Raw genomic sequence first — 196,941 nt, 5'->3', positions numbered from 1 at the left:
AGCTCCGGATTGACCTGCTTCAACCGGATCGCCGCCGCAAGACCCGCCGGTCCCGCACCCACGATCACAACGTCGAACTCCATGCTCTCGCGTTCAACCACCTGCATGCAACCCGCCTATCAATTGCCGGCCGTATAGAGCAGTCGCGCCACGCGGAACGCGACGCCTACCCTTAACTGGGACCGGTCGGAGCTCGCACGGTGACGCGCCGCAGACGGGCGTCACCGTGCTGGATGTTTTGTTCAATGGATCTGGTTCGGGGCGAACTCAGTCCTTCGGTGGCCAGGTCGGGATGGTGCCCCGGCCCGACGGAAACCGGACGTTCTTTGAGCGCGTGAATTCGCGCAGCGTTTCCGCTGCATTTTCCCGGCCGAAACCGCTTCCCTTCTGGCCGCCGAAGGGGGAGCCGAGGAAGGCGCGGCGCATGTAGTTGTTGATGAAGATCATGCCCGCTTCGAGCTTGGCTGCGATCTTGCCGGCGTGCGCCTCGTCGGTCGTGCAGATCGCCGCTGTCAGGCCGTATTCGCTGTCATTGGCGATGCGGATCGCTTCTTCCTCGGTTGAAAACCGCATGATGCTGGCAATCGGGCCGAACATCTCCTCGCGCGCCGGGGTCATGTCGGGCGTGACGTCGGCCAGAACCGTCGGCGCGACCCAGTAGCCGTCCTTCAAGCGCTCGTCGGTCGGCAGCTTGCCCTGGGTGACCAGGCGGGCTCCCTCCTTCAGCGCGATATCGAGGTAGCCGAGAACCTTGTCGCGGTGTTTCGCATCGACCATGGCGCCGATATCGGTCGCCGGATCAAGCCCGTCGCCGACGACCAACTTCTCGGTCGCCCGTGCGAACCGCTCCAGGAACTGGTCATGGATTCTATCATGCACCAGGATGCGCGACGTCGATGTGCAGGCTTCGCCCTGATTGTAGAACATGCCTTCGAGCGCGACGTTGATCGCGACGTCGAGATCGGCATCGGGCAGCACGATCAGCGCGTTCTTTCCACCCAATTCCATCGTGGCATAGGTGAGGTTCTGCGCAGCCGACTGCAGCACGCGCCGGCCCGTCATCGTCGACCCGGTGAAGGTGATGCGCTCGACCAGCGGATGGGCGGCGAGTGCCGGGCCGGAGGCCATGCCGGCGACCGCGTTGAGAACGCCCGGCGGCAGGATCTCATTGGCGAGTTCGACGAGGCGCAACACCGTCAACGGCGCCTGCTCGCCCGGCTTGATGACGACGGTGTTGCCGGCAGCAAGTGCCGGCGCGCACTTCTTGGAGAAGTGGATCGGCGGCCAGTTGAAAGGCAGGATCGCGGCCACCACGCCGTAGGGCTCGTAGTTGATGCGCGCCTCGATCGGCCCTTGGTCGAGGATCTCTCCGTGGATCGTATCGGCGAGACCGCCGAAATAGTCGAAGCAGGCATGGCAGAACGACACGTCGAAGCGGAGCGCATCGCGACGTGGCTTGCCCACTTCGCGCGCCTCGATCTCGGCCAGTTCGTCCACGTGCTTGCGGATATGGGCGGCGACCTCCCGCAGGATCTGGCCGCGCTCGCGCGGGGAGCGGTCGCGCCAGGCCTGGAAGGCGCCGCGCGCGCTTCTGACGGCCTGGTCGACGTCGGTCACCGAAGCATTGGTCACATGCGCGATCGTCGCGCCGGTCGCCGGCTCCTCGACGCTGAACGTGGTGGCGCTGCCGTCGTCCAGAAATTCCCCGCCCACGAACAGGCCGGACATCCGCAGCGGCGCCCGCGCCTGATCCTCGACATTCTTAAGCATTGCTTCTCCTCCCGTGTTGCAATCAACCGCACATGCCGGACCACGTCCCGGTCAGGCTTTCCTCTGTCCGTCGGACAATCCCGTTGTCCGGCTGGTTCCGTGTGATCCGCCTAGCTCCTGCTCCTTGGCATCAGGCCCGGAGCCTGTGCGCCGAGGCCGCGCCGCGTCGTCGCGGGTACGGCGAGGTCGCTCAGCCGTTTCGCCCGATAGGCCGTCGGCGTCATTCCGACCGACTTTCGGAACGCCCGCAGGAAATACTTCTCGTCGTTGTAGCCGACGGCATAGGCGACCTGGCCGATCGGCTCGTCGGTCAGCACCAGGCGTTCGCGCGCGTCATCGATGCGCATCTCACGGATAAGCGCGTTGAAGCTGGTGCCCGTGTGCTGTCGCAACAGCGCGCAGAGGCGGCTGCGGGAAAGCCTGGCGTAGGCGGCCGCCTGATCGAGCGTCGGCGAGCGCAGATAGTTCTCGGCGATGAAATCGGAGATCCGGCGCATGTACCCGCTGTCCCGGCCGATCGCCGGCAGCACCGGCGACAACTCGTCGAAACGATCCTCATAGGCCCGGCAGATCCTGCCGAGCATCAGCGTCAGTTCGGCGCGAATGATCTCCCCGGTGCAGATCCGGTCCTCGGCATGCTCCAGGATCATCTCCCGGCAAGCCTCCTCGACGCGTGCCGCCTGGGCTTCGTCGAGGTTGAAGTCGATATGCCCCTGCCAGGCAAACGGCGTGAGTTCAGGCGCGATGCGCACCAGTTCCTGTATCGGATAGGAGCGCGTGATGCCCGGCCGCAGGAAGTCGAGATCGAAGTAGATGACGACGGACCGCGACGCACTGCTGAACCGCATCTGGTGCGGCGTCATCGGCGCGATGAAATAGACCGAGCCCGGCTGCGGCTTGTAGGATTTGAGACCGACCCGCGCCGTCGGCGCCTCGCTCATGAAATAGACGATCTGGAAATAGTCGTGCTTATGGGCCGGATAGAGCCTCTGGGTCTTTTCGACGAGGCGAATGTGGAAACGGGGCGCGTCGGCCCGTTCGAGCGCGTAGGAACGAAAGGGCGCCGACAGGGTGTCGTCACCATCCTGATCCGGATCATTGCCCGGCTGCCCGCCTATCCTTGCCATCCCGTCCTCCCCGTTTGCCTCAGTGCCGACGCCGCTTGCTTCAAGTCGCGCTTGCGAGCGTACCCTTCAATTCGGGAACGGCCTCGAAGAGATCGGCGACGAGACCGTAATCGGCCACCTGGAAGATCGGCGCTTCCGCGTCCTTGTTGATCGCGACGATCACCTTCGAATCCTTCATCCCCGCCAGATGCTGGATCGCGCCGGAAATGCCGCAGGCGATATAGAGCTCGGGCGCGACGATCTTGCCGGTCTGGCCAACCTGAAGGTCGTTCGACACATAGCCGGCGTCAACCGCCGCGCGGCTCGCACCCAATGCCGCCCCCAGCGTGTCGGCGAGCGGCGCAAGCACCGTCTCGAAATTGTCGGCCGAGCCCATGCCGCGCCCGCCGGACACGACGATGCGCGCCGAGGTCAGCTCCGGCCGCTCCGAAACTGCGACAGCATTGGCGACAAACGTCGACCGGGAGGCGCCTGGGGTAACGTCAACGGTCTCGATCGGCCTCGCCTCTCCCTGACCCACGGCTCGGAATGCCGACGCCCGGATCGTGAGGACGCGTTTCGGGTCTTTCGAGCGCACGGTCTGCACGATGTTGCCGGCATAGATCGGACGGCGAAACAGGTCGGGGCCGTCGATCGCGATCACGTCCGAGATCTGCATGACGTCGAGCAGCGCCGCGACGCGCGGCATCACGTTCTTGCCGGTCGAGGTGGATGCCGCGACGATGGCATCGTAGTTTCCCGACAGCGCGACAATCAGCTCGGCAAGCGGTTCGGCGAGCTGGTTGGCAAGGCTTTCCCCCTCCGCGACCAGCACCCTGGAGATGCCGTCGAGACAGGCGGCAGCCAGGCCCACGTCGTGACACCCCTTACCCGCGACAAGCACGTCGATGTCGTTGCCGAGGCAAAGGGCGGCGCTGACCGCCCTTGCCGTTGCCTCATCCAGTTGCGCATTGCCGTGTTCGGCCAAAACAAGCACGCTCATGCCAACACTCCCGCTTCCGTTTTCAGTCGTTCGACAAGCTCCGCCACCGATTTCACCTTGATGCCGGCGGCCCGTGTCGGCGGTTCTTCGAGACGGACGACCTCCAGGCGCTCCTCGATGACCAGGCCGTAGTCCGCGGGCTGCTTTTCCTCCACAGGCTTCTTCTTGGCCTTCATGATGTTCGGCAGCGACGCGTAGCGCGGCTCGTTCAGGCGCAAATCCGTCGTGACGATCGCCGGCAGGGTGAGCGCGATCGTCTGCGATCCGCCATCGATCTCGCGAATGACGGTGGCGCGGTCGCCATCGACGGTGAGCTGCGAAGCAAAGGTCGCCTGCGGCCAACCGAGTTTTGCCGCCAGCATCTGTCCGGTCTGGTTGCAATCGTCGTCGACGGCCTGTTTGCCAAGAAGGATCAAGGCCGGCTGTTCTTCGCCGGCGACGGCGCTGAGCACTTTGGCAACCGTCAGCGGCTCGGTCGTCGCCTCCGTCCTGACGAGGAGGCCGCGATCGGCCCCCATCGCCAGTGCCGTGCGCAACGTTTCCGCCGCCTTTTCGGGGCCGACCGAAACGGCGACCACCTCGGAAGCGATGCCCGCCTCCTTGAGGCGGACCGCCTCTTCGACCGCGATCTCGTCGAACGGGTTCATCGTCATCTTGACGGCGGCAAGGTCGAGACCGCTGCCGTCTGCGCGCAACCTGACCTTCACGTTCGGATCGGCAACGCGCTTTATCGCGACCAGTATCTTCATCTTCGTCCTCCCGAGCCCGCCATTCCCTCCGGCAGGCCCTAGTTCTCAGGGCCCGCGTATTTGCCGGCGGTCGCCGGGAACATGGTCTTGATGATCTTCATCCGGCTGACATCGACGGTCGCGTCCATGTGCAGGAAGATCGCCGCGTCGCGGAACAGCTTCTCGATGCCGAACTCCAGCATCGCGCCGTTGCCGCCATGCAGTTCCAGCGCGTGGGTCGCGACCTTCATGATCTCTTCCGAGGCGTAGACCTTGGCCATGTTGCAGAGAACATCCATGTCCGGATGGCCCTCGTCGACGGCCCTCGACGCCCGCTCGATCAGGGCGCGCACCGCCTCGATCCGCGTCGCCATGTCGGCAAGCCGCAGGGCCACGGCCTGGTGCTTGATGAGAATACGCCCACCCTGCACGTAGTTCTGGACATAGTCGGCCGTGCGCTCGAAGCAGGCGACGCCGACGCCGAGGTTCTTGGCCGCCTGGATGATCTTGCCGGCCCGGAAATACTGCCCGGCGCTGCCAAGGGCGGTGTTCTGGACGAGAAGGTGATCGGCCGGCACCCGGCAGTCCTCGAACACCAGTTCGCCGTTGTTCATGAAACGGCAGCCCATGGTCTCGTTGCACTTCGTCACCGTCAGGCCGGGCGTGTCGCGGGGCACGAGGAAACTCGAAGTTCCCTGCAGCATGCCAACGGAGGAGTCCGTATTGGCATAGACGACATAGAGGCTCGCATCGAAGCCGTTCGAGATGAACTGCTTGCGGCCGTTGATCACCCAGTGCCCGTCCTTGAGCACGGCCTTCGTGTGCATCGCCGCCTCGGGCACATTGTAGGGCAGCCAGCGATCGGAAGCGCCGCGCGGCTCGGTCAGGCAATGGGCCAGCAGGAACTGCGGGTCCGCCAGAAGACGCGGGAACCACTTGTCCTGCAGGTGCTTCGGCGCGAATTCGCGCAGGAGGATCGAGACCTTCCAGTTCTGCACCAGCTTGTCGGCAAGGCCGGAGTCGCCGCGAGCGATTTCTTCGGAGATCAGCGCGAAGGTCCTGACCTCCGTCTCGCGCTCCAGGTCGACGCCGCCATAGGCTTCCGGCACGCCGAGCGTGCGGACGCCGATCGTTTCGGCACCCTCAAGGATCGAGCGCGGCAGCCGCTCGCCCGGGCTCATGTCCCATTCGCGCTGCCAGTTCGATCGAATGAAAGGCGTCACCGCGTCGTCGACGAAGGCGCGGCAGCTGTCGCGCATCATTCGCTGTTCCTGGGACAGTGAGCCGTCATCGGCGTGGATCATTTCTCGCTCCCTTGGTTCTGATCTGGCGGGTTCCTCATCCTGCCGACAGATTGGTAGCTTGCCGTTCCCGTGGAGATGAGGTTCGAGTGTGCTCTTTTGGTGGACTATCGTCCAATTCGACGTGGACTTTCTGCGCGCCATGGGAAGCAATTGAGCGTCGGCCTTTGCCTCAACGGCTCCCCATCCCATCGCAGTCTCAATCGGCACGCGCCGAAATCCTTGTCCTATTTTTAAGACACTGTGGCTCGAATTCGGTACCTACCGCCGGTTTGTAGCGTCCGTATCTATTTCGAGCCCGCTCTCTCAGGCGTGGCGAAGACGGCTCGGCCACCACCCGACGCCGCAGCTGCCGGAGAAAGCAACGCGAACCATCCGCGACCTCCGCCAGTTTGTTTCACCGATCCTGTTAAGGAGAGTGCCTTGATCCGCCGGTTTTCGACCTTCTGCCTCGCCGCGGCGCAGCTTGCCGTTTTCACGCAACCGTCCCTGGCAAGCGATCGTCCCGACCTCGTGCTCCGAAACGGCACGATCGTCACCATGGACGAGGCCCGGCCGGCGGCGGAAGCGCTTGCCATTGCCAATGGCCGCATCGTGGCGGTCGGCAGCGACGAGGACATCGTAAAGCTGGTGCAGCCTGACACGGAGGTGCTCGACCTTGGCGGCCGCACGGTCATTCCCGGCCTCGTCGACACGCATATCCACGCGATCCGCGGCGGCCAGACCTATCCTTTCGAGACCTACTGGCATGACGAAACGAGCCTTGCGAGTGCGCTCGAAGCCTTGAAGACTGCGGCGCGCGCTCGCGCCAGGGACCAGTGGGTTGCGGTCGTCGGCTCCTGGCATCCAGACCAGTTCGCCGAGCGCCGTCCGCCCGAGATTGCCGACCTCGACAAGGCCCTGCCGGACACCCCGGCCTATGTGCAATACCTCTATGACTACGCGCTCGTGAACACCAAGGGGATCGAGTTGCTCGCGCTCGACAGCGCCGAACCGAAACTGCCGCCCGGCGTCAGGATCGAGCGCAACGGAGAAAACCGTGCGACGGGCAAGCTCTTCGGCAACATCGGCTCGTTCAACGTGCTCTTCGGACAGCTCAGCGCGATTGGGAAGGAAGAGCGCAGGGCGAACCTCAAGGTGTTCTTCTCGCATCTCAACGCGGTCGGGGTTACCGGCTTCATCGACCCCTCCGCAGGGCCGGCGGCCGGCTACGAACCGTTCTTTGCGCTTCGCGACGAAGGCGACCTGACGCTGAGGGCCGGCTACCGAATTCCGGCGGCCCACCCCGGCAAGGAAGCCGAATGGTTCCGCGAAATCATGTCGTTCCGTCCCGCCGTCCACGACGACGGCACGCTGAGCTTCCTCGGGCTTGGCGAATCCCTGGTTTTTGCGATGAACGACGGCGTGCAGATGGGGCCGGGCTTTGCGCCGCCCAAGGAAGCCCGCGACGAACTCCTGAAAGTCGCGCTCTTCGCTTCGGAACGGCGCATCCCCGTCGAGATCCACGCCTATACCGACGATGCCGCGAGCGCGATCCTCGACGTCTTCGAGGAGGTGCACAAGACGCATCCCCTCAACGACCTCCGGTGGTCGATTGCCCATCTCAACACCGGATCGGAGCGGACCCTCGACCGGATGCGGAAGATGGGCCTCGCCTACACCGTCCAGATGGGACCCTATTTCGAGGGTGCGGCGATCGCCGACGCCAACGGCGCCGACGTCGCGGCCCTTTCGCCGCCGACACGCCTTGCCATCGACAAGGGGCTGCTGGTGGCAGGCGGCACCGACTCCACGCGCATCGGCGTCGCCGGCGTCTGGCAGGCGATAGAATACCACCTGACGGGGCGTTCGCTGGGGGGCACTGTGCAGAAGGCGAGCGACCAGTTGCTGACGCGCGAAGAGGCGCTCAGCCTTTACACCCGCAATGCCGCATGGATCGGCTTTGCCGAAAAGGATCGCGGCACGCTTTCCGAAGGCAAGCTCGCCGATCTCGCCGTGCTCGACAAGCCTTACATGACGATGCCGGTCGACGAGATCGATACCATCCGATCGGTGTTGACCCTGCTCGGCGGCAAGGTCGTATACGATGCCGGCGCCCTCCGGTCCGCCGAGCAATAGCGGGGGACAAAGGGGCACCATCATGGCCTGCTGTCAAAGCAACCCGGCCGCAACATAGCGATCATCGCCGGGAGTAACGCGTCCCGGCGAAAGGCGATGCAGCCACTCCGTTCGACGCGAGGTATTGGGCCAGGCAGAGGCGGCCAGACTCGACTGTCGCCGGGTGAGACCCAGAGCCTAAGCGACCACCAGCCCCGCCGGGCCGGCCACCGTTTCCCCGATCACCCCTGCGCCGAAGCCGTGCTTGCCGAAGAGGCCGAGCACGTCCTGTGCGGACGACCGGTCACAGGCGACGAGCAAGCCGCCGCTCGTCTGCGGATCGCAAAGCAGCGCCTTGTCGATCGCGCCCATCTCGCGCGCAAAGGCCACGTCCTGCCCGTAGCTTGCCCAATTCCGCCCGGAGGCGCCGGTGACGAAACCGGCGGCAGCGAGATCGAAAGCACCCTCCAGAAGGGGAACGGCGGACCAGTCGATCCGGACCTGGCAGTTCGATCCACGCGCCATTTCGAGCGCGTGGCCGGCAAGGCCGAAGCCTGTCACGTCGGTCATGGCATGGACGCCGGAAAGCCGCGCGAGATCGGGCCCGGCCGCGTTGAGGCGGGTGGTGCTATCAAGCATGCGGGCGTAGCCGGCCTCATCGAGCGCGCCCTTTTTCAGCGCCGCAGAAAAGATGCCGACGCCGAGCGGTTTGCCGAGGATGAGCACGTCGCCGGCAAGGGCGCCGCTGTTGCGTTTCAGATGCGCGGGATCGACGAGGCCGATCGCGACGAGACCGTAGATCGGCTCAACGGAATCGATCGTGTGGCCGCCGGCGATCGGAATGCCGGCCGCCCGGCAGGCCGCCGCGCCGCCGTCGAGGATGGCGCCGATGGTTTCGGTCGACAGCACGTTGACCGGCATGCCGACGAGCGCCAACGCAAAGATCGGCGTGCCACCCATGGCGTAGACATCGCTGATCGCATTGGTCGCGGCGATCCTGCCGAAATCGTGGGGATCGTCGACAACAGGCATGAAGAAGTCGGTGGTGGCGACCACCGCCTGGTGGTCGTTGAGGCGATAGACTGCCGCATCGTCGGAGGTTTCGATGCCGACCAGCAGTTGCGGCGGAACCGGCAACTGGACACGCCCCCGCAAGATTTCCTGCAGCACGCCCGGCGCGATCTTGCAGCCGCAGCCGCCGCCATGGGCAAGCGAGGTCAGGCGAGGCTCGGTGGCGGGCAGGCTGCTCACGATCAGAACTCCCTCGATGCAATGGTATCGATGGCGGCCTTGCCGACCACGGACGCGATCATGACCGATCATTTCCGGCAAGGCCATGACTTTTCGTGACAAAAGCCGATCAAATCGGCCTTGACACGCCGGCTCTGAGGCTCGACCATTCGTTTCAAGACCGATACCATGGAAGAGGACCTCCAATGAACATCGATCTTTCTCGCCGCAGTTTCCTGAAGCTTGCTGGCGCAGGAGCCGCGGCCACCACGATCGGGGCCATGGGCTTCGGAGCGGCCGAGGCCGCAACAGCCGCCCATGTGCGTGCCTTCAAGCTCGCAAGCACCACCGAGACCCGCAACGTCTGCACCTACTGTTCGGTCGCCTGCGGCATCCTGATGTATTCGAAGGGTGACCTTTCCGCCGGCGAGAAGGCGGAACTCATCCATATCGAGGGGGATGCCGATCATCCGACCAACCGCGGAACGCTCTGTCCCAAGGGCGCGGCGCTCAAGGACTTCGTGAAGTCCGAGACCCGCGCCACGAAGCCGCGTCACCGCGCTCCAGGCGCCGACACCTGGCAGGACATCTCCTGGGAAGATGCCTTCGACAAGATCGCCCGGGCGATCAAGGACGACCGCGACAAGAACTTCATCGAGAAGAATGCGGCCGGCGTCACCGTCAACCGCTGGACGACGATGGGCTTCCTTGCCGCGTCGGGCGGTACCAACGAGACGGGATGGCTGACCTACAAGACCGTCCGTTCCATGGGAGTCGTCGGCTTCGACAACCAGGCACGCGTCTGACACGGCCCCACGGTAGCCAGTTTGGCTCCAACATTTGGCCGCGGCGCAATGACGAACGCCTGGACCGACATCAAGAACACCGACCTCGTCATCGTCATGGGTGGCAACGCGGCGGAAGCCCATCCCTGCGGCTTCAAATGGGTGACGGAAGCCAAGCATCATCGCGGCGCCCGGCTGATCGTCGTCGACCCGCGCTTCAACCGCACCGCCTCGGTCGCTGACGTCTACGCCCCGATCCGACCCGGCTCCGACATCGCCTTCCTGATGGGCGCGATCCGCTACTGCATCGAGAACGACAAGGTGCAGTGGGACTATGTGAAGAACTACACCAACGCCACCTACCTGGTGAACCCCGAGTTCGGCTGGGTCGATGGCCTCTTCAACGGCTACGACGAGGAAAAACGCGACTACGACCGCACCGCTTGGGAATACCAGCTGAACGAGGACGGCACGGTGAAAACCGATCCGACCCTGTCAGACCCGCGCTGCGTCTGGAACCTCCTGAAGCAGCATGTCGCAGCCTACACGCCGGAGTTTGTCGAAAACATCTGCGGCACGCCCAAGGATCGCTACCTGAAGATCCTGGAGATGATCGGCGCGACGTCCGCCCGCGACAAGGTGATGACCTCGCTCTACGCGCTCGGCTGGACGCAGCATTCGAAAGGCGCTCAGAACATCCGCGGCATGGCGATGCTGCAGCTGATCCTCGGCAATGTCGGCCTGCCGGGCGGCGGGGTGAATGCGCTTCGCGGCCACTCCAATATTCAGGGCCTGACCGACATAGGCCTGCTTTCCAATTCCCTGCCGGGCTACATGAACCTGGCGACCGAAAAGGAGACGGACTACACGACCTACATGTCGACGCGCGGCAACAAGCCGCTCGTTCCCGGCCAGACGAGCTACTGGCAGAACACGCCCAAATTCATGGTCAGCTTCCTGAAGGCCATGTGGGGCAGCGCTGCCACGAAGGAGAACGACTGGGGCTTCGACTGGCTGCCGAAGCTCGATGTGCCCTACTACGACATCCTCCGGATGTTCGACATGATGAGCCGCGGCGAAGTGAACCTCTACTTCTGCCAGGGCTTCAATCCGCTTCTGTCCTTCCCCAACAGGGCAAAGCTGACCGAGGGTCTGTCGAAGCTGAAGCTGCTCGTCACCATCGACCCGCTGCAGACCGAGACGGCGCATTTCTGGGAAAACCACGGCATCTACAACCAGGTGGATTCCGCCAAGATCATGACGGAGGTCTTGCAACTTCCGGCGACCTGCTTTGCCGAGGACGAAGGCGCCACCGTCAATTCGGGCCGCTGGCTGCAATGGCACTGGCCGGGCGCGACACCACCGGGCGACGCCAAGCACGACACCTGGATCATGGCCAACATCTTCCTGCGGGTGCGTGAACTCTACCGCAAGGAAGGCGGGGTCTGTCCCGAGCCGATCCTGAACCTCGCCTGGGACTACAAGGACCCGTACGAGCCGGAACCGGCCGAACTTGCCCAGGAGATGAACGGACGGGCGCTGCAAACGCTCTACGATCCGACCGATCCGACGAAGGTGCTGGTCGAGGCCGGCAAGCTTTTGCCCAACTTCGGCGTGATGCGTGACGACGGCTCCACCATGTCGGGCTGCTGGATATATACCGGCTCCTGGACGGAGGAAGGCAACATGATGGCCCGGCGCGACAACAGCGATCCGGGCGATGTCGGCACTTTCCTCAAATGGACCTTCGCCTGGCCGGCCAATCGACGCATCCTCTACAATCGTGCCTCCTGCGACCTAGAGGGCAAGCCCTGGGATCCGGCGCGCAAACTGATCGAATGGAACGGCGAGCGTTGGGCCGGCTTCGACGTGCCCGACATCGCGGTGACGGCAAAGCCGGAGACCGTGATGCCGTTCATCATGACGGCCGAGGGAACCGCCCGTCTCTTTGCGCGCAAACTGATGCGGGACGGCCCCTTCCCCACGCATATGGAGCCGTTCGAAAGCCCGGTCGAAAATCCGTTCAACGCCAAGCTTCGCGGCAATCCCGTCGCGCGCATCTTCCCAGGCGACCTGCAACAGCTGGGCACGAGCACCGACTTCCCCTTCGTTGCCACGTCCTACCGCCTCACCGAGCACTTCCACTTCTGGACCAAGCACAGCCGCGTCAACGCCGTGCTGCAACCGGAGTTCTTCGTGGAAATCAGCGAGGAACTGGCGGCCGAGCGCGGCATCACCAAGGGCGGGCGGGTGCGCGTGTGGAGCGCGCGCGGCGAGGTCTGGGCGAAGGCGGTGGTAACGAAGCGTATTCGCCCGCTGATCTGCAACGGCAAGCCGGTCCATGTGGTCGGCATTCCCTTGCATTGGGGCTTCATGGGTGCGGCCCGCAAGGGCTTCGGCCCGAACAGCCTTACCCCCTTCGTCGGCGACGCCAATATCGACACGCCGGAGTTCAAGGCCTTCCTGGTCAATATCGAACCCGCGGCGGAAGAAGGAGCCTCGGCATGAGCGAACGCGCACCGGAGCCGGTAACGGCCGCCGCCAACCCGCCGCTGCAGCCGCTGGCGTCGAACCTGTTGCCGAGCGATGTCATCAAGGTTTCGGCAACGAGCAACGTGCCGATACCCGAACGACAGCTGACCCCGGTCGCCAAGTTGATCGACGTGTCGAAATGCATCGGCTGCAAGGCCTGCCAGTCCGCCTGCATCGAATGGAACGACACCCATCCGGACCTGGAGGAAAATGTCGGCGTCTACGAGAACCCGCATGACCTGACGGCGGATATGTTCACGCTGATGCGGTTCACCGAATACGAAAACCCCGTTACCAACGAGTTCGAATGGCTGATCCGCAAGGACGGCTGCATGCACTGCGCCGATCCGGGCTGTCTCAAGGCCTGCCCGGCGCCGGGCGCCATCGTGCAATATTCCAACGGCATCGTCGATTTCATCTCCGACAACTGCATCGGCTGCGGCTATTGCATCGCCGGCTGTCCCTTCAACATTCCGCGCATCTCCAAAACCGCGCATGTATCGAAGAAATGCACCCTCTGCTCGGACCGCGTCGCGGTCGGCCAGGGGCCGGCCTGCGCCAAGGCCTGTCCGACCAAGGCGATCACCTTCGGGACGAAGGACGACATGGTCACGCTTGCCAACGAGCGCGTCGAGGACCTGAAGTCACGCGGCTACGACCATGCCGGCCTCTACGACCCGCAGGGCGTCGGCGGCACGCATGTGATGTATGTGCTGCACCATGCCGATCAGCCGTCGCTCTATTCCGGGCTGCCGGAAGATCCGCAGATTTCGCCGGTGGTGCGCGGCTGGAAGGGGCCGGCGAAGACCGTCGGCCTCGCCGTGGCAGGGCTTGCCGCCGCCGGCGCCGTGCTGCACGGCATCTTCGCCCGGCCGAACGAGGTGACCGCCCATGAGGAAGGCGAGGCCGAGGAACTCGTCGAGGATCGCGACCGCCCGCAAGGCGGTAGGGAGGCGTGATGGCTGACAAACGCATCTATTCGGCCCCCGGCGACAGGATCGAGACGAAACACCCGGTCACCGTCAATCGCTATCGCGGCTATACCCGCCTCAACCACTGGGTCACCGCCGCCTGCATGATCGTGCTTCTGATCTCCGGCCTTTCCTTCTTTCATCCGTCGCTGTTTTTCCTGACCGGCCTTTTCGGTGGCGGCCAGATGACGCGGTGGCTGCATCCGATCGTCGGACTTGTCCTCGTCGCAAGCTTCCTCCTGCTATTTGCGCAGATGTGGAAGCTCAATCTGCCGCGGCGCGAGGACGTGGAGTGGAGCCGCAAGTTCGGCGACCTTCTCCAGGGCAACGAAGAAAGCCTGCCTGAACTCGGCAAGTACAATGCCGGCCAGAAGATGGTTTTCTGGGGCATGTCCGGCCTGATCGTCGTGCTTGTGACGACCGGGATCATGATCTGGGAGCAGTATTTCCCCGACCTCGTTTCCATCCCCGTTCGCCGCATCGCCGTTGCCGTGCATGCGCTGGCGGCGCTTTTCACGATCCTGATCTTCATCGTCCATGTCTATGCGGCGATCTGGACGCGCGGCACGATCCGGGCGATGACCCGCGGCACCGTCACCGGAGGCTGGGCCTTTCGCCATCATCGCAAATGGCTGCGCGAACTGGCTGGACGTCAGGGCTCCGACCCGTCAAAGTGAACATCTCCTACAGCGCCGCGCGTCCTGTCGGGCGCGCAACGGTCGCTGTAGCACCGTGAATGCTGCATGATCCGGCGTCTCCGTCGGATCACCGGAGATGCGATGGCTGAAGACATACAACCAGATCCCTCCCTCATCGGCGGCGTGCCGACACCGCCGCTGGCCTTCCTGCCCGAGCCGGTCAAACTGTTCCAGACGCGAGCACGCCGCTTCGCGTTTCTCGCCGAAAGCAACGCGCTTGCGCCCTACCTCACCTTTCTTGCGGCGCTCTCCAAACTCCAGGCTCGCTTGGCAGTAACCCTTCCGCCCGTAACCGCGCCGACATCGGCGCGCGTCGCCGAGGCTGCGCGCACTGAAATGCCGCCGATCGACCGACTGGCGCTTGTCGATGACCCCGGCCTTTCGGCGACACTCGATGCGCTTCTCGAAGGTGCTGCCGAGATTTCCATGCCCGACGCCGCGCGCCTGGCGCTCGATGCGGTGCGCGCTGCCGAGGACGGTGACCGGCGCTGGTTGCTTACCAACATTCTGTCGGATCAGGTTCCGGACGACAGTGCCGCCCCCCACCTCTTCGTCGCAGCCGCGGTACAGGTGCACATGGCGCGGCTCGCCGCGACGCTCGATCCGGAAACGCTCGTCCCTGTCGGCCTCGGCGTCTGTCCCGCCTGCGGCGGCCGGCCGGCGACATCGTCGGTCGTGGGCGCACAGGGCGTCGAGAACGTGCGTTACGCCGCCTGCGCTTGCTGCGCCACGCAGTGGAACGAGGTGCGGGTGAAGTGCCTCTGTTGCGGCTCGACCAAGGGCATCAGCTATCGCTCGGTCGAGACCGCGGAGGCGACGGTGAAGGCCGAGACCTGCCGGGAATGCCATTCCTGGGTGAAGATCTTCTACCAGGTGAAAAACCCGAGCCTGGAGCCGATCGCCGACGATGTCGGCAGCCTCGGTCTCGACATCCTGATGAAGGAGACCGCCTTTCGCCGCCGCGGCTTCAACCCCTATCTCGCGGGGTATTGATGCCGGATTTCCGCGTGCTTCCCTCGGTCGACCAGATGCTGACCTCGCCAGAGGGACTGGCGCTGGCGGAAGAACATGGCCGCCTTGCCGTCGTCACCGCCGTCCGCGCCCGACTCGAGATCGCGCGGGAGAAAATCCGTGCGGGCGAGGATGGGGCAGCGCTTGCGGCCGACCTGCCGCGCCGCGTCGCCGAGGAGCTGGCGATCGCCGCCCGCTCCGCCCTTCGCCCACTCATCAACCTCACGGGCACGGTGCTGCACACCAATCTCGGCCGCGCCATCCTGGCCGAGGAAGCCGTACGCGCCGCGACCGCCGCGATGGCCAACCCGCTGGCGCTGGAGTTCGATCTCGACGGCGGCGGGCGCGGCCAGCGCGACGACCATCTGCGCGGCCTGCTCCGCGAACTGACCGGCGCCGAAGACGCCACCATCGTCAACAACAATGCCGCAGCCGTGCTGATCGCGCTCAATACGCTTGCCGACGGCCGCGAGGCGATCGTCTCGCGCGGCGAACTGATCGAAATCGGCGGCGCCTTCCGCATGCCCGACATCATGGCCCGCGCCGGCGCGAAACTGGTGGAGGTCGGCACCACCAACCGCACCCATCCGCGCGACTATGAAGGGGCCATCCGCCCCGAGACCGGCGTCATCCTCAAGGTCCACACGTCCAACTACCGGATCGAGGGTTTTACCGCCGAGGTGCCGGCGCCAAAACTGGCCGAGATTGCCCGCAAGGCCGGCGTGCCGCTTCTGAACGATCTCGGCTCCGGCTCGCTCGTCGATCTCTCCACCTTCGGATTGCGGCGCGAGCCGACGGTGGCGGAAGCGGTCGCCGAAGGTGCCGACCTAGTCACGTTTTCGGGCGACAAGCTGCTCGGAGGGCCGCAGGCAGGCCTCATTGTCGGCCGGCGCGATCTGATTGCCGCGATCAATCGCAATCCGCTGAAACGGGCCGTTCGCCTCGACAAGATCCGCATCGCCGCGCTCGAAGCGACGCTGAAGCTCTATCGTGATCCCGACCGGCTGAAGGCGCGGCTGCCGACGCTGCGCTTCCTCTCCCGACCGGAAGCCGACATCGCCGCACAGGCGGCCCGTCTCGCTCCGGCAATCGATGCGCTGCTCAAGCCGCATGGCTATTCGGCAGCGACCTGCGCCTGCCAGAGCCAGGTCGGCTCCGGCGCCTTGCCGGTCGATACGATCCCGAGCGCCGGGCTGCGGCTGACGGGCAGCGGCGGCGACGCGCCGGAACGGCTGTCCGCACGGCTTCGCGCCCTGCCCCTGCCCGTAATCGGCCATATCCGCGACGGCGCGCTGGTCCTCGACCTGCGCTGCCTCGAGGTGGACGCGGCGCTCATCGAGGCCCTGGCGGCGCTATGATCGTCGGAACGGCAGGGCATATCGACCACGGCAAGACGGCGCTGGTGAAGGCGCTGACCGGCACGGACGCCGATCGCCTTGCCGAGGAAAAGGCCCGCGGCATCACCATCGACCTCGGTTTTGCCTATGCCGACCTCGGCGGCGGCACGGTTACCGGCTTCGTCGATGTGCCGGGTCACGAGCGGCTGATCCACACCATGCTTGCCGGCGCCGGCGGCATCGACTTCGCGCTGCTGGTGGTCGCAGCCGACGACGGCGTCATGCCGCAGACCCGCGAACATCTCGCCATCCTCGACCTGCTCGGTATCACCAGAGGCATCGTCGCGCTCACCAAGGCCGATCTCGCCGGGCCGGAGCGGCGCGCGGAAGTGACCGCGGAGATCCAGGCCGCACTTGCCGGCACAGGTCTCGCGAAGGCGCCGATCCTTGCCGTCTCCGCCCTCACCGGCGAAGGCATCGAGGCCCTGCGCGCAGGGCTCGCCGCCGCCGAAGCGGAGACCGCCGCGCGCAGCGATGCCGGCCTGCTGCGCTTTGCCGTCGACCGCAGCTTCACGCTCTCAGGCGCCGGCACCGTGGTGACCGGCATGGTGCTCGGCGGTCGTGCGACGCTCGACGACACCGTCATCGTCAGCCCGTCCGGCCTGACCGCCCGCATCCGCGGCATCCACGCACAGAACCGGAAAGCATCGGAGGGGCGTGCCGGCCAACGCTGCGCGCTGAACCTTGCCGGCGAACGGGTGACGAAGGACGCGATCCGGCGTGGCGACGTCGTCCTCGCCCCGGCACTGCATGCACCGACGGACCGGATCGACGCGGAGGTCCGCGTGCTTGCCTCGGAGGCCAAGCCGATCGGCACCTGGTTTCCCGTACGCTTGCACAGCCACGCAACGGAAGTCGGCGCGCGGATCGTGCCGCTTGCCGGTCCTCTCGATCCCGGGATGGAGGGCCTGGTGCAACTGGTCCTCGACCGACCCGTCGCCGCGACGATCGGTGACCGCTTCATCCTGCGCGACACCTCGGCCAGCCGGACCATCGGCGGCGGCCGCTTTCTCGATCTGCACCCGCCGGCGCGAAAGCGCGGCACGCCGGAGCGCCTGGCCTCCCTTGCCGCCTCCGGCAACGCGGACCCGGCGGCGGCTCTTTCGGCCCTGTCCGATCTCGCACCGATCGCGCTTGCGGCATTCCTACGCGACCGTGGCCTGGGCGACGACGCGCTTCCCAGGCTTCTGCTTGCCGCCGGAGCAAAAACCATAGGCGACCATGCGCTATCGTCCGCAGCGATTGACGGCCTGCGGGCGAGCCTGACGGACACACTCGCAGCCTTCCACGCTGAAAACCCCGAGCTTGCCGGCATCGGCCGCGAGCGGCTGCGGCTCCTGCTCAAACCACGCCTGCCGACGGCAAGCTTCCTCGCGTTCCTCAGGGACGAAGCGGCTGCCGGTCGCATCGTGCTCGACGGCGCCTTCCTGCGGCTGCCGGGCCACGCGGTCCGGTTGTCGCCGGCCGACGAAGACCTGTGGCAGCGGATCCATCCGCATCTCGTCGACGACAACCGCTTCCGGCCGCCGCGCGTGCGCGACTTCACAGCCCTTCTCAGTGCGGACGAGCGCGACATAAGGCGCGTACTGAAACTCGCCCAAGGGCTCGGGCAGACCCACGAGATCGCGCATGACCATTTCTTCGCCCGCGCCGTCGTGGAGGAGATGGCAGCCATCGTACTCGAGGTGGCGGCGCAGGCGGACGACGGCTGGTTCACCGCCCCCGCCTTCCGCGACCGGGTGCACAACGGCCGCAAGGTCGCCATCGAGATCCTCGATTTCTACGACCGGCTGGGCCTGACCTTGCGCAGGGGAGACTTGCGTCGCATAAATCCCCATCGCCGCGACCTGTTTGCGCACTGAGGAAGGGAATCGTCTCCGGTGGGACGGCCGGACTTCAAATTCTGTAGACAGTCGCCCCATCGTCTTGCGTTATCTTCAAGGTGAATGTGGTGCGTTTCCGTCGACTGAATATTAGGTTGTAATGCCTCATTTTGTGCGGCACTACCGAAGTGGGCAACAAAGTGGTAGCAGAGTTGTTCGTGTCATGCACAGAGCGAGCCCCTCCGATTCCGTCGGACGGGCGAAGGGGTGGAGGCCATTTATCTGTCCATCTTTGCTCCTGTAGCTTTCCGCTGACGGATAGTTGGAGTTTTATCCTAAGTGGAGCAGCGGAAACGTATTATCACTCGCGAAGAACTGCACGAGCTTGTTTGGTCCGCGCCAATGCAAAAGCTGACGGGCGACATGGCCTCTCGGACCACGGACTGGCGAGCACCTGCGAACAGCACCTTCCCATGCGTGAATATTGAGCGAAGCGTGAAGCCGGCCATCTCAATCGATCTGCGCGGAGCAAGGCGGGACGAAGAAGTCGGCCGCCGGCCCCTTGGTTCATGTGCGGACCGTGAGGGGCAATCTGGCAATGCTTAAAACGTGGCAAGGCGTTTCGGGAAGCCGCAATCATGGCGCCGGCGCTGCGGATACGTTGCAGAAAATGCGGCAGCATGAGCGGTAACGTAATCAAGATCGGAAAGCTGAGGCGGTGAGGCAGAGAAAGTGGATTGCGACGATTGTCCGGTGGGATGCAGTGTTTTGCCGACCCGGATGAGAATCCAATTGTCGGGCGCCCTGAGATTCAGGACGATGACTGAACTACATATCGATGTGGACGGGAAGGAGCCGCGGCGCTCGACCGTCTCCTTGCGGCCTCACATCCTACTCGTTGCGAGTTTGTTGAGCGGATAGGTGGATAGAAATATCGAAGCGGTAGTGCTTGACGCAAAATTCACTTGCAAATGCGAGGTTGTGCGTGTCCATAGGCACACGCAAATCCAAATCTGCTCTTTTGAGCCAGCACCGACGAGAAAACCATGCCAGCAGTGATCCCAAATGCCTTCTCCTTCGACCCGTATGTGGGCGGTATTACGGGTGATTGGAAATGGGCGATCCAGAATTTCACGTTCAGCTTTCCGACAAGCGCTGCGTTTTATGGGTTGAATTATGGAAGTGGCGAGCCGGTGAATGGTTTCGCCACCCTTAATTGGTGGCAACAAAGCGCGGCGCGCGCTGCTTTCGAGCAAATATCAGCGATTGCAAACCTAACGTTCACCGAGATTACTGAGAGCGCAACCCAAACCGCCGATCTTCGGCTTGCACAATCCAGCCTTCCCGACACGGCTTGGGCATATTATCCAAACGCCCTGCCCGAAGGCGGCGATGCGTGGTTCGGCACCTGGTCCGGCGACTACACATTTCCCAAAAAGGGCAATTATGCGTACGTGACATTCCTGCACGAGATTGGCCATTCCCTCGGCCTTGATCACGCGCACGAGGGCGCGGTTATGCCGATAGACCGCGCTTCCATGGAATACACGGTGATGAGCTACAGTTCGTATTCTGGCGCGTCGCCAATTGATGGATACACAAACGAGGACGCTGGGTATGCCCAGTCTTTGATGATGTACGACATCGCTGCGCTGCAGCGGATGTATGGTGCGAACTACGGCACGCAGAGCGGCAACACGGTCTATTCCTGGAGCCCGACAACCGGCGAGATGTTCATCAACGGTGTTGGCCAAGGCACTCCCGAGGCCAACCGCATTTTTCTGACCATTTGGGATGGCGGCGGTACCGATACCTATGACTTCTCGAATTACACCAATGGGGTGAAAGTCGATTTGCGACCTGGCGAGTGGAACAAGACATCCGAATCGCAACTGGCAAAGCTTCATTTTGACGGGTTGAAAACAGCGGTCGGCAACATTGCGAATGCCCTGCTCTTCGAAGGCGATACTCGGTCGCTCATCGAAAACGCTGTCGGCGGATCCGGCAACGACTACATTTTCGGCAACGTCAAGGACAACGTTCTTGTTGGCGGGTTCGGCGATGACTTTCTGGCCGGAGAAGACGGTTCGGACACATTGAATGGCCAGGCAGGATGGGACACGGCCTATTTCAACTTCAGTTTCACGGGGGTGAGAGTCGGTTATCACGATGGCGCCATGGTGATTGAACATGGCGGTTCATCGGACCGCCTGATCTCAATCGAGCAAATACAGTTCTGGGGTCGCCCGATCGCCCAGTCCGACGACAATATGCTCGTCGACGACGTATTCTACTTCGCTGAAAACAACGATGTCTACTACGCGGGGATGGAGGCCGAGCAACATTTCGCCATGTACGGGTGGAAGGAAGGCCGCGATCCCAACGGCTTCTTCGACACGTCGGCCTACCTAGATACATACAGGGACGTTGCCGCGGCCGGCATGAATCCGCTCGAGCACTATGCACTGTATGGCTGGAAGGAAGGGCGAGACCCGTCGAGCCTCTTCGACACCACGGACTACCTGCGGTTCAACCCGGACGTTGCGGCTGCCGGGGTGAACCCGCTCGCGCACTATCTCACGTATGGGGTTTACGAAAGTCGGAAGATTGATGCCGGTACTGCGCTCGTCGATGACATGTTCTATTTCAAGAACTACAAGGATGTAGCAAACAGCAACTACGATCCAGAGGATCATTTCGCGCAGTTCGGATGGCGTGAGGGACGTGATCCAAATGCCTTCTTTGATACGTCAGACTACCTGGCGACCTATCGCGATGTTGCTGCAGCTGGCATGAACCCTCTCGAACACTATAAGAACTACGGCTGGCATGAAGGGCGTGATCCGTCGAAGATTTTCGACACCACTGGATATCTCGAACTTAACCCAGACGTAGCTGCCGCCGGCGTGAACCCCCTCGAACATTTCTTGAACTATGGTATCCACGAGGGGCGCAGCTATCTCAACGACGGAGTGTTTGGGTAACCCCCAAGGTCACCCGCTCTTCCCAATAGTCACCAACACAATCGGCCTGATGCCTTCGACGAAACTCACGTCGTACGTCATCAGCGCCGTGGGGCACGACAAACATGTGATCGGCGGCAATGACGAGCAGGATGCAGCGATTGAGGATCTTGGGCGGATCGAGAAAAGTGCGATAATCGAGATCCTCTGAAGCCGCAGATCTCCGGTCGATCGGCTGATTGCGAAACTGCCCGCCCTCGACCCGCTGAAGGATCTTCTTGACCACCGTCAGATCCCCGTGACGCCTCCGATGCGCATGCCGAACAGGGTCACGAGAAGATCGCACGATTTGAACAGCCGTGGCGCTAGCCGCCATGCTCGCCTCCGTCGCAGCCGAAGTGGTCATGCGAAGCATCTAAAAGGGAGAAATCAAATGGATGCCTTGGGTGTTGTCGTGCTGATTGCAGGGCTATTCTGTCTAACCAGAAAGCCTCTGACTGAGGACTTCCTGCACAAACTTGATCAGAAGCGTGAACTTCCTGCCGAGCAAAGCTCCCGTTGGCAGAATCCTTGAATGGCTCGCAGCGCAGCCGGCTTGGCCCATAGCAGCGCTGACGGTCATCGGCGGCTTTGTGACTTGAATATGCCCTCGTTCACTTTGCACTTCGAGGCATCGCGAACCTGCTGAGCGGTGATCGCGCTCGGCGATTTCAAAGGCAGACCAATCTGCTCGATTCGACACGGGCGCTCAATTTCGCACATACATTTCCTAAAGCCTTAGGTAGAAACTGACTGCCAGGGATGCCTGGCCGTTATCGTGCGCACTGCCCCCCGGTAGTAACCGCCGTTACAGCGTGCGTATGGATGCCATCCGGCTTGGTCGGAATCTGATTGGCCGGCTCGGCCCGCCCGTCGCTATACTCGGCAGAAAGCGATGACCCGGAAGGCAGCTCCGAAGAATCGCGTCGTCACGACCTGAGATTGATCCGATAATCCGCACCCGAGCGCTCAACCTCGCTGGGTGGGAATGACGTCAAGGTTCAGGACAGATTGAGCGTATGGAACTGTTCTACAAATCCCAATTCGCGAGGACTTTTTTATCGGCGGCTTCACGTCGGCGATGGCCTACCTGGCCGGTTTTTGGTTCGCTGTCAGTTGGGCAGCCCAGACACGCCGCCTGATTGCCGCTATCGCCGTTGGAGTAGGTTTCATCTTTGCTCATCAGCAGCTGTGCGTGCGAGTACCGGCGCGAGACCGCCAGGCCCGACCAGGCCTACCCGATCCGAGGCCACCGACGTATTTCGGTCTCGGCATCTGCGCGGCAGCCTGAAGTGCGACGAGGAAACATCTCCCGCCCGGAGCTGCTGGCTAAGTCAGAAGATTTGCCACCTCGCGCCATGCCGCATCCTCTCTCGCGAACTAGTCAGCCTTGGTCGTGCCCGATAGGGAATGGAGGAACGACTGCATCGCCTCAATCGGCTTCCCGAACCATTGGGGACCGCTTCATCCTGCGCGACACCTCGGCCAGCCGGACCATCGGCGGCGGCTTTCTTGAACCACCCGTCTAATATCTCGGTGCGCTCGGACTTGAGCCGGTTGTTCACCATCTCAGTGCAGCGGCGCGAGCATCGGCGAACCCAAGGCTTGCTGGGGCGGAAGATCGTGCCGCAGCAATCGCACTCCCTTTCCGGGTACGCCTCGCGGTATTTCCTGACGCGGTAGGCGACCGCGCACTCGTTCGAGAATGCAGGCAAATGCCGCCGCGCAGATTGACGAGCTGATCCGCCGAGCGGTAGATGATACTAGCGAAAGCGAAGGGTAGCAATTCGGTAGAAAACCTCTGATCCGAACATTGTCACTTCTTCAGAAATGATAATGAAATCAATGCCTGGAAGGGAATCGTCTCCGGTGGGACGGCCGGACTTCAAATCCGGTTGGGGCAGCGAGCCTGTCCCGGGTGGGTTCGACCCCCACTCCCCTCCGCCAGCACGCGCGGGTTCGAGCCTAGGCTCCGGGATGCGCAGACGTTCAGGGATCGCTTCGCCTTCGATACGCGATTGCGCGGTTCGTTCCGGCCGCGCAGCTGCAAAAGCCGCTCGTCGATGCCGGCTACGCAACCGCGCGCAACGACCGCCTACCGACGCGAAAAGCGCAAGCGGGGCTGGGCTAGTTGCCCAACCCCTGCATGGCGAGATCGACCTGCTCAGCTGTTGGGAGCGCCACGTCGACGACGACGCCATCTTCGTCCGCACCGAGCAGCTCGAGGGTTGCTAGCTGGGTGTCGAGCAGAGAAGCCGGGAAGAAATGTCCCGCCCGATGGGAGAGCCGATCGGCCAGCACAGCGCGGTCGCCGTGCACATGCACGAAGCGGACGCGCGGCGCGCCCGTGCGCAGGATGTCGCGATAGGACCGCTTCAGGGCCGAGCACCCGACCACCGAGGGGCGGCCGGCCGCCTCGTCCTTGGCGATCTCTGCCGCCAGCGCCCGCAGCCAGGGTTCGCGATCATTGTCATCGAGCGGAATGCCCGCGGACATCTTGGCGACGTTCTCCGGCGGATGAAAGCTGTCGCCCTCGACGAAGCGCCACCCGAGCCTTGCGGCCAGAGCCTCGCCGACAGTGGTCTTGCCGCTGCCGGACACGCCCATCACCACGATATGCTGCAGATCTTCGCTCATAGCAGCCACCATCCCACAAGCGCGAAGCCGAAGCCGATCACCCCGAGCAAGGTTTCCATCACCGTCCAGGTCTTGAGCGTCGTCCGTTCATCCATTTGAAGGAAGCGGCCGACGAGCCAGAAGCCGGAATCGTTCACGTGGCTCAACACCGTCGCGCCGCAGGCAATGGCGATCACGAGGAAGCACAGGTCGAAGGGGCTGAGCCCCGTCGTCGCGGCGACCGTCGGAGCGAGCAGCCCGGCCGTCGTCGTCAAAGCGACGGTCGCCGACCCCTGCGCCACGCGCAGGGCCGTGGAAATGAGGAAGGCGGCGACGATCAGCGGCATGCCGATCGCCTCGAGGCTGCCGGCGAGCGCCTGCCCGATGCCGCTTGCGCGCAGAACGCCACCGAACATGCCGCCGGCTCCGGTGACGAGAATGATGCCGCAGATCGGGCCCAGCGCCCCGTCCATCAGCTTTTCCATGTCCTTGAGCGTGCGCTCGCCGCTGAGGACCCACATGCCGACAAGCACGGTGATCAGCAGGGCGACGGGCGTCTGCCCGGCCATGCGCAGGATGCTGACCCACAATGCGCCACCGTCGATCATCTTCGCGGCGGCCAGTGTCGAAAGGCCGGTATTGAGGAAGATCAGCACGAGCGGCAGCAGCAGCACCAGCATGACGGTGCCGAAAGACGGAGGCACCTTGTCGCGCGCCGCCTCGCTCGGCGATCCGAGAAGGGTTGGTACCGGCAGTTCGAAGCGCTTGCCCGCCCAGAGGCCGAAGAGGTAGCTGCCGAGATACCACGTGGGCAAAGCGACGACGAGACCGACGAGCACCAGCAGGCCGATATCCGCCCCCAGCAATTCGCTGGCGGCAACCGGGCCCGGATGGGGCGGGAGAAATGCGTGCATCACCGCGAAAGCGCCCGCCGAAGGCAGCGCATAGAGCAGCACCGAACCGCCGAAGCGGCTCGCGACGCTGAAAATGATCGGCAGCATGACCACGAGGCCGGCGTCGAAGAAGATCGGAAAGCCGAAGAGCAGCGAGGCGATGCCGAGCGCCAAAGGCGCGCGCTCAGGCCCGAACTGGCCGATCAGCCGGTCCGCGAGCACCTGCGCTCCGCCGGAGACTTCAAGCATCCGCCCTATCATGGCGCCGAAACCGACGAGCAGCGCGACCGAAGCCAGCGTCGAGCCGAAACCCTGCAACAGCGTCGGCACCACGTCCTTGAACGAGATGCCGGTCACCAGCGCCGTCAACAGGCTGACCAAAACCAGGGCGACGAAGGCGTGCAAACGCAACCGGAGGATAAGAAAAAGAAGCAGGCCGACGGCTGCCGCCGCAATCAGCAGGAGCGTCGCGGTTCCATAGACGGGTTCGATCGAAGTCATGTGTCCTCCTTGTTCCGGAAGTGAGGTCAAGGGCCATATAGTCTATGGCCCTTCTCAGCAACCTACCTGAAAGAGGTGGGCACAGGAGATACGACCGCATCAATAAGGGCCCGTAGCCGGGCGGTCGCGATCGCCTTCGACAGGCGATCGCAACACGTTTGAGGCGCGTCGCATTGCCATAGGCACCGTTCGCCACACGCACTCGATCAGACCCCATAGGGCGTGTTAGGTATGCCAACATGGCAGACCTGTCGTGATCAGTTCAACTGAAAGGTAGAATAAATGCGCGCAACAATCCTGTTGGCAATGGTTCTAGCCCTCGCCGGATGCTCCCAGACCGGCGGTGGCGGTGGCGGCTACACCGCTGACTATGAGGCTGGCGACGGCGACTATTATCACGGGATCGTCGCGCCGAGATAAGGCCCGACCTTCCCACACGAAAGGTCAGCTTTCGTGTTCCAGCGGGATGGACGCTCGCTCAAGTCCATCCCGGCAACGCCTCCCAAGCAGAGCGGCAGCTGCCATGGCCACGATCAATCGTTGGTCTGCCAGCTCATCCACCCGAAATCGCAAGTGCCGCGACCATTCCGAACCGGTTTCATCGCCGCGGACCACTCATTCCGTGGAATAGAGATCCTCCTCCCGCGCATTCAGCATTCCCGCGAGCGTGCGCAAGCCGCTGTCGAGCTGGTCCATCGTCGGGGTCGCCAGCGCCAGTCTGACCGCATTGGGCGCATGGCCGGGCATCACCGCGAAGGTGGTGGAGGGCGTCAAGGCGATATCGCGCCTGGCCGCGGCAACGACGAAACTCTGCGAGCGCCAGTGGGGTGGCAGCGTCAGCCAGAGGTGGAAGCCGTTCTCGTTCGACTGGATATCGAAGCCGGATAGTCGGTCGGCCGCAAGCCTCTGCCGGGCGCGCGCGTCGATGCGCTTCCGCCTGACCAGTTCGGCAACGGTGCCATCCGCCATGATCCGCTGGGCCGCGGCAAAGGTAAGACCGGAGGCCGACCAGCCGCCAGAACGCACCGAGGCCATCATGCTTTCCCGCAAGCGCGAGGGCGAGACGATGAAACCGAGCGACAGGCCCGGCGCGACCCGCTTGGACAGGCTGTCGATGACGATGCAGGTTTCGGGCGCGAGTGTCGCAAGCGGCAGGTCGTCCTCGAGAAAGCTGTAGACGCGATCCTCGATGACCGGGAGGTCGAGCGCCTCGACGACCCGGATCAGATCGCTCCGCCGCGCCGCAGACATCGTCGTGCCAAGCGGGTTCTGGACCGCCGGCTGAATGTAGATCGCCGACAGCCGGGCCTCCTGATGCGCCCTTAACACCGCATCCGGCCGCACACCGTCGCCGTCCATCGCAAGCGGCACCAGCGTGATGCCCAACCGGACGGCGATGCCCTTGATGAAGGGATAGGTCAGCGCCTCGACGCCGCATCGGCCGCCGGTCGGAACGAGCGCGGCAAGTGCCGCGCCAATGGCCTGTCGACCGTTGCCGGTAAAAACGAGCTGCTCCGGCGTTGCGCACCATCCGTCCCGCGACAGAAAATCAGCGGCCACGCTGCGGGCAACGGCCGTTCCGGTGCTGGTGACCTGCCTCAAGGCGACATCCAGAGCGGCGGGCCTTTCGGGGCCCGCGAGGCTCCTGGCGATCAACGCGGTCTGTTCGGGCAGGATCGGATAGTTGAATTCCAGATCGGTCCGGATGCCACGCGGTTCGCCAAGCGCTTCCGCGCCACGCCTGGTCTCGCCCGAAACGAAGGTGCCGCGACCGACTTCGCCAACGACAAGTCCACGCCGCAGCAGTTCCGAAAAGACACGGCTCGCCGTCGAGGCGGCAATCTTGTGCTCATGGGCAAACCGGCGCTGTGGCGGCAGCCGGTCGCCCGGTTTCAGCGTGCCGTTCGCGATCTCCGCGGCGATGGCGTCGGCCAGCCTGATATATTCGGAGTTAGACATTTATTGCTCCGAGTACAATGTTTAGATTGCACCGAGCAGTATCTGCGATCATTCTCCTTTCATCAACCCACTTTCATTGAGAACGCAGGCGCTTCGGCGTCGCGGCGCGTCAACGCGGAGCCACGCCATGGAACTGACCCTTGCGACCGTCCTCGTCGCTTTTGCCGGCGTGTTTCTGATCAGCTTCATGCGTGGCGCATTCGGCGGCGGCTTCGCCATCATCGGCATTCCGCTGCTGTCGACCGTGATGGATCCGGTTACGGCCGGCGGTCTGCTTGCACCGCTGTTCATCGCGATGGACCTCTATGCGCTGCGCTACTGGAAGCCTTCGACCTGGTCGAAGCCGGACCTCATGCTGCTCGTGCCCGGGCTGGTGATCGGGATCGGCATTGGTTACTTCGTGTTCCGTGCGCTCGACCATCGGGCCATCGCAATTCTGATGGCGGGCATCACGCTCGCCTTTGTCGGGCTCTGGTTCATCCGGGGCGCCGAGGTGACCCCGCATCCGCGTTCGAGACCAAAGGCCGTTGCCGCCGGCTTCACCTCGGGCATCACCACCATGGTTGCCCATTCGGGCGGCCCGCCGCTCGCGATGTACCTGCTGCCGCTCGGTCTCAGCAAGGAAATCTATGCGGGAACCACGAGCCTGTTCTTCACCGTCGGCAACGCCACCAAGCTTGTGCCCTGGCTGCTGCTGTCGCAGCCTTCGGGCGGAACCTGGACCCTGATGGCGCTTTGCCTTCTCACCATTCCGGTCGGCGTGTGGTCGGGCTGGCGGCTCCATGGGGTGTTGGACCAGCGCCAGGTCTATCGCGCCTGCTACGGGCTGCTGGTGATAACCGCGTTGAAACTGCTGTGGGATGGTGTTTCCGGCTACATCGCATGATCGTCGTTACGGGCGTGCGCCGACCGGGGCAATTAGAGCCAGCGCCTGACACGCGCCTTGTAGGCCCGATAGACGTCGCCGAACTTGCGCTCGAGATAGGCCTCCTCGGGCGCCACGACGCCGTAGCGGATGACGAGGTAAAAGGGGACCAGCAGGATCAGCAGCCACAGAGTGTCGAAGAGAATGGAAAAGCCGATCAGGCCGAGGAACATGCCGGTATAGATCGGGTTGCGGGTGAAGCGGTAGGGACCGGCTTCGACGATCGTCGATGTCGGGCGATGGATCTGGATTTCGGTTCCCGCGCGCCTGAAACTCACCGCCGCCCAGATCAAAAGCGCAAGACCGGCGAGAAAAATGATGCCGCCGGCGAGGGCGTCCGGCACGATCGCGGGCACGAACGGCAACGGGTGGAGCCGGTCGAGCACCAGGCCACCGCCCACCGACATCACCCAGGCGATCGGCGGATGGATCACCGCGCCGGAACGGTCAGGCGCATTTCCCGTCGTCTCGTTCATCAAAACACCTGTTGCCTGGTTTGCGCGTGGTCCGCTCCCGCACCAATGGTGCGGGTTGCCATTTTAGCGGACGCGGGCCATTTGCGAAAACCCTCCAAGACGCTATGTGAACGGAGGATCATCGGCTCTGTTTGGGACCATGATCACGCCATGGCTACAACAGGACGAGACACATGAAAGCACGCGTCAAATGGGTGGAAGACCGGACCTTCGTCGGAGAGTCTGGTAGCGGCCACAAAGTCGTTTTGGGAACCGCCTTCGGAGAGGAAGGTCGCACCCCGGGACCGAGCCCGATGGAATTGGTGCTGATCGGCACCGGCGGCTGCTCGGCCTATGACGTGGTGCACATCCTGGAGAAGGGTCGCGAACCGGTCGAAGACTGCGTCGTCGAACTCGACGCCGACCGCGCCGATACGGAGCCGCGCGTCTTTACCCGCATCCACATGCACTTCATCGTCAAGGGCCGCGGGCTCGCAGTCAACAAGGTCGAGCGCGCCGTTTCGCTGTCGATCGAGAAATACTGCTCGGCTTCGGCCATGCTCGCCAAGACCGCGACGATCACCCACGATTTCGAAGTGGTCGACACCAGCGCCGGCTGAGCTCCCATCCGGAGCTCGCATCAACGACCAGCGGGCGCGCGGTCGCTATCGTCGCGCCGGTTGAAACAGTTCGACGACATTTCCGGAGGGGTCGATCAAAAGGATCTGCGCTCCTCCGGGACCGGTGACGATGTCGTTGCGGAACATGACGCCGGCGCGGCGCAGCCGCTCGACTTCGGCGTCGAGGTTATCGACGAGGAGATGGATGCGGTTCCAGCCGCCCGGCCCCGGCTTCTCGCCGTCCGGCATCGGCCGGCCGGCCGAACTCGTCGGTCCGCTCAGCAGCAGCCGCAGCGCGCCGCGCTGCACATCCGCGAAAGCCGGTGCATAGCTCGACAGAAGCGAAAAGCCGAGGTGGGTCGTGTACCAGGCGATCGCCGCCTCGACGTCGTTTACCATGTAGCGGACGTTGACCGTTCCGACATTGCCTTCCTCCGAAGCGAACGTCTGCCCGTAAACAGATGCCGGCGCCCGCGCCTGGGCAACGCCCCGTCTTCAAAAGAGTGGTCGCCGATCTTCAATCCCGATAGAAGTTGCGCCGCCAGCGGTGGGCGGTCAGTTTCGCCCGCTGCGTATCCGGCAGGCCGGCACCGTCGCCGATGGCGCAGTTGCGCTCGACGTTGCGCACCGAGCGCATGCCGGGAATGACCGTCGATACCGCCGGGTGGCTGAGAACGAAGCGCAGCGCCGTCTCGGCCAGCGCGCCTGGCTTGATTTCCAGGTCTTCGACGATCTTCTGCGTCCGCTCCTCGACCTCGCGCTTGCGCTCGCCGCGAAAGTAGGTCTCGCGGAAGTCGCCCTCGGGAAAGACGGTATCGGCGCGGATCTGGCCGGTGAGACCGCCTTCGTCCAGCGCCACGCGGACGATGACGCCGACATTGTGCTTCAGGCACGCCGGCAGCAGCTTCTCCTCCGGCGCCTGTTCGAAGATGTTGTAGATCACCTGCACGCTGTCGACGACGCCGGTCTCGATCAGCCGGAGCGCATTGTCCGGCTCGTAGTCGTTGATCGAAACGCCGAAGAAGCGGATCTTGCCGTCGCGCTTCAGCCGCTCGACCGCCTCCAGCCAGTCGCCGCGGCCGACCCACTCGTCCGACCAGACATGAAACTGCTGCACGTCGATCGTCTGGACGCCGAGATTGCGCAGGCTCGTCTCGGTGCAGGCGATCACGTGATCGGCCGGGAAGGTCTGCTCGGCAGGCGTGCCGGCATGCGCTGGCCATTGCATGTTCTTCGGCGGGATCTTGGTGGCCACGTGGATCGTCTCCGACCGCTCGCGCAGCAAGGCGCCGATCAGCTTCTCGCTGTGACCCTGACCGTAGCCGAGTGCGGTGTCGATGAAGTTGAGGCCGAGGTCGACCGCGCGGTTGAGGGCGCGCGCGGACTCGTCATCGCTTGCGCCCTGCCACTGGCTCTTGCCGATGCCCCAGGCACCGTAACCGATTTCGGAAATGCGCAGGCCCGTGCGGCCGAGGGTTCTGTAGTGCATGGTGCTCTCGCTGGCATTGGAGGGAGGACGGGATGTCGCCGGTTATCTAGGCCTCGGCGATCGACGGTCAACCTGGAAAATGCCCGGGCCAGCTGCCCTATGTCTTCTAGGCAAGGAACCAGAAGAAAACAGCCGAAAGGAAGATGAAGGCGAGCACGAGCCCGATGAACTGCCGCATGCCTTCGCTCGTATTGTCGCCGAGCAAGGCGACCCAGATCGGCCCGCCGCTGCAGTCTTCGTCGCGCAGGTCGCGAATGGAGGCCAGCGCCTCGCGACCCACCGTCCGGCGGCTATAGTCATGCGTCGGCGGCTGCCGGTTGTGATGAGAGGCAAGCGATCCCGAAAGATCCGGCGCGACGAGGCCACCGTCGCCGGCATCGACCACCGGGGCCGGCCGGCCCTCCGTCGTGGGCTGATTGCGGGTCGCGTCTCCTGCCCGCAGGCGCCCCGCGCCATGGTGAAACGCCCAGCGCTGGGGTTTCGACTGCAGATCGGATTTCACGTGCCGGATGGACATCACGCACCTCCACAGGCGTAACCGCTAACCGGGCGCTTTGGTTCCGTGGGCGGGAGCGCATTGTTGATCGTTGGGGGGGCGGAGCGTCGCCGATACGTCGCTTGAGGGACGCAATTGCCGGCAGCGTCAGCCGAAAAATAAAAGAGCCCGCCGCGGGAGGAGCGGCAGGCTCTCAAAAATCGATCAGCAGCCTGGGAGGAGGAGTGGCGCTGATCTCGTGAACGATCCATGGGAGGAGGAGATCGTTCACCCGTCGAAGCTCTGCGGGAGGAGATGCATTGCTTCGATGAGGTGAATATACAGGGTTTCTGCCCAAATCGTAGGCGGATTTTGTGCAGGCCAGCTATGCGCTATGCGCGCAGCGCAACACCGGCACATCGGTCCAGGGCCATAGAAAATGCGATCGAACGGCCGGCGGCGTAGATCATACGCGAGCACGTCAGGCGACGCGCAGGCGGGCGGAAACGGGTTTCACGCCGCCCCCACCGCGACGCCGCAGGTGCTGCCGCCGGGCGAAACGCTCAGTTTTCCATGAAGGCGCGTGCCATGCTGTCGCGGATCGGCTTGGTGAGATAGTCGAAGAAGGTCCGCTCCGCCGTCTGGATCAGGATTTCCGCCGGCATGCCGGGGGTCACGACGAAGTTGTGAACCCTCGCAAGCTCGCTTGCCGGCAGGTTGACGCGCGCCAGATAGACCTCGCGCGTGCCCTCCTGCGTCTGTACCGGCAATGCGTCCGCCGAGACGTAGAAAACCTGCCCGTTGAGAACCGGCGTCGTGCGCTGGTTGAGCGCGGTCAGGCGCACCGTCGCCTTTTCGCCCACCCGGATATTGTCGACGTCGGTGCGCAGCACCTGTGCCTCGATGATGAGCGGAACGTCGGCCGGCAGGATTTCCATGATCGGCTTGCCGCTCTCGATGACACCGCCGGAGGTGTGGAAATGCATCCGGATGACCGTGCCGGTCACCGGCGCATTGATCGTCGCGCGGCGCAGAACATTGGTGGCACCACGCAGTTGCTCGCGCACCGTGTCCAACTCAGCTTCAGCCTTCTGCAACTCGTCGAGTGCTGCCTCGCGGTAGCTCTCCTCGGTCTGGTTGACCTGCTGCTGCTGTTTCAGGATCTGGGCGCCGGTTTCGGAGACTTCGGACATCAGCCGGCCGATCTGCCCCTCGGCATCGGCGATCGCCCGCTGGATGCTCTTGATCTCCGTCTTACGGATCAGGTCCTTGGCGAGCAGCGTCTTCTTGCCGATATATTCCTCCTCGAGCAGTGTCCGCTGCTCACGGACCGACTTCAACTGCTCCTCGAAGCCTTCGGACCGGAACTCGAGGCTCTCGATGTTTCGCTTCAATAGACCGATGTCGCTGTCGAGCTTGCTTCTCCAGGTTTTAAAGTTGAGTTGCTGGCTCTGGACGATCGGCACGACCTCCGGATCGTCCTTCAGGTTCTCGGTGAGGACCGTCGGCAGCGCCACTTCCTTCAGGCCGTTGGCCTGCGCATTGAGCCGGGCGACGATTGCCTCGAGCCTTGCCCGTCTCAAAAAGAACTGCCGTTCGTTGGCGAGCGCCGCCGTCTCGTCCAGCCGGATCAGCGGCTGGTCGGCGGTGACATGGTCGCCCTCGTTGACCAGGATTTCCTTGATGATCCCGCCCTCGAAATGCTGGATCACCTTGTTCTGCCCGGTCGCAACGAAGCTTCCCTGGGCGATGACGGCCGCCGCCAGCGGCGCGGTGAAGGCCCACAGCCCGAAACCGCCGAAGGTAACGACGATCAGTACCATGCCGATCATCGTATGCCGCCAGATCGAACGCGGGACCTCCGCGTACCAGGTCAGATCCTGTACTTTGGCCATATCGCTCATGATCGCCTACGGAAGCTGGTTTTGTTCGAGCGGGTTGCCTTCGGTATTCACGCCGCGCGACGCGAGTGCCTTGAGCACGTCCTGGCGCATGCCGAAGAGCGCCACGGTGCCGTTGACGAGCAACAGGACCTTGTCGACGCTGTTGAGCAGTGCGGGCCGCTGGGTGATGGTGACGACGGTGATCTTCTCGCGCTTGGCATGGCTCAGCGCCCGCGTCAGCGCCGCCTCGCCGGCGGTATCGAGATTGGAATTGGGCTCGTCGAGCACGACCATGCGCGGATTGCCGAAGAAGGCGCGGGCGAGCGCCACGCGCTGCTTCTGACCGCCCGAAAGCGGCGAGCCGTCGGCCGCCACCACCGTCTCATACCCGTGCGGCAACGTGGCGATCATGTCGTGCACGTCGGCAAGCTTGGCGGCGGCGTAAATGTCGGCGTCCGTGGCATCCTCGCGCATGCGGGCGATGTTGGCCTTGATCGTGCCGGGGAACAGCTGCACGTCCTGCGGCAGGTAGCCGATGCTTTCGCCGAACTGCCGCTGGTCCCAGTTTCTGAGATCCATGAGATCGAGCCGCACGTTCCCCGACGTCGGCAGGATGGAGCCGACGAGCATCTTGCCGAGCGTCGTCTTGCCGGCGCCGGAACTGCCGATGACCGCGAGCGAGTCGCCCGGCTCCAGCGCAAAGGTGATGCCGTTGAGCACGACGCGCTTTGTGCCTTGCGGGACGAAGAGCAGGCGCTCGACATCGAGGCGTCCTTCGGGTCGCGGCAGCTTCAGCCGCTCGAAGTTCAGCGGCGACGTCTGCAACAGCGAGGTGATGCGCCCATAGGCGGCGCGCGCCTGGATCACCTGGTGCCAGCCTTCGATCGCCGCCTCGATCGGGCCGAGCGCGCGGCCGGCGATGATCGATGCCGAAATCACCATGCCGCCCGTCAGATGGCCGTGAAGCGCAAGATTGGCGCCCCACCCGAGCATCGTTACCTGCGTCAGCAACCGCACCGCCTTGGAAAGCGAGGCAAAAGCAATGTTGCGATCCTGCGCAAGAACCTGAGCCTTGAGCGAGCCGGCCATGTCCTTGCCCCAGATGTGCACGGCCTCAGGGATCATCGCCAGCGCATTGATGATCTGCGAATTGCGCGACATCGAATCGAGATGCAGGTTTGCCTTGGTCTGGTAGTTGGTGGCCTCGCCGAAGCCGGCGGCCGTCGCGCGCTGGTTGAGCAGCGTAACGATCAAAAGCAGGACGGCCGAGGTGACGACGATGGCGCCAAGATGCGGATGGATGAGGAAGACCGCCACCAGGAAGAACGGCGCGATCGGTGCATCGAGGAAGGAAAGCAAGGTTCCCGACACCAGGAACGAGCGCAATTGCTGCAGGTCGCCGAGCGTCTGGTATTCGCGCCCGTTGCTGTGGAGTGCGGCTCTTGCCGCCGCACTCAGGATCGGCGCGCCGAGCTGGGCGGCGACCTCTACCGCCGTGCGCATGAGGATCATGCGGCGAATGCCGTCAAACACCGTCTGCAGCACCACGGCGCCGACGATCAGCGCCGTCAGCATCATCAAGGTGTCGATCGAACGGCTGGTCAGCACCCGGTCGGATATCTGGAACAGATAGACCGGTATTGCGAGCACGAGCACGTTGGTTGCGATCGTGAACACCATGACGATCATCAGGTTCTGCCGGATCGCCTTGATGCCGGCCCTGAGGCTGGCGGAGAAATCGACCGGTCCGAGGCGTTTGTGAAAGGCGCCCCCTCCTCCGCCACCGCCGCCGCCCTTGCCGTCGGACGATCCGCCACCCTTGTCGGGCGAACGGGCCTCGACCTTGATCGGTCCGCGATCGGCTTCGATCACCACCATGCCCGACGGAGAATATCTCTCCTTCATCTCCGCCGTCGGCCAGACGACCGGTTTCTCCGCCGGCTTTTCGATGCGCGGTTCCGGCCTCCGTTCTTCCTGCATCGGTCGGCGCTCAACCGGCGCTTCGTCGCGCGGAGTGGGCTGGATCTCGACGCGCGCCACCGGCTCGGTCTTCGGCGGCCAGGGCCGCTGCATGACGTTGCCTGTCTCTGCGGCGCCTGCCGGTGGCGTTGCCGTCTGTGGCGCCTGCGGCGTCACCGCCTCGGCGATCCCTATCGGCGGCGCTGCGGCACGCACCGGCGCGACGCCGGATGCGGTGACCGCCGCCTGTATCGGCCTTGCAGCGACACCCGAGCCCGCGGGTGAAATGCTCCAATTGCCGTTGTCGCCGGCGTCGGTTGCCGCCACTCTTCTTATCTGGTCCGCCACTCCGTCGATCTCCCTAACGGCACGATTGAGAACGTGTTCTTGATGATTGAGTTTGCGAAGAAGCTGCCGCCGCGCGGCATCGGCGCGAGACGTTTCCGACCGTGTTTCCTTTTCCTCCACGCGCGAAGCGGCATCGCCGCCGGTTTCGGCGGGCGCCGGCCGAGACGGATTGGTGCGGTCGGTCATGATTATCCTCCCGCACTCCCATCAGGCGACCATGCTGTGCATGGGGTCGGCGCTGGCCGTGTCGATGCTGTGCTGGTTCGGCGAGATCTGGTCCTGCGGCTGGTGGCCGGAATCCGGCGTGAGCATGTCGTCGCCGAGAAAGATCACCGCCTCACTGACGAGCGCATCCGGATTCTGGCCTCCGAGATAGGGATCGTTCTTGACCAGCTCCGCCTGGATGAGCACCTCGTCCGAATAGGCGCCGCCACCGGCATAGATGGTCTTGCCGGTATCGACATCGACGATCCCGGCATAGTTCAACAGGGCGTTCGAGCCGGTGGAAATGGTCCAGTCCGCATCCGGGCGCGCCTCGAGCGCGTTCATCGCCAGCGTCACCTGATCGCTGTCGCCGAGGATGTTGGTCTGCTGGATATAGTTGAGGCTAATGAGATCGCCGGAAATGTAGAGCACCCGCAGGCCATGAAGCCCGGCAAAGGCGGGATCGTGCAGAAAGTCGTCGCCCGACGGCTTCTTGCCTTCCGACAGGTCCTGCAGCGCCGACAGGTAACCGTCCGACATCGGATTGACCGGGCCTGCACGACCGGCCTCGACGATGCCGGCATAGTTCCAAAGCAGGTTTCCACCGGTCGAGACCGAACCGGCACCGCTGGTGTGGAATCCGCCGACGGCACCAATCAGATCATTGTCGAGCAGGATATTCGTCTGCTGGATGATGTTGGCGTCGAAGACGCTTCCGCCGACAAAGATCAGGTCGAAGCGGTATCCCAGTTCAAGCAGCGACACCTCGTTGGCGGCGGTATTGTCGCCGGCGACGATCGAGAGCTTCGAGCCCGAAGCCGAAAGGATCGCCGTGTCCTGGTCCGACATGAAGGTAAACTGCTGCAACCAGTTCACCATCATCAGGTCGCCCTTGACCTCGGTGATGGCCCAGGCCTTGGGGAAGTCCCCGGTTTCCGCATGGGCTGGTTCCTGCGCCGGCTCGACATGCTTGAACATCGCGATGTTGAACGCCTGGGTGGCGGCCTGCTCGGGACTGCCGCCGCTGAGCGCAGAGCTGACGAGGTCGCTGTCGTAATAGGCGTTGACCTGCACGATCGCGTTGAGCGCGACGTGGTCGCCGGCCACAGCCAGCACGTCCGCCTGCAGCCAGTTGCTGGTGATCACGACGGAGTTGACCAGCGTGTTGCTGCCGGTCTCCAGTTCGACCGAACTGTTGATCGAAACGGTGCCTTCCCCGTACGCGACGCCGCCGCTGACCTCGACCGGCCCGTTCGTAAGTGCAGGCTCGTCCGGTGTCTCGGTGGCCTCGTCCGCGCCCGGCAGATGATCCTTGAGAACCGGCGCTTCCTCGACGATCACGCCATTCACATAAATGCCTTCGAGCGCGCTTGCCTTGGCGACGAAATGGCTGACGGTCATCCCCTCGGCCTCTGCCTCGCCGCTGGCCGCATAGGCATCGAGCCTTTCAGCCGCGTTCGTTACCAAGCTGGAGATCGCATCGCTGGAGCCAGCGACATCGGTGTCGCCGAACAGCGAAATCTGCTGGGCCGCATCGATGAGTTCGGCCATTGTGGCGCTGTTGTCGATCTGCAGGCTGGACGTCAATCCATGCCCGCCGACGCTAACAAAATCGTTGTCCGAGAGTTCGGCGATCTGGTTGCTGTAGACCACGACCGAACCCGGCGGGTTGATGTGCGGCTCGACCACCTGCGCCGCCGATCTCGGCGATCCGCCCTGCAGGAAGGCTTCCGTGCTGGCGCGGCCAAAGGAACCGCCAAAAATGGGATATTCCGGCAAGGACACTCCGGCATAGCCGTCCGGTATCGGCATGAAGATGTCTGGTCCGACCGGCTTGTACGGGACGTCGGGGTTAAAATCGTCGAGATCGTAGGGGGCGTGCACCTTGACCGGCGCGGACAACAGTTCCTTCGGGTCCTTGTGGACCTCGCGATCCGGATCGAATTTCTCGTGGATTTCACGCAGACGGGCCTCTTCGGCCGAGAGCTCGAAGAGACCGATGAAATGGGCAATGGCCTCGGTGATCTTTGCGGAATACAAGGTCAGGGCCTCCTTCTTGTAACCGGCAGTCCCCTCTGGCATGGCGGGTCATGCCGGACTGCGCGAGAGGCTCCCCGCGCAGTCCAATTCAATGCCGATGTCCGCGGCATGCGGTTCGGCATCACCTCATGATCAGGTGTTGTCGTCGTCGCCGACCGCAGTGGTCGTGAAGTCCCCACCAACAACCGTCATGTCGATCGTGTTGCCCTGCAGGTTCGCACCAAGCACGATCTGTTGGTTGAAGGCGTTCGTGTCGATGACGGCATCGGCCGACGCCGAGGAGAGCCCTTCGACGAAGCTGTCGTCACCATTGTACGAGCCCCACATGCCGGCGCTGCCACCAGCACCGCCATCGCCGTTCGTTGCGAAGCCGCCAGCACCGCCGTCGCCCGCGGCACCGCCGAATGAATGGCCACCATAGGCGTCGCCACCGTCGCCGCCGCCTGCCCACGAACCCGTGAGAGCAAGGCCGCCAAGGCCCGCACCACCGGTTGCAGCACCGCCGGTGCCGTCGCCACCATAGCCGTCACCGCTGGTCCCACCGCCGGCATAGGCATCGCCACCGCCGCCGCCGGCGCCACCGACGCCCGCACCGGCGCCAAAGCCGGCACCTGCACCGAGACCGGCACCAAAGCCGTCGCCACCATCACCTGCGTCACCGGCGTCGCCGCCATTGGCACCGCTGGTATCGCCAACCGCCACGCTGTTGCCACCGAGGCTGTCGCCACCGTCGCCACCAAGGTTCAGGATCGGCAGGACGAAGCCGCCGGCGTCACCGCCGTCACCGCCGTCCGAGGCGCCTGCCGGGCCGCTCGTGACCGCGCCCGTTTCACCGCCATTGCCGGCACCGTTGCTGCCGCCGTCGCCACCGACACCCGCGCCGACACCAAGGCCGACACCGAGGCCGAGGCCAACACCGAGCCCGGCACCGCCGGCGCCACCGGCACCTGCCGTGGCCGAACCGCCATTTGCGTCACCGCTGCTGCCGTCGGCACCAACGCCAACGCTGGCAGCGATACCGCCAAGCCCGGCACCGCCGGTGGCATCGGCATTGTTGGTGGAATCACCGCCGTCACCGTCGCCAGCACCCGCGAAGCCGCCGATCGAGTGGCCGCCATCGCCGCCGTCACCGCCGTTGGCATAGGCCTTGCTGCCGCCCTCGCCGCCATCGGCGCCGGCCTTGATGCCATCGCCCGAGCGGGCGTCGCCGGCATTGGCGTTGCCGTTCTGGTTGAGCGTACCGCTGTTGTTGATGTCCGAGGCGCTGTCGTCATCCGACATGATGGCGTTCTGGCTGAACACGTTGGCAACGTTGCTGTTGCCGTTCATCGAGCCGTTCAGGATGTCCTTGAAGCTCGTGTTCGCCATGCCGTGGATCGAGGAGTTGTCGATATCGGCAAAGTCGTCGTCCGACGGCTTGTAGCCGCTCAAGTCAAGATCGACGTCCACGTCGACCGTCGTCTTGCTGTCGACGTCGACATGGGTGCTGTTTTCGTTGAGGTTGGCATTGAGATTGGCGTTGCCATTACCGTTGAGGTTGGCGTTGCCGTTGCCGTTCAGGTTGGCATTGCCGTTACCGTTCAGGTTGCCGTTACCGTTGGCATTGGCGTTGCCGTTGCCATTCAGGTTTCCGTTGCCGTTCAGGTTGCCATTGTAGGACTCGCTGTATTGCGATTGTCCCTGGTCCTGGCCCTGCCCTTGATCCTGGCCCTGTCCCTGGTCTTGCCCCTGGCCCTGGCCTTGTCCCTGCCCCTGAAGCTGGCCCTGCAGCTCCGCCTGCAATTGTCCTTGACCCTGGCCTTGCCCTTGATCCTGGTCTTGATCTTGAGACTGGCTGTCATCCCATGGCCACAGGATATTTTTGTCCTTGCTCATAACGATCACCTCAAGTTGAGGCCGCGACAGCCGAGCCGCATTCTTCTCATACGCGGATTTGGGCCATGCGCGGGCTACATGTTGAACTTAATGAAAATGGTTCCTCCTGGACGCCGCAGCGTCCGCATGCCGATATTTCGATTGCTTTCTTCTGGCTGCCTCTCCCCTATTGGGTCGAGAGGACCGGATCAGGTTCCCTAAAGGGCATTTTGCCATTCGATGCAGTGCTAGCCCCATAAGGCCCGATGCGTCCTGCTCGCCGGTTGCGCTGGAGAGTCTGTCGAAAACCGATACACATTGTAAGTTGTCAGTTCGGGCTAACCACCGCGGGCTAGCGGCGACGGCGAAATGTCTTCACCCGTGGGTTAGGTAAAATGTGGCCCTCAACCGTCCGCTGGCGGCAAGCCGACGACAGAGCTGGGCGTTGCGTTTCAGGGTCTGCAGGACGCCTGCCGGAACAAATTTACTCGCCGCCAGAATGGGATATTCTAGCGTTCGTCCATTGACGGACAAAAGCGCTGGCAGGGGCCCATGGCAAGATTTCATGAGATCCTACTTCTGATCGGACAACTCAACTATACGTGGACCAATACGGAGAGTTTGCTCATCTACCTCATCGCCGGCCTCGCCCGGGTCGACAAGGAAACCGCGATTGTCATCTTCCTGACGCTGAACACGACACGGGCCCGTATCGAACTCGTCGAGCGGCTGACCAAGATGGGAAAGACGCCTGCCGCCCAGCGGCAGGAAATTCTCGCGATTACCCAACAGCTTGGCCGGCAGGCGAAGCTCCGCAACAAGTATAGCCACTGCATCTATTCCTTCGACGAAACCGGCGATCAGGCAAGCACGCAGCTGATGGCGATCTTCGACAGCAAGGACACGATCAAGTACGGCAAGATCGAGCAGATCAACGAGGCGGAGATCGCTCGGATCAACGAGGTGATCGAGCAGCTGCAGGAGGTCAACCGGGAAATCTGGGCGATCGTCGACCGTTACGCCTTCCCGCGGTGATCAACCGCCACGAACGCTGATTGCGGCCTGTCGCCAACCTGCCGCCTGCGGGCGGTGACGGACGCGGCGGCCCCACACGGCCCGGTTTCCACCCATCCACAATTCAACCGCATTGTCAGGCCATCGCACGAGCGACGGCAACGGGAGGCTATGCGGATGGTTGGAAAGCCCGAGGAGAGGCGGTTTACGAGCCTTGAGGCGCGCATCGACGCTGCGGCCCATGGCGTGCTCGACCGGCTTCCGGCGAGCGGCCTCCTTGGCGGCCTGACCGAATTTCTGGTGTTCGGCATCAAGCAGGCCTTCGCCTGCCTCTTCGGCGGCGCCATGCTGGCCCTGATGCTGGCAACGAAATTCTACTGGCCCGAAGGCAGTGGTCTCGCCCGCTACGACTTCCTGTTCCTGAGCGCCATCGCCATCCAGGTCTCGCTGCTCGTCTTCAAGCTCGAGACGATGGCCGAGGCCAAGGTCATCCTGATCTTCCACGTCGTCGGCACGCTGATGGAAATCTTCAAGACCTCCGTCGGCTCCTGGATCTATCCGGAGCCGAGCTTCTTTCGCATCGGCGGCGTGCCTTTGTTTTCGGGCTTCATGTATGCCGCGGTCGGCTCCTACCTGGCGCGCGTGACCCGCATTCTCGACATGCGCTACAGCAACTACCCGCCGCTCCTTGCCACCCTGCTCTTGGCTTTTGCCATCTACGTCAACTTCTTCAGCCACCACTACATCATCGACCTGCGCTACGCGCTCTTCGGGTTGACCGCTATCCTCTTCCTTCGCACCACGGTGCACTATCGCGTCTTTCGCTTTCGCCACCGCATGCCGCTGCTTCTCGGCTTCCTGCTGGTCGCCCTCTTCATCTGGTTCGCCGAAAACATCGGCACATGGTCGCGGGCCTGGATCTATCCCTCGCAGCATGCCGGCTGGACGCTGGTCTCCGTGCAAAAGCTCGGCGCCTGGTATCTGCTGATGATCCTGTCCTTCGTGCTCGTCACGCTCGTGCACCGTCCGCGTGCGGTTGTCGCTTCGGCCGCCGTGGCCGAGAGGAAGGCCGCCGAAATGAGCGGTTCACCCGCCGCCGAAAAGGGTGTCGTCGCGCGATAGCGCAACCCTAGAGAGAGGCCGGATCGCCCCGGGAGTTGCAAAACGGCGCGCGCTGGAAAACGATACCGAATCAATCGCTTTCGCAACGAGGGGAAACATGCGGCGTTTCTTTCTTTGCCTGCTGGCGTTCGGCGTCCTCGCTGTCGTTTCAGTCATGATCCTGCCCAGCTTCGTTTCGAGCGACTGGATGCGCGCCGAACTGGGGCGGCAACTCTCAAACGCGACCGGCAGCGCGATCGCGCTCAACGGCCCGGTCAGGCTTTCCGTCGTCCCTCACCTGGCGGTGGTGGCCGAAAACGTCTCGCTCGATGCGGACGGCATGACCGCAGAGATTGGCGAAGTCGCGGGCTCGGTGACGCTTTCCTCGCTCTGGTCCGAGCGCCTGCACGTTAGGGAAGTAAGGCTCGTGCGCCCTGTCGTCGCGCTGCGGCCGAAGGCGGAGGCCACCGCGGCTGCCCAGGACGGGGGGGCCGAGGCGGGACAGGCGAGCACGGGCGAAACACGCGATCCGCTCGCCGCCCTCGTCGCCTTCCTCGAAAAAAGCGCCATCGACAAGATCTCGATCAGCGAGGGAACGCTGCGGCAGGAGGACGCCGGCGGTTCGGTCGACGTCGTCAAGGATCTCGACCTTACGCTCGCCGTTCCGGATATCGATGGCGAATTGTCGCTCTCGGCCGGCGCCGGTGTCGAGGGCCGGCGCTACGAGGTGACGCTTGCCGTATCGCCATTGCGTCCGTTGCTCGAGCACAAGCCCGCCGAACTCAGCCTCTCTCTGCAAGCCGAGCCTCAGCTCGCGGCCGGGCTCACCGAACTGACCGCCAGCGGCCAGGTGGCGCTGAATGCCAATGGCGGTTACCAGATCCGCGGCGGCAAGCTTACGATCGGCGACGAAGCGCTCGGACTCGACGCGCTGTTCGTGCCGGGCAGCCGCCCGCGGTTCCTCGCCGACCTCAATGCCGAACGGCTGGACCTGAGCGCGTTCCTCGAGGGCGGCGAGACCGCCGCATCCTCCTCGCAGCACCAGGAACCGGCAGGCCGGACGGACAAGGCCAAGGCGGCAGCGGGCCTGCAGGCGCTGGCCGGCTTTGACGCCGATATCAGCGTCAATGTCGGCGCCCTTGCCGTCGGCGACATTTCCGCATCCGACGTCACGCTGACGGCGACGGTCAAGGACGGACAATTGTACGGGCGGCTCGAGCATCTCGGCATCGACGCCGGCAGTGTTGCCGCCGATCTCGCCGCCGACGTCAGCGCCGCCGAGCCGATTTTCCAGGGCCGCGTCGTCAGCAACGGGCTCGACGTTTCCAAACTCGCGGCTCTGGCCGGCCAAGCGGTGCCGCTGACGGGGACCGTGACGATGGACACGGCCTTCGCGTTCCGCGGACTGAGCGCAAGCTCCGTGCGCAAGACGATCAACGTGACCGGCGGCGCAAGCCTGCGCGACGCGACCATCGTCATTCCCGGCATCGCCGATCCGACGATGGCCGAGGTGAAGGCAAAGAAGCTCGCCCTCAAGATCGAGGGCCTGGCCAAGCCGATGCGCCTTGCGGGCAGCCTCGTCTGGCGCGGCAAACCGGCCGAGATCGACCTCACGCTGCCGGTCCGCGACCTGCTGATGGATGCCAACGCCCGCGCGGGTGACATCCCTCTGAAGCTCGATGTGCGCACGAAAGAAGCGACGCTTGCGCTGGACGGCAAGGCGGCGCTTGCAGGCAACTACGCCGGCAAGGTGAACTTCGCGGCCGCAGACCTGCAAGCACTTCTTGCCTGGATCGGCCAGGCCGACGCGGGCGGCATTAGGCAATTCGCCTTCAACGGCGACGTGCAGGCAAGCGCTGCCGGCGTCGCGTTCCAGAAGGCCACGCTCTCGGTCAACGGGGTCGAGGGAAGCGGCAACGGCGCGGTCGAACTTGGTACCCCGCTCAAAATTTCAAGCGCGCTCCATTTCAAGGAACTGGACCTCGCGCGACTCGCCGGCGCACCGTCGGCAGCGCCGCAGGCAAAGGCCAAGGGCAAAGCGGGCGGAGGCCCTGCCCCGGATGCGCCGCTGGATCTGTCCGCGCTTCGCACGATCGATGCCTCCATCAAGGTCGATGCCGAGAAGCTCGGTTACGGCCGCGTCGTCGCCGGGCCGGTCGCAACCTCCCTGAGGATCTCCGAGGGCATTGCAAACCTCGACATTCCCGAAAGCCCCTTCTATGGCGGCCAGGTGGCCGCAAGCCTCACCGCAGATGGCTCCGGCACGGAGCCGTCGATCGCGGTCAAGGCCTCGATTTCCGGCGCTTCGGCCGCACCGCTGCTGACCGACCTTGCGAACTTCAAGCACCTTGAAGGCGCGCTGCAGACGACGTTCGACATTGCAGGCGCCGGCGGCACGACGGGCGCGCTCAAGCGAGCGCTCAAGGGCACGGCGCAGGTGCGTTTCTCCGACGGCGCCATTCGCGGTATCGACGTCGCCGACGTCTACAACAATCTTGTCGGCCTGATGTCGTCCGGCTTCAAGCAGAACGACAACAAGGCGACCGGCTTTACCGAGCTCGGGGCGTCCTTTGCGATCGAGAACGGCGTTGCCCGCACCGACGACATCAAGCTCGTCGGCCCGCTCGTGCGGATGAGCGGCAAGGGCGAGGCAAACCTGCCGGAGGACCAGTTGAACTTCCGGCTCGATCCACGCGTGGTCGCATCCTTGCAGGGCCAGGGCGCCGATATCGCGACAGAAGGCATCGGCGTGCCCGTCATCATCGAAGGCTCGTTTGCCGCTCCGCGTATCTATCCCGACCTATCGGGCCTTCTGAAAAACCCCGATGCCGCGCTTTCGACCTTGAAGAAGCTCGGATTGCCGACCGGCAAGCTGGGGCTCGACGAGCTCCTGTCCGGGGAAGGCAAGGGAGGAAAGCTCCGCGATATCCTCGGTGGCGCGATCGGCAAACAGCCGAAGGATGAAGGCCGAGAACTCTCCATCGAGCAGATCATCGGCGGTGGCAGCGCCGAGCCCGAGGCGGCACCGCCTGTCGAAGGGCAAAATCCGCCCGACACGGCTGCGGAACAGCCATCGCCGGAAACGCCGCAGCCTGAGCAGCAACCCGCCGCAGAAGCCGAGCAACCGGCACAGGACAAGAGCACCTTGGGAAAGCTGTTCAAGCTCCTTCAGTGAGCGGGCGCCTCCGGTGATGGAGCCCGAAGCCTGAAACATGCCCACAAGACCGCACGTGCCGGCTTCCAACTACGGCCGGCGGTGCTAAAGCTGTCTGCGATTGCTGCAAGGACAGAAAGATCATGAGACACGACCCGTTGTTCGAGCGTCTTTGGGACGGCACGGCTCCGATGGAAGAATGGACCGCCGCGGTCTCGCATGGCGCCATCACGCACGTCGCCGACGATATCATCACCGTCCATACGACCTATTTCTGCGGCAGCGTGACGGCCATCCGCACGCGCGAAGGCCTGGTCCTGATCGATACCGCGAAGCCGGAAACGGCAAAGCAGACCCTCGACGTCATACGATCGTGGGACGACAGCCCCATACACACCGTCATATTCACCCATGGCCATATCGACCATACCAGCGGGATCACGGATATCGACCGGGAAGCGGATGCCCGCGGGCTGGCGCGGCCGCGGATCGTCGCCCACCGCAACGTGAAGCGGCGGATGGAGCGCTACGAAGCCTCGCATGGCTACAACAGCATCGCGCAGAGCCAGCAGTTCAACAATCCGGGCTACGTCTATCCGATCGGCCAGCGGCGACCGGACGTGGTCTTTGACGACACCCTGTCGCTCTCCGTAGGCGGCGAGCGGATCGAACTCTTTCACGGCAGGGGCGAGACGGACGACGCAACATTCGTCTGGCTGCCGGAACGGCGCGTCCTTGCGAGCGGCGATTTCGTCATCTGGGTGTTTCCGAACGCCGGCAATCCGCGCAAGGTGCAGCGTTATGCTGCCGATTGGGCGACGGCACTCCGGCGGATGGAGGCGCTCGCCCCGGCGGTCCTCATTCCCGGTCACGGTCCGGTCGTCTTTGGCAAAGAGCGCGCGGCCGAGATGCTGCGCGACGGGGCAGAGGCGCTCGAGCATCTCGTGCGCGAAACGCTCGCGCTCCTCAACAGGGGCGCGACACTCGACGAAGTCCTGCATGCGGTAAAGGTGCCGGATGCATATCTGGCCAAGCCTTATCTGGCAGCCAAATACGACGACCCGGAATTCCTCGTCCGCGGCATTTATCACTTCTATGCCGGCTGGTTCGATGGCGACGCGGCCCACCTCAAGCCGCCGCGGACCGCCGATCTCGCATCGGAACTGGCCGCTCTTGCCGGCGGCGCCGAAAAGCTTGCAGAACGGGCCGCGCGCCTATCGGAGGAAGGGCGTTTCCGCCTCGCGGTGCAGCTCATAGAATTCGCCAGTGCAGCCGCACCCGGCGACCGGGCCATTCAGGCAACCCGCGCAGCCGTCCTGCGAAAGAGTATCGAGAACGAGAAGTCACTGATGGGCAAGGCCTTCCTCGCGGTCTACGAACGCGAGGCCGCGCAGCGGTCCAAAGGCTAAAGCATGCCGCGCAACGATTTGCGACAACGCCATAAAAACAAGAGCTTAAAGCCTGTCGCGTGAAGCTTCTTCACGCGGCACCCGCTTGAAAGAGTTTACCTAGAAGCCAAAGGACTGCTGTGCGGGTTTTGGCTGTTGCGCTTCCAGGTGGACGCCTTCCAGTTCGAGCATGCGCGTCTTGGTGGTCGACCCGCCGGGCGCTGAAAACCCGCCGATCTTGCCACCGGCCGCCAGAACGCGGTGACAGGGAATGATCAGTGACACCGGGTTCTTGGCCATGGCCTGGCCGACGTCGCGCGCGGCTTCCGGCCCGACGCCCAATTCCTTGGCGAGGGCGCCATAGGTGGTGGTCTGGCCCCAGCGCAGCGCACGCGCGGCCGCGTAGATACGCAGGAAGAACTCGTCCTGACCTTGCAGGTCCACCGCAAAGCCGGAGAAATCGACCTCCCTGCCTTCGAAGTAACGCTGCACGGCTTCCACCGCCGCCTCTATTTCAGGCGTCGGCTCCGATGCCTCGCCGGAAGGCAGCCGCCGTAGCAACAGCCGTTCGGTCGCATCTCGCGTGCTGGTCGGCAATTGAAAGCGCGTGATGCCGACATCGTTCCAGGCGATGCCGCAGAACCCGGCTGCGGTCTCAAAGATGAAATAACGATGCATCGCCTGGCCCATCGGCCTTGCCTCCACTTGTACGCCTCTCCCTAGAAATCGTGCAGGACGCCGCCGAATTCAACCCGTTTCCTGCCTATGCGACCGCCGTTTTGGCACAGATTGCCCGAAGCCGCGGCACGTCGCCCCGCGCCGTCATTTGCGAAAGCTTTACGCTTGTCGGGCATGGTTTCGCGCGAACATCAGGAGACGATGGTGGACATCCTGCATACCCCGACGATCATGCTCAGTTCGTTCGCGACACTGGTGATCTTCGCCGCTTTCTTCGGACTTGCCTGGCGACAGGAGCGCAAAAGCCTCGAACTGCTTCTGTGGTCCTCGGCCTTCGCCATCGGCGCGCTTGGCTTCGTCCTGTTGACGCTGCGCGGCGACGGCTACAACTTCATCACCATCTCGCTCGGCAATGCGCTCGCAGTGCTAGGGCTGGCGATGATCTGGCTTGGCCTGCGCGCCTTTGACAATCAGCCGCTCAAGATCGCCTCCGCGCTCATCGGGCCGATCCTGTGGATCGTCGTCACCTACTCTTCAGACTATGTTCGCCAGAGCGTCACCAGCCGGATCGTGCTCTATTCCTTGCTGATCTTCGCCTATTCGGCACTGATCGCGCACGAGATCTTCCGGTCGGAAAATTTCCGCAAGCTCCCCAGCTCCTACATCGTCGCCTTCGTCTTCGCCACCCACGGCCTGCTCTACCTCTCCCGCATTCCGCTGATCCTGATCTGGCCGCTCGCCGGCAATACGGCGGCGGGAACGGCGCAGCCGCTCTGGTACCAGTTGCTGACCTTCGAGCTGTTTCTTCACAGCCTCGCCGGAGGCTTTGCGTTCTTCGCGCTGGTCAAGGAACGAACGCAGCAACGCTACAAGCTCGCCTCGGAAACAGACGCACTGACGGGCGTGCCGAACCGCCGCTCGTTCCTTGCGCAGCTGGAGAGCCATCTCGCCACGCAACCGGTCAGGGGAGCGCTGCTCTATCTCGACATCGATCACTTCAAAGCGATCAACGATCGCTTCGGCCATACGGTGGGCGACCAGGTGCTCGTGGAATTTGCCGGGATCCTCTCGAAGGCCGTGCCGCGCAGCGCCGTGATCGCGCGCATCGGCGGGGAAGAATTCGCCGCCTGCCTGCCGCAGGCGGATCGCGCCGACGCGATCGCCATTGCCGACAGCATTCGCACCTCGCTCGAGGCACGCCGGATGAGCACGGCCAAGGGCGTGCTGTCGGCAACGGTCAGCATCGGCATTGCCTTTGCCGACCGGCACGAGGATGTGCACGCGATCATTTCCGCCGCCGACGCCGCGCTTTATGCCGCCAAGGCCGCCGGCAGAAACAGCGTCTGGTCGGAAGATTCGTCGGGCATGCCGCAGTTTGCTGCGGGCCCGATTGCGCCCATAGAAACGGCGACGACGCTTCTAACGCTAAGCCCATCCAGAAGCAGTGCGGCGACGCGGCGGCCCACCGGCTCCTGATATTTCCGCGTCAGTGAAGCGAACCATCGGCCGGTCGCGCCGGTATCGCGCCCCGCCGCCTATCCGTTGACGCGCTTTACCAGCGCAAGCGAGGCGGCTGAGACGAGCAAGGCGCCGCCACAGCCTCTTTCCATCCAGCGCCGCATCGACGAGGCGGCAAATTGCGTCGTCTTGAAGCCGACAAGGGCGTAGCCGAACATGACGGCAAACTCGACGACGGTGAACACAGCCGTAAGCGCCAGGAACTGCGGCAGTTGCGGCGCGGCCGGGTTGATGAACTGCGGCAGCAGCGCGGAGAAGAACAGGTAGGCCTTCGGGTTGGTGATGGCCACGATCATGCTGTGGCGGCAGATCGCAAGCGCGGATTCCGAGCGAACGAGATCGGCGCTTTCCGTGCTCTGTCCTTCGGCTTTTTCGGTTCGGCCGGGCCGAAGCATCTTGTAGCCGAGCCAGGCGAGATAGCCGGCGCCCACATATTTGACGACCGAGAACCAGAATTCCGAGGCGGCGAGGATGGCGCCGAGGCCGGCTGCGACGGCCGCGATCAGGAAGAAGTCGGAAAGGAGCACGCCGACCATGCCGGCAACCGCCTTTTTCATGCCGAAGCGAGACCCGTTGGCCATCGCCAGGATCACGTCCGGACCGGGTGTCACGACGGCGATGAAGGTGACGGCCGCAAAGGCAGCCATGGTGTTGATGTCCATGAACGAGCTCCTCCCCTAAGCGGCCTATCTTTGGCCATTCAGATCGAGCGTGTAAAGCACAGCCCGCTCAACCGCGTATCGGTTTTCACCTGGAAAATTGCGCGTTGCGTGAAGGAACACGCCCGTCGAAGGACAGCTGAACCGCCTTTCCGGATCCTGCGTCGACGGCATGAATATGCAGATGCGGCTCCGTGCTGTTGCCGGAGTTGCCGACGGCGCCGATGGGATCGCCGGCGAGAACCCGCGCCCCGACCGTGGCGGTCACGCTCCCCTCGCGCAGATGCGCCAGTTCCACCCGTATGCCGTCGCAGGCGACGATCACGTGGTTTCCGGCCGGGTTGTCCCGGTCCGCCTCGGGCGGCGGCAGGTCGGGAAGACCGTCGACGGCCGCAACGACCTCCCCCTCGCAGGGGCTGACGACGGTCTTGCCGAAGATGGCGTAGTCGGCGGGATCCCTGGGCAGCAATCCGAACGCCCGGAAGCCGGCGTCGCCGATCGCCGTGATGTCGAGGGCGTGGCGTTGCGCCGGGTGATCGCTGTGATGATTGAGCACGCCGATGCCACCGCCCTGCGCGACGACGAAGCGACCGCCGGTCAGCGGAAAGGTCAGCGCGCGCGGATCGTGCCGTGCACCGATGCCCCAGGAGACATAGGCGAGTGCTGCACCGAAGACGACGAGAGAGGTTACGGTCGGCACCAGGCTGCGCGCTAAGGCGCCACGATCCGGCGACAGCCAGGGCCGGCGCCAATGCCGGGGCAACGAGACCAGAGCCGCCGCGACCGCCAGCGCGGCAAGCGCCGCCCGGGTCCAGAAGCCGGCAATGTCCCAACGGTTGAGGAGCCCGATCAGGGTGAGCAGCACGACGGTCTCTGCAAGCGCCAGCAGCCAGCCAAGCCGTGTCGGTTCATTCAGCCGCCACAGTCGCCAGATAAAGGCAAGCGGCAACAGGATGCTGAGAACAAGCAGAAAACCGACCACAACGACCATGACCCCTCCTGTTGCACACGACGGCGCTGTTTACACAGGGAAAAAATAGGGATATTTTTTGTCCTTAATAGATGCGGACGGCATCTGCCGGACGAAAAATGATCGTTAGAGCGTATGATCCTTAAGAGCCAAGTCGAATGGGCGTTGCACTGTTGCGCCATTCTCGCCGGCCTGCCCGAGGGCCGCTACCTATCGACCAAGGCGCTGGCCGAATTCCACGGACTTCCGAAGGAGTATCTGTCGAAGGCGCTGCAAAGCCTGTCACAGGCCGGCCTCGTCCACACGACCCTCGGCCCTTCTGGAGGCTACCGGCTGGCAAAAGCGCCAGCGGAACTGACCTTCCTCGAAATCGTCGAGGCGGTCGAAGGCAGGACGCGCACCTTTGTCTGCACCAACATCCGGGCCAACAATCCCTGCCGCGCGCCTGGTTACTGCGAAGAGACGCCCTGCGCCGTGGCGCGTATCATGTGGGAAGCGGATGAGGCCTGGCGCGACAAACTGCGAAGCGTGCGCCTGTCCGATCTGATCGAGACGCTTTCGAAGGAACTCCCCGCCGATCTCTGGAAGCGAAGCTTCGCCTGGGTGCTAGAGCGCGCCGGATGAGCGGCGCCCTGCCGTGGTTTCAGCCGGCGAGACGTAGAGATACGCCGGCAGCGCGAGCAACAGGCCATCTTGCCGGCATTGCTCATGGACGCGTGCGATCACCTCGTTTCGCGCGGGCGTCCTTTCCGCCGGGCTTCCGACGCGAAACTGCAGTTCGATCTCGATCGCCACGGCGTCGATTGCCTTGAGGGCCACGGCCGGCGGCGGATCGTGCACGATACGGGTGCATGCCTGCAAGGCGGTCCGCAGAACCTCTTCGGTCCGGCCGGGCGGGTGATCCGCCGAAATGCGGATCGGCAGCGAGATCTGATGGGTTTCGTCAGGGCGGCTGAAGTTGGTGAGCCCGACCTTGGCGAGTGCGCTGTTCGGCAGGACGACGACATTGTGGGCGCTGGTGAGCAGGAAGGTGGAGCGCCAGTTGTTTTCGATGACCCGCCCCTCGGTTCCGTCGCCGAGCGCCACCCAATCGCCGATGGCGAACGGCCGCCCCAGGGTCAGGGCAATCCCGGAAAAGACGTCGCCGAGCGTGTTCTGAAGCGCAAGCCCGAAGATGATGGCGACGACGCCTGACGTGGCGACGAGCGTGCCGATCGGCGCTTTGAAGACGAACCCCAGGATCGACAGCGCCACGCCGAGATAGACGGCAGCGACGATGAGATCCTGCAGCAGGCGGGCTTCCTGCGGCCGCCGGTCAAGAACGATGTAGAGGCGAACGAAGCCGACGAGCGACCAGGCGAGGTGTGTCCACCAAAGCACGCGCGCCGAGGTCGCGAGGAACGCCGCTGCGCCTTGCAGATGCTGGTCGTCGCCGCGATGCGGCATGATCCCGGCAAGGAGGAGAACCGCGGTCATGATGGAGAAGAACAGGATCTGAACGATCAGCCGCGCCATCGGACGACGGCGACCCTGCAGAAGCCAGACGACGATGCCGGCAGCCCCGAGAAGGTTGATCAGGATGAGCGGCAAGGGCAAGTGCTCGGCGAACATGGCAGGCTCCAACAATTGGGCCGAAAGAAGGACCGGGCGCACGATTGGCACCCGGCCCTTGGCATCACGTTACTTCGTCACCGGAAACGTCAGTTCTTTTTCGGCGGTGTCGACGACGAAGACGGCCAGCAGCTTGGCCGGCGCGGTCTTGCTGCCGTTGGCGCTGACGCCGTGACGGTCACCCGGCATTTCGGAGAAGCTCTCACCGGCCTTGTATTCCTTCACCGGGCCGTCATTGACCTGGCTGAGGATCGAGCCTTCGAGCACGGTCGCATAGATGAACGCCGTGCTCGCATGGGTATGCGCCTCGGACGAGCCGCCAGGCCCGTATTCCACCAGGACACCCTTGATGCTCTTGCCCGGAACGTTCGGCAATTCATGCTCATAGACGAGCGTCACCTTGGCAGCATCACCGGCGACGGCGGTGCCGAACAGGGTTGCGGTAACGGCAAGAGCGGCGAGGAGAGACTTGATCATGTCGAAAATCTTTTCAGATGAGGGAGACGCGCGACGCGCACCTCCGGTTCGGTTACTTGCGGGGCGCCGTTGCGAACCACTCTTCGAAGGTGATGCGGCCGAGGCGGGGATGGTTGTCGGAAACAAGCGAGCCGTCCTCGAGCAGAGCACCGAAATAACGCGCCTCCCGGTCGGGCTCGACCTTGCGATTGTCGCCCGTCGCCTTGAGGTAGCGGGCGACGAGATCGCTGAGGCGCGAGCGTTCGGGACCGGCAATCTCGATCGTGCCGTTGACAGGAGCGGCGAGCGCCACGTCGGTCATGGCATCGGCCACATCATCCGAGGCGATCGGCTGCACATAGGCCGGCGACAGGCGCACGACGTCGCCGACTGTTCCCGATTGCGCGATCCCGCTCAGGAACTCCATGAACTGGGTCGAGTGCACGATCGTAAAGGGCACGCCACCGGCCTTGATCAGCTTTTCCTGGGCAAGCTTGCCGCGGAAGTAGCCGCTCTCCTGCAGCCGCTCGGTACCGACCACGGAAAGCGCGATATGGTGTTTGACACCGGCAGCCTTTTCGGCGGCAAGCAGGTTGCGGCCGGACATCTCGAAGAATTCGAGCACCGCCCTGTCCTCGAACGAAGGGGAGTTGGCGAGGTCGACGACGACATCGCAGCCGCTGAGCGCTTCGGCGAGCCCCTCGCCCGTGATCGTGTTGACGCCGGTGTTCGGCGAGGCGGCGATCACCTCGTGTCCACGCTTGCGCAGGCGTTCGACCGTCTTCGAACCGATGAGGCCGGTTCCGCCAATGATGACGATTTTCATGGGATCCTCCATCGGCGGCGCCCATCGCGCCGCCTTGCATGACGGTTGCTGAAGCGCGCTCAGTTGAGCCCGGCTTTGTCGAGCCCATAGAGCTTGTCGGCCGAGCCGGGCACGGACTTGAAGGCGACGCTGACGCGGTTCCAGGCGTTGATGGCCATGATGGAGAAGGTCAGATCGGAGATTTCCTTCTCCGAGAGCTGGCCGCGCACGCGCTCGTAGAGTTCGTCCGGTACACCGCCCTCGGGCAATTTCGTCAGCGCCTCGGTCCAGGCGAGTGCCGCGCGCTCGCGCGGCGCAAACAGGTTCGATTCCCGCCAGATCGCCACGTGGTAGAGGCGCAATTCGCTCTCGCCGTGGATCTTCGCCTCTTTCACATGCATGTCGACGCAGAACGCGCAGCCATTGATCTGCGAAGCGCGCAGATTGACGAGATCGCGGATGGCCTGCTCGATGACGCTGTCCTTCAGGCTGAGGCTGAAGTCGGAGATTTTCTTGAAAAACTCGGGTGAGTGCTGGGCGTAGTTGAGGCGCTGGGTCATAGATTTGCTCCTAATTAAGGACACTTGTTATCCTTATGGATACAAGATATCCTTAATTGATGGACAGTAAAGCGCGTCCGGCGTAAACTCGGTGCATAAGGCTTATGTCGAAACGTTTGGGGGAAGCCGGATGGACATCGTTTCTGCGCTCAGAGCCTTCCTGCGGGTGGCAGAGACCGGCTCGTTCTCCGCCGCCGCCAACGACCTCGGCCTGACCCAGCCGGCCGTGTCACGCCAGGTCTCGGCGCTCGAGGAGCATCTGCGCACGCGGCTTCTGCACCGGACGACGAATGCGCTGGCGCTGACCGCCGAGGGCGAGCACATGATCCCGATGGCGCTCAAAGTGGTCGAGGCGGTCGATGCTCTCACCGAAGCCTCCTGCGGCGAGACCGGCCTCGTGGCGGGCCGCGTGCGCCTCACCGTGCCCGCGCCGCTCGGCCTCTATCTCAGCGATCGCCTGGCCGCCCTGCTCGCCCGCCATCCGGGCCTGTCGGTCGAGCTGCTGTTTCGCGAGGAGCCCTCGGACCTGGTCGGAGAGGGTATCGACCTGGAAGTGCGCTTGGGCCCGGTGTCGGAGAGCGGCCTGATCTGCCGGCGGATCGGCTGGACGACCGCGTTTCTGGTGGCGGCACCCGACTATCTGGACCGACGCCCCGCGCCCAAGATGCCCGACGACGTCGCGACGCATGAATGCATCTGCTACAGCCGCGCCGGCGACGGCCGCCAGTGGGCGTTTTCCGACGGCTCCGACGACGTTTTCGTGCGCATCGCGCCCCGCCTCGTCGCCAACAATGCCGTGGCCGTGCATCGCGCGGTGCTCGCCGGCAACGGCCTTGCGATCCTCTCCCATATCCTCGCCCGCCCGGACATCGAGGCCGGCCGCCTGGTCAACGTCATGCCGGCATTCCCGCCGGCGCGCCTGCCGATCAGCGTCGTCTACCCCTCGCGCAGAAACGTGCCGCTGCGCGTGCGCACCGTTCTCGATTTCCTGGTGGAGGTGGTCCGGGAAGACCCGCTGATGGCGTCCGCCTCCTGACCGCGGCTTGGGTCAGCGTTGGCCGGCCGAGGCACGAAGGGGCAGCCCGCCATAGGCCTTGATCTCCTTCAGCACGAAGGTCGTCTGCATCTCCTTGATGCACGGCAGGCGCCGCACGACCTTCATGGCAAAATCCGAATAGGAATCGAGGTCGGCAGAGACGACCTGGAGCAGAAAGTCCGCATCGCCGGCGATGCTGTAGCAGGCAACGACGCTGTCGAGCTTCATCACCTCCTCGGCGAAGGCGTCCGCTTCCGCCTCCGTATGGCTGTCGATCTTCACACGGATGAAGGCAAGTACCCCAAGGCCGATTTCCCGCCGATTGAGAACGGCCATGTAACCCTGGATGACGCCGTCGTCCTCCAGTTGCCGCACGCGCCGCCAGCAGGGCGAGGTCGACATGCCCACCTCCTCCGAAAGCGCCTGGTTGCTCAGGCGCCCGTCACTTTGCAGCGCGCTCAGGATCTTTACATCGGCGGGCGTCAGGGTCGCGGGCATTTTCTATCTCAGTTCGAGGTATATGCGGTAGAACCTACCTCATTCTTTCTGCTCTTCGCAACATCCGAAAGAAACTGCCTCGCCACACGGTCTATTCTCCCGTCCGGCAGCCGCCTTGAGATAGAGAGAGGAAACAGACCACGTGCTTCACGACACCCGCCTCGCCATCATCGTCAATCCCGAACTGGCACCCGGCCATCTCGCCAACACGATCGCGGCGATCTCCATCGGCATCGGCTCGGCAATGCCCGGTCTCGGTAACCGGAAGCTGACGGACAGCAGGCAGAACACCATCGATATCAGCTCCAACCGGCCGGTGCCGATCCTCCAGGCGGATGGCGCGACGATCCGCGCGCTGCTCCTGAAGGCGCTGCCGAAAGACGACGACCGTGTCGTCGTGCCGTTTCCCGCCTTCGCGCGCTCGCTGCACAGCTATGCGGACTACGAGACCCAATTTCCGGAACGCGACCTTTCGCAGGAGACGATCGACGGCATCGGCCTTGCCGGCGACGGAAAGTGGGTCAAATCGCTGACGGGATCGCTGAAATTGCTGCGATAGGGCAAAAGCCCCGCAACGGTGCGGCGGGTCGGGGCCTGCCCTGCCCGGCATGTACATTTTTTTCACCCGAACCAGACCAATGCGCAGATTGGTGGCGACACATTCGCAACACCCATAGCCATTCGCTCGGAAAGGCTGCGCTTTCCGACTTGCCGGCCTCTTCCCGCCTTGACGGGACCCGCCCTGCGCGACAAGCTCTGAAAACAATTTTCAGAATATCAGAATTCCTTCACATACCGCATCGGCTCGACGGCTCCCGCCGTTGCCGAGGGTGCATCGCGCGACACGCTATCCGGGGAACAAAACGCATGACCAATCAACGGCTCATCATGCTGATCTTCTTCCTGCAACCGATCGCCTTCGGCGCCTGGCTGCCACGTATTCCCGACGTGCAGCAAAGGCTCGGACTCGGCCCGGCGGAACTGGCGATCGCGCTGCTCGGCATGCCCGTCGGCATTCTGCTGACGCTGCCGTTTGCCGGTCGTTTCGTCGCCTGGATCGGCGGCCGTGCAACCATCCTCTACGGCTTCATCGTCTTTCTGGCGCTCGTCTGGCTGCCGACATGGGCTCCGAACATCGAGGTGCTCTTCGTGGCGCTCGCCATCGTCGGCGCGGCGCTGACGACGCTCGAACTCGGCCTCAACGTCGAGGCCGACGCGATCGAAAAGCACTCCGGGAAGCTGATCATGAGCACCTGCCACGGCTTCTGGAGCCTCGGCATCATGACCGGCAGCCTGGTTGGCGTCGGCTTCGCGGCGCTGCATGTGGCGCCGGAATGGGCGGTGCCGCTGACGGCTGCCGGCATGTTGCCGATCAGCGTCTATTTCGCACGGAAGCTGCCGCTCCTGAAGACCGGCGAGGCCGCGGCTGCCGAGGCGGCACCATCCAGGCGCAAGCTGCCGGGCTGGGCATTGCTCGGGGTTTGCTTCTTCGTCTTCGGCATCACCATGACCGAGGGCGCCGTCGCCGACTGGTCGGCGGTCTTCCTGCGCGACATCTTCGGGCTTTCCAGCGCCAGCGCCGGTTTCGGCTACTCGATCTTCGCCTTCATGGTGGCGGCCGGGCGCTTTGCCGGCGACCGGCTGAAGGCGAGCTACGGCCCGGTTGCGGTGGCGCGCGCCTGCGGTATCGCCAGCATTACCGGGCTCATTCTGGTGGTGGCAAGCCCCGCCGCCTGGGCAGCGCTTCTCGGCTTTGCCGCCATGGGCTTCGGCGTATCGGTCGGCTTTCCCTTCGCCGTCACCGCCGCCGCCGACCAGAAGGACCGGCCGGCGGCCGCAAGCGTCGCCATTCTGTCCTTCATCGCACTGCTTGGCTTCCTGCTTGGGCCGCCCCTGATCGGCCTGATCGCCGAATACAGCGACATGCGCTTCGGCCTTGGCGTGCTCGTGCCCTTCCTCGCCGTCAGCCTGCTTCTGACCGGCCGGCTCAAGCCCGCCGCCCGTGTGGGCGTACAGGACGCCCAGCAAGCTGCCAGCCGCGCGTAACGGCTACGGCAAGACGAGAACGCAAAAAGCCCCGGCCATGCCAGGCCGGGGCTTTCGTCGTTCATCGTCTGGCGTGTCTTACTTGCGTGCCGCCATGGTGTTGTAGCTGGTGATGAGGTTGCGGTAGTCCGGGATGTGGTTCGAAAACAGCGTGCCGAGACCTTCGATGTCGTTGCGCCAGTCGCGGTGCAGTTCACAGGCAACGCCGAACCAGGTCATCAGCTGAACGCCAGCGGCGGTCATGCGCGACCAGGCGGAATCGCGGGTCACCTCGTTGAAGGTGCCGGACGCATCCGTGACCACGAAGACCTCGAAGCCTTCCTCGATCGCCGAAAGCGCCGGGAACGCCACGCAGACCTCGGTCACCACGCCGGCGATCAGCAACTGCTTCTTGCCGGTGGCCTTTACGGCCTTGACGAAGTCCTCGTTGTCCCAGGCGTTGATCTGGCCCGGGCGGGCAATGAAGGGCGCGTCGGGAAACTGTTCCTTCAACTCCGGCACCAGCGGGCCGTTCGGACCGTCCTCGAAGCTGGTGGTCAGAACCGTCGGCAGCTTGAAGTACTTGGCGAGATCACCGAGCGCCAGGACGTTGTTCTTGAACTTGTCCGGGTCGAAGTCGCGCACCAGCGACAACAGGCCGGTCTGATGGTCGACGAGCAGGACGGCAACATCATCCTTGTTGAGGCGTACGTAGGGCTTGGTCATCGGAAGTCCTTTCCTTCGTTTGGTTTTCATCACCGCCAGCGACCGTCGTTGCCGCTTGATCCGCTGTGATTGAACGTAAGCTACTGCAGGACCCTCACCGCAAAAAGATTGTGAATTTCGACGCAGCGTCCTATCAATAGAACGATGCAAGACCTGAACGACCTCTATTATTTTGTCCAAGTCGTGGAGCACGGCGGCTTTGCGGCGGCGGCGCGGGCGACCGGTACGCAGAAATCGCGGCTGAGCCGGCGCATTGCTGTCCTGGAAGACCGGATCGGCGTCCGGCTGATCCAGCGTTCGCCGCGCCGGTTCTTCGTTACCGATATCGGCCGCGAATATTACCAGCGCTGCGTTGCGGTGTTAATCGAGGCGGAAGCGGCCGATGCCTTTATCGCGCAGCATCAGGGAGAGCCGCAGGGCATCATCCGGGTGAGCTGCCCGACCGCGTTGATCTCGTTCCAGTTCGGCCGGCTCTTTGCCCGGTTCATGACCGCTCATCCCCGGATCGGCCTGCATCTGGAAAGCACCAACCGGCGCGTGGACGTGATCGCCGAAGGCTTCGACGTTTCGATCCGTGTCCGGTTCCCGCCGCTGGAAAAGAGCGAACTGGTGATGCGCAAGCTTGACGACAGTTCGCAATATCTCGTCGCCAGACCCGGATTTCTGGAGGCGCCGATTGGCGAGCCCGCGCAGCTGACGGGATTGCCGAGCCTTGCCTGGACCTCGGCCACGCACACCTATGAATGGCGGCTGGAAAGCGCCGATGGAGAGCGCGCCGTCGTCCGCCACGAGCCGCGCTTCCTGACCGACGACATGGCGGCGCTACGCGAAGCGGCACTCGACGGCGCGGGCATCGTGCAACTGCCGACGATGATGATCTGGAAGGACCTGGCAGCTGGCACGCTGGTGCCGGTTCTGCCGCAGTGGCGCCCCGCGTCCGGCGTCGTGCACGCCGTCTTTCCTTCGAGACGCGGGCTGCTGCCCTCCGTCCGCACCTTCATCGACTTTCTTGCCCAGGAATGCGCCGCCGATCGCTTGACCATCGACGAGAGCCTGGCATGACCGGCAACGCCACCCCATATCACCGCCTAGCGCATCCGGCGGTCAAGCGGGCTCACGTCAAAGTGTCGTCCTGGGCGCGCCTTCCACGGACCCATGCGTCGGCCGCATGGGTGCCATTCCTTGCATATCCGGCCGCAACGCACGATCTTAATGGTGAAGCCGCGTTCGACGCCGGCTCCCCTCCTGGACCCACCCCAGTCGTAGACTTTTCCCCCGGCCTCGGCCGGCGCGGCCATTTCGGCTTGAACAATAGGGAAGGTAATCATGCAGACAACTGCCAAGACTCCCGACGCCAAGACACTGGATGCCATGACGCTGGATGAACGCTCGAACATGATGGCGCTGGTAGCAGAAGCGCTCGAGGCAACGGCCGAAAAGGCCTACGAGATCGGCGACGACCGGTTCGCGGAGAACTCGATCAGCCTCGCCAACATCATCATCGGCTGTGCGGACGACCTGGTCGTCGGCGACTTGCCAGCCGCCGAACTGCTCTTGCAACAGGGCATCGCACTTCTCAGCCTGTTTCCGGGCGAGCCCCGGGAATTCACCCTGCACTAGCCCGTGCGATCACGGCCGACGGCCAGTCGGCCGTGGTCAGGCGTCCCCGAGCGCGAGATCGACCGCGGCAAGCGCGTGGATCTCGGTCGTGTCGAACACCGGGACCGGGCTATCGGCCTGCGAAATCAACAGCATGATCTCGGTGCAGCCCATGATGATCGCTTCGGCGCCGGCATCCACCAGCCGTGCGATGATGGCGCGATAGGCGTCACGTGAGCTGTCCTTGACGATACCGGCCACGAGTTCGCGGTAGATGATCTCGTGCACCTTCGCCCGGTCTTCCGCCTCCGGCACCAGCACATCGAGACCGAATTTTTCCGCCAGGCGACCCTTGTAGAAGTCCTGCTCCATGGTGAAGGCCGTTCCGAGCAGGCCGACCTTGCGAAGGCCTGCCGCCTTGATCTTCTCCGCCGTCGGGTCGGCAATATGCAAGAGCGGAATGGAGACGGCGGCCGAAACGTCCGCTGCCATCTTGTGCATGGTGTTGGTGCAGATCATCAGGAAATCGGCGCCGCCGGCCTCAAGACGCCGCGCCGCGGCGATCATCTCGCCCGTTAAAGCCGGCCAGTCGCCGTGATGCTGCAGGCGCTCGATCTCGCCGAAGTCCATCGACCACATCAGCGATTTCGCCGAGTGCACGCCACCGAGGCGCTCGCGAACCGTCTCGTTGATGATCCGGTAGTACTCCGCCGAACTCTCCCAGCTCATGCCGCCGATCAGGCCGATGACCTTCATTTTCCTCTCCCTTTTCAATCCGGACTCCGGGCTAACAAATCCCGCGCCTTCGCGATAGCTCCCGCCCGTTTATGCACCTCCAAGATAAGGGTTGCCGCTCGCCGCTGCCGAAGGTTGTGACACGACGACGACAGCCGGTTGACATTTGCAGCTTTGTGCCGTTTTATATTCCAAAATAAAGAACGACATAGCATAACTATGGAATATGAGGAGGAGCAAATATGAAATCGACTAAACTCGCATTGCTTATTGGAACGGCATTGGTGGCATCGGCAACCCTCGCCTTTGCACAGGAAAAGGGCGGCGTGATCACCGTCGCAACCGTCGGCGAACCGCCGACCCTTGACCCGATGGCATCGACGGCCGACCTCGTCGGCATCGTCTCGCAACACATTTTCGAAACGCTCTACACCTTCGACAAGGACTGGAAGCCGACGCCGCTGCTCGCCGCCAGCCTGCCGGAGATCAGCGCCGACGGCAAAACCTACACGATCAAGCTGCGTTCGGGCGTCAAGTTCCACGACGGCACCGATCTCGACTCGAAGGACGTCGTCGCCTCGCTCGAGCGTTGGACCAAGGTCGCCTCGCGCGGCAAGCAGACGGCAACGACGATTTCCGGCATCGAAGCGGTCGACCCGCTGACGGTAAAGATCTCGCTCGCCACCCCTTACGCACCGCTCGTCTCGCTGCTCGCCTTCAACAACTCCGCGGCAATCGTGCTTCCGTCCGAAAAGCAGGCCGAGCCGATGACCGATTTCGTCGGCACCGGCCCCTACCAGCTGAAGGAGCGCAAGGCGGACCAGTATATCCAGCTGACCCGCTACGACGCCTACAAAACGCCGGAAGGCGAGGCCAACGGCTATGGCGGCGCCCGCCACCAATATGCCGACGAAATCCGCTTCGTGCCGGTTCCGGATCCGAACACCCGCGTCGAAGCCGCCGTTTCCGGCCAGTACGACTACGTCGATAGCCTGCCGGTCGAATCCTTCGAACGCGTCAAGGGTTCGAGCGCGTCCGAACCCGTCATGCTGCAGCCGTTCGGCTGGCCGGTCTTTGTCTTGAACTCCGGCAACGGCATGACCAAGAACCTCGACCTGCGCAAGGCGATCCGCGCTTCGCTCAGCATGGAAGACATGATGGCCGCCGCCTTCGGCACCACCGACTTCTATGCGCTCGACGCTGCTCTCTACCCTTCGCAGTTTACCTGGCGGACCGATGCCGGCACCGAGGGCGCCTATAATATCGCCGATGCGGAAAAGGCCGGCGAACTCCTGAAGGCTGCCGGCTACAAGGGCGAGCCGCTGCGCATCCTGACCAGCCGCCAGTACGAGTTCCACTACAAGATGGCGCAGGTCGCCGCCGAGTATCTGAAGCTCGCCGGCTTTACCGTCGATCTGCAGGTGGTCGACTGGGCGACGCTGACCCAGCGCCGCGCCGACCCGACGCTCTGGGACATCTACATCACCCACAGCCCCTTCCTGCCAGAACCGGCCCTCATCGGCATGATGTCGACCAAGGCGCCCGGCAACTGGGATACGCCGGCGCGCGCCAAGGCGGTCGATGCCTTCAACGCCGAATCCGACCCGGCCAAGCGCGTGGCGCTGTGGGCCGACGTGCAGAAGGTGATCTTCGAGGAAGTGCCGTTCATCAAGATCGGCGACTTCAACGCACTCTCGGCCAAGGCAAAGACGCTTGAGGGCGTCTCGCCGGCCCCGTGGCCGTACTTCTGGAACGCTTCGATCAAGAAGTAAGCTCCCCCCTCCCAAGGGACTTCGGCGGATGTTCGGGCAAAAGCCCGGCGTCCGCCTGAAGGGGCGCGTCGCTCCGCCTCCAGCTTTCGGCGGGGCGCACAGGAAAGGTTCGAGGCCACCATGTTACGCTACATCTTCCAACGGCTGATGGGCATGATCGTCGTCATGGCGATCGTCGTCACGATCGTCTTCGTCATCGTCCGCGTGACGCCCGGGGACCCGGCCGCCGTCATGCTCGGTCCGGAAGCGACCCAGGAGGACATTTCGGCGCTGCGCACCCGGCTTGGCCTCGACCAGTCGCTCGGCCTGCAATATGTCTACTACATCGGACAGCTGCTGCAGGGCGATCTCGGCCAGTCGATCTTCCTCAACCAGCCAGTCACGTCGGCACTTGCCGAACGGGCCGAACCGACCTTCTTCCTCACCTTGTTCTCAATCCTGATCGCCTGCGCCATCGCGCTGCCGATCGGCATCTACGCCGCCTATAGGCGCGGCTCCTTCGTCGACCAGGCGGCAACGACGCTCGCCATGTTGGCGGCGAGCATACCGAGCTTCTGGCTCGGCCTGATCCTGATCCAGGTGCTGGCGGTGCGCTTCGGCTGGTTCCCCGTCTCCGGCTATGGCGGCCCCGGTTCCTCCTTCGCGGACCGCATGTACCACCTGACACTGCCGGCGATCGCGCTCGGCGTAGTCTCCTCGGCACTGATCCTGCGCTTCACCCGCGCCTCGATGCTCGACGTGCTCGGCGACGATTTCATCCGTACCGCCCGGGCCAAGGGCCTCGGCGAACGCAAAGTGGTGATGAAACACGCGCTGAAAAACGCGCTGATCCCGATCCTGACGATCATCGGCCTCACCGCCGCCGTGCTGATCTCCGGTGCCGTCGTCACCGAAACCGTCTTCGGCCTGCCAGGCGTCGGCAATCTCGTCGTCTCGGCCGTGCTTCGCCGCGACTATCCGGTCATCCAGGGCGCGCTGCTCGTGATTGCAGCCCTTTACGTGCTGATCAATTTCGCGATCGACATGCTCTATCTCCTCGTTGATCCAAGGGTGCGCTACTGATGGCTATCACCGTATCCGCCCCCTCCGAGAGCGAGGGCCGCAAGTTCATCCGCCGGCTGCTAAAGCGCAAGACCGTTGCCTTCGGCCTGATCGTTCTCACCGTCTTCGTGCTGCTCGCCGCCTTCGCGCCGCTGATTGCGCCTTACGCACCCGGCAAGCTCTCCATCGTCAACCGCCTGCAGCCGCCGAGCCTGCAATGGTTCTTCGGCACGGACGAGTTCGGTCGCGACGTCTTTTCCCGCACCATCTACGCGGGACGCCTTTCGCTCTTCGTCGGTGCCGCCGTCGTCACGCTCGCAACCGTGATCGGCGTGGTGCTCGGCCTTCTTGCCGGCTTCTTCCAGAAGCTCGACACGCCGATCGCCCGCGTCATCGACGCGATGATGGCTTTTCCGGACATTCTGCTGGCAATCGCGCTGGTCGCCGCCCTCGGCCCGTCGCTGACGACCGTCATCATCGCGCTCAGCATCGTCTATGCGCCGCGGCTTGCCCGCGTGGTGCGCGCCTCGACGCTGGTCATCCGCGAGCTTCCCTATGTGGAGGCTGCCCGTGCGCTCGGCATCTCGACGCCCCACATCATGACCCGGCACGTGTTGCGCAACCTGCTGTCGCCGGTTCTGGTGCAGGGCACCTTCCTCTTTGCCCATGCGATGCTCGCCGAAGCCGGGCTCTCCTTCCTCGGCGTCGGCGTCAGCCCGGAAATCCCCACCTGGGGCACGATGATCGCCTCGGGCCGGCAATATATCGGCCAGGCCGACTGGGTGACGCTCTTTCCCGGCATCGCCATCGTGCTTTCGGTGCTGTCGCTCCAGATGGTCGGGGACGGCCTGCGCGACATGCTCGACCCCCGCCTCAGAAAGGATCTGTAAGTCATGGCTAACGAAACCAGCAGCAAGGGCCCGGTCCTGCTCCGGCAGGTGAAGCCCGTCGCCTTCGGCATGGCCGCACCGGCAGAGACCATCGACATCCTCGTCGACGGCGAAGGTCGCATCGCCGCACTCGGCCAGAACCTTCAGGCCCCGAACGGCGCACGCCGCGTCGACGGAAATGGCGCCTGGATCTCGCCCGGCTGGATCGACCTGCACGCCCATGTCTGGCATGGCGGCACCGACATCTCCGTTCGCCCGCAGCTTTGCGGCATGGAGCGCGGCGTCACCACGATCGTCGATGCGGGCTCGGCGGGTGAAGCCAATTTCCACGGTTTCCGCGAATACATCATCGAGCCGTCGCGCGAACGCATCAAGGCGTTCCTCAATCTCGGCTCGATCGGCCTTGTCGCCTGCAACCGCGTCAGCGAACTCTCCGACATCCGCTCGATCGACATCGACCGTATCATCGCCTGCTACCAGGAAAACCGCGAACACATCGTTGGCCTGAAGGTGCGTGCCAGCCATGTGATCACCGGTTCCTGGGGTGTCACGCCGGTGAAGCTCGGCAAGAAGATTGCCAAGATCCTGAAGATCCCGATGATGGTGCATGTCGGCGAACCGCCGGCGCTCTACGACGAAGTACTCGAAATCCTCGGCCCCGGCGACATCGTCACCCATTGCTTCAACGGCAAGGCCGGTTCCAGCATCATCGAGGACGAGGACCTGTTCGAGCTTGCCGAGCGCTGCGCCGGCGAAGGCATCCGCCTCGACATCGGCCATGGCGGCGCCTCGTTCTCCTTCCGCGTCGCGGAAGTGGCGATCGCCCGCGGTCTGCTGCCCTTCTCGATCTCCACCGACGTGCATCTGCGCAGCATGAACCAGTCGGTCTGGGACCTCGGCACCACCATGTCGAAGCTGCTCAGCGTCGGCATGCCCTTCGAAAAGGTGGTCGAGGCCGTGACTCAGGCGCCCGCCTCGGTCATCCGCCTGCCGATGGACAATCTGCTTACCGTCGGCGCCCGCGCCGAATTCACCCTCTTCGACCTCGTCGATAGCGAGCTACGGGTCTTCGATTCCCTCGGCACCGAAGCCCATCTCAACCGCCTCTTCGAGCCCCGTTACGCGGTGATGGGCACCGAGGTGGTTGCCGCCAACCGTTACCAGCCGCAGCATGTCGAATGCCCCGACCACAGCCACGGCTTCAGCTACCGCTGAGGCAAGGCAACAGAATTCAGAAATGACAGGATAACGCGTGAACAGTCTGGATCAGAAGAAGACCACCTCTGCTGCCGTCTCACCCTATGAGCGGCTGCAAGCCCTCGGCATCGATCTACCACCGGCGCCACCGCCGATCGCCAACTTCGTCACCCATGTGCAGGAAGGCAATATTCTCTACCTCTCCGGACAGGGCCCGCGCGAAGTCGACGGCCACCTGCATGCCGGTAAGGTCGGCGCCGAGGTTGACGTCGACAGCGCCTACCAGCACGCGCGACTGACGGGCATAAACCTGCTGGCCGTCATGCATGACGCGCTGGGTGATCTCGGGCGGGTCAAGCGGATCGTCAAGCTGCTCGGCATGGTCAACGCCGTGCCCGATTTCGAAGAGCATCCGCGCGTCATCAACGGCTGCTCGGATCTGCTGATGGATGTTTTTGGAGAGGCCGGCAGCCATGCCCGCTCGGCGGTGGGTTTCGGGTCGCTACCCGGAAACATCACCGTCGAGATCGAGGCGATCGTCGCTCTGCACGACTAACGACAGGAGTTTGGATCAGTGGCTGCGCCAGCCCATCATCTTTTCGATCCGCTCGGCGGAAACCCTGACGTGATCGGCGTAGAACGCCCGGTCGTCGAGGATTTTCTGCTCGGGCAGCACGATCGAGATCGTGGCGGCGCAATTGCCCTTGTCGTCGAGGATCGGGGCGGCGACGCAGGCGACCGCATAGTCGGATTCACCCGCCTGGATCGACAGCCGTGCCGCAAGCGCGCTCTCGGCCTGGTCGGAAAGGGCGGCCGGATCGATGTCGGCGCGGCCGGTCGGCGACGTGCGGGCGCAGCGGCGGAACAGTTCCAGCCGTTCATCGGCCGGAAGATGACCGACGAGCAGGCGGCCGGACGCCGTCCAGTTGAGCGGCACGCGGGTGCCGACGCGCGAGGTCACCTGGAAATGGCCAGGACCGTCGGCCATGGCGAGCACCTGCATGTAGTCGCCGTCGCGACCGCAAAGCTGGATCGTCTCGGCGACTTCACGGCCGAGGTCGTGCATTTCGCGGGTGGCAACGCCGAGAAAATCGAGCGAGCGGGCATAGGCAAGGCCATAGTGATAGAGCCGGTCGCCGAGCCAGACGAGCCCGTCGGCGTCACGGCTGAGCAGGTTCTTCTCGACCATGTCGTCGACGATGACGTAAGCGGTCGACAGCGGCGCGCCGACGGCCTTGGCAATGGCGTAGACGCCGCTCGGGGAACCCGTCTCATAAAGGAAATCGAGTACCTGCAAGGCGCGATCCATGCCGCTCACGCGCGAACGGCGCGGCTTGCCGGTCGTTTCGATATCGTCGGTCGGCTCGACGCCGGTCATCGTCTTGTCCACTGCTTCACTCCTGCACCGCTCGAACGGCGTGCTGCCGGTAAAATCTCGGCTTCCGCTGCCGCGCCGCCGCCGATGGCGGCCGCGTCAGATGGCGGAAAACCTCACTCATACTTCATTACTATGGTAGATATTCCGCGAAGACGGAATAGTCTACCCGTTTCGACCGCCAGAAAATCGCCTGCCAGAAAATCATATGGAGACCACTATGCCTGACCGTGACATTCGCGAAGCTCTCGGACTTCGCCCCGTTATCAACGTCTCCGGCACGATGACGGGCCTCGGCGCATCGATCGTGGTCCCGGAAGCGATCGCGGCCATGACAGGCATACTGCCGCAGTTCGTCGAGATCAACGACCTGCAGCGCAAGGTGAGCCCGGTGATTTCGCGGCTGACGGGTGCCGAGGCCGGCTTCATCACGGCGTCGTGCTCCGCTGGCATCAGCCTCGCCGTTGCCGGCACCATGACCGGGAGCGATCTTGCCGCCGTCGAGCGCCTGCCCGACACGACCGGTCTCAAGAACGAAGTCATCCTGCAGATGGGCCATGTGGTCAGCTACGGCGCGCCCGTCGACCAGGCGATCCGGCTCGCCGGCGCCAAGCCGGTGATCGTCGGCCAGGCCACGTCCGCCTATCGCTACCATATCGAAGGCGCCATCAACGAACGCACCGCCTGCGCCGTCTATGTCGTCTCGCACCACGTCGTGCAGTACGGCCTCGTCGGTCTCAGGGAATTTGCCGAGGTCTGCCATTCCAAGGGCGTACCGGTCATCGTCGACGCCGCCTCGGAATACGACCTGCGCATCTTCCTCGACGAGGGCGCCGACATCGTGCTCTATTCCGGCCACAAGTTCCTGGGCGGCCCGACCTCGGGCATCGTCGCCGGCAAAAAGGAAATGGTGCGAAACACCTTCCTGCAGAACCTCGGCATCGGCCGCGGCATGAAGGTCGGCAAGGAAAGCATGCTCGGCGTGATGGCAGCGCTTCAGGCCTGGGAAACCCGCGACCATGCCGGCATCCGCGAGCGCGAAACCGGCTACCTGAACCTCTGGCGCGAGACGCTCGACGGCCGTCCCGGCATCAAGCCGGTGATCGAGGCCGACCCGACCAACAACCCGCTCGACCGGCTGCGCGTCAACATCGACCCGCAGGAAGCGCATATCACGGCCTGGGATCTCGCCGATGCGCTGGCCCGCGGCGCGCCGCCGATCATCGTTCGCGACCACGAGGCCGAGCACAACTACTTCTACCTCGACCCCTGCAACCTGCATCCGGGCCAGGAGAAGATCGTCGCCAGCCGGCTTGCCGAGGAACTCGACAAGGCGAGAGCCTCGAACGAGATCATCGCCACGTCGCTTGCCGAACGCAACGCACGCCGCTTCGCCGGCCTGCTGCGCTGGCCCGACTGACCCGACGACCAACGACGATACGCAGCATCTGACGGAGGAAACGAGATGACCGAGACCAAAGCCCAGCCGGACCGTTCGACGGCACCCGTTCTCTCCGTCGAAAACCTGACGACATCCTTCCTGATCGATGGCGCCTGGAAGCCTGTCGTCCGGGATATCTCGTTTTCCGTTGCGCCGGGCGAAACCGTCGCGATCGTCGGCGAGTCCGGCTCAGGCAAGAGCGTCACGTCGCTCTCGATCATGCGGCTCCTGCAGAAGGAGACGAGCCGCGTCGAAGGACGGGTAATGATGGGCGGACGCAACATCCTCGACCTCCCGGAATCTGAGATGCGCCGCGTGCGCGGCAACGATGTGGCGATGATCTTCCAGGAGCCGATGACCAGCCTCAATCCGCTGTTCACCATCGGCGACCAGATCTCCGAGGCCCTTCTCTGCCACAGCCCGATGTCGAAGGCAGAGGCGAAAGCCGAAACCATCCGGCTGCTCGAAAAGGTCCGCATTCCCTCGGCGGCCTCGCGCTTCGACGAATACCCGCACCGCTTCTCCGGCGGCATGCGCCAGCGCGTGATGATCGCGATGGCGCTCGCGAGCCGTCCGAAGCTGCTCATCGCCGACGAGCCGACGACGGCGCTCGACGTCACCATCCAGGGCCAGATCCTCGACCTGATCAAGGTGTTGCAGGAGGAGGAAGGCACCTCGGTGCTCTTCATCACCCACGACATGGGCGTGGTCGCCGAGATCGCCGACCGCACGGTCGTGATGTTCCGCGGCGATGCCGTCGAGACCGGCAACACCGAGGACATCTTCCTTCGGGCGAAACATCCCTATACCCGCGCGTTGCTTTCGGCCGTACCGATGCTCGGCTCGATGAAGGGCGAAAACCAGCCAATGCGTTTTCCCGTGATCGACGCCGCGACCGGGCTGCCTTCGGCAACGGCGGAAGCCACCGATACGGTGCAGTCCGGCCGCAAGCCGATCCTCGAGGTCAAGAACCTCGTCAAGCGCTTCGACATCCACGCCGGCCTGCTCGGCAAGCTCAAGGGCCGGGTGCATGCAATCGAAAACGTCTCCTTCAGCCTGCAGCCGGGCGAGACGCTGTCGCTCGTCGGCGAATCCGGCTGCGGCAAGTCGACGACCGGCCGCGCAATCATGCGGCTGATCGAGCCGGAAAGCGGCGCGGTGACGCTCGACGGCCAGGACGTGCTCAAGATGGATCGCAAGCAGTTGCGCGAAATGCGCCGCACCATGCAGATGATCTTCCAGGATCCCTTCGCCAGCCTCAATCCGCGCATGACGGTAGGGGCGGCGATTGCCGAACCCTATATCGAGCACAAGCTCGGCACCGCACGACAGGCCCGCGAGAAGGTCGCCGACCTCCTGGAACGCGTCGGCCTGCAGGCCGACATGGCGGCGCGCTATCCGCACGAGTTCTCCGGCGGCCAGCGCCAGCGCGTCTGCATCGCTCGTGCGCTTGCGCTCGACCCGAAGGTGATCGTCGCCGACGAATCCGTCTCCGCGCTCGACGTGTCGATCAAGGCACAGGTCATCAACCTCTTGCTCGACCTGCAGGCAAGCCTCGGCCTTGCCTATCTGTTCATCTCGCACGACATGGCCGTCGTCGAGCGCGTCAGCCACCGCGTCGCCGTCATGCATCTCGGCGAGATCGTCGAGATCGGCTCGCGCGCGCAGGTCTTTGAGAACCCGCAGCATCCCTATACGAAGAAACTGATGGCGGCCGTGCCGATCGCCGACCCGACCCGTCGCCATACGCGCCGGAATGTCGCGAGCGACGAGCTGAAGAGCCCCTTGCGCGCGCCCGACTATGTGCCGGCCGAACGGCGCTACCAGCAGGTCGCCGACGATCACTTCGTCCAGGTCTGACGGCGCGCTTTACCGACCGAACAGCCGTGGCATCAACCGCGGGCCGACGCGCGTCCATATCGTGGACGCGCGATCGCCGTTGCTATCGGCGCTTCGAGATTGATGCACTTCGACGGAAGCGGCCAACTTCCCTGCGCCAAGGCCGTGGCTTGCCACGCCGTAAACATCTCCGCTCGACGAAGTTTTAGGAAACTGTCACCCACGCGATGTGGCCCGGGCCGAGTTCGACATTCGGTCAAACCATAGGTCGAATACAGACAGTATCTTCATCCTATCGTTGCGAATCCGTTGCAAAAGACCTATAGGGGCAGCGGGCGGGTTTCAGACTGAGTCGAGGATGAAACAATGTTTCGAGACACCAAGCCCGATCTCCTGCGGCCGATTTCCGAAGTGCTGCGCGCCTATTGGCGCGCCGATCGCTGGATGCTCCTGGCCGTGGCGACGATCGTGCTCGTTTCGAGCGTCTGCAGCGTTGCCGCTCCCTATGTCTTTTCCAGGCTGATCGACACGCTGTCGCAGCAAACCCTCGTTCCCGGTCTGCTATGGGGCTTCGTGATCTATGCGACGCTTCTCGGCCTGTCGGCGGCCCTTCAGCACATGGTGCAGTATCTGTCGTTCATGACCGCGGAGAACCTCGGCTTCATCGCCAGCACCCGCTTCTTCGAACGCATCCTCAAGAAGACGACCGCCTTCTTCGTCGAGCACAATCCGGCGCAGATCCAGAACGCCAATGCGCGCGGGCGCAGCGCGCTGATCACACTGGTCGAGCTGGGGCTCGTCGCCTTCATTCCCGGCGCCGTCCAGATCCTGCTGACGCTTGCAACCCTCGGCGCCCTCATCAACGCCGAAGTGGTCGCGATCACGGTGATCTATGGCACGGCAGCGATAACGGTCACGCTGCTTTCCGCCCGCCGCGCCCGCGTCTATCTCGATCGGGCCGTGGAGGCCGGGCAGGAAAACGCCCGCTTCGTCGGCAACGCCATGAATGCCATGGAAACGTTGCGCCATTTCGGCAGCCACGCCTGGATGAGCCACTGCTTCTCGGCCAAGGCGCGCGAGGTGCGTGACAACTGGCGCGCCTACGTGCTGCAGCGCATCGGTTCGATCGCCCTCATCGGTCTTGGGTTGGCGATCCAGTTTGCGGTGACGTTCTGGCTGCTGCTGCCGCGCTACGAGGCCGGCGCTCTGTCGATCGGACAGATCGTGTTGTTCAACACGCTCCTGCTCCAGCTCAACATGCCGTTCGAAATGATCGCCCACGCCATCGACGACGTCGCGCGCTCGCGCGCCGACCTGGGGCCAATGGCGAGAATGTGGAGCGCGCCGGAAGAACGGCAAGTGTCGCACGCATCGGCCTTCACGCCACGCGAAGGGCGCCTCGTTTTCGACGATGTCGGCTACGCCTATGACAATGGCCGCGGGCTGAGCGCGGTCAGCTTTGCCGCCAGCCGCGGCGGCATCACCTTTCTTACCGGCGAGACCGGCTCCGGCAAGTCGACGATCTTCAAGCTGGCGCTGAAATCGATGGAGCCGGACAGCGGACGCATCCTTGTCGATGGCATCGATCTTGCGACCATCGACCGGGCCGACTGGTACGGCGCGATTGCCGTCGTGCCGCAGGACGTCGTGCTGCTGAATGAGAGCCTGGAAGACAATATCCTGCTCGGCCGCCCGCGCGACGAGGCCAGATTGCGCGCGGCCGCCGAGAAGGCGGCGATCCTCGCCTTCATCGCGGCGCTGCCCGCCGGCTTCGACACCACCGTCGGCGAACGGGGTCTAAAGCTTTCCGGCGGCGAACGCCAAAGGATCGCCATCGCCCGTGCGCTCTACGGCAACCCCGCCATCCTGTTTCTCGACGAAGCGAGTTCGGCGCTCGACGAGGCGACCGAGCGCGACATCATGGAACATATCCGGCTGCTTGCCCGCGATGTGACGGTGCTGGCGATCACCCACAGGCGATCGGTGATCACCGGGGCCGACACGGTTATCGCACTCGGCGACACCAAGGCCGCCCCGAAAGAAGCCCTCGCACCGTCCGCTGAGCGCGCGTTCTGACCGGCAGGCCAACGCCAATAGGTTGCAAGGCGGAGCGATGTTCGCCTTTCATTAACGAACACCCTCTAACGTTGCTCATAATTAACGACACAACCTTAAGGTCGCCCGATGTTCGGGGCGGTGGAGGTTTAAAGGAACAGCAGATGATATCCATCTCCTCCACGAGTTCCGCCGCACTCATCGTCTTGCAGCAGGTGCAGGCGCCTGCGGATCGGGGCAACGACACCAAGCCGAATGCGGTCGACAAGATCGCCGCCATCGTCAACGGCGGTACGGGCGGCGAAAGCCCGGAGAAGACCAGAGCGGCGGCCCGGATCAACAGCGGACTGCTGGATGCCCAGCAAGCCAAGGGCGATGCCTCTGCCGCGTTGACCTATCTGGAATCCGGAAAGTTCAAATCGAGCGATCCCAGCGTCAAGCAGACGCTCAAGATGTTGATAAGCGAAGACAGCGAGCGCTTCGCCGCATTGGTCGAGGAAGAAAAGGCAACAAAACCCGGCATCACGAACGACAACGCGATCGCCAATGCGATCTACAGCCTCATCGAGAGCAATCGCGAACAATTCCCGGCCGGCGAATTTGTCTTTGGCTTCCGCTTCGCAAACGGCGGATCGAACATCATCAACATGCCGGATGCAAACGGCAACAGCACCAGCGGAGCCCTGTCTGCCCGCCACTCCGCCAATATAGCTGCGCTGATCACCGCGAGCGAGACGGGCACCCCCGAAGGATCCGCCTCCGACGGCGGCAAGATGCAGGATGCCGTCCGGTCGCTGCAGGACAGCATGTCCGATCAAGCCGCGTGGAGCAAACGTTGGCGGGACGCATTCGGTTTCTGACGCCGACCCTTCGCTTTTTCGAACCGGGATCAGCGCGGCCGTGTTCCCCAGGGAACATCGCTGAAACGATCCGCCGGTAGGTTGCAGCGCCAACCCGAAACCTGCAGGATCGAACACATGCGCGTCGTAGCCTCCGCCCTTCTTGCCCTGAGCCTCGCATCACCAGCCGGCGCCGCTGACCTCATCGGCTTCTGGGACAAGCCCCAGCATGGCGGCAACAGCTTCAATCGGCTGCCGCCGGACGACGCCTATTTCAAGGCCCTCGCGGACTACGGCGCCACCTGGGTGCGTCTCTCCTATGACAAATGGAAACCGGCCAAGCGCGACTATCTGATCGGCGATGCCGACAAGTACGCGGGCATTCCGGCCGCCGACCTCAAGTCGCTCAAGGAGACGCTCGATCGTGCCGACAAGGCTGGCCTCAAGGTCGTCATCGCGCCGCTGTCGCTGCCTGGCATGCGCTGGGCGCAGAACAACGGCAACCGGTTTGACGGTCGTCTTTGGCAGGACAAGGCCTGGTGGGACCAGGCAGCAGCCTTCTGGCAGGATCTGGCCCGCGAACTGAAGGACCATCCGGCCGTCGCCGCCTACAATATCGTCAACGAGCCGGCGCCTGAAAAGAAGAACGGCCTTGCCGAACATGCCGACAGAAAGACGATGCAGACATGGTACGGCGACAGGGCGGGCAGCGCCTCGGACCTCAAGGCCTTCTACGAGACGGTGATCGCCGCCATCCGGACGGTCGATCCGGCAACGCCCGTCATGGCGGATGCCGGCTGGTATGCGGCCGCTGACGCCTTTACCTATTGGCCAGCCGCGCTCACCGACCAGAAGGTGCTCTACAGCTTCCACATGTACGAACCCTATGCCGCGACAAGCGCGCCGAACATGAAGCGCGACACACCCTATGCCTATCCCGGCAAGGTGCCCTTCGGCGATGGCGAAGAGACGTGGGACAAAGCGCGCGTCGAAGCCTATCTGGCAGAGCCGGTGCAGTGGGCAAGAGACAAGGGCGTGCCGCTCAATCGTCTGGTCGCGGGCGAGTTCGGCTGCATGCGCCTCTGGTCCGGTTGCAAGGCCTATCTTGAAGATGTGCTGACCGTTTTCGACAAGGACGACCTGCACTGGGCCTTCTACAGCTTCCGCGAGGACGCCTGGGACGGCATGGACTACGAACTGGGATCGAAGAAGGTCGGATGGAAATACTGGCAGCAGATGGAGGCCAACGAGCGCGACACGACGCCACGCAAGGCGACGCCCGAGTTCGCGCCGATCAGCAAACGGCTGCAAAGGGCAGATTGACGCAGGACCGGAAATGTCGGCACGCGCTTGGAAAAAAGCCCAAAACAGCTAGAAGACGGTGCACTCCCTGCAGAGCGACGCCAATTGCGAGCCCCTGCTGCAACATGAGGCATGCGCGTGCAGATCACCAAGCCGGCTGACGCCGAAAAACGGACCCGAACCATTCGCCTGTCGCGCACGCTGGCGATCGTGATGGCAGCACTGGTCGCCTTGACCGCGGCCGTCATCCTGTCGGTCGTGTGGTTCATGTCGGCCGGAACGACGCGCGATCTGCTGGTGCAGTCAGCGCATCTCGGCCTTGAGGCGGTGCAGATACAGATCGGCAGCCGCTTTTCGCCGGTGGAGGATCAGCTCGCGTTTCTGGCGCGCGAGGTCGGCGCAGGTCGTCTCGATCCAGCGAATAGGCTCGAACTCGAACGCGTCATGACCGGGGCGCTCGCCGGGACCCCACAGGTTCGCGTGCTTTCGTTCGTGCGCCCGAACGGCGAGATCCTCGGCGTGACGCAGGGCCCGAAGGGCGTCTTTTCCTTCGAAGACAAGGTCATGAGCGCCAACGAACGCGCGGAGATCGAGCAAGCGCGGCAGAGCGGCACCGCCCATTGGGGCCCCGTCTACTTCGTGCCCGATCCGGCGATCCGCACGTCGGTTGCCAACCTGCAGCAGCCGGCAAACCATGGGGGTGAATTTGCCGGCATTTTCCGGGCGACGATCACGGTCGACACCATGTCCGACTTCCTGCGCCAGATTGCGGTTTCAAACCCTGGCACGACGCCCTTCGTGCTTTATGGCCGCGACCAGGTGCTTGCCCATCCGCTGATGGCCTCTGGCCATCCGCTCTTGTCGGCGGAACACCGGCTGCCGAAGCTCGACGAGCTGGGCGATCCCTTTCTCGCGGCCATGTGGAAGGGGCCGCCGGAGACCTTCGACGACAGCGACATGGAGGTGCGCGCAGTCAAACTTGGAGACGAGGGACGCGTCATCCTGACGCGCGAAATCCACGGCTACGCTCCGGCCTCGCTTATCATCGGCGTCGAGGTTCCGATCGAGTCGGTGGAAAAACCGATCTGGGATCTGCTGAAGGCCGGAATCGCCGGTCTCGCCGTGCTGTTCGTCGCGATCATCATCGCCTGGATCGTCGGCCGTCTGATCGTTCGCCCCGTCACCAGCATGGCGCGTGAGGTACGGGCGGTAGGCATGCTCGATTTTGCCGCACTCCGCCCGCTTCCGGGCAGCCTGTTCACCGAACTCGACGAACAGGCGAAGGCTTACAACACGATGCTGACGGGCCTGCGCTGGCTGGAAACCTACGTGCCGAAGAAACTCGTTCGCCACCTCATCGGCAACGAGGACCTCGCCTCGACTCAGCGTGTCGTCACCATCATGTTCACGGATGTGGTCGATTTCACCGCGACGGCCGAGAAGACCAGCGCCGGCGACGTCGCGGCGCTGCTCAACAGTCACTTCGACCTGCTCGGCAGTTGTATTGAAGGCGAAGGCGGAACCATCGACAAGTTCATCGGCGACTGCGTCATGGCCTTCTGGGGCGCGCCCGACGCCCAGAAGGACCATGCCGACCGGGCGATCCGCGCCGCACGCGGCATTGCCCGGGCGATCGCCAAGGACAATGCGGAGCGACAACGACAGGGCCTGCCACCACTCCGCCTGCGCATCGGCATCCATTCCGGACTGGTCGTTGCCGGCAATATCGGAATGACCGGACGCTCGGCCTACACGATCGTTGGCGACACCGTGAATGCCTGTAACCGGCTGGAGCAACTGGGCAAGGCGATCGCGCCCGGCGAGGAGGTGGTGATGCTGCTGAGTGGAGAGACCTTCGACCTGGTGGCCGAGGATCGCTCCGATCTCATCCCGCTCGGCAAGCATTGCCTTGCCGGACGGACGGAGCATACGGAAATCTACCGGCTGCCGACGGCGTAGCGGCCGGCCAAGGGCCAGGCCGCCGGGCGATGCCGATCACTGCGTCAGACGCCTGCCGTTCTGCGGGCAGGCGCGCGCGCCGCGACCATGTGGTTGATCTGCTGGCGGTCGCCGCGCAAGGTCTCGAAGCAATCGTTCCCGAACCATTCCAGCGACGCATCGGCCTGCGGGTCGCTTGCGATTTCTGAGAGGAAGCGGTCGTAGTCGACGGCGCCCTCAAACAGCGGCGTCATGCCCCGCCGGCTGCCGGCGGCGGCATAGACATTGGCCGGCTCGAACACGGTCAGGTCGGCGCGGTCGACAATGTTCTTCAGGTGATAGTGCCGGATATGCGGCTTCATCGACCGGTGCACCGCGACCGGATCGTCGCCGCCCTCCCACACATGCAGCGTATCGAAGTTGATCGCAAAGGCGGGATGATCGACTTCCTCGATCAGCCGCACGGTCGAGGCCGCCGTGTCGGCCAGCGTTTTCGGATGGGTTTCGGCAAGCAACTGGATGCCGTAGCCGGCGGTGATCGCGCAGATGTCTTTCAACCGCGAAACGATCCCCTGCCGCTCGTTGGCGCTGACCTGGGCGCTGCCGCGATTGCCGGCAAAAGTCCGGATCTTGCGCGTCCGCCACCGGCGCGCCAGCCGGCAAAGCTCGACTGTCTTGGTGCGCAGCGTTTCGGCGTCGCCGTCGAGCGGCAGGTAGTCGCTGATCATCGGCACCGAGAGGCCATAACCATCCAGCCATTCCGCATTGCGGTCCGGGCGCGACGCGAGATTTCGCGCATGCGCACCCCAGAGCTCGATGCCCTGGAAATCATTGGCTTCAGCCCAGGCGGCGATCTCGTCCAGCGATATCAGGTGATGCCGGAAGGTGATGGTGCAAAGCGAAACTCTCATCGCGCAACTCTCTTCAAGGGGGTGTGGCTTTCCGCGGGGATGGCAAGGTCGCACCAGAGTTCGAAGACTTCGGCGAGCTTGGTTTTCAGTCTCGTTTCGAGCCGGTCCGCCTCGTCGAGGCGTTCGAAGACCGGCGCGGCCAGAGCGCGGTCGCCGGTCTGGGCGAGCTTCATGCAGGCGTAGTGCAGGGTCTTCAGCGACTGGACCAGCGCCTCGATTTCCTCGCACCACCTTTCGAACTCGCCCGACGGCAACTTCAGCGCCCGCCAGTAGAAGGCGAAGCCGTGCTCATAGGCATATTTCCGGATGGTGATGACCGGCAGCTCGCGCACCGCCGCGCCGAGATCTGCAAGCATCACCCCGTTCGTGCCATCGAGATGCGCGGCAACGATCGCTCTGACGGCATCGACGAGCGGATTGCGGTCCCGGACGAAGCAGGCCTCGAAATAAGCCTTCAGATCTTCGGCAAACGGCGCGCGTGCCTCGGCATTGTCGAAGACGTAACCGCCACCGACGGTCGGCTGCATGATGGCGTGAATGACCTTCTCGCGGGCGATCTCGCCCTCCCAGCGATAGTCGGGATCATACACGAACCATGTGTCGGGATTAGTCGTCTCCTGCAGCATCAGATAGTGCGGGAAGGGGTTCTGGTTGAACTTGTTCTCGCGTTCCGGCAGATGGAACATGTCGAGCATGACCATGACCGAGCCGGTCTCGCCGCGCTGCTTCAACAGCCCGAGGAGCACCGCGAGGTTGTCGAGCTTGGTGCGCTGCGGATCGTACCACTCGACGACGGAGACGCCGTAAAGTCGCTCGAACCAGCCGCGGAAGAATTCCTGGGTGATATCGGGCGCATGATAGAGAAGCTCGAAACGCTCGCTGACCGCGAACTTCGCGTCCCAGACGCCGAAATAGAACGGCCGCTGGTCCAGCCCGTTTCGCTTCAGGCCATCCGAAACGCAGCTGACGAAGCAATGGACCTTGATGTCGTAATAGGCCTCGCCGTGCACGCCTTCGTCGGTCGTCCCGCCGGTGAGCGGAAAGGCCGGCACGATGGCAGCGGTCGGCCTCGGCACATACAGCGCAACGAGATCGGCGACCGTTTCGATCTCCTGTTTCGCGATCGCCTCTTCCGGCACCGACAACCCGTATTCGAGCTCGAGATTAAGGAAGATTTCGAGAATCAGCACGGAGTCGAGATAGAGATCTTCATTGAGGCGGGCATCGAGGCCGAAGCCGTCCATATGTCCATGCGCCATTTTGTCGGTCAGGACGGCCTCGACCGCCGCCAGAACTTCGCTTTCGGTCATGATGCGGCTCCCGCAATCGGTTTGTTGAATTCGCCTGCCAGATGACGGGCCGCGACGTCGCGGCGGCTGATCTTGCCGTTCGCCTGGCGCGGAACCGCGTCGATCTGCAGGATTTCCATCGGCAACTGGTGAGATGCGAGGTGGCGGCTGCACCATTCGCGCACGGCCTGCGGCGCCACCGGCGCCTCGGCGCTAAAGAGCAGCGCCACGCGCTCGCCGGCAAAACGATCGGCCTTGCGGAAGGCCACGGCGTCGGTGACCGCCGGCATCGCCATGACCACATCTTCCACGTCCTTCGGATAGACGTTGAGGCCGGAGACGTTGATCATGTCGTCCAGGCGGGAAACGAAGACCAGCATGCCGTCGGCACGCCGGTAGCCGAGGTCGCGCGTGTGGATCGGCGCGCCGTCGCCGTTTTTGACGACGATCTCGCCCGGATCCTCAGCACTGTTGCCGGTGGCGGCGATCAGATGCGGCAGGACGAAGCCCATGTCGCCGGCAGACGTCACATCCGGATTGATGGCAATGCAGCCGGATTCCGAGCAGCCATATTGCTGGAACATGAAACGGCTCTTGGCGCGAATATCGGCAAACCACGGATCGGGAAGCAGCGTACCCGAGGTCATCGTCGCGTGGATCTGCTCGCCCGCGGGCATCAGCCGCGCCAGCGTGTGCAGGATCGCCGGCGAGGAATAGAGCAGCGGCCGTTCGGTCTCGCGCAGCACCTTCAGGAGATACTTCGGGTTCGCGGTGTTGACGATGACGGGTGTCTGCCCGCGCTTCAGCGCCACCAGGATACCGCAGATCAGCCCGTAGGAATGGGTGGCCGGGCAGGCGATGACCGGCGTCATGTCCTCCGGTTCGCGGAAGGTGCCGACATAGCTTTCGATCTCGGCATCGATTTCGGCCCAGCTGCGCGCCACGCATTTCGGCGCGCCGGTCGTGCCGGAGCTCATCTGCAACAGCGTGCCCTCAGGCGAAAGCTTGTCGGATGGTTCGAGAACTTCGGCCGTCAGGCTGTTGTAGAACAGCCTGTCGCAGCCGGCACCGATCGCGAGCTTGCGCGCGGCCGGATAGGGTGTGCCCGGATGGATCGGCAGCACGCTCGCGCCTGCCTTGCGAATGGCAAAGAACAGCGCCAGCCAATCGACCGTTTCCGAGAAGCAGACGGCGTAGCGGCCGGTGTCTTGCGCATTCAGGCCGATCTCGGCTGCGAGTTCTGCCGATCTGGTGCTGAAATAGGCCTCGTCATAGAGCCTGTCGTCGATACGGATCATGGCTTTCTCCTTCGTTGGAGCGTTCTTGCGGCCAAGGCGTTCGCCACCTCGTGGTGGTATTCCGGCTTGAGCGCGAGCAGCTTCCTCGTCATCAGGGATTCGGTCAGGATGCGGGGGCGGTCGCAGGCAAGCTGCGCCAGCCGCCCCGTCGCGGCGTGCTCGGCCTCGTAGGCGGCAAGCACGGTCTGGACGCGCTGCCAGAAGAGCGTTTCCGGCAGGTCGTAGCAGTGGTCGAGAAGGTGGGAGATCTCTGTCAAATTGTAGACGAACAGCGTGTCCATCACCAATTCGCGCAGTGAGTCCAGGTTGTCTGTCCAGTAGAACTGGTCGGGCTCCGCCTCCCGGTAAGCTGGATGGAGCGACAGGAAATCCGGCGCCTTTTCCGGCGCGCGCAGAAAGCCCGGCGAAAACTCGATGCTCTCGTGAAAATCGCGAAGGATCAGCCGCACCGGCCAGCCATCGCGATGGACCAGCAGCATGTTCTGCCCATGCGCTTCGACCGCCAGCCCATGATGCAGCAGGAGGTGCCAGACGGGCAGGACGGCGACTTCGATCAGGCGGTTGATCCAGGGCATCAGGCCGAAGCGCTGGATCCAGTCGTCGGCAAAGGCGCGCCCGTCCGCTTCGACCATCATCAGCGCGTTGAAGGGAATGACGGCCTCGCCGGAGCCAAGCGTCGCTTCCGCACTCTCGCGCCAGATTGCTGCGACCTGTCCGGCCAAAGGGCCCTCGCTGTCGGCGATGATGCCGGCATATTCCTGCAGGATGGTGAGCGGATAGCGGTCGCGAAAAGCCGGGTCGCCGGCGACCATCCCGGCGATCCAGCGCGAGATCACCGGCGCCGTGCACACCGAATGCGCCTCAAGGATGCGGCGCGATGAGGTGTTGACCATGTTGAGCGGCAGCTTGATGCTCGCGGCCAGCGGCCGGTCCTGGTTCAACAGGGAACGAACCGACTGCGTCGCCGTGTATCGGTCCCCCGCCGGGCCAAGGCAAAAGGCTTCACCCGCGGCGATCCAGCCTGAAAGCTCAGTCTCGCGGAGTTCGCGCCATTGCCACGGGTGCAACGGCAGAAGGCCGAAAAGGTCAGGCGAAGCACCGCATTCCTGCCACTTCACCCGGAGTTCGGACCAGGTTTCCTCGCCCAGTTCCGTTTCCCAGAAGACATCCTCATCACCAGGGATCGCGCAGCGAAGATGCTTGCGCGCCACCAGCAACCAGACGAGCTGGAACGCGCCCCCCATTTCGGGTCCATAGGCTGCATGGTCGGCGACGGAAAAGCCGGTACGCGCCTTGTAGCAGGGGTGGTAGGGATGCCCCTCGTCGAGCGCTCCCTCCAACTCGGCAAAGGACAAAGTGCGGCGCTGACGCGCCGGTACCTGACGCTCGTTCCAGGCGCTGAAGGCAATCGTCTGTGTCAGTTCGTTGAGCAGCTTTCCGCGTGTCGGTCCGCTGCCCGGCAGGACGGATACCAACTGCGCCAGCGGCGGCACGACCCAGCCGTCGACGTCATCGCGCATCTCCACCGATCCGGCAGCCAGCCGCAGCCGGCCAAAAGGACCGATGGCGCCGCAGCAGCGGAACTGCCAGCCGCCGAGCGACCAGTGGAAAGTGGTGATATCCCCGTCCGGGTGCTCGCTGGCCTCGACGATGCCTTCGAACAGCAGCGCGGCAACGAGCTGGCGGAGCACCCGCTCGTCCGGGCGACCCTTGAGATCAAGAGGCAATGGCATGGTCGGTCCTCGGCGCAGTCAGAACAGCCGGCGCCCGGAGCGGGTTCGGCACAGGGCGATAAAGGGACGGCGCGTTGCTGGATTGCAGTTCGTCGACGTCGTAGAGGCGCGTCGTCAGGTTGGCCTTGGAGACGATCGTCGGCAGGTCGAGCACGTGACGGGCGAAGTCGCGCCCGGCGCCACTCATTCGGGTGGCATAGCGCTCGATATGCGCGCGCAGTTCGCGCAGGAGCAGGCTCTCGTCGCAGAGCCCGTCATGGCCCATGCGGCTGATCACCGAGAAGACCTGATTGACGATCAGGTAATAGGCGAAGCGATCGCGGATTTCGCTCTCTGCAAAATAGAGGGACGCGATCCGTTCAGTCTCGGGCACATGCCCGGCAATCAGGCTGCGATACCGCTCCGAGAGATAGAAGCCCTGATTGTCGCGGTAGTAGCTGACGGACGGATAGCCGGAGCCGACGTCGAGCAGGCTGTTTTGCTGGTGGGCTTCGAGCGCTATACCGTAATCGTCATAGAGACGGACCAGCGGTTCGACGGCGCAATCAAGATAGCGGCGAAACCAGGCAAGCGCCGCGTCCGCCAGGTTTTCGCCGGCGCGCAGAGCAGCCGTCTCAACCAGCGTTGCCAGCCGGGATGGCGCACCGGGCAGCGGATCGGCGGTCAGTGCGGCGACGGTGACGACGCCCCGCCCGCCGCTGCCGGCAAACGGGTTCTCCCGCAGGATGACTTCAAAGCCGCTCTCGCTGCGTCCCGGCAGATCGAGCGTTATGTAAGCGGGGTCCTGAATGATACGGAAGTTTCGCGAGCGTTCGGCAAAACCGATCCGGTCGATCAGCTTTGCCATTGCGACGCCCGCTTCGAGCTCCTGGCGACGGTTCAGCCGCACGGAGTTGGTGATGCGCACGGGCAGGGAGAACTTGAGCATCCAGTCCGCATCGGCGCCGTAGACCGTGCGCACCGACGAGGTCGCGGTGAAGGCCGGACCGGCGGGACCGAGATGCCGCAGCCGCCCCTCCCCCAGCAAGCCGCGGATATCGGGATCAAGCAGCAGCGCTTCGGCCTGGAGCGGATGCATCGGCAGCAGATATTCGTCGTCGCCGATCGCGAAGCCGTCGGTATCCGGGCCGACCAGCGACCGCACGATCTCGGGCGCAGCAACCGCGCGTGCGCAATCGTGCCTGATATCGCCGCGTTTTGCCGCGAAATAGTGCAGCGTGAACTGGCCGCGCAGTTCCGGCGCGTAGCTCTCCTGCTGCCAATAGGTCATGCCCTGGCGGCTCTTCGGCGTCGGGTGCTGCCAATGGCCAAAAACGAGCGACTGCTCCGCTTCGATGAAGTGGCCGCCGTCCGCCGGTTCCGGCGCGGCCCTGTCGATATAGAGTGCGGTCTGCTGGTAGCTTTCGAGCACGCGCATCAGCAGTTCGAGTTCGAAGCCGCGCAGGGCGTCCGCCTGGGCCTCGTCGACCTGGCGGTAGCACTCGTGCACCAGGATATGGAGCGCCGAAATCAGTTCGATCTGGCGCCAGGTGGCGTCGGACACGCCTCTGCCCCATACACGGCCGAAATGGTGGGGGCCGCAGAGCGACGGCGATGTCACCTCGGCGCGCAGGATCATCTGCTGCCTGGGAAGAGACCATTCCACGCAATCAACGGCGCCGCCTGCGGCGCGATGCATGGCCCGGATGCCCGGATTGACTTCGCGCAGGTAGCAGTTTGCGAAGCTTTGAAAGGTGGCGATTTCTGCGATTTGCCTAGACGATTGCATCCTGATCCTCGGCACGCGACACGCATAGCCGCGCAATTGCGTTGGGCGCTTTCGACCAACACATTGAATTTTCTGATCCGAACTGTTTTGAAGCGGCCGCTTAGCCGCCGGCTTGCCAGGCAAGCGGACCGGGCTCTTCCCGGAACGCAAAGCGCAGAAGATGGCTTTCGATCACCGATTTCGTGTCGGCGAGTTCGGCATCGTCGGGCGAGCGGGCGCGAATGCTCAGGCCGTCGGCGGTCGCCTGGAGATAGCCGGTGCCGCAGGAGAACCGGAGCTCGGCGCGATCGCCCGCCTGTTCGACGTCGATCTTGTGGGCGAAATGCTTGCAGAGTTGCGTCAGGTACTTCTGGCCGTCTTCCGTCGCAAAATGGGTGGTCGCTTCTTGCATCTGGAACTTCCTGTCTTTCGGCTTTCGCTGCTCTGGCGGCCGGGACTGACCGCCTGAGCGTCTTGGGCGGCTGCCGCCGGGAGGATCCGGCAGCCGCAGTCGGGACCGCCGACCTAGAAGGTCGCTCTAGCGGTCAGGATAAAGGAACGGCCGGGCTCATAGAGCGGCGTGACTTGGCCGAATTCCTGACCGTAGGTCGCCCGGTCCGAATAGGTTTCATCGAAAATGTTCTTGAGTTCGGCGCGCAGCGTCAGGTTTGGCCGTTGCGGCGGCACATACTCGACGAAAGCGTTGAAGACCTCGTAACCTTGAAGGGGTTTGGAGCCGGCGGCCACGTCGTCGTAGTCGAGCGCGATTTCGGCATCGGCGCCAAAGGTGACGCCCCAATCCGTCAATGTGTGCACCGCCTGCAGGGTGATGATCTGCCCGGCGGGGGTGGCAAGATAGGTACCGAGGTCGGAATCGGCCGGCTTGCCATCGATCTCGACGTCGATATTGGCGTATTTCACCTTGAAGTAGCCATCGCCCCAGTTGTAGCCGCCGCCGATTTCGAAACCGCGCGAGCGGACGTCATGGGCCTCGATCCCGCGCGCAACGGCAAACCGTGGCGTACGAGCGTCATCGAGATCCGTCTGGAAAACGCTGCCTTCGACGGTGAAGCCGTTGTAGTTTGCCTCCAGCCCGAGGATGTAGTTGTCCGCCGTCACCGGCTTCGGACCGTTGCCATAATCCCAGTTGGGATTGATGATGAAATTCTCGGCGAGCGGAATTCCCGCCCAGACATGCGAATAACCGGCCTTGGCCGTCAACAGGTCCTCGACGAGGTCGTATTCGCCCGAGACGTTTCCGCTGAAACCGGAGTTGTTCCACGTCTGGCCGGTCGTGCCGGTAAAGTGCTGGTTGTCGCCGCGCGCACCGAAGGAGAGGCGTGTGCGCTCGAAGGGCTCCAGCCGCGCTTGGGCGTAGAGACCGACATTGCGCGCCTTCTCCGAGCCCGGATCGAAGAGATCCCTGAGCTTTGCCTCGTCATCGTAGAAATCGATGCCTGCGATGACATTGCCGATATCGAAGGAGAACTTGTTCTCGAATTTGCCGTTGAAGCTGTCCGACGCGCCGACACCCTGGTAGCTCACGGGAATGCCCGGCGTCGGCTTCGGATAAACAGGCACCTCGACTTCGGTCTTGCTGTAGGCGAGCAGCAATGTCGGATCCCACCAGCCCTCGGGCGTGCTGTCGGTATAGGTGAAAACCGTGTTGCCCCGCTCAAGGGTGTAGTCGCGGATGCGCGGCTCCCAGGGCTTGCTTCCTGTCGTCGACCCCATGTTGGCGCGGAACGGTCGCGGTGCATCGTCGCGGATGCTGTCGTGGCTGATCTCGAAGCGATCGCCGCTGTCGAACTCGTAGGCGAGTTTTCCAAGCCCGCTCAAGAGATCGGTGGAGGTCCCCTGCACCTCCTGGCCGTTGCCGGCGGTGAAATCGTTGCCGGTTCCGAAGTTGAAGTATCCCAGGAACTCCAGCCCGTCTCGCATGCCGTAGGCCGAGAGCCCGGTTGTCACCGTGTTGCTGTTGAAATTGTAGCTGGACGTGACGAAGCCGCCAAAGCCGTCGCCGTCCAGCAGATCGCGTGCATCGATCGTTTCATAGGAAATCGCACCGGCGAGCGCCCCCGGACCGGCATCGGCCGGCGCGACGCCGGCATCGACGTTGACGGCCTTGAGCAGGCCCGGATCGATGAGGTTCGTGCCGTTGTGATGGAAGACCTTGTTGTTCTGCCGGCCGCCGTCCATCGTCACCGCGAGGCTTGTTTCCTCGATGCCGTGGACATAGACCTTCTGCGACATCGGCAGCGAACTGCCGACCGAAATGCCGGGCTCGCCGGAAAACACGTCGGCAATGTTGGCGGGGTTCTTGCGCCTCAGGTCTTCCGACGAGATGACGATCTCGCCTGCGCCGAGCGGCCCCGCGCCGAAGGCCGAAATCGGATCGAGCACCGTTGCGCCGTCCGCAGCGACCGCGCCGCCGCCACCCGCCAAAACGGCCGAACCGACCAGCGCGGTCCCGCCCGATATCCTGTGGGAAATGCCGGTGCCGGACAAAAGCCGGGCAAGCGCCTGGTCCGCCGTCATCGTTCCGCTGACCTTGGCCGAGCGAAGCCCCTGCGAGGTTGAAGCCGCCAGGGTCACCTGCAGGCCGGACTGTCGCCCGAAGGCGTTGAGCGCGGTGGAAAGCGGCTGCGACGGGATGTCGAAGCTGCGGGCATTTCCGACGCGCGACGTGGTCTGCTGGGCGGAGACCGTGGAAACGGGCATCAGCGCGAAGGACGAAAACGCGACGATCGCCGTCGTCGCCAGCAGGCGCCGTCTTTCACGGCGACGTCCCGTATCGAATTTCAGATGTCCCTTGCGGCATTTCGGCGAACGCATCTTACCCCCGTCTCGGCAATCCACGCGGCCTTGCGGACGCGCGTTTCCAACCAAAGACGACCGGCCCCGGATTTTTTTTCACCGGCGCGCGATTTTTTCCTGATTTTTTGACTCCAATTAAAACCGCGTCAGGATGCGGCCGTAGGAGGTCACCTCGCGCACCTTGCCGCCGAAGGGCTGCACCAGCGCCTGGAGCGCACGATCCGGATCCTTCAGGTCGTAGACGCCGGTCACGCGCCGTCCCGCCAGATCGGGCTGCGGAATGGAGATCCAGGCGGAATGGTAGCGCTGCAGCCGCTCGGCGGCCGCGGCGACCGTCACATCATTGACGAACATCCTGCCGCTTCGCCAGGCGCCGATCTCGTCCGTCGCGATCGCACTCCGCAAGACTGCACCGGTCGCATGGCTCACCGTCGCCATTTCTCCCGGCGCCAGTTCGAAATTCTGCTTGTGCGCGTTGGCGCTGTAGGAGACGGCGACCGTGCCGTGCGCCAGCTCGACGGTTGTCTCCGTGCTCGCCAGCTGCACATCGAACGCGGTCCCGAGCACGGACACCTCGACGCCTCCCGCCTCGACGACGAAAGGACGCGAGGGATCGCGGGCAACGTTGAAAAAGGCTTCGCCCTTCAGGAGCCTGACATGGCGGGTGCCTACGCTGATGTCGGTGGCGATGGCGCTGCCGCCGCCCATTTCGATGATCGTCCCGTCGCCAAGCGTAATCGTTCTGTTTTGCGCCGTCTCGGTCACATGATCGGCCTGCCACCACACGAGAAGCGACGGCAGGGAGACGAAAAGCACGAGGCAGGCAGCTAGCGCCAGCGCCACGCCGGCGGCCAAGCCGCCCGTCCCCAGCCGGCGGCGTTGGAGGATCGGTGTTTCGACGGAAACGGATGGTCTTGCCCCCCGCCAAAGATGCTCGTGCACCGGCGGCACCTCGCCGAGCAGCTGCCAGGTCCGCAACGCGGTCTCCCAGGCCTGGGCATGCAGATCCGACTGGCCCAGCCACGCACGGAACCCGGCCTCCGTCTCGCGACAGTTCGGGCGCGCCTTCAACTTGAGGAACCAGTCCATGGCCTCCTCGAGCAGAGCCTCCGATATGTGGTTGTCCTTGGTCAAAGCCTTGCCTGCCGCTTGGATGATCGACGCCCTAGCACCTTGTTTCTGTAGCCCCCTAACCCGTCAAGCGGCGTCACCGGAAGGCGGGACGCTTCCGTGGTTCCTTCGCTCTGTCTTAAAGACGATCAGCACCGGATTTTTTTTCACACGGGGACCCCTGAAATTCTAGGAGGCGCCGCCGGCAAGCGTTGCCGCAACCCGCATCATGGCGGAGCGCACGTGGCGGTGTGCCGTCGCGACGGAGATGTCGAGGTGGGCTGCGATCTCTTCCAGGGTATAGCCGCCGAAACGGTGCATCTCGAGTGCAACCCGCACGTCCTCGGGCAAGTCTTCGAGAATACCGGAGATGCGTCTGATTTCATCGCTGACGAGGATGATGTCTTCGGGCGTCGGCACCTCGATCGGCATCGACCAGAACGGCGGTTCGCTCTGCTCCTCCCGCGCTTCGATCTTGCGGCGTTTCAGGAGGTCGAGGGATAGGTTGCGGACGATCTTGTAGAGATACGCGAGCGACAGGCCGGACGGCCCCGCCGAGGGCGGATTGCCGGTATTTGCCGGCGCGAATCGGATGAAGGCCTCCTGCACGATATCTTCGGCCGTTTCCCGCGATCCGACGATCCGCGTGGCATAGGCGACCAGGGCAGTGCGGTTGGCGAAATAGACCTGATGGCGCGTATCCGTATCGACCACTGTGTCTGATCCGATCAAATAATTTCGATTCGGCGCGCCGAGCACGCCCCTGCCAGGAGGCGATCGATGGCCAGGGACCGACCGAGCGCGGTGTCTCTTAGCACGCAGAAATAAACTTGTCTGTAATACTCATGTTAAAATTTCAAGGCACGGACGAAGGCGACGCGAGGTCATCCGTCGCAGAGATGCGGGCGCTGCCCGAACGCAGCTCCCGAGCTTTCGGCGGCGTCGAAAGGGCGCGCGCGGGCCCTTCAGCCTCAGTTCTCTACGGCGAGAAGATTGGCGTCCCGCGCCAGCCGCCACCGGCCGTCGGCCTCCTTGCGCAAGAGCGTCAAGGTGTAGCCCGACCGTCGGATGCTTGCCCCCTCGGCCGGCGTCGCCGTCACTTCGATGCGGTTGCGGATGAAGGCCCATTCGCCCAGAATTTGGAGCTCGACGATCTCGCTGGTCCCTTCCATGCGCGTGCCGGCCATCGCCTGCGAAGCCGCGGCGAAGGCCTCCTTGCCGAAGGGATCCCGTCCGGGAACCATGAAGACCACGTCATCGGTCATCAGCGAGAGGACCGTGTCGATGTCACCGTTCTGGCTTGCGACCATCCAGCTTTCGACGAGCGTGCGGATGGCTTGTTCGTCCTCTGTCATGTGCGCCTCCTCCTTCGAAATGCCGTTCGGCATGCCTCCTTGAGGGCGAAGTAAGGCTGCCCCCTCGCCCGGCAAGGGCAAAAACGATCGCGGCGGCCTCCTTTCGAAGGCCGCCGCGTCTCTTGTCACGGTCGGATGAGCCCGGGCGTTATGCCGGCAGTTGCTCTTCCTTGGTCTTTATCAGGCTCCAGACAACGCCCGAAGCGATGATCGCGAAGGTGACGCCGAGCGACAGAGCCGCCGGGAACTTCTCGAGCCCCAGGAGATCGGCCACGAAGATCTTCGAACCGATGAAGATCAGGACGACAGCCAGCGCCGGCTTCAGGTAGCGGAAGCGATGGATCATCGCAGCGAGCGCGAAGTAGAGAGCGCGAAGGCCGAGGATAGCGAAGATGTTCGACGTGTAGACGATGAACGGGTCCGTGGTGATCGCGAAGATCGCGGGAACCGAGTCGACGGCGAAGATCACGTCAGCCACCTCGACCATGACCAGGGCCATGAAGAGGGGCGTGATGAACCAGGTCATCTTGCCGGTCTTCGGGTTCACGAGCTTCACGAAGAAGCGTTCGCCGTGATGCTCTTCGGTGACGTTGAAACGGCTGCGCATGAAGCGCACGAGCGCGTTGTCCGAAACGTTGGGCTCGGCCTCCTTCATCACCAGCATCTTGATGCCGGTAAAGACGAGGAAGGCAGCGAAGATGTAGAGAACCCAGGAGAACTCAGCCACGAGCGTCGCGCCGACGCCGATCATGATCGCGCGCAGCACGATGACGCCGAGGATACCCCAGAACAGCACGCGGTGCTGGTAGATGCGCGGGACGGCGAAGAAGGAGAAGATGAGGGCGATGACGAAGACGTTGTCGAGCGCCAGGGTCTTTTCGACGACGAAGCCGGTCATATAGGCAAGGCCGGACTCGGCACCGAGATACCACCAGACGAAGCCGCCGAAGCTCAGGCCGAGGGCGATATAGAAGGCGGAAAGCTTGACGCTTTCGGCAACGTTGATCTCCTTGTTCTCCTTATGGAGAATACCAAGGTCGAACGACAGGATAGCGATCACGAGGGCGAAAAAGCTCGCCCACAGCCACAGTGGCGTTCCCAGCCACACTACAGACATGAAGGAAAAGTCCACAGACGGGTCCCCAATCGGCACATGTTGTCGGAATAAGGTCCGACATCGCAAGAGTGCCGAAGCTCTCGCCAGAGGGGCCCGGACCAGCGGGTTAGGCGGCAGATAAGCGTTCGGCTTTCCGGGATCAAGAGAGGCTCGCGATTTTTTTGTGAGGACTCGGCCGCGCTTGCTGGCGGCCGGACCGTTGTGGTCAAAAGGACCGAAGAGATCGTTTCCTGCAGCGTGTGAGGTTGGACCGTGACGGCAGAAAACCGGACTGAAGCACCCGCGTTCGCCTGGCGCGGGCCGTTCGAAAACACCGAAGTGAATACCCTACACGCCGAATGCTTCGATCACGCCGTGACCAAAGACGACTGGTGGGGCCAGGTCAACCGCTTCAGCCTCGGCTGGGTCACCATGCGGATTTCAGGCGCGCTCGCTGGCTTCGTCAATGTCGCCTGGGACGGTGGCGTGCACGCGTTCCTGCTCGATACGATGGTGACGTCATCGCTGAGGCGCAAGGGTTACGCCACGCTGCTCGTCGAAGAGGCCGTAACGCACGCCAAGACCTCGGGCTGCGAATGGCTGCACGTCGACTTCGATCCTGAGCTTCGCGATTTTTATCTCGATCGGTGCGGCTTTGTGCCGACGGATGCCGGCCTCATCCAGCTTCGATAAAAAAATTCTCCGGCACCCGGCCTTTGAGCATGGTCATCCTCGCCGCCAAGTCGATGTAGTGGCTTGATGAACTTCCTATATAAGCCAATAGGACGTTCGACGTTTCCGCCAAGACAAGGACAGATTTGATGACCGAAAAATCCCCCGCTGACAATTTCCCCGCCGGCTACGACGTTCCCAAGGTCTGGACCTGGGACAAGGGCAATGGCGGCGCGTTTGCCAGCATCAACCGCCCGACCGCCGGAGCGACGAGCGACAAGGACCTGCCGGTCGGGAAGCATCCGCTGCAGCTTTACTCGCTGGCGACGCCGAACGGCGTCAAGGTCACGATCATGCTCGAAGAGCTGCTGGCGGCCGGCCATAAGGACGCCGAATACGACGCCTGGCCGATCCGCATCGGAGACGGCGATCAGTTCGGTTCCGGCTTCGTCGACGTCAACCCGAACTCCAAGATCCCGGCGCTGATGGATCACGCGCCCAAGGGCGGCGGCACGCCGGTGCGCGTGTTCGAATCGGCTTCGATCCTCACCTATCTCGCCGAAAAATTCGGCGCCTTCCTGCCGAGCGAGCTTCGCGCCCGCACCGAAACCTTGAACTGGCTGTTCTGGCAGATGGGCTCGGCACCGTTTCTGGGCGGCGGCTTCGGCCATTTCTATGCCTATGCGCCGATGAAGATTAAATACGCCATCGACCGCTACGCCATGGAGGTGAAGCGCCAACTCGACGTGCTCGATCGCCATCTCGCCGAAAACCGGTTCCTCGCCGGCAACGAATACACCATTGCCGACATGGCCACCTGGCCCTGGTATGGCAATCTGGCGCTCGGGCAGGTATATGGCGATGCGGGTACCTTCCTCGAGGTCCAGAGCTACGAGCACGTCCAGCGCTGGACGGCAGAGATCGCCGCCCGTCCGGCGGTCAAGCGCGGCCGCATGGTCAACCGCTTGAGCGGCAACCCGTCCGAACAATTGCATGAGCGCCACGACGCCTCCGACTTCGATACGAAGACTGAGGACAAGATTGGCGAGAAGCAGACCGCCTAAGGAGAATAGAATGGCCAAGCTGGCTGATATGACGAAACACCGGGGTTTCCCCTACGCCATGCCGGGCACGGGCATCCAGTTCGTCATCCGTCGGGCCAACCCCAAGGGAGCAACGCCGATCAAGGCGTTGCCCCGTCATGCCCGGCCGGGATCCGGAGCGCACCGCATCGATGCGGCCTTCCTCCACGCCCTCTGGCATCATTTCGGCACGGAACCATTCGAGCGTGGCAATCTCGATGCCGCTCGGCTGAACCTCCTGTTCGGACGCGAGGTGCTGCCGGTCGACAAGGATTTCGATCCCGTGTCCTATGAGGCGATGCTCGTCATCAACGAGAAGGTTGCCCGGCAAAGCTTCCCGGAATCGTTCGTCGACGTATTCGAGGTGTGATGTCGGCGGCGGCTGGCCGCTCCAACAGTTGAGGTGGTGCACCGCCTGCCGGTGCACCACCTCACTTTTTTAGATCACGCGCGGAGTGCGCCCGTCATCCGCAACACATCTTCGAGCGGGACGAGGCCCTTCATCGCACCGCTGCCGGTGGCAGGTTCGCCGTCCTCGATCGCCACGGCGAAACGGAAGGCGGGATCGGCCTCGATGCGCTGGCGCAGCGCGTGGATGCGCGGGTAGTTGCGCGCATAATCCTTCGGATCGATCGCCTCGTGGAAATCGACCCAGCGGGCCACACCGGCAAAGACCGCATCGGCAAGCGTCGGCCGGTCGCCGAGCAGGTAATCGCTGTCGCCCATCATCGCTTCCAGCTGCTTGTGACGCTTGGCGACGAATTCGCGGCCGAAGGCGCGCAGGGTTTCGCGGTATTCTTCCGTGGCACCTTCGGTTTCCAGCGCCACCCACATCGAGAAGAAGGCACCGGTGAAGCCGGTGTTGAGGAAGGCGATGAACTGGTGCATGCGGGCCGCCTCGAAAGTGCCCGGGGCGAACGAGATGCGACGCTCGTGATCGCGCGCCTCCAGCCACAGTGCGATCGCCATGGTCTCGGTCAGCACGTCGCCCTTGTCGGTCACCAGCGCGGGCGTTTCGACCCGGCCGTTGAAGCGCTCATAGGCGTCGGTGCGCATTTCCCCGAGCATGTCGACGCGGGTGAGGCGATAGGGTTGACCGAGCCATTCGAAGGCGGTGACCAGGCCGGCGGAGCTGCCGAGCGGAAAGCCTGCGGTGAAGATCGGTTCAGAGACAGAAGGCATGGTGTCGTTTCTCCATTGTTGGTGTCATGGATATATCGACGTGGACGGAGGCTCTGTAGTTGGCCAAAACTGGACTTATCGTCTGCACATCTGGACGATGAGAGGGGTTGCGCGAACGGGACCTGATTTTCGCCGAACGCCCTTGCGGGCGTTCGGCAATGTGCGGGATCGGCCGCTGATCTGGGCCCGCCGCTAGGCGGAGCGAAGCGGAGACGGATAGAGGCCGCCTTCGTCGGCATCGACGGTGATCGACAGCGTCACGTGCCGCGGCCGCGTCAAGGCGAACAGCACCGCTTCGGCAATGTCCCGGTTGGTTGCCGCCTCGCCCTTCTTGCGACTGCCGGCCGCCTCCCATGCGCCATCAAGCGGAGAGACATCCTCGAGGTAAGGTGGGTGGACAACGATCGATCGGGTGGGCGTACCGGCAAGCTTCTGGCGCAGACCATCGGCCAGGGCGGCCTGCGCCCGCTTGGCGGCATAGAAGGGCACGGACACGGTCTGGAGCGCGGCGTTGGGCAGGCCGCTGATCGAGCCGATCGTGACGATATCCGGCCGGGCCGAGTGAGCGAGCAAAGGCAGCAGACCCTGGGTAAACAGGAAGGTTCCGGTAACGGCCGCGTTGATGACACTGATGACCGCATCATCAGGATGATCCTCGTCGCTGTCCTCGAGCCACATGGCGCCATTGTTCACGAGGATATCGACGCGGGTGTTCTCCGCCTTGATGCCCTCGACCGCCGCAGCGACGCTTTTCGCATCGGCAAGATCGAGCGCGACGGTTTGTACCCGTCGCCCGAGATTGCGGGCAATCGGTTCGGCCACGTCCTTGAGGGCACTCTGGCTACGCCCGCACAAAACGAGATCGCACCCCGCTTCGGCCAGGGCATAGGCCAGTGCCGCCCCGAGACCGCGACCAGCGCCGGTAACCACTGCAACAGTTCCATTCAGTTGTATCATCCGCATCCCCTAAGACGCGCGAGGAGAAGCCCCATGCGCGTATCGAAGCCGCACAATTAGGTATCAGCGGTTGAATTTCCAACGGGAAACCGGCGGATGCGACGACCCGGCGCATGTGGATCGGACCGACATTGCGCCCGGCAAACGCCTCCGCCCTGGAATATCAGGGTGGAGAAACGGGGCCACCGACCTATCTCGCAAGGCAGGTGGCGAAGGAAACGGCCCATCCGGCTTCAAAACGAAAGGACGCGTCATGGCCAAGAACACGATCTGCCTCTGGTACGACAAGGAGGCCGAAACGGCCGCTCGCTTCTACGCCGAGATCTTTCCCGATAGCCGGGTCAGCGCCGTGCACCGCGCGCCCGGCGACTTTCCGTCCGGTAAGGCGGGAGACGTGCTGACGGTGGAATTCACCGTCGCCGGCATTCCCTGCCTCGGTCTCAACGGCGGCCCGATGTTCAAGCACAACGAGGCCTTCTCGTTCCAGATCGCCACCGACGACCAGGAGGAGACTGACCGCTACTGGAACGCCATTGTCGGCAATGGCGGCCAGGAGAGCGCCTGTGGCTGGTGCAAGGACAAATGGGGCATTTCCTGGCAGATCACGCCACGGGTCCTGACCGATGCGCTGGCGGCCGGCGGCGCCGAGGCAAAACGCGCCTTCGAGGCGATGATGACCATGGGCAAGATCGACGTCGCCGCGATCGAGGCGGCGCGGCGCGGCTGACGCCCGCCTCACTGAGGGAACTTTCCGGCCGGCGACGGCTTACCCAAGGGTGTGCGGGCCGTGTCAACCGGACGCGACAGGGATGGCGAACATGGCGGTTTTTCCGGTTTCCCGCCATGGCCAACGCAATGGCAGTCGAGCGCCCCACCTGTCCGGCGCGCCTCACGCTGTCGGCGACGCATCGCCGGCAGCACGATCGGGAGAGACTTTGCCGGACTTTCCAAATGCCCGGCGACGCCGGGATCAGGCGCTCAGGAGATCGCGAAGCGCCTCGCCGACCCCGGTCGCCGACTGCGGGTTCTGGCCGGTGATCAACCGGCCATCGACAACCACCTTCGATGTCCAGTCCGCGGCCGGATGGTGGGTCGCGCCGCGCTCGACAAGCGTGCTTGCGAGCAGGAACGGCACCGTCTTGTCGAGGCCGACGGCGCGTTCTTCGGAATCGGTAAAGGCGCTGACATTGCGGCCGGCGACGAGGTAGCGGCCGTCGGAAAGCCTGACGTTTACGAGGGCTGCCGGACCGTGGCAGACCGCCGCAACGGCACCGCCGGCCTCGAACACCGAACGCGTCACCCGGTCGACGGCGCTGCTTTGCGGCAGGTCCCACATCGCACCGTGACCGCCGGCGAAGAAAATGGCGGCGTAGCGCGCGGGATCGACATCGTCGAGCCTGGCCGTTGTGCGGATCGCGGCGCGAAACGTCTCGTCGTTCCAGTAACGTCGATTGGTGTCATCCTCCAGGTCGAGGCCGTCAACCGGCGGCTCGCCACCCTTGATCGACGCGAATTCGACCGCGATGCCGGCGGCTTCGAGCACGGAAAGCGGATGGGTGACTTCGCCGAGATAGAAACCGGTCGGCTGCCCGCTATCCCCCTTGGTACCATGGCTGGTGAGGACAAAGAGTACGGGCTTCTTCGGATTTGCGCTGGGGTTCGGCATCATCTTTTCCTGTTTGGAGCGGGTCTGAGCTTGCGACCGTTGACTGATGCTGCTTATTTATTACTTCTATTTGCGGCGATAAATGCGCCGCAATGGAAATGATTTGGTCTTGAGAGGCAATAATGCGGCGCTTCGATCATCTCGCCGACGTCGAGGCTTTTATCACCGTCATGGACAAGGGATCGCTGACCGCCGGGGCAGTGGCGCTCGCCACCACGCCCTCCGTGCTCAGCCGTGCGATCACCCGCCTCGAAACCAAGCTCGGCACGCAGCTGGTGCGGCGCACCACGCGGCGGATCAGCCTCACGGAAGCGGGTCGCGCCTATCTGGATCAGGTCCGCGTGGCCTTTGACGCGATCGACCAGGCGGAGCGGGCCATCCAGGGCGAAGGCGCGCTTGCCGGCCGGGTCCGTCTCAGCGCCTCCACGACCTTCGGGCATTTCCAGCTACCGGAGAAACTGGCGCGTTTTGCGCTGCGCCATCCAGGCGTTACGGTCGAGCTGTCGATCGCCAACCGCAATGTCGATCTCGTCGCCGAGGGCTACGACCTCGCGATCCGCCTCGGCCAGCTTCCAGACAGCGGCCTGGTCGGACGCAAGCTCGCAGACGCTCCCTTGAGGCTTGTGGCCTCTCCCGGCTACATCGCCCGGTGCGGCGCGCCGCAATCGGTCGAAGATCTCGCGGCCCACACCTGCCTGCCCTTCCTCATGCCGAGCACCGGCCGCCCGGCTCCCTGGCTGTTGCGGGTCGACGGTTCGGATGTCGACTGGGTGCCCCATGGTCCCGTGCAAGTCGAGGACGATGTGCTGGGCACGGTGTCGCTGGCGGAGGCGGGTCTCGGCATATGCCAGACCTATGACTTCGTCGTGCGCGATCGGCTCTTGCGCGGCAGTCTGGTCGAGCTTCTGCCGGAATTCGGTGGCCGGTCGCGTCCCTTCTCCCTCATTTATCCGCCGCACAGAAACCTTGCGGCTGCGACCCGAGCATTGATCGACTGCCTCATGGAGTAAGCCTGAAGGATGAGCCTGTTGGCTCAGCCACGGAAATCGACATCTGACGTGCAAAGCCGGTCGCCCGGGCCAAGGCCCGAGCGACCGGCCTCGTGCTAACCGTGCCAGTGCGAGCAGCGGATCACGCTGCAGAAGTTGCCGCGATGGAAGTGCGGTTCCTTGTCGGCGATGACGTCGGCCTTGACGTTGCCGAAGGTGGTGTCCGGCTTGTGCCTGATGCCGTCGTAGAAGGCCTGGATGATGTCCTCCTTGAAGGTCGGCGTCCGCGGGAAGGCACTGACCACCGCCTCGCGCTCGGCGTCGGAATATTGCTTGTAGGTCAGCCCGAGCACGTCCATCTCGACGCCGGCCGTCACCAGCGCCACGACGGGATGCATGTGTTCGGGCACGCCCGGCGTGGTATGGAGCGCGATCGCCGTCCAGACCGTGTAGGCATCCGCCTCCGAAATGCCGTGGCTGCGCAGGAAATCGCGGGCGGCATGGGCGCCATCGACTTCGAAGCGCTCGGTCTTGCTGGTATGGCTCGGCATCAGGCCGATGTCGTGAAACATCGCGCCAGCATAAAGCAGTTCGCGGTCGAACGTCAGGCCGCGATGAACGCCCGCAAGCGCGCCGAAATGGTAGACGCGGCTCGAATGGTTGAAAAGCAGCTCCGTTTCCGTATCGCGGATGTATTCGGTAATCGCCCTGGCAAGCTTGCTGTCGGGAACGGTCGCATCTTCGGCAATGAACGGCATTGTCTTCTCCTGAGTTTCTAAGCACCCAAAGGATAGAACCGCCTGGATTGTCCGCAATCGACGTGATACGTCAAATAAGGACAAATCCGGTTTGGAGCGGCCGCGGATGCAGGAGAAGACCAGAACCGTCGTGATGGTGGCGCTGCCCGGCGTGCAGCTCCTCGACGTCTCGGGCCCGCTCGACGTCTTTGCCGAAGCCAACGCGCAGGTCCGCCGGGAGGCCTACAGCCTTCTCGTCGCTGCGGCCGGGCCGGAGCCGCTGCGCAGCTCATCCGGCGTGCGGCTGATAGCCGACCGGGTGATCGGCCGCGACTTCGACGATCCGATCGATACCCTGCTCGTCGCCGGCTGCCCCAATGCCACGGACGTGCCCGCCGACGGCATCGTCCTTGATTGGCTGCGGCAACGTGCACCGACGGTCCGTCGCTACGGTTCCGTCTGCAGCGGCGCCTTTTTCCTGGCGGCCGCCGGCCTGCTTGACGGGCGGCGCGTGACGACGCACTGGGCCGTCGCCGCGCGGCTGGCGCAGCGCTATCCCGAGGTCACGGTGGACGAGGATGCCATTCACGTCAGCGACGGCCCGGTTCGCACGGCGGCCGGCGTGACGGCCGGTCTCGATCTGGCGCTTGCTCTGGTGGAGGAGGATCTCGGGCACGAGATCGCCATGCGGGTGGCAAGTCAGCTGGTGATGTTCTTCAAGCGGCCGGGCGGGCAGATGCAGTTCAGCCGCAAGGGCGAGGCCATGCCGGCGGGCCGCTCGGCGCTCCAGGAACTGCAGCGCTGGGTCGTCGCCAATCCGGGACAGGATCACAGCGTCGCGACGCTTGCAAAACGCATGGATCTCAGCCCGCGCCATTTTTCCCGGCTTTTCCGCAGCGAGGTCGGCATCACGCCGGCGAACTGGGTGGAGGAAGCCCGTGTCGCGGCGGCCCGGCGCCTGCTCGAGCAGGGGCAGGACGCCCCCAAGCAGGTCGCCGCCCGCTGCGGTTTTGCCGATGCCGACACGCTCCGGCGCGCCTTCATGCGGCATGTCGGCGTCACGCCGGCCGAATATCGCAAGCGCTTCGCCAGCCCGGCTCTTTCCGCGGAATGAGCCGGGCTGGCGCTATTTCCTACTCGGCCGCCTGCATCCTGCTCTGCGGCTTGCCCAGATAGGGCAGCACGAAAAGGTAAATGCCGGTCGGCAGAAGCACCGCCAGCGGCGGCAGCGGCAAATAGTAGACCCATTCGGGCAGCGTCATCACTGGCATGCCGGCAAAGATGGCGGCAACAGCCAGCGAGAAGAGCAGCGACGTCCAGCGATGGATTTTCCGGATCAGGGCAGTCATTCTGGCACCTTGGCTTTGAGCAACGGGAGGCGGCGGCGATCAGTCGAGTTTCGCGACGACCTCTTCCAGCTGGGTGAAGAAGCGCTGCCAGCCGACGGTTGCGCCCTGGAAATAGGACTTCTGGTCCGCCCTGAAGCCACGCTGTTCCATGCGCAGGCTCGTGCCGCCATTGGCGGGAGCGAGCGTCCAGGTGACGACGCTGGTGAGGTCCTTGGTGTCCCAGCGATAGGCGAGCGAGCGGTTCGCTTCGATCGTCTCGACCTTGCAGTCGACCTGGCCCCAGTCGGCCGAAAGCGTAAAACGGCGGCCGACTTCGGGCACGAAATCGTTGCGCATCAGCCATTCGGCAATCAGGTGTGGCTGCGTCAGCGCGCGCCAGATCTTCTCCGGCGGATGGGAAAAATCGCGTTCGACGACGACGGAGCGGGTGGTTTCGGTTGTTTCGGTCATTGGTCCATTCTCTTGAGAAGGTCATCGAGATCGTCGAAGCGGTCCTGCCAAAAGCCGGCCATCTCCGTCGTCCAGTCAACCAGCGTCGCGAGCGCTTCGCGCCGGGCGCTGTAATAGGTGTAGCGACCCTCGTGCCGGTCGTGCACGAGCCCCGCAGCCTTCAGGATCTTGAGATGCTTGGACACGACCGGCTGCGAAACCCCGGCATCGGCCAGCAATCCGACGACCGTGGTGTCCCCCTGCCGGCAAAGGTGTTCGAAGAGCCCACGGCGTGTAGGATCGGCGAGCGCCCGAAAAACCGCGTCCTGTAACTCAGTCATGTCTCATACCCGATTGGCTATGTAATGACGTATAGCCAATCGGGTATGTGTTTGTCAAACGCTTATGTTGCTCCCGCCGGGATCCTTTTCAGCGCCTTGCGCCCATGGCCGTGCCGCCCCTCCGGCACCGCGAAAGCTTGTGCTTGTTGGCGAAATGCAGCGCCCCTATAGAAGACGCATGATCGGTCAATGTCCGCCAACGGCGGCTGAGGTAGTCAGATGGTTTCGCATATTCGTGCCGTTCCTCTCGAAAAGGCGTACCGGCTGCTGAACCATGGGCCGACCGTCCTGGTTTCCGCCCGCCATGGCGGCATCGAAGATGTGATGGCCGCAGCCTGGGCCTGCGCGCTCGACTATGATCCGCCCAAGCTGACGGTGGTGCTCGACAGCGCCACCCGTACCCGCAGCCTTGCAGAGGAAGCGGGCGTGTTCGTCATCCAGGTGCCGATCGCCATCCAGGCGGTTCTGACCCATGCGGTGGGCACCACGAGCCTTCACGACGATCCCGACAAGCTGCGCAATGCCGGCGTCGAACTGTTCCAGATGCCTGACCATGACCTTCCGCTCGTCGCCGGCTGCTCCGCCTGGCTTGCCTGCCGGCTGATCAGCGAGCCGTCGATCGAGAGCCGCTACGACCTGTTCATCGGCGAAGTCTTCGCGGCCTGGGCCGACGATCGGGTGTTTCGCGACGGGCATTGGATGTTCGAAACGGCCGATCCCGCCTTGCGCAGCCTGCACTATGTCGCGGGCGGGCATTTCTACGCCATCGGCGAGGCGATCGACGTAACCTCCCGATAGGCCGAACGCGCCCGCCAACGGTGGCGCGCCGGGATGGTTATGCTCGGCTCTACACATGGAGAAGACCCGGCCGCGCCCTTTTGCACGACCGGGCCCGCCCCGGGAGGCTGCGCCTTTAAAACGCCCGCCAGATGGCTGGCGGCGAAGCGAAGGCCGTGACGTTGCCTCAGCTCTTTCCGGACAGGGCAATCACCCGGTCGAGCGCTGCGGCAAAGCCCTTGAGCGAGACAGCGAACGCTACGTCCTTTTCGCTGTCGCTCGCAAACGCGCCGATCTTCAACGCCGTTCCGCTGCGCAGCAGCGCAACCGTCGATTCGGTGAAGGTCAAAGGCACGATGCAGCCGAGCGGCAGGCAGGTGCGGAAGCCGGTCGGCTTGCCGCCTGTCGCCTCGTCGACACCGAGCGTCACGCCCTTATCCAGGTAGAGACCGAAGGGGAGCGCGAGGCTCCCCTCAAGCCCGGCGTCCGCCGCCGTGCGGAGTTCGATCGTCAGCACATGCTGACCGCCCTTGTGGAACTGGCGCTGCGAGAGGAGGCAATGCTTCTTCCCCTCGATCTCGGCGCAGGCGACGCTCCAGTCCTCGTAGGTCTCCGAAAGCTGGGAGGGCGCTGCCGGCTTTCCGGCAGCGTCTTGCCCATAAAGCGGTGTGATGGCGACGAAGGTCGCCATCAGCATTGTCGAGAGCCAGACGAGCCTGCCCATCAGAAGCGCACGTCGAGCTTGGCGTCCACGGCATTCTGCGTCGTGCCGGAGCCGAACTGGCCGGTATAGGTGATGCCAAGGCTCGCATTGCCCGTCAGCGCGAAGTCGATGCCGGCCTCGATGATCGCCGCATCCTCTGCGATCGGCGTACCGGCGACCGAGAAGGCGCTGCCCGTGCCGAACGCCATCGACGAGAACGGTGTCGTATCGCCGAAGGCATGCTGCCAGCCGAGCATACCGCGCAGCTTTGCTTCGGTCGTGCCGAGGCTGAGCGGCGCCGAAGCGCGAAGACCGAGCGTCGTGAACGTCGTGTCGGTCGTGTTGCTCCTGCTCGACAGCGCCGCTGCGGCACCGCGCTCGGTGAAGCCATCGGTGTGCAGGCTGACATAGGCGAGGTTGGCGAAGGGCTCGAGCGCGACGCTCGGCAGATCGATGCGGTAGCCGACTTCACCGAAGGCCTGGAAGGTGCCGGCGTCATAATCGGCCTTCAACTGATCGCTGAAGCCCGGGAAGGCGACATTGCGCGACGTGTTGATCGAGTGCCATGTGTAGGCGAGGCCCGAGCGCAATGCGACGTCGCCCCAACGGCTGCCGCTATAGACGCCGAGGTGGTAGTTGTCGCTGTTGCCGCTCGCCGAGCGGCTGTCCACGTCGAAGCTGGTGCGGCTGTAACCGGCCATGATGCCGACGATCGCATTGTCCGCGATAGCCGCATCGAAACCGGTGACGAAGCCGCCGGTCGACTGATCGAGCGCACCGGCGTTACCGTTGCCGTCGGTGTTGGTCCAGGAGCCGAATACCTGGCCCCAACCGACCATGGCCGGCGGCGCCACCGGGACAGAGTTGACCGCCGCGACGGCGCCTGTCGTGATCTTGTCCTCCGGACCGTAGGCCAGAACCGGGACGTTTGCAGCGCCGACGTCGCCGAAAGCATCGCGGATGCGGTCGTTCGCCGCGTTGCGCAACAGGCTGCTGTCGTTGATCAACGCGGTCTGGGCCGACGCATGGACTTCGCCGGAGAGCTGATCGAAGGCACGGCGTGCCCCGGCGCCGTCGAGCAGTGTCAACGCATTGTAGAGGCCGACCGACGGGCCGCTCTGGGCAAGCGTGTTCAGCGCCAGTGCCGTCTGCCGTTGGTTGCCGGTGGCAGCCTCGCCTTCGAAGACACCAGGCTTGGGCTCTCCGCCCGGCTCGCCCGGTTTCGGCTCTCCACCCGGCTCACCCGGCTTACCCGGCTCTTCGCCGCCCGGCTTGCCGCCGTTCTTGACCTTGATCGTCAGATCGACCTGCTTTTCCTTCTGGTCGAGCGAGATTTCGAGGAACGCCGATTTCGAAATCGCCTCGGCGAACTTGCCTTCGATCGCACGATCGGCGGTCAGGATCGTGTAGGTCTGACCGGTCTTGTAGCTGGTGTTGGCGTCGAGTGCCGTCACCTGGACATTGGTACCGGTTCCGATCTTGGCGATCCCGGTGTTGTCGTTGGTGCCTATGCTCTTGACAACGATCCGGTCGGAGCGGCCGTCGCCGGCGATATCGGCCTCATAGATCGAGCCAGAGGCCATATCCAGCCGGCCCATGATCGTCAGCGTGCCGGTCGAATTGTTGCCGGGCGAGATGATCGCATTCTTGTCGATAAACGTGTCGCCGACCGTGCCGGAGCCGCCGAGCCTGCCGAAAGCGGTCGAGTTCGGATTCCGAATGCGGTTCAACTCACCGAGCACATTCACTTCATTGGTATAGAAACGATCACCCTCTACCCGCCCCGTTTCGCCATCGACGATCAGGGTGCCGCCGGACACTTCGAACCGAGTCTCGCTGAAGTCCACGGGACCGTTGTCCGGGTCGTTGTCGATCGTGTCGATATTGCCCTTCAGGACCAGCTTGCCGCCGGAGACATTCACCTTGCCGTAGAACTTCGACAGGTCGCCGCCAACGATGGTCTCGCCGGAGAAGTTGGTGATCGTGCCCTTGCCGACCATCGTGTTGGCGAACTCGTAGCCCGTGTTCGTATGGTTGAAGTTGACGTAGCCCTTGCGCGGTCCGAAATCGATCTTCGCCGAGGAATTGACCGTGCCTGCCGCCTGCGCCTGTTCGGCGATCGGTTCAGCGATGTTGTTGAGATTGACCTTGCCGCCAATCGTCAGGTTGCCCATGCCCTCGTTGTTGATGCCGCCGACGGCGGAGAGCACGATGTCACCGCCAACCGAGAGCTTGCCGCCGTTGGCGATCGAAAGGTTCGCCCGACCAGCCTCGCCGATCAGCAACCTGTCGGCGACCTTGAGCTCACTGCCGGCGCCGTCGATGGCAGCCTGGATGGTGTCGGTGCTTTCGTCCTCGCGCAGGATCGCAGTGTTAGTCGAGACGACAGCGCCTTTTTCGACGGTAAAGCTGTCGCCGATCGTGAATTCACCGGTGTTGACCCAGCGCGTATTGTCGCCGGTGACGAGAACCGTGCCGTTTTCGAAGTAGGTCTTGTTGGTGTTGACGAGGGCGCCGTCCTCGATCCGAACCGTAGCGGTGTTGAGCGTCAGTGCGCCGTAGGCTACGCCCAGGAACTCGGTGTTTAGCATGGAACCCGCGCCGCGCACCACGAGCGTTCCGTCGCCCTCCTGCAGGGCGCCGACATAGGTCTCCTTGGCCGAAACCTTGCCGCCGTTCTCGACGATCAGCGTGCCCTTGCCGCCATAGATACCGCCTTCGAAGCCGCCGACAAAGAGCATGCGGTCGCCGTTGGGGTTGGCATCGACAATGTCCCAGGTCGAGCCCGGCCCGGAGACGACGACCGTCCCGACGCTGCCGCGGCTGTCTGCGATGTAGCCATCGGTACTTTCAACCTTGGCGCCACTGTTGATCGTAAGCGTCGCGCCGCCCGGCCCGCCACGGATCACGAGATTGCCGTTGATCGTATGGTCGCTGGACCACGTCGTGTCGTTTGGAACCAGCAATCCGGCCGCCTTTGCCGGCGACGCTGCGAACGGCGCCGCCGCCAGCAGCATCGAGACAAGGCCGGCCCGGCCGAGCGCGGTCGAGCTCAAAAGGTTGATCCTCAAAACGTCCGCCTTCGCACAGGTATTCAATGTCTGCCCCTTTTCCTTTGCATTCGTGGGCGCACAATTCCCAGGCGATCGGAATCGCCGGGAAAGCACGGGTCATGGGGGCGGCTATAGCAAGCCCGCAAAAAGCGAGAATTCGGCTTTCTGCAAACGGCAGATTGTGGCGTTGAAGGGCTGTGGCTTTCTGCAAACGGCTTGTTTTCGGCGACGAACGGCAATCGACAACCGTATGGACTTGAAGGATAAAACCTCGCATGGCGCGAGGACATGAGACGGTTTTGCCTGACGAGGCTGGATATGCCGCAAGCGTTCGGCGAACGACGCTCGTACTCGGGCTCCTCTACCAGTTCATGCAGTTCGTCATCAGCACGACGCTCTGGGCTTTCCTCGGATACGACCCGATCGCGATCGCGCCAATCACCTTGATTCTGATGCTGAACGGGACACTCATGTCCTATGCGATGGCAGCGGCGCTCTTTCGCTTCCGAGGCCGGTCCATCCTCTTCAAGCTTCTGCTCGGCTCTGCCGTGGCGCTCGTCGCCGCGGCGATCAATGCCAGCGTCGATTTCCTCAGTCACGGCCTGATCGAGCATGGCGATCCGGGCCCGATCAACTGGACCAATGTCGGCTACACGCTCATCTATTGCATGGCACTGTTTCACGGATGGGCGTTTCTCTACATCGCCCTTCTTGCCAACTACGAACTGCGCGAGCGGGAACGCCGGCTTGCCGTGACACGGGAGGAAGCGCTGACGGCGCAGATGCGGGCGCTGCGCTACCAGGTCAATCCGCACTTCCTGTTCAACACCTTGAACTCGATTGCCGGGCTGATCGAAGAGGGCGCGTCGACCACCGCCCGCCGCATGGTGCTTTCGCTCTCTTCCTTCCTGCGCACGACACTCGAGCTCGATCCGATGCAGGACGTCTGCCTTGCCGACGAGTTGGCCTTGCAGCTCGGCTATCTCACCATCGAGGGCGAGCGCTTCTCTGACCGCATGCGGGTCAAGCTCGACATTGCACCGGGCCTGGAGCAGGCGCTGGTGCCAAGCCTGATCCTTCAGCCGCTGATCGAAAATGCGATAAAGCACGGCGTCGGCGGCTCAATCGGCGTCGTCGAGATCGTGATTCGGGCGGCAAGGCAGGGCGAGACGCTGGAGCTTTCCGTCGAAAACGACATGGCGGGCGAGCCGCCGCGCCCGGCGAATAAACCGACCGGGACCGGCACCGGATTGAGGAATGTCGCCGACCGCATCAAAGCCCGGTTTCCCGAGGTCGGCGCCTTCATTTCCGGCCTCGTTGCTCCCCACCGCTTTCGGGCAGCGATCACCATGCCGCTGCGGCTGGCCTGATCGCCGCTCTCCGGCCAACGACGGCCGGCAATGGTCAAAAGTCCGGGCCTTTCTGCCAACGGCTCGATTTGACCGACGAACGGCAATCGACATCGGCGGCAGGTTGAACGATAAAAATGGCCATGAACCTTGAGGATGACGCAAGATCGGTGGACGAGAGCGCCTATATCGCCAGCCTGCGGCGCGCGACGCTCTGGCTCGGTTTTCTCTACTGGTTCGTGGAATTCCTGGTCAGCAGCATTCTGTGGGCGATCCTCGGGATCGATCCGATCATGTCGGCCCCGGGCAAGCTGCTGCTGATGTCCTGCGGCATGGCCTTCTCCTATGGCATCGCGGCTTCGATGTTCGGCGTCCGCCACCAGCACATCGCGCTGAAGATCGTCGTCGGCTTCGCGACCGCTCTGATGGCCGCCATCGCCAATACCGGCGTCGACTTTCTTCTCTATCTTTTCATCGTGCGTCCCGACCCGATCGCCCCGGACTGGACCAGCATCGGCTACACGCTGGTCTACAGCATGGCGACCTTCGTCGGCTGGTCCTTCTTCTTCGTCGCCTTGCTCTACAGCTTCGAACTGCGCGAGCGCGAGCGGCGCCTGGCCATCTCGCGCGAGGAAGCCCTGGCCGCGCAGATGCGGGCGCTGCGCTACCAGGTCAATCCGCATTTCCTGTTCAACACGCTCAACTCCATCACCGGCCTGATCGAGGAGGGGCAGCCCCTTGCCGCCACGCGCATGGTGATGTCGCTGTCCAACTTTCTGCGCACGACGCTGGAGCTCGATCCGTTGCACGACGTGCGGCTCGCCGACGAACTCGCACTCCAGGCCGGTTACCTGCACATCGAGGGCGAGCGCTATTGCGACCGCATGCGGCTCCGGATGGACATCGCCAACGGCCTTGAGGAGGCACTGGTGCCAAGCCTCATCCTGCAGCCGCTGATCGAGAATGCCGTCAAGCACGGCGTCAGCCGTTCGCCGGATCAGGTGGAAATCGTCATCAGCGCCGCCAAGGTGGGCCAGGCGCTGGAAATCGCCGTCGAAAACGACATTGCAGCGGCGCCGGATACCGCCCGGTGGCCGGGCACGGGGATCGGCCTCAAGAATGTTGCCGAGCGCGTCCAGGCCCGTTTTCCGGGTGTCGGCGCCTGCGTTTCGGGCCTCGTGACCCCCCGTCGTTTCAGAGCTGCAATCACAATGCCCCTGAGGCTTGCATGAATGAAATCCAGACTGTTCCGCTTTCAATCCTCGTCATCGACGACGAGCCCCTGGCGCGACGGCGCCTCCTTCGCCTGCTCGGGGCAATTCCAGCAGTCGAGGTGGTGGGAACGGCCGGCAACGTGCAGCAGGCCTGCTCGATGGTGGCCGAACTTTCGCCGGACGCTATCCTGCTCGATATCCAGATGCCCGGCGGCACCGGCTTCGACATCCTCGAGCAGCTGGGCGACAACGCGCCCGCGGTCGTTTTCGTTACCGCCTTCGACCACTATGCGCTCCGCGCCTTCGAAGCGGCTGCGGTTGACTATGTCACCAAGCCGATCGAATCCAGCCGCCTGCGCACGGCGGTCGAGCGGGCCCGTGTTGCGATCGCCGCACGCACGAGCGCCGAGCGGGTACTCGAACTCAACGAGACCGTGACGGCGCTCCGCCAGGCACTGCGCAAGCACGAGACCCAGACGGACGACCTCTGGATCAAGGCCCGGGGAGAATTCGTGCGGATCGCGCTCGACCGGGTGGTGCGCTTTCAGGCGGAACGCGACTATGTTCGCATACACGTCGATGGCCGGTCCTATCTGCACCACGAAAGTCTTGCCTCGCTCGAGCGTCGCCTCGATCCCGCGGAATTCCTGAGGCTGCACCGCAGCTCGATCGTGCGTCGGGACTGTATCGTGGGGCTGAAGCAAGCCCCCTTCGCCGCGCTCATCGCCCTTCTCTCCGACGGCAGCGAGATCCGCGTCGGCCGGACCTACGCCCGCCACATCCGGCCGATGACCGGCGACCGCAACCAGACGGACTAGGAAGCCTCCCCGCTATCGCAGGACCGCGCGCAGCCGCGGGGCTGCAAAATCGACGAAGGCCCTCAGCTTCATCGGCACCAGCCCCTGCGGAAGATAGACGAGCTGGACCGGCAGCGCCGGGTGCTCGAAGTCTTCCAGCAGTGGCACGAGCAGGCCGTCCGCCACCTGGCGCGCCACCTGATAGGAGAGCACCCGCGTCAAGCCGAGACCGGATATCGCCGCGTCGACGGCGGATTCCGCCGTATTGACGATCAGCCGCGACCGGATCGGCGCAGCCAGCTCGCGCCCCTCGTCGAGAAAACGCCAGACATGGGCGGCCGTGACGTTTTCGAAGGTGATGCAATCATGATCGGCAAGTTCGCTCGGATGCCGGAGCACGCTGTGCCGCGCGACATAATCGGGGCTCGCATAGACCACCCGACGCACCGTGCCGATCTTCGTCGCCACGAGAGCGCTGTCGGGCAGGTTGCCGATCCTCAGCGCCACGTCGATGTGATCGTCGACGAGATTGGCGAACCGGTCGCCCAAGGCGAGCCGCATATCGACCTCGGGATGGGCCTTGAGGAAATCGACCAGGACGGGAAGCACGTGCAGGCGCCCGAAGACGATGGGTGCGGAAACCGTCAGATCACCCTTGATCGTTCTGTATTCGCCAGCCGCCACCCGTTCCGCCTCTTCGACCCGCGCAAGAATTTCCTTGGCAGCTTCGACATAGGCCCGGCCGGCCTCGGTCAGCTGGATCCGGCGGTTGGTCCTGGTGACGAGCTGCGCGCCCAGATGCGCTTCAAGCTCGGAAAGCTTCCGGCTGATCGTGGCGAGCGGCACCTTGAGGTGCCGGGAGGCGGCCGAAAGGCTGCCGTGTTCGACGACGGCGAGCAGAACGCCCATGGCATCGAGGCGATCCATTTTTATCCTTCCGATATTTGGAAATCAGACTATCGAAATCGCATTCTACTGCCGAAATTTGGAAAGTCATAGATTGATCCTCGAAGGCGGTTCATTCCGGGTCGCCGGAGAGCCGTGACGGTTCTCAAGCTCTTCGAGGACATTTTCCATGAAACTCTATCGCCACCCGCTCTCCGGCCACTCGCACCGGGCGCAGCTTTTCCTGTCGCTGCTCGGCGTGCCGCACGAGCTGATCGACGTCGATCTCAAGGCGCGGGCACACAAGGCGCCGGATTTCCTGGCGCTCAATCCCTTCGGCCAGGTGCCGGTGCTGGACGACGAGGGCATTGTCATCGCCGACTCAAACGCCATCCTCGTCTACCTCGCCAAGAAGCTCGGCCGCATCGACTGGCTGCCGGAAGATCCGGCCGCAGCGGCCAAGGTGCAGAAATGGCTCTCGGTTGCCGCCGGCGACATCGCCTTCGGTCCGGCAGCCGCGCGTCTCGTCACCGTCTTCGGCGCCAATCTGGATGCAGAAGGGGCGATCTCCAGGGCCTACCGGGTGCTTGCACAGATCGATGCCGAGCTTGCCGGCCACGACTTCCTCGTGGGCGCAAGGCCGACCATCGCCGACGTCGCCCTCTACAGCTACGTATCCGCTGCTCCAGAAGGCAACGTCGATCTTACCGACTATGCCCATGTCCGCGCCTGGCTTTCGCGTATTGAGCGCCTGCCCGGTTTCGTCAGCTTCCAGAAGACCGCGGTCGGCCTCGCGGCCTGATCCAACCTCCCGGGGCGGCAGCGCTGCCCCGGTCCCCTTGCAACCGGGACACCCCACCATGCCGGACAACGCACAGCAGAAAAAACCGGATTCGCCCTGGCACGAAGGCGAACTCGCCATCCAGCGCAGCCTCGGCGTCGCCGAGCGCATGGATGCGACCGGGCGCAATTTCGTGCGCAGTTTCATGCCGGAGCAGCACCAGCAATTCTTCCCGATGCTGCCCTTCGCCATGTTCGGGGCAGTCGATGCGAGCGGCGATGTCTGGGCGACGATGCGCGCCGCAGCCCCCGGTTTCATGCAGGCGCCGGATGCCTGGAACCTCGACATCCAGTTGCCGCGCGACCCGGACGATCCGGCCGATGCCGGCATGGACGACGCGCACTCCATCGGCATGCTCGGCATTCAGCTCGAGACCCGGCGCCGGAACCGGCTGAACGGCGCGATCCAACGCGATGGCGACGACGGCTTCACGCTCCGCGTCCGGCAGAGCTTCGGCAACTGCCCGCAATATATCCAGCTTCGCCAGTTCACCTTCGTTCGAGACCCACGCCAGTCGGCATCGGTGCGCCCGGTACATGGTGACGCGCTCGACGCCCGCGCCCGTGCGGTCATCGCCAAGGCCGACACCTTTTTTGTCGCCTCCTATGTCGATCGCGACAGTGGCGAGCGCCAGGTCGACGTCTCGCATCGCGGTGGCAAGGCGGGTTTCGTACAGATCGGCGAGGATGGCGTGCTGACGATCCCGGACTTCTCCGGAAACCTGTTCTTCAACACGCTTGGCAATTTCATGCTCAATCCGCGCGCCGGCCTGCTGTTCGTCGATTTTGCGACCGGCGACATGCTGCAGATGACCGGCAGCGCCGAAGTCATCCTGTCCTCCCCGGAGATCGCGGCATTCCAAGGAGCTGAGCGGCTCTGGCGCTTCCGGCCGGAGAAGGTCATCTACCGCGAGGACGGCCTGCCGCTTCGCTGGGCCTTCGAGGAGGGCGGCTGGTCTCCAAGCCTCACGTCCACCGGCGACTGGGACCAGGCGAAGGTCCGGCTAGAGGCCGCGGCCCTTGCCGATGCGTGGCGCCCGTTCCGGATTGCCCGCGTCGAGGACGAGAGCACGACGATCCGCTCGCTCTACCTCGAACCGGATGACGGCGTCGGGCTCATGGCCCACCAGGCCGGCCAGCACCTACCGATCCGCATCAAGGTCGAAGACGGCGAAAGACCGCTCGTCAGAAGCTATACGCTGTCCTCGGCACCGACGGATGGTCTCTACCGCATCAGCGTCAAGAAGGACGGCGTGGCTTCCCGGCAGCTACATGGGCTGAAACCGGGAGACCGGATCGAGGCGCGTGCGCCTGCCGGCAGCTTCACCATCGACGGAACCGAGCGGCGTCCGGCCGTGTTGATCGGCGCCGGCGTCGGCATCACGCCGATCCTTGCCATGCTGAAGCACGTTGTCGCTGAAAGCCGCCGCAAGCGGCGCACGCGCCCGACCTGGGTCTTCCATGCCGCCCGCTCGCTGGAAGAACGCGCCTTCGATCGGGAGATCGCCGATCTCGTCGCGAAAGGCGAGGGCAACATCCGCCTGGTGCGGGCGCTGAGCCAGCCGGCAACGGCCATCGAAAGTCAGGACTATGACATCGCCGGTCGCATCGACCTCACCCATCTCAAGGCCACCCTGCCCTTCGACGACTACGATTTCTATCTCTGCGGCCCGGCCGCCTTCACCCAGTCGCTCTATGACGGTCTGCGGGCGCTCAACATCGCCGATGCCCGCATCCATGCGGAGGCCTTCGGGCTGTCGTCGCTGACCCGGCGGCCGGACGGCGGTTCTGCCCCCGCGATGGAGCCGGCGGCGAGCGCCCCCGTTCACGTCGTCTTTGCCAAGTCGAGCAAGGAGGCGCGCTGGCAGCCGGGCGAAGGCACGCTGCTTGATCTCGCGGAGGCACGCGGTCTCAACCCGGACTACGGCTGCCGCAACGGCAGTTGCGGCACCTGCCGGACGCCGGTGCTGGAGGGCAGGGTAACCTATCCCTCGCAGCCTTCCTTCCCGGTCGCCGAAGACGAAGCGCTCATCTGTTGCGCGGTTCCGGCGGAAAGCGAGGCGGGCAAACTGCATCTTTCGCTCTGAGCCCTGGTTCGGCTATGGATGATGCACCACATCATCAGGCAGTCGACCTCGGCCGAGCGGGATGCGCCATGAACGACCAACAGCTACGCGATATCGTGCTCTGGCTTTCAGAACAGGGCCTGAAGGGACTGGACGAGCCGGAGCTGTTTGCCGGCTTCTGCGAGCAATGTCGGGCAGCTGGTCTCGACCTTGCCCGCGCGCTCGGGCTGATCGACACGCTGCACCCCGAATTCGAGGGGCGCGCCTTCCAGTGGAACGATGAAAGCGACATCACCCCGGAAGTCATCCAGTACGGCTCGACGACCACGGGTGAGGCGCTGCTGAACTGGCAGAACTCGATCTTCTACCACATGCTGCGCGACCGAACCGCCGAGCGCCGCATCCGGCTTTCAGCCGACGAAGGCACCACCTACAACATACTGGACAAGCTGAAGGGTGAGGGCCACACCGACTGCGTCAGCATGATCCACCACTTCACCGACCAGGGCCGTGTCGGCGAGATGGACTGTTTCTATTCCTATTGGACGACGCGGAGCGACGGCGGCTTCAGCGAGGATGACATCGCAGCGCTTAGGATCCTGTTGCCGACGCTTGCGCTGGCGGTGAAGGCCGGCTCCTGCGTTCGCATCATCAGCACGCTTGCCGACGTTTACCTCGGCGCCGATGCCGGCCAGCGCGTCGTCAAGGGCAGCATTGCCCGCGGTTCGGCCGAACGCATCGAAACGGTCATGTGGTTTTCCGACCTGCGCGGCTATACGCGCATCTCCGACACCGCCGCCCCCGACGAGATCATTCCGCTTCTCAACGATTATTCAGGAACCGTGATCACCGCCATTCACGACCATGGCGGCAGCGTGCTGAAGCTGATCGGCGACGGTGTACTGGCGATCTTCAATGCCGACGATCCGGGGACCGCCTGCGCCAACGCAATCGCCGCCGAACGGCAGCTGCGCCGTATGCTTGCGGAACTCGACGCCCGCCGGCAGGTTGATGGCAAGCCGACCACAGAGGTCTATCTCGGGCTCCACATCGGCGAAGTCTTCTACGGCAATATCGGCAGCCAGACCCGCCTCGATTTCACCGTGGTCGGCCCGGCGGTCAATGAGGTGAGCCGCATTGCCTCGATGTGCCGTTCGGTCGAGCGGCACATGATCATGTCGTCTGATTTCGTCGAAGCCTGCCCGCCGGATGAACGGGTCCACGCCGTCTCGCTCGGCCGCTTCGCGTTGCGCGGTATCGCCAGAGCAAAAGAGCTCTTTACCTGGGATCCGGAATTGCCGGTGGCCTGAGCCGCGGCAGCTACTGGCTCATTGCGCCTGCGGAAAGGCGCGAGAGGTGGCGATGCTGCAGCTCGACCTGGACCTCGTCCTGGAAGTCCATCACCTGACGGCGGACTTCGTCTTCCGAGCAGCCGCAGGCAAAAAGCTCGTCCGCTAGAGCGCGGCAGCGGCGGCGCCAGAATTGCAGCGCCTCGGCACCGTGCAGTTCTTCAAGCTCGGCGGCAGCACTGCGAATGGCATGCAATCTCCTGACCACGGGAAACGGAACAATGGTGTTGGTTTCCGTGGCTTCCACTGATTGATTGCCTGCCATCGTCTCGTTTGCCCCCTGGACTTCGTGCGCTCACTCGAACGCACAAAGACGCCCTACGCGTTTCGGTATCGAACAATCGCTCCGCCTCCGGTGTCCCCAATCGAAGGCGAATTGTTCTGCTGATTCCATTTCTACGAAGCCTATGGTTAACGTTTCCTTCCCACTGGTGCCGAAGTGAACCGATTGCGTCTCGCAGGTGCAAGAGACATCTGTTGCGTCACGTGCCCGACACGCTTTCGCGCTTTTCTGGGTTGGTTTCGATCCAAAAACATGACATTGACAATCATCTTTCTATCAGCGCCCCACGGCGCCCCCCGCCCCCAGTGAGTGCACGTGCATGCTGAAGCGTTTCTTCGCGTTCTACCGCCCCTATAGCGGCCTGTTCATTCTCGACTTCTCCTGCGCCGTGCTCTCGGGCCTGCTCGAACTCGGCTTTCCGATTGCGGTGAAGCTGTTCGTCGACCAGCTGTTGCCGAGCCAGGAGTGGACGCTAATCCTGCTGTCCTCAGTGGGGCTGCTGATCGTCTACCTGCTCAACACCGGCCTGATGGCGACCGTCACCTATTGGGGCCACATGCTCGGCATCAATATCGAGACGGACATGCGGCGCATGGCCTTCGACCATCTGCAAAAATTGTCCTTCTCGTTCTTCGACAACCAGAAGACCGGCCATCTCGTCGGAAGGCTGACCAAGGATCTGGAAGAAATCGGCGAAGTCGCGCATCACGGGCCGGAAGACCTGTTCATTGCGATCATGACCTTCATCGGCGCGCTGATCCTGATGCTGATGGTGCATTGGCAGCTGGCGCTGATCACCGCCGCCGTCGTGCCGCTGACGGCCTGGGTGACCAGCCGCTACGGCGGGCGCATGACCCGGAATTTCCGCAACCTCTACGGCCGGATCGGAGACTTCAACGCGCGTATCGAGGAAAATGTCGGCGGCATGCGCGTGGTTCAGGCCTTTGCCAACGAGGAGCACGAGCGCAGCCTGTTCGAGACCGACAACCAGAACTATCGCCGCACTAAGCTCGAGGCCTATCGTATCATGGCGGCGAGCACGTCGCTCAGCTACATGAGCATGCGGCTGACGCAGCTGATCGTGATGATCACCGGATGCTACTTCGTGCTGACGGGCGAGCTGACCAATGGCGGTTTCGTCAGCTTCCTGCTTCTCGTTGGCGTCTTCTTCCGCCCGGTCGAGAAGATCAACTCGGTCATCGAAACCTATCCGAAGGGCATCGCCGGCTTCAAGCGCTTCCTCGAACTGATGGAAACCGAGCCTGATATCGAGGATCGCCCCGGAGCGACCGACGTCGCTGATCTCAAGGGCGACATCACCTACAGCAATGTCTCGTTCGGCTACAGCGCCGAAAAGCCGATCATCCAGAACATCGACCTGACGATCCATGCCGGCGAGACGATCGCTTTCGTCGGCCCCTCGGGCGCCGGCAAGACGACGATCTGCTCGCTGCTGCCGCGCTTCTATGAGGTCAGCGACGGCTCGATCACCGTCGACGGGACCGATATCCGCGACATTACCCTGTCGTCGCTGCGCGGCCAGATCGGCATCGTTCAGCAGGATGTCTTCCTCTTTGCCGGCACTATCCGCGACAACATCGCCTATGGGCGGCTCGGCGCGAGCGAAGCCGACATCCTGGACGCGGCGCGGCGCGCCCGGCTCGACGGCATGATTGCCGCCCTGCCCGAGGGCATGGACACGGTGATCGGCGAACGCGGCGTCAAGCTTTCCGGCGGGCAGAAGCAGCGGCTGGCAATCGCCCGCATGTTCCTGAAAAACCCGGCGATCCTCATTCTCGACGAGGCCACCTCGGCGCTCGACACGGAAACCGAGAGAGCCATCCAGCAGTCTCTCGCCGAGCTTTCCAAGGGGCGCACGACGCTGATCATCGCGCATCGGCTGGCGACGATCCGCGATGCCGACCGCATCGTCGTCGTCGACGGCAGCGGCATTCGCGAGCAGGGGCCGCATGCGACGCTGCTGGCCGCCAAGGGCGCGTATAGCCGGCTCTATCACGCCCAGGCCAGCGCCGGCTGAGGAGAGCGGTCAGCGCGGCATTGCAAGTGCCCGGAGGGGGCGGTACGAACGAAGGCAGACACCACCCTGCCCTTCGTCGGACCGATCCTTCAGCGCCATGACCACTTTTGAACTCTCCGCCCTCGAACGCGCCTTAAAGGCCCTGCCCCAGCACTATCCGGGTCCCGGAGGCGTCGCCGGCGTGGTCCGGGATGGCCAGGTGATCCTCAGCCACAGCTGGGGCTATGCGGACCTTACCGCCCGCAGGCCGATGACGGCGACGACCCGCGTACCGATCTGCTCGATCACCAAGCAGATGACCTGCGCCGTGCTTCTGGACGCCGTCGGCGAACCGGCGACGCTCGACCGCGCGCTCGATGCCTACCTGCCTCTGCTTGAAGGCAGGCGCCCGACGGTCGCCCACCTCTGTCACAACCAGTCGGGGCTGCGCGACTACTGGGCGCTGACCGTACTGCAGGGCGCCAGGCACGACGGCGTCTTCCGCCGCGAGGACGCACGTCCCCTGCTCTCCTCCGCGCGCTCGACCCATTTCGAGCCGGGCACGCGCTACTCCTATTCGAACGGCAATTTCCGCATTCTCGCCGACCTCATCGAAGAGCATACCGGGCGCTCGATGGCCGAACTCTATCAGCACTCCGTCTTCGGCCCGGCCGACATGCGGACCGCCGCCCTCACCGCCGATACGAGCCTGCCCCCCGACGGCATCGTCGGCTACGAGGGCAACGAGACGGCCGGTTATTTCGAGGCGGTCAACAATATCTACTGGGCCGGCGATGCCGGTGTTTCCGCTTCGCTCGACGATATGCTCGCCTGGGAATGCTTCATCGACCGGACACGGAATGACGCGAACGGCCTCTATCGCCGCCTGTCCGCACCGCAGACCTATGCCGATGGCCGCCCGGCCCATTATGGGTTTGGCCTTGCGCATGAGAAGATCGGCGACATCGCCATGACCGGCCACGGCGGCGCGCTGCGCGGTTTCCGCAGCCGCCGGCTCTACGCGCCCACCGAGCGCCTTTCCGTCGTGGTGATGTTCAATCACGAGGCCGATGCCCATGCGGCCGCGACGGCGCTGATGAAGGTCGCCCTTGGCCACAGCGATGCCGAGCCCGCGACCGGCACCTGGGACGCCGACGGCACCGGCAGCTATCTCGATCCGGAAACGGGCCTTGCACTCGTTACCAGGCCGACCGGCAAATCCCGCGTCGTGCTGAGCTTCGCCACAGGCGCCGAGACGCTTGACGTCGGACCGGATGGCCGCGCGCAGTCGGCGGCCGTTGCGCTTCAAGTGGAAGGCGCCTCGCTTCACATGGAGCGCCCGCGTGAGAACCTGACGGTTCACGCCGCGCGCATCTCCGGCACCGCCAAGCCGGATATCGCTGGCCGCTACCATGCGGCAGAACTCGACGCCCATCTCGACATCGTCTCCACCAACGGCGTCTTCTATGGCGGTTTCGACGGTTCGCTTGGCTCTGGCGCCATGCACGCCATGCGGCCGCTCGCCGAAGATGTCTGGCTGCTGCGCTGCAAGCGCTCGATGGACGCGCCGGCACCGGGAGACTGGACCGTACTCGTCTCGCGTGACGCAGACGGCAAGGTGACGGGATTGACGATCGGCTGCTGGCTCGCCCGGCGGATCGACTATAGCAAGATCGGCTGACGCTCGCGCCGCCGGCTATGCTCGGCAGCGTAGCGATGCACCGCGTGACGACTGAGAACCGGAAGACCAGAACGTGAAACAGAAGCGACCGACAGCAGTCCGCGATACCGGCCGCCGCCATGCGGCCGATATGGGCAAACGCGTGACGGTCGCCCGTGCCCTTTCCAAGCTGGGGTACTGCTCGCGCACGCAGGCCGAGAAGCTCGTGCTTGAGGGCCGCGTCAGCATCAACGGGCGCAAGGCCCCCGGTCTTTCTGCATGGGTCGATGTCGACAAGGACCGTCTCGCCGTCGACGGTAAGGCCGTGCTTGCCGAAGACAAGGTATACCTGATGCTGAACAAGCCGCGCGGGCTGGTGACGACCAGGCATGACCCGGAAGGCCGGCCGACGGTCTTCGATTGCCTGAAAGACGTGGATTCCACCCATCTGTCGCCAGTCGGCCGCCTCGACAAGGCGAGCGAGGGCCTCCTGTTGTTCACCAACGACACGGTGCTTGCCCAGCGACTGCTCGACCCGGAAACCCATGTCGGCAAGGTCTACCACGTACAACTGACGGGCCAGATCGACGACGCGCAGCTCATGCAAATGGTCGCCGGTATCGACGAGGGCGGCGAGACGTTGCGGGCGGCCCGGGCCGAACGCTTGCGGGCGGGCGACCGCAACATGTGGATCGAAGTGGAGCTCGAGGAAGGTCGAAACCGCCAGATCCGCCGCATGCTCGATGCGCTCGGCTTCGAAGTCTTGCGGCTGCTGCGGGTCTCGATTGGGGCGATCGCTCTCGGTGATTTGCCGAAGGGTGCGGCGCGAGCGCTCAGCGCCGACGAAATCGCCGATCTGAGGCGACGCACCGGCCTCTAGGAAATCATGGCCGTGGCTTTCCGAAACGCGCGATGGGTGGATTTCCACCCACGCCAGCGCCGCCATGTTTCCGAATCCACCCAAAGTCCCTGCCGCCTCCCGACAAATGCGTCTGATCGCCGGGACAGGCCGTTGTCTGCATCCGGATTGCGTCTGCAAATGGGGGCACCCAGTACCGGCGTGGGAGGAAACCTTGCCGGCTGGCCATATTTCATCCGGGAGGAAGAAGATGAAAACCCTCAATGCATTGCTCGGCGCCGTCGCCGCCCTTTCTATTTTTGCCGTTTCCGCCAACGCACAGACCTATCCCGAGCGTTCGATCACCATGGTCGTGCCCTTCTCCGCCGGTGGCCCGACGGATACGGTTGCGCGTCTGGTTGCCGAATCCATGTCGAAGGATCTCGGCCAGCAGATCATCGTCGAGAACGTTGGCGGCGCCGGCGGCACGCTTGGCGCAGGTCGCGTCGCCCAGGCCGATCCGGACGGCTATACCGTTCTGCTCCACCACATCGGCATGGCGACCAGCGCAACGCTCTACCGCAAGCTCGCCTATGACACGCTGAACGCCTTCGAATATGTCGGCCTCGTCACCGAGGTGCCGATGACGATCGTTGCCCGCAAGGACCTCGAGCCGACCGACCTCAAGGGTCTCGTCGAATATGTAAAGGCGAACAAGGATACGGTTACCGTCGCCAACGCCGGCATCGGCGCCGCCTCGCACCTTTGCGGCATGATGTTCATGAGCGCCATCGAAACGCCGCTGACCACCGTTCCCTACAAGGGCACCGGCCCGGCGATGACCGACCTTCTCGGCGGCCAGGTCGATATCATGTGCGACCAGACGACCAACACCACCAAGCAGATCCAGGGCGGCACGATCAAGGCTTACGCCGTCACCTCGCCGGAACGCCTCAAGGTCTTCCCGGACCTGCCGACGACCACCGAAGGTGGCCTGCCGAACCTGCAGGTCGGCATCTGGCACGGCGTCTACGCGCCGAAGGGTACACCGGCTGAAGTGACCGAGCGCCTGTCGAAGTCGCTGCAGGTCGCGCTCAAGGATCCGAACGTGGTTGCCCGCTTCGGCGAACTCGGCACCGAGCCGTCTTCGGACGCCGATGCCACGCCGGCCGCACTGAAGACCAAGCTCGAAGGCGAAATCGCCCGCTGGAAGCCGGTCATCGAAGCCGCCGGCCAGTACGCCGACTAATCCGTCGCTCATCGCGCCGCGCTCTCGAGCCATCTCGGGGCGCGGCGGTTCTGACATGGGCATCCGGCGGATGTCCGTCAACACTGGTTGACAGCTGTCAACACAGCATTGCCCAATGTGCGAACCCGGCGCGAGCCGGCTATGCCAATGCGGGAGGCCGTCGACGCCTCGGCCCGGCTACCCTGCGAAAACAAATGGGGACACGATGAAATCACTCTCCTTCGATAGCACCAATGCGCTCTGCGGCGGGATCCTGACCGCGGTCGGCCTGTTCTTCGCCTGGCAGGCCTTCAACCTCGAGCTCGGCACGGCCTTCCGCATGGGGCCCGGCTATTTCCCGCTCGTGCTCGCGATCATCCTGACGCTGCTTGGCATCGTGATCCTCGTACAGTCCACCCGCGTCCAGGGGGAACCGATCGGCGCGATCGCGCTGCGTGGCATGCTCTTCATCTTGCCGGCACCGGTCTTCTTCGGCCTCACGGTCCGCGGCCTCGGCTTCGTGCCGTCGCTGTTCTTCACGGCACTCATTGCCTGCTTTGCCTCTGGCCGCATGACCCCGCTCATGGCTTTGGCGCTCTCCGCAGTGCTCACGGCCTTCTCCGTCGCCGTGTTCAGCTATGGTCTCGGCCTGCCCTTCCAGCGCTTCGGCCCCTGGGTCCAGTTCTAGGAGACGCGCAATGGAACTTTTCAACAATCTCGCGCTCGGCTTTGTGACCGCCGGTTCGCCCGCCAACCTGCTCTTCTGCCTGATCGGCGTGCTTCTCGGCACCCTGATCGGCGTGCTTCCCGGCATCGGCGCCACCGCAACCATCGCCATGCTCCTGCCGATCACCTTCCAGCTCGAGCCGGTTTCCTCGCTGATCATGCTCGCCGGTATCTACTACGGCGCGCAATATGGCGGTTCGACCACGGCAATCCTGATCAACATGCCGGGCGAATCCTCGTCGGCCGTCACTGCGATCGACGGCTACCAGATGGCCCGCAAAGGGCGAGCGGGCGCGGCCCTTGCGATCGCAGCCCTTGGCTCATTCTTCGCCGGCACCGTCTCCACGTTCCTGGTCGCGGTCTTCGCACCACCACTGACGGAAATCGCGCTGCAGTTCGGCGCCGCCGAGTACTTTTCGCTGATGATCGTCGGTCTCGTCTCGTCGATCGCGCTCGCGCACGGGTCGATCGTCAAGGCGCTGGCCATGGTCGCCCTCGGCCTTTTGCTTGGGCTTGTCGGCACGGATATCTACTCCGGCACGCCGCGCTTTACCCTCGGCATCCGGGAATATGCCGACGGACTGAACTTCGTGGCCCTCGCCGTCGGCGTCTTCGGGATCGCCGAGATCCTGCGCAACCTTGAAAACGAAAGCACCCGCGAGGTGCTGATGGCCAAGGTCACGGACCTGATGCCGACCAAGGACGATTTCAAGCGCATGTTCGCGCCCGTCGTGCGCGGTACCATCATCGGCTCGGCGCTCGGCATCCTGCCCGGCGGCGGCGCGATCCTCGCCGCCTTTGCGTCCTACACCGTGGAGAAACGCGTCTCGGACCATCCCGAGGAGTTCGGCCACGGCGCCATCGCCGGCGTTGCCGGTCCGGAAAGCGCCAACAACGCCGGCGCGCAGACGTCGTTCATTCCGCTCCTGACCCTCGGCATCCCCGCCAACCCGGTCATGGCGCTGATGATCGGTGCGATGATCATCCAGGGCATCGTGCCCGGACCGAACGTTGCCACCGAGCAGCCGGCCCTCTTCTGGGGTATCATCGCCTCGATGTGGATCGGCAACCTGATGCTGGTGGTTCTGAACCTTCCGTTGATCGGGCTTTGGGTGAAGCTGCTCAAGATCCCCTACTACGTCTTGTTCCCGATCATCATGGCCTTCTGCTCGATCGGGGTCTACAGCGTCAACTCCAACGTCTACGACCTCTATGCTGTCGCCTTCTTCGGCCTGGTCGGCTACCTGCTGCTGAAGCTGCGCTGCGAACCGGCGCCGCTGCTGCTCGGCTTCGTGCTCGGCCCACTGCTCGAAGAAAACCTTCGTCGGGCCATGATCCTGTCGCGCGGCGACCCGACGACCTTCGTCACCCGGCCGATCAGCGCCATCCTGCTTCTGATTGCGGCTCTGGTGCTCGTCGTCGTGTTCCTGCCCAGCGTGAAGGCCAAGCGCCAGGAGGTCTTTGTCGAGGAGGATTGATCCTGCCCGCCAATTTTGCGACAATAGTTATATAATTCAATACTTTAATCGCCGCGCCTCCAATCGGATGCGCGGCGTTTTGCTGCCTGCGGCATTCTGCCCCTGCGCGGTTTGCCACATTGAGCTTTATCAAGCCGGTCGCCTATCTCTGCCCCATAGAAACAGGAACGAGCCGGGGCGATGACACGTCGCGAGAAAGCCAGATGGAACAATGCCGTGCGCATGCTTTGCGCCGCGGCTCTGTTCCTGCTTGGTTTTGCCCATCTCGGCCCTGCGCTCGCCGCGCGCCTGCCGGCGGCGGAACTGGCGCTTTATGCCCTGCCCGACGGATCCTTGCCCGACTTTTGCCAGACCGGTTTGGGTGATGACGGCAAGGAGCAGCCCGGTCATAAACATGTCTGCAGCGCCTGTCGGTTCTTCTGGGCGCTGCTGGCGCCGCCGGACGGTTCTCTCAGCGAACGTCTGGAGGGAAGCCGCACGCCTGCAATCCGGGTGTCGGCAGTTCAACCGACGCCGCAAGTTCACGCTCCCAATGCCCGTCCACGAGGCCCACCGCAGGTCGTCATCCGGCTTTGACCTCCGTTGACAGCTGTCAACATCCTCCTTCGACGCCGGTCGGCATCGGGGCGTCACGCCCCCTTGCCTCGGTTATGCGGACGTTTTTCATGCCAGAAACCCTGATCACCACTGCCGCGCCAGCGGCTCCTCCCCGCGCGTCCTCGATAAGGCCGCCTCGCCCGGCATCGCGCAGCCGTGTCGTCGGCGAAAACCTGACCCTGCTCTATGAGGGCGGGCGCAACCGCGCGCTCTACCGTGTCGTTGACGGCTGCGTCGTGCTTTCGCAACTCCTCGACGATGGTCGCCGACAGATCACCGACGTGCTCGGACCGGGCCGGCTCTTCGGCTTCACCATCGACGGCCGCAACATCGCCACCGCCGAAACGCTGAGCATCGCCCGTATCGAACCCTTGGGTGATGCGGATCTCAACGCAACCAATCCGGCCGTTGCGAGCGAGCTGAAGACGACGCTTCATCGGATGCAGATTCATGCCACGCTGCTTGGCCGCAAGACCGCCAGCGAGAAAGTCGCCAGTGCATTGGTGGAACTGTCGCGCCTGTTCAACCGGACCGGCCGCAACGGCGCCCCTGCCCGGTTGAGCTTCCACCTGCACCTGACCCGCGCCGACCTTGCGGACTGGCTCGGTCTTACCGTCGAAACGGTGAGCCGCTGTCTCAATCGCTTCAAGCGCGAAGGCCTGATCGACTTCAGCCACCCGAAGACAATGCGCGTCCTTGATCCCGAACGCCTCGAAGCGACCGCTGGTTTCACCCGCCAACGGACCGGCGACACGACACGCCCCTGAATAAAACCCGCGCCGCCTGTCCCCCCAATGCGGCCACCTACGCAAAGGAAAAACCATGATTGCGAGACTTGTCTACCACGTGCCGGTGTTCGGCTGGATGCTGAAGGAAGCCGTGCAAGGTTCACAGACCGCCAAGGTGCTGTTTCTCGTCAACTGTGCGCTGCTCTGGCTGCTCGCCATCCTCACCTTCGGATACCCGGCAATCATCATTCCGGCCCTGACACTGGTGCCGGTAATCTTCGTTCTGCTGATCCTGATCACGATGGGCTGACGCCACCCATCCCGGCATCAAGCTTTCAGGCCTGACGCCGGCTCAAAGCACGCCCCAGCCGCGGTAGCGCCCGCGGCCGGTCATCTCGCGGATGCCAAGCTCGCGAACAAGGTTCAGCGCGCCACGCGGTGTTACGCCGACATGCTTGGCGACCAGAGCCGCCGAAACGATCGGCCGCGACAGAACCAGGTCGATCAAGGCGGGCAGGCTGCTGTTGGAACGACGATCGCGGATGCGCATGTCCATCTGGGTCTTCGCGAGCGACAGCCGGTCGAGTTCCTTGAGACCGAGATCCGCCGCCACCGTCATCGCCTCCAGGAACGCGCTCCAACGGGTCACGCCATCCTGGGACCTCCGTCGCTCATAGCGGATGGTCTTAAGCCCTGTGTTGAACGATAGCAGGTGGGAGGTGACCTTGCCTCTGGAGCGCAGGTAAGCGCCGACCAACAGTGCCCCCAGCCAATGCTGACGACGCAGGGGTTCCTTCCGGTCCCAGGCATCGAAAAGCAAGGCGGCGCCAAGACAGGGTGGCAACTGATCAGCCGCAGCTATCATCTGACGCCATTCGTCGAGACGTGCATCCTCGTCCCAATCCTCGTCGAAGAGCAGGCCGAGCTGTCCCACCGGCTCGCGCGCTGTGGCAAGCGTCGTCCGTTCGGCGACGTCCAAAGCATCCTGGTCATGGGCGTCGAGCAGGCGTTGCGAGCGAGCGATAGCCGCATCGATCGCTGCGAACTCGGCTGCCATCGGATTGCTGTCGCCTTCGTCCTCAACCTCGCGCGCCGGTTCACGGTCGACACCTGCTGCCTGACGCGTTTCGCCGCGGCCAAGCGCGAGAGCATCAAGCTCCGATGACGCGCTCTGTTCGCCCCTGAGCGTTGCAAGCCCCGGGGCGGAAAGGGCCCAACCAGGCTCGCCGAGCCAAATGCGTCGGCGGGTTCTCAGGACCGAGTGGGCGATGGTCAATTCGTGGGTCGGCGTACGGACGTCCATGTGGGCATCGTGCAGCACAAGATCCTCGACGTGAACGAGTTCGCCCGCCACCCACAGCGCTGCCGTCGCATCGAAGAAATGGCCGCGTTCGCGGTATCCGTCCTCGACGACATGACGGTTGGTGCGCTCATCCAGGCGCGCCAAGGCATCTTCGGCCGAAATCATCAGCGGGATGAGGGTTGAATGGTAGGGATCGGGAGACTGGTATCGCATTTTGAATGTAAACGGTTGCTGCGGATGTGGACCGTAACACGAGAATGGTTTCCCCCAACAGGCAGGAGACGCTTTCTCCACCGCTTGAAGACGGCAAGCTGCGCCAACTGATTGCGGTAGCTCGACGGCGGGAGCATCGGTATTCGGATGGGAATTGGCTTGTCGTGGTGCATTGCGTTGACAGCTGTCAACAGCGTTGGTCTCCTCGTTCTTCGCGTACCATACTCGCTGTCTCCTCCGGTCATGCTCGTGTTTCGCAATCACGCGGCAACGGGATCCGCCTGTCTGAAGCTTGTACGCCGTACGTTGCCTTTCGCGGCTCAGCGTTTTGAGGGGAGGGGGCGCAGCTCCAAACCGTCAACCTGTTGACAGCTGGCAACAGCCCGCTCATTTGCCACCTAAACAGTTTGGATTCTGCCGCTAGATCTGGCTGTAGTAAGGATCGCCGAAGAGGTTCAATCCTTCGCCTCGAGATCAAGAAAACTCAACCCTTGGACGGCATATCCGCGCAACGGAACAAAACGCCCTCTTCCTTTCCAAAAGAAAGAGAAACAGCAATGTTTTCTGAGGAATGGCGAGAGGCTGAAAACGATCTCAGAGGTAAGAATAACCGAGAGATGTCAACGAATCCCTGCAGCTCCAGTGTCCCGCATTTCACCGTCACAGACAAGCCACACCGTTGCTGAACGGCCCATGCCGCTTTGCTGTTCATCCGCTCATGGCAACCACTCCAGCCTGGGCTCGCAAGCGGGCCGATAGCATCGCCGAGACGGTGAATGTCTGGCTTCTCGCGCGACGCGTCAGGTCACGGAGGTAGCCTCCGGCCGAATGAATGTGCTCGGACCGTTCGAGAAGGCAGGCGAGTACCGTTGCCGTCGTTTCGGGACCAAGCACCGCGCATGCCTCATCGTAGGCCTCCGGGCTGACCCCGAGCATCGTCCTGACGACGGTTGCCGCTACGAACATGTCCCGCCAGCTGCCAATTTGCCCCGTCGGGCCATAGTCGCGGATCTGTGGGCATGCCTTCAGCACCACCGGCAGCGTGCCGACGTGATCGTGAAGGCGGGAAGGAGCGGACGACCTTTTACGGCCTGCAACAATGTCGGCATCGGCCGTGCATGACCTCTTGGTGTCAGCCAGATCCGAAAATGCCGCTTCAGCCTTTTCACAAGCGATTTCAGATTCAGATTGATAATCGGATTCTGAATTCTGTATGTGCCGCTCATCTTGGCGTTCATTGGCAGCCGTATTCTGCGTTTTCAGCAGGTTTTCCAGATAATTAGTCAGATTGTCGCGGAGTGCCGACAAAACGGCAAGCGCGCGCTCCACTTCGGTGATGAGCGGCTTGCGCGACAGTGCCGTGTAGATGGTCTGGCACCGGGTTTCGGCTTCTTCCGCTTGGGGAACATCGGACTGGCGCAGGAGCTCGACAAGCTTGACGACGTCGCGCCGGCAAAGGCTGAGACGTTCGCGCATTACCTGCAGGTATCGACGGTCCGCTTCCAGCCGGGCGGCCTCTGCCGCGAACTCAGACGCGCGTGCGAGCATCGGTGCGAGATCGAAGCCAAAGGCCTGGCCGATCGCGCCCTTGCGGTCACGGCGTGCATAACGCTTTCCGTTTGGGCTGTCGCGCCTGAGGATAAGGCCAGCCTCGACAAGAGCCGTCAGATGCCGCCTCAGCGTCGTTTCGGCCATGCCGTGCGTGCGGAGCGAAAGCTGCGCATTCGACGGAAACACGACGAGGCCGGCAGCCGGGTCGAGTTCGGTCTTCGGATAAAACGACAGCAGTGCATTCAGCACCGCGAGCGAACGGTCGGAAACCCCAAGGCTTGTCTTGGCGGCACATACCGTTCGAAACAATTTCCACTTGTCGACGCTCCCGTCGTCGACGGCCGAGGCGCTGGAAAGTTGGTGTGCCAACATCCCAAGCGTCATCGACCGCCGCCCGAAGGGCGTCGTGACAATCCCACGATCCATTTTCTTCACCTTTTCCAAGGCAAAAGAAATCCGTTCGCCGAAACGACGTTGAAAACTCTTGACACCGATTCGCGGAAATGGGATTCTCTAGTTGCTACACGAGAGAAGGGTTTCCGCAGCGCTAGTCGTTCGGAAGCCTTTTTCTTTTGCTCAGTTAGTCTCCTGTTTCCTCTTGATATTCGAGGTACAGAGATTTGAGCCTCTGCCTCACGAAATCTGCAAAGCCCGGTGCCGTCTTGCTGCTGAAGGCAAGCGTTGTCTCGCTGTCCGTTTCACGGATCCGCACCGGGGTTGTGTTATCTGGCGCCAGCCATGGGATCGGACGGGCACGCGATCTGGAGGCGCTTAAGAAAGTACACAAGGCGTCGAAGCGCTGATCGCTGCCAGCCTTCTGGAATTCTCGGTTTTGCATGAAGGCGTCTGCGGCCCCCAGCTTGCCGTCTTGCGCGACGAGGTCAGCGAGTTCGAACCAGCGGCGCCGTCCAATCGATGGTGCGGGCCCGATAGCCTCGATCAGCGCAATCGGTAGCCGGCGAACAACCGAAATCATCTTCGACAGGGCGGCTTTGTCGACACCCAGCGCCGACATGATGATCTCGCGCGAAAACCCGCGATCTTCAAGGCGACTGCCAAAGAGCGACCGCTCGATGAAGGAGAGGTCGGAACGGGTGTTGTTTTCCTGTCCCTGGGAGACGACCAGTTGCTCGTCATTGAGATTGCGAACGACCGCACGAACACTGCTGCCGATGTCGCGGGCAGCAGCCAGACGGCGATGGCCATAGGCGACCTGGTAGCGCCCCTCGGCGGTCGGGTGCGGCCGAACCAGGATAGGCACCTGTTGTCCGTGCTCCCGCATCTGTTCGGCGAGGCTCGATTGGGCTTCGGCGGCGATCCCGAGGCGATCGACGATGAAGGATGCATCGATGAGCGACGGATCGAGTTCGACGACCGCTTGCCCTTCGGCGAGCTGCCGCTCGAGCTCCTGGGCACGCTCGACTTTCTGCGTGATGTTCGACAGGGACCGGGTGATGCCTCCGACCGCGGTCGGGGGGCGGGCTCCGGCCATCAGCCCGGCGATCGGGCGGTCATTGCCCCGTGCGCCGTTGGCATCGTCGATGCGCTCGTCCGATATTCCGATCAAGTTCTTGCGGGCCATGGATTACTTCCTCCCCCAGACCTTGCGGACCAGGTCCTCAATCTCGCCGTTGACGAGATTGAGAGAGTCCATGGCGCGGTCGTAGGTGCCGCGGACAAACTGCGCGCGCTCGACTTCGTAGAGCGTTTGCTTCGTCACGCCGGCGTCGGAGATGGCTGTCGACTTCACCATGGCGTTCTGCAGCATGCGATTGCCGAAAATGGCGCGCATGAAACCGGTCATCTGGCTTTGCGGGCCGTCGTTGGGCTCGAACCGTGTTCCGAGATAGCGCATCCAGTCATAGCTGGTGCGGCCACCGGCCTTTTCGACGACGCTCATCAGCTCGCTCGTCATCGACAGGAACTGCGACATCGACATGACGTCGAGCATCTGCGGATGCACGGTGATCAGCACGGAGGTCGCAGCACAGAGCGCCGACATGGTGAGGAAGCCGAGCTGCGGCGGGCAGTCGATGACGACGATGTCGTAGAAGCTCTCGATATCGGCGAGCACGTCGCCGATACGGGCAAAGAAAAGGGTTTCGGCAGCCCCGCCCGTCATCATCGCCTTCGGCGTCTCGTGCTCGAATTCCATGAGTTCGAGATTGCCGGGAATGAGATGCAGATTGGCTGTGTAGGTCGACCGCACGATATCGGCGATCGGCCGCGGGGCGTCATAGCGGATTGCGCCATAGAGCGTCTCGCCTTCGCCGACATCCAGCTCCGGCTGGTGGCCGAAGAGGGCCGATAGCGAGGCCTGCGGATCGAGGTCGATCGCGAGCGTTCTATAGCCGCGAAGCGCCAGATATTGGGCGAGGTGGGCGGAGGTCGTCGTCTTTGCCGACCCGCCCTTGAAATTCATCACAGACAGGACCTGCAGCTTTTCATCGCCGCGCCGGTGCGGGACATATTTGCCCGACTTGCCGCCGTCGTCGAGAACGCGGCGAATGCGTTCGATGTCGGAAACGGCATACATGCGCCGACCGTTTGACAAGGGCGCTGGGCCGTGGCCCTCTGAGGCCACCTGCCGCAGATAGCCTTCGCCGATTCCGATGAAGGCTGCGGCTTCGGCAGGACTGAAGAGACGCATCTGCTTTTGTGCCTGCGGGGGGAAGATTTTCTTTTGGTGCTGCTGCAGCTGATGGGCAAGCTCCAAAGCGTCGGCAGCCAGAAGCGTCGGCAGATGCTCCTGTGCGTCCTGGCTTTGAATTTTTTGCTGCAACATTGATATCCCCGAAAACTGCGCAAAAATCGTCATATCCGGACAATATGCGCAGATGCACTATGCTCCGATTCGGCGCGGTTTTACAAATGCATAGCGTTTTGGCGGATGTCCGGCCCTGGTGGCGGGAAGGGGGCCCACGGCGCAATCCGGTTGTCCGCGGACAACTCCTGTTCGGGGATGCGGGTGTATCTTCAATTAGAGCATAGATTTAATAGACTATTGACAGCCGATCTGATTGTGTCAGGATTGTGTTCAGTTGGCGATTGGATGCACGGAGCTTCCTGATGTTCTATCTCGGCGGAATGACCCTTGGCTATCTCGAGCCGCCCCCGCCTTTGCCGAAGGCGATGAAGGCAAAGCGACAGCCGGAAGTGGATGTCGCTTCCACGACGCTCGACACGGGGACGTGCGAAGAGTCCGATCGTAATCAGGAATGGGCGCGTGCTTTCCTGACCCCTTGGCACCTCCTTTACTGAGGAGCGCCGGCGTGGCGCCAGACTGCGCCGGTCAAGCCGTTGACAGCTGTCAACGAGCAAGTCGATTTCCGCGGTCGTGGAAAAGCGCAAATCGGTGAGAGAAGGGCTGTTTCGTGGCCGTGAATTGATTAAGTTCGCTGTCATGGACACCAAGCAAGATCGATCCGTTTCAAGTGCTCCGCCTGGGGATACGGCCGACAATCAGGGGCAGGTGCTGTCGCTGCATCAGCGCATACTCGGTGACGTCGAAGGGCGCATCCTTTCCGGGGAATGGCCGCCCGGACACCGCATCCCGTTCGAGCACGAACTGACCGAGCAATACGACTGCTCGCGCATGACGGTGAACAAGGCCCTGACGGAACTCGTCAAGCGCGGGCTGATCGAGCGGCGGCGCAAGTCGGGAAGCTACGTTACATTCCCGCAGGTCCAGTCCGCCGTCATGGAGATCCACGACGTCAAACTAGAAGTCCAGTCGCTGGGGCTCGATTACAGCTTCCGCGTCGATGAGCGAAAAGTGCGCAAGGTCGAAGGCCGGGATCGGGAACGCCTGGATCTCCCGAACTCTGGCAAGCTGCTGGACGTAACGTGCCGGCATTTTGCCGGCTCACGTCCCTTTTGCTTCGAGGAGCGGTTGATCAGCCTTTCTGCGGTTCCGGAGGCGGAAGAGGAAACGTTCGAGACTGCAGCGCCCGGTTCGTGGCTGCTCGGCAAGGTGCCGTGGAGCACGGCCGAACACCGCATTCGCGCTGTTGCGGCCAGCAAATCGGCGGCGCAGGCGCTCGACATCGCCACCGGCACCGCCTGCCTCGTCATCGAGCGGCGCACCTGGAGCGGACGGGCGCCGGTCACGCATGTAAGGCTCACCTATCCCGGCGACCGCCACGAACTCGTTGCTCAATTCGCGCCGAGCCCGATCGGCTAACCGGCCTCACCGGTTGTCCGCGGACAACTCGTGAGGCCGGGGTAGCAATAGCGCCAGCTATCCCGCGGCGACGCGCAGCCTCGGCGATGGTTCGTTGCCGGAAAAAGCGAAGACCTCGATCGGTTCGCCGATGCCCCTGACGGGGTAGGCGCCGAGATGTTCCATGCTGGAGGCGCAACCGGCGAGCTCGACGAAGGCGCGCGACAGCAGCACCGGGCGCTTGGTTTCCTTGGTCAGGCTTTCAAGCCTCGAAGCGATGTTGACGGCGGGTCCGATGACCGTGAAGTCGAGCCGGCGGCGCGAGCCGATGTTGCCGTACATCACGTCGCCGACATGCACGCCGATCCCGTAGCCGAGCGGCTCGCGGCCCTTGGCGAGGTTGTCCTGGTTGAGCAGGACGATTGCCGCTTCCGCCTCCCGGATGGCTTGGAGCAGGTTCTCTGCGGCGTCGGGATTGCTCAACGGAAAGATCGCCAGCAGCCCGTCACCCATGAATTTGAGGATTTCGCCGCCATGGCGCTCGATCGGTTCCGACATGGCGTCGAAATAGGCGTTGAGCAGTTCGATCACGTCGTCGCGCGGCCAGAGATCGGAAAGCTTGGTGAAATTGCGCAGGTCGCAGATGAGGATGGCGGCGCCGACGGTGACGCCGCTGCCCCGTGTCGTGGCCCCGGCAAGGATCTGTTCGCTCGCGTGCGGGCCGACATAGGTTTCGAGCAGCGTTCGGACGAAGCGGTTCTTCAGTCTGATTTCACTGACCAGCGCCAGCGCCGGCACCATTTTCGCGAGAAAGGCCAGATGCTCGTCTTCGAAGCCGCCCTTCCGGTCGGTGGCAAAGGTAACGATGTGGCGTTTCCCGAGCGTGTGCTCGAGCGGCCAGGCGATGTATTCGGTCAGGCCTTCGGCTCTCAGGTCAACATAGAGCGAGCTCTGCTCCTGCTCTTCCATCAGGTCCTCAAGGTTGGTCCGAACCTCGGCGCCCCCGTTGTTGATCACGTAGAGGGGGCTGTTGAGATAGAGAGCGGTGTTCTGGGTGCCATAGTCGTAGAGATCGATTTCGCCCTCGGCCAGTCCCTTGCGCCAGAGGATGCGGGCGCCCAGCCATTGCGGATGGTTGATGCGGAAGTGCAAGGTGGCGCGCGCGACGGGAACACCGGCTGCCTGCAGCCGTTCGCCCAACTCGACGAGGATGTTGTCGATGAAGCGCTCGTTGCGCGTTTCGATGATCAGCCAGTCGAGCACGCTTTGGCGTCGAGCCGGCCAGCTGCCATCCTCGGGTGAAGGCGAGGGGGCCTCAGATGGGGTCTGCATTGCTGTTCTCCATGGCGCTCAAACGGGTGACGCCGCGTAAGCCGAACGATGTATCGCAGCAAATGTGGAGCATCGGCACCGCCTTGATAAGGGGCAACCGGAAAAGCTTTTGAGAAATCTGGGCGGCATGCCGCCCGCTTCCGTCAGACGATTGGACGTGCCGGCGCGGCCGCAGACCGATTTCCGTCCATCAGCGGCAATTGCAGGCGCACCCGCGCGCCGCGCCATGGACCGGAGAGAATGTCGATACGGCCGCCGTGGAGCCGAGCGATCTCCCGCGCGAGATTGAGCCCGAGGCCGGCGCCGGTGGAGCGCGGGCGCAAGCGATAGAAAGGTTCGAAGACGCGCTCGCGTTCCTCCACCGGAATGCCGGCACCTTCGTCATGGATTTCGAGCCCGCCGGCGGCATCGACCAGCACGGTGATCGTGCCGGCACCGCCGCCATGTTCGATGGCGTTGCGCAGGAGATTGGCCACGGCCTGCTCGATCTGCCGCGGGCGGGCGCGGACCAGGGCGGCCGGCGCTTCGCCTTCGAATGCCAGCTCGTAGCCGGCTTCGAACGCAAGCGGCGCGAAGTCGGCAGCCATGACCCTCCCGAGAGCGACGAGATCGACCGCTTCGAGCGGGCCGCCGGCATGTTCGAGGACTTGCCGGTCGAGAAGCTGCTGGGCGAGATGCGACAGGCGTTCGATGTCGAGCCTGAGGCGCGTCGTTTCGGCGTCTTCCTGCAGAAGCTCGGCGCGGGTTCGCAGGATCGCGATCGGGGTGCGCAACTCGTGGGCCGCGTCGGTCAGGAAACGGTTGCGCTGGTCGTATCCCTCTCCAAGCCGCGCCAGGGCCCGGTTGAAGGCCCGCACCAGAGGGGCGATTTCGGTCGGCATCTCCTCGGTTTCGAGCTGCACAGCGCGGTTGTCGATGTCGATGCGCCCCGCCTGGTCGGCGGTCGAAACGAGGCTTGCGAGCGAACGGCGCACGACGGCCGGCGTTGTCAGCAGGGTGGAGACACCCATCACCAGGATGATCGGCAAAAGGAAGCAAAGCACGACGAGGACAAGTGTCGGCATGACCTCCATCCAGGCCGTCTTGCCGTCGAGGTCGCGCGCCATGTCGACATTGATGCTGATCTGCACGTCCAACGGTTCGTTGTCGCGGCGGGAAGAAACGGTTGCGGTGAGGATCTGGACCCGGCCGGCTTCTGTCTCGACATTGTGGAGGACCGCGTCCGGCAGCGTGCCGCCCTCTTCGAAAAGCAGTTTCGCTCCCTCCACCCGTTGCAGCAGGTCGTCACCGGCTCCCTCATAGGGGGCAGGGACGTTTCCGTAGCGCACGACCTGGCCGGCGGCGTCGCGGACGATGTACCAGAGATTGGGATAGGACTGGCGAAGCTCCCGCAGGTCCTCCGTCTCGTGCACGGTCAGCAGGCCGTTCGCGTCGCGCCCGACGGCGCGGTCGAGCACATCCACAGCGGCTTCGTTGTCGACGAGGAGGCGTGGCTGGGCGATGAACACGCCCAGGAAGAGGAGCCCGATGAAGACGACCAACGTGGCTGCCTGCAGGAGGATAAGCCGACGGACGAGGACCCATTGCAGCGAGCGCGGACGAACCTTGATCATGTCGTCGCGCGCAGGAGATAGCCGAGGTTGCGGATCGCCCGGATTTCGACGCCGGCGCCGACATCGTCGAGCTTGCGGCGCAGGCGCGAAAGATGGGAGTCGAGCGCGTTGGATTCGATCTCGTCTTCCATGGCGTAGACCGATTCCTCAAGCGTCGCCCTGAGCACGGTTCGGCCGGGCCGACGCATCAGCGCTTCGAGCGCAAGCCGTTCCCGGCGCAGGAGGTCGAGCGGCTTGTCGTCCACGGCAGCCTCCCGGTGGCGGAAGTCGTAGATGAGCCGCCCGACTTTCGTTTGCTCCGATTTGAGCGTGACCGGCCGGCGGGCAAGCGCGCGCAGTCGCGCCATCAGTTCCTCGACGGCAAAGGGCTTGGAAAGGTAATCGTCGGCGCCGGCATCGAGACCGCTGACCCGGTCGTTGATCGATCCGAGCGCGGTCAGCATCAGGATCGGCGCCTCGACGCCGAGGCTTCTGAGCTTCGGGATGAGATCCAGCCCCTCGCCATCGGGCACCCGCCGGTCGAGCACGACCACGTCATAGGGCCAGAGCTCGGCAACGGCCTCGGCGTCGGCGAGCGTCGAGACATGATCGACGATCACCTGGCGCCGCGCCAGGGCAGCCTTGAGGGCCGAGGCCATCTCCGGCTCGTCTTCCAGCAGCAAGATGCGCATGCGAGTTTCCCCCCTGTGCCCGCACCTATGCGGGGCGCCGATCCGTCACGTCACTTGCCCGCGGCGTCATTCGCATTCCAGCTTCGGCTGGCGGAAGTTGGTGATGTACCAGCGGCCCTGCTGCATCCGGGCGTAAAAGCTATAGAAGCACTCCTGCTCCTCGACATAACCCGGTGTCGAATACTCCTCGTAGCGCATTCCGCGGCGGGTGTCCCTGATTTCGCCGCTCGACGAGCCGGAGACGACATTCGTCGAGATCTTGCGCCATTGATAGGCGCGCTCGTTCCAGCCGAGTTCGAGAATGTTGGTGGGTGGGCCATAGTCGATGATGACGGATTCGACCGGCTGGCCGATATAGGTCTTCATCGTATCGGAAGCACAGCCGGCCAGTAGGACGGCGGCGGCGGCGAAGCAGGCGAGGGTGCGAAACCCCTTTGTGGAGAGCATGGCGGATCCCGGTTTTCCTGCAGCGCCAGTCGTCCACGGGACGCGCGAAGCCAGCAGTTGTCGTTGACGTGCCGCCTGTCCGAACCGACTGCGATCCGGATCGATGCGACGACTGACCGGGAGCTAAAGCGCCAAGATTACAGGGGCATTGCAGGGCCGCGGCGAAGCTCGCGAAAGCCGCCCCGACGAAGCTGGCGACCGCGCAACGGATATCGCTTCGACCGATAAAGCGCTGCTTGCTTCCTAGGCAGCGCGGTCTGCGTCACCGGCTTTCGTGGCCTTGGGATCCGCTGCGTAAACCAGGCCCGGCTTGACGATCCATTCGCCCGTGCGAAGTGCCAGAACGTCAAAGCCGCCGCCCGCCAGGCGCGGTGCGACGCCAACGAAGCGGTAGAGCAGGCCATCTCCGTCGCGCACGGCCTCCTGTATCGGGCAACCGCCCAGAGACCCGATGACGGCGCCTTCGAACGCGACACCCGCCAGCATGAAATATTCCGTTGGCAGGCGTCGGCTGGCTCTGCGGGAGAGTTTGAACCCGTTTGTGAATTTCATAATCTTGCTCGTCTGAGACGCTTTCGGATCCGGCAAAGCCGGTGCCGGCAAGCGTCTGCGTTGTTCTGCTCGCGTCCGGAGCCGGGCGGCATGCCGCCAACGGAAAATCCGGCCGGTCGCAGGAAAGGTGAATGCAGCGGCACCGGGTTGCGGCGCGGCACGTCTCAAGCCATTCAAAAGCGGCGCCAGCATGGCAGCTAACCTGGGGCAAAACGACCTATCGGCTCATTGCCGCCACCTGCTTCTATCGCGCGGATCGGCGTAGGATTTCGCTTGGGAAGGCGGGACGGAAAGATCAGGAAAGCATAAAGGGAGGTGGGTTGTGCGCTGCTTGACTTGGCGGCACACTAGCAAAGCATTGCGCTATGCGCTGGGTGTATCTCACCGCCAAACAACGGGCTAAGCGTCGGCTCGGAGAGCAGGAACCCTTGCACATGCGTTGCGCCGGCGCCTTGCGCGGCCTCGAATTGCGCATAGGTTTCAACGCCTTCGACCACGACGACGGGGGCGACGCAGGAAGCCAGGCCTACCATGTGCAGGAGGAACCGCTCCGCGTCGGGGCGTCCAAGCCGCAGGAAGAAACCGTCGATCTTCACGATATCGACCGGCAGGGACAAAAGTGCTTCCGGTGTCGAAAAACCCGTTCCGAAGTCATCGACGGCGACCCGATAGCCAAGGTCACGCACGCTCCGCACGAAGCGTGCGGCCGTCGGAAGCGCCGAGATCGGTAGGCTTTCGGCGAGTTCGAGTACGATGCGCGATGCCAGCCGCCGATGGGTCGACAGCAGATCGAGAAGGAGCGTCCGGTTGCGCTCGTCACAGATGCTCTCGACTGAGATGTTGCAGCCGAGGTCACCAGAGGGATGATGCGCCAACCAGTCGAAGGCAAGCGTGAGCATGTGCCTGTCCAGCGCCGCGATGCGCCCGGCCGCCTCCAGATAGCGTACGAACTCGCTGGCGGTCATGACCTCTCCGTCCGGCCGGATGATCCTTCCCAGACACTCCGAATAGAGTACGGTGCCGACATCGGCGACGGCATTGACGTGTTGAAGTGAAAACCCGACGCGCCCTTCTTTTGCTGCGTGGTCGAAAATTTCCACAACACGATCAAGCATTTAAACTCCATTGGCTTGGACGCGGGTCCGGCTGCAACCGCCGGCTCACCAGGGATGGGCCGGCGGCTCACTCCTGGCTATTGGGCAATTTCCGGCTCGGGCTCGACGACAACCACCGTTGGCGGCGGCAGCGTTTCGCGGATTTCGTCGATCTTGCCGTTGGCCGGGCCGACGCCGAGAATCCCCTTGGCTTCGTCGACCATATCGTCGCTTACCACGCCGTCTCGGGTGAAGCTGGCCAAAGCCTCGCGCAATGCCTCGTCACTCAGTGCTGGATCCGCGGGGATGGCGTCGACGCCGTTTTCGGCCTCGAAATGTGCATAGGCGACCGCATAGGCGGAAATGGCGGCCATCTTCGGGTCATTCGAATTGAGATAGGCGTGGTAGTTGCGATTGAGCGAACGGAAGCCGGGCGTCGCTCCCGGCGTCACCGGTTCGACCACCGGGTCCGATACGATTGCGACCGACTTGGCGGCTTTTTCAACCCTTACCGATTTGGCCGTCTTGGATTTGCTGCCGGACGTCTCGGATTTGTGGTGCGACTTTTCAGTCGACCGCTCGCCTTTCGTTCCCTTGCTTGCGCGGGAATTGTCCGATTTGCCGTGACTGGAACTGCTACGACTGGAACTGCTACCGTGACTGCTGCTGCTACCACTGCTACCGCCGCCACCACCATTGCCGCCACCGTTACCTCCACCGCCGCCGCCGCCATTGCCGCCTTTGGCGTAGGCTGAATCGATCAGGCCCAGGGGCGCGGCAGCCATCGGGGCGACGGCCAGTGTCAGTGCTACGATGCTGCGGGCGATCAGTTTCGCAGGCATGATAATCTCCATGTTTCCAATCCGTTGTTCTCCGTTCCTTTTCGGACTCAGCGAACACCCTTGCTGCAAGTGACGATATCCGCGCCCCGGAGAAGCTGCCATCGGCCCCAGACCATTGCCTCCGTGCCTAGGACTTAGGTCCTATTCCGCGGCATCAAAGGTCCGAAGGCAGTGAGGGGAGCCGGCGTTGTCATTGACCCTGCCGCGAGAGTGGTTAGGTTGGCGCGGCCTTGCTACAATCGGCGCGCCGCGCGAGCCGGCGGCCCGATCCGAGAGACCTGGTGCACGTCCAACACCTTATCACCCGCTGGAATTCTCAATCTCTAGCCACGCAGTTTCTGCTGATCGGAGGCGCGGTTGCCGCTTGCGCGATGGTTCTGGTCGGCGCCTTCGTTTCGAACAGGATCGAAGACGCGGTGACCCGGAATTCGGCCGCAACGACGGCGCTTTACGTCGATAGCGTGATCGCACCATTGCTGCCCGACATGCAGACGAACGAGGTGCTCGACGAAACGGTCGCCCGTGCGCTGGACGAGACGCTTGGCCAGGGGGCGCTCGGTGAACGCCTCCTCTCGTTCCGCCTGTGGCGTGCGGATGGCACGCTTCTCTATTCGAGCGACCAGGCGGGCGTCGGCGCCAAGGTGGAGCCAAGCGAGGAACTTCAGACGGCATTTTCGGGAAAGATGGTCGCCCGCTTTGACCAGGCAGGGGATGGAACCACGGACGAGACGGCGGCGGTGCCGGCGCTGGCCATCTACAATCCCGTGCTGCAGCCCTGGTCCGGCCAGGTGGTCGCCGTCTCGGAATTTCACGAAGTCGCCAATGATTTCGAGCAAAGCCTCAATCAGGCCCGCGCTCACACATGGTTGGCGGTCGCAGCCTTCACCCTTGCCTTCTTCGTCGTGCTGTCGGCGATCGTGCTTCGCGGCAGCAAGACGATCGAAAGCCAGCGGCATGCGCTCGCCCAGCGCGTCGACGAGCTTTCGGCATCGCTGGCGCAGAACGAAACGTTGCGCGGCCGGCTGCAGCGCGCGTCGCAGCGCGCCACGGCCCTGAACGAAAGCTATTTGAGGCGCATCGGCGCGGATCTGCACGATGGCCCCGCCCAGCTCGTCGCCTATGCTTCGCTGAGACTGGGCAGCGAGACCCTGAAGCGCGACACGACGCCGGCGGCTACCCGTGCGCGCGAAATCGGCGCGATCAAGGCGAGCCTCGACGAGGCGATGCAGGAAATCCGCACGATCTGTGGCGGCCTGGTTCTGCCGCAGATCGAGACGGCCGGGCTGGCAGAGATCCTGCAGCGATGCGTGAAGGCCCATCAGCAACGCACCGGGTCGGCGGTCGAACTCATCCTTGCCGATCCGCCGGACCGCCTGTCGCAGGCGGCAAAGATCTGCATCTACCGCTTCGTGCAGGAAGCCCTCAACAACGGCTATCGGCACGCCGGCGGCGTGAGGCAGCAGGTGTCGCAGCGGACGGTCGGCGACCGTGTCACCATTGAGGTCGCCGATGGCGGGCCGGGATTTGACCCCGACAAAGTTCCGCCCACAAGTCTTGGTCTTGCCGGTCTGCGCGAGCGGATCGAAAGTCTCGGCGGAACGTTCGAGCTCATCGTCGAGCCGACCGGGACCACCGTTCGCATGACGACCAGCGTCAAGGAGATCTGACAATCATGACGTCAAGGATACGCGTTGCCGTGGTCGACGACCACCCGCTGTTTCGTGAAGGCGTGACCCGGAGCCTGTCGGAGATCGAGGGGTTTGAGATCGTCGCCGAGGGCAGCTCGAAGGACGACGCGACCGAGATCGCGCAAAGCTTTGGACCGGACGTGATGCTCATGGATATCTCGATGCCCGGCGGCGGGCTGGACGCCATACCGGCGATCCTGGAGGTCGCTCCGGCGCAGAAGATCATCATGCTCACGGTATCCGAGGACGGAGACGACGTGACCACGGCGCTCGATCGCGGTGCGACCGGCTATGTGCTGAAGGGCGTCGGCGCATCGGCACTCGCCGAGGTCATTCGCACTGTCGCTTCGGGCGAGCGCTACGTGGCGCCGACCCTGTCGGCCAAGCTTTTGTCGACGAAAGCGCCGGCTCAGCCCGGAAAATCCAGCCTGGTCGCAGGCCTGACGCCGCGCGAAAAAGAGGTCCTGCAACTGGTGGCGGCCGGCATGAGCAACAAGCATGTCGCCATCGAACTGGACCTGCAGGAAAAGACCGTGAAGCATCACATGACGCAGATCATGACGAAGCTGGGGGTCGCCAACCGCACCGAAGCGGCGATGGTTCTGCGCGACGCGCGCGAGCTTTAGCTGCCGGGACCGACGGAAACCGCCGCCGCACCGGCGCGGATCATAGGCGTGCTAGTGCGCGAATGTCTGCATGCGCTGCTTGTCGGCTGATGTCGCGCGCCTGTTGATGATCGTCCGTCCGCGGGCATCTTTCATGATGTAGCGCCCCTTCCTGACCTGCTCGGTTATGCCGCCCTTGTGGCGGATACCGGCTTCGCCCTCGCCCTCGTCGTCGGCGTCTTCACTGGAGCGGGAGGCCTTGGAGTTCCCGCCGGAACGGTTTTCGTTGGAATTCCCGTTTCCATTGCCGTTGCCACCGCCATTGCCATTGCCATTGCCATTATTGCCGCCGCCGTTCCCGTTTCCACCGCTATTGCCGCCACCGTTGCCACCATTCCCGCCACCGTTGCCGCCGCCATTGTTGCCGTTTTTGGCAAGGGCGGCCGTCTCGGTGATCGAGAGCCCCGCGCGGGTCAGATCGAACTTGTAGGGAAGGGTCGTCACCAACAGGACCGCGGGCCAGAAGAATGCAGCAAGAAAAATCCGGCAACTGGGCATTTCAGTCCTCTGGCACTGGGCAAGACGCATAGTTGGGTACATTCCGGCGGATACCGGCATTCTCGACTTTGCTCATGGCCGGCATGGCCAGTCAACGCGCGTCCGCGCCGTTTACGCTTTCCCAGACCTTTCCCCGGCGACGGCCGGACAATCGTCGGATTTCCTTAAGACCAAAGTCGGGCTCCTTGCGGCGTCGCTTGGCGGTCGCGGCCGAACGTTTCCTACCGAGCGGCGGTCTGGGGCGTGAGCCAGGTCGTCAGGCGGGGCCTGCGATCGAAATTGTCATGCACACCGTTGCATCGTTTCATTTGCCATATTCTCGACACCGAGATCGTTGACGTCTCCGGCAGGCTGGGACCACCCGGCGCTCATCGAGCGCCCGCTCCTGCGCCTCTTCGGAGGCTCGGGGGCGGGCGTTTTGCGCCTATTGAAAGATCAACACTTGTCACACGACAAATCGACCGGGCACGTCAAGAAACGCATCGTGCTGCATTTTCCCGGCTTCGAGCCGCTGGATGCCGGCAAGCATCAGGCGCGCTACAAGCGATCGGCGGTCAAGACCGCGAGACTCCAGGATTTCGATGTGCAGGTCGGGCAGGTGCAAAGCGAGGGACCCGGCCGCTATTTCGACGTGGACAGCCAGGGTGCGGACTGGCAGACGGCCAGCCGCGTCTACATCTTCGATCACGACGAAATCGTCAGACGCCTGAACGGCCGGGGCACGCTGCATAGAATGGTCGCGGGCTACCTGAGCGCCCTGCGCGTCGTCTGGGAAGGCGGTGCGCTCGGCTACTTCCGGCATGCCTGGCGGTTCGGCCTGTTCTTTCTCTTTCCGTTCCTGCTGGTGGCAATCGGCGTGGCGGGGAGCGTGTTGATCGGCACCGCGCCCTATTGGCTTGCGCTTGAATCGTCACTTCTCGTCCTAAGCGTGATCGTCGCCTATCTCGCCTTTTTCAAGCTGTTTCTCCCCTGGTCGGAGCGGTGGCACACCCTGCATCTCTTTTCCGACTGGGAGCTGGCGGTTGCCGTCGCGCGACTGGAAAAACCCTATTTCAAGCAATGGGTTGAAGACAATCTGGCATCCGTCAGAGCAGCGCTCAGCGAGCCGGCCGACGAATATGTCATCAGCTCCCACAGCATGGGCTCCAGCATAGCCACCCAGGTGATCGGTACGCTGGTGGAGCGGGAGCCGGACCTCTTTGCCGGGAAACGTGTCGTCTTCGTCACGCTCGGCGGCGCGATCCTGCAATGTGCTCTGTTGCGCTCGGCCGAAGTGTTGCGCGCGCGTGTCGGCGCCATCGCCCGGGTGAAGGATATCTTCTGGTTCGACGTACAGTGCCTGACGGATGCGATCAATTTCTACAGGTGCAAGGTGGTGGCGCTTGCCGGACACGACGATGCTCCGCAGCCGCCCATCGTCTTCATCCGGCTGAAGCACATGCTGTCGCCGGAGCGCTATGGCCGGATCAAGCGCGACTTCCTGCGTGTGCATCGCCAATACGTGCTCGATGCCGACGTCCGCGCGCCCTTCGATTTTACGATGATGACCGCCGGGCCGCTTCCGGCCGCCTCATTCACCAACGCGGCGTGACGGCAAACAGTCCTGCCGGGGCAGGGCTGTTGCTTGCCGCTCACCTGTTCAGCACCGAGAGACCGCTCTCCCGGTCAAACAGGTGCAAGCCGTCTGGCTCGATTGCGAAGGATACGGTTTCCCCCGGCCTGGGGCAGCCGCTGGCCTTGACCAGTGCGCCGATTTCCTTGCCGGCAAACAGGAAGGTCACGAGCGCGTCGTTGCCATGAAACTCGACTAGGTCGGCGATGCCCTCGATACGATTGAGCCCGCTTTCCGCCGGCGCCAGGTCGGCGGGACGTATGCCCAGCACTAGCGTCTGGCCATGGCGAAGCGTGAACCTGTCGTCCGAGATCGCGAAGCTGCCGCCCGCACTGCGCAACAGCCAGCCGCCTTCGGTCTTTTCGGCCGTCACGTCGATGAAATTCATGTTGGGTGTGCCGATAAAGCCGGCGACGAAGAGCGTGCGCGGGCGTTCGTATATCTCGGCGGGCGTTCCGACCTGCTCGATCGCGCCACCCTTCATCAGGACGATCCGGTCGGCAAGTGTCATCGCCTCCAACTGGTCGTGGGTCACATAGATCGTCGTGGTCTTCAGCTTCTGGTGCAGCCGGGCGATCTCGACCCGCATGTGATTGCGCAGCTTCGCGTCGAGATTGGAGAGCGGCTCGTCGAACAGGAAGACGCGCGGCGTCTTGATCATGGCGCGGGCGATGGCCACACGCTGCTGCTGTCCACCCGAAAGTTCGGTCGGCTTGCGGGAGAGATAGGGCACCAGCCCAAGCGTTGCCGATACAGCGCGAATGCGCGTATCGATCTCCGCCTTCGGTACCTTCATGCGCTTTAGCCCGAAAGCGATATTGTCGTAGATCGTCATGTGTGGGTAGAGCGCATAGTTCTGGAAGACCATGGCGACCCCGCGGTCGCGAGGCGGCAGGTCGTTGACCGCCCGCCCGCCGATCGAGACGATGCCGCCGGAGATATCCTCAAGGCCGGCAATCATGCGCAGCAGCGTGGACTTGCCGCAGCCGGATGGACCGAGAAACACGATGAATTCATGATCGGCGACATCGAGGTTGAAATCCTTGATGACATCAACGGCGCCGTATTGCTTATCGACGTTGGAGCAGACGATGTTCGCCATGGCTCAATCCTTCCCACTGTCCATGCGGATCTGCAGCTTGATATCCGTCGGCCGGGCAGAAGCAGCGCGCTCGAACGCCTTGATGCTGTCTTCGAAACGAAAGGTTTCGGTGATCAGCGGCTTCAGGTCGACCTTGCCGGACGCGATCAATTGCAGGGCTCGGTCGAAAATGTTGGCGTAGCGAAACACGGTCTCGATGCGGACCTCCTTGGAGATCGCGCCCGGTACGTCGAACTGGACGGCTTCGACCGGCAGCCCCACCAGCACCACGGCACCGCCGGGGCGCACCAGATCGAAAATCCTCGAAAAGGCCTTGGCGCTGCCGCTTGCTTCGAAGACGACATCGGCGCCCCAGCCACCGGTCTCGGCAGCGACCACGTCGGCAAAGGCTTGTTCGGCGATGTTGACCGGGGTGATGCCCGGATATTGTGCTGCGATGGCCAGTTTCTCGGCGCTGAAATCGGAGATGAAGACGCGGCTGCAGCCGCCGGCAAGGGCCGCAAGCGCCACCATGATGCCGATCGGCCCGCAGCCGATGACCGCGGCGACATCTCCGGGTGCGATCCGGGCGCGGGCGGCCGCCTGCATGCCGATGGCGAAGGGCTCGACCATCGCGCCCTCGGCAAACGAGACGTTCTCTGGAAGCTTGTAGGTAAAGGCGGCCGGGTGGATGGCGAAAGGCGTCAATACGCCATGGACCGGCGGGGTTGCCCAGAAACGCACCTTGGGATCGACATTGTAGATGCCGAGCTTGGAGGCACGGGACGAAAGATCCGGAACACCCGGTTCCATGCAGACGCGGTCGCCGACGTCGAGCGTTTCGACATTGCTGCCGACCGCGACGACGGTGCCGGCGGCCTCATGGCCGAGCACCATCGGCTCGCGCACCACATAGGGGCCGATAGCGCCGTGGGTGTAGTAGTGCACGTCGCTGCCGCAGACGCCGACCGTGTGGATGGCGATCTTGACGTCATCGGGGCCGAGTTCGAGCGGGAGATCGATCTCCCGGAGCGCGAGCTTGCCTTGTTGCTCGAGGACCAACGCTTGCATGAAGGATTTCCTTGTTTCTACTGTGTCTTGCGCTTGAAGGCGCTGTTGAGCATGCCGCTTAAGACCCCGATGAAGAGCAGCGGCGGGATGGAGAGCAGCACGACGGATGCGTTGAGGATGCCCCAGGGCACGTCGCGACCGAGCTGCGTCAGCTCCGAGGCGACGATCGGCAGCGTCTTTGCGTCCGACGTCGTCAGCATCAGCGCGATCAGGAACTCGTTCCAGACGAGCACGAAGGCAAAGGCGACAGCGCCGATCAGCGACCGAAGGGCAATCGGCAGCGCGATCAGGAAGAAGATCGCATAAGGACCGTAGCCATCGACGCGGGCAGCCTCCTCGACTTCCTTCGGCACCCGCGCAAAGGCCGGGACGCTCAGCCAGATGATGGTCGCGAGCGTCAGCAACGAATAGGTGACGATCATCGACAGGCGCGTGTCGTAAAACCCGAAATCGAGCCAGATCACCATCAGTGGAATGGCGATCGCCACCGGCGGCAGGAAGCGCAGCGACAGAACGAAGAACTGGATGTCACGGGACCACCGGTTGGGGTAGCGCGCGATTGCATAGGCGGCCGGCAGGCCGAGGACGGCACCGATCAGCACCGCGGCGGCCGATATCAGCAGCGAATTGACGAGGCCGGCAAAGACGCTTTCGCGACTGAGCACATAGGCGAAGTTGTCGAGCGTTGGCTCGAAGATGAAGAGCGGTGTCGGGGTGACGATATCGACGCGGTTCTTGAAGGCGTTGAGTGTCGTCCAGACCATCGGGAAGACGGCGGAGAAGGCGGCGAGGCCAAGGATCAGCCGGCCGATGAGACGGCCAATGGTGTGAGCGGTCATCACTGAACCCTCTTCCAGATGAAGGTGAAGGCGATCGAGGTGGCGATCATCATCAGAACCGCCATGCTGGAGGCATAGGAGATGCGGCCGGACTCGATGAAGCCTTGCGAGAAGGCGTACATGTCGAGCGTTTCGGTCGCGATCCCTGGGCCGCCGCGGGTCATGACATAGATCAGGTCGAAGGCGCGCAGCGACTCGATCATCTTGACGAAGGCAAGCGAGATCAGCGGCGCCTTCAGCATCGGCAGCGCGATGAAGGCATAGATCTCCCAGGTCCGAGCATGGTCGAGTTTTGCGGCCTCGAACGGCTGCGGTGGCAAAGTCTCTAGCAGTTTCAGAACGATGACAGCGAAGAACAGGCCCCATTGCCAAACGTCGACCAGCGCGACGGTCGCAAGTGCAGTCGCCGGATTGGAGAGCAGGTCGAGCGGCTGGCCAGTAATCGCCTTGTAGGGGTAGGTGGCGATGCCATAGAGCGGATGGAAGGCGAACTTCCAGACGAAGGCGGCCGATACCCGCGGCAGGATGACCGGCACCAGAAACAGAAGCGCCAGCAGATTGCGCGTGCGCGGCGAGACGCATTCGAACAGCAGGATGCCAAGGCCGACGGCGATCAGGAGCGTCATGCCGACGGTCACCGCTTCCCAGGTAAGAGAGACGCCGATGGCGTTGATGAAGCGCCGATCCGAGAACAGGTCGATGTAGTTGGCAAAGCCGATAAGATTGCCGTCGGGACGACTGAGCTCCCGGTTCTGGAAGGAAATGTAGATCGCATAAGCCGTCGGCACGAGGGCGAGAACGGCGAGGATCCCCATGGCCGGGGTGAGGAACACCGCCGGCAGGTTGTTTTTTTGGCTCATGTCATGACGTCCTGCGGCTGAACGCGAAACGCGCCACCGATGGTGCGGTGGGCCACCGACCGGCCTTCCGCCTGCCGATGGCCCTGGGAGGAACGGTTACTGGCTGCGGGCAACCAAGTCCTTGGCAAAGCCGTCGAGCTCGTCGAGGCCTTCCTTGATGTCGGTGCGCGTTCCGGTGATCAGCTCCTCGAGGATGATGCCCCAGCGGTCGCCAAGATCAGGCCATTGCGGGTTCTGCCAGAAGTTGACGGCGGTGACCTTGCCGGTATCGGCGAGCGCCTGGCCGAGATCGGGGCCGTAGAGTTCGGCGAATTTCGGGCTGGTCATGATGCTGGTGCGATTGAGTTCGCTAAACTGTCCAGCTTCGAGCCGCCGGGCCTCGTTTTCCTTCGATGTCGCCCAAGCTACGAACAGACCGGCGCAGGCCTTGGATGCCTCGTCCTTGTTGGCCTTCATGCCGATCGCGAGACCATGGCCGTAGCCGCCGCCCGTCAGCGGTGCCGGAGGCGGCAGGTAGCCGACCTTGCCGGCGACCTTGGAGGATTTCGGATCGATCGCCATACCGACCAGCGGCGTGGATTCGATCAGCATCGCCACCTGGCCGGAGGTAAAGGCGCCGACCGCTTCGTCCCAGCCGCCGGTCTGGCTGCCCGGTGCCGAGTACTTGAAGAGTTCGAGATAGGTCTCGGTCGCCTTGACCGCCTGTTCGCCGTCAAAAACCGGCGTCTTGCCGTCGAACCAGTTGCCGCCAAAGCCCTTGAAAAATGGCATCCAGCGCCAGACATTGGCGCCCGAGCCGCGCTGGCCGCGAAGAGCTGTGCCGTAGATGCCCTGGTCGGGCTGATTGAGCTTCTTCACTGCGGCAACATATTCGTCGAGCGTCTTCGGCGGCGTAATGCCAGCGGCCTCGAGCAGGTCCTTGCGATAGACCATCAGGTCGCCGCCGCCGGTGACCGGCGCAAACCAGACCTTGCCGTCATAGGTCGCAACCTTCTGCCGGCCCGGATCGAAATCGGCATAGTCGTATTCCGCCGGATAATAATCCGTCAGCGGCGCGACCCAGCCGGCCGACGCAAACAGCGCCACATTGGCTTCGTCGATGTAGTAGACGTTGTATTTGCCGATGGTCGAGGCGTCGGCCTTGGTCTTGGCGCGCCGATCGTTTTCGTTGAGATAGTCGATCTCGAAGGATGCGCCGCCGGATAGCTTCTCGAATTCGGACTTGTAGTCCTCAAGCAGCGTCAGCCCGTCGCGGGGCTGGGCCAGCACCTTGATCGTGCCGGAGCATTCGGCCGCGACCGCAAGAGTCGTCAGGCCGGTGGAAAAAAGGCATGCAAAGGCGATGCTCGAAACGAGCGTTTTGGCTTTAGTCATTGTGAAAAGACCTCCCCAGGTCTGCGATGCGCGCCGGATACTCCTCAGGTCCGGTGCGTCTCCTAATAGCGAACCGTTTCGCTGATCCTGATGATAGACCTTACACTCCGCCGAACTAGCGTGCCCGATGCGGCGATTCTATACTTTCATGCGCCATTCCGCCCGCAAAGGACTATTTGCAGCGCAGCAAAATGCAAGGATTCATCGTTGGCGTCCGAACGTGGCGCCCTAAGAGCGGGACGTACGACGCTGGCCTGTCAGCCGCCGGTAGGCCGACGGCGTCATCTTGTGCTGGCGCAGAAAGGTGCGGTTGAAGTTGGAGATGTTGAGGTAACCGACTTCGAAGCAGATGTCGGTGATCGGCATGTCGGTTTCGGCCAGCAGCTTGCAGGCCTGCCAGATGCGCAGCTTGTTGACATGGTCGGTAAAGGTGTTGCCGGTGTTCTTCTTGAAGAAGCGGGAAAAGGCCGTTTCGCTCATGCCGGCCTGCCGGGCGAGATCCGCAAGATGAATGTCGGTGGCGATGTTCTCGTAGATGAAGGCGAGCGCCCGGCGCAGCGCATCGAGCGATTCCTGGTCGAGCTCCGGCGCGAATTCCGGCGAGGAGAGCAACTCGTATTCCTCAGTGTCGACGAGAAGATTAAGCAGCTGGATGAACAGCGAGAAGCGCGAAAGCCCTTTCAGATTGCCCATGCGCTCGATCAGCTCCGCGCCTTGCGCCCGCGTCTCTCCATGAAACACCAAGCCGCGCTCTGCGCGGGCGAAGAAGGCTTCGAGTTCTGCAAATTCCGGCAGTGTGTCGGTGATCTCGCGCATGCGGTCCGGATGAAACTGGATGACGATGTCGCGCCCCTCGATCACTTCGCCGGGCTCGGTGACCGTCACCCAGTCATGCGGCAGGTTGCTGCCGATGACAGTGAGATAACCCGGACCGAACTGGCCGATATGATCACCGACGAAGGCAAGGCCCGAGGCCTTGCGGATGAGATGGATTTCGATCTCCGGATGGAAGTTCCAGACGTTGCGTTCCCACGGATAATCGTCCAGACGCCAAAGGAAGGTCTCGTTGACGCCGGTAACGATGTGCTCGAAGGTCGGCGGGTTGGTTGCGAGCGAAGCGGGCTTTGCCGGCGCGCGTTTTGAGCCCCGCGCCGTACTCATTGCCTGACCCTCCTTCGCGCCGTGTCTATCGGTCGTCTCCTTTGGAGAAGGAGCGGCCGCCTATTGCACCCAAGCCGCCCCGTTTTCCGAAACTATGTCAGGCGCGCTCGGCCCAGATCTTCGCGAGTTCCACCAGCGTCTTGACGCTACGATCCATGTCCTGGCGGCTGACCCATTCGAGCGGCGAGTGGAAGGCGTGGCCGCCGGCAAAGAGGTTGGCCGAAGGCAGACCCATGTAGGACAGACGAGAGCCGTCGGTGCCGCCGCGGATGCTGCCGCGCACTGGCTGCATGCCGGCGCGGCGGATCGCCTCGATGGCATTCTCGACGATCTCCGGGTGACGGTCGAGGATGGCCTTCATGTTGCGATACTGCTCTTTGACCTCGAAGCTGTAGGTCGAGCCCGGATAAGCCGTCATCACATCCTTGACGATGCCTTCGAGCATGGCTTCCTTCGTGGCCAGGCCTGCCTCGTCGAAGTCGCGCACTATGAGGCCGAGCTGCGCCTTGTCCATTGAGCCGGTCACTCCGGTCGGATGCACGAAGCCGTTGCGGCCGTCGGTGCCCTCGGGGGATACGTCACGCGGGAGCCGGCTAATGATGTCGCCGGCGATCTTGATGGCGTTCTCCATCTTGTCCTTGGCAAAGCCCGGATGGATGGCGACGCCATGGATGACGATCTCGACGCCATCGGCGGAGAAGGTCTCGTCCTCGATATGACCCGCCGTTTCGCCATCGACCGTATAGCAGAATTCGGCACCGAGCTTCTTCAAGTCGACCTTGTCGACGCCGCGGCCGATTTCCTCGTCGGTGGTGAAGAGCAGCTTGATCGTGCCGTGCTTGATATCGGGATTGTCGACGAGCACTTGAGCGGCTGTGACGATCTCCGCAAGCCCGGCCTTGTCGTCGGCGCCGAGCAGCGTCGTGCCGTCGGTCGTGACGATGTCATTGCCGATCTGGTCGTTGAGAACCGGGTGGTCGGCGACGCGGATCACCTGCTGCGGATCGCCCTTAAGCCTGATATCGCCGCCCTGATAGTTGCTGACGATCTGCGGCTTGACGTTGGTGCCGGTGAAGTCGGGCGCCGTGTCCATGTGCGAGCACCAGCAGATGACCGGCACCGGCTTGTCCACGTTCGAAGGAATAGTGGCGTAGACATAGCCGTTCTCGTCGAGATGGGCGTCGGCAAGGCCGATCGCCAGCAATTCCTCGACGAGCACACGGCCGAGGTTCTTCTGCTTTTCCGTCGAAGGCTGCGTCTTCGACCTGGCGTCGGACTGGGTGTCGATGACGACATAACGAAGGAAGCGGTCGAGAACGGTATCGGTCATGAGCGGGATCCAATGCTGGTGAGCGTGCAACCGCTATACTCCCGCGTCACGATTCCTCAAACCGGATTCAGTCGCTGTGTGTCGAGGCCATCGGCCTAGGCTCGCATGTCTGGTCTGGTGGTTGACGAGGCGGCCTGCATCGACATCGAGAGCGCCTTAGTAAGTCCCGCTTGATCGTCCCGTCATTCCGGCATCGCTACTTCGGCCTTTGAACTCCGCGGCCAGCTTCGACGTTGCGCCGACCAGCAGGCCGACATCGTTGCCGACGGCGACGAAGGTGGCGCCGAGGTCGAGGTAGCGACGGGCGAGTGCCTGGTCGGAGGTGAGAATGCCGGCGGCTTTGCCATGCGACTGGATGGCGAGCAGCGCCGCTTCGACCGCTTCTTGCACTTCGGGCGCGCCGGGTCTGCCGAGAAAGCCCATGTCGGCGGCTAGGTCGGCAGGGCCGATGAACACGCCGTCGACGCCTTCGGTGGTCGTGATCTCGTCGAGCGCGGCAAGGCCGGCCCGGCTTTCGATCTGCACGAGCAGGCAGATCTCGTCATTGGCGGTCTGCAGATAGTCGGGGATGCGGTTGAAGGCGGACGCCCGCGCAAGGGCAGCACCCACACCGCGCACGCCGTGGGGCGGATAACGCACGGCGCGCACCAGGGCGCGGGTCTGCTCGGCGCTTTCAACCATCGGCACCAGCAGCGTCTGTGCGCCGATATCGAGGATCTGCTTGATCATCCAGGTCTCGCCGATCGGCGGGCGGACGATGGCATGGCTTGGCGAGGCCGAAAGTGCCTGGAGTTGCGCTGCCAGAAGCGGCACGTCGTTGGGCGCATGTTCGGCGTCGAGCAGCAGCCAGTCGAAGCCGGCGCCGCCGCAGATCTCGGCGGTATAGGGATTGGCGAGCGCCAGCCAGAGCCCGATCTGCGGGCGCTTCTCGGCCAGGGCCTGTTTGAACGGGTTGCGCGGAGCGGGCATGGTCGGTCCTATTCGAAGAAGCAACTGACGGTGCCCGACGGACCGAAGTCGGCGACGATGGTGTCGCCGTGACGAGCCTCGACCGGGCGGATGAAGGAACCGGCAAGCACGATCTGGCCGGTGTCGATGCGGTCGCCGTAAAGCGCCAGCCGATTGGCGAGCCAGGCGATGCCGCGGGCCGGATGGTTGAGCACGCCGGCGCCAAGCCCGGTCTCCTCCACTTCAGCATTGCGCGAGACGATCGCGCCCATCCAGCGCATGTCGATCGCATCCGGCCGCATCTGCCGGCCACCGAGTACAATGCCGGCATTGGCGGCGTTGTCCGAAATGGTGTCGACGATGGTGCGCGCCTTCTTCGTTTCGGGATCGACGCGCAGGATGCGCGTATCGAGGATTTCGAGTGCCGGCGTCACATAGTCGGTGGCGTTCAAGACGTCGAAGACGGTGACGTTGGGGCCGGCAAGCGGCGCCTTCATCACGAAGGCGATCTCGGCCTCGATGCGTGGCTGGATGAAGCGGCTGCCCGGGATACGCGCGCCATCCTCAAACAGCATGTCGTCGAACAGTACGCCGGAATCGGGGATGTCGATGTTCAGCGCATATTGCATCGCCTTGGAGGTCAGCCCGATCTTCCAGCCGATCACCCGGCGTCCGGCGGCGATCTTTTGCTTCACCCAGGCGGCCTGCACCGCATAGGCGTCGTCCATGGTCATGTCAGGATGTTGCAGCGACAGCAGGCCGGTCTGGACGCGCTCGCGTTCGGCGGTGTCGAGGGCGCTAGCTGCGGCCCCGATCTGGGATTTGTCGAGCATCGATCAGGCCTCGTCGGCAATGGGGTTGATGAGCGTGCCGATGCCTTCGGCCTCGACCTCGACGATGTCGCCGGGCTTCAGCCAGATCGGCGGATCGAAACGGGCACCGGCACCGGTCGGTGTGCCGGTGACGATAACGTCGCCGGGAACCAGCGTCGTGAAGGTCGAGACGTAGTTGATGATCTTGCGGAAGGAGAAGATCATCCGGCTGGTGCGATCCTGTTGGCGCACCTCGCCGTTCACCCGCGTTTCGAGCTTGATATCCGCAAGCTGTGCCTCATCGGTGAAGGGCACCAGCCAGGGGCCGATCGATCCCGTGCGGTCGAAATTCTTGCCCTGGGTGACATTGAACTTGGCATGGCGAACCCAGTCGCGGATCGTGCCTTCGTTTGAGAGCGACAGTGCCGCGATTTGGTCGAGCGCGCTCGCCTCGGGAATGCGGCGGCCGCCCTTGCCGATGACGATGACGATCTCGCCTTCATAGTCGAGCTGCGGGCTTTCAGGCGGGCGGATCAGCGGCTGGGCGTGACCGGTAAAGGAGCGCGGAAAGCGGATGAACAGCGACGGATTGGAAGGTGCCGCCTGCCCGTCCTTGTACTCTTCGTTGCGGTCGGGGAAGTTGACGCCGACGCAGATGATCTTTTCCGGTGCCGGCACAGGGATTTCGTACCGGATCTCGTCGAGTGAGAGGTCGGGTGTAAGGCCCGCCGCCTCGTCCACAAGCCGGGCGAGGGCACCGGCTTCGATGACTTCGCGCAAGGTCGGAAAGGTCGATCCGTGCCTTTTCGACAGATCGATGATGCCATTGCCGGAAACGACACCGTAGCCGGCTTTTCCGCCGGCCGAAAAGCTTACGAAACGGGGATGGTTCATAGCGCGGCTTCCGTGTTCTGCTGGTGTGTGTTGAGCGCGGCCGCGACTTCGGTGATCACCTCGAAGGCGGTGGTGGCATCTTCCTCCGTCATGTCGAACTGGCCCGCCTGGAAGCGGATCGCGACACGCCCGTCGACGCGGGTTTGGGTCAGGTAGATACGCCCGTCATCGTTGATCGCGTTGACCAGCGCGATGTTATGGGCGTCCGCATCGCCCTGGCTGCGATGCCGGAACGAAAACAGCGACAGCACCGGCGGCGTGACGATCTCGAAATCCTTGTGGCTGCCGAGCCGCTCCGCCAATTGTTCCGACCAGCGCACATGGTTGCGGATCATCGTCTGCAGCCCGTCGAGGCCGTGGAAGCGCAGCAGGAACCAAAGTTTCAGCGCACGGAAGCGTCGCCCGAGCGGGATCGTCCATTCGGAATAGTTGATGATGCCGTCGCGGCCGTGGGTCTTCAGATATTCCGGCTGGATCGCGAGTGTTTTCACCAGATCGCCGGGACTGCGGATGAAATGCGCCGAGCAGTCGAACTGCGCGCCCAGCCACTTGTGCGGATTGAAGACGACGGAGTCGGCGTTTTCGACGCCGGCCCAGAGGTCGCGAAATTCCTCGCAGATCATCGCGGCACCGGCCCAGGCGGCGTCCACATGGACATAGAGGCCGTGGGCATGCGCAACCCGCACCACCTCGGCGATGTCGTCGCAGGCGCCAGTGCTCGTGCCGCCGGTGCAGGCAATTACGCCCGCCGGCACGAGGCCCGCCGCCTTGTCGCGAAGGATTGCAGCTTCGAGCGCCTGGCAATCCATCGCCCGGTGCGGACCCTTTGCCGGGATACGCACGAGGTTTTCCTCGCCGATGCCCGAAGCCCAGATCGCCCGGTCGATCGAGGTATGAACCTGATCGGAGGAATAGATGCGCAGCTGCGGCTGGCCGGCGAGGCCCTTCCTGTTGCCCTGCCACCCAAGCGCCTTTTCGCGCATGACAAGCACGGCAGAGAGCGTCGCCGAGGAGGCGGAATCCTGGATTACGCCGGAAAAGCCTTCAGGCAGCCCGATCGCCTGACGCAGCCAGTCGAGCACCTTGGTCTCAAGCTCGGTCGCTGCCGGCGAGGTCTGCCAGAGCATGCATTGCGCCGCCATGGCGGTGACCAGATATTCCGCGACGACAGAGACCGGCGCGGCGTTCGCCGGGAAATAGGCGAAGAAGCGCGGATGCTGCCAATGGGTCATGCCGGGCAGGATGATCTTCTCGAAATCCTCGAAGATCGCCTGCATGTCCTCGCCTGTCTTCGGCGGCTGCGACGGGATCTGGGCGGCGATCGCGCCCGGTGCCGTCTGTGCCCGCACCGGCCGGTCGCGCAACGACGCGCGGTAGTCGGCACCCCATTGCGCTGCCTTCAGCGACCATTCTCCGAAACTTTTCTGATCCACCCTGTTCCTCCGTCAACTCTTGTGGTGCGCGCCTGCTGGCAAAACGTCAGGGCGCGACGATCGGTTGCGCCTTGAGGATCGAGTCCCTGGCTTCGGCGCCGGCGAAGGAACTGCCTTCCTCGAACCAAGATTTCGGTGCCGGCGCGCCCCAGAGCGTCTGGCGCTGCGGGTCCTTCAGGTCCCACTTGATCGGTTCGAGATCGGGATCGACGGTCTGGTAGTCGGAGCAATAGATCTCGATGCGGTGACCGTCCGGATCGCGGACATAGAGGAAGAAGGCGTTGGAGATGCCGTGCCGGCCGGGGCCGCGCTCGATGTTGGCAAGCCAGCCGGACGTCGACATCAGGTCGAGCAGGTCGATGATGTTGAGCGGCGTCGGCACCCAGAAGGCGGTGTGGTGCAGGCGCGGCCCGCGACCGTTGGTAAAGGCAATGTCGTGCACGCCGCCCTTGCGGTGGGTCCAGGCCGCCCAGAGGCGTCCCGTCTCCTCGTCGGCGGTGTACTCGGTCACGCGGAAACCGATCTCGTTGTAGAAGGCGACCGCTTCGTCGACATTGGGCGAGAAGCAGTTGAAGTGGTCGATGCGCAGCGGCTTCACGCCGCGATAAAGGGCATACTTCTGGTGGATCGGCGGCAGCCGGTCCATCTTCGAGTAGAACTCGAGCGGGATGCCCTGGGGATCACGGGTGCGAAAGGTGCGCGACTGGTAGGGACGCTCGATCCACTCGACCGGCAGGTCCTTGGCCTTGAAGAAATGCGCGGCCTTTTCGAGGTCTTCGTCACCAAAAACCTTGAAGCCGAGGTCGCGTGCTTCTGCCGATGCCGCCTTCTTGAGGATGATGCAGTGGTGGCCGCGCTCCTCCATGGCCCGCAGATAAATCGTATCCGCCGTCTCGTCGGTGACCTGCAGGCCGAGCACGTCGACATAGAAGGCGCGCGATTTGGCGAGATCGGTGACGGCGAGCTCCACATGGCTCAGCCGCACGATGTTGAAGGGCGGGTGAAGGTTCGGTTTCGGCAACGGCATTGATGTCTCCTCCAGATGTGTAGCCAGCGCGCGCTCAGCCGCCGAGCTTGGCGATCGCATGCGCCGAGCTGGCAAAGGCGATGTTCTTGGTTTCCATGTAAAAGTCGAACGACCAGTCTCCGCCGTCGCGACCAATACCCGAACTCTTGACGCCGCCGAAGGGTGTCGGCAGATGGCGCACATTCTCCGAGTTGACCCAGATCATCCCGGCTTCGAGGTGATCGGTGAAGCGGAAGGCGCGGGTGACGTCCGAGGTCCAGAGATAGCCGGTCAGGCCATATTGCGTGTCGTTGGCGAGCGACAGTGCCTCCGCCTCATCCTTGAAGGGGATGGCAGTCAGCACCGGCCCGAAGATCTCTTCCTGAGCGATACGCATGCCGTTGTTGGCGCCGGTAAAAAGTGTCGGGGTCACGTAGCAGCCGCCGCCCGGGCCTTGGAGTTTCTCGCCGCCGGCGGCAACAGTCGCCCCTTCTTCGCGGCCGATGCGGATGTAATCGAGCACCTTCTTCTCGTGCACCGGATGGATGAGCGGGCCGACCACGGTCTCGGGGTCGAGTGGATGGCCGACCTTGATGCGCTTGGCTTTTTCGGCAACCAGTGCGGTGAAGCGATCGTAGATACTGTCTTCGACGAGGAGCCGCGAAGACGAGGTGCAGCGTTCGCCGTTCAGCGAATAGATCATGAAGACGGCGGCGTCGGCGGCGCGTTCCAGATCGGCATCGGCAAAGACGATGACCGGGTTCTTGCCGCCAAGTTCGAAATGCACGCGCTTCAGCGTCTCGGCACCCTGCCGCATGATCATCGAGCCGGTGCGGCTTTCGCCGACGAAGCCGATCGCCTTGATATCCGGATGTTCGGTGAGCGCCCGCCCGGCATCTTCACCGAAGCCGTTGACGAGGTTCCACACACCCTTCGGCAGGCCCGCTTCCTCGGCGATCTCCACCAGCAGCCGCGCCGTCAGCGGTGAGAATTCCGCCGGCTTGTGGACGACCGTGCAGCCGGCGGCGAGCGCCGGGGCGATCTTCCAGGTCGACAGCATGAACGGCGTGTTCCAGGGGGTGATGATGCCGACCGGGCCGATCGGCACGCGCGTCGTCATGTTGATCTGGTTTCCGCCGCGCAGCACCTTGCCGTCGCGTGCCTCCGGCGCCCGGTCGGCGAAGAAGCGGAAGTTTTCCGCACCGCGCAGCGCAGCCTTCGCCATGAACTTCAGCGACTGTCCGGTATCCATGCACTCGACGAAAGCGATCTCCTCGGCGCGGGCGACGATCGCGTCGGCGATTTTGTGCAGGAGTTTCTTGCGTGTCTCGCCCGGCATCGCGGCCCATTCGGCGAAGGCCGCTTTCGCGGCCCTGGCGGCGCGGTCGATATCGGCTGCCTTGCCACGCGCGATCTTTGCCAGCGGCTTCAAATCGACAGGCGAAATGGTCTCGAAGGTCTCGTCATCGAGCGAAGGGACTGCCTCGCCGTTGATGTGGTTGAGCACGCCTTCGCTTTTGAAGCGGGCAAGGTAGCGTTCCGCCTTGGCGAGGTTTTCGTCGAGCTTGGACATGGTGTTCTCCGATGCTGGCGCAGACTTTCGCCGCGCACTGCTGTCTTTTTGAGGGAAACGGTCGCGCTCAGCCTTTGGAGGCGCGCAGCCTGGGGTGAATGGCGTTCTTCTTCCAGCTCAGATCCGGGTCGATCTCACGGATTTCGAGGCTGAGGGCGAAATGCGGCGTGGCGAAAAGCTCGGAAAGTTCGTCGCTCACGGCCTTGAAGATCGCCTCGCCGGTCGCCTTCTTCTCAGCCTCCGTGCGTCCGCGGCCGATGCGGAAGGACATGTCGATGAAGCCGTTCTCGGGCAGAAGATCGGCGATCGCGTAGTCGAGGCTCCGGATCGTGCGCACCCTGACGGCGCCGAGTTCGAAAAGGCCGGTGCTGAGGATCGTCCTGTGAACGGTCCGGCAAAGCCGGGCAAAGTCGACCTTGGTGTCGAGATTGCCGGAATATTCGATTGTCAGGTGCGGCATCTTTCCTCCCGATGCGCCATGATTTAATTAACACGTTAATGAAATTGGCGACTGTGTCAAGTAACTCTCTTTCAGCACTTGTGGCTGACAATTGCGGAACGACGGAAAATGTCCGATAGAGCGCTTATGAGCCGTGAGAAAACCAAGACCGATCTCGGTCCCGACGCCCTTCTGCCGCACAATACGCGCCGATCGCTGCCGATCGCGCTGCTGCGAGCGCGCGAAGCGGTCATGGCGCATTTCCGCCCGATGCTCGCCCGTCACGATATCACCGAGCAGCAGTGGCGGGTGATCCGCATCCTCGCCGAGGCCGGCCGGGTCGATGCCTCCGAAATGGCCGACAAGGCCTTCATCCTGGCGCCGAGCCTGACGCGCATCATCCGCTCGCTCGAGGAGCGTGGCCTGATCACCAAGCACAAGGACGCCGATGACGGACGCCGCGTGCTTCTGGAGATCGCGCCAGAGGGCATGCGGGTGATCGCCGATGTCAGCCCGGAAAGCCGCGCGATCTACGAGCAGCTTGAAGCTCGCTATGGCCACGAGCGCGTCGAAGTCCTGCTCGATATGCTGGACGAACTCGCCAGCCTCAACGACTGAGTGCTTCGACAGCGCCTTGATCATCGAACACCCAGTTCCTCCGCAAGCATCAGCGTCTCGTCGGCGTAGCGGCGGACGCGCTCGCGGGCGCCCGGCAATTCCGGTCGTGCGGCAAACCAGCCGATATAGGTGAGGCTGCGAAGCACGAGAAAAAGCGGCAGGTGGGAGAGCGCTTCGTCCGGCAGGGCACGGCGGATGCGATAGCCTGAGATCAGCGCGGATTGGATCGCCTCGTACGCCGGCTCGCGGCGGTTCTTTAACAGAGCGGTGGCGATGTCGAACAGGCGAAAACCACGGCCGGCATCATCGAAATCGATAAAGGTCACGGCGTTCTCGGCGACCAGAACGTTTTCCCGAACAAGATCCGCATGGATCAGCCCAAAATCCTGAGCCGGCGTCGGCAGCGTTGCCACGTGCCGGCGGAGATCATGGCGCAAGGCCGAAAGCCTGGCCGCCTGCGCCGAAGACAGGCCGTCGCAGTCCCAGAACCTTCCCCAAAGCGGTCGCTCGCCAAGCAGGCCGTCCGCGTCCCAGGCTGGACGCCAGAACTCCGCGGGCGGCGCCCAGCGGTCGGCAATGTCGTGCATTCGGGCCATCGATGCGCCGAGTGCGGCAAAGATCGGGCTGAGCCTTTCCGGCGGAAGGGCTAGCGCTTTGCCGCTTTCGCCCAATGGTTCGCCGTCCATCCAGCCGATGACATCGGCGTGCTGCGCGGCAAACGCTCCATTTTCCGGTAGAGCGACAAGCAACCGCCCGTCCCCTGCCGTGATCGGCCGCGGCACAGCAAGACCGCCATCGCCGAGTGCTGCCATCCATTGCAGTTCCGAGCGGAGCGCATCCTCGCCGTGATAGCCGGCACGGTGCAGCCGAAGGGCTGCCGGGTGGCCATCCGCGAGCCGAACGCGAAACACCGCGTTTTCCCGGTATTTCAGCAGCTCCGGCTGCTGGTCGGCGACACCCCAATGGACGAGCGCCTGACGCGCCCGATCGTCGAGCGCATCACGAAAGAGTTTGGGAAGGTCGGCGGCCATCGTCGGCTCACAGACCCGAAAGCACGTCGTCGAGCGTCGAAAGCATGAAGTCGGCGTTGCCGCGCGTGAAGGGCATCGGTGGCCGGATCTTTGTCGTGCATTGGTGGATGCCGAGCTTGCCCATCAGGATGCCGCGGTCGCGCATGCCGTTGATTACTCGGGTCGCGAGATCGCTGGCCGGCGTTTTGGCCCCGCGGTCGGTGACGAGTTCGGCGCCGAAGAACAGGCCGCTGCCCCTGATGTCGCCGATCACCCCGTGTTTGTCCGCAAGTCGCGTTAGGCCCGCCTTGGCGTAAGAACCCACCGTGGTGGCGTTCTCGATGAGCTTCTCGTCTTCGATGACGTCGAGCACCGCCACGGCGGCAGCGCAGGATACAGGGTTGCCGCCAAAGGTGTTGAAGTAGCGAAACGCCTTGCGGAAGGCGTTGAGCGTGTCGGCACCCGCCACCACGCCACCGATCGGATGACCGTTGCCCATCGGCTTTCCGAGCGTGACGATATCGGGCACGATGCCTGCCTTCTGATGTCCCCACATATGGCCGCCGGTGCGGCCGAAGCCCGGCTGCACTTCGTCGGCTATGACGAGGCCGCCAGCTCTCCGGACGGCGGCGATGACGCCTTCGAGAAAGCCGGAGGGTAGATCTGGAAAGCCTTCATTGGCGAAAAAGGGATCGATGATCAGCGCCGAGAAACCGTGCGGGCTCTCTTCAAGCGAGGCGATCGCCTCCTCGACCTTTGCGGTGAAGGCCGCGGCAAAGGCGGCGCCCGGTTCGCGCCCAAGCGGCCGGTAGCTGTCCGGCGCCGGCACGTGGCGGACATGGCCGCCGAAACCGCCGACCGGCGGCATGCGGGTCGAAAGCTGCGACACGGCCGAGGTGTTGCCATGATAGGTATGGTCGGTGGCGATGACCCCGGTCTTGCCGGTCACGGCTTGAGCCATGCGCAGCGCCACGTCGTTCGCTTCGCTGCCGGTGCAGGTGAGGATCGCCGTGTCGAGGCTTTTGTCGAAGGTGGCGGTCAGCCGTTCGACATAGTCGAGAATGCCTTCGTGCAGGTAGCGGGTGTGGGTGTTGAGGATCGACGCCTGCCTTGCGATCGCCTCGGTCACCCGCGGGTGGCAATGACCGACATGCGGCACGTTGTTGTAGCAGTCGAGGTAACGGCGGCCGTCGGCGTCATAGAGCCAGACGCCTTCGCCACGCACCAGATGCACCGGCTCCTCGTAGAACAGCGACATGTTGCGCCCGAGCAACCGCTCGCGGCGCGCGATCAGGTCCCGATTGTCGGTCATGTCCTATCCTCTCGCGGCGGTGAGGCCGGCATCGAGAGCCGTCAGAATGCGGGCAACGTCGTTCGCAGTGATGATCAGCGGCGGCGAGAGGATGACGTTGGCGCCCGAGGTCCGCACCATGACGCCGGCGTCATAGGTCACGTCCTGCACCTTCTGCACGACGTCCTTGGCGGCACCGGTCTTCTTGTCGCGATCGGAAACCAGCTCGAGCGCACACATCAGTCCCTTGCCGCGCACGTCGCCAACCAGTTCGTGCCGATCCTTGAGTGCTTGAAGACCGGCGATCAGTTCCTCACCGCGCGCTCCGGCATTTTCCGCCACGTTCTGCTTGCGTGTCTCCTTCAGCGTCGCCAGTGCTGCCGCGGCACCCACCGGGTGGCCGGAATAGGTGTAGCCATGGCCGATCGATCCGGCGGCTGTCTTGTTGCTTTCGAACACTTGCGCGACCTTGTCGGCGATCATGACTGCGCCGAAGGGATAGTAGCCATTGGTGATCGCCTTGGCGGTCGACATGAAGTCCGGCTTCACGCCCCAAAGACGCGAGCCTGTCCAGGCGCCGGTGCGGCCGAAGGCAGTGATCACTTCGTCGGCAATCAGCAGGATGCCGTGCCGGTCGCAGATCTCGCGCATCAACGGCATGAAGGTCTCGTGCGGCACGATCACGCCGCCGGCGCCGAGCACCGGCTCCATGATCAGCGCGGCGATGGTGTCGGCGCCCTGGAAGGCGATCTCGTCTTCGAACAGCCGGGCGATCCCCTTGGCGATCGCCGCACCATCGCTCGTGTCGAAGGGGTTGCGGTATGTATAAGGCGCGGGCAAATGATAGACGCCGGGCAGGAGCGGTTCGTAGTTGCGACGGAAATTGGCGTTGCCGTTGACCGATGCGCCGCCGAAATGGGTGCCGTGATAACCCTTCTTCAGGGCGACGAACTTGGTGCGTTCCGGCTGGCCGTTGAGCTTGTGGTACTGGCGGGCAAGCCGCAGGCAGGTCTCGACGGAATCCGAACCGCCCGAGGTGAAGAAGGATCGGGTGAGGCCATCCTCGCGGAACCACTCGGCGAGCTCGTAGGAAAGCTCGATCAGCGGCGAGTTGGTGGTGCCGCGGAAGGTCGAATAGTAGGGCAGGTCGTCGAGCTGGCGGCGGATCGCTTCCTTCACCGGTTCGCAGGAATAGCCGAGATTGACGTTCCAGAGGCCGCCGACGGCGTCGAGCACCTTCTTGCCGTGGATGTCGACGATCTCGACGCCTTCGCCGGCATTGATGATGCGCGGCGGCGTTGCCTGCATCTCGGCCGGATGCGCCATGGGATGCCAGAGGTGGCGGGCGTTGTTCTCGATGAGGAAGTTGGTTTCGCGCATGATCATGCTCCTGTCAGTTCAAGGCCAAGCATCCGAAGTGCTTTGGCATAGCTTTCCGCGGGGCGGGTGACGTCGAAATGGACGTGAGGCAGGCCGACGGCCCGCGCACCCTCGATGTTTTTCAACTGGTCATCCACGAAGACGCAGGCCTCGCGCGGCAAATTGAGCTGGCTCAGCACCAGCTCGTAGGCGCGCGGATCGGGTTTCAGGATGTTCGTGTAGGTGGCGTCGACGATCGTCTCGAAGAGCTCGATCAACGGGAAACGCTCTCGGAAGGCGACGCCATAGAAGAGATCGAGCTCGTTGGAGAGGATGGCGAGCCGGATGCCGGCCCCATGGGCGGCGAGGATCGCGTCGCGCGCCTCGGGGCGAAGTACGAGTTCCGGCTCCGCCCCCCGCGCACGCTGCACGAAGGTCTTCATGTCGCTCCAGTCTTCACCGAGCAACCGTCCGACCTCGCGGGTGCGTGTCGTCCAATAGTCCCGTTCGCTGATCTCGCGCCGCTGCATGGCGGCCCAGAGCGGATCGGTCGCGGGGTCGAAGGGGCCGCGCCAGGTGAGCGTGCCCGCCGCAAGGCCAAGTGTGCGCTCAGTCACATCATGTGTTTCGAACAGAGTACGGGTGACGACGCCGCCGAAGTCGAGGATCAGGGCCTTATCGGATATGCTGTTGGTCATGGACGGCCCTCGGGCACGATGCCGCGCGCCACCCAGTCGTCGAAGATCGCAAGTGCTGCCTTCGAAAATTCCGGCGCGTTGATGTGGCTGTCGACCTCGTGCAGTGCGACACTTGGTGGAATGGACCGGCGCATTTCGTCGATGAAGGCGTCGAGCGCTTCCGGCTCATGCAGCGGTTCGTCCGGCTGGTCCCATTCCTGGATGCCCTTCAGCGGCAGGATGAAGGCGACTTCGGCACCGGTGCCGGAAAGTTTGCCGCCGATGACGCGGGCGATCTCGCGCCGCCCTTCGGCCGAGGTCGTCACCGAGCCGAGCAGCCGGTTGTGGGCGTGATAGGGTCGATCGGCGAAAGCTTCGGGAACGGGTTGCCAGGCCGGCAGGTCGACCATGTCGACGGCGCCGGGGGCGACGATCTGCGGGATACCGGAGCGTCCGGCATTCTCCAGCCGATCCGGTCCTGAGGTGACGACCGTGCCGTGATGATGGTTGCTGACCTCCTGAATGCAGAAGTCGAAAACGACCGTGAAGCCCTTCTCAGCGGCGATCGCCTCGAAGGCGCGCCCGCCCATGCCGGTCGAGTGGAAGACCGCGACGTCATAGCCGCGACGTTCGAGCTCGGGCTTCAGGTATTTCATGTATTTGAGGCAGCTCGACCCGAGCGAGGTCATGCCGATCAGCGGCCGCGATCCGTCCGGCTTTGTACCGAAACGGGCGGCACCGACAACGGCGCCGCAAGCCTGCGAAAGAACGGAACGGCAGATGCCGTTGAGACCGTAGAGACCGCCGGCCCAGAGGATCATCATAAGGTCGGGGGCGATGCGCTCCGGCGGAAGCAAGTGCGAATAGGCAATCGTCGAGACGATGAATTTCGGCACGCCGAGTGGCAGGGCAGCGGCAACATCGAGCGCGAGATCGGTGCCCATGGAACCGCCGAGGATGATGACACCATCGGCCTGGCCGGCCTGATAGAGTGAGCGGGTGAGGGCGGAAGCACCTTCCGCCATCAGCGCCATGGCGCTGTGTTCGTCGCCGCTGGCGGCAATTGCTGCGATCGTAACGCCGGCCGCTTCGGCAATGTCGTGGCGCGAGTATTCCGGCTGGTAGGGCGGGTCGCCGAGAATGCTGACATCCATCATCACAGGCAATCCGCCGGCTTCGCGGATGACGGACGCCATGAACTGGAGTTCGTCGCATTTGGTGTCTCCCGTACCCACGACCAGGATGTTGGGGAGACGGTTCATCGCATTCATCAGCCGGCCCTCCTTGCCAGCGGATCGGCAGCAACCTGCTCCAACCCGAAAAGTCTTTCGGAAATGCGTCTGGCCGTTGCCATCGCGGCACGGCCCATCTGTTCCACCGTCTCCTTGTCGGCCCGTGTCGCGGGAGCGGCGATCGCGATCGCGCCAACCGGCGTGCTGTCGGGCGCACGGATCGGGGCGGCGACGCTGACGACGCCGGTTTCGAGCCCGTGATGGCAGATCGAGTAGCCGCGCCGGAGCGTCTCGCCGAGTGTCTGGCGGAGTGTCGCCGGGTCGGTCAGCGTGTGGTCGGTAAAGGCTTGAAGCGGCGCCGACAGGGCCGCGTCGATGTCCTTCTGCGGGCAGAAGGCGAGAAAACCGAGACCGGATGCGGTCGCATGGAAGGGCAGGATGCTGCCGACATCGACGATGACCCGATGGGCGCGCTGCGAGTCTTCCACATGGATGGTCGAGAGGCGTCCGGCTGCGTATTCGGAGAGGTGAACGGTCTCGCCCGCAAGGCCCGCGAGTTCCCGCGCAAAAGGCGTCGCGACGCTCAGATAAGGAAAACGCGCCTCGCGGATGCGGGCAAGCCGCACCGGCGCGCCGCCGAGGCGATAGCGCCGCGTTTCCATGTCCTGCTCGACGAAGCCGTGTTTTTCCAGTTCGACGAGGAAGCGCCTGGCCGTCGCCTTGTCGAGCCCACAGTGGCGGGCGATGTCGCTCAAGCCCGCTTCCTTCTCCAGGCGCGAGATCGCGTCGAGCAAAGTCAGGGCCTTACCGATGGTGCTCATCCATTCCTCCGTTGTCGAGCGCCCCGTCAGTCCTCTCGCCTGTTCCCTCCTAAGGAGCGGTAGACCCGCTCTCCCGGTCGTTTTGGGTCGAGATACTTAACATGCGAAATAACTTGACAGGGCCAGATGCAATTTGCAAGTCTATATTTGAAGCTGAGGTTCAAATAATGAACCGAAGGACTTACGCGGCAAAGACAAAAAGCAAGCCCCGCGCCTCAAGTCCGCTTCAGGGAGCAGCCGCCGGAGAGAAGGACCGGAGGCGAAAAGGCGTTCGCGCCAGCAAGGGGAGCCAAGACCATGACCAATTCACCCACGCCCGTGACTGGGGCGAACCAATTGCGCAAGAACGCCCTTGGCGTCGGCGCCGTCACCTTTCTCGTCGTTTCCGCCGCCGCACCGCTGACCGCGGTTGCCGGCGGCGTTCCACTGTCGATGATGCTCGGAAACGGTGCGGGCATTCCCGGCACCTTCCTGATCGTCACACTGATCCTGCTTCTGTTCTCGGTCGGCTATGTCGCGATGGCGCGGCATATCCGCAATGCCGGCGCCTTCTATGCCTACACCGCGCAGGGCCTCGGCGGGCTGATGGGCGGCGCCGCCGCGATGATCGCGATCCTCGCCTATAACGCCATGCAGATCGGGGTCTTCGGCCTCTTCGGCGCGGCGACGGCGGGGCTCTTCGCCGGCCTGGGGATCGATTTCCCCTGGTGGGTCTGGACCTTCGTCGGCATCGCCGCGGTCGGCATTCTCGGCTATCGCCGCGTCGACCTTTCGGCCAAGGTGCTGACCGTCCTCGTCATCCTCGAATATCTCGTCGTGCTCGTCATCGATGTCGCGATCCTCGCCAAGGGTGGTGACGGCGGTTTGGGTACGGTCTCGTTCACCCCCTCGGCCATCCTCTCCGGCTCGCCGTCGATCGGCATTCTCTTCTGCTTCGCCGCCTTCATCGGCTTCGAGGCGACGACGATCTATAGCGAAGAGGCCCGCGATCCGGAAAAGACCGTACCGCGCGCGACCTATATCTCCGTGCTGATCATCGGCATCTTCTACATGTTCACATCCTGGCTGATGGTGAACGCCGCCGGCGCGGACAAGCTGGTGCCGGAACTGCAGGGCCTTGCCGATCCGACCACCTTCCTCTTCGGTCTTGCCGAGCGTTATGCCGGTGGCTGGCTGCCGCCGCTGATGAATGTGCTCTTCGTCACCAGCCTTTTCGCCGGCGTGCTGGCGTTTCATAACGGTGTCGCCCGCTACCTCTACGTCGCTGGCCGCGAGCGGCTGCTGCCGGCCTCGATCGGCGTCACCCACCCAGTCTACCACAGCCCGCATGTCGGCTCGCTGATCCAGACGGTGATTGCCGTGCTGGTCGTCGCGCTCTTTGCCGCAACGGGTCAGGATCCGGTGCTGGCGCTCTTCTCCTGGCTGACCAACGTCGGCACGCTTGCGGTCATGACGCTGATGGCCTTCACCGCCTTTGCGATCGTCGCCTTCTTCGGCCGCAATCCTGGACTTGAAACGAACCCGCTGGTGACCAAGGTCATTCCCGTCGTCACCGGCCTGATCCTCGTTGCCGTCATCATCGCGATTGCCGCCAATTTCGGCGATCTCGCCGGCGCCACCGGCATGCTCGCCGTCTTCCTGCCGGGGCTCGTCGTGATCTTCGGGGTCATCGGGCTGTTCCTGGCGGCCTCGCTGAAATCGGGCAATCCGATCGAGTTCGCCCGCCTGGGCGCCGGCCAGGAGATCTGATCTCTCGGGAGCATCGCTTTTGGGCATGGCGGCTCGCCGCCATGCCTGCAACAAACGGGACAGGACACCATGCAGGATAAGATCGATCAATTGCGCAACCTGCCCGTCGCGGCTCAAAAATTGTTCATCGGCGGCCGTTGGCAGGAGAGCCTCTCGGGTGAGACCCTCGACGTCGTCTCGCCGATTGACGGGACGCATCTGACGACGATTGCCGATGCGGGAGCCGGGGATGTCGATGCGGCGGTTCGCGCGGCGCGCGCCGCTTTCGAGAAGGGAAGCTGGTCGAAGGCTGCCCCGGCGCAACGCAAAAAGGTTCTGACACGCATTGCCGAGATCATCGAGGCGCACGCGCTGGAACTGGCCGTTCTCGGCGTGCGCGACAACGGCACCGAAATCTCGATGGCGCTGAAGGCGGAGTCCGGCAGTGCTGCCGGCACATTCCGCTACTATGCCGAGGCGCTCGACAAGGTCTATGGCGAAATCGCGCCGACGGCCGACAACATCCTCGGCCTCATTCATCGCGAGCCGATCGGTGTCGTCGCCGCGATCGTTCCCTGGAATTTCCCGCTGATGATCGGCGCCTGGAAGATCGCGCCGGCGCTCGCCGCCGGCAATTCCGTCGTGCTGAAGCCCGCCGAGGGCGCATCGCTCAGCCTGTTGAGGCTCGCTGAGATCTGCGCCGAGGCCGGTTTGCCCGAAGGCGTGTTGAACGTCGTCACCGGCCGCGGCGCGACGACGGGCGAAGCGATCGGGCTGCATGGCGATATCGATGTTCTCGCCTTCACCGGTTCTGGCGGCGTCGGCCGCCGGCTGCTCGAATACTCCGCGCGCTCGAACCTGAAGCGCGTCTACCTCGAACTCGGTGGCAAGTCGCCGAACATCGTCTTTGCCGACGCGCCGGACCTCGATCAGGCCGCGCGCATTTCCGCCTATGGCATTTTCCGCAATTCCGGCCAGGTCTGCGTCGCCGGCTCCAGGCTGCTGGTCGAGCGATCGATCCACGAAGCCTTCGCAGAGAAGGTGGCGGCGATCGCGGCCGGCCTGAAGGTCGGCGACCCGCTGCTTCTGTCGACCGAGGCCGGCGCCATCTCCGGCGAGGCGCAGCTTCAGAAGAACCTCGAATTCGTCCGTGAGGCCGAAGGGGAAGGTGCGCGCCTCCGCTCTGGCGGCAAGCGCATTCTTGAGGAGACCGGCGGCTACTACATGCAGCCGACCGTCTTCGACGTCGGGCCCGAAATGAAGTTGGCGAAGGAAGAGGTCTTCGGCCCCGTGCTCGCGGTCATTCCATTCGACGACGAGACGGACGCGCTCCGGATCGCCAACGCGACCGACTATGGCCTCGCCTCCGCTGTCTGGACGGCAAACCTGTCGCGCGCGCACCGCATGGTGCGCGGCATCCGTGCCGGTGTGGTGCACGTCAACACCTATGGCGGTGCCGACAATACGGTGCCGCTCGGCGGTGTCAGACAGTCGGGCAACGGTCACGACAAGTCGCTGCACGCGCTCGACAAATACACCGATCTGAAAACGGCCTGGATTCAGCTCTGACCCGGGACGAAAAACCGCGTCGGCGTTGGGCCGGGTAGCCGGCTATTCCACCGTCGCCCGCAAAGCCCGGATGATCTCCTCGGCAAACATCGCGGCGGCGAGGCCATGGCCGCGCCTTTCCCGTTGCACCAGCGAAAGCACGTTCTTGGCGAAAGTCCGGTCGCGGATCTGCAGGTAGGTCAGCACGCCGTTTCGCTGTTCCTCGGTAATGTCGAATTTGCTGAGAAAGGCGATGCCGTCGCCGGCCGCGGCGAGAAACTTCATCGCCTCGATGGAATTGGTGAGATAGCTTGGCTCGACCGTCAGACCGGCCTCAGCAAAAGCGTCAGCGACGATGCCGTGGATCTGCATCGACTTGTCGGCAAAGATCAGCGGGTAGGGCTGGCAATAGGCAAGCGGCAGCGTCTCCATACCGACGAGCGGATGTTCCGGCGCCACCACCGCGCCGAGGCGGGTGTCCATCTTCCAGAGCGTCTCGAGCTGCGGCGTGGACGGGAGATTGAAGGCGAAGCCGAGATCGGCCTCGCCATCGGCCACCGCCTGGGCGATATCGCGGGCAAACATCACCCGGATCGTGATCTTGAGACGCGGATGGCGTGCGCCGAAGATCGCGGCCACCTTCGGCACGATGCCGCCCGCAAGGCCGTTCATCGTGGCGATGATCACCTCGCCGCTCTGCAGCGCCTTGATATCGCGGATCTCGGCCTCGACCTGGCTGTATTCCTTCATCGTCCGGCGCACATGCGCAACGAGGATTTCGCCGGCGGGCGTGAGCCTGAGGCCCCGCGGCAGCCGCTCGAACAGCGGTTCGCCGATGGCTTCCTCAAGCTGCAGCACATGCTTGTTGATGGCCGAGGCAGCGACGTTCAGCCGCTCGCTCGCCCCGCGGATCGAGCCTGAGCGCGCCACCTCGTCGATGTAGCGCAGTACGCGTGAATGCAGCATGGCCTTCCCTCAAAGTGTTCTCGAAAAGCGAACGGTATGAGCAGAAAATACTGCTTTTCGGAAGCGGTGCAATGACTTCTTATGGTTGGTGAGAGGCGCGCTGCCGGTACCGCACCCGCTGAGAATGGCGGGTAATCGGCAGGCGCCGACGACTATGAAAGTGGAGGATTATTCGTGAACCAGACTGAAGCCGCGCATTACGAAAAGGTGCGCGCCATCTTCGATATCCTGAACGGCGAGAGGGAAGCGGATCTTCTCCTGAAGAACCTGAACATCCTCGATGTCCATGGCGAGACCGTCTACCAGGGATCCATTCTCGTCTATGACAAGCGCATCGTTGCGCTCAATCCGGACGAGACCGTCTTGAAGGTTAAGGCGGTTTTCGACGGCAAGGGTCTTTACGCGATCCCCGGCCTGATCGACGCGCATATCCATTTCGAATCCCAGCTCGCGCATCCAACGGCACTCGCCGAGGCGATGGTGCCCTGCGGCACGACGACGATCTATGCCGAATGCCTGGATCTCTTGAGCGCCGCCGGCAAGGAAGGCATCGAAGCCGCCGAGAAACTCTTCAAGGACTACGATCAACTGCCCTACCGGCTCTATGCTTTCGCGCCGGGCAAAAAGACGGCAGCATCCGTGACGGAAGCGGTGCTCAAGATGGAGCCGGTGATCGGCCTCGGGGAATTCGAGCATTTCACCTACAGTTCCGGCAACGACGACGATTTCCGCAAGGCGGCCTGGGTTCGCGCCAAGGGCGGCTTCATGAACGGCCACTGGGGTGTCACCGCGCTCTCCGACATGGTCCTCAACTACCTGCCGGCGATCGGCGTTTCCAACAATCACGACGTCTGGAACGAGAAGGACATCGAGAAGAGCATCCGCTACGGTTTTCCGACCCACATCAAGTTCGGGGTCGGCAGCAGCGAAGTGATCAAGGTGCTCTTGCGCGCCATCGTCGACCGCAAATGGCCGACCGACAACTTCATGCTATGCACCGACAACATCTCGATCGAGCGACTGCTGACGATGGGTCACATGGACTGGATCATCTCGCTGTGTGCGGAGATGGGCATCAACCCGATCCACGCGATCAAGATGGCGACCTACAACACCGCCCGCTCGTTCCACATGGAAGACAGGATCGGTTCGCTGACGCCTGGCCGCTTCGCCGATATCGTCTTGACCGACAGCCTGTCGAAGATCAATCCGCTCTACGTCTTCAAGGATGGCGAACTGGTCGCAAAGGACCGCAAGCTCTTGAAGAATGCCGAGATCGACTATTCCGGCATGTGCAAGGACGGCGTTACCGGTCTTGCCGATCTCTCGCCGGAGCAGCTCGACATCGTGCCCCTGGAAGTGTCGGAAGACAGCACGCAGGCCAAGGTCTATCTGTTCGACGTCTACGGCCGTGGCCACGCCAAATTCTACCAGGAAATCTGGGTGCCGCTGAAGGACGGCAAGGTCGTTGCCGAGCACGAGGGCAAGAAGCTGAGCCGGCTGTCGGTCGTCCAGCGTTATGCCGACGGCAAGCGCCATGTGGTGAACGGGCTGTTCAAGGGCGTGCATGTCGATCGCGGCGCGGTCGCGACCTTCTGGCCGGCGCCGAAGCCCTATTTTGTCGTCGTCGGTCAGGACAGCGCTGAAATGTGCCATTGCCTCAAGCGGGTCGATACCCATGCCGGCGCCTGCATCGTCACCGAGGACAAGGTGGAGAAAGCCGTCATGCCGCTCGAGATCTATGGCGTCATGGCAAACATGAGCGTCGAGGAACTGACGGCCAGCGCCGCGGCGATCGACGCAGCGCTCGAAGCTCTCGGCAACCGCAACGAAGGCGAACCGGTGGTCAACAAGCTGCTCAGCCTGTTCATCTCGTTGCACCGGTTCCGCTTCATGGCCTAGAGCCGTTCAGGAAAAGCAGACGGACGTTTCGGCGTCCGTCCGCCAGGAAAGTGGCATGCTGTCGCGACAACAGGTGGCACGCCGAGGGATTTAAAAGCGCATCGCTGAGGGGGCGATGGGCAGGCGGGGCAACAAACCCGCATCGTTTCGAGGGAGGAAACAATGGCACACAATGCGGCGGAAGCCGAAATCGTCGATACCGGTAGCCTGACGCGGCGCTGGATCATGTATGTCGTCGGCATCTACGTGCTGACCTTTGGCGTCAGCCTGGCGATCCGGGCCGGCATCGGCATTTCACCCCAGAGCAGCCTGACGCGGACCATGACGCTGGTCTATCCGCCCTTCAGCCAGGGCACCTACAACTTCATGCTCGAACTGATCATGCTGTTCCTGACCTATCTGGTCCTGCCCAAGGACTTCAAGCTCAAGAACTTCGCGTCGCTGATCCCGGCTTTCGTGCTGGCGGTCTTCCTGGATTTCAACCTGGGCATCACCGAGTTCATCAAGCTCGAGGCCTATCCGCTGCGGGTTGCGTTGCTGGTGTTTGCCGATGCCGCTCTCGCCTTCGGCCTGTTCCTGATGATCCGCGCCAACCTTGTGCTGATGCCGATCGACATGTTCGTCAACACGATCTTCAAGCGCACCGGCTGGAAGTGGGGCAACATCAAGACCGGCTTCGACTGCACGCTGCTGGTGCTCTCAGCCTGTATCGGCCTGCTCTTTCTCGCCGAGGTCAAGTTCATCCGCGAAGGTACGATCCTGAACGCCATTCTCGTCGGTCAGTACATCAAGCTCTACTTCTTCCTGTTCAAGAAGTTCCAGGGCAAGCCTGCGTCGTCGCCGAAGGGCCTGGAGGCGGCCGCGGAATAGCATCCCGTAATAATGCGAGAAGGGGCGCCTAACGGGCGCCCCTTCATCCTGTGTCGTGATGGATGCCTATGGGCGAACAGGCTATCCGAAAGCGAGTTCGAGGTTCTGCCGGTCCCGCGCCACCACCTGGCACTTGGTTTCGAAACCATCGCCGGCAACGACCAGGACGAGTTCGGGCGGTATGCCGGCGGAATTCGAAACCGTAACCGCGGCCCCATCGGCGCCCAGCGACCGGATGGTGCAGTCGATCCGCGAATGCCTGTTATCGAAGAGGATGGTGCCAGCCTTCAGTACGCGCTGGCGCGGGCCGAGCGGATAGCCGGCTTCGAGACTGCTCCATTCGACGCAGCGGTTTCGCCCTCCGGCCTTGGCGAGATACATCGCCGCATCGGCCTGGGCGAGCAGCGTGGCGCTATCCCTGCTCTTGGTCGAAAGGGCGGCGGTGCCGAAGCTCGCGGTTACCGCGAGCTGGCCGAAGTCGCCGTGGATCGTCTGGGCGGCGATCGCTGCCCGCAGCTTTTCGGCCGCGGCCAGCGCGCCAGTCGCGTCGACATGCGGCAGCATGATCGCGAATTCCTCGCCGCCGAGCCGCCCTAGGAGGTCGCTTGCCCGCAGATTGGACTGGCAGATGGAGGCGACGGCCTTCAAGACCTCGTCTCCCGCCGCATGCCCGTGGCTGTCGTTCACCCGCTTGAAATGGTCGACATCGAGGACGATGCAGGACAGATCATGCTGGTGCCGCACGGCAAGCGAGATCAGCTTGTCCGCTTCCTCGCGGAAGGCGCGCCGCGTCAGCGTCCCGGTCAACCCGTCGGTCGCGGCCGAGCGGAGCAGATCGATCCGGTCCATCGCCACGCCCGCCAGTTCCGTCAGGATCGCAAGATTCGTCTCGGTGAATTGTCGTGGCGTGCGGTCGATCGCACACACGGTCCCAACCGTATGCCCATCCCGCGTCTTCAGCGGGACGCCTGCGTAGAACCGGATATGTTCGGGGCCGGCCACGGCCGGGTGCTGCGAAAAGCGCGCGTCCTTGGTGGCGTCGTGCACGACGAGAGGCTCCTCGGAGGCGACGACATATCGGCAGAAGGTGTCTTCACGCGGAACTTCGTCGGCCGAAAGCCCGGAGCAGGCCTTGTACCATTGGCGATGCGCATCGACCAAGGAGACGATGCCGATATCGATGTCGAAGACCTGTTTGATCAGCCGTACGACGCGTTCAAGGCCTTCATCCCTGGGCGTGTCGAGGATATCGAGATGTCCAAGGGCGGCCAAGCGATCGAATTCCCTGCCTTTCGCGTCCATCGTCGGACGTCCGGCTGGCCCAGCAATCACCATTCCGTTTTCCTTTCTCATTCCGCGCCTGGCAATAGACGCGTTTCAGGGAAAAAACAAAAGGCGCTGAAGAGCAACTGGATGTGGATTGCGTCGGCTCTATGGCGAAAGATGCCGTGTTGGCACCCGAACCGCGGTGTCGCGTCGGTGCCTAGCCGCCGAAACTTCCGAGCTGCGTCGGCACGTGCACGTAGTTGCGGTCGAAATAAAGCAGCGCATTGCCATCGCTGCGCGAGCGGATGCCGACGACCCGGCCGATCAGGATATGGTGGGTTCCCAGGAGCCGCGCCTCCGCCAGTTCGCAGTCGAGCGAGACGATCGCGTCCTTGACCGCAAGACTTCCGGATTGCATCTCCACCCAGTCGGCCGCCGCATAGCGGGCGGCCATATCCTGCGTCGCGCCGGCGAAGTGGCCGGCGAGGTCCCGGTGGTCGTGGCTGAGCACATTGACGCAGAAGCGGCGGTTGTCGATGAACAGGCCGCATTGGGCGGAGTTGCGGTTCATGCAGACAAGCAGCGTCGGCGGCTCGTCGGTCACCGAGCACATGGCGGTGGCGGTGAACCCGCCGCGTCCGGCGGGTCCGTTTGTGGTGATGACGTTGACCGGCGCGCAGACCCGCGCCATGGCGTTGCGAAACTCGGTCTTTGAAATGAGCGGTTCCATCTCCGGCCTCACTCGGCTGCGCTGCGAAGGGAGGCGTTGTCGTCGAGCGGCGGCAGCCAGGTGTTGCCGGTCCAGCCGTTCTCGTCATAGTCGGCCATGCACTGGTCGACGAGCGCTTCCATTTCCTTCAGCCGCCCGCCGCGCTCGGCGCCTTTCAGCACCTGCAGCCGCACCTCTTCGGGAGCGCCGGCGTAGTTGAGCTCGTAGAGCGCGTGGCGCCCGCCGAACTCGGTGCCGGTCGCATCCCACAGCAGCTTCATGATCTTGATGCGTTCGATATGGCCCATGTCGTTGGAGCCGCGCACATATTGCGCCAGGTAACGATCGATCTCGGGATTGCCGAAATCACGCGCCGAAGACGGCAGGTAGATGAGGCCCGACGCGATCACCCTGCGGATCGTCTCGACGACGCGCGGATAGGCCTCCGACATGAAGGTGCGGTAGGAAAGGGCGGCTTCCAGATTGGGGAGCACGGCGCCATCGGCCCACGGGATGGGATTGTGCGCCATCGCGTTGGAGAAGCTCCAGAACATGTGACGGAGCGCGATAACCTCGCCAAGTGCCGCCTGGTTGCCACGGAACGCATCGCCGCCGGTCGCCCTCAAGGCCTTGGCGAGCAGGCCGGCGAGGAAGTCGAGCTTTACCGCAAAGCGAGTGCAGCCCTGGAAGCAATAGCCGTGCATGAAGCCGGAAGCCGGATGGAACGACAGGATCTTGGCGGCGTCCCTGAGGACCAGCACGTCTTCCCAGGGCACGAACACGTTGTCGAGCACCAGGATCGCGTCGTTCTCGTCGAAGCGCGACGACAGCGGATAGTCGAAGGGATGGCCGACGGTGTTGGCCGTCTGCTCGTAGGAGACGCGGCAGAACATCTTGATGCCCGGCGCATTCATCGGGACGATGAACATGACGGAGAGCGAGGGATCCTCCGTCACTGTCGCCGAGCTTTGCGCCAGGAAATTATAGTGCGTCAACGCCGAGGACGTCGCTACCACCTTGGCGCCGGAGACGTAGATGCCGGCATCCGTTTCCTTGGTGATGTGGACGAACACGTCCTTGACCGCATCCGCCGGCTTGTGGCGATCGATCGGCGGATTGACGATCGCGTGGTTCATGAAGAGAGCGGCTTCCTGGGCCCGCTTATGCCAGGCGAGCGCATTGTCCTTGAAGGAGCCGTACCACTTGGCATTGGCGCCGAGCGTGTTCATCAGCGCCGCCTTATAATCGGCGGTGCGGCCCATCCAGCCATAGGACATGCGCGCCCATTCGGCGATCGCGCCCTGTTGGGCGGCAAGGTCCGTGGAGGAGCGGGCGACGCGGAAGTATTTGTGAGTGTAGCCACCGGAGCCGGTATCGGTCGGCGAGGTGAGGATCTCTTTCTTTGCCGGGTCGTGCAGTGCGTCGTAGAGCCGTGCGAGCGACCGGGCGGAGTTGCGCATCGCCGGATGGCTGGTGACGTCGTGCACCCGCTCGCCGTTGATATAGACCTCGCGTCCGTCGCGCAGGCTCTCCAGATATTCGGCGCCGGTGAAGGGCCGTGTCCGGTCGGCGCGGAAATCCTCTGCTCTCATGTTCTCCTCCCTTGAGTTTCGTCAAGGCTAGGCGTTGAAATCGTCAGCCGCCATGGACAGAATGGCAAAATGACTTGGACTTTTTCGGGTGGAGCATGAGCAGCAGCATTCCCAGTTTCTTCGTCTATGGCGAACCGGAGCAGAAGCTCGAGCCCGGGTTCTTCCATGTCGAGACGGTGATGGCACGGCGGAACCTGCATCAGGGCCAGGTGAAGGCGCACAAGCACGACCAGATGGGACAGATCACCTACTGGCTGAGCGGCGGGGGAACCTATTTCATCGACGACAAGCCATTGGACTTTTCAGCACCTGCCATCAGCTTCGTGCCGAGCGGTATCGTGCACGGCTTTTCGGTCGATCCGGAGACGAGCGACGCCATCGTCGTCTCGATTGCCGATGGCGCGCTGCTCTCGATCCGCGAGAACACGACGCTGGCGCTCGATAGGCCCACGATGATCCGCGGCGACGGCGAGGGCCGGGGCTGGCGCCGCCTTGCGGAATTACTCGATATCGTCGCCGATGAGTATGCCGACGGGGCGCCGGGCACCCAACAGATGCTGGCATCACTGGTCGCCGCCGTGCTGACCCAGATCGCCCGCCTGGCGGCGGCCGCGCCGGCAGCCGCTCAGCCGACGCAGGCGATGCTGGCGACGGAATTGCGCCGGCTCATCGACGCGCGGTTCCGCGAGAACTGGAGCGTCGGGCACTACACCGATGCGCTCGCCACCACCCCGCACCTGCTTGCCAAGGCGAGCAGGGACGCTTTCGGCATGCAGGTCAAGGAGCTGATCAACGAGCGTCGATTGCTCGAGGCCAAGCGCCTGCTGCTCTTCACCGTCCGGCCGCTCGAAGATATCGCCTATGAGATCGGCTTTGCCGATGCCGCCTATTTCTCGCGCTTCTTCCGCCTGCGGGTCGGCGAAGCCCCGAGCGACTGGCGCCGGGCGCGCGTGGGCTCAATAGGAGCCGGCTAAGTCACCGGCCCCGAGAGGTATCGTTAGGGCTGCCGGTTATCGGCCATAAGCCCGCATCAGCTCCATCAGCGGTTCGTGCCGGATCGCCTGGATCTTGAAGCGATCATGGGCCGTGCCGCCGGAATCCTTAGCTGCGATCATCGCGTTCACCACGGCCTCCTCGACGCTGTCGACGGTCGCGAGGTAGACAGGATCGAGCAATTCGTCGTTGACGATTTCGAGCGACAGGCGCGGCGGCGCCTTGTGCGCCATCGGCTGGGTGTTAGCGGTCGAGAAAGCGAGGAAGATGTCGCCGGAATTGTTGCCGCCGGGCGTGCCGTTGCGGCCGATGCCGATCGCGGCACGGCGCGCCAGACGCTTCAACTGATGCGGCGCCATCGGCAGGTCGGTCGCGATCACCACGATGATCGAGCCGCGCTCCTGCATCTGGCTTTGCGGTGTGCCGTCGCGCATGTGCTCGCCGACCGGAACGCCGCGGATCGTCAGCCAGTCGCGCTGGCCGTGATTGGCCTGGACCAGCGTGCCGATCGTGTAATCGCGGCCACCGAACTCGACGACCCGGGACGCGGTGCCGGTGCCGCCCTTGAAGCCATAGGCGATCATGCCGGTGCCGCCGCCGCAATTGCCTTCCTGGACGGGCCCGGACGTGGCGGCGTCGAGTGCGGCGTGCACATCGGTCTCGGTGATCGGCTGGCCGTTGATGTCGTTCAAAACGCCGTCATAGGTTTCGGCGACAACAGGCATCAGCCAGAGGAAATCATCCGTGTCGTAGGTCGTCCTGTAGCGCTCCAACATCCACTTTATGGTGGCGTGGTGGGTCATGCCGACCGCGTGGGTATTGGTGATCATCACGGGCCCGAGGAAGAAGCCGCCGTCCTCGATCCAGTGGGTGCCGGTCATTTCGCCGTTGCCGTTGAAGCGGTGCACGCCGGCATAAACCGGGACCGGCGTTTCCGATCCGGCATGCGGCAGGATGGCGGTGACGCCGGTGCGCACCGGGCGTTTGCGGCCGGGGCGCGGCGTCTGTTCCTCGATGGTACGGAAGCCGACGGCGATACCTTCGACATCGGTGATGGCGTTGAAGCGGCCGGTGCGGCCGGAAAAGGGCAGGCCGATATCGCGAGCGCGGGCGCTGGAGGGCTTGGAGGTTTTGTCGTTCATGATCATTTCTGCCGGGAGCGAAGGTAAAGGCCGAGCGAGGCGACGACGAAGGAGAAGGTCAGCATCATCACGGCGATGGCGTTGATCTCCGGTTTGATGCCGCGCCGAAGCATGGAGAAGATGAACATCGGCAGCGTGGTGACGTCGACGCCGGCGATGAAATAGGTGATGACGAGATCGTCCATCGAGATGATGAAGGCGAGCAGCGCTCCGCCGACGATCGCCGGAAAGAGCTGTGGCAGCACCACCCGGCGAAAGGTCATCCATTCGTTGGCTCCGAGGTCGGCCGACGCGTGTTCCAGCGTCCGGTCCATGCCGGCAAGGCGCGCCGAAACGACGATGAAGACGTAGGAGATCAGGAAGGTGCACTGGCCGATGATGATCGTCGTCAGGCCGAGCTTGATGCCGGAATTGACGAAGAAGATCAGCAGCGCGATGCCGAGCACGATATCCGGCATCAGCATCGGCATGAACATCACCACCCGATAGAAGCGCTGGCCGACGAATTCGAAGCGATAGAGGGCAATCGCGATCGCCGTGCCGAACACCGTCGCAATCGCGGTGGTCGAGGCGGCGATGACGAGGCTGTTCCACACCGCCTGCAGCAACTGCCCTGTTGATTCGATGTAGAGCGCGCTTTCGGAGACCTTGGTCTTGAAGCCGAGAACCTGCGCGTACCATTCGGTGGTGAACCCGGTCCAGGTCATCATGTTCACCGGATTGGCGTTGAACGAATAGACGGCGATGACCACGAGCGGGATATAGATGAAGGCGAAGAACAAGCCGGTGTAGGCAAGCAGGCCGCCGGCAAAAAGGGATCGAGCGATCTTCATGTGCGCCTCACCGTGCCAGTGCCGCGGCGGCAGCATTGCGCCGACCGGAGATGACCACGTGGGCGATCATCATGATCAGCATGACGCTCATCACCATCATCGCCAGCGCCGCACCGAAGGGCCAGTTGCGGGCGGCGAGAAACTGCTGCTCGATCAGGTTGCCGAACATCATCACCTTGGCCCCCCCAAGCACCGCCGGCACGACGAAGTTGCCGAGCGCCGGGATGAAGACGATGACGGCGCCGCCGGCGATGCCGGGTGCGGTCAGGGGCAGAATGACGCGCCAGAATGTGCGTACCGGACCGGCGCCGAGATCGAGCGAGGCGCGCACCAGCGTCCAGTCGAGTTTTTCGACGCTCGCATAGACGGGCATGAACATGAAGGGAATGAACACATAGGTCATGCCGAGGACGATCGCGCCCTGGGTGTAGATCAGGTCGAGCGGCCTTTCGATCAGCCCCGTGGATAGAAGCACCTCGTTGACGAGACCGGTCTGGCGCAGGATCAGCACCCAGACGAAGAGGCGCACGATCAGGCTGGTGAAGAAGGGCAGCGTGATCAGGAACAGGCAGAAGTTCTTCCAGCGCTCGGAGAGCCGGGCGATGCAGAAGGCGGCGGGATAGCAGACGAGGGGCGTTGCGAGCACCGTGAGGGCGGCGATCTCGATCGAGCGCAGGAAGATCGCGATGTAGATCGGATCGAACTCCTCGAACATCGGATCGGCGAAGCCGAGAATGCGGCCGAAGTTATGCGGGTAGAAGGTCCACTCCACCCCGCCATAAAGGCCGGGCGCGAGGAAACTGGTCACGATCATGATCGCGAGCGGCCCGAGGAAGAAGACGGCGAGAAAGGCCGAGACGGGCCCGAGCAGGAGCGCAAGCTGGAAACGGCGGCGGCTGGCAATCGTCATCTTACGCAGCCCCCGTGTTTGCGCCAATCAGGTGCACGGCGGCGGGGTCGTAGGCAAGCCGCGCCTTGCGCGTCTGCTCGACCGTGCCGACGAGATTGCGGCGGTTGGCCGGGATCTCGGCAACGACCTTGCGGCCTTCGGCGGTGCGGCCGAACAGCTCGAAGGTGGACCCGACGAAGACGATCTGGTCGAGATCGACGTCGATCGTCGGGAAGAGGTCGTTGTCCTCGGCGAGGAAGAACTGTTCCGGCCGGATCAGCGCCGTCGCCTTGGTCGAGATTTTCCGCTCGCAGGGCCGGTGGCGGATCGCCATGCCGTCAGCCGTCATCAGCCGGTCACCGTCGAGCCTGCCTTCGAACAGGTTGCTGGCGCCGATGAAGGTGGCGACGAAGGTGTTGACCGGATGGTCGTAAATGGCGCGCGGCGTGTCGAGCTGCTGGATGCGCCCGCCTGAAAGCACCGCGACGCGATCCGACATCGTCAACGCTTCCTGCTGGTCGTGGGTGACGAAGATGAAGGAGATGCCGAGTTCGTTCTGCAACGTCTTCAGTTCGATCTGCATGGCCTGTCGCAGGTTCTTGTCGAGCGCCGACAGTGGTTCGTCGAGCAGAAGCAGCTTTGGCCGGGCGATGATCGCGCGGGCGAGCGCCACGCGCTGCTGCTGGCCGCCGGAGAGCTGGCGCGGTTTGCGTGCTTCCATGCCTTCGAGCCCGACCATCTTCAGGGCGGAGGCGACCTTCTCCCGACGCTGCGGCTTGGCAACGCCTGCAACCTCCAGCGCATAAGCGACATTCTCGCCGACGCTCATGTGCGGAAACAGCGCGTAGTTCTGGAAGACGGTGTTGACCGGCCGACGGTAGGGCGGCCGCTCCGTCATGTCTTCGCCGTCGATCAGGATGGAGCCGCCGTCGAGTTCGACGAAGCCGCTGATCGCCTGCAGCAGCGTGGTCTTGCCGCAACCGGAGGGGCCGAGCAAGGTCAGGAACTCGTTGCGGCGGACATCGAGATCGATACGGTCGAGAGCGGTCACGGTGCCGCCTTCCGGAGTGGTAAAGGCCTTGCTCGCCTCCACCAGCCGGACGATGGAATTCTGCATACTTCTGTTCCCCAAAATGTTATGTAAATAACGCTTGTGCGTTTTCGATATATGGATACCATTTGCCTATCGGAGTCAACGGCCACGAGAAGCCGCGATCCGGAAGCGGCCGCCAAAGGCCGTGCCAGGCCGTCCGGCCAGAACCATCAGAGGAGAATATCGATGAAGATGACAAACGGGACGACCCGCGGAGGCAGGAGAGCTTTCGTGACCCGTGCACGCACTGTGGCACTTTCCCTGGCGACGCTGACGGCCCTTTTCGGCACGGCGCAAGCGGCCGAGCTCAACATTTACAACTGGGGCGAATACATCAATCCGGCCGTGCTGAAGAAGTTCGAGGAGGAGACGAAGATCAAGGTCAACCTCTCGACCTATTCCTCCAACGAGGAAATGCTGGCTAAGATCCAGGGCGGCGCCACGGGCTATGATATCGTCTTCCCGTCGGTGCACATGCAGGACATCATGGCCAAGCTCGACCTGCTGGAAAAGACCGACATCAACACTTACGAGGGCTTCAAGAACATCGACCCGACGTTCCTTCGCGCCAAGAGCGACCCGAAGGGCGAATATTGCCTGCCCTATGCCTTCGGCACGGTCGGCATCCTCTATAACCGCACGCTGCTCGGCAAGGACGTGACCGGCTGGCGCGACCTGATCGAGACGGTGAAGGCCAAAGGCCTGAAGTTCACGCTGCTCGACGACATGCGCGAGGTGCTGTCGGTCGGCCTCATCCTCAACGGCCACAAGGTCAACTCCACCGATCCGGCGGAACTGCAGCAGGCAGCCGATACGATCATCGCCATGAAGCCCGAAGTCGCCGCCTTCACCTATGACACCCGTCCGATGGTGGCGGCGGGCGACGTGGCGGCCGGCCACTTCTTCGTCGGCTCGATGGTCGACGTCTTCGGCAATCCGAAGGATCTCGGCTACGTGATCCCGGAGGAAGGCGCGACGATGTATCAGGAGGATATTTGCGTCCTGAAGACCGCGCCGAACAAGGAGAACGCCGTCAAGTTCATGCAGTTCTACACCCGCCCCGAAGTGGCTGCACTCAACATCGAGCAGCAGACGAACGGCACGGCCAACGTCCCGGCGCGGCAATTGACCCCCGAGCAGATCAAGAATAGCAAGGAAATCAATCCGCCGCCGGAAACCATGCAGAAGTTGCAGATCTTCGAAGATCTCGGCCCCGGCGTGCGCCAGCTCGATCGGGTCTGGACGAAGGTGAAGACGGCGCAATAAACAGGCGATGCGACGGAGCGGGGTGCGCGGCGAAGCCTTGCCGGCATCCCGCTTTGATCATGCAAGGGGAGGGGACGTGGCACAGCGAATCCTGAAGCTGGTGCGCAGCGACGAGCTCAGACGCTCGAAATCGGACAAGCTCATCGCCAATTACATCGAGCGAAATCTCGCCGACATTCCCTTCGAGACGGCGCGCTCGATCGCGACCCGTCTTGAGGTCTCACCGATGACGGTCGGGCGTTATCTTCGGCGCATGGGCTTCGACGGTCTCGACGAGTTAAAACTGGAGCTTCGACGCGACGGCTCCAACAATCCGGCCTGGCAGGTGAAGGGATCGGTCGGCCGTCTGCGCGACGACAACCGCGAAGGCAAGCTGCTTGCCGGTCTGATCCAGCAGCAGATCGACAACCTCGGCATGATCTACGAGCTGACGACCGCGCCGGAATGGCAGCAGGCGATCGATGCGCTGATCGCTGCCAGCGAGGTCTATGTCGCCGCCTATCAGAACGTGCGCGGCATCGCGCAATATTTCGCCAGCCAGCTTTCCTATACCCGGCCGCGGGTACAGTTTGTCGACGGGCTCAACGGCACCTATGCCGAACTGCTCGACGGTTCCGTCGAGGGGCGGGTGCTGTTCCTGCACGACGTGCGCCGCTTCGCCGCGAAGGCACGACCGCTTGCCGAGGAAGCGCGGCGCGCCGGCGTCAAGGTCATCCTCTTCACCGACGAGTTCTGCCCCTGGGCGCCGGAGGTTTCCGACATCTGTCTCGTGGTGCCCGGTTCGCACGGCCCGCTCTGGGATGGGGCGGCAACGACGGTTGCTGTTATGGACCTGCTCTTGAGCAACATCATCGTCGTCCTCGGCGACGAGGTCGGCGAGCGCGTCGCCCAGCTGACCCGGCTACAGAACGTCTTCGGCGACTTCGAGGATTGACGCTGCAGCCGCTGCTCAGGACGCTGGCGTCTGCGGAATGTAATCGAGCCCGATATCGATCGAGGCCGGCCGACCGTCGAGGAAGAGTTCGCCGATGCGCGGCGCCGTTCTGGCGATGACCTTGCCGGCCTTGATGACGCAGAGCCGGTTCGGCTTCAGCCGTAGGGCCTCGCTAACATCGGCTGCCTGCAAGAGCACCAGATCGGCCCTGCAGCCGACGGCGAGGCCATAGCCTTCGAGCCCCATCGTCTTCGCCGCATTCACGGTGATCGCATCGAAGATCTTCCGCTTGTCCTCGATGCCGCCCATCTGCGTGACGTGGATCGCCATATGGGCGACTTCCAGCATGTCGCCCGACCCCATCGAGTACCAGGGATCCATGACGCAATCGTGCCCGAAGGAGACGTTGAGGCCGGCCGCCATCAACTCGCGAACCCGCGTCATGCCGCGGCGCTTCGGATAGGTGTCGTGGCGCCCCTGCAGCATGATGTTGATCAGCGGATTGGGGATCACGCTGATCTTGGCCTCCGCCATCAGCGGGATGAGCTTGGAAACGTAGTAGTTGTCCATGGAGTGCATCGAGGTCAGATGCGAGCCGGCGACGCGGCCCTGAAGCCCAAAGCGGATCGTCTCGGCCGCCAGCGTCTCGATGTGGCGGGACATCGGATCGTCGGTCTCGTCGCAATGCATGTCGACCGGCAGGCCGCGGTCCGCGGCGATGCGGCAAAGCGCCTCCACCGAGCGGGCGCCGTCTTCCATCGTGCGCTCGAAATGCGGGATGCCGCCGACGATATCGACGCCCATGTCGAGCGCGCGGTTCAGAGACGCCACTCCTTCAGGCGCGCGAAAATAGCCGTCCTGCGGGAAGGCGACGAGCTGCAGGTCGATATAGGGTGCGACCTTCTCCTTCACCTCCAGCAGTGCCTCGGCCGTCACCAGCCGCGGGTCGGACGTGTCGACGTGGCTGCGGATGGCAAGCAGGCCCTGGCTGACGGCGAGGTCGCAGTAGCGCAGCGCCCGCTCGACCAGCGCTTGCCTGGTCAACATCGGGCGCAGTTCGCCCCAGAGCGCGATGCCCTCCAGTAGCGTGCCGGAGACGTTTATGCGCGGCAGGCCAAGCGACAGCGTGGCGTCCATGTGGAAATGCGGGTCGCAGAAGGGCGGGCTGAGAAGGCGGCCGGTGGCGTCGATCTCTTCGCCTGCGGTCGCGGCAAGAGCCTTTTCGATCGCGGCGATCTTGCCGCCCTTGAGGCCGACATCGAAACCTTGCTGTCCGTCCGGAAGGTTGGCGTTGCGGATAATCAGATCGAACATGGTCGGCCCCTCGCTTGCCCATTGGATCGCAGCGGCGTCCTGGCCGAAGTGAGGGGCAGAACGCGCAGCACCGATCCCGGCGATGTTCAGTGATAGCATCGGAACCGGCTTTGCGGTCAAGCGCCGCCGGCTAAGGGCCGGCGACGGAGGTCACACTGCGCCGTAGCTGCGCCAAAGGACATAGAGGCTGACGGAAAAGATGATCGCGCGGAAAATCTTGGTCAGCGTATCGCGCTGTGCCGAAAGCCGCGTAGAAACGATCGTGCCGATCACGCCGCCAGCGACGCCACCCAGGATGAAGTAGCCGGCAATGCGCCAGTCCACGAGCCCCGACACCGCGTAGTTGATCGCCGTCGTCAGGCCGAAGGTTCCGACGGCGAGCAGCGACGTGCCAACCGCGTTGATCAGCGGCATGCCGGTCGCAAGCAAGAGGCCGGGCACGATCAGGAAACCGCCGCCGATGCCGAAGAAGCCGGAACAGGTGCCGGTCAGAAGTGCCGTCAGGCCCGTCTTGCCGTGTGTTCCGATCGAAAGCGATTGCGGCGTTGCCGCCGTGTCGCACTTGACCTTCCGCATGGCGAAGCTGACGACCATCATCACGAGGCCGAACAGGAACAGCAGCCGCTGGCCGTCGATCAGCTTGCCGAGACTGGAGCCAAAGAACGCCCCGAGCGAACCGGCGACCGTGAAGATCAGCGCACAGCGCCACCAGAGATGGCCACGAAGCGCATGGCTGATCAGGTTGAGATAGGCGTTGGCGGAGACCGCAAGCGCGCCGGTGCCGAGCGCCGTGTGCACGTCGCGGATGCCGACGACATAGATGAGGAGCGGCGTCGCGAGGATGGAGCCGCCACCGCCGATCAGGCCGAGCGTGAAGCCGGTGAGCGAACCTGAGCCGATCGCGAGCAGCATCTGCTGGAAGGGGTCCGCCACGTCGCCCTACCCCCAGACCGAGCCGGGAAGCGCATCGAGCGGGATCTTCAGGTAGCGCCGTCCGTTGCCTTCCGCCGGCGGAAGCTCGCCGCCGCGAACATTGATCTGCAGCGCATGCAGGATCAGCTTCGGCATCGGCAGGGTGCGGTCGCGTGCCTCGCGCAGGGCGACGAAATCGGCTTCGGTCTTGCCGGCCACATGCGGGTTCGTGGCTTTCTGCTCGGCGACCGTGCTTTCCCAGCGCGCCTCACGGCCGCCGGGGCAATAGTCGTGACCGGTGAAGAGCCGGGTTTCATCGGGCAGCGCCAGAATGGCCTGGATCGAGCGCCAGAGATCGGCAGCGCTTCCACCCGGAAAATCGGCGCGGGCCGAGCCGCTGTCGGGCATGAACAGCGTGTCGTGGATGAAGGCTGCATCGCCGATCACGTAAGAGATCGAGGCGAGCGTATGTCCCGGCGAATGCATCACGCGGGCCTTGAGTTCGCCGATCTGGAGCGTGTCGCCGTCGGCAAACAGCCGGTCCCATTGCGAGCCGTCGCAGGCGAAGTCAGGCCAGTTGTAGATCGCCTTCCAGATCCGCTGCACGCCCTTCACGTGCTCGCCGATACCAGTCGGCGCGCCGGTCTTCGCCTTGAGGTAGCGCGCGGCCGAGAAATGGTCGGCGTGCGGGTGGGTGTCGAGGATCCATTCGACGGAGAGGTTCTTGGCGGCGATATGGTCGAGGATCGCGTCGGCGTTGCGCGTGGCGGTCGAGCCGGACTTCTCATCGAAGTCCAGCACCGGATCGATGATCGCGCATTTGCCCGTTGCCGGGTCGGCGACGACATATTGGATGCTGCCGGTGCGGGGATCGTAAAAGCCGGTCACATCGGGCTTATGCATAGGCGAGGGCCTCTTCAGCCGCGGCGCAGGGGAAGAAGATCGCGCGGGCGGGGTCAAAATCGTAGTCGGCTTCGAAGCTCGGCGCGTCGGCGGCCAGCTGCATGACGCAATCGAGGATGTATTTCACCTTGTCTTCCGAAAGCAGCACGCTGAAGTTCAGCCGGGTGAAGCCCGGCTTCTCGATTTCCTCGCCGGCAAGGATCGCCTGGCGGATCTGTTCGGAGTGCTCGGCATCAATCGACAGCAGCCGGTGAACGTAAGGTCCGGCGCAGGCACACCCGCCGCGCGCCTGGATGCCGAAGCGGTCGCTCAGCATGCGGGTGACGAGCTGCTGGTGGACGTAGCCGCCCTTGCCGTTCTTGATGCGGAACGAAAAGATCGGCAGCCGGTCCGGCTCCTGCAGGCCGAGTAGTTCCAGTTGCGGAATGGCCTTCCAGGCGGCAAACGCCTGTTCCGCCAGTTCGCGGTTGCGCCGCTCCATGCTCTCAAGCCCGATCGCGTGTTTGACGATAAAGGCAAGGGCTGCGCGGATGTCGCCGACGACATTCGGCGTTCCGGCCTCTTCGCGTGCCTCGATGTTGGCGCTGTAGTCGTGCGTATCCGGCGAAACGAACTTCACCGTGCCGCCGCCCGGCCAGGTCGGCTTGTCGGTGGTGACGCTGTCGCGGCGAACGATGAGGATGCCGGAAGCGCCCGGCCCGCCGATGAACTTGTGCGGCGAAACGACGATGGCATCGATTTCGGCACCGGACGCAGGGGACATGGCAATCGGAACATAGGGGCCGGCGCCCGCATAGTCCCAGATCATCTTCGCGCCGGCGGCCTTGACCATGCGGGTGATCGCGGCCACGTCGCTGGTGATGCCGGTGATGTTCGAGCCGGCTGAAAGCGCACAGACCGTCAGCTCGGGCGAACCGGCATTCAGCGCTTTGCGAAGTTCCGTGAGGTCCGGTCCGCCCGCCGGGCACTCGGCGATTTCGACGATCTCAGCGCCACTTTCGCGCCAGGGCAGGATGTTGGAGTGGTGCTCGTAGGGGCCGATGATGACGCGGACGGTCTTGCCGGCAGCAACCGCGTCGGTAACGCCGACGAGCTTGACCAGACGGTTGATGCCGGAGGTCGCACCGGAGCCGGTGAAGATCACGGCATGGTCGGCCGTGGCGCCACAGAACTCACCGATCAGCGCCCGCGCTTCCCGGCGCATCCGGGTCATGAAGCCCCCGCAATAGGAGGCTTCCGTGTGGCTGTTGGCGTAGTAGGGCAGGACCTCCTCGAGCACGAAATCCTCGATCACCCGCAACGCGCGCCCGGAGGCGACGTAGTCAGCATAGACCAGTGCCTTCGTGCCATAGGGACCGGCGATCCGCGCCTTCGCTCCGACCAGGTCGTCGCGAAGCTCGGCGATAAGACCCGGCCGGTTGAGGGATTGGCGGAACCGGGCGAGCGGCGAGAGCGCCTCGCAGGGCTGGTGGACGGCGGGCACGATCATCGCGCTTACTCCTCGGAGCGGACATTGACAGCAATTGTAATCCCGTCCAGGGTCGAAAACTTCACCTATCTTCTGCGGTTTCGTCTAGGAATTGTGTCAAATGATCGAATCTTCGTTCAAAATCGATGCGTTCGATCTGAACATTCTTACCGCATTGCAAAAAGATTCGTCGCTGTCGCAGCGGGATCTGGCCGAAAAGGTCGGCCTGTCGCAAAACGCCTGCTGGCGCCGCCTGCAGCGCCTGCAGGCGATCGGCGTGATCCGGGGCTCGCACGCGGACATCGATCTTGACGTTTTGGGGCTGGATCTGACCGTGTTCGTGATGATCCGCACGCGCCATCATTCCAAGGAATGGAGCGACGGTTTCCGCCAGCATGTCGAGCGACTGCCGGAGGTGATCGATTTCTATCGCATCGGCGGGGATTGGGATTATCTGATCAAGGTGGTGACCCGCGGCATGCGCGGCTATGACGGCTTCTACCAGAAGCTCATCACCAATTTCGACCTCGCCACGGTCACCGGCTTCTTCTCGATGGAGGCGATCATCAACAGTCGCCCCGTGGATTTGAGCCGGTTGAAGTGAGGCGCCGGGTTCCGGCGCCTCATCCTGTCCTTACATCACACCGAAGCGCTCGAACGCCTCGACGGTGCTCATGCCGGCCTCGATGGCGAGCCGCACCTTGTTTTCGGTTTCGGCCTTTTCCAGCGCCAAGACGATCGCCTCGCGCTCCGCCTCTTTCGGGATGACGAGTACGCCGTCGCGGTCGCCGAAAAGGATGTCGCCCGGCCGAATGCGGATGCCGCCGATCTCGATCGGGATATGGTAGTCGACGACCTTGCCGCGCGGCCCCTGGTCCTGGGCATAGGAGCCGTAGCAGAAGGTGGGGAAATCGAGCGCGAGAATACCGGCGCTGTCGCGGCAATAGCCGTCGCAGATTGCGCCGGCCGCTTTCAGTTTCATGGCCCGCGTCGACATCAGTTCGCCCCAGACGGCGTATCGCGGCGACGAGCCGGAGCAGACATAGATCTCGTTTTCCTTCAGGCTGTCGAGCGCATGGAACATCAGGCCAAAGGGCTTGGCGCTGAATTCCGAATGACCGCCGGCCTCCGCCGTCGCGAAGAAATCCGCTTCAAGCACCGGCATCGCGCGGCCGACAGCAACCATGTCGTCGCGCAGCGCCTTGATCTGTGGCGGCAGGAACTGGTGCTGCAAGCCCATCGTGTCGAGAATGTCGCCAACCACGGCCGTGAACAGCCGGCTGCGCATGGCGGCAAAGAGTTGGGTATCGTCTTCAAAATGTTTCATGTCTTCCCTCAAGCCTTATGCGCCATGGCGGTCGCGATGCCCTGCATGACGCCTCTGATTTCTGCGAGACCCTTCAAGCGCCCGATCAGCGAATAGCCGGGATTGATGCGCTCCTTGCCGATGTCGTCGGCGAGCAGATGCCCGTGGTCGGGCCGGAGCGGGATCTGCCAGTCGGTGCGCCCCTCGCGGACGCGGCGCTCCTGCTCCTCCATCAGCGCGAGGATCACGGCGGGCATGTCGCTCGATCCGCCAAGATGGTCGGCCTCGTAGAACGAGCCGTCCTCTTCGCGCTGGACGTTGCGCAGATGGGCGAAATGGATGCGCGGACCGAATTCGCGCACCATGGCCGGCAGGTCGTTATCGGCGCGCGTGCCGTAGGAGCCGGTGCAGAAGGTGATGCCGTTGGCCGGACTGTCGACGGCTGAGAGAATGCGCCTGACGTCGGCCGGCGTGGAGACGATGCGCGGCAGGCCGTAGAGTGAAAAGGCGGGATCGTCGGGATGAATGCAGAGACGGATACCGACTTCCTCTGCAACCGGCACGATCTCCTTGAGGAAGCGCGCCAGGTTGTCATGCAGCACGTCGGCGGTGACGCCGTCATATTCCGAGAGGGCTGCGAGGAAGCTTGCCCGGTTGAACTGGCGCTCGGTTGCCGGAAGGCCGGCGATCAGGTTGCGTTCGATCCGGTCGACTTTCGCCTGGTCCATCTGATCGAAGCGCTGGCGGGCGACGAAGATCTGCCGCTCGGAATAACTGTCCTCGACGCGCGGACGCTTGAGAACGAAGAGATCGTAGGCGGCAAAGTCGACGGCGTCGAAGCGCAGTGCGTAGCCGCCGCTCGGCAAGGGCTGCACCAGCTCCGTGCGCGTCCAGTCGACCACAGGCATGAAATTGTAGCAGACGATGTCGATGCCCGCCCGCGCCAGGGCGCGAAGCGTGTCCTTGTACCAGCCGATGTAGCGGGCACTGTCCGATGTCGCGAGCTTGATCGAGTTGTGCACCGGAATGCTCTCGACGACGCTCCAGCGCATGCCGGCCGCTTCGATCAGCGCCTTCTGCTTCAGGATCGCCTCATCGGACCAGGGCGAGCCGTCGTAGATATGGTGCAGCGCCGAGACGATCCCCGTGGCGCCCGCCTGCCGGATGTGGCTGAGCGGCACCGGATCGTTTGGCCCATACCAGCGAAAGCACTCTTCCATCATTCTCATGCAGAACTCCTACCCGCTTCCGCGGCTATTGTTGGACCACGTTCGGTAATAATGTCCCATTGGCCCAACAATTCAAGCCTGGAATCGGTGAATATGCGCGAAAATCATTGAATCAGAGGAGGCTGTCAAATTTTCTCTTGACGGAAACTGCAATCTGGACCAACAAATAAAACATCGCAGGGAGGAGAGCCGGTGAGCAGTTCGGTACGGGAAGATGCACTGTCGGGCGTGGAGGCCGTCGAGCCGGGGAAGACCTCGGCCGTCGATCGCCTTGTCGAGCAGATCCGCGACATGATCTCCGAGCGTGGTCTTGGTGTCGGCGACGCGTTGCCGACCGAGCGTGATCTCGGCGAGCAGTTCCAGGCGGGCCGCAACACCGTGCGCGAGGCGCTGCAGGTTCTGCGCGCCTATGGCATGGTCGAGACCCGCCCGAAGGTGGGTGCCGTCATCAGTGGCGGCCATGGCGAGGCGATCCGCCGGCTCTTTGCCTTCCATAACGGTATCTCGCCGGACTCGTTTCATGATCTGCAGGGCTTTCGACGCATCATCGAAACCGGTGTCGGCGAACACATCATCCTGACGGCCAGCGACGCTGATTTCGACCGGCTGGATGCGATCAATGCCCGCATTCTGGAGGCCGAGAGCGTCGAGGCGGCCGCGCAGTGCGACTACGAGTTCCACTCGGCGATCGTCGAACTCTCGGGCAACCGCACGACGCTTGCCGCCTATCACATGCTGCGTTCGGTGATCGAGGAGGTCATGCGTCTCGGTAAGGCTGAGCGCCCGGTGCATGCGGCGACCTTCGAGGCGCATGCCGAGATCATCCGGGCGCTGCGGGCGCGCGACCGTATCGCCTATGTCTACCTGATGAGCCGCCATCTGGAGTTCGGCATCCGCTTCGTCGATGCCGCGCCGGGCAGCCCACAGCCACGATAAGCAATTTGGAGATTGGGTCCGGACCGCGCTTCAGGCGGTGCGGGCAGCCATTTGCCGGATTTTCGCCCGTTGGTCCGGCGGCACGAACAGGGCACTTGGGAGGAGAACCAATATGAGCAACATGAAACGTCTGGCGCTTGCAGCGCTGCTTGCCACCGTCAGCTTCGCGCCGGGCGCGGCATTTGCCGGCGGCAAGGCGATCGCCGGCATCGTCTTCCAGCAGGACCAGTATTTCCGCGGTATCCAGATCGGCATGGAAAAGGCGGCGGAAGCTGCCGGTGACGAGCTTCTGGCCGGCAACAGCGACAGCAAGCTGGAAAAGGAAGCCCAGCTGATCGACACCTACATCGCTCGCGGCGTGAACTCGATTGTCGTCGCGCCGCTTTCCGCCGATGCCTCGGTGCCGGCCCTGAAGAAGGCGCGTGACGCCGGCATCACCGTCGTCACCTACGGCACCTCGGCCAATGGCGACGTCGCCCAGGCAACGGTGACGAGCTCGGACCGCGATATCGGCATCGGCACCGGCAAGGCCGCGACCGATTTCCTGAAGACGCTCGGCAATGGCGGCAAGGTCAAGATCGGCACGCTCGCCTTCAAGGCACTGTTGCCCGAACAGTCGAACGCCCGCGTCGACGGGTTCCTGAGCGTCGTCAACGATCAGGTCGACATCGTCGCTCAGCAGGATGCCTGGCTTGCCGAGAAGGCACTCGCCGTTGCCAGCGACATGCTGACGGCCAATCCCGATATCCAGGTTATCTACGCTGCAAACGAGGGCGGCACGATCGGTGCGGTCCAGGCGGTGAAGAAGGCCGGTCTTGAAGGCAAGGTCTTCGTTTTCGGCACCGACGGTTCCGAGCAGCTCGCCAACATGCTGCTCAATTCCGACAACGTGCTGCAGGCAACGACGGCGCAGCAGCCGCTCGAGGTCGGCAAGCAGGCGATCGAAGCGGCGCAGAACCTGCTCGACGGCAAGAAGATCGAGACCAAGGTCAACGTGCCGGTGCTGCCCCTGACGCGCGCCGATACGCAGGCCGTCGCCGCCTACAAGGAAGGCCTCAAGGCCCTGAAGTGATTGGGTTCTGACGTCAGCCGAGCGGCGGGACATCGCGCCCGCCACTCCCTCGTCTTGCACAGCAGGAAATCCGCATGAGCTATCCGCAACCGAGTTCAGCCGCGTTGCAAGGGGTGCAGGGACGGCTGGACTTTCGGGCCGTGACCAAGCGTTACGGCCCGACTGTCGCCCTCTCGGAATTCACCCACAGCTTCGCTCCCGGCCAGGTGCATGCCCTGATGGGCAAGAACGGCTCGGGCAAATCGACGCTCGTCAAGCTGCTCGCCGGCGTCACCGAGCCGACATCGGGCACGATCAGCGTCAATGGCGAGGACCGCCACTTCACCTCGCCGCACGACGCCTTTGCCGCCGGCATCGTCACCGTGCACCAGGAACTTTCGCTGGTGCCGGAGCTTTCTGTCGGCGAAAACATCTTTCTCGGCCGTCTGCCGCATCGGCGCCGGGCCGGCTTCAGCGTCGTCGACTGGACGGGCCTGCACAAACGCGCCGGCGAATTGCTTGCCGACATGGGGCTCGCAATCGATTCCCGCCAGCCTGTTTCGGCGCTGAGCGTCGGCCAGCAGCAGGTGGTGGAGATCGTCAAGGCGATGTCCTTCAACCCGTCGATCCTGCTGCTCGACGAGCCGACCTCGGCGCTGGCGTCGCGCGAGGTCAAGCAGCTCTTCGCGTTGATCGAGCGGCTGCGCGCCCGCGGCGTGACGATGATCTACATTACCCACCGCATGAGCGAGCTTTTCGAGATTGCCGACACCTGCACGGTGATCCGCGACGGCCACTACATCGGCGCGGTCGAGATGAAGGCGACGACGCCGTCGGCGATCGTCGGCATGATGTTCGGCGATGCCGCCCGTGCGACGCGGCCGCCACGGCGCACACTCGATCGCACCAGGCCGGTGCTCGAAGTGCGCGACCTCAGCCGCTCCGGACATTTTCAGAATGTCTCCTTCGATCTCTATCCCGGTGAGATTCTCGGCATTGCCGGTCTGCTCGGCGCCGGGCGCACGGAACTGATGCGGGCGATCTTCGGCGCCGATCGGATCGATGGCGGTAGGGTCACATTCGACGGTCGCGACATGACCGGCGCGAGCCCCCGCGACATGCGCAAGGCGGGGCTCGGCTACACGCCGGAAAACCGCAAGGAGGTCGGGCTGGTGCAGTCGCTTTCGACCGCCGACAATCTCTGCATGGCGAGCCTCGGCCCGATCTCCAACAAGGGCTTCATCTCGCGCCGCCGCGAACAGCCGCATGTGCGCCGCCAGATCGCCGATCTGCACATCAAGTGCGGCGATCCGGAGCTGCCGGTGTCGTCGCTATCGGGCGGCAACCAGCAGAAGGTGGTGATCGGCAAGTGGCTGAACCGGCAGCCGTCGGTGATGTTCTTCGACGAGCCGAGCCGCGGCGTCGACGTCCAGGCCAAGCGCCAGATCTTCGACATCATCTGGCAAAAGGCCGCCGACGGCCTCGCCAGCATCTTCGTTTCGACGGAGCTTGAGGAGGTGCTTGAGGTCGCCGACCGCATCCTCGTCATGCATCACGGCGCTGTCGTCGCCGAGGTGGATCCGACGAAAACCGACCTGACCGAACTTTACGGCCTGTGCATGGAAGGGGCCAAGCAATGACACTCGTGAGCCAGACCACCGAAGGCGGCGGACAGAACACGCCGCTCAAGTTCCTGAAAACATACCCGATGGAGATCATCCTCGCCGCGTTGGTGATTTTCCTGATCTTCGTCGCACCGGGCTTTGCCTCCACCAGCAACGTCTTGAACGTGCTGCGCACGGTCTCGATGCTCGGCATCATCGCCTTCGGCATGACGGCCGTCATCATCAGCGGCGAGATCGATCTCTCGGTCGGTGCGGGTGCTGCCCTTGCCGGCTGCATCGTCGCCTGGTTTGCCGATCGCTTCACCGATGTCTTCGGCGACTGGGGCGCGGTCACGGTGGGTTTTGCCGCGGCGTTGCTGCTCGGCTTCTCGCTCGGCTATCTCACCGGGCGCTTCCGGCAGTGGTTCAACGTGCCGACCTTCATCACCACGCTGGCGCTTTTTGCAGCGCTTCGCGGTGTTGCCAATCTGATCACCGGCGGCTTCCCGATGTCGTCTTTCCCGCTCGGCTTCGATTTCCTCGGCGGCGGTTACCTCTTCGGCATCCCGTTCCCGGTCTATATCTTCGCGCTGACCTTTGCGGCCATGCACTTCCTGATGAAATACACGAGCTTTGGCCGCGAGGTTTACGCGGTCGGCGGCAACATGGAGGCCGCGCGCCTTTCCGGTATCGACATCTGGAAGGTGAAGGCGCTGACATTGGGTCTGACCGGTGCGCTCACCGCCGTCTCCGGCACGCTGATCGCCTCGCAGATCGGGGCCGGCACCGGGACGACGGCGACCGGCATGGAGCTCGACGTGATTGCGGCCGTGATCATCGGCGGCACCTCGCTCTTCGGCGGCAAGGGCCGCATCTGGGGCACGCTGATCGGTGTGCTGTTCCTTGGCTGCATCTCCAACGGCATGACGCTGATGAATGTCAGCGAATACTGGCAATACGTCGTGCGCGGCGGGATCATCCTCGGCGCCGTGCTCCTGAACCAGGTTCTGGAACGGGTGCGCTGAGACCGGTGCGGGGTGTCCGCATCCCGCTCCCTCTATGAGTAACGATCACGCTTATGATCTCGCGCCGACGCCGGCTCGGATCATCGCGATCCATCGCGGAGACAATCATGACTGAATTCAAGGGAAAAGTGGCACTGGTCACCGGCACGTCCGGCATAGGGCTTGCCTCGGCAATCCGGCTCGCCTCGTCAGGCGCGACCGTGCTTGCCTGCGGTAACGACGTCGCCACCAACGAGATCTTCGACCGCATCGCGAAAGAGCGCGACCTGCCGATGTCGACGCGGCTGACGGATGTGTCCGTAGAGACGGAAGTGGAAGCGGCGGTGCGCGAGGCGGTGCTGCGCCATGGCGGCCTCGACATCATCGTCAATGCTGCGGCCGTCCATCCCTATGGCACGGTGCTCGATACCAGCACCGAAACCTTTGCGCGCTGCCTCTCGGTCAATGTCGGCTCGATCTACCTCACCGGCCGCTTCGGCATTCCGGAAATGATGAAGCGCGGCGGCGGCGCGATCGTCAACATCTCCTCGGTGCAGGGCCATGCCTGCCAGCAGAACGTCGCTGCCTATGTCGCCTCCAAGGGCGCAATCCATGCACTGACCCGCGCCATGGCGCTCGACCATGCGGCGGCAAGGGTGCGGGTCAATTCGGTCAGCCCCGGCTCGGTGCGCACGCCGCTGCTTGCGCTCGCGGCCCGCACCTATGGCGGCGAGGGCGTCAGCGAGGCGGAAGCTTTCGCCCGCTTCGGTGCCGCGCACCCGATCGGCCGCATTGGCGAGCCGGAGGAGGTGGCCGAACTGGTCGCTTATCTCGCCTCGGATCGCGCCGCCTTCGTCACCGGCTCGGACTTCCGCATCGACGGCGGCCTCACGGCCGGCATCGGCGTCAAATAATCGGATAGGAAACGACAAGATGAAAATCGGCCTTGGGCTCTACCGGGAGCAACTCACCCCGGATAACTTTCAGTTTGCGTTGCAGGCGGGCGCGACCCACGTCGTCGCGCATCTCACCAACTATTTCGCCGGCAAGGATCCGAAGATCGACAGTGGCGATCAGGGCGGCTGGGGCGATTGTTCCGGCGATCGGCTCTGGACCTACGACGAGCTGTCGGCGCTGGTGAAGGACATCAGGGCCGGCGGCCTTGAGATTGCGGCGATCGAGAATTTCTCGCCGCGTTTCTGGCATGACGTGCTGCTCGACGGGCCTGAGCGGGCTCAGCAGATCGAGGGGCTGAAGCAGCTCATTCGCGACGCCGGCCGGGCGGGGATCCCTTGCATCGGCTACAATTTCTCGCTCGCCGGCGTCTATGGCTGGACCCGCGGACCCTATGCCCGCGGTGGTGCCGAATCCGTTGGCTTCGGCGTCGAAAACAGCATTGCGCCCAGTCCGGACGCACCGATCCCCGACGGTATGATCTGGAACATGCGCTATCGCCGCGGCGTCGCCGGCGCCGCTTCCGTTTCCGTCAGTTCGGCCGAACTCTGGGAGCGCCTCGGCCACTTCCTGAAGGAGGTCGTGCCGGTCGCCGAAGAGGCGGGTGTCGTGCTCGGCGCCCATCCTGATGACCCGCCGGCCGAGGAACTGCGAGGCACGGCGCGCCTCGTCAACCGCCCGGAGAAATACGATCGGCTAATGTCGATCGTCGATTCACCGTCGAACGGGCTCGAACTCTGCCTTGGCTCGCTCCAGGAGATGCCGGGCGGCGACATCTACGAGCATGTTCGCCGCTTCGCCCGCTCCGGCCGCATCGGCTACATCCACTTCCGCAACGTGCGCGGAAAGATGCCGCGTTATGTCGAGACCTTCGTCGACGAGGGCGACATCGACATGGCGGAGATCATCCGCATCCTGCGCGACGAAAACTACCAGGGCGTGCTGATCCCCGACCATACGCCGGCCATGACCTGCGGCGCTTCCTGGCACGCCGGCAAGGCCTTTGCGCTCGGCTATATGAAGGCACTGGTGCAGAACGCCGAGGCGCTCGGGCCGTCGCGTTCCATACCAACGAGCATCGCGGCGGAATAGGAGGCGGGGATGACTCGCGAGATCGTCTGTGTCGCGCCCGTCGGCGACCGCTGCGGCGAAGGCGCCGTCTGGTCGGCGGCGGAAGCAGCACTCTACTGGACCGACATCAACCGTTTTCTCGTGCATCGCTATGACGAGGCGACGCGTGCGGTCCGGACCTGGCTCTTCGACGAGCCGGTGGTGGCGATTTCGCTGACTGAAGAAGACGGCCGCCTGCTCGTCGCCCTCGGCTCGAAGCTGATCTGGTGGTGGCCTCAGACCGACCGGCGCGCGGATCACGGTTTCGTCCTGCCCGGTGCGCCGCGCGTCCGGCTCAATGACGGTCGCGCCGATCCGGCCGGTAATTTCTGGGTCGGCTCGATGAAGAACAACGTCCTTCCCGATGGCCAGCTCGGCGATGTGGCACCCGGGGAGGGCATCCTCTACCGGATCGCGCCTGATGGTGCCGTCACCGAATGGCGGCATGGTCTCGGAATTTCCAATACGCTCTGCTGGAGCCCGGATCGGCACACGTTCTATTTCGGCGATACGCTCGCCAACGAGATCTACGCCTTCGACTATGATGCCGCGGCCGGAGCGATATCCGGCGAACGGCACTTTTTCACCGGATTCGACCGCGGCTCGCCCGACGGCTCGGCGATCGACAGCGAAGGCCATCTCTGGAACTGCCGCTATGGCGGCAGCTGCATCGCCCGGATCGCACCGGACGGCAGCCTTGCCGAGGCGATCGAGATGCCGATCACCAATATCACCACCTGCACCTTCGGCGGCGCGGACTTGAAGACGCTCTACATCACGACGGCGGGCGGAGGACCGGCCGAGCGCCTCGCCGGCAGCCTCTTTGCCATGCGCGTCGCGGTCGCGGGCCTTCCGGAAAACCGTTATAGAGTGGCGACAAGGTGAGCGCGGCGACGACGCGGCGCGCCCTTGCTTGGGCGCATGGCTGCCTTTCGGTGCAGTCCTTGGGTGGCATGCTCGGCCCGGTGCTTTTCCTGCTGCCGGACGGCAGGCAGGTGAGCCCGCTGCAGGTCGCGCCCTGGGGAAACGATCCCGAACGCGCGACATTGCCGGAAATCTTGCAGGAATTGCGCGGCGAGTGGCCCTGTGTTCCCTTCGGCAGCGACGCCGAGCGGTCGCTTCCCGCAGGCTGGAGCGCAACGGGGGAGAGTTTCGACGGCGCGGGCGTGCCGCATGGCCACGGCTCCAATACCCATTGGAGCTGGGGCGACTGCGACGAGCGCCGGATCGTCCTGGAGTGCCACTATCCCGACGACCATCCGATCCGATTGCTGCGCCGGTCGATCGTTCCCGATCCGGGCGCGTCGGCCATCGACATCACGTTGGAAATCGAGGCGCGGCGGCCATGCCGCCTGCCGATCGGCCTGCATCCGACGTTCCGGCTGTCGCCGCGGCCGGGCTCCGTCGTGATCGAGCCGGGCAGCTTCGATCGGGTGTGGAGTTTCCCTGGCGACGTTGAGCCGGGTGCAGCCCTGTTCACACCCAGCCAGCAATGGCCGTCGCTCGGCGCTGTCGGTACCCGCGGTGGTGCGACAGTCGATGCGGCGCAGGTGCCGCTCGCCGACGACACTGAAGACCTGCTGCAGCTCTCTGATATCGATGGCAGCGTCGCGCTCCACTACCGCGACGAAGGTTTTCGTGCGCGGCTTTCCTGGCAGAAGGAGCATTTTCCGAGCCTTCTGCTCTGGTACAGCAACCGCGGCCGCAAGGCCTATCCCTGGAACGGGCGGCACGTGGCGCTCGGCGTCGAGCCGATCGCGTCGGCCTTCGATCTCGGGCCGGCGATTTCCAACGGCGTCAATCCGCTGGCGGCATCGGGCGTTGCGACCGCAATCGCTTTCGAGCCCGGAAAAACCTTCACCACACGCTACCGGCTTTCTGTCGAAGCCGCATCCGCGGGCTGAGCCGAGCGCTCGCCCGTTCCTTCCAAACGAAAGGCCACCCGATGAAATTGTTGCGTTTGACCGTCAACGGCTCTGCCGTGCCCTGCATTCTGGACGGCGAGGGTCAGGCTCGGAATGTGTCCTCGTTCGTTCGGGACTTTACGGCGGAGACCTTGCCGGATGTCGTCGGCGCCTTGTCGGCGGTAGATCTCTCGGCTTTGCCCCTGGTGCCCGTCATCGATGCGGATATCCTGCCGCCGGTCGCAAGGCCGGGCACGATCTGGTGCATCGGGCTCAACTATTCGGACCATGCCGAAGAGGCGGGTCTGCCGGTGCCATCTGAACCGATCCTCTTCAACAAGGCGGCCGGTACCTATTGCGGGCCAAACGCCCCGCTTCTCTACTCCGAAAAAATGTCGAAGCTCGACTGGGAGGTCGAACTTGGCATCGTCGTCGGCAAGCGCACGCTCAACGTCTCGCGCGATCAGGCTATGGACCATGTCTTCGGCTACACCGTCGTCAACGATGTCTCCGAACGGGCCTGGCAGATCGAACGCGGCGGGCAGTGGGTGAAGGGCAAGAGCTTTCCGAACTTCTGCCCGACGGGGCCATGGCTTGTGACCAAGGACGAGGTGCCGGATCCGCAGGCACTGCCGATGTGGCTCGACGTCAATGGTGAGCGCATGCAGGCCGGAACCACGGCGCGCATGATCTTCGATGTCGCGACCATCGTCTCCTACATGAGCGAATTCTGCGTGCTGGAGCCGGGCGATCTCATCTGCACGGGCACGCCTCCTGGCGTTGGCATGGGCAAGAAGCCGCCGCGCTACCTGAAGCCCGGCGACGTGGTGGAACTCGGCATCGACGGCCTTGGCCACCAGCGACAGGCCGTAAAGGCACTTTAATGCGCGCGAAGGGAAACGGATCATGAGCGAAAAGACGGGACGATTGGTCGGGCGCGTGGCCGTGGTCACCGCCGCCGGCCAGGGTATCGGCCGGGCGGTGGCCGAACGGCTGATGGCAGAGGGTGCCGAAGTTCATGCGAGCGACATCAACGATGGCCTGCTCGCCACACTCGACGGTGCCGCGACGACGCGGCTGGACGCGACAGACCACGCGGCTGTAGCCGGCTACTTTGCGGCCTTCCAGCGTATCGACATCCTCGTGCATGCGGTCGGCTACGTGCACCAGGGCACGATCGAGGAATGTGCGCCCGAGGACTGGCGCCGCTCGGTGAACATCACGCTCGACAGCGCCTATAACGTGATTGCCGGCGCAATCCCTAAGATGAAAGCGGCTGGCGGTAGCATCATCACCATCGGCTCGGTCGCCTCCTCGATCAAGGGCTTTCCGCGCCGCGCGGCCTACGGTGCCGCCAAGGGCGGTATCATCGGTCTCACCAAGGCGGTCGCGGCGGACTACGTCTCGCAGGGCATCCGCTGCAATTCGGTCTGCCCGGGAACGGTGGCCTCGCCCTCACTGGAAGAGCGTATCGGCGAACTCGGCCAAAAACTCGGAAGCCGGGATGAGGCCTACCGGTCGTTCATCAGCCGCCAGCCGGCCGGCCGCTTCGGCACGGTGGAGGAAGTCGCCGCCATCTGCGCCTTCCTTGCGTCGGATGAGGCAGCCTTCATCACTGGCCAGGCGATCAATATCGACGGCGGGATTACGATCTGAGGCCGGAGCGGCCAGCTGGCTGGCGACGCAACATCATCGGAGCGGACCGCTGCTCAACCTGGTAGGTTTCTATCTTCAGGTAAGCGTGGCAACACCCTCCCTCATCCTCGCCTTCATGGCGGGGATCCAGCGACCCGACGTCGGTCGGGTCAAAAGACTTTTCAGCCCAAGGACTTGGGCTGGCTGGATTTCTGTGACGAGCACAGAAATGAGGGTGGATTTGGTTGCCTGACGTCCATTTCGCGGCGTCGCGGCAACAGCTCGCAACCTTGTCTGTACGAGATCATCAAACCCAAAAAATCACCTCCCGATTGGCTCCGGAAGTGATTTTTTCGCATGGTCTAAGGCGTGAACTTGACCACTTCTGGGAGCGCCCTTCGCTTACTTCGACAGCGCCTTGAATTCGGCGAGGATGGCGTCGCCCATCTCTGTCGTTCCGACCTGGCGCGCGCCTTCGGCCATGATGTCGCCGGTGCGGATGCCCTGGTCGAGCACGTTGGCGATCGCCTTCTCCAGATTGTCGGCTTCCTTCACGAGGTTGA

At 63.6% G+C, this 196,941-nt stretch carries 179 protein-coding genes and 1 tRNA gene; 80 read left to right on the top strand and 100 right to left on the bottom strand.

The genetic code is table 11. The features are described 5' to 3' along the window. From M2267_RS27470 to M2267_RS27445, 6 genes are all read right to left on the bottom strand, one after another. On the bottom strand, window positions 1-107 hold a 107-nt coding region (locus tag M2267_RS27470), incomplete at its 3' end, for an FAD-dependent oxidoreductase (protein ID WP_429119023.1). Between the two features lie 160 nt (window positions 108-267). After that, on the bottom strand, window positions 268-1,770 hold the full coding sequence (locus M2267_RS27465; protein ID WP_429119007.1) for an aldehyde dehydrogenase family protein: 1,503 nt from the start codon (window positions 1,768-1,770) through the stop codon (window positions 268-270). Window positions 1,771-1,880: 110 nt separating this feature from the next. Continuing rightward, entirely contained in the window at window positions 1,881-2,897 is a 1,017-nt protein-coding gene (locus M2267_RS27460) for an AraC family transcriptional regulator (protein ID WP_429119005.1), read from the bottom strand. Window positions 2,898-2,937: 40 nt separating this feature from the next. Next, the gene (locus tag M2267_RS27455) at window positions 2,938-3,879 is read right to left on the bottom strand and encodes an electron transfer flavoprotein subunit alpha/FixB family protein (RefSeq protein WP_429119003.1); all 942 of its coding nucleotides are present in this window, start codon (window positions 3,877-3,879) and stop codon (window positions 2,938-2,940) included. Next, window positions 3,876-4,628 (bottom strand): electron transfer flavoprotein subunit beta/FixA family protein, encoded by a 753-nt coding sequence (locus M2267_RS27450; protein ID WP_429119001.1) that lies wholly within the window; start codon window positions 4,626-4,628, stop codon window positions 3,876-3,878. The genes M2267_RS27455 and M2267_RS27450 overlap by 4 nt, the downstream gene beginning before the upstream one ends. A 38-nt stretch (window positions 4,629-4,666) precedes the next feature. Further along, window positions 4,667-5,911: an acyl-CoA dehydrogenase family protein gene (locus M2267_RS27445; protein WP_043623505.1), complete on the bottom strand. Its 1,245-nt coding sequence runs from the start codon at window positions 5,909-5,911 to the stop codon at window positions 4,667-4,669. Window positions 5,912-6,331: 420 nt separating this feature from the next. On the opposite strand from M2267_RS27445, the gene M2267_RS27440 reads away from it, so the two are divergent. Then, entirely contained in the window at window positions 6,332-8,026 is a 1,695-nt protein-coding gene (locus M2267_RS27440; RefSeq protein WP_429118998.1) for an amidohydrolase, read from the top strand. A 177-nt stretch (window positions 8,027-8,203) separates the two neighbouring features. Here M2267_RS27440 and selD read toward each other — a convergent pair whose 3' ends face one another. Beyond that, window positions 8,204-9,247, bottom strand: coding sequence for a selenide, water dikinase SelD (gene selD / locus M2267_RS27435; protein WP_429119022.1), 1,044 nt, complete (start codon window positions 9,245-9,247; stop codon window positions 8,204-8,206). 194 nt (window positions 9,248-9,441) lie between these two features. On the opposite strand from selD, the gene fdnG reads away from it, so the two are divergent. The 7 genes from fdnG to M2267_RS27400 all read left to right on the top strand — a co-directional run bounded on the left by fdnG (window position 9,442) and on the right by M2267_RS27400 (window position 21,436). Then, window positions 9,442-12,528, top strand: coding sequence for a formate dehydrogenase-N subunit alpha (gene fdnG / locus M2267_RS27430; RefSeq protein ID WP_082006166.1), 3,087 nt, complete (start codon window positions 9,442-9,444; stop codon window positions 12,526-12,528). Next, window positions 12,525-13,511 (top strand): formate dehydrogenase subunit beta, encoded by a 987-nt coding sequence (gene fdxH, locus M2267_RS27425; protein WP_429118997.1) that lies wholly within the window; start codon window positions 12,525-12,527, stop codon window positions 13,509-13,511. The genes fdnG and fdxH overlap by 4 nt, the downstream gene beginning before the upstream one ends. Further along, complete coding sequence (locus M2267_RS27420) at window positions 13,511-14,200, top strand: formate dehydrogenase subunit gamma (RefSeq protein ID WP_429118995.1); 690 nt, start codon at window positions 13,511-13,513, stop codon at window positions 14,198-14,200. Before fdxH ends, M2267_RS27420 begins: the two co-directional genes overlap by 1 nt. Window positions 14,201-14,302: 102 nt before the next feature. Then, entirely contained in the window at window positions 14,303-15,214 is a 912-nt protein-coding gene (fdhE, locus tag M2267_RS27415; RefSeq protein ID WP_429118993.1) for a formate dehydrogenase accessory protein FdhE, read from the top strand. Then, a complete protein-coding gene (gene selA / locus M2267_RS27410; protein ID WP_429118991.1) occupies window positions 15,214-16,590 on the top strand; it encodes an L-seryl-tRNA(Sec) selenium transferase in 1,377 nt (458 codons plus the stop codon). The genes fdhE and selA overlap by 1 nt, the downstream gene beginning before the upstream one ends. After that, on the top strand, window positions 16,587-18,491 hold the full coding sequence (gene selB, locus M2267_RS27405) for a selenocysteine-specific translation elongation factor (RefSeq protein WP_429118990.1): 1,905 nt from the start codon (window positions 16,587-16,589) through the stop codon (window positions 18,489-18,491). The genes selA and selB overlap by 4 nt, the downstream gene beginning before the upstream one ends. Before the next feature lie 1,007 nt (window positions 18,492-19,498). Further along, window positions 19,499-21,436 carry a M10 family metallopeptidase gene (locus tag M2267_RS27400; protein ID WP_082006165.1) on the top strand — a complete coding sequence of 646 codons (1,938 nt, stop codon included), beginning with the start codon at window positions 19,499-19,501 and terminating at the stop codon, window positions 21,434-21,436. Here M2267_RS27400 and M2267_RS27395 read toward each other — a convergent pair. Both M2267_RS27395 and M2267_RS27390 read right to left on the bottom strand, forming a co-directional pair. Continuing rightward, window positions 21,414-21,701 carry a hypothetical protein gene (locus M2267_RS27395; protein ID WP_156134244.1) on the bottom strand — a complete coding sequence of 96 codons (288 nt, stop codon included), beginning with the start codon at window positions 21,699-21,701 and terminating at the stop codon, window positions 21,414-21,416. The genes M2267_RS27400 and M2267_RS27395 overlap by 23 nt on opposite strands. Window positions 21,702-22,484: 783 nt before the next feature. Then, window positions 22,485-22,637 carry a hypothetical protein gene (locus M2267_RS27390; protein ID WP_429118989.1) on the bottom strand — a complete coding sequence of 51 codons (153 nt, stop codon included), beginning with the start codon at window positions 22,635-22,637 and terminating at the stop codon, window positions 22,485-22,487. A 668-nt stretch (window positions 22,638-23,305) separates the two neighbouring features. On the opposite strand from M2267_RS27390, the gene M2267_RS27385 reads away from it, so the two are divergent. Further along, window positions 23,306-23,401: transfer RNA gene (locus tag M2267_RS27385), tRNA-Sec, on the top strand. A 180-nt stretch (window positions 23,402-23,581) separates the two neighbouring features. Here the strand turns inward: M2267_RS27385 and M2267_RS27380 are convergent. Then, window positions 23,582-24,091 carry a gluconokinase gene (locus M2267_RS27380; RefSeq protein ID WP_429118987.1) on the bottom strand — a complete coding sequence of 170 codons (510 nt, stop codon included), beginning with the start codon at window positions 24,089-24,091 and terminating at the stop codon, window positions 23,582-23,584. Next, window positions 24,088-25,464 (bottom strand): GntP family permease, encoded by a 1,377-nt coding sequence (locus tag M2267_RS27375; protein WP_429118985.1) that lies wholly within the window; start codon window positions 25,462-25,464, stop codon window positions 24,088-24,090. Before M2267_RS27375 ends, M2267_RS27380 begins: the two co-directional genes overlap by 4 nt. Before the next feature lie 282 nt (window positions 25,465-25,746). Between M2267_RS27375 and M2267_RS27370 the strand changes: the two genes are divergently transcribed. Further along, a complete protein-coding gene (locus M2267_RS27370; protein WP_402320994.1) occupies window positions 25,747-25,884 on the top strand; it encodes a hypothetical protein in 138 nt (45 codons plus the stop codon). A gap of 195 nt (window positions 25,885-26,079) precedes the next feature. Here M2267_RS27370 and M2267_RS27365 read toward each other — a convergent pair whose 3' ends face one another. Then, window positions 26,080-27,423, bottom strand: coding sequence for a PLP-dependent aminotransferase family protein (locus M2267_RS27365; protein ID WP_429118983.1), 1,344 nt, complete (start codon window positions 27,421-27,423; stop codon window positions 26,080-26,082). A 127-nt stretch (window positions 27,424-27,550) separates the two neighbouring features. Here M2267_RS27365 and M2267_RS27360 point away from each other — a divergent pair, with 127 nt between their 5' ends. Further along, on the top strand, window positions 27,551-28,309 hold the full coding sequence (locus tag M2267_RS27360; protein WP_043623476.1) for a sulfite exporter TauE/SafE family protein: 759 nt from the start codon (window positions 27,551-27,553) through the stop codon (window positions 28,307-28,309). A gap of 32 nt (window positions 28,310-28,341) precedes the next feature. Here M2267_RS27360 and M2267_RS27355 read toward each other — a convergent pair whose 3' ends face one another. Then, entirely contained in the window at window positions 28,342-28,824 is a 483-nt protein-coding gene (locus M2267_RS27355) for a methyltransferase family protein (RefSeq protein WP_429118982.1), read from the bottom strand. 173 nt (window positions 28,825-28,997) lie between these two features. Between M2267_RS27355 and M2267_RS27350 the strand changes: the two genes are divergently transcribed. After that, window positions 28,998-29,423 (top strand): OsmC family protein, encoded by a 426-nt coding sequence (locus M2267_RS27350; protein ID WP_034787506.1) that lies wholly within the window; start codon window positions 28,998-29,000, stop codon window positions 29,421-29,423. A 45-nt stretch (window positions 29,424-29,468) separates the two neighbouring features. Here the strand turns inward: M2267_RS27350 and M2267_RS27345 are convergent, their stop codons facing one another. The 7 genes from M2267_RS27345 to M2267_RS27315 all read right to left on the bottom strand — a co-directional run bounded on the left by M2267_RS27345 (window position 29,469) and on the right by M2267_RS27315 (window position 39,696). Continuing rightward, complete coding sequence (locus M2267_RS27345) at window positions 29,469-29,822, bottom strand: VOC family protein (protein WP_429118980.1); 354 nt, start codon at window positions 29,820-29,822, stop codon at window positions 29,469-29,471. 118 nt (window positions 29,823-29,940) lie between these two features. Then, the gene (locus M2267_RS27340; RefSeq protein ID WP_429118979.1) at window positions 29,941-30,912 is read right to left on the bottom strand and encodes an aldo/keto reductase; all 972 of its coding nucleotides are present in this window, start codon (window positions 30,910-30,912) and stop codon (window positions 29,941-29,943) included. A gap of 106 nt (window positions 30,913-31,018) precedes the next feature. After that, the gene (locus tag M2267_RS27335) at window positions 31,019-31,429 is read right to left on the bottom strand and encodes a hypothetical protein (RefSeq protein ID WP_429118977.1); all 411 of its coding nucleotides are present in this window, start codon (window positions 31,427-31,429) and stop codon (window positions 31,019-31,021) included. A 521-nt stretch (window positions 31,430-31,950) separates the two neighbouring features. Then, window positions 31,951-33,291: an HlyD family type I secretion periplasmic adaptor subunit gene (locus M2267_RS27330; RefSeq protein WP_043623459.1), complete on the bottom strand. Its 1,341-nt coding sequence runs from the start codon at window positions 33,289-33,291 to the stop codon at window positions 31,951-31,953. Window positions 33,292-33,297: 6 nt separating this feature from the next. Continuing rightward, window positions 33,298-35,763: a type I secretion system permease/ATPase gene (locus M2267_RS27325; protein WP_429118975.1), complete on the bottom strand. Its 2,466-nt coding sequence runs from the start codon at window positions 35,761-35,763 to the stop codon at window positions 33,298-33,300. 21 nt (window positions 35,764-35,784) lie between these two features. Next, on the bottom strand, window positions 35,785-37,821 hold the full coding sequence (locus M2267_RS27320) for a type I secretion protein (protein ID WP_429118974.1): 2,037 nt from the start codon (window positions 37,819-37,821) through the stop codon (window positions 35,785-35,787). A 132-nt stretch (window positions 37,822-37,953) separates the two neighbouring features. Beyond that, window positions 37,954-39,696: a hypothetical protein gene (locus M2267_RS27315; RefSeq protein ID WP_043623453.1), complete on the bottom strand. Its 1,743-nt coding sequence runs from the start codon at window positions 39,694-39,696 to the stop codon at window positions 37,954-37,956. A 531-nt stretch (window positions 39,697-40,227) separates the two neighbouring features. Here M2267_RS27315 and M2267_RS27310 point away from each other — a divergent pair. The 4 genes from M2267_RS27310 to M2267_RS27295 all read left to right on the top strand — a co-directional run bounded on the left by M2267_RS27310 (window position 40,228) and on the right by M2267_RS27295 (window position 46,353). After that, the gene (locus M2267_RS27310; RefSeq protein ID WP_052202028.1) at window positions 40,228-40,710 is read left to right on the top strand and encodes a hypothetical protein; all 483 of its coding nucleotides are present in this window, start codon (window positions 40,228-40,230) and stop codon (window positions 40,708-40,710) included. A gap of 156 nt (window positions 40,711-40,866) precedes the next feature. After that, entirely contained in the window at window positions 40,867-41,811 is a 945-nt protein-coding gene (locus M2267_RS27305) for a DUF817 domain-containing protein (RefSeq protein WP_429118972.1), read from the top strand. A 97-nt stretch (window positions 41,812-41,908) separates the two neighbouring features. Further along, a complete protein-coding gene (locus M2267_RS27300) occupies window positions 41,909-44,965 on the top strand; it encodes an AsmA family protein (protein WP_429118971.1) in 3,057 nt (1,018 codons plus the stop codon). 122 nt (window positions 44,966-45,087) lie between these two features. Continuing rightward, window positions 45,088-46,353 carry an alkyl sulfatase dimerization domain-containing protein gene (locus tag M2267_RS27295; protein ID WP_429118970.1) on the top strand — a complete coding sequence of 422 codons (1,266 nt, stop codon included), beginning with the start codon at window positions 45,088-45,090 and terminating at the stop codon, window positions 46,351-46,353. 99 nt (window positions 46,354-46,452) lie between these two features. Here M2267_RS27295 and M2267_RS27290 read toward each other — a convergent pair whose 3' ends face one another. Further along, window positions 46,453-47,022, bottom strand: coding sequence for a methylated-DNA--[protein]-cysteine S-methyltransferase (locus tag M2267_RS27290; RefSeq protein WP_429118969.1), 570 nt, complete (start codon window positions 47,020-47,022; stop codon window positions 46,453-46,455). Between the two features lie 192 nt (window positions 47,023-47,214). Here M2267_RS27290 and M2267_RS27285 point away from each other — a divergent pair, with 192 nt between their 5' ends. Beyond that, window positions 47,215-48,486, top strand: coding sequence for a GGDEF domain-containing protein (locus M2267_RS27285; RefSeq protein WP_429118967.1), 1,272 nt, complete (start codon window positions 47,215-47,217; stop codon window positions 48,484-48,486). A gap of 59 nt (window positions 48,487-48,545) precedes the next feature. On the opposite strand, the gene M2267_RS27280 is transcribed toward M2267_RS27285, so the two are convergent. Together M2267_RS27280 and M2267_RS27275 are read right to left on the bottom strand one after the other, a co-directional pair. Then, window positions 48,546-49,190 (bottom strand): LysE family translocator, encoded by a 645-nt coding sequence (locus M2267_RS27280; RefSeq protein ID WP_429118965.1) that lies wholly within the window; start codon window positions 49,188-49,190, stop codon window positions 48,546-48,548. 85 nt (window positions 49,191-49,275) lie between these two features. Next, the gene (locus M2267_RS27275; RefSeq protein ID WP_429118963.1) at window positions 49,276-50,178 is read right to left on the bottom strand and encodes a M23 family metallopeptidase; all 903 of its coding nucleotides are present in this window, start codon (window positions 50,176-50,178) and stop codon (window positions 49,276-49,278) included. Window positions 50,179-50,292: 114 nt separating this feature from the next. On the opposite strand from M2267_RS27275, the gene M2267_RS27270 reads away from it, so the two are divergent. Then, window positions 50,293-50,781 (top strand): RrF2 family transcriptional regulator, encoded by a 489-nt coding sequence (locus M2267_RS27270; RefSeq protein WP_043623437.1) that lies wholly within the window; start codon window positions 50,293-50,295, stop codon window positions 50,779-50,781. On the opposite strand, the gene M2267_RS27265 is transcribed toward M2267_RS27270, so the two are convergent. The 4 genes from M2267_RS27265 to M2267_RS27250 form a co-directional block, all read right to left on the bottom strand. Continuing rightward, entirely contained in the window at window positions 50,764-51,768 is a 1,005-nt protein-coding gene (locus tag M2267_RS27265) for a mechanosensitive ion channel family protein (protein WP_429118961.1), read from the bottom strand. The two genes, M2267_RS27270 and M2267_RS27265, sit on opposite strands and share 18 nt — an antisense overlap. 69 nt (window positions 51,769-51,837) lie before the next feature. Continuing rightward, the gene (locus tag M2267_RS27260) at window positions 51,838-52,245 is read right to left on the bottom strand and encodes a cupin domain-containing protein (protein WP_429118959.1); all 408 of its coding nucleotides are present in this window, start codon (window positions 52,243-52,245) and stop codon (window positions 51,838-51,840) included. Window positions 52,246-52,297: 52 nt separating this feature from the next. Next, window positions 52,298-53,050, bottom strand: coding sequence for an SDR family oxidoreductase (locus tag M2267_RS27255; protein WP_429118958.1), 753 nt, complete (start codon window positions 53,048-53,050; stop codon window positions 52,298-52,300). Window positions 53,051-53,109: 59 nt separating this feature from the next. After that, the gene (locus tag M2267_RS27250) at window positions 53,110-53,589 is read right to left on the bottom strand and encodes a carboxymuconolactone decarboxylase family protein (RefSeq protein ID WP_429118956.1); all 480 of its coding nucleotides are present in this window, start codon (window positions 53,587-53,589) and stop codon (window positions 53,110-53,112) included. Window positions 53,590-53,719: 130 nt separating this feature from the next. Between M2267_RS27250 and M2267_RS27245 the strand changes: the two genes are divergently transcribed. Next, entirely contained in the window at window positions 53,720-54,625 is a 906-nt protein-coding gene (locus M2267_RS27245) for a LysR family transcriptional regulator (RefSeq protein ID WP_429118954.1), read from the top strand. A 12-nt stretch (window positions 54,626-54,637) separates the two neighbouring features. Here M2267_RS27245 and M2267_RS27240 read toward each other — a convergent pair whose 3' ends face one another. Next, window positions 54,638-55,123 carry an Lrp/AsnC family transcriptional regulator gene (locus M2267_RS27240; protein ID WP_429118953.1) on the bottom strand — a complete coding sequence of 162 codons (486 nt, stop codon included), beginning with the start codon at window positions 55,121-55,123 and terminating at the stop codon, window positions 54,638-54,640. 142 nt (window positions 55,124-55,265) lie between these two features. Between M2267_RS27240 and M2267_RS27235 the strand changes: the two genes are divergently transcribed. Next, window positions 55,266-55,682, top strand: coding sequence for a DUF2000 domain-containing protein (locus tag M2267_RS27235; protein ID WP_429118952.1), 417 nt, complete (start codon window positions 55,266-55,268; stop codon window positions 55,680-55,682). 308 nt (window positions 55,683-55,990) lie between these two features. Beyond that, complete coding sequence (locus tag M2267_RS27230; RefSeq protein WP_429118951.1) at window positions 55,991-57,169, top strand: MFS transporter; 1,179 nt, start codon at window positions 55,991-55,993, stop codon at window positions 57,167-57,169. Window positions 57,170-57,247: 78 nt separating this feature from the next. On the opposite strand, the gene ycaC is transcribed toward M2267_RS27230, so the two are convergent. After that, on the bottom strand, window positions 57,248-57,874 hold the full coding sequence (ycaC, locus tag M2267_RS27225) for an isochorismate family cysteine hydrolase YcaC (protein ID WP_429118950.1): 627 nt from the start codon (window positions 57,872-57,874) through the stop codon (window positions 57,248-57,250). 144 nt (window positions 57,875-58,018) lie between these two features. On the opposite strand from ycaC, the gene M2267_RS27220 reads away from it, so the two are divergent. Together M2267_RS27220 and M2267_RS27215 are read left to right on the top strand one after the other, a co-directional pair. Continuing rightward, window positions 58,019-58,936, top strand: a complete 918-nt coding sequence (locus tag M2267_RS27220) for a LysR substrate-binding domain-containing protein (RefSeq protein ID WP_429118949.1) — start codon at window positions 58,019-58,021, stop codon at window positions 58,934-58,936. A 264-nt stretch (window positions 58,937-59,200) separates the two neighbouring features. Then, on the top strand, window positions 59,201-59,494 hold the full coding sequence (locus tag M2267_RS27215) for a hypothetical protein (RefSeq protein WP_034787562.1): 294 nt from the start codon (window positions 59,201-59,203) through the stop codon (window positions 59,492-59,494). Window positions 59,495-59,530: 36 nt separating this feature from the next. Here the strand turns inward: M2267_RS27215 and M2267_RS27210 are convergent, their stop codons facing one another. Continuing rightward, window positions 59,531-60,229, bottom strand: a complete 699-nt coding sequence (locus M2267_RS27210) for an aspartate/glutamate racemase family protein (RefSeq protein WP_043615363.1) — start codon at window positions 60,227-60,229, stop codon at window positions 59,531-59,533. Between the two features lie 221 nt (window positions 60,230-60,450). Here M2267_RS27210 and M2267_RS27205 point away from each other — a divergent pair, with 221 nt between their 5' ends. The 5 genes from M2267_RS27205 to M2267_RS27185 all read left to right on the top strand — a co-directional run bounded on the left by M2267_RS27205 (window position 60,451) and on the right by M2267_RS27185 (window position 65,664). Next, on the top strand, window positions 60,451-61,980 hold the full coding sequence (locus tag M2267_RS27205) for an ABC transporter substrate-binding protein (protein ID WP_429118947.1): 1,530 nt from the start codon (window positions 60,451-60,453) through the stop codon (window positions 61,978-61,980). 120 nt (window positions 61,981-62,100) lie between these two features. Further along, the gene (locus tag M2267_RS27200; protein WP_429118946.1) at window positions 62,101-63,042 is read left to right on the top strand and encodes an ABC transporter permease; all 942 of its coding nucleotides are present in this window, start codon (window positions 62,101-62,103) and stop codon (window positions 63,040-63,042) included. Then, complete coding sequence (locus M2267_RS27195) at window positions 63,042-63,911, top strand: ABC transporter permease (protein ID WP_192451224.1); 870 nt, start codon at window positions 63,042-63,044, stop codon at window positions 63,909-63,911. Before M2267_RS27200 ends, M2267_RS27195 begins: the two co-directional genes overlap by 1 nt. A 3-nt stretch (window positions 63,912-63,914) precedes the next feature. Beyond that, window positions 63,915-65,126 (top strand): amidohydrolase/deacetylase family metallohydrolase, encoded by a 1,212-nt coding sequence (locus tag M2267_RS27190; RefSeq protein WP_429118945.1) that lies wholly within the window; start codon window positions 63,915-63,917, stop codon window positions 65,124-65,126. 46 nt (window positions 65,127-65,172) lie between these two features. Then, window positions 65,173-65,664 carry an Atu1372/SO_1960 family protein gene (locus tag M2267_RS27185; RefSeq protein ID WP_043615405.1) on the top strand — a complete coding sequence of 164 codons (492 nt, stop codon included), beginning with the start codon at window positions 65,173-65,175 and terminating at the stop codon, window positions 65,662-65,664. 15 nt (window positions 65,665-65,679) lie between these two features. Here M2267_RS27185 and M2267_RS27180 read toward each other — a convergent pair whose 3' ends face one another. Continuing rightward, complete coding sequence (locus tag M2267_RS27180; RefSeq protein ID WP_192451317.1) at window positions 65,680-66,486, bottom strand: IclR family transcriptional regulator; 807 nt, start codon at window positions 66,484-66,486, stop codon at window positions 65,680-65,682. 217 nt (window positions 66,487-66,703) lie between these two features. Between M2267_RS27180 and M2267_RS27175 the strand changes: the two genes are divergently transcribed. The 6 genes from M2267_RS27175 (at window position 66,704) to M2267_RS27150 (ending at window position 75,918) form a co-directional block, all read left to right on the top strand. Then, entirely contained in the window at window positions 66,704-67,903 is a 1,200-nt protein-coding gene (locus M2267_RS27175) for an aminotransferase class V-fold PLP-dependent enzyme (RefSeq protein ID WP_429118944.1), read from the top strand. Between the two features lie 45 nt (window positions 67,904-67,948). Then, a complete protein-coding gene (locus M2267_RS27170) occupies window positions 67,949-69,784 on the top strand; it encodes an ABC transporter ATP-binding protein (RefSeq protein WP_429118942.1) in 1,836 nt (611 codons plus the stop codon). A 345-nt stretch (window positions 69,785-70,129) separates the two neighbouring features. Beyond that, a complete protein-coding gene (locus tag M2267_RS27165) occupies window positions 70,130-71,839 on the top strand; it encodes an ABC transporter ATP-binding protein (protein ID WP_429118940.1) in 1,710 nt (569 codons plus the stop codon). 185 nt (window positions 71,840-72,024) lie between these two features. Then, window positions 72,025-72,678, top strand: a complete 654-nt coding sequence (locus tag M2267_RS27160; RefSeq protein ID WP_429118937.1) for a hypothetical protein — start codon at window positions 72,025-72,027, stop codon at window positions 72,676-72,678. 117 nt (window positions 72,679-72,795) lie between these two features. Further along, on the top strand, window positions 72,796-73,980 hold the full coding sequence (locus M2267_RS27155; RefSeq protein WP_429118935.1) for a glycoside hydrolase family 5 protein: 1,185 nt from the start codon (window positions 72,796-72,798) through the stop codon (window positions 73,978-73,980). Window positions 73,981-74,097: 117 nt separating this feature from the next. Then, the gene (locus M2267_RS27150; protein WP_429118932.1) at window positions 74,098-75,918 is read left to right on the top strand and encodes an adenylate/guanylate cyclase domain-containing protein; all 1,821 of its coding nucleotides are present in this window, start codon (window positions 74,098-74,100) and stop codon (window positions 75,916-75,918) included. A 44-nt stretch (window positions 75,919-75,962) separates the two neighbouring features. Here the strand turns inward: M2267_RS27150 and M2267_RS27145 are convergent, their stop codons facing one another. The 11 genes from M2267_RS27145 to M2267_RS27095 all read right to left on the bottom strand — a co-directional run bounded on the left by M2267_RS27145 (window position 75,963) and on the right by M2267_RS27095 (window position 89,274). Further along, window positions 75,963-76,808, bottom strand: coding sequence for a sugar phosphate isomerase/epimerase family protein (locus tag M2267_RS27145; RefSeq protein WP_429118930.1), 846 nt, complete (start codon window positions 76,806-76,808; stop codon window positions 75,963-75,965). Beyond that, window positions 76,805-78,118 (bottom strand): DUF6005 family protein, encoded by a 1,314-nt coding sequence (locus M2267_RS27140; RefSeq protein WP_429118928.1) that lies wholly within the window; start codon window positions 78,116-78,118, stop codon window positions 76,805-76,807. Before M2267_RS27140 ends, M2267_RS27145 begins: the two co-directional genes overlap by 4 nt. Further along, entirely contained in the window at window positions 78,115-79,395 is a 1,281-nt protein-coding gene (locus tag M2267_RS27135; RefSeq protein WP_429118925.1) for an AMP-binding protein, read from the bottom strand. The genes M2267_RS27140 and M2267_RS27135 overlap by 4 nt, the downstream gene beginning before the upstream one ends. Continuing rightward, the gene (locus M2267_RS27130; RefSeq protein ID WP_429118922.1) at window positions 79,392-81,128 is read right to left on the bottom strand and encodes an IucA/IucC family protein; all 1,737 of its coding nucleotides are present in this window, start codon (window positions 81,126-81,128) and stop codon (window positions 79,392-79,394) included. The genes M2267_RS27135 and M2267_RS27130 overlap by 4 nt, the downstream gene beginning before the upstream one ends. After that, window positions 81,112-82,896, bottom strand: coding sequence for an IucA/IucC family protein (locus M2267_RS27125; RefSeq protein ID WP_429118919.1), 1,785 nt, complete (start codon window positions 82,894-82,896; stop codon window positions 81,112-81,114). Before M2267_RS27125 ends, M2267_RS27130 begins: the two co-directional genes overlap by 17 nt. Before the next feature lie 100 nt (window positions 82,897-82,996). Further along, window positions 82,997-83,287, bottom strand: coding sequence for a DUF2218 domain-containing protein (locus M2267_RS27120; protein WP_043615319.1), 291 nt, complete (start codon window positions 83,285-83,287; stop codon window positions 82,997-82,999). 113 nt (window positions 83,288-83,400) lie between these two features. Next, complete coding sequence (locus tag M2267_RS27115; RefSeq protein ID WP_429118916.1) at window positions 83,401-85,710, bottom strand: TonB-dependent receptor domain-containing protein; 2,310 nt, start codon at window positions 85,708-85,710, stop codon at window positions 83,401-83,403. Window positions 85,711-85,827: 117 nt separating this feature from the next. Then, complete coding sequence (locus M2267_RS27110; RefSeq protein ID WP_429118914.1) at window positions 85,828-86,826, bottom strand: FecR family protein; 999 nt, start codon at window positions 86,824-86,826, stop codon at window positions 85,828-85,830. A gap of 165 nt (window positions 86,827-86,991) precedes the next feature. Next, window positions 86,992-87,516, bottom strand: a complete 525-nt coding sequence (locus tag M2267_RS27105) for an RNA polymerase sigma factor (protein ID WP_429118911.1) — start codon at window positions 87,514-87,516, stop codon at window positions 86,992-86,994. A gap of 257 nt (window positions 87,517-87,773) precedes the next feature. Further along, a complete protein-coding gene (locus M2267_RS27100) occupies window positions 87,774-88,157 on the bottom strand; it encodes a YybH family protein (protein ID WP_429118908.1) in 384 nt (127 codons plus the stop codon). 148 nt (window positions 88,158-88,305) lie between these two features. Beyond that, the gene (locus M2267_RS27095) at window positions 88,306-89,274 is read right to left on the bottom strand and encodes a TerC family protein (RefSeq protein ID WP_210336052.1); all 969 of its coding nucleotides are present in this window, start codon (window positions 89,272-89,274) and stop codon (window positions 88,306-88,308) included. 252 nt (window positions 89,275-89,526) lie between these two features. On the opposite strand from M2267_RS27095, the gene M2267_RS27090 reads away from it, so the two are divergent. The 3 genes from M2267_RS27090 to M2267_RS27080 all read left to right on the top strand — a co-directional run bounded on the left by M2267_RS27090 (window position 89,527) and on the right by M2267_RS27080 (window position 91,377). After that, a complete protein-coding gene (locus M2267_RS27090) occupies window positions 89,527-89,946 on the top strand; it encodes a GNAT family N-acetyltransferase (protein ID WP_429118904.1) in 420 nt (139 codons plus the stop codon). A gap of 128 nt (window positions 89,947-90,074) precedes the next feature. After that, window positions 90,075-90,989 carry a glutathione-dependent disulfide-bond oxidoreductase gene (gene yghU, locus M2267_RS27085; RefSeq protein ID WP_043615303.1) on the top strand — a complete coding sequence of 305 codons (915 nt, stop codon included), beginning with the start codon at window positions 90,075-90,077 and terminating at the stop codon, window positions 90,987-90,989. 10 nt (window positions 90,990-90,999) lie between these two features. After that, window positions 91,000-91,377 (top strand): hypothetical protein, encoded by a 378-nt coding sequence (locus M2267_RS27080; protein WP_429118902.1) that lies wholly within the window; start codon window positions 91,000-91,002, stop codon window positions 91,375-91,377. Window positions 91,378-91,451: 74 nt separating this feature from the next. Here the strand turns inward: M2267_RS27080 and M2267_RS27075 are convergent, their stop codons facing one another. Both M2267_RS27075 and M2267_RS27070 read right to left on the bottom strand, forming a co-directional pair. After that, complete coding sequence (locus M2267_RS27075; protein ID WP_429118899.1) at window positions 91,452-92,189, bottom strand: glutathione S-transferase family protein; 738 nt, start codon at window positions 92,187-92,189, stop codon at window positions 91,452-91,454. Between the two features lie 192 nt (window positions 92,190-92,381). Next, a complete protein-coding gene (locus M2267_RS27070) occupies window positions 92,382-93,146 on the bottom strand; it encodes an SDR family oxidoreductase (protein WP_429118896.1) in 765 nt (254 codons plus the stop codon). A gap of 253 nt (window positions 93,147-93,399) precedes the next feature. Here M2267_RS27070 and M2267_RS27065 point away from each other — a divergent pair, with 253 nt between their 5' ends. After that, complete coding sequence (locus M2267_RS27065) at window positions 93,400-93,873, top strand: VOC family protein (RefSeq protein WP_060517743.1); 474 nt, start codon at window positions 93,400-93,402, stop codon at window positions 93,871-93,873. A 243-nt stretch (window positions 93,874-94,116) separates the two neighbouring features. Here M2267_RS27065 and M2267_RS27060 read toward each other — a convergent pair whose 3' ends face one another. Beyond that, window positions 94,117-94,812: a type 1 glutamine amidotransferase domain-containing protein gene (locus M2267_RS27060; protein WP_429118892.1), complete on the bottom strand. Its 696-nt coding sequence runs from the start codon at window positions 94,810-94,812 to the stop codon at window positions 94,117-94,119. Window positions 94,813-94,934: 122 nt separating this feature from the next. On the opposite strand from M2267_RS27060, the gene M2267_RS27055 reads away from it, so the two are divergent. Then, complete coding sequence (locus M2267_RS27055; protein WP_429118889.1) at window positions 94,935-95,822, top strand: LysR substrate-binding domain-containing protein; 888 nt, start codon at window positions 94,935-94,937, stop codon at window positions 95,820-95,822. A gap of 95 nt (window positions 95,823-95,917) precedes the next feature. Here the strand turns inward: M2267_RS27055 and M2267_RS27050 are convergent, their stop codons facing one another. Beyond that, entirely contained in the window at window positions 95,918-96,559 is a 642-nt protein-coding gene (locus M2267_RS27050; RefSeq protein WP_429118887.1) for an HD domain-containing protein, read from the bottom strand. 106 nt (window positions 96,560-96,665) lie between these two features. Here M2267_RS27050 and M2267_RS27045 point away from each other — a divergent pair, with 106 nt between their 5' ends. Next, window positions 96,666-97,652 (top strand): GlxA family transcriptional regulator, encoded by a 987-nt coding sequence (locus M2267_RS27045; RefSeq protein ID WP_429118885.1) that lies wholly within the window; start codon window positions 96,666-96,668, stop codon window positions 97,650-97,652. Window positions 97,653-97,671: 19 nt separating this feature from the next. Here M2267_RS27045 and M2267_RS27040 read toward each other — a convergent pair whose 3' ends face one another. From M2267_RS27040 to M2267_RS27030, 3 genes are read right to left on the bottom strand one after another with little or no spacing between them, the layout of a single operon-like run. Next, on the bottom strand, window positions 97,672-97,887 hold the full coding sequence (locus M2267_RS27040; RefSeq protein ID WP_429118882.1) for a hypothetical protein: 216 nt from the start codon (window positions 97,885-97,887) through the stop codon (window positions 97,672-97,674). A gap of 39 nt (window positions 97,888-97,926) precedes the next feature. Then, entirely contained in the window at window positions 97,927-98,337 is a 411-nt protein-coding gene (locus M2267_RS27035) for an SRPBCC family protein (protein WP_429118880.1), read from the bottom strand. After that, window positions 98,334-98,657, bottom strand: coding sequence for an ArsR/SmtB family transcription factor (locus M2267_RS27030; protein ID WP_034787670.1), 324 nt, complete (start codon window positions 98,655-98,657; stop codon window positions 98,334-98,336). The genes M2267_RS27035 and M2267_RS27030 overlap by 4 nt, the downstream gene beginning before the upstream one ends. A gap of 219 nt (window positions 98,658-98,876) precedes the next feature. On the opposite strand from M2267_RS27030, the gene M2267_RS27025 reads away from it, so the two are divergent. Then, window positions 98,877-99,455 (top strand): flavin reductase family protein, encoded by a 579-nt coding sequence (locus M2267_RS27025; protein WP_429118877.1) that lies wholly within the window; start codon window positions 98,877-98,879, stop codon window positions 99,453-99,455. A gap of 166 nt (window positions 99,456-99,621) precedes the next feature. Here M2267_RS27025 and M2267_RS27020 read toward each other — a convergent pair whose 3' ends face one another. Next, window positions 99,622-100,158: an invasion associated locus B family protein gene (locus M2267_RS27020; RefSeq protein WP_043615252.1), complete on the bottom strand. Its 537-nt coding sequence runs from the start codon at window positions 100,156-100,158 to the stop codon at window positions 99,622-99,624. Beyond that, the gene (locus tag M2267_RS27015) at window positions 100,158-103,193 is read right to left on the bottom strand and encodes an autotransporter domain-containing protein (protein ID WP_429118875.1); all 3,036 of its coding nucleotides are present in this window, start codon (window positions 103,191-103,193) and stop codon (window positions 100,158-100,160) included. Before M2267_RS27015 ends, M2267_RS27020 begins: the two co-directional genes overlap by 1 nt. Window positions 103,194-103,465: 272 nt before the next feature. Between M2267_RS27015 and M2267_RS27010 the strand changes: the two genes are divergently transcribed. The 3 genes from M2267_RS27010 to M2267_RS27000 all read left to right on the top strand — a co-directional run bounded on the left by M2267_RS27010 (window position 103,466) and on the right by M2267_RS27000 (window position 106,571). Beyond that, window positions 103,466-104,560 carry a sensor histidine kinase gene (locus M2267_RS27010; protein ID WP_429118873.1) on the top strand — a complete coding sequence of 365 codons (1,095 nt, stop codon included), beginning with the start codon at window positions 103,466-103,468 and terminating at the stop codon, window positions 104,558-104,560. A gap of 122 nt (window positions 104,561-104,682) precedes the next feature. Next, window positions 104,683-105,771 carry a sensor histidine kinase gene (locus tag M2267_RS27005; RefSeq protein WP_429118871.1) on the top strand — a complete coding sequence of 363 codons (1,089 nt, stop codon included), beginning with the start codon at window positions 104,683-104,685 and terminating at the stop codon, window positions 105,769-105,771. Continuing rightward, window positions 105,768-106,571 carry a LytR/AlgR family response regulator transcription factor gene (locus M2267_RS27000; protein WP_429118867.1) on the top strand — a complete coding sequence of 268 codons (804 nt, stop codon included), beginning with the start codon at window positions 105,768-105,770 and terminating at the stop codon, window positions 106,569-106,571. The genes M2267_RS27005 and M2267_RS27000 overlap by 4 nt, the downstream gene beginning before the upstream one ends. Before the next feature lie 12 nt (window positions 106,572-106,583). Here the strand turns inward: M2267_RS27000 and M2267_RS26995 are convergent, their stop codons facing one another. Further along, window positions 106,584-107,477: a LysR family transcriptional regulator gene (locus M2267_RS26995; protein WP_429118864.1), complete on the bottom strand. Its 894-nt coding sequence runs from the start codon at window positions 107,475-107,477 to the stop codon at window positions 106,584-106,586. A 148-nt stretch (window positions 107,478-107,625) separates the two neighbouring features. On the opposite strand from M2267_RS26995, the gene M2267_RS26990 reads away from it, so the two are divergent. The 3 genes from M2267_RS26990 to M2267_RS26980 all read left to right on the top strand — a co-directional run bounded on the left by M2267_RS26990 (window position 107,626) and on the right by M2267_RS26980 (window position 111,651). Beyond that, window positions 107,626-108,237: a glutathione S-transferase family protein gene (locus tag M2267_RS26990; protein ID WP_429118861.1), complete on the top strand. Its 612-nt coding sequence runs from the start codon at window positions 107,626-107,628 to the stop codon at window positions 108,235-108,237. Between the two features lie 58 nt (window positions 108,238-108,295). Continuing rightward, a complete protein-coding gene (locus tag M2267_RS26985) occupies window positions 108,296-110,362 on the top strand; it encodes a pyridoxamine 5'-phosphate oxidase family protein (RefSeq protein ID WP_429118859.1) in 2,067 nt (688 codons plus the stop codon). A gap of 68 nt (window positions 110,363-110,430) precedes the next feature. Then, window positions 110,431-111,651 (top strand): adenylate/guanylate cyclase domain-containing protein, encoded by a 1,221-nt coding sequence (locus M2267_RS26980; RefSeq protein WP_429118856.1) that lies wholly within the window; start codon window positions 110,431-110,433, stop codon window positions 111,649-111,651. Window positions 111,652-111,661: 10 nt separating this feature from the next. On the opposite strand, the gene M2267_RS26975 is transcribed toward M2267_RS26980, so the two are convergent. After that, entirely contained in the window at window positions 111,662-111,955 is a 294-nt protein-coding gene (locus tag M2267_RS26975; protein ID WP_429118854.1) for a DUF6074 family protein, read from the bottom strand. Window positions 111,956-112,292: 337 nt separating this feature from the next. On the opposite strand from M2267_RS26975, the gene M2267_RS26970 reads away from it, so the two are divergent. The 9 genes from M2267_RS26970 (at window position 112,293) to M2267_RS26930 (ending at window position 121,555) form a co-directional block, all read left to right on the top strand. Continuing rightward, a complete protein-coding gene (locus tag M2267_RS26970; protein ID WP_429118851.1) occupies window positions 112,293-114,011 on the top strand; it encodes an ABC transporter ATP-binding protein in 1,719 nt (572 codons plus the stop codon). A gap of 97 nt (window positions 114,012-114,108) precedes the next feature. Beyond that, window positions 114,109-115,671 carry a D-aminopeptidase gene (locus tag M2267_RS26965; RefSeq protein ID WP_429118849.1) on the top strand — a complete coding sequence of 521 codons (1,563 nt, stop codon included), beginning with the start codon at window positions 114,109-114,111 and terminating at the stop codon, window positions 115,669-115,671. Between the two features lie 73 nt (window positions 115,672-115,744). After that, window positions 115,745-116,530: a pseudouridine synthase gene (locus tag M2267_RS26960; RefSeq protein WP_429118847.1), complete on the top strand. Its 786-nt coding sequence runs from the start codon at window positions 115,745-115,747 to the stop codon at window positions 116,528-116,530. Between the two features lie 229 nt (window positions 116,531-116,759). After that, on the top strand, window positions 116,760-117,737 hold the full coding sequence (locus M2267_RS26955; RefSeq protein ID WP_034787709.1) for a tripartite tricarboxylate transporter substrate-binding protein: 978 nt from the start codon (window positions 116,760-116,762) through the stop codon (window positions 117,735-117,737). Window positions 117,738-117,942: 205 nt separating this feature from the next. Then, on the top strand, window positions 117,943-118,404 hold the full coding sequence (locus tag M2267_RS26950; RefSeq protein WP_043615217.1) for a tripartite tricarboxylate transporter TctB family protein: 462 nt from the start codon (window positions 117,943-117,945) through the stop codon (window positions 118,402-118,404). A 10-nt stretch (window positions 118,405-118,414) separates the two neighbouring features. Then, entirely contained in the window at window positions 118,415-119,920 is a 1,506-nt protein-coding gene (locus tag M2267_RS26945) for a tripartite tricarboxylate transporter permease (RefSeq protein WP_402324654.1), read from the top strand. 180 nt (window positions 119,921-120,100) lie between these two features. Beyond that, window positions 120,101-120,496 (top strand): hypothetical protein, encoded by a 396-nt coding sequence (locus M2267_RS26940; RefSeq protein WP_429118844.1) that lies wholly within the window; start codon window positions 120,101-120,103, stop codon window positions 120,494-120,496. A gap of 89 nt (window positions 120,497-120,585) precedes the next feature. Beyond that, window positions 120,586-121,284: a helix-turn-helix domain-containing protein gene (locus tag M2267_RS26935; protein ID WP_429118842.1), complete on the top strand. Its 699-nt coding sequence runs from the start codon at window positions 120,586-120,588 to the stop codon at window positions 121,282-121,284. 55 nt (window positions 121,285-121,339) lie between these two features. Continuing rightward, window positions 121,340-121,555, top strand: coding sequence for a hypothetical protein (locus tag M2267_RS26930; RefSeq protein ID WP_043615210.1), 216 nt, complete (start codon window positions 121,340-121,342; stop codon window positions 121,553-121,555). A gap of 42 nt (window positions 121,556-121,597) precedes the next feature. On the opposite strand, the gene M2267_RS26925 is transcribed toward M2267_RS26930, so the two are convergent. From M2267_RS26925 to repA, 4 genes are all read right to left on the bottom strand, one after another. Next, window positions 121,598-122,761 carry an RHE_PE00001 family protein gene (locus M2267_RS26925; RefSeq protein ID WP_429118839.1) on the bottom strand — a complete coding sequence of 388 codons (1,164 nt, stop codon included), beginning with the start codon at window positions 122,759-122,761 and terminating at the stop codon, window positions 121,598-121,600. Window positions 122,762-123,469: 708 nt separating this feature from the next. Beyond that, window positions 123,470-124,738, bottom strand: a complete 1,269-nt coding sequence (gene repC / locus M2267_RS26920) for a plasmid replication protein RepC (protein WP_429119019.1) — start codon at window positions 124,736-124,738, stop codon at window positions 123,470-123,472. Window positions 124,739-124,892: 154 nt separating this feature from the next. Next, window positions 124,893-125,894, bottom strand: a complete 1,002-nt coding sequence (gene repB, locus M2267_RS26915; RefSeq protein ID WP_429118836.1) for a plasmid partitioning protein RepB — start codon at window positions 125,892-125,894, stop codon at window positions 124,893-124,895. A gap of 3 nt (window positions 125,895-125,897) precedes the next feature. Then, window positions 125,898-127,094, bottom strand: coding sequence for a plasmid partitioning protein RepA (repA, locus tag M2267_RS26910; protein ID WP_043615379.1), 1,197 nt, complete (start codon window positions 127,092-127,094; stop codon window positions 125,898-125,900). Between the two features lie 287 nt (window positions 127,095-127,381). Here repA and M2267_RS26905 point away from each other — a divergent pair, with 287 nt between their 5' ends. Beyond that, the gene (locus M2267_RS26905; RefSeq protein ID WP_429118833.1) at window positions 127,382-127,573 is read left to right on the top strand and encodes a hypothetical protein; all 192 of its coding nucleotides are present in this window, start codon (window positions 127,382-127,384) and stop codon (window positions 127,571-127,573) included. A 142-nt stretch (window positions 127,574-127,715) separates the two neighbouring features. After that, entirely contained in the window at window positions 127,716-128,495 is a 780-nt protein-coding gene (gene hutC / locus M2267_RS26900) for a histidine utilization repressor (RefSeq protein WP_052201741.1), read from the top strand. A 57-nt stretch (window positions 128,496-128,552) separates the two neighbouring features. Here hutC and M2267_RS26895 read toward each other — a convergent pair whose 3' ends face one another. The 7 genes from M2267_RS26895 to M2267_RS26865 all read right to left on the bottom strand — a co-directional run bounded on the left by M2267_RS26895 (window position 128,553) and on the right by M2267_RS26865 (window position 135,025). Then, a complete protein-coding gene (locus tag M2267_RS26895) occupies window positions 128,553-129,806 on the bottom strand; it encodes an adenylate/guanylate cyclase domain-containing protein (protein ID WP_429118830.1) in 1,254 nt (417 codons plus the stop codon). A 143-nt stretch (window positions 129,807-129,949) separates the two neighbouring features. Continuing rightward, window positions 129,950-131,419, bottom strand: coding sequence for a sensor histidine kinase (locus M2267_RS26890; protein WP_429118827.1), 1,470 nt, complete (start codon window positions 131,417-131,419; stop codon window positions 129,950-129,952). After that, complete coding sequence (locus tag M2267_RS26885) at window positions 131,416-132,090, bottom strand: response regulator transcription factor (protein WP_034787757.1); 675 nt, start codon at window positions 132,088-132,090, stop codon at window positions 131,416-131,418. Before M2267_RS26885 ends, M2267_RS26890 begins: the two co-directional genes overlap by 4 nt. Before the next feature lie 66 nt (window positions 132,091-132,156). Further along, window positions 132,157-132,537 (bottom strand): hypothetical protein, encoded by a 381-nt coding sequence (locus M2267_RS26880; protein WP_429118824.1) that lies wholly within the window; start codon window positions 132,535-132,537, stop codon window positions 132,157-132,159. Window positions 132,538-132,780: 243 nt separating this feature from the next. Continuing rightward, window positions 132,781-133,023, bottom strand: coding sequence for a hypothetical protein (locus tag M2267_RS26875; protein ID WP_429118822.1), 243 nt, complete (start codon window positions 133,021-133,023; stop codon window positions 132,781-132,783). A 413-nt stretch (window positions 133,024-133,436) separates the two neighbouring features. Further along, window positions 133,437-134,204 carry an EAL domain-containing protein gene (locus M2267_RS26870; protein WP_043612268.1) on the bottom strand — a complete coding sequence of 256 codons (768 nt, stop codon included), beginning with the start codon at window positions 134,202-134,204 and terminating at the stop codon, window positions 133,437-133,439. 77 nt (window positions 134,205-134,281) lie between these two features. Then, the gene (locus M2267_RS26865) at window positions 134,282-135,025 is read right to left on the bottom strand and encodes a hypothetical protein (RefSeq protein WP_429118818.1); all 744 of its coding nucleotides are present in this window, start codon (window positions 135,023-135,025) and stop codon (window positions 134,282-134,284) included. A 416-nt stretch (window positions 135,026-135,441) separates the two neighbouring features. Here M2267_RS26865 and M2267_RS26860 point away from each other — a divergent pair, with 416 nt between their 5' ends. Together M2267_RS26860 and M2267_RS26855 are read left to right on the top strand one after the other, a co-directional pair. After that, window positions 135,442-136,692: a sensor histidine kinase gene (locus M2267_RS26860; protein WP_429118815.1), complete on the top strand. Its 1,251-nt coding sequence runs from the start codon at window positions 135,442-135,444 to the stop codon at window positions 136,690-136,692. 5 nt (window positions 136,693-136,697) lie between these two features. Further along, complete coding sequence (locus tag M2267_RS26855) at window positions 136,698-137,339, top strand: response regulator (RefSeq protein ID WP_429118813.1); 642 nt, start codon at window positions 136,698-136,700, stop codon at window positions 137,337-137,339. A gap of 51 nt (window positions 137,340-137,390) precedes the next feature. Here the strand turns inward: M2267_RS26855 and M2267_RS26850 are convergent, their stop codons facing one another. Further along, on the bottom strand, window positions 137,391-137,876 hold the full coding sequence (locus tag M2267_RS26850; protein WP_429119017.1) for a hypothetical protein: 486 nt from the start codon (window positions 137,874-137,876) through the stop codon (window positions 137,391-137,393). Between the two features lie 442 nt (window positions 137,877-138,318). On the opposite strand from M2267_RS26850, the gene M2267_RS26845 reads away from it, so the two are divergent. Then, entirely contained in the window at window positions 138,319-139,467 is a 1,149-nt protein-coding gene (locus M2267_RS26845) for a hypothetical protein (RefSeq protein WP_429118810.1), read from the top strand. 40 nt (window positions 139,468-139,507) lie between these two features. Here M2267_RS26845 and M2267_RS26840 read toward each other — a convergent pair whose 3' ends face one another. The 14 genes from M2267_RS26840 to M2267_RS26775 all read right to left on the bottom strand — a co-directional run bounded on the left by M2267_RS26840 (window position 139,508) and on the right by M2267_RS26775 (window position 154,330). After that, window positions 139,508-140,590 (bottom strand): ABC transporter ATP-binding protein, encoded by a 1,083-nt coding sequence (locus tag M2267_RS26840; RefSeq protein WP_429118808.1) that lies wholly within the window; start codon window positions 140,588-140,590, stop codon window positions 139,508-139,510. Between the two features lie 3 nt (window positions 140,591-140,593). Further along, complete coding sequence (locus M2267_RS26835) at window positions 140,594-141,640, bottom strand: NAD(P)-dependent alcohol dehydrogenase (protein WP_429118806.1); 1,047 nt, start codon at window positions 141,638-141,640, stop codon at window positions 140,594-140,596. A gap of 17 nt (window positions 141,641-141,657) precedes the next feature. Then, the gene (locus M2267_RS26830; protein WP_043612250.1) at window positions 141,658-142,479 is read right to left on the bottom strand and encodes a carbohydrate ABC transporter permease; all 822 of its coding nucleotides are present in this window, start codon (window positions 142,477-142,479) and stop codon (window positions 141,658-141,660) included. Continuing rightward, window positions 142,479-143,339 (bottom strand): carbohydrate ABC transporter permease, encoded by an 861-nt coding sequence (locus tag M2267_RS26825; RefSeq protein ID WP_429118803.1) that lies wholly within the window; start codon window positions 143,337-143,339, stop codon window positions 142,479-142,481. Before M2267_RS26825 ends, M2267_RS26830 begins: the two co-directional genes overlap by 1 nt. A 96-nt stretch (window positions 143,340-143,435) precedes the next feature. Beyond that, on the bottom strand, window positions 143,436-144,713 hold the full coding sequence (locus M2267_RS26820; RefSeq protein WP_043612246.1) for an ABC transporter substrate-binding protein: 1,278 nt from the start codon (window positions 144,711-144,713) through the stop codon (window positions 143,436-143,438). A 228-nt stretch (window positions 144,714-144,941) separates the two neighbouring features. Continuing rightward, window positions 144,942-145,874 carry a helix-turn-helix domain-containing protein gene (locus M2267_RS26815; RefSeq protein ID WP_052201596.1) on the bottom strand — a complete coding sequence of 311 codons (933 nt, stop codon included), beginning with the start codon at window positions 145,872-145,874 and terminating at the stop codon, window positions 144,942-144,944. A 97-nt stretch (window positions 145,875-145,971) separates the two neighbouring features. Continuing rightward, complete coding sequence (gene pepT / locus M2267_RS26810; protein WP_429118799.1) at window positions 145,972-147,204, bottom strand: peptidase T; 1,233 nt, start codon at window positions 147,202-147,204, stop codon at window positions 145,972-145,974. A 156-nt stretch (window positions 147,205-147,360) separates the two neighbouring features. Further along, a complete protein-coding gene (gene hpaI, locus M2267_RS26805) occupies window positions 147,361-148,173 on the bottom strand; it encodes a 4-hydroxy-2-oxoheptanedioate aldolase (RefSeq protein ID WP_429118796.1) in 813 nt (270 codons plus the stop codon). Window positions 148,174-148,181: 8 nt separating this feature from the next. Continuing rightward, entirely contained in the window at window positions 148,182-148,985 is an 804-nt protein-coding gene (gene hpaH / locus M2267_RS26800) for a 2-oxo-hept-4-ene-1,7-dioate hydratase (protein ID WP_429118793.1), read from the bottom strand. Between the two features lie 3 nt (window positions 148,986-148,988). Continuing rightward, window positions 148,989-149,858, bottom strand: a complete 870-nt coding sequence (locus M2267_RS26795) for a fumarylacetoacetate hydrolase family protein (RefSeq protein ID WP_429118790.1) — start codon at window positions 149,856-149,858, stop codon at window positions 148,989-148,991. Continuing rightward, entirely contained in the window at window positions 149,855-151,291 is a 1,437-nt protein-coding gene (locus M2267_RS26790) for a pyridoxal phosphate-dependent decarboxylase family protein (RefSeq protein WP_429118788.1), read from the bottom strand. The genes M2267_RS26795 and M2267_RS26790 overlap by 4 nt, the downstream gene beginning before the upstream one ends. A gap of 46 nt (window positions 151,292-151,337) precedes the next feature. Next, a complete protein-coding gene (gene hpaD / locus M2267_RS26785; protein WP_429118785.1) occupies window positions 151,338-152,318 on the bottom strand; it encodes a 3,4-dihydroxyphenylacetate 2,3-dioxygenase in 981 nt (326 codons plus the stop codon). A gap of 34 nt (window positions 152,319-152,352) precedes the next feature. Next, the gene (hpaE, locus tag M2267_RS26780; RefSeq protein ID WP_429118782.1) at window positions 152,353-153,870 is read right to left on the bottom strand and encodes a 5-carboxymethyl-2-hydroxymuconate semialdehyde dehydrogenase; all 1,518 of its coding nucleotides are present in this window, start codon (window positions 153,868-153,870) and stop codon (window positions 152,353-152,355) included. Between the two features lie 67 nt (window positions 153,871-153,937). Further along, window positions 153,938-154,330, bottom strand: a complete 393-nt coding sequence (locus tag M2267_RS26775; protein ID WP_429118780.1) for a 5-carboxymethyl-2-hydroxymuconate Delta-isomerase — start codon at window positions 154,328-154,330, stop codon at window positions 153,938-153,940. Between the two features lie 108 nt (window positions 154,331-154,438). Between M2267_RS26775 and hpaR the strand changes: the two genes are divergently transcribed. Next, the gene (gene hpaR, locus M2267_RS26770) at window positions 154,439-154,927 is read left to right on the top strand and encodes a homoprotocatechuate degradation operon regulator HpaR (protein WP_429118777.1); all 489 of its coding nucleotides are present in this window, start codon (window positions 154,439-154,441) and stop codon (window positions 154,925-154,927) included. A 20-nt stretch (window positions 154,928-154,947) separates the two neighbouring features. Here the strand turns inward: hpaR and M2267_RS26765 are convergent, their stop codons facing one another. Genes M2267_RS26765 through M2267_RS26740 form a run of 6 tightly spaced genes read right to left on the bottom strand, consistent with a single transcriptional unit; the run spans window position 154,948 to window position 161,317 of the window. Then, the gene (locus M2267_RS26765; RefSeq protein WP_429118774.1) at window positions 154,948-155,958 is read right to left on the bottom strand and encodes a phosphotransferase enzyme family protein; all 1,011 of its coding nucleotides are present in this window, start codon (window positions 155,956-155,958) and stop codon (window positions 154,948-154,950) included. A 7-nt stretch (window positions 155,959-155,965) separates the two neighbouring features. Then, a complete protein-coding gene (locus tag M2267_RS26760; RefSeq protein ID WP_429118772.1) occupies window positions 155,966-157,249 on the bottom strand; it encodes an aspartate aminotransferase family protein in 1,284 nt (427 codons plus the stop codon). A gap of 3 nt (window positions 157,250-157,252) precedes the next feature. Next, entirely contained in the window at window positions 157,253-158,608 is a 1,356-nt protein-coding gene (locus tag M2267_RS26755) for an aspartate aminotransferase family protein (protein WP_429118770.1), read from the bottom strand. 2 nt (window positions 158,609-158,610) lie between these two features. Then, window positions 158,611-159,285 carry an HAD family hydrolase gene (locus M2267_RS26750; RefSeq protein ID WP_429118767.1) on the bottom strand — a complete coding sequence of 225 codons (675 nt, stop codon included), beginning with the start codon at window positions 159,283-159,285 and terminating at the stop codon, window positions 158,611-158,613. Then, window positions 159,282-160,535 carry a Tm-1-like ATP-binding domain-containing protein gene (locus M2267_RS26745; RefSeq protein WP_429118766.1) on the bottom strand — a complete coding sequence of 418 codons (1,254 nt, stop codon included), beginning with the start codon at window positions 160,533-160,535 and terminating at the stop codon, window positions 159,282-159,284. The genes M2267_RS26750 and M2267_RS26745 overlap by 4 nt, the downstream gene beginning before the upstream one ends. Next, on the bottom strand, window positions 160,535-161,317 hold the full coding sequence (locus M2267_RS26740; RefSeq protein WP_429118764.1) for an IclR family transcriptional regulator: 783 nt from the start codon (window positions 161,315-161,317) through the stop codon (window positions 160,535-160,537). The genes M2267_RS26745 and M2267_RS26740 overlap by 1 nt, the downstream gene beginning before the upstream one ends. Before the next feature lie 297 nt (window positions 161,318-161,614). Between M2267_RS26740 and M2267_RS26735 the strand changes: the two genes are divergently transcribed. Next, window positions 161,615-163,066: an APC family permease gene (locus M2267_RS26735; protein WP_429118762.1), complete on the top strand. Its 1,452-nt coding sequence runs from the start codon at window positions 161,615-161,617 to the stop codon at window positions 163,064-163,066. Between the two features lie 69 nt (window positions 163,067-163,135). Beyond that, the gene (locus tag M2267_RS26730) at window positions 163,136-164,614 is read left to right on the top strand and encodes an aldehyde dehydrogenase (protein WP_429118760.1); all 1,479 of its coding nucleotides are present in this window, start codon (window positions 163,136-163,138) and stop codon (window positions 164,612-164,614) included. A gap of 42 nt (window positions 164,615-164,656) precedes the next feature. Here the strand turns inward: M2267_RS26730 and M2267_RS26725 are convergent, their stop codons facing one another. Continuing rightward, on the bottom strand, window positions 164,657-165,559 hold the full coding sequence (locus M2267_RS26725; protein ID WP_429118758.1) for a LysR family transcriptional regulator: 903 nt from the start codon (window positions 165,557-165,559) through the stop codon (window positions 164,657-164,659). Between the two features lie 174 nt (window positions 165,560-165,733). On the opposite strand from M2267_RS26725, the gene M2267_RS26720 reads away from it, so the two are divergent. Further along, the gene (locus M2267_RS26720) at window positions 165,734-167,461 is read left to right on the top strand and encodes an amidohydrolase family protein (protein WP_429118757.1); all 1,728 of its coding nucleotides are present in this window, start codon (window positions 165,734-165,736) and stop codon (window positions 167,459-167,461) included. A gap of 162 nt (window positions 167,462-167,623) precedes the next feature. Beyond that, window positions 167,624-168,331: a YczE/YyaS/YitT family protein gene (locus M2267_RS26715; protein WP_429118755.1), complete on the top strand. Its 708-nt coding sequence runs from the start codon at window positions 167,624-167,626 to the stop codon at window positions 168,329-168,331. A gap of 81 nt (window positions 168,332-168,412) precedes the next feature. Here the strand turns inward: M2267_RS26715 and M2267_RS26710 are convergent, their stop codons facing one another. From M2267_RS26710 to M2267_RS26700, 3 genes are all read right to left on the bottom strand, one after another. After that, entirely contained in the window at window positions 168,413-169,666 is a 1,254-nt protein-coding gene (locus tag M2267_RS26710) for a sensor domain-containing diguanylate cyclase (RefSeq protein ID WP_429118752.1), read from the bottom strand. Between the two features lie 148 nt (window positions 169,667-169,814). Further along, window positions 169,815-170,327 (bottom strand): flavin reductase, encoded by a 513-nt coding sequence (locus M2267_RS26705; RefSeq protein WP_043614043.1) that lies wholly within the window; start codon window positions 170,325-170,327, stop codon window positions 169,815-169,817. Between the two features lie 8 nt (window positions 170,328-170,335). Next, window positions 170,336-171,898: a 4-hydroxyphenylacetate 3-hydroxylase N-terminal domain-containing protein gene (locus M2267_RS26700; protein WP_043614040.1), complete on the bottom strand. Its 1,563-nt coding sequence runs from the start codon at window positions 171,896-171,898 to the stop codon at window positions 170,336-170,338. Between the two features lie 95 nt (window positions 171,899-171,993). Between M2267_RS26700 and M2267_RS26695 the strand changes: the two genes are divergently transcribed. Next, entirely contained in the window at window positions 171,994-172,872 is an 879-nt protein-coding gene (locus M2267_RS26695) for a helix-turn-helix domain-containing protein (protein WP_429118750.1), read from the top strand. 36 nt (window positions 172,873-172,908) lie between these two features. Here the strand turns inward: M2267_RS26695 and M2267_RS26690 are convergent, their stop codons facing one another. From M2267_RS26690 to M2267_RS26675, 4 genes are read right to left on the bottom strand one after another with little or no spacing between them, the layout of a single operon-like run. Next, window positions 172,909-174,033: a P1 family peptidase gene (locus M2267_RS26690; protein ID WP_429118748.1), complete on the bottom strand. Its 1,125-nt coding sequence runs from the start codon at window positions 174,031-174,033 to the stop codon at window positions 172,909-172,911. 2 nt (window positions 174,034-174,035) lie between these two features. Then, window positions 174,036-174,866, bottom strand: a complete 831-nt coding sequence (locus M2267_RS26685; protein WP_429118745.1) for an ABC transporter permease — start codon at window positions 174,864-174,866, stop codon at window positions 174,036-174,038. A gap of 7 nt (window positions 174,867-174,873) precedes the next feature. After that, entirely contained in the window at window positions 174,874-175,776 is a 903-nt protein-coding gene (locus M2267_RS26680; protein WP_429118743.1) for an ABC transporter permease, read from the bottom strand. 1 nt (window position 175,777) lies between these two features. Then, window positions 175,778-176,872 (bottom strand): ABC transporter ATP-binding protein, encoded by a 1,095-nt coding sequence (locus M2267_RS26675; RefSeq protein ID WP_429118739.1) that lies wholly within the window; start codon window positions 176,870-176,872, stop codon window positions 175,778-175,780. A gap of 207 nt (window positions 176,873-177,079) precedes the next feature. Between M2267_RS26675 and M2267_RS26670 the strand changes: the two genes are divergently transcribed. Next, the gene (locus tag M2267_RS26670) at window positions 177,080-178,114 is read left to right on the top strand and encodes a polyamine ABC transporter substrate-binding protein (protein ID WP_429118736.1); all 1,035 of its coding nucleotides are present in this window, start codon (window positions 177,080-177,082) and stop codon (window positions 178,112-178,114) included. Window positions 178,115-178,190: 76 nt separating this feature from the next. Then, window positions 178,191-179,048 (top strand): MurR/RpiR family transcriptional regulator, encoded by an 858-nt coding sequence (locus tag M2267_RS26665; RefSeq protein ID WP_043614025.1) that lies wholly within the window; start codon window positions 178,191-178,193, stop codon window positions 179,046-179,048. Window positions 179,049-179,063: 15 nt separating this feature from the next. Here M2267_RS26665 and M2267_RS26660 read toward each other — a convergent pair whose 3' ends face one another. From M2267_RS26660 to M2267_RS26645, 4 genes are all read right to left on the bottom strand, one after another. Further along, a complete protein-coding gene (locus M2267_RS26660) occupies window positions 179,064-180,362 on the bottom strand; it encodes an amidohydrolase family protein (protein WP_429119015.1) in 1,299 nt (432 codons plus the stop codon). Window positions 180,363-180,512: 150 nt separating this feature from the next. Further along, window positions 180,513-181,274 (bottom strand): sulfite exporter TauE/SafE family protein, encoded by a 762-nt coding sequence (locus tag M2267_RS26655; protein ID WP_429119013.1) that lies wholly within the window; start codon window positions 181,272-181,274, stop codon window positions 180,513-180,515. 27 nt (window positions 181,275-181,301) lie between these two features. After that, entirely contained in the window at window positions 181,302-182,177 is an 876-nt protein-coding gene (locus tag M2267_RS26650; protein ID WP_429118732.1) for an MBL fold metallo-hydrolase, read from the bottom strand. Further along, window positions 182,170-183,666, bottom strand: coding sequence for an aminotransferase class V-fold PLP-dependent enzyme (locus M2267_RS26645; protein ID WP_429118729.1), 1,497 nt, complete (start codon window positions 183,664-183,666; stop codon window positions 182,170-182,172). Before M2267_RS26645 ends, M2267_RS26650 begins: the two co-directional genes overlap by 8 nt. A gap of 100 nt (window positions 183,667-183,766) precedes the next feature. Here M2267_RS26645 and M2267_RS26640 point away from each other — a divergent pair, with 100 nt between their 5' ends. Beyond that, window positions 183,767-184,249, top strand: a complete 483-nt coding sequence (locus M2267_RS26640; RefSeq protein ID WP_043614014.1) for an Lrp/AsnC family transcriptional regulator — start codon at window positions 183,767-183,769, stop codon at window positions 184,247-184,249. Between the two features lie 30 nt (window positions 184,250-184,279). On the opposite strand, the gene M2267_RS26635 is transcribed toward M2267_RS26640, so the two are convergent. Further along, the gene (locus M2267_RS26635) at window positions 184,280-184,972 is read right to left on the bottom strand and encodes an RraA family protein (RefSeq protein ID WP_429118726.1); all 693 of its coding nucleotides are present in this window, start codon (window positions 184,970-184,972) and stop codon (window positions 184,280-184,282) included. A gap of 8 nt (window positions 184,973-184,980) precedes the next feature. Next, complete coding sequence (gene uxuA, locus M2267_RS26630) at window positions 184,981-186,171, bottom strand: mannonate dehydratase (RefSeq protein ID WP_429119011.1); 1,191 nt, start codon at window positions 186,169-186,171, stop codon at window positions 184,981-184,983. A 201-nt stretch (window positions 186,172-186,372) separates the two neighbouring features. Here uxuA and M2267_RS26625 point away from each other — a divergent pair, with 201 nt between their 5' ends. The 10 genes from M2267_RS26625 (at window position 186,373) to M2267_RS26580 (ending at window position 196,399) form a co-directional block, all read left to right on the top strand. Further along, window positions 186,373-187,116 carry a FadR/GntR family transcriptional regulator gene (locus tag M2267_RS26625; RefSeq protein ID WP_192451127.1) on the top strand — a complete coding sequence of 248 codons (744 nt, stop codon included), beginning with the start codon at window positions 186,373-186,375 and terminating at the stop codon, window positions 187,114-187,116. Window positions 187,117-187,228: 112 nt separating this feature from the next. Then, window positions 187,229-188,188 carry a substrate-binding domain-containing protein gene (locus M2267_RS26620; protein ID WP_052201675.1) on the top strand — a complete coding sequence of 320 codons (960 nt, stop codon included), beginning with the start codon at window positions 187,229-187,231 and terminating at the stop codon, window positions 188,186-188,188. Between the two features lie 74 nt (window positions 188,189-188,262). Then, on the top strand, window positions 188,263-189,807 hold the full coding sequence (locus M2267_RS26615) for a sugar ABC transporter ATP-binding protein (RefSeq protein WP_429118721.1): 1,545 nt from the start codon (window positions 188,263-188,265) through the stop codon (window positions 189,805-189,807). Next, entirely contained in the window at window positions 189,804-190,796 is a 993-nt protein-coding gene (locus M2267_RS26610; RefSeq protein WP_052201674.1) for an ABC transporter permease, read from the top strand. Before M2267_RS26615 ends, M2267_RS26610 begins: the two co-directional genes overlap by 4 nt. A gap of 107 nt (window positions 190,797-190,903) precedes the next feature. Next, on the top strand, window positions 190,904-191,689 hold the full coding sequence (locus tag M2267_RS26605; protein ID WP_429118719.1) for an SDR family NAD(P)-dependent oxidoreductase: 786 nt from the start codon (window positions 190,904-190,906) through the stop codon (window positions 191,687-191,689). Window positions 191,690-191,708: 19 nt separating this feature from the next. Beyond that, entirely contained in the window at window positions 191,709-192,821 is a 1,113-nt protein-coding gene (locus M2267_RS26600; RefSeq protein ID WP_429118717.1) for a mannonate dehydratase, read from the top strand. Between the two features lie 9 nt (window positions 192,822-192,830). Then, on the top strand, window positions 192,831-193,724 hold the full coding sequence (locus M2267_RS26595; RefSeq protein WP_429118714.1) for an SMP-30/gluconolactonase/LRE family protein: 894 nt from the start codon (window positions 192,831-192,833) through the stop codon (window positions 193,722-193,724). Further along, window positions 193,721-194,743, top strand: a complete 1,023-nt coding sequence (locus tag M2267_RS26590) for a hypothetical protein (protein ID WP_429118712.1) — start codon at window positions 193,721-193,723, stop codon at window positions 194,741-194,743. The genes M2267_RS26595 and M2267_RS26590 overlap by 4 nt, the downstream gene beginning before the upstream one ends. A gap of 41 nt (window positions 194,744-194,784) precedes the next feature. Then, the gene (locus M2267_RS26585; RefSeq protein ID WP_429118709.1) at window positions 194,785-195,627 is read left to right on the top strand and encodes a fumarylacetoacetate hydrolase family protein; all 843 of its coding nucleotides are present in this window, start codon (window positions 194,785-194,787) and stop codon (window positions 195,625-195,627) included. 22 nt (window positions 195,628-195,649) lie between these two features. Further along, window positions 195,650-196,399: an SDR family oxidoreductase gene (locus M2267_RS26580; protein WP_429118706.1), complete on the top strand. Its 750-nt coding sequence runs from the start codon at window positions 195,650-195,652 to the stop codon at window positions 196,397-196,399. 381 nt (window positions 196,400-196,780) lie between these two features. Here M2267_RS26580 and M2267_RS26575 read toward each other — a convergent pair. Beyond that, window positions 196,781-196,941, bottom strand: a 161-nt coding sequence (locus M2267_RS26575) for an isocitrate/isopropylmalate family dehydrogenase (RefSeq protein ID WP_429119009.1), incomplete at its 5' end; no start/stop codon positions are given.

It is taken from the genome of Ensifer sp. KUDG1 (assembly GCF_050434285.1).
Taxonomy (GTDB): Bacteria; Pseudomonadota; Alphaproteobacteria; order Rhizobiales; family Rhizobiaceae; genus Ensifer.
Note: the sequence above shows the minus strand (reverse complement) of the source record. Positions and strands in the feature narration are given on the sequence as shown.

Coding starts and splice junctions, on each gene's coding strand:
- M2267_RS27465 (WP_429119007.1), bottom strand. CDS start 1,770: ATGCTTAAGAATGTCGAGGATCAGGCGCGGGCGCCGCTGCGGATGTCC.
- M2267_RS27460 (WP_429119005.1), bottom strand. CDS start 2,897: ATGGCAAGGATAGGCGGGCAGCCGGGCAATGATCCGGATCAGGATGGT.
- M2267_RS27455 (WP_429119003.1), bottom strand. CDS start 3,879: ATGAGCGTGCTTGTTTTGGCCGAACACGGCAATGCGCAACTGGATGAG.
- M2267_RS27450 (WP_429119001.1), bottom strand. CDS start 4,628: ATGAAGATACTGGTCGCGATAAAGCGCGTTGCCGATCCGAACGTGAAG.
- M2267_RS27445 (WP_043623505.1), bottom strand. CDS start 5,911: ATGATCCACGCCGATGACGGCTCACTGTCCCAGGAACAGCGAATGATG.
- fdxH (WP_429118997.1), top strand. CDS start 12,525: ATGAGCGAACGCGCACCGGAGCCGGTAACGGCCGCCGCCAACCCGCCG.
- M2267_RS27420 (WP_429118995.1), top strand. CDS start 13,511: ATGGCTGACAAACGCATCTATTCGGCCCCCGGCGACAGGATCGAGACG.
- fdhE (WP_429118993.1), top strand. CDS start 14,303: ATGGCTGAAGACATACAACCAGATCCCTCCCTCATCGGCGGCGTGCCG.
- selA (WP_429118991.1), top strand. CDS start 15,214: ATGCCGGATTTCCGCGTGCTTCCCTCGGTCGACCAGATGCTGACCTCG.
- selB (WP_429118990.1), top strand. CDS start 16,587: ATGATCGTCGGAACGGCAGGGCATATCGACCACGGCAAGACGGCGCTG.
- M2267_RS27400 (WP_082006165.1), top strand. CDS start 19,499: ATGCCAGCAGTGATCCCAAATGCCTTCTCCTTCGACCCGTATGTGGGC.
- M2267_RS27390 (WP_429118989.1), bottom strand. CDS start 22,637: ATGAGCAAAGATGAAACCTACTCCAACGGCGATAGCGGCAATCAGGCG.
- M2267_RS27380 (WP_429118987.1), bottom strand. CDS start 24,091: ATGAGCGAAGATCTGCAGCATATCGTGGTGATGGGCGTGTCCGGCAGC.
- M2267_RS27375 (WP_429118985.1), bottom strand. CDS start 25,464: ATGACTTCGATCGAACCCGTCTATGGAACCGCGACGCTCCTGCTGATT.
- M2267_RS27370 (WP_402320994.1), top strand. CDS start 25,747: ATGCGCGCAACAATCCTGTTGGCAATGGTTCTAGCCCTCGCCGGATGC.
- M2267_RS27365 (WP_429118983.1), bottom strand. CDS start 27,423: ATGTCTAACTCCGAATATATCAGGCTGGCCGACGCCATCGCCGCGGAG.
- M2267_RS27360 (WP_043623476.1), top strand. CDS start 27,551: ATGGAACTGACCCTTGCGACCGTCCTCGTCGCTTTTGCCGGCGTGTTT.
- M2267_RS27355 (WP_429118982.1), bottom strand. CDS start 28,824: ATGAACGAGACGACGGGAAATGCGCCTGACCGTTCCGGCGCGGTGATC.
- M2267_RS27350 (WP_034787506.1), top strand. CDS start 28,998: ATGAAAGCACGCGTCAAATGGGTGGAAGACCGGACCTTCGTCGGAGAG.
- M2267_RS27345 (WP_429118980.1), bottom strand. CDS start 29,822: ATGGTAAACGACGTCGAGGCGGCGATCGCCTGGTACACGACCCACCTC.
- M2267_RS27340 (WP_429118979.1), bottom strand. CDS start 30,912: ATGCACTACAGAACCCTCGGCCGCACGGGCCTGCGCATTTCCGAAATC.
- M2267_RS27335 (WP_429118977.1), bottom strand. CDS start 31,429: ATGTCCATCCGGCACGTGAAATCCGATCTGCAGTCGAAACCCCAGCGC.
- M2267_RS27330 (WP_043623459.1), bottom strand. CDS start 33,291: ATGAGCGATATGGCCAAAGTACAGGATCTGACCTGGTACGCGGAGGTC.
- M2267_RS27325 (WP_429118975.1), bottom strand. CDS start 35,763: ATGACCGACCGCACCAATCCGTCTCGGCCGGCGCCCGCCGAAACCGGC.
- M2267_RS27315 (WP_043623453.1), bottom strand. CDS start 39,696: ATGAGCAAGGACAAAAATATCCTGTGGCCATGGGATGACAGCCAGTCT.
- M2267_RS27310 (WP_052202028.1), top strand. CDS start 40,228: ATGGCAAGATTTCATGAGATCCTACTTCTGATCGGACAACTCAACTAT.
- M2267_RS27305 (WP_429118972.1), top strand. CDS start 40,867: ATGGTTGGAAAGCCCGAGGAGAGGCGGTTTACGAGCCTTGAGGCGCGC.
- M2267_RS27300 (WP_429118971.1), top strand. CDS start 41,909: ATGCGGCGTTTCTTTCTTTGCCTGCTGGCGTTCGGCGTCCTCGCTGTC.
- M2267_RS27295 (WP_429118970.1), top strand. CDS start 45,088: ATGAGACACGACCCGTTGTTCGAGCGTCTTTGGGACGGCACGGCTCCG.
- M2267_RS27290 (WP_429118969.1), bottom strand. CDS start 47,022: ATGGGCCAGGCGATGCATCGTTATTTCATCTTTGAGACCGCAGCCGGG.
- M2267_RS27280 (WP_429118965.1), bottom strand. CDS start 49,190: ATGGACATCAACACCATGGCTGCCTTTGCGGCCGTCACCTTCATCGCC.
- M2267_RS27275 (WP_429118963.1), bottom strand. CDS start 50,178: ATGGTCGTTGTGGTCGGTTTTCTGCTTGTTCTCAGCATCCTGTTGCCG.
- M2267_RS27270 (WP_043623437.1), top strand. CDS start 50,293: ATGATCCTTAAGAGCCAAGTCGAATGGGCGTTGCACTGTTGCGCCATT.
- M2267_RS27265 (WP_429118961.1), bottom strand. CDS start 51,768: ATGTTCGCCGAGCACTTGCCCTTGCCGCTCATCCTGATCAACCTTCTC.
- M2267_RS27260 (WP_429118959.1), bottom strand. CDS start 52,245: ATGATCAAGTCTCTCCTCGCCGCTCTTGCCGTTACCGCAACCCTGTTC.
- M2267_RS27255 (WP_429118958.1), bottom strand. CDS start 53,050: ATGAAAATCGTCATCATTGGCGGAACCGGCCTCATCGGTTCGAAGACG.
- M2267_RS27250 (WP_429118956.1), bottom strand. CDS start 53,589: ATGACCCAGCGCCTCAACTACGCCCAGCACTCACCCGAGTTTTTCAAG.
- M2267_RS27245 (WP_429118954.1), top strand. CDS start 53,720: ATGGACATCGTTTCTGCGCTCAGAGCCTTCCTGCGGGTGGCAGAGACC.
- M2267_RS27240 (WP_429118953.1), bottom strand. CDS start 55,123: ATGCCCGCGACCCTGACGCCCGCCGATGTAAAGATCCTGAGCGCGCTG.
- M2267_RS27230 (WP_429118951.1), top strand. CDS start 55,991: ATGACCAATCAACGGCTCATCATGCTGATCTTCTTCCTGCAACCGATC.
- ycaC (WP_429118950.1), bottom strand. CDS start 57,874: ATGACCAAGCCCTACGTACGCCTCAACAAGGATGATGTTGCCGTCCTG.
- M2267_RS27220 (WP_429118949.1), top strand. CDS start 58,019: ATGCAAGACCTGAACGACCTCTATTATTTTGTCCAAGTCGTGGAGCAC.
- M2267_RS27215 (WP_034787562.1), top strand. CDS start 59,201: ATGCAGACAACTGCCAAGACTCCCGACGCCAAGACACTGGATGCCATG.
- M2267_RS27210 (WP_043615363.1), bottom strand. CDS start 60,229: ATGAAGGTCATCGGCCTGATCGGCGGCATGAGCTGGGAGAGTTCGGCG.
- M2267_RS27205 (WP_429118947.1), top strand. CDS start 60,451: ATGAAATCGACTAAACTCGCATTGCTTATTGGAACGGCATTGGTGGCA.
- M2267_RS27200 (WP_429118946.1), top strand. CDS start 62,101: ATGTTACGCTACATCTTCCAACGGCTGATGGGCATGATCGTCGTCATG.
- M2267_RS27195 (WP_192451224.1), top strand. CDS start 63,042: ATGGCTATCACCGTATCCGCCCCCTCCGAGAGCGAGGGCCGCAAGTTC.
- M2267_RS27190 (WP_429118945.1), top strand. CDS start 63,915: ATGGCTAACGAAACCAGCAGCAAGGGCCCGGTCCTGCTCCGGCAGGTG.
- M2267_RS27180 (WP_192451317.1), bottom strand. CDS start 66,486: ATGACCGGCGTCGAGCCGACCGACGATATCGAAACGACCGGCAAGCCG.
- M2267_RS27175 (WP_429118944.1), top strand. CDS start 66,704: ATGCCTGACCGTGACATTCGCGAAGCTCTCGGACTTCGCCCCGTTATC.
- M2267_RS27170 (WP_429118942.1), top strand. CDS start 67,949: ATGACCGAGACCAAAGCCCAGCCGGACCGTTCGACGGCACCCGTTCTC.
- M2267_RS27165 (WP_429118940.1), top strand. CDS start 70,130: ATGTTTCGAGACACCAAGCCCGATCTCCTGCGGCCGATTTCCGAAGTG.
- M2267_RS27155 (WP_429118935.1), top strand. CDS start 72,796: ATGCGCGTCGTAGCCTCCGCCCTTCTTGCCCTGAGCCTCGCATCACCA.
- M2267_RS27145 (WP_429118930.1), bottom strand. CDS start 76,808: ATGAGAGTTTCGCTTTGCACCATCACCTTCCGGCATCACCTGATATCG.
- M2267_RS27140 (WP_429118928.1), bottom strand. CDS start 78,118: ATGACCGAAAGCGAAGTTCTGGCGGCGGTCGAGGCCGTCCTGACCGAC.
- M2267_RS27135 (WP_429118925.1), bottom strand. CDS start 79,395: ATGATCCGTATCGACGACAGGCTCTATGACGAGGCCTATTTCAGCACC.
- M2267_RS27130 (WP_429118922.1), bottom strand. CDS start 81,128: ATGCCATTGCCTCTTGATCTCAAGGGTCGCCCGGACGAGCGGGTGCTC.
- M2267_RS27125 (WP_429118919.1), bottom strand. CDS start 82,896: ATGCAATCGTCTAGGCAAATCGCAGAAATCGCCACCTTTCAAAGCTTC.
- M2267_RS27120 (WP_043615319.1), bottom strand. CDS start 83,287: ATGCAAGAAGCGACCACCCATTTTGCGACGGAAGACGGCCAGAAGTAC.
- M2267_RS27115 (WP_429118916.1), bottom strand. CDS start 85,710: ATGCGTTCGCCGAAATGCCGCAAGGGACATCTGAAATTCGATACGGGA.
- M2267_RS27100 (WP_429118908.1), bottom strand. CDS start 88,157: ATGACAGAGGACGAACAAGCCATCCGCACGCTCGTCGAAAGCTGGATG.
- M2267_RS27095 (WP_210336052.1), bottom strand. CDS start 89,274: ATGTCTGTAGTGTGGCTGGGAACGCCACTGTGGCTGTGGGCGAGCTTT.
- yghU (WP_043615303.1), top strand. CDS start 90,075: ATGACCGAAAAATCCCCCGCTGACAATTTCCCCGCCGGCTACGACGTT.
- M2267_RS27080 (WP_429118902.1), top strand. CDS start 91,000: ATGGCCAAGCTGGCTGATATGACGAAACACCGGGGTTTCCCCTACGCC.
- M2267_RS27075 (WP_429118899.1), bottom strand. CDS start 92,189: ATGCCTTCTGTCTCTGAACCGATCTTCACCGCAGGCTTTCCGCTCGGC.
- M2267_RS27070 (WP_429118896.1), bottom strand. CDS start 93,146: ATGATACAACTGAATGGAACTGTTGCAGTGGTTACCGGCGCTGGTCGC.
- M2267_RS27065 (WP_060517743.1), top strand. CDS start 93,400: ATGGCCAAGAACACGATCTGCCTCTGGTACGACAAGGAGGCCGAAACG.
- M2267_RS27060 (WP_429118892.1), bottom strand. CDS start 94,812: ATGCCGAACCCCAGCGCAAATCCGAAGAAGCCCGTACTCTTTGTCCTC.
- M2267_RS27055 (WP_429118889.1), top strand. CDS start 94,935: ATGCGGCGCTTCGATCATCTCGCCGACGTCGAGGCTTTTATCACCGTC.
- M2267_RS27050 (WP_429118887.1), bottom strand. CDS start 96,559: ATGCCGTTCATTGCCGAAGATGCGACCGTTCCCGACAGCAAGCTTGCC.
- M2267_RS27045 (WP_429118885.1), top strand. CDS start 96,666: ATGCAGGAGAAGACCAGAACCGTCGTGATGGTGGCGCTGCCCGGCGTG.
- M2267_RS27040 (WP_429118882.1), bottom strand. CDS start 97,887: ATGACTGCCCTGATCCGGAAAATCCATCGCTGGACGTCGCTGCTCTTC.
- M2267_RS27035 (WP_429118880.1), bottom strand. CDS start 98,337: ATGACCGAAACAACCGAAACCACCCGCTCCGTCGTCGTCGAACGCGAT.
- M2267_RS27030 (WP_034787670.1), bottom strand. CDS start 98,657: ATGACTGAGTTACAGGACGCGGTTTTTCGGGCGCTCGCCGATCCTACA.
- M2267_RS27025 (WP_429118877.1), top strand. CDS start 98,877: ATGGTTTCGCATATTCGTGCCGTTCCTCTCGAAAAGGCGTACCGGCTG.
- M2267_RS27020 (WP_043615252.1), bottom strand. CDS start 100,158: ATGGGCAGGCTCGTCTGGCTCTCGACAATGCTGATGGCGACCTTCGTC.
- M2267_RS27010 (WP_429118873.1), top strand. CDS start 103,466: ATGGCGCGAGGACATGAGACGGTTTTGCCTGACGAGGCTGGATATGCC.
- M2267_RS27005 (WP_429118871.1), top strand. CDS start 104,683: ATGAACCTTGAGGATGACGCAAGATCGGTGGACGAGAGCGCCTATATC.
- M2267_RS27000 (WP_429118867.1), top strand. CDS start 105,768: ATGAATGAAATCCAGACTGTTCCGCTTTCAATCCTCGTCATCGACGAC.
- M2267_RS26995 (WP_429118864.1), bottom strand. CDS start 107,477: ATGGATCGCCTCGATGCCATGGGCGTTCTGCTCGCCGTCGTCGAACAC.
- M2267_RS26990 (WP_429118861.1), top strand. CDS start 107,626: ATGAAACTCTATCGCCACCCGCTCTCCGGCCACTCGCACCGGGCGCAG.
- M2267_RS26985 (WP_429118859.1), top strand. CDS start 108,296: ATGCCGGACAACGCACAGCAGAAAAAACCGGATTCGCCCTGGCACGAA.
- M2267_RS26980 (WP_429118856.1), top strand. CDS start 110,431: ATGAACGACCAACAGCTACGCGATATCGTGCTCTGGCTTTCAGAACAG.
- M2267_RS26975 (WP_429118854.1), bottom strand. CDS start 111,955: ATGGCAGGCAATCAATCAGTGGAAGCCACGGAAACCAACACCATTGTT.
- M2267_RS26970 (WP_429118851.1), top strand. CDS start 112,293: ATGCTGAAGCGTTTCTTCGCGTTCTACCGCCCCTATAGCGGCCTGTTC.
- M2267_RS26965 (WP_429118849.1), top strand. CDS start 114,109: ATGACCACTTTTGAACTCTCCGCCCTCGAACGCGCCTTAAAGGCCCTG.
- M2267_RS26955 (WP_034787709.1), top strand. CDS start 116,760: ATGAAAACCCTCAATGCATTGCTCGGCGCCGTCGCCGCCCTTTCTATT.
- M2267_RS26950 (WP_043615217.1), top strand. CDS start 117,943: ATGAAATCACTCTCCTTCGATAGCACCAATGCGCTCTGCGGCGGGATC.
- M2267_RS26945 (WP_402324654.1), top strand. CDS start 118,415: ATGGAACTTTTCAACAATCTCGCGCTCGGCTTTGTGACCGCCGGTTCG.
- M2267_RS26940 (WP_429118844.1), top strand. CDS start 120,101: ATGACACGTCGCGAGAAAGCCAGATGGAACAATGCCGTGCGCATGCTT.
- M2267_RS26935 (WP_429118842.1), top strand. CDS start 120,586: ATGCCAGAAACCCTGATCACCACTGCCGCGCCAGCGGCTCCTCCCCGC.
- M2267_RS26930 (WP_043615210.1), top strand. CDS start 121,340: ATGATTGCGAGACTTGTCTACCACGTGCCGGTGTTCGGCTGGATGCTG.
- M2267_RS26925 (WP_429118839.1), bottom strand. CDS start 122,761: ATGCGATACCAGTCTCCCGATCCCTACCATTCAACCCTCATCCCGCTG.
- repC (WP_429119019.1), bottom strand. CDS start 124,738: ATGGATCGTGGGATTGTCACGACGCCCTTCGGGCGGCGGTCGATGACG.
- repB (WP_429118836.1), bottom strand. CDS start 125,894: ATGGCCCGCAAGAACTTGATCGGAATATCGGACGAGCGCATCGACGAT.
- M2267_RS26905 (WP_429118833.1), top strand. CDS start 127,382: ATGTTCTATCTCGGCGGAATGACCCTTGGCTATCTCGAGCCGCCCCCG.
- hutC (WP_052201741.1), top strand. CDS start 127,716: ATGGACACCAAGCAAGATCGATCCGTTTCAAGTGCTCCGCCTGGGGAT.
- M2267_RS26895 (WP_429118830.1), bottom strand. CDS start 129,806: ATGCAGACCCCATCTGAGGCCCCCTCGCCTTCACCCGAGGATGGCAGC.
- M2267_RS26890 (WP_429118827.1), bottom strand. CDS start 131,419: ATGATCAAGGTTCGTCCGCGCTCGCTGCAATGGGTCCTCGTCCGTCGG.
- M2267_RS26885 (WP_034787757.1), bottom strand. CDS start 132,090: ATGCGCATCTTGCTGCTGGAAGACGAGCCGGAGATGGCCTCGGCCCTC.
- M2267_RS26880 (WP_429118824.1), bottom strand. CDS start 132,537: ATGCTCTCCACAAAGGGGTTTCGCACCCTCGCCTGCTTCGCCGCCGCC.
- M2267_RS26875 (WP_429118822.1), bottom strand. CDS start 133,023: ATGCTGGCGGGTGTCGCGTTCGAAGGCGCCGTCATCGGGTCTCTGGGC.
- M2267_RS26870 (WP_043612268.1), bottom strand. CDS start 134,204: ATGCTTGATCGTGTTGTGGAAATTTTCGACCACGCAGCAAAAGAAGGG.
- M2267_RS26865 (WP_429118818.1), bottom strand. CDS start 135,025: ATGCCTGCGAAACTGATCGCCCGCAGCATCGTAGCACTGACACTGGCC.
- M2267_RS26855 (WP_429118813.1), top strand. CDS start 136,698: ATGACGTCAAGGATACGCGTTGCCGTGGTCGACGACCACCCGCTGTTT.
- M2267_RS26850 (WP_429119017.1), bottom strand. CDS start 137,876: ATGCCCAGTTGCCGGATTTTTCTTGCTGCATTCTTCTGGCCCGCGGTC.
- M2267_RS26840 (WP_429118808.1), bottom strand. CDS start 140,590: ATGGCGAACATCGTCTGCTCCAACGTCGATAAGCAATACGGCGCCGTT.
- M2267_RS26835 (WP_429118806.1), bottom strand. CDS start 141,640: ATGCAAGCGTTGGTCCTCGAGCAACAAGGCAAGCTCGCGCTCCGGGAG.
- M2267_RS26830 (WP_043612250.1), bottom strand. CDS start 142,479: ATGACCGCTCACACCATTGGCCGTCTCATCGGCCGGCTGATCCTTGGC.
- M2267_RS26825 (WP_429118803.1), bottom strand. CDS start 143,339: ATGAGCCAAAAAAACAACCTGCCGGCGGTGTTCCTCACCCCGGCCATG.
- M2267_RS26820 (WP_043612246.1), bottom strand. CDS start 144,713: ATGACTAAAGCCAAAACGCTCGTTTCGAGCATCGCCTTTGCATGCCTT.
- M2267_RS26815 (WP_052201596.1), bottom strand. CDS start 145,874: ATGAGTACGGCGCGGGGCTCAAAACGCGCGCCGGCAAAGCCCGCTTCG.
- pepT (WP_429118799.1), bottom strand. CDS start 147,204: ATGACCGATACCGTTCTCGACCGCTTCCTTCGTTATGTCGTCATCGAC.
- hpaI (WP_429118796.1), bottom strand. CDS start 148,173: ATGCCCGCTCCGCGCAACCCGTTCAAACAGGCCCTGGCCGAGAAGCGC.
- hpaH (WP_429118793.1), bottom strand. CDS start 148,985: ATGCTCGACAAATCCCAGATCGGGGCCGCAGCTAGCGCCCTCGACACC.
- M2267_RS26795 (WP_429118790.1), bottom strand. CDS start 149,858: ATGAACCATCCCCGTTTCGTAAGCTTTTCGGCCGGCGGAAAAGCCGGC.
- hpaD (WP_429118785.1), bottom strand. CDS start 152,318: ATGCCGTTGCCGAAACCGAACCTTCACCCGCCCTTCAACATCGTGCGG.
- hpaE (WP_429118782.1), bottom strand. CDS start 153,870: ATGTCCAAGCTCGACGAAAACCTCGCCAAGGCGGAACGCTACCTTGCC.
- M2267_RS26775 (WP_429118780.1), bottom strand. CDS start 154,330: ATGCCGCACCTGACAATCGAATATTCCGGCAATCTCGACACCAAGGTC.
- hpaR (WP_429118777.1), top strand. CDS start 154,439: ATGTCCGATAGAGCGCTTATGAGCCGTGAGAAAACCAAGACCGATCTC.
- M2267_RS26765 (WP_429118774.1), bottom strand. CDS start 155,958: ATGGCCGCCGACCTTCCCAAACTCTTTCGTGATGCGCTCGACGATCGG.
- M2267_RS26760 (WP_429118772.1), bottom strand. CDS start 157,249: ATGACCGACAATCGGGACCTGATCGCGCGCCGCGAGCGGTTGCTCGGG.
- M2267_RS26755 (WP_429118770.1), bottom strand. CDS start 158,608: ATGCGCGAAACCAACTTCCTCATCGAGAACAACGCCCGCCACCTCTGG.
- M2267_RS26750 (WP_429118767.1), bottom strand. CDS start 159,285: ATGACCAACAGCATATCCGATAAGGCCCTGATCCTCGACTTCGGCGGC.
- M2267_RS26745 (WP_429118766.1), bottom strand. CDS start 160,535: ATGAATGCGATGAACCGTCTCCCCAACATCCTGGTCGTGGGTACGGGA.
- M2267_RS26740 (WP_429118764.1), bottom strand. CDS start 161,317: ATGAGCACCATCGGTAAGGCCCTGACTTTGCTCGACGCGATCTCGCGC.
- M2267_RS26735 (WP_429118762.1), top strand. CDS start 161,615: ATGACCAATTCACCCACGCCCGTGACTGGGGCGAACCAATTGCGCAAG.
- M2267_RS26730 (WP_429118760.1), top strand. CDS start 163,136: ATGCAGGATAAGATCGATCAATTGCGCAACCTGCCCGTCGCGGCTCAA.
- M2267_RS26725 (WP_429118758.1), bottom strand. CDS start 165,559: ATGCTGCATTCACGCGTACTGCGCTACATCGACGAGGTGGCGCGCTCA.
- M2267_RS26715 (WP_429118755.1), top strand. CDS start 167,624: ATGGCACACAATGCGGCGGAAGCCGAAATCGTCGATACCGGTAGCCTG.
- M2267_RS26710 (WP_429118752.1), bottom strand. CDS start 169,666: ATGGTGATTGCTGGGCCAGCCGGACGTCCGACGATGGACGCGAAAGGC.
- M2267_RS26705 (WP_043614043.1), bottom strand. CDS start 170,327: ATGGAACCGCTCATTTCAAAGACCGAGTTTCGCAACGCCATGGCGCGG.
- M2267_RS26700 (WP_043614040.1), bottom strand. CDS start 171,898: ATGAGAGCAGAGGATTTCCGCGCCGACCGGACACGGCCCTTCACCGGC.
- M2267_RS26695 (WP_429118750.1), top strand. CDS start 171,994: ATGAGCAGCAGCATTCCCAGTTTCTTCGTCTATGGCGAACCGGAGCAG.
- M2267_RS26690 (WP_429118748.1), bottom strand. CDS start 174,033: ATGAACGACAAAACCTCCAAGCCCTCCAGCGCCCGCGCTCGCGATATC.
- M2267_RS26685 (WP_429118745.1), bottom strand. CDS start 174,866: ATGAAGATCGCTCGATCCCTTTTTGCCGGCGGCCTGCTTGCCTACACC.
- M2267_RS26680 (WP_429118743.1), bottom strand. CDS start 175,776: ATGACGATTGCCAGCCGCCGCCGTTTCCAGCTTGCGCTCCTGCTCGGG.
- M2267_RS26675 (WP_429118739.1), bottom strand. CDS start 176,872: ATGCAGAATTCCATCGTCCGGCTGGTGGAGGCGAGCAAGGCCTTTACC.
- M2267_RS26660 (WP_429119015.1), bottom strand. CDS start 180,362: ATGTTCGATCTGATTATCCGCAACGCCAACCTTCCGGACGGACAGCAA.
- M2267_RS26655 (WP_429119013.1), bottom strand. CDS start 181,274: ATGCTGCTCGCGATCGGCTCAGGTTCGCTCACCGGCTTCACGCTCGGC.
- M2267_RS26650 (WP_429118732.1), bottom strand. CDS start 182,177: ATGCATAAGCCCGATGTGACCGGCTTTTACGATCCCCGCACCGGCAGC.
- M2267_RS26645 (WP_429118729.1), bottom strand. CDS start 183,666: ATGATCGTGCCCGCCGTCCACCAGCCCTGCGAGGCGCTCTCGCCGCTC.
- M2267_RS26640 (WP_043614014.1), top strand. CDS start 183,767: ATGATCGAATCTTCGTTCAAAATCGATGCGTTCGATCTGAACATTCTT.
- M2267_RS26635 (WP_429118726.1), bottom strand. CDS start 184,972: ATGAAACATTTTGAAGACGATACCCAACTCTTTGCCGCCATGCGCAGC.
- uxuA (WP_429119011.1), bottom strand. CDS start 186,171: ATGGAAGAGTGCTTTCGCTGGTATGGGCCAAACGATCCGGTGCCGCTC.
- M2267_RS26620 (WP_052201675.1), top strand. CDS start 187,229: ATGAGCAACATGAAACGTCTGGCGCTTGCAGCGCTGCTTGCCACCGTC.
- M2267_RS26615 (WP_429118721.1), top strand. CDS start 188,263: ATGAGCTATCCGCAACCGAGTTCAGCCGCGTTGCAAGGGGTGCAGGGA.
- M2267_RS26610 (WP_052201674.1), top strand. CDS start 189,804: ATGACACTCGTGAGCCAGACCACCGAAGGCGGCGGACAGAACACGCCG.
- M2267_RS26605 (WP_429118719.1), top strand. CDS start 190,904: ATGACTGAATTCAAGGGAAAAGTGGCACTGGTCACCGGCACGTCCGGC.
- M2267_RS26600 (WP_429118717.1), top strand. CDS start 191,709: ATGAAAATCGGCCTTGGGCTCTACCGGGAGCAACTCACCCCGGATAAC.
- M2267_RS26595 (WP_429118714.1), top strand. CDS start 192,831: ATGACTCGCGAGATCGTCTGTGTCGCGCCCGTCGGCGACCGCTGCGGC.
- M2267_RS26585 (WP_429118709.1), top strand. CDS start 194,785: ATGAAATTGTTGCGTTTGACCGTCAACGGCTCTGCCGTGCCCTGCATT.
- M2267_RS26580 (WP_429118706.1), top strand. CDS start 195,650: ATGAGCGAAAAGACGGGACGATTGGTCGGGCGCGTGGCCGTGGTCACC.